At 64.2% G+C, this 228,261-nt stretch carries 214 protein-coding genes and 1 CRISPR repeat array (1 of these 215 cut by a window edge); of the genes, 115 read left to right on the top strand and 99 right to left on the bottom strand.

Annotated elements, in window-relative coordinates; genetic code table 11:
• Positions 1-102 precede the first annotated feature (102 nt).
• The gene (locus tag DOM54_RS07825) at positions 103-405 is read left to right on the top strand and encodes a hypothetical protein (protein WP_110715777.1); all 303 of its coding nucleotides are present in this window, start codon (positions 103-105) and stop codon (positions 403-405) included.
• A 159-nt stretch (positions 406-564) separates the two neighbouring features.
• Here the strand turns inward: DOM54_RS07825 and DOM54_RS07820 are convergent, their stop codons facing one another.
• Complete coding sequence (locus DOM54_RS07820; RefSeq protein WP_110709878.1) at positions 565-939, bottom strand: hypothetical protein; 375 nt, start codon at positions 937-939, stop codon at positions 565-567.
• A gap of 224 nt (positions 940-1,163) precedes the next feature.
• On the opposite strand from DOM54_RS07820, the gene DOM54_RS07815 reads away from it, so the two are divergent.
• Positions 1,164-1,871 (top strand): SIMPL domain-containing protein, encoded by a 708-nt coding sequence (locus DOM54_RS07815; RefSeq protein WP_110715776.1) that lies wholly within the window; start codon positions 1,164-1,166, stop codon positions 1,869-1,871.
• Between the two features lie 36 nt (positions 1,872-1,907).
• A CRISPR array of direct repeats spans positions 1,908-5,657; the repeat unit is 28 nt; unit sequence TTTCTGAGCTGCCTGGGCGGCAGCGCAC.
• A 129-nt stretch (positions 5,658-5,786) separates the two neighbouring features.
• Here the strand turns inward: DOM54_RS07815 and cas6f are convergent.
• The 6 genes from cas6f to cas1f all read right to left on the bottom strand — a co-directional run bounded on the left by cas6f (position 5,787) and on the right by cas1f (position 14,525).
• Entirely contained in the window at positions 5,787-6,356 is a 570-nt protein-coding gene (gene cas6f, locus DOM54_RS07810; RefSeq protein WP_110715775.1) for a type I-F CRISPR-associated endoribonuclease Cas6/Csy4, read from the bottom strand.
• A gap of 3 nt (positions 6,357-6,359) precedes the next feature.
• Positions 6,360-7,397, bottom strand: coding sequence for a type I-F CRISPR-associated protein Csy3 (gene csy3 / locus DOM54_RS07805; RefSeq protein WP_110715774.1), 1,038 nt, complete (start codon positions 7,395-7,397; stop codon positions 6,360-6,362).
• A gap of 19 nt (positions 7,398-7,416) precedes the next feature.
• Positions 7,417-8,409 (bottom strand): type I-F CRISPR-associated protein Csy2, encoded by a 993-nt coding sequence (gene csy2, locus DOM54_RS07800; protein ID WP_110715773.1) that lies wholly within the window; start codon positions 8,407-8,409, stop codon positions 7,417-7,419.
• Positions 8,406-9,791, bottom strand: a complete 1,386-nt coding sequence (csy1, locus tag DOM54_RS07795) for a type I-F CRISPR-associated protein Csy1 (RefSeq protein WP_167406506.1) — start codon at positions 9,789-9,791, stop codon at positions 8,406-8,408. Before csy1 ends, csy2 begins: the two co-directional genes overlap by 4 nt.
• Before the next feature lie 439 nt (positions 9,792-10,230).
• Positions 10,231-13,548: a type I-F CRISPR-associated helicase Cas3f gene (cas3f, locus tag DOM54_RS07790; protein WP_110715772.1), complete on the bottom strand. Its 3,318-nt coding sequence runs from the start codon at positions 13,546-13,548 to the stop codon at positions 10,231-10,233.
• Positions 13,545-14,525: a type I-F CRISPR-associated endonuclease Cas1f gene (gene cas1f / locus DOM54_RS07785; RefSeq protein WP_110715771.1), complete on the bottom strand. Its 981-nt coding sequence runs from the start codon at positions 14,523-14,525 to the stop codon at positions 13,545-13,547. Before cas1f ends, cas3f begins: the two co-directional genes overlap by 4 nt.
• A 173-nt stretch (positions 14,526-14,698) precedes the next feature.
• Between cas1f and DOM54_RS20190 the strand changes: the two genes are divergently transcribed.
• The 9 genes from DOM54_RS20190 (at position 14,699) to DOM54_RS07745 (ending at position 23,307) form a co-directional block, all read left to right on the top strand.
• Complete coding sequence (locus tag DOM54_RS20190) at positions 14,699-14,845, top strand: hypothetical protein (RefSeq protein ID WP_167404608.1); 147 nt, start codon at positions 14,699-14,701, stop codon at positions 14,843-14,845.
• A complete protein-coding gene (locus DOM54_RS07780; protein ID WP_240613810.1) occupies positions 14,845-15,567 on the top strand; it encodes a metal ABC transporter ATP-binding protein in 723 nt (240 codons plus the stop codon). The genes DOM54_RS20190 and DOM54_RS07780 overlap by 1 nt, the downstream gene beginning before the upstream one ends.
• The gene (locus DOM54_RS07775; RefSeq protein WP_110597533.1) at positions 15,564-16,448 is read left to right on the top strand and encodes a metal ABC transporter permease; all 885 of its coding nucleotides are present in this window, start codon (positions 15,564-15,566) and stop codon (positions 16,446-16,448) included. The genes DOM54_RS07780 and DOM54_RS07775 overlap by 4 nt, the downstream gene beginning before the upstream one ends.
• Before the next feature lie 40 nt (positions 16,449-16,488).
• Positions 16,489-17,556, top strand: coding sequence for a metal ABC transporter solute-binding protein, Zn/Mn family (locus DOM54_RS07770; RefSeq protein WP_110715769.1), 1,068 nt, complete (start codon positions 16,489-16,491; stop codon positions 17,554-17,556).
• Between the two features lie 103 nt (positions 17,557-17,659).
• Positions 17,660-18,916, top strand: a complete 1,257-nt coding sequence (locus tag DOM54_RS07765; protein ID WP_110715768.1) for a winged helix-turn-helix domain-containing protein — start codon at positions 17,660-17,662, stop codon at positions 18,914-18,916.
• A 206-nt stretch (positions 18,917-19,122) separates the two neighbouring features.
• On the top strand, positions 19,123-19,758 hold the full coding sequence (locus DOM54_RS07760; RefSeq protein ID WP_110715767.1) for an OmpW/AlkL family protein: 636 nt from the start codon (positions 19,123-19,125) through the stop codon (positions 19,756-19,758).
• 298 nt (positions 19,759-20,056) lie between these two features.
• The gene (locus tag DOM54_RS07755) at positions 20,057-22,144 is read left to right on the top strand and encodes an FUSC family protein (RefSeq protein WP_162619790.1); all 2,088 of its coding nucleotides are present in this window, start codon (positions 20,057-20,059) and stop codon (positions 22,142-22,144) included.
• A complete protein-coding gene (locus DOM54_RS07750) occupies positions 22,134-22,349 on the top strand; it encodes a DUF1656 domain-containing protein (RefSeq protein WP_110715765.1) in 216 nt (71 codons plus the stop codon). Before DOM54_RS07755 ends, DOM54_RS07750 begins: the two co-directional genes overlap by 11 nt.
• Positions 22,350-22,362: 13 nt before the next feature.
• Positions 22,363-23,307 carry an efflux RND transporter periplasmic adaptor subunit gene (locus tag DOM54_RS07745; RefSeq protein WP_110715764.1) on the top strand — a complete coding sequence of 315 codons (945 nt, stop codon included), beginning with the start codon at positions 22,363-22,365 and terminating at the stop codon, positions 23,305-23,307.
• A 326-nt stretch (positions 23,308-23,633) separates the two neighbouring features.
• Here DOM54_RS07745 and DOM54_RS07740 read toward each other — a convergent pair whose 3' ends face one another.
• Complete coding sequence (locus tag DOM54_RS07740) at positions 23,634-24,836, bottom strand: pyridoxal phosphate-dependent aminotransferase (RefSeq protein WP_110715763.1); 1,203 nt, start codon at positions 24,834-24,836, stop codon at positions 23,634-23,636.
• Positions 24,833-25,639: a LamB/YcsF family protein gene (locus tag DOM54_RS07735; protein ID WP_110597541.1), complete on the bottom strand. Its 807-nt coding sequence runs from the start codon at positions 25,637-25,639 to the stop codon at positions 24,833-24,835. Before DOM54_RS07735 ends, DOM54_RS07740 begins: the two co-directional genes overlap by 4 nt.
• A 203-nt stretch (positions 25,640-25,842) precedes the next feature.
• On the opposite strand from DOM54_RS07735, the gene DOM54_RS07730 reads away from it, so the two are divergent.
• The gene (locus tag DOM54_RS07730) at positions 25,843-26,826 is read left to right on the top strand and encodes a hydroxyacid dehydrogenase (RefSeq protein WP_110715762.1); all 984 of its coding nucleotides are present in this window, start codon (positions 25,843-25,845) and stop codon (positions 26,824-26,826) included.
• On the top strand, positions 26,823-28,076 hold the full coding sequence (locus DOM54_RS07725; protein ID WP_110715761.1) for a Zn-dependent hydrolase: 1,254 nt from the start codon (positions 26,823-26,825) through the stop codon (positions 28,074-28,076). The genes DOM54_RS07730 and DOM54_RS07725 overlap by 4 nt, the downstream gene beginning before the upstream one ends.
• 27 nt (positions 28,077-28,103) lie before the next feature.
• On the opposite strand, the gene DOM54_RS07720 is transcribed toward DOM54_RS07725, so the two are convergent.
• From DOM54_RS07720 to DOM54_RS07680, 9 genes are all read right to left on the bottom strand, one after another.
• Complete coding sequence (locus DOM54_RS07720; protein ID WP_110715760.1) at positions 28,104-28,781, bottom strand: GntR family transcriptional regulator; 678 nt, start codon at positions 28,779-28,781, stop codon at positions 28,104-28,106.
• A 57-nt stretch (positions 28,782-28,838) separates the two neighbouring features.
• The gene (locus tag DOM54_RS07715) at positions 28,839-29,849 is read right to left on the bottom strand and encodes a 5-oxoprolinase subunit C family protein (protein ID WP_206019041.1); all 1,011 of its coding nucleotides are present in this window, start codon (positions 29,847-29,849) and stop codon (positions 28,839-28,841) included.
• Entirely contained in the window at positions 29,846-30,583 is a 738-nt protein-coding gene (gene pxpB / locus DOM54_RS07710; RefSeq protein ID WP_110715759.1) for a 5-oxoprolinase subunit PxpB, read from the bottom strand. The genes DOM54_RS07715 and pxpB overlap by 4 nt, the downstream gene beginning before the upstream one ends.
• Positions 30,584-30,605: 22 nt before the next feature.
• Positions 30,606-31,910: a TRAP transporter large permease gene (locus DOM54_RS07705; RefSeq protein ID WP_110715758.1), complete on the bottom strand. Its 1,305-nt coding sequence runs from the start codon at positions 31,908-31,910 to the stop codon at positions 30,606-30,608.
• Complete coding sequence (locus DOM54_RS07700) at positions 31,907-32,449, bottom strand: TRAP transporter small permease subunit (RefSeq protein ID WP_110715757.1); 543 nt, start codon at positions 32,447-32,449, stop codon at positions 31,907-31,909. The genes DOM54_RS07705 and DOM54_RS07700 overlap by 4 nt, the downstream gene beginning before the upstream one ends.
• A 91-nt stretch (positions 32,450-32,540) precedes the next feature.
• Positions 32,541-33,542: a TRAP transporter substrate-binding protein gene (locus DOM54_RS07695; protein WP_162619789.1), complete on the bottom strand. Its 1,002-nt coding sequence runs from the start codon at positions 33,540-33,542 to the stop codon at positions 32,541-32,543.
• Between the two features lie 260 nt (positions 33,543-33,802).
• Positions 33,803-34,942 (bottom strand): M42 family metallopeptidase, encoded by a 1,140-nt coding sequence (locus tag DOM54_RS07690; RefSeq protein ID WP_206019040.1) that lies wholly within the window; start codon positions 34,940-34,942, stop codon positions 33,803-33,805.
• A gap of 113 nt (positions 34,943-35,055) precedes the next feature.
• Entirely contained in the window at positions 35,056-35,247 is a 192-nt protein-coding gene (locus tag DOM54_RS07685; RefSeq protein WP_110715755.1) for a helix-turn-helix transcriptional regulator, read from the bottom strand.
• Positions 35,244-35,618: a hypothetical protein gene (locus tag DOM54_RS07680; RefSeq protein ID WP_110715754.1), complete on the bottom strand. Its 375-nt coding sequence runs from the start codon at positions 35,616-35,618 to the stop codon at positions 35,244-35,246. The genes DOM54_RS07685 and DOM54_RS07680 overlap by 4 nt, the downstream gene beginning before the upstream one ends.
• Before the next feature lie 137 nt (positions 35,619-35,755).
• Between DOM54_RS07680 and DOM54_RS07675 the strand changes: the two genes are divergently transcribed.
• A complete protein-coding gene (locus tag DOM54_RS07675; protein WP_110715753.1) occupies positions 35,756-36,658 on the top strand; it encodes a polysaccharide deacetylase family protein in 903 nt (300 codons plus the stop codon).
• An 88-nt stretch (positions 36,659-36,746) separates the two neighbouring features.
• Here the strand turns inward: DOM54_RS07675 and DOM54_RS07670 are convergent, their stop codons facing one another.
• On the bottom strand, positions 36,747-38,108 hold the full coding sequence (locus DOM54_RS07670) for a Na+/H+ antiporter family protein (RefSeq protein ID WP_110715752.1): 1,362 nt from the start codon (positions 38,106-38,108) through the stop codon (positions 36,747-36,749).
• 359 nt (positions 38,109-38,467) lie between these two features.
• Here DOM54_RS07670 and DOM54_RS07665 point away from each other — a divergent pair, with 359 nt between their 5' ends.
• The 4 genes from DOM54_RS07665 (at position 38,468) to DOM54_RS07650 (ending at position 42,194) form a co-directional block, all read left to right on the top strand.
• Positions 38,468-39,805, top strand: coding sequence for an arylsulfotransferase family protein (locus tag DOM54_RS07665; RefSeq protein ID WP_110715751.1), 1,338 nt, complete (start codon positions 38,468-38,470; stop codon positions 39,803-39,805).
• A 5-nt stretch (positions 39,806-39,810) separates the two neighbouring features.
• Positions 39,811-40,143: a hypothetical protein gene (locus DOM54_RS07660; protein ID WP_206019039.1), complete on the top strand. Its 333-nt coding sequence runs from the start codon at positions 39,811-39,813 to the stop codon at positions 40,141-40,143.
• A gap of 141 nt (positions 40,144-40,284) precedes the next feature.
• Entirely contained in the window at positions 40,285-41,001 is a 717-nt protein-coding gene (locus tag DOM54_RS07655) for a hypothetical protein (protein WP_110715750.1), read from the top strand.
• Entirely contained in the window at positions 40,998-42,194 is a 1,197-nt protein-coding gene (locus DOM54_RS07650; RefSeq protein ID WP_206019038.1) for a sulfotransferase family protein, read from the top strand. Before DOM54_RS07655 ends, DOM54_RS07650 begins: the two co-directional genes overlap by 4 nt.
• Positions 42,195-42,494: 300 nt before the next feature.
• Here the strand turns inward: DOM54_RS07650 and DOM54_RS07645 are convergent, their stop codons facing one another.
• Positions 42,495-44,147 (bottom strand): OpgD/OpgG family glucan biosynthesis protein, encoded by a 1,653-nt coding sequence (locus DOM54_RS07645; protein WP_110715749.1) that lies wholly within the window; start codon positions 44,145-44,147, stop codon positions 42,495-42,497.
• 252 nt (positions 44,148-44,399) lie between these two features.
• Between DOM54_RS07645 and DOM54_RS07640 the strand changes: the two genes are divergently transcribed.
• Complete coding sequence (locus DOM54_RS07640) at positions 44,400-45,656, top strand: alpha-hydroxy acid oxidase (protein ID WP_206019037.1); 1,257 nt, start codon at positions 44,400-44,402, stop codon at positions 45,654-45,656.
• A gap of 56 nt (positions 45,657-45,712) precedes the next feature.
• Here DOM54_RS07640 and DOM54_RS07635 read toward each other — a convergent pair whose 3' ends face one another.
• From DOM54_RS07635 to DOM54_RS07620, 4 genes are read right to left on the bottom strand one after another with little or no spacing between them, the layout of a single operon-like run.
• A complete protein-coding gene (locus DOM54_RS07635) occupies positions 45,713-47,095 on the bottom strand; it encodes a tripartite tricarboxylate transporter permease (RefSeq protein WP_110715748.1) in 1,383 nt (460 codons plus the stop codon).
• The gene (locus DOM54_RS07630; protein WP_162619788.1) at positions 47,092-47,571 is read right to left on the bottom strand and encodes a hypothetical protein; all 480 of its coding nucleotides are present in this window, start codon (positions 47,569-47,571) and stop codon (positions 47,092-47,094) included. Before DOM54_RS07630 ends, DOM54_RS07635 begins: the two co-directional genes overlap by 4 nt.
• A complete protein-coding gene (locus DOM54_RS07625) occupies positions 47,555-48,511 on the bottom strand; it encodes a hydroxymethylglutaryl-CoA lyase (protein ID WP_110715746.1) in 957 nt (318 codons plus the stop codon). The genes DOM54_RS07630 and DOM54_RS07625 overlap by 17 nt, the downstream gene beginning before the upstream one ends.
• Complete coding sequence (locus DOM54_RS07620; RefSeq protein WP_276309672.1) at positions 48,508-49,830, bottom strand: hydroxymethylglutaryl-CoA reductase, degradative; 1,323 nt, start codon at positions 49,828-49,830, stop codon at positions 48,508-48,510. Before DOM54_RS07620 ends, DOM54_RS07625 begins: the two co-directional genes overlap by 4 nt.
• 142 nt (positions 49,831-49,972) lie before the next feature.
• On the opposite strand from DOM54_RS07620, the gene DOM54_RS07615 reads away from it, so the two are divergent.
• A complete protein-coding gene (locus DOM54_RS07615; RefSeq protein WP_110715744.1) occupies positions 49,973-51,379 on the top strand; it encodes an aminotransferase-like domain-containing protein in 1,407 nt (468 codons plus the stop codon).
• Positions 51,380-51,505: 126 nt separating this feature from the next.
• On the opposite strand, the gene gloA is transcribed toward DOM54_RS07615, so the two are convergent.
• On the bottom strand, positions 51,506-52,042 hold the full coding sequence (gene gloA / locus DOM54_RS07610; protein ID WP_110715743.1) for a lactoylglutathione lyase: 537 nt from the start codon (positions 52,040-52,042) through the stop codon (positions 51,506-51,508).
• A 227-nt stretch (positions 52,043-52,269) separates the two neighbouring features.
• On the opposite strand from gloA, the gene DOM54_RS07605 reads away from it, so the two are divergent.
• A complete protein-coding gene (locus tag DOM54_RS07605) occupies positions 52,270-52,839 on the top strand; it encodes a C40 family peptidase (protein WP_110715742.1) in 570 nt (189 codons plus the stop codon).
• Positions 52,840-52,995: 156 nt separating this feature from the next.
• Positions 52,996-53,688: a peroxiredoxin gene (locus DOM54_RS07600; protein WP_276309671.1), complete on the top strand. Its 693-nt coding sequence runs from the start codon at positions 52,996-52,998 to the stop codon at positions 53,686-53,688.
• Between the two features lie 265 nt (positions 53,689-53,953).
• On the opposite strand, the gene hutI is transcribed toward DOM54_RS07600, so the two are convergent.
• From hutI to hutU, 4 genes are all read right to left on the bottom strand, one after another.
• Positions 53,954-55,159, bottom strand: a complete 1,206-nt coding sequence (gene hutI / locus DOM54_RS07590; RefSeq protein WP_110715739.1) for an imidazolonepropionase — start codon at positions 55,157-55,159, stop codon at positions 53,954-53,956.
• 30 nt (positions 55,160-55,189) lie between these two features.
• Positions 55,190-56,749 carry an HAL/PAL/TAL family ammonia-lyase gene (locus tag DOM54_RS07585; RefSeq protein WP_110715738.1) on the bottom strand — a complete coding sequence of 520 codons (1,560 nt, stop codon included), beginning with the start codon at positions 56,747-56,749 and terminating at the stop codon, positions 55,190-55,192.
• A gap of 4 nt (positions 56,750-56,753) precedes the next feature.
• Entirely contained in the window at positions 56,754-58,355 is a 1,602-nt protein-coding gene (locus DOM54_RS07580) for a BCCT family transporter (protein ID WP_206019036.1), read from the bottom strand.
• A gap of 111 nt (positions 58,356-58,466) precedes the next feature.
• Positions 58,467-60,134, bottom strand: a complete 1,668-nt coding sequence (gene hutU, locus DOM54_RS07575; protein WP_110715736.1) for a urocanate hydratase — start codon at positions 60,132-60,134, stop codon at positions 58,467-58,469.
• A 260-nt stretch (positions 60,135-60,394) separates the two neighbouring features.
• Here hutU and DOM54_RS07570 point away from each other — a divergent pair, with 260 nt between their 5' ends.
• Positions 60,395-61,765, top strand: a complete 1,371-nt coding sequence (locus DOM54_RS07570; RefSeq protein ID WP_240613809.1) for a formimidoylglutamate deiminase — start codon at positions 60,395-60,397, stop codon at positions 61,763-61,765.
• Between the two features lie 47 nt (positions 61,766-61,812).
• Positions 61,813-63,144: a YjiH family protein gene (locus DOM54_RS07565; protein WP_110715734.1), complete on the top strand. Its 1,332-nt coding sequence runs from the start codon at positions 61,813-61,815 to the stop codon at positions 63,142-63,144.
• A 70-nt stretch (positions 63,145-63,214) separates the two neighbouring features.
• Here DOM54_RS07565 and hutC read toward each other — a convergent pair whose 3' ends face one another.
• Complete coding sequence (gene hutC, locus DOM54_RS07560) at positions 63,215-63,931, bottom strand: histidine utilization repressor (RefSeq protein WP_110715733.1); 717 nt, start codon at positions 63,929-63,931, stop codon at positions 63,215-63,217.
• A gap of 198 nt (positions 63,932-64,129) precedes the next feature.
• On the bottom strand, positions 64,130-64,795 hold the full coding sequence (locus DOM54_RS07555; RefSeq protein WP_162619787.1) for a HutD/Ves family protein: 666 nt from the start codon (positions 64,793-64,795) through the stop codon (positions 64,130-64,132).
• Between the two features lie 206 nt (positions 64,796-65,001).
• On the opposite strand from DOM54_RS07555, the gene DOM54_RS07550 reads away from it, so the two are divergent.
• Positions 65,002-65,862, top strand: coding sequence for a glycine betaine ABC transporter substrate-binding protein (locus tag DOM54_RS07550; RefSeq protein ID WP_110715731.1), 861 nt, complete (start codon positions 65,002-65,004; stop codon positions 65,860-65,862).
• A 72-nt stretch (positions 65,863-65,934) separates the two neighbouring features.
• Here the strand turns inward: DOM54_RS07550 and DOM54_RS07545 are convergent, their stop codons facing one another.
• Positions 65,935-66,141 (bottom strand): hypothetical protein, encoded by a 207-nt coding sequence (locus DOM54_RS07545; protein WP_110715730.1) that lies wholly within the window; start codon positions 66,139-66,141, stop codon positions 65,935-65,937.
• Positions 66,142-66,298: 157 nt separating this feature from the next.
• On the opposite strand from DOM54_RS07545, the gene DOM54_RS07540 reads away from it, so the two are divergent.
• Complete coding sequence (locus DOM54_RS07540) at positions 66,299-66,853, top strand: flavin reductase family protein (RefSeq protein ID WP_110715729.1); 555 nt, start codon at positions 66,299-66,301, stop codon at positions 66,851-66,853.
• Positions 66,850-67,392 (top strand): GNAT family N-acetyltransferase, encoded by a 543-nt coding sequence (locus DOM54_RS20595; RefSeq protein WP_162619786.1) that lies wholly within the window; start codon positions 66,850-66,852, stop codon positions 67,390-67,392. The genes DOM54_RS07540 and DOM54_RS20595 overlap by 4 nt, the downstream gene beginning before the upstream one ends.
• Here the strand turns inward: DOM54_RS20595 and DOM54_RS07530 are convergent.
• The 7 genes from DOM54_RS07530 to DOM54_RS07500 form a co-directional block, all read right to left on the bottom strand.
• The gene (locus DOM54_RS07530; protein WP_110715727.1) at positions 67,389-68,408 is read right to left on the bottom strand and encodes a histone deacetylase family protein; all 1,020 of its coding nucleotides are present in this window, start codon (positions 68,406-68,408) and stop codon (positions 67,389-67,391) included. The two genes, DOM54_RS20595 and DOM54_RS07530, sit on opposite strands and share 4 nt — an antisense overlap.
• Positions 68,409-68,650: 242 nt before the next feature.
• Positions 68,651-69,646 (bottom strand): 2-hydroxyacid dehydrogenase, encoded by a 996-nt coding sequence (locus DOM54_RS07525; RefSeq protein WP_240613808.1) that lies wholly within the window; start codon positions 69,644-69,646, stop codon positions 68,651-68,653.
• Between the two features lie 212 nt (positions 69,647-69,858).
• The gene (locus DOM54_RS07520; RefSeq protein ID WP_110715726.1) at positions 69,859-71,607 is read right to left on the bottom strand and encodes an ABC transporter ATP-binding protein; all 1,749 of its coding nucleotides are present in this window, start codon (positions 71,605-71,607) and stop codon (positions 69,859-69,861) included.
• 10 nt (positions 71,608-71,617) lie between these two features.
• Entirely contained in the window at positions 71,618-72,451 is an 834-nt protein-coding gene (locus DOM54_RS07515; RefSeq protein WP_110715725.1) for an ABC transporter permease, read from the bottom strand.
• A 209-nt stretch (positions 72,452-72,660) separates the two neighbouring features.
• Positions 72,661-73,641: an ABC transporter permease gene (locus DOM54_RS07510; protein ID WP_110715724.1), complete on the bottom strand. Its 981-nt coding sequence runs from the start codon at positions 73,639-73,641 to the stop codon at positions 72,661-72,663.
• A gap of 67 nt (positions 73,642-73,708) precedes the next feature.
• A complete protein-coding gene (locus tag DOM54_RS07505) occupies positions 73,709-75,280 on the bottom strand; it encodes an ABC transporter substrate-binding protein (RefSeq protein ID WP_110715723.1) in 1,572 nt (523 codons plus the stop codon).
• Positions 75,281-75,499: 219 nt separating this feature from the next.
• Entirely contained in the window at positions 75,500-76,258 is a 759-nt protein-coding gene (locus DOM54_RS07500; protein WP_206019035.1) for a class II aldolase/adducin family protein, read from the bottom strand.
• 184 nt (positions 76,259-76,442) lie between these two features.
• Between DOM54_RS07500 and DOM54_RS07495 the strand changes: the two genes are divergently transcribed.
• The 9 genes from DOM54_RS07495 (at position 76,443) to DOM54_RS07455 (ending at position 86,645) form a co-directional block, all read left to right on the top strand.
• Positions 76,443-77,126, top strand: coding sequence for a GntR family transcriptional regulator (locus DOM54_RS07495; RefSeq protein WP_110715721.1), 684 nt, complete (start codon positions 76,443-76,445; stop codon positions 77,124-77,126).
• A 138-nt stretch (positions 77,127-77,264) separates the two neighbouring features.
• The gene (locus tag DOM54_RS07490; RefSeq protein WP_110715720.1) at positions 77,265-78,290 is read left to right on the top strand and encodes a histone deacetylase family protein; all 1,026 of its coding nucleotides are present in this window, start codon (positions 77,265-77,267) and stop codon (positions 78,288-78,290) included.
• Positions 78,290-79,384, top strand: coding sequence for a phosphotransferase (locus tag DOM54_RS07485; RefSeq protein ID WP_162619785.1), 1,095 nt, complete (start codon positions 78,290-78,292; stop codon positions 79,382-79,384). Before DOM54_RS07490 ends, DOM54_RS07485 begins: the two co-directional genes overlap by 1 nt.
• A gap of 2 nt (positions 79,385-79,386) precedes the next feature.
• Positions 79,387-80,685: an aspartate aminotransferase family protein gene (locus tag DOM54_RS07480; protein ID WP_110715718.1), complete on the top strand. Its 1,299-nt coding sequence runs from the start codon at positions 79,387-79,389 to the stop codon at positions 80,683-80,685.
• Between the two features lie 149 nt (positions 80,686-80,834).
• On the top strand, positions 80,835-81,527 hold the full coding sequence (locus DOM54_RS07475; RefSeq protein WP_167406505.1) for an SDR family NAD(P)-dependent oxidoreductase: 693 nt from the start codon (positions 80,835-80,837) through the stop codon (positions 81,525-81,527).
• A gap of 193 nt (positions 81,528-81,720) precedes the next feature.
• Positions 81,721-82,224 (top strand): sigma-70 family RNA polymerase sigma factor, encoded by a 504-nt coding sequence (locus DOM54_RS07470; protein ID WP_110715716.1) that lies wholly within the window; start codon positions 81,721-81,723, stop codon positions 82,222-82,224.
• 13 nt (positions 82,225-82,237) lie between these two features.
• Positions 82,238-83,218: a FecR domain-containing protein gene (locus DOM54_RS07465; protein WP_162619784.1), complete on the top strand. Its 981-nt coding sequence runs from the start codon at positions 82,238-82,240 to the stop codon at positions 83,216-83,218.
• A gap of 128 nt (positions 83,219-83,346) precedes the next feature.
• A complete protein-coding gene (locus tag DOM54_RS07460; RefSeq protein ID WP_110715714.1) occupies positions 83,347-85,755 on the top strand; it encodes a TonB-dependent siderophore receptor in 2,409 nt (802 codons plus the stop codon).
• 14 nt (positions 85,756-85,769) lie between these two features.
• Positions 85,770-86,645, top strand: a complete 876-nt coding sequence (locus DOM54_RS07455) for an alpha/beta hydrolase (protein WP_240613807.1) — start codon at positions 85,770-85,772, stop codon at positions 86,643-86,645.
• A 6-nt stretch (positions 86,646-86,651) separates the two neighbouring features.
• On the opposite strand, the gene DOM54_RS07450 is transcribed toward DOM54_RS07455, so the two are convergent.
• Together DOM54_RS07450 and DOM54_RS07445 are read right to left on the bottom strand one after the other, a co-directional pair.
• Positions 86,652-87,071 carry a type II toxin-antitoxin system VapC family toxin gene (locus DOM54_RS07450; protein WP_110715712.1) on the bottom strand — a complete coding sequence of 140 codons (420 nt, stop codon included), beginning with the start codon at positions 87,069-87,071 and terminating at the stop codon, positions 86,652-86,654.
• The gene (locus DOM54_RS07445; protein WP_110715711.1) at positions 87,068-87,307 is read right to left on the bottom strand and encodes a FitA-like ribbon-helix-helix domain-containing protein; all 240 of its coding nucleotides are present in this window, start codon (positions 87,305-87,307) and stop codon (positions 87,068-87,070) included. The genes DOM54_RS07450 and DOM54_RS07445 overlap by 4 nt, the downstream gene beginning before the upstream one ends.
• 174 nt (positions 87,308-87,481) lie before the next feature.
• Between DOM54_RS07445 and DOM54_RS07440 the strand changes: the two genes are divergently transcribed.
• The 7 genes from DOM54_RS07440 (at position 87,482) to DOM54_RS07410 (ending at position 96,299) form a co-directional block, all read left to right on the top strand.
• Positions 87,482-89,116, top strand: coding sequence for a site-specific DNA-methyltransferase (locus DOM54_RS07440; protein ID WP_110715710.1), 1,635 nt, complete (start codon positions 87,482-87,484; stop codon positions 89,114-89,116).
• The gene (locus DOM54_RS07435) at positions 89,116-91,632 is read left to right on the top strand and encodes a DEAD/DEAH box helicase (protein WP_110715709.1); all 2,517 of its coding nucleotides are present in this window, start codon (positions 89,116-89,118) and stop codon (positions 91,630-91,632) included. Before DOM54_RS07440 ends, DOM54_RS07435 begins: the two co-directional genes overlap by 1 nt.
• Positions 91,625-92,236, top strand: coding sequence for an HAD family hydrolase (locus DOM54_RS07430; RefSeq protein ID WP_110715708.1), 612 nt, complete (start codon positions 91,625-91,627; stop codon positions 92,234-92,236). Before DOM54_RS07435 ends, DOM54_RS07430 begins: the two co-directional genes overlap by 8 nt.
• Before the next feature lie 451 nt (positions 92,237-92,687).
• Positions 92,688-93,617 carry a metal ABC transporter substrate-binding protein gene (locus DOM54_RS07425; protein ID WP_110715707.1) on the top strand — a complete coding sequence of 310 codons (930 nt, stop codon included), beginning with the start codon at positions 92,688-92,690 and terminating at the stop codon, positions 93,615-93,617.
• On the top strand, positions 93,614-94,567 hold the full coding sequence (locus DOM54_RS07420; protein WP_110715706.1) for a manganese/iron ABC transporter ATP-binding protein: 954 nt from the start codon (positions 93,614-93,616) through the stop codon (positions 94,565-94,567). Before DOM54_RS07425 ends, DOM54_RS07420 begins: the two co-directional genes overlap by 4 nt.
• Positions 94,564-95,439 (top strand): metal ABC transporter permease, encoded by an 876-nt coding sequence (locus DOM54_RS07415; protein WP_110715705.1) that lies wholly within the window; start codon positions 94,564-94,566, stop codon positions 95,437-95,439. The genes DOM54_RS07420 and DOM54_RS07415 overlap by 4 nt, the downstream gene beginning before the upstream one ends.
• Positions 95,436-96,299, top strand: a complete 864-nt coding sequence (locus DOM54_RS07410) for a metal ABC transporter permease (RefSeq protein ID WP_110715704.1) — start codon at positions 95,436-95,438, stop codon at positions 96,297-96,299. Before DOM54_RS07415 ends, DOM54_RS07410 begins: the two co-directional genes overlap by 4 nt.
• Here DOM54_RS07410 and DOM54_RS07405 read toward each other — a convergent pair.
• The 5 genes from DOM54_RS07405 to DOM54_RS07385 form a co-directional block, all read right to left on the bottom strand.
• Positions 96,279-97,193 (bottom strand): LysR family transcriptional regulator, encoded by a 915-nt coding sequence (locus tag DOM54_RS07405; protein ID WP_110715703.1) that lies wholly within the window; start codon positions 97,191-97,193, stop codon positions 96,279-96,281. The two genes, DOM54_RS07410 and DOM54_RS07405, sit on opposite strands and share 21 nt — an antisense overlap.
• Positions 97,194-97,267: 74 nt before the next feature.
• A complete protein-coding gene (locus DOM54_RS07400) occupies positions 97,268-98,221 on the bottom strand; it encodes a Bug family tripartite tricarboxylate transporter substrate binding protein (protein WP_110715702.1) in 954 nt (317 codons plus the stop codon).
• A gap of 10 nt (positions 98,222-98,231) precedes the next feature.
• The gene (locus tag DOM54_RS07395; protein WP_110715701.1) at positions 98,232-99,740 is read right to left on the bottom strand and encodes a tripartite tricarboxylate transporter permease; all 1,509 of its coding nucleotides are present in this window, start codon (positions 99,738-99,740) and stop codon (positions 98,232-98,234) included.
• Between the two features lie 9 nt (positions 99,741-99,749).
• Complete coding sequence (locus DOM54_RS07390) at positions 99,750-100,199, bottom strand: tripartite tricarboxylate transporter TctB family protein (protein WP_110715700.1); 450 nt, start codon at positions 100,197-100,199, stop codon at positions 99,750-99,752.
• 646 nt (positions 100,200-100,845) lie between these two features.
• The gene (locus DOM54_RS07385; protein ID WP_110715699.1) at positions 100,846-102,213 is read right to left on the bottom strand and encodes an MmgE/PrpD family protein; all 1,368 of its coding nucleotides are present in this window, start codon (positions 102,211-102,213) and stop codon (positions 100,846-100,848) included.
• Between the two features lie 623 nt (positions 102,214-102,836).
• On the opposite strand from DOM54_RS07385, the gene DOM54_RS07380 reads away from it, so the two are divergent.
• The gene (locus tag DOM54_RS07380; protein ID WP_110715698.1) at positions 102,837-103,433 is read left to right on the top strand and encodes a phosphatase PAP2 family protein; all 597 of its coding nucleotides are present in this window, start codon (positions 102,837-102,839) and stop codon (positions 103,431-103,433) included.
• Positions 103,434-103,522: 89 nt separating this feature from the next.
• Here the strand turns inward: DOM54_RS07380 and DOM54_RS07375 are convergent, their stop codons facing one another.
• The 4 genes from DOM54_RS07375 to DOM54_RS07360 all read right to left on the bottom strand — a co-directional run bounded on the left by DOM54_RS07375 (position 103,523) and on the right by DOM54_RS07360 (position 108,312).
• Positions 103,523-104,911 (bottom strand): sodium:solute symporter family protein, encoded by a 1,389-nt coding sequence (locus DOM54_RS07375; protein ID WP_110715697.1) that lies wholly within the window; start codon positions 104,909-104,911, stop codon positions 103,523-103,525.
• Positions 104,912-105,022: 111 nt separating this feature from the next.
• Complete coding sequence (locus DOM54_RS07370; protein ID WP_110715696.1) at positions 105,023-106,291, bottom strand: metal-dependent hydrolase family protein; 1,269 nt, start codon at positions 106,289-106,291, stop codon at positions 105,023-105,025.
• Positions 106,292-106,420: 129 nt separating this feature from the next.
• The gene (locus DOM54_RS07365) at positions 106,421-107,353 is read right to left on the bottom strand and encodes a LysR substrate-binding domain-containing protein (RefSeq protein WP_110715695.1); all 933 of its coding nucleotides are present in this window, start codon (positions 107,351-107,353) and stop codon (positions 106,421-106,423) included.
• A 59-nt stretch (positions 107,354-107,412) separates the two neighbouring features.
• A complete protein-coding gene (locus tag DOM54_RS07360) occupies positions 107,413-108,312 on the bottom strand; it encodes a LysR family transcriptional regulator (protein WP_110715694.1) in 900 nt (299 codons plus the stop codon).
• Positions 108,313-108,431: 119 nt separating this feature from the next.
• Here DOM54_RS07360 and DOM54_RS07355 point away from each other — a divergent pair, with 119 nt between their 5' ends.
• A complete protein-coding gene (locus DOM54_RS07355; protein WP_110715693.1) occupies positions 108,432-109,298 on the top strand; it encodes an aldo/keto reductase family oxidoreductase in 867 nt (288 codons plus the stop codon).
• A 325-nt stretch (positions 109,299-109,623) separates the two neighbouring features.
• A complete protein-coding gene (locus tag DOM54_RS07350; RefSeq protein WP_110715692.1) occupies positions 109,624-111,537 on the top strand; it encodes a propionyl-CoA synthetase in 1,914 nt (637 codons plus the stop codon).
• Positions 111,538-111,637: 100 nt separating this feature from the next.
• Here the strand turns inward: DOM54_RS07350 and DOM54_RS07345 are convergent, their stop codons facing one another.
• The 3 genes from DOM54_RS07345 to DOM54_RS07335 form a co-directional block, all read right to left on the bottom strand.
• A complete protein-coding gene (locus tag DOM54_RS07345; RefSeq protein WP_110715691.1) occupies positions 111,638-112,738 on the bottom strand; it encodes an NADH:flavin oxidoreductase/NADH oxidase in 1,101 nt (366 codons plus the stop codon).
• Positions 112,739-112,931: 193 nt separating this feature from the next.
• Positions 112,932-114,131: a zinc metallochaperone GTPase ZigA gene (zigA, locus tag DOM54_RS07340; RefSeq protein WP_110715690.1), complete on the bottom strand. Its 1,200-nt coding sequence runs from the start codon at positions 114,129-114,131 to the stop codon at positions 112,932-112,934.
• Positions 114,132-114,213: 82 nt separating this feature from the next.
• Positions 114,214-114,645 (bottom strand): TraR/DksA C4-type zinc finger protein, encoded by a 432-nt coding sequence (locus DOM54_RS07335; protein ID WP_110715689.1) that lies wholly within the window; start codon positions 114,643-114,645, stop codon positions 114,214-114,216.
• A gap of 240 nt (positions 114,646-114,885) precedes the next feature.
• Here DOM54_RS07335 and phnD point away from each other — a divergent pair, with 240 nt between their 5' ends.
• The 10 genes from phnD (at position 114,886) to DOM54_RS07285 (ending at position 123,302) form a co-directional block, all read left to right on the top strand.
• A complete protein-coding gene (gene phnD / locus DOM54_RS07330) occupies positions 114,886-115,896 on the top strand; it encodes a phosphate/phosphite/phosphonate ABC transporter substrate-binding protein (RefSeq protein ID WP_110715688.1) in 1,011 nt (336 codons plus the stop codon).
• Positions 115,897-115,962: 66 nt separating this feature from the next.
• Positions 115,963-116,760, top strand: a complete 798-nt coding sequence (gene phnC / locus DOM54_RS07325) for a phosphonate ABC transporter ATP-binding protein (RefSeq protein ID WP_110715687.1) — start codon at positions 115,963-115,965, stop codon at positions 116,758-116,760.
• On the top strand, positions 116,757-117,575 hold the full coding sequence (phnE, locus tag DOM54_RS07320; protein ID WP_110715686.1) for a phosphonate ABC transporter, permease protein PhnE: 819 nt from the start codon (positions 116,757-116,759) through the stop codon (positions 117,573-117,575). The genes phnC and phnE (DOM54_RS07320) overlap by 4 nt, the downstream gene beginning before the upstream one ends.
• Positions 117,572-118,384 (top strand): phosphonate ABC transporter, permease protein PhnE, encoded by an 813-nt coding sequence (gene phnE, locus DOM54_RS07315; RefSeq protein ID WP_110715685.1) that lies wholly within the window; start codon positions 117,572-117,574, stop codon positions 118,382-118,384. Before phnE (DOM54_RS07320) ends, phnE (DOM54_RS07315) begins: the two co-directional genes overlap by 4 nt.
• 102 nt (positions 118,385-118,486) lie before the next feature.
• A complete protein-coding gene (locus tag DOM54_RS07310; protein ID WP_240613806.1) occupies positions 118,487-118,969 on the top strand; it encodes a RidA family protein in 483 nt (160 codons plus the stop codon).
• A gap of 31 nt (positions 118,970-119,000) precedes the next feature.
• On the top strand, positions 119,001-120,161 hold the full coding sequence (locus DOM54_RS07305; protein ID WP_206019034.1) for an ABC transporter ATP-binding protein: 1,161 nt from the start codon (positions 119,001-119,003) through the stop codon (positions 120,159-120,161).
• 49 nt (positions 120,162-120,210) lie between these two features.
• Positions 120,211-121,254: an NAD(P)H-quinone oxidoreductase gene (locus DOM54_RS07300; protein WP_206019033.1), complete on the top strand. Its 1,044-nt coding sequence runs from the start codon at positions 120,211-120,213 to the stop codon at positions 121,252-121,254.
• A gap of 27 nt (positions 121,255-121,281) precedes the next feature.
• The gene (locus tag DOM54_RS07295) at positions 121,282-121,911 is read left to right on the top strand and encodes a glutathione S-transferase family protein (protein WP_110715683.1); all 630 of its coding nucleotides are present in this window, start codon (positions 121,282-121,284) and stop codon (positions 121,909-121,911) included.
• A gap of 15 nt (positions 121,912-121,926) precedes the next feature.
• Positions 121,927-122,373, top strand: coding sequence for a type II 3-dehydroquinate dehydratase (locus DOM54_RS07290; protein WP_110715682.1), 447 nt, complete (start codon positions 121,927-121,929; stop codon positions 122,371-122,373).
• Positions 122,370-123,302, top strand: coding sequence for a 2-hydroxyacid dehydrogenase (locus DOM54_RS07285; RefSeq protein ID WP_110715681.1), 933 nt, complete (start codon positions 122,370-122,372; stop codon positions 123,300-123,302). The genes DOM54_RS07290 and DOM54_RS07285 overlap by 4 nt, the downstream gene beginning before the upstream one ends.
• A 113-nt stretch (positions 123,303-123,415) precedes the next feature.
• Here DOM54_RS07285 and DOM54_RS07280 read toward each other — a convergent pair whose 3' ends face one another.
• Positions 123,416-124,390 (bottom strand): LysR family transcriptional regulator, encoded by a 975-nt coding sequence (locus DOM54_RS07280; RefSeq protein WP_110715680.1) that lies wholly within the window; start codon positions 124,388-124,390, stop codon positions 123,416-123,418.
• A gap of 403 nt (positions 124,391-124,793) precedes the next feature.
• Here DOM54_RS07280 and DOM54_RS07275 point away from each other — a divergent pair, with 403 nt between their 5' ends.
• The 6 genes from DOM54_RS07275 (at position 124,794) to DOM54_RS07250 (ending at position 130,895) form a co-directional block, all read left to right on the top strand.
• Positions 124,794-125,819: an ABC transporter substrate-binding protein gene (locus DOM54_RS07275; RefSeq protein WP_110715679.1), complete on the top strand. Its 1,026-nt coding sequence runs from the start codon at positions 124,794-124,796 to the stop codon at positions 125,817-125,819.
• Between the two features lie 87 nt (positions 125,820-125,906).
• Entirely contained in the window at positions 125,907-126,761 is an 855-nt protein-coding gene (locus DOM54_RS07270) for an ABC transporter permease (protein WP_110715678.1), read from the top strand.
• A gap of 1 nt (position 126,762) precedes the next feature.
• A complete protein-coding gene (locus DOM54_RS07265) occupies positions 126,763-127,581 on the top strand; it encodes an ABC transporter permease (protein WP_110715677.1) in 819 nt (272 codons plus the stop codon).
• A gap of 38 nt (positions 127,582-127,619) precedes the next feature.
• Positions 127,620-128,294: a DUF1028 domain-containing protein gene (locus DOM54_RS07260; protein ID WP_110715676.1), complete on the top strand. Its 675-nt coding sequence runs from the start codon at positions 127,620-127,622 to the stop codon at positions 128,292-128,294.
• A gap of 157 nt (positions 128,295-128,451) precedes the next feature.
• Complete coding sequence (locus DOM54_RS07255) at positions 128,452-129,702, top strand: flavin-containing monooxygenase (RefSeq protein ID WP_110715675.1); 1,251 nt, start codon at positions 128,452-128,454, stop codon at positions 129,700-129,702.
• Entirely contained in the window at positions 129,699-130,895 is a 1,197-nt protein-coding gene (locus DOM54_RS07250) for an alpha-hydroxy acid oxidase (RefSeq protein WP_338067013.1), read from the top strand. The genes DOM54_RS07255 and DOM54_RS07250 overlap by 4 nt, the downstream gene beginning before the upstream one ends.
• Here DOM54_RS07250 and DOM54_RS07245 read toward each other — a convergent pair.
• Both DOM54_RS07245 and DOM54_RS07240 read right to left on the bottom strand, forming a co-directional pair.
• Positions 130,866-131,909: a CNNM domain-containing protein gene (locus DOM54_RS07245; protein ID WP_110715674.1), complete on the bottom strand. Its 1,044-nt coding sequence runs from the start codon at positions 131,907-131,909 to the stop codon at positions 130,866-130,868. The genes DOM54_RS07250 and DOM54_RS07245 overlap by 30 nt on opposite strands.
• Before the next feature lie 132 nt (positions 131,910-132,041).
• On the bottom strand, positions 132,042-132,530 hold the full coding sequence (locus DOM54_RS07240) for a pyridoxamine 5'-phosphate oxidase family protein (RefSeq protein ID WP_110715673.1): 489 nt from the start codon (positions 132,528-132,530) through the stop codon (positions 132,042-132,044).
• Between the two features lie 260 nt (positions 132,531-132,790).
• Between DOM54_RS07240 and stpA the strand changes: the two genes are divergently transcribed.
• A complete protein-coding gene (gene stpA, locus DOM54_RS07235; protein ID WP_110715672.1) occupies positions 132,791-134,062 on the top strand; it encodes a glucosylglycerol 3-phosphatase in 1,272 nt (423 codons plus the stop codon).
• Here the strand turns inward: stpA and DOM54_RS07230 are convergent, their stop codons facing one another.
• The 3 genes from DOM54_RS07230 to DOM54_RS07220 all read right to left on the bottom strand — a co-directional run bounded on the left by DOM54_RS07230 (position 134,063) and on the right by DOM54_RS07220 (position 139,471).
• Positions 134,063-136,201, bottom strand: a complete 2,139-nt coding sequence (locus DOM54_RS07230) for a methyl-accepting chemotaxis protein (protein ID WP_110715671.1) — start codon at positions 136,199-136,201, stop codon at positions 134,063-134,065. It lies immediately after the preceding gene.
• Positions 136,202-136,430: 229 nt separating this feature from the next.
• Positions 136,431-138,095: a phosphoglucomutase (alpha-D-glucose-1,6-bisphosphate-dependent) gene (gene pgm, locus DOM54_RS07225; protein WP_110715670.1), complete on the bottom strand. Its 1,665-nt coding sequence runs from the start codon at positions 138,093-138,095 to the stop codon at positions 136,431-136,433.
• A gap of 143 nt (positions 138,096-138,238) precedes the next feature.
• A complete protein-coding gene (locus DOM54_RS07220) occupies positions 138,239-139,471 on the bottom strand; it encodes an MFS transporter (RefSeq protein ID WP_240613805.1) in 1,233 nt (410 codons plus the stop codon).
• Between the two features lie 192 nt (positions 139,472-139,663).
• On the opposite strand from DOM54_RS07220, the gene DOM54_RS07215 reads away from it, so the two are divergent.
• Positions 139,664-140,632, top strand: a complete 969-nt coding sequence (locus DOM54_RS07215; RefSeq protein WP_240613804.1) for an AraC family transcriptional regulator — start codon at positions 139,664-139,666, stop codon at positions 140,630-140,632.
• A gap of 23 nt (positions 140,633-140,655) precedes the next feature.
• Here the strand turns inward: DOM54_RS07215 and DOM54_RS07210 are convergent, their stop codons facing one another.
• Together DOM54_RS07210 and DOM54_RS07205 are read right to left on the bottom strand one after the other, a co-directional pair.
• Positions 140,656-142,095: an amidase gene (locus tag DOM54_RS07210; protein ID WP_240613803.1), complete on the bottom strand. Its 1,440-nt coding sequence runs from the start codon at positions 142,093-142,095 to the stop codon at positions 140,656-140,658.
• A complete protein-coding gene (locus DOM54_RS07205) occupies positions 142,092-143,366 on the bottom strand; it encodes a Zn-dependent hydrolase (protein ID WP_110715668.1) in 1,275 nt (424 codons plus the stop codon). Before DOM54_RS07205 ends, DOM54_RS07210 begins: the two co-directional genes overlap by 4 nt.
• Positions 143,367-143,577: 211 nt before the next feature.
• Here DOM54_RS07205 and DOM54_RS20250 point away from each other — a divergent pair, with 211 nt between their 5' ends.
• From DOM54_RS20250 to DOM54_RS07190, 3 genes are all read left to right on the top strand, one after another.
• Complete coding sequence (locus DOM54_RS20250) at positions 143,578-144,051, top strand: YkvA family protein (RefSeq protein WP_110715667.1); 474 nt, start codon at positions 143,578-143,580, stop codon at positions 144,049-144,051.
• A gap of 89 nt (positions 144,052-144,140) precedes the next feature.
• On the top strand, positions 144,141-145,538 hold the full coding sequence (locus tag DOM54_RS07195) for a uracil-xanthine permease family protein (RefSeq protein WP_338067012.1): 1,398 nt from the start codon (positions 144,141-144,143) through the stop codon (positions 145,536-145,538).
• 248 nt (positions 145,539-145,786) lie between these two features.
• Positions 145,787-146,059, top strand: coding sequence for a hypothetical protein (locus DOM54_RS07190; RefSeq protein ID WP_110715665.1), 273 nt, complete (start codon positions 145,787-145,789; stop codon positions 146,057-146,059).
• A 4-nt stretch (positions 146,060-146,063) separates the two neighbouring features.
• Here the strand turns inward: DOM54_RS07190 and DOM54_RS07185 are convergent, their stop codons facing one another.
• Positions 146,064-146,714, bottom strand: a complete 651-nt coding sequence (locus tag DOM54_RS07185) for a hypothetical protein (protein ID WP_110715664.1) — start codon at positions 146,712-146,714, stop codon at positions 146,064-146,066.
• Between the two features lie 163 nt (positions 146,715-146,877).
• Here DOM54_RS07185 and DOM54_RS07180 point away from each other — a divergent pair, with 163 nt between their 5' ends.
• Positions 146,878-147,459, top strand: coding sequence for a gamma-glutamylcyclotransferase (locus DOM54_RS07180; RefSeq protein WP_110715663.1), 582 nt, complete (start codon positions 146,878-146,880; stop codon positions 147,457-147,459).
• Between the two features lie 22 nt (positions 147,460-147,481).
• Here the strand turns inward: DOM54_RS07180 and DOM54_RS07175 are convergent, their stop codons facing one another.
• The 5 genes from DOM54_RS07175 to DOM54_RS07160 all read right to left on the bottom strand — a co-directional run bounded on the left by DOM54_RS07175 (position 147,482) and on the right by DOM54_RS07160 (position 150,562).
• Positions 147,482-148,414, bottom strand: a complete 933-nt coding sequence (locus DOM54_RS07175) for a DUF808 domain-containing protein (protein WP_110715662.1) — start codon at positions 148,412-148,414, stop codon at positions 147,482-147,484.
• A 61-nt stretch (positions 148,415-148,475) separates the two neighbouring features.
• Entirely contained in the window at positions 148,476-148,802 is a 327-nt protein-coding gene (locus DOM54_RS07170) for a thioredoxin family protein (protein WP_110715661.1), read from the bottom strand.
• Between the two features lie 172 nt (positions 148,803-148,974).
• Positions 148,975-149,511: a gamma carbonic anhydrase family protein gene (locus DOM54_RS07165; protein WP_110715660.1), complete on the bottom strand. Its 537-nt coding sequence runs from the start codon at positions 149,509-149,511 to the stop codon at positions 148,975-148,977.
• A gap of 229 nt (positions 149,512-149,740) precedes the next feature.
• A complete protein-coding gene (locus DOM54_RS19985) occupies positions 149,741-149,914 on the bottom strand; it encodes a hypothetical protein (RefSeq protein ID WP_162619783.1) in 174 nt (57 codons plus the stop codon).
• Between the two features lie 147 nt (positions 149,915-150,061).
• The gene (locus tag DOM54_RS07160; RefSeq protein ID WP_110715659.1) at positions 150,062-150,562 is read right to left on the bottom strand and encodes a DUF6438 domain-containing protein; all 501 of its coding nucleotides are present in this window, start codon (positions 150,560-150,562) and stop codon (positions 150,062-150,064) included.
• 464 nt (positions 150,563-151,026) lie between these two features.
• On the opposite strand from DOM54_RS07160, the gene mqo (DOM54_RS07155) reads away from it, so the two are divergent.
• Complete coding sequence (gene mqo / locus DOM54_RS07155; protein WP_420852737.1) at positions 151,027-152,649, top strand: malate dehydrogenase (quinone); 1,623 nt, start codon at positions 151,027-151,029, stop codon at positions 152,647-152,649.
• A 247-nt stretch (positions 152,650-152,896) separates the two neighbouring features.
• Positions 152,897-154,501 carry a malate dehydrogenase (quinone) gene (gene mqo / locus DOM54_RS07150; RefSeq protein WP_110715657.1) on the top strand — a complete coding sequence of 535 codons (1,605 nt, stop codon included), beginning with the start codon at positions 152,897-152,899 and terminating at the stop codon, positions 154,499-154,501.
• 269 nt (positions 154,502-154,770) lie between these two features.
• Here the strand turns inward: mqo (DOM54_RS07150) and DOM54_RS07145 are convergent, their stop codons facing one another.
• The 5 genes from DOM54_RS07145 to DOM54_RS07125 all read right to left on the bottom strand — a co-directional run bounded on the left by DOM54_RS07145 (position 154,771) and on the right by DOM54_RS07125 (position 157,913).
• A complete protein-coding gene (locus DOM54_RS07145; RefSeq protein WP_110715856.1) occupies positions 154,771-155,043 on the bottom strand; it encodes an Atu4866 domain-containing protein in 273 nt (90 codons plus the stop codon).
• 116 nt (positions 155,044-155,159) lie between these two features.
• The gene (locus DOM54_RS07140; RefSeq protein ID WP_110715656.1) at positions 155,160-155,642 is read right to left on the bottom strand and encodes a carboxymuconolactone decarboxylase family protein; all 483 of its coding nucleotides are present in this window, start codon (positions 155,640-155,642) and stop codon (positions 155,160-155,162) included.
• A 41-nt stretch (positions 155,643-155,683) separates the two neighbouring features.
• Entirely contained in the window at positions 155,684-156,421 is a 738-nt protein-coding gene (locus DOM54_RS07135) for an SDR family oxidoreductase (RefSeq protein ID WP_110715655.1), read from the bottom strand.
• Between the two features lie 171 nt (positions 156,422-156,592).
• The gene (locus DOM54_RS07130; RefSeq protein ID WP_110715654.1) at positions 156,593-157,105 is read right to left on the bottom strand and encodes a hypothetical protein; all 513 of its coding nucleotides are present in this window, start codon (positions 157,103-157,105) and stop codon (positions 156,593-156,595) included.
• 25 nt (positions 157,106-157,130) lie between these two features.
• On the bottom strand, positions 157,131-157,913 hold the full coding sequence (locus DOM54_RS07125; protein ID WP_162619782.1) for a MipA/OmpV family protein: 783 nt from the start codon (positions 157,911-157,913) through the stop codon (positions 157,131-157,133).
• A 214-nt stretch (positions 157,914-158,127) separates the two neighbouring features.
• On the opposite strand from DOM54_RS07125, the gene DOM54_RS07120 reads away from it, so the two are divergent.
• Positions 158,128-158,835 (top strand): response regulator, encoded by a 708-nt coding sequence (locus DOM54_RS07120; RefSeq protein WP_110715652.1) that lies wholly within the window; start codon positions 158,128-158,130, stop codon positions 158,833-158,835.
• Positions 158,832-160,202: a sensor histidine kinase gene (locus DOM54_RS07115; RefSeq protein WP_110715651.1), complete on the top strand. Its 1,371-nt coding sequence runs from the start codon at positions 158,832-158,834 to the stop codon at positions 160,200-160,202. Before DOM54_RS07120 ends, DOM54_RS07115 begins: the two co-directional genes overlap by 4 nt.
• 16 nt (positions 160,203-160,218) lie before the next feature.
• Here the strand turns inward: DOM54_RS07115 and DOM54_RS07110 are convergent, their stop codons facing one another.
• The 6 genes from DOM54_RS07110 to DOM54_RS07085 form a co-directional block, all read right to left on the bottom strand.
• Positions 160,219-161,112: a LysR family transcriptional regulator gene (locus DOM54_RS07110; protein ID WP_110715650.1), complete on the bottom strand. Its 894-nt coding sequence runs from the start codon at positions 161,110-161,112 to the stop codon at positions 160,219-160,221.
• Complete coding sequence (gene ampC, locus DOM54_RS07105; RefSeq protein ID WP_110715649.1) at positions 161,102-162,271, bottom strand: class C beta-lactamase; 1,170 nt, start codon at positions 162,269-162,271, stop codon at positions 161,102-161,104. Before ampC ends, DOM54_RS07110 begins: the two co-directional genes overlap by 11 nt.
• Positions 162,272-162,379: 108 nt before the next feature.
• Positions 162,380-164,710 carry a xanthine dehydrogenase family protein molybdopterin-binding subunit gene (locus tag DOM54_RS07100; protein WP_110715648.1) on the bottom strand — a complete coding sequence of 777 codons (2,331 nt, stop codon included), beginning with the start codon at positions 164,708-164,710 and terminating at the stop codon, positions 162,380-162,382.
• A complete protein-coding gene (locus DOM54_RS07095; protein WP_110715647.1) occupies positions 164,707-165,708 on the bottom strand; it encodes an FAD binding domain-containing protein in 1,002 nt (333 codons plus the stop codon). The genes DOM54_RS07100 and DOM54_RS07095 overlap by 4 nt, the downstream gene beginning before the upstream one ends.
• Entirely contained in the window at positions 165,705-166,226 is a 522-nt protein-coding gene (locus DOM54_RS07090; RefSeq protein ID WP_110597628.1) for a 2Fe-2S iron-sulfur cluster-binding protein, read from the bottom strand. Before DOM54_RS07090 ends, DOM54_RS07095 begins: the two co-directional genes overlap by 4 nt.
• Positions 166,227-166,358: 132 nt before the next feature.
• Positions 166,359-166,904 (bottom strand): hypothetical protein, encoded by a 546-nt coding sequence (locus tag DOM54_RS07085; RefSeq protein ID WP_110715646.1) that lies wholly within the window; start codon positions 166,902-166,904, stop codon positions 166,359-166,361.
• A 128-nt stretch (positions 166,905-167,032) separates the two neighbouring features.
• On the opposite strand from DOM54_RS07085, the gene DOM54_RS07080 reads away from it, so the two are divergent.
• Positions 167,033-167,824, top strand: a complete 792-nt coding sequence (locus DOM54_RS07080; protein ID WP_110715645.1) for a helix-turn-helix transcriptional regulator — start codon at positions 167,033-167,035, stop codon at positions 167,822-167,824.
• A 175-nt stretch (positions 167,825-167,999) separates the two neighbouring features.
• Positions 168,000-168,587: a hypothetical protein gene (locus DOM54_RS07075; RefSeq protein ID WP_110715644.1), complete on the top strand. Its 588-nt coding sequence runs from the start codon at positions 168,000-168,002 to the stop codon at positions 168,585-168,587.
• Positions 168,588-168,652: 65 nt separating this feature from the next.
• Here DOM54_RS07075 and DOM54_RS20550 read toward each other — a convergent pair whose 3' ends face one another.
• Positions 168,653-168,778 carry a hypothetical protein gene (locus tag DOM54_RS20550; RefSeq protein ID WP_338067011.1) on the bottom strand — a complete coding sequence of 42 codons (126 nt, stop codon included), beginning with the start codon at positions 168,776-168,778 and terminating at the stop codon, positions 168,653-168,655.
• 73 nt (positions 168,779-168,851) lie between these two features.
• Here DOM54_RS20550 and DOM54_RS07065 point away from each other — a divergent pair, with 73 nt between their 5' ends.
• Positions 168,852-169,487 (top strand): aminotransferase-like domain-containing protein, encoded by a 636-nt coding sequence (locus DOM54_RS07065; protein WP_110715642.1) that lies wholly within the window; start codon positions 168,852-168,854, stop codon positions 169,485-169,487.
• A gap of 137 nt (positions 169,488-169,624) precedes the next feature.
• Positions 169,625-170,101 carry a carboxymuconolactone decarboxylase family protein gene (locus DOM54_RS07060; protein WP_110715641.1) on the top strand — a complete coding sequence of 159 codons (477 nt, stop codon included), beginning with the start codon at positions 169,625-169,627 and terminating at the stop codon, positions 170,099-170,101.
• 39 nt (positions 170,102-170,140) lie between these two features.
• On the opposite strand, the gene DOM54_RS07055 is transcribed toward DOM54_RS07060, so the two are convergent.
• A complete protein-coding gene (locus tag DOM54_RS07055) occupies positions 170,141-170,701 on the bottom strand; it encodes a helix-turn-helix domain-containing protein (protein ID WP_240613801.1) in 561 nt (186 codons plus the stop codon).
• Between the two features lie 109 nt (positions 170,702-170,810).
• On the opposite strand from DOM54_RS07055, the gene rhtA reads away from it, so the two are divergent.
• The 3 genes from rhtA (at position 170,811) to DOM54_RS07040 (ending at position 173,409) form a co-directional block, all read left to right on the top strand.
• The gene (rhtA, locus tag DOM54_RS07050) at positions 170,811-171,704 is read left to right on the top strand and encodes a threonine/homoserine exporter RhtA (protein ID WP_240613800.1); all 894 of its coding nucleotides are present in this window, start codon (positions 170,811-170,813) and stop codon (positions 171,702-171,704) included.
• 126 nt (positions 171,705-171,830) lie between these two features.
• The gene (locus tag DOM54_RS07045; protein WP_110715638.1) at positions 171,831-172,664 is read left to right on the top strand and encodes an AraC family transcriptional regulator; all 834 of its coding nucleotides are present in this window, start codon (positions 171,831-171,833) and stop codon (positions 172,662-172,664) included.
• Positions 172,665-172,800: 136 nt separating this feature from the next.
• Positions 172,801-173,409 carry a LysE family translocator gene (locus tag DOM54_RS07040; protein ID WP_110715637.1) on the top strand — a complete coding sequence of 203 codons (609 nt, stop codon included), beginning with the start codon at positions 172,801-172,803 and terminating at the stop codon, positions 173,407-173,409.
• A gap of 21 nt (positions 173,410-173,430) precedes the next feature.
• On the opposite strand, the gene DOM54_RS07035 is transcribed toward DOM54_RS07040, so the two are convergent.
• The 3 genes from DOM54_RS07035 to mntP form a co-directional block, all read right to left on the bottom strand.
• Positions 173,431-174,048 (bottom strand): cyclodeaminase/cyclohydrolase family protein, encoded by a 618-nt coding sequence (locus DOM54_RS07035; protein ID WP_162619781.1) that lies wholly within the window; start codon positions 174,046-174,048, stop codon positions 173,431-173,433.
• Between the two features lie 154 nt (positions 174,049-174,202).
• Positions 174,203-174,355: an alternative ribosome rescue factor ArfA gene (gene arfA, locus DOM54_RS07030; RefSeq protein WP_110707039.1), complete on the bottom strand. Its 153-nt coding sequence runs from the start codon at positions 174,353-174,355 to the stop codon at positions 174,203-174,205.
• 160 nt (positions 174,356-174,515) lie between these two features.
• Complete coding sequence (mntP, locus tag DOM54_RS07025) at positions 174,516-175,097, bottom strand: manganese efflux pump MntP (protein WP_110715635.1); 582 nt, start codon at positions 175,095-175,097, stop codon at positions 174,516-174,518.
• Between the two features lie 908 nt (positions 175,098-176,005).
• On the opposite strand from mntP, the gene DOM54_RS20180 reads away from it, so the two are divergent.
• The 7 genes from DOM54_RS20180 to DOM54_RS06995 all read left to right on the top strand — a co-directional run bounded on the left by DOM54_RS20180 (position 176,006) and on the right by DOM54_RS06995 (position 182,213).
• Positions 176,006-176,176 carry a hypothetical protein gene (locus tag DOM54_RS20180; protein WP_167404610.1) on the top strand — a complete coding sequence of 57 codons (171 nt, stop codon included), beginning with the start codon at positions 176,006-176,008 and terminating at the stop codon, positions 176,174-176,176.
• 204 nt (positions 176,177-176,380) lie between these two features.
• Entirely contained in the window at positions 176,381-177,331 is a 951-nt protein-coding gene (locus DOM54_RS07020; protein ID WP_110715634.1) for a SctD/MshK family protein, read from the top strand.
• A gap of 32 nt (positions 177,332-177,363) precedes the next feature.
• A complete protein-coding gene (locus tag DOM54_RS07015) occupies positions 177,364-177,792 on the top strand; it encodes a hypothetical protein (protein WP_110715633.1) in 429 nt (142 codons plus the stop codon).
• A complete protein-coding gene (gene sctY / locus DOM54_RS07010; RefSeq protein ID WP_110715632.1) occupies positions 177,789-178,145 on the top strand; it encodes a type III secretion apparatus assembly chaperone SctY in 357 nt (118 codons plus the stop codon). Before DOM54_RS07015 ends, sctY begins: the two co-directional genes overlap by 4 nt.
• A gap of 1 nt (position 178,146) precedes the next feature.
• Complete coding sequence (gene sctV, locus DOM54_RS07005) at positions 178,147-180,309, top strand: type III secretion system export apparatus subunit SctV (RefSeq protein ID WP_110715631.1); 2,163 nt, start codon at positions 178,147-178,149, stop codon at positions 180,307-180,309.
• A 123-nt stretch (positions 180,310-180,432) separates the two neighbouring features.
• A complete protein-coding gene (locus tag DOM54_RS07000; protein ID WP_110715855.1) occupies positions 180,433-181,743 on the top strand; it encodes a type II and III secretion system protein family protein in 1,311 nt (436 codons plus the stop codon).
• 17 nt (positions 181,744-181,760) lie between these two features.
• Positions 181,761-182,213, top strand: a complete 453-nt coding sequence (locus tag DOM54_RS06995) for a hypothetical protein (RefSeq protein WP_162619780.1) — start codon at positions 181,761-181,763, stop codon at positions 182,211-182,213.
• 25 nt (positions 182,214-182,238) lie between these two features.
• Here the strand turns inward: DOM54_RS06995 and DOM54_RS06990 are convergent, their stop codons facing one another.
• Positions 182,239-183,084, bottom strand: a complete 846-nt coding sequence (locus DOM54_RS06990; protein WP_162619779.1) for a tetratricopeptide repeat protein — start codon at positions 183,082-183,084, stop codon at positions 182,239-182,241.
• A 236-nt stretch (positions 183,085-183,320) separates the two neighbouring features.
• On the opposite strand from DOM54_RS06990, the gene DOM54_RS06985 reads away from it, so the two are divergent.
• The 14 genes from DOM54_RS06985 (at position 183,321) to DOM54_RS06920 (ending at position 196,617) form a co-directional block, all read left to right on the top strand.
• Positions 183,321-183,875: a type III secretion protein gene (locus DOM54_RS06985; RefSeq protein ID WP_110715628.1), complete on the top strand. Its 555-nt coding sequence runs from the start codon at positions 183,321-183,323 to the stop codon at positions 183,873-183,875.
• A 161-nt stretch (positions 183,876-184,036) separates the two neighbouring features.
• Positions 184,037-184,234, top strand: a complete 198-nt coding sequence (locus tag DOM54_RS06980; RefSeq protein WP_110597662.1) for a hypothetical protein — start codon at positions 184,037-184,039, stop codon at positions 184,232-184,234.
• Between the two features lie 130 nt (positions 184,235-184,364).
• The gene (locus DOM54_RS06975; RefSeq protein ID WP_206019031.1) at positions 184,365-184,817 is read left to right on the top strand and encodes a hypothetical protein; all 453 of its coding nucleotides are present in this window, start codon (positions 184,365-184,367) and stop codon (positions 184,815-184,817) included.
• 3 nt (positions 184,818-184,820) lie between these two features.
• Positions 184,821-185,645, top strand: coding sequence for a type III secretion system inner membrane ring lipoprotein SctJ (gene sctJ, locus DOM54_RS06970; RefSeq protein WP_240613799.1), 825 nt, complete (start codon positions 184,821-184,823; stop codon positions 185,643-185,645).
• Complete coding sequence (locus DOM54_RS06965) at positions 185,642-186,307, top strand: hypothetical protein (protein WP_110715627.1); 666 nt, start codon at positions 185,642-185,644, stop codon at positions 186,305-186,307. Before sctJ ends, DOM54_RS06965 begins: the two co-directional genes overlap by 4 nt.
• Positions 186,304-186,903: a FliH/SctL family protein gene (locus DOM54_RS06960; RefSeq protein WP_110715626.1), complete on the top strand. Its 600-nt coding sequence runs from the start codon at positions 186,304-186,306 to the stop codon at positions 186,901-186,903. The genes DOM54_RS06965 and DOM54_RS06960 overlap by 4 nt, the downstream gene beginning before the upstream one ends.
• Positions 186,900-188,276, top strand: a complete 1,377-nt coding sequence (locus DOM54_RS06955; protein ID WP_110715625.1) for a FliI/YscN family ATPase — start codon at positions 186,900-186,902, stop codon at positions 188,274-188,276. The genes DOM54_RS06960 and DOM54_RS06955 overlap by 4 nt, the downstream gene beginning before the upstream one ends.
• Complete coding sequence (gene sctO / locus DOM54_RS06950) at positions 188,273-188,755, top strand: type III secretion system stalk subunit SctO (RefSeq protein ID WP_110715624.1); 483 nt, start codon at positions 188,273-188,275, stop codon at positions 188,753-188,755. The genes DOM54_RS06955 and sctO overlap by 4 nt, the downstream gene beginning before the upstream one ends.
• Complete coding sequence (sctQ, locus tag DOM54_RS06945) at positions 188,752-190,008, top strand: type III secretion system cytoplasmic ring protein SctQ (protein WP_162619778.1); 1,257 nt, start codon at positions 188,752-188,754, stop codon at positions 190,006-190,008. The genes sctO and sctQ overlap by 4 nt, the downstream gene beginning before the upstream one ends.
• On the top strand, positions 190,001-190,660 hold the full coding sequence (gene sctR, locus DOM54_RS06940) for a type III secretion system export apparatus subunit SctR (RefSeq protein WP_110597668.1): 660 nt from the start codon (positions 190,001-190,003) through the stop codon (positions 190,658-190,660). The genes sctQ and sctR overlap by 8 nt, the downstream gene beginning before the upstream one ends.
• 1 nt (position 190,661) lies before the next feature.
• Entirely contained in the window at positions 190,662-190,931 is a 270-nt protein-coding gene (sctS, locus tag DOM54_RS06935) for a type III secretion system export apparatus subunit SctS (RefSeq protein WP_110597669.1), read from the top strand.
• Positions 190,932-190,983: 52 nt separating this feature from the next.
• A complete protein-coding gene (gene sctT, locus DOM54_RS06930) occupies positions 190,984-191,802 on the top strand; it encodes a type III secretion system export apparatus subunit SctT (RefSeq protein WP_110715622.1) in 819 nt (272 codons plus the stop codon).
• A gap of 174 nt (positions 191,803-191,976) precedes the next feature.
• The gene (locus DOM54_RS06925; protein ID WP_110715621.1) at positions 191,977-195,540 is read left to right on the top strand and encodes a hypothetical protein; all 3,564 of its coding nucleotides are present in this window, start codon (positions 191,977-191,979) and stop codon (positions 195,538-195,540) included.
• 27 nt (positions 195,541-195,567) lie between these two features.
• Entirely contained in the window at positions 195,568-196,617 is a 1,050-nt protein-coding gene (locus DOM54_RS06920; RefSeq protein WP_110715620.1) for an EscU/YscU/HrcU family type III secretion system export apparatus switch protein, read from the top strand.
• Between the two features lie 3 nt (positions 196,618-196,620).
• Here the strand turns inward: DOM54_RS06920 and DOM54_RS06915 are convergent, their stop codons facing one another.
• Entirely contained in the window at positions 196,621-197,190 is a 570-nt protein-coding gene (locus DOM54_RS06915) for a TetR/AcrR family transcriptional regulator (protein WP_110715619.1), read from the bottom strand.
• 103 nt (positions 197,191-197,293) lie between these two features.
• Between DOM54_RS06915 and DOM54_RS06910 the strand changes: the two genes are divergently transcribed.
• Positions 197,294-198,535, top strand: a complete 1,242-nt coding sequence (locus DOM54_RS06910; protein ID WP_110715618.1) for an MFS transporter — start codon at positions 197,294-197,296, stop codon at positions 198,533-198,535.
• Here DOM54_RS06910 and DOM54_RS06905 read toward each other — a convergent pair.
• The gene (locus tag DOM54_RS06905; protein WP_110715617.1) at positions 198,532-199,185 is read right to left on the bottom strand and encodes a tellurite resistance TerB family protein; all 654 of its coding nucleotides are present in this window, start codon (positions 199,183-199,185) and stop codon (positions 198,532-198,534) included. The two genes, DOM54_RS06910 and DOM54_RS06905, sit on opposite strands and share 4 nt — an antisense overlap.
• Positions 199,186-199,364: 179 nt before the next feature.
• Here DOM54_RS06905 and DOM54_RS06900 point away from each other — a divergent pair, with 179 nt between their 5' ends.
• Positions 199,365-200,600 (top strand): methyl-accepting chemotaxis protein, encoded by a 1,236-nt coding sequence (locus DOM54_RS06900; RefSeq protein WP_110715616.1) that lies wholly within the window; start codon positions 199,365-199,367, stop codon positions 200,598-200,600.
• Between the two features lie 287 nt (positions 200,601-200,887).
• Here the strand turns inward: DOM54_RS06900 and DOM54_RS06895 are convergent, their stop codons facing one another.
• The 9 genes from DOM54_RS06895 to DOM54_RS06855 form a co-directional block, all read right to left on the bottom strand.
• Positions 200,888-201,508 carry an NUDIX hydrolase gene (locus tag DOM54_RS06895; RefSeq protein ID WP_110715615.1) on the bottom strand — a complete coding sequence of 207 codons (621 nt, stop codon included), beginning with the start codon at positions 201,506-201,508 and terminating at the stop codon, positions 200,888-200,890.
• Positions 201,509-201,653: 145 nt separating this feature from the next.
• Complete coding sequence (locus DOM54_RS06890) at positions 201,654-202,388, bottom strand: hypothetical protein (protein WP_162619777.1); 735 nt, start codon at positions 202,386-202,388, stop codon at positions 201,654-201,656.
• Between the two features lie 196 nt (positions 202,389-202,584).
• The gene (gene nrdF / locus DOM54_RS06885) at positions 202,585-203,568 is read right to left on the bottom strand and encodes a class 1b ribonucleoside-diphosphate reductase subunit beta (RefSeq protein WP_425517754.1); all 984 of its coding nucleotides are present in this window, start codon (positions 203,566-203,568) and stop codon (positions 202,585-202,587) included.
• A gap of 61 nt (positions 203,569-203,629) precedes the next feature.
• Positions 203,630-205,774, bottom strand: coding sequence for a class 1b ribonucleoside-diphosphate reductase subunit alpha (gene nrdE, locus DOM54_RS06880; protein ID WP_240613798.1), 2,145 nt, complete (start codon positions 205,772-205,774; stop codon positions 203,630-203,632).
• 14 nt (positions 205,775-205,788) lie between these two features.
• Positions 205,789-206,193, bottom strand: coding sequence for a class Ib ribonucleoside-diphosphate reductase assembly flavoprotein NrdI (gene nrdI, locus DOM54_RS06875; protein WP_110715612.1), 405 nt, complete (start codon positions 206,191-206,193; stop codon positions 205,789-205,791).
• A gap of 94 nt (positions 206,194-206,287) precedes the next feature.
• Positions 206,288-206,512, bottom strand: coding sequence for a glutaredoxin-like protein NrdH (gene nrdH, locus DOM54_RS06870; RefSeq protein ID WP_071230919.1), 225 nt, complete (start codon positions 206,510-206,512; stop codon positions 206,288-206,290).
• A gap of 390 nt (positions 206,513-206,902) precedes the next feature.
• Positions 206,903-207,805: a phosphogluconate dehydrogenase (NAD(+)-dependent, decarboxylating) gene (gene gnd, locus DOM54_RS06865; protein ID WP_110715611.1), complete on the bottom strand. Its 903-nt coding sequence runs from the start codon at positions 207,803-207,805 to the stop codon at positions 206,903-206,905.
• 51 nt (positions 207,806-207,856) lie between these two features.
• Positions 207,857-209,065, bottom strand: a complete 1,209-nt coding sequence (gene ubiM / locus DOM54_RS06860; protein WP_110715610.1) for a 5-demethoxyubiquinol-8 5-hydroxylase UbiM — start codon at positions 209,063-209,065, stop codon at positions 207,857-207,859.
• A gap of 169 nt (positions 209,066-209,234) precedes the next feature.
• Positions 209,235-209,423, bottom strand: coding sequence for a hypothetical protein (locus DOM54_RS06855; RefSeq protein WP_110715609.1), 189 nt, complete (start codon positions 209,421-209,423; stop codon positions 209,235-209,237).
• 247 nt (positions 209,424-209,670) lie between these two features.
• On the opposite strand from DOM54_RS06855, the gene DOM54_RS06850 reads away from it, so the two are divergent.
• Complete coding sequence (locus DOM54_RS06850) at positions 209,671-210,141, top strand: DUF2501 domain-containing protein (RefSeq protein WP_110715608.1); 471 nt, start codon at positions 209,671-209,673, stop codon at positions 210,139-210,141.
• Between the two features lie 100 nt (positions 210,142-210,241).
• Here the strand turns inward: DOM54_RS06850 and DOM54_RS06845 are convergent, their stop codons facing one another.
• Complete coding sequence (locus DOM54_RS06845) at positions 210,242-211,138, bottom strand: LysR family transcriptional regulator (RefSeq protein ID WP_110715607.1); 897 nt, start codon at positions 211,136-211,138, stop codon at positions 210,242-210,244.
• 108 nt (positions 211,139-211,246) lie between these two features.
• Here DOM54_RS06845 and DOM54_RS06840 point away from each other — a divergent pair, with 108 nt between their 5' ends.
• The 7 genes from DOM54_RS06840 to DOM54_RS06810 all read left to right on the top strand — a co-directional run bounded on the left by DOM54_RS06840 (position 211,247) and on the right by DOM54_RS06810 (position 218,737).
• Positions 211,247-212,224: a TDT family transporter gene (locus DOM54_RS06840; RefSeq protein WP_110715606.1), complete on the top strand. Its 978-nt coding sequence runs from the start codon at positions 211,247-211,249 to the stop codon at positions 212,222-212,224.
• Between the two features lie 68 nt (positions 212,225-212,292).
• Entirely contained in the window at positions 212,293-213,354 is a 1,062-nt protein-coding gene (locus DOM54_RS06835; protein WP_110715605.1) for a serine hydrolase domain-containing protein, read from the top strand.
• A 118-nt stretch (positions 213,355-213,472) separates the two neighbouring features.
• Positions 213,473-214,477 carry a TRAP transporter substrate-binding protein gene (locus DOM54_RS06830; protein WP_206019030.1) on the top strand — a complete coding sequence of 335 codons (1,005 nt, stop codon included), beginning with the start codon at positions 213,473-213,475 and terminating at the stop codon, positions 214,475-214,477.
• Positions 214,478-214,481: 4 nt separating this feature from the next.
• A complete protein-coding gene (locus DOM54_RS06825) occupies positions 214,482-215,039 on the top strand; it encodes a TRAP transporter small permease subunit (RefSeq protein ID WP_110715603.1) in 558 nt (185 codons plus the stop codon).
• Positions 215,036-216,319: a TRAP transporter large permease gene (locus DOM54_RS06820; protein WP_110715602.1), complete on the top strand. Its 1,284-nt coding sequence runs from the start codon at positions 215,036-215,038 to the stop codon at positions 216,317-216,319. The genes DOM54_RS06825 and DOM54_RS06820 overlap by 4 nt, the downstream gene beginning before the upstream one ends.
• Before the next feature lie 104 nt (positions 216,320-216,423).
• Positions 216,424-217,104, top strand: a complete 681-nt coding sequence (locus tag DOM54_RS06815; protein WP_206019029.1) for an RraA family protein — start codon at positions 216,424-216,426, stop codon at positions 217,102-217,104.
• 7 nt (positions 217,105-217,111) lie between these two features.
• Complete coding sequence (locus DOM54_RS06810) at positions 217,112-218,737, top strand: gamma-glutamyltransferase family protein (protein ID WP_110715600.1); 1,626 nt, start codon at positions 217,112-217,114, stop codon at positions 218,735-218,737.
• A gap of 16 nt (positions 218,738-218,753) precedes the next feature.
• Here the strand turns inward: DOM54_RS06810 and DOM54_RS06805 are convergent, their stop codons facing one another.
• The gene (locus DOM54_RS06805) at positions 218,754-219,674 is read right to left on the bottom strand and encodes a LysR family transcriptional regulator (RefSeq protein WP_110715599.1); all 921 of its coding nucleotides are present in this window, start codon (positions 219,672-219,674) and stop codon (positions 218,754-218,756) included.
• Between the two features lie 42 nt (positions 219,675-219,716).
• Here DOM54_RS06805 and DOM54_RS06800 point away from each other — a divergent pair, with 42 nt between their 5' ends.
• The 5 genes from DOM54_RS06800 to DOM54_RS06780 all read left to right on the top strand — a co-directional run bounded on the left by DOM54_RS06800 (position 219,717) and on the right by DOM54_RS06780 (position 225,800).
• Positions 219,717-220,649, top strand: coding sequence for a 2-hydroxyacid dehydrogenase (locus DOM54_RS06800; protein ID WP_110715598.1), 933 nt, complete (start codon positions 219,717-219,719; stop codon positions 220,647-220,649).
• A gap of 177 nt (positions 220,650-220,826) precedes the next feature.
• Positions 220,827-222,653, top strand: a complete 1,827-nt coding sequence (locus DOM54_RS06795) for a CocE/NonD family hydrolase (protein WP_110715597.1) — start codon at positions 220,827-220,829, stop codon at positions 222,651-222,653.
• Between the two features lie 91 nt (positions 222,654-222,744).
• Positions 222,745-224,061 (top strand): short-chain fatty acid transporter, encoded by a 1,317-nt coding sequence (locus DOM54_RS06790; protein WP_110597695.1) that lies wholly within the window; start codon positions 222,745-222,747, stop codon positions 224,059-224,061.
• Positions 224,062-224,201: 140 nt separating this feature from the next.
• Positions 224,202-224,891, top strand: a complete 690-nt coding sequence (locus DOM54_RS06785; protein ID WP_110715596.1) for a GntR family transcriptional regulator — start codon at positions 224,202-224,204, stop codon at positions 224,889-224,891.
• 111 nt (positions 224,892-225,002) lie between these two features.
• A complete protein-coding gene (locus DOM54_RS06780) occupies positions 225,003-225,800 on the top strand; it encodes an HAD-IIA family hydrolase (RefSeq protein WP_110597697.1) in 798 nt (265 codons plus the stop codon).
• A gap of 43 nt (positions 225,801-225,843) precedes the next feature.
• Here the strand turns inward: DOM54_RS06780 and hemG are convergent, their stop codons facing one another.
• Entirely contained in the window at positions 225,844-227,238 is a 1,395-nt protein-coding gene (hemG, locus tag DOM54_RS06775; protein ID WP_110715852.1) for a protoporphyrinogen oxidase, read from the bottom strand.
• 138 nt (positions 227,239-227,376) lie between these two features.
• Positions 227,377-228,261, bottom strand: the 3' portion of a protein-coding gene (locus tag DOM54_RS06770) for an aryl-sulfate sulfotransferase (RefSeq protein ID WP_110715595.1). The gene runs 486 nt beyond the window's last position; only the last 885 of its 1,371 coding nucleotides appear in the window; its start codon lies off the right edge, out of view; its stop codon occupies positions 227,377-227,379.

Here is a 228,261-nt window from a genome sequence, read left to right as displayed (position 1 = left end):
CGCGATCTCTCCGAGCGTGAAGCAACCTGCGATGCCGGCGGCAAATCAATCGATTAGCGGCTACGCTGAAACCGCGACAACTCTAACGGCAAGGAGAACGCCATGCACAAGCATATCGAGTGGGATGCGCCGGGCGGCGCCAGTGTCGACGCCCACTACGCCAAGGACGAACAGCATCGTGTCACCCCGCAACCGGGGATGATGCTGACCGCGCGCTACCACGGCGCGACGGTGCGCGTTCAGGTCGAGGCCTACAAGGATGGCGTCAGCATCGGCAAGGTCGCGGCACTGATCGGCGATGACGGTGAGCGTCACGACAGCCACGGGGACCTCGCCAAGGGCGACATGGTCCGCCTGCCCGACGACAAGCGCGCTTTCCAGGCATCCGAGGACGACGAGGACTGATCGCAGGGCAGTAGATACACAGGCATAAAAAGCCCCGGTCCAGGGGGTGGACCGGGGAAGTTGGAGGTACTGGAAGGTCGCAGGACCCGAAGCAGTGCCTACCGATTCGTTGCGCCCGTCAGCACGAGCGCAACGCAGGGATATCGTGTGTCGTCGGTGTCAATCGAGGCTGGCGAAGGACATTTCCACGCTGCCCCGCTCGCTGTTACCGCCCCCATTCACATTCTTCAGCGCCTGGGCAGCGGCCGTGCTCTGGCCTTGGCCTACCAGGCTATCGTTGCCGCCCGCGATGTCGGTTGCCCGCTGGGTCGTAGCAGCGACATAGGCCAGAGAGTTGTCGGCTGCGGTGCTGTGGCCACCGCTGACGGTGTTGATTCGATACTCGCTTGGCAGCAACTGGTACTGGGAGGTCGCCTGGGTATTGAGGGCTTCATGCTGTTGAGCGAAAGCGCGTTGTTCCATGACGCTATTGGCCTGAGCGGCAGCGGGAAGTGCGATAGCCAGAGCGACAGCGGCGAGAATGCGAGTTTTCATGGTAAACCTCCAATCATCTTCGTTTGCGTGGTCGGCCTCTTGGCCTGACCGTTGAAGAGATTATGGGGGTCAGTTTATTAGGTGGCTAATCAGTTGGTGTGAAGTCGTCTATCACCGAGATTGATAGAAAAATATCCGCATCCGCCACGCGCGGGCTGCCCTGTGGCACTCACAACCGGCTACGATAACGGTGCCAGCCGGCGTACGGAAAACAGGGGAAACCAATGGGACAGGCACGGAGCGCGATCATTCTGGGCGGATTGCTGGCCATCGGCATGATCTGGGGCGGAAGCTACATCGAGGACGCCGCCGAAACCTGGCGTGACGCCGGTCGCAGCGTCACGGTCAAGGGCCTTTCGGAGCGCGAGGTACCGGCGGACATGGCACTCTGGCCGCTGCACTACACCGTCACCGCCAACGAGCTGGAAACGCTGCAGCAGGAGTTGACGACACAGGAGAGCCGCATTCGCGAGTTTCTCACCCAACGAGGCTTCCAGACCGACAACATCACCGTGACCTCGCCCCAGGTGACCGACCGCTTCGCCAATCTCTACGGCGCCGACCGGCCCGACGAGCGCTACCAGGCCGAAGCCACGGTGCTGCTGCGCACGCCGGCGGTGGATAACGTCAAGAAAGCGATGCCCCAGACCGGAGAGCTGGTCCGCGCCGGAGTCGTGCTATCACCCAACTACGACTACCGCACCGAATTCCTGTTCACCGGCCTCAATGACATCAAGCCGGAGATGGTCGCCGAAGCCACCAAGGATGCACGCGGCGTCGCCCAGCAGTTCGCCAGAGACTCAGGCAGTCGCGTCGGCGAAATCCGCAGCGCCAACCAAGGCTACTTCTCGATCGAGGATGTCGACAGCTACACCCCCGACATCAAGCGGGTTAGGGTGGTGACAACGATCGATTACGCGCTGGAGGAGTGAGGTCTCGTCCAGCGGCTCCCTCCCTCGGTCGATATCATTATGGGCTGCCTGGGCGGGGGCGCACGAACTACTAGGGCTGCTTCACTCGGGCGACCTTTTCTGAGCTGCCTGGGCGGCAGCGCACGTGGTGGCGTCGGAACCATAGACGAAAGACTGTTTCTGAGCTGCCTGGGCGGCAGCGCACCGTGTCAGAAATCAAGGCTTCGTGGTGTTGATTTTCTGAGCTGCCTGGGCGGCAGCGCACCTGATCGAACGCCACAAGCGTGCATTCGTCAATTTCTGAGCTGCCTGGGCGGCAGCGCACATAAAATTTTTGATTCACAAGTTCGTTGTCATTTTCTGAGCTGCCTGGGCGGCAGCGCACTTCTCGTCATCAGGTAGCTGCCCAGCGCTGCTTTTCTGAGCTGCCTGGGCGGCAGCGCACGTCGAAGAAACCGCCGACCAGGCGCTCGCATTTTTCTGAGCTGCCTGGGCGGCAGCGCACGGTGTTCTGGTTGTCTATCACGATGCCGATTTTTTCTGAGCTGCCTGGGCGGCAGCGCACTTGAGCCAGTCGGCGCTGATCTTGCGGCCGTCTTTCTGAGCTGCCTGGGCGGCAGCGCACGCTGAGGTCAGCTCTCGCAGCCTTGGGGATATTTTCTGAGCTGCCTGGGCGGCAGCGCACATGTATGATGTTTCTCTTGATCTTGGTGATATTTTCTGAGCTGCCTGGGCGGCAGCGCACAGTCATCGTTATTTACCCGTCTCTTTGGCGATTTTCTGAGCTGCCTGGGCGGCAGCGCACCGTGCCGGGTACTGTCTCGCGCTGCGTAGGGCTTTCTGAGCTGCCTGGGCGGCAGCGCACGCCATCGTGGATCGCTACATGGCCATCCCCTCTTTCTGAGCTGCCTGGGCGGCAGCGCACCCGAGGCTATTACCAAATCAACACCCGCACCTTTTCTGAGCTGCCTGGGCGGCAGCGCACCTGTAATTACCCGGTTCAGGGGCAATCTGGTATTTCTGAGCTGCCTGGGCGGCAGCGCACACCGTTCCAAGGTGTCTCATGTACAGCAGATATTTCTGAGCTGCCTGGGCGGCAGCGCACCTCGGCTGGCGCCCGGTGATCGCGATGTCGTTTTTCTGAGCTGCCTGGGCGGCAGCGCACGGGCTGACCGGGGGCACCTTGCGGGCCTTGGTTTTCTGAGCTGCCTGGGCGGCAGCGCACTATGGATTGGGTGCAGGGCGAGAATGATCGAGTTTCTGAGCTGCCTGGGCGGCAGCGCACTGAATCGTTGTTCGCTGGTCTGTCCCAATGATTTTCTGAGCTGCCTGGGCGGCAGCGCACGGCAAATGACGGACGAGAGCGACGGATACTGATTTCTGAGCTGCCTGGGCGGCAGCGCACCCGCGCCAGTATTGGCCGGCGTAGGTCTCGGTTTTCTGAGCTGCCTGGGCGGCAGCGCACATTGGCCGCTCATGTCCAGAGCAGCAGGGCAGTTTCTGAGCTGCCTGGGCGGCAGCGCACCCGGGAAAGGTTTGGCGACGATCATCGCCAATTTTCTGAGCTGCCTGGGCGGCAGCGCACTACGCCGAACTTGGCACGGAACAGCTCGAACATTTCTGAGCTGCCTGGGCGGCAGCGCACAATGGTGAATGCAGCGATCGCCGCAGCACCGATTTCTGAGCTGCCTGGGCGGCAGCGCACGTAATGCGTCCAGTTGCTGATCTGGTCGAGAATTTCTGAGCTGCCTGGGCGGCAGCGCACATCGCTCCACTCGAGCGCGATGTACTCGCTGGTTTCTGAGCTGCCTGGGCGGCAGCGCACGTGTTCTCTTCCGAGCGCTTGCCCTTGGCGGTTTTCTGAGCTGCCTGGGCGGCAGCGCACATCCGGGAGCTAGCAGAAGACGTTTTGATGAGTTTCTGAGCTGCCTGGGCGGCAGCGCACCTCCTGTTTGGTATCGTGCTGCATGACGTAGCTTTCTGAGCTGCCTGGGCGGCAGCGCACCCGAAGGGCGTAAGGTTTACACTAACATTCGTTTTCTGAGCTGCCTGGGCGGCAGCGCACCATGGCCATCAACAGCGCCTTTGGGCGCATGGTTTCTGAGCTGCCTGGGCGGCAGCGCACGCCAGGACGTCGCTTGAGTTCCACTCCTTGTCTTTCTGAGCTGCCTGGGCGGCAGCGCACGAGCCCGCCTTGCTGGCGATGGGCTTTCTTTCTTTCTGAGCTGCCTGGGCGGCAGCGCACCAGTAGCGATCGGCGTAGATGTGGTCGATGAGTTTCTGAGCTGCCTGGGCGGCAGCGCACGTCTCGTCCTTGCACCACGCGGACCTCATTACTTTCTGAGCTGCCTGGGCGGCAGCGCACGATTGCGCCCTGTTCGTCCGAATACGCCCAGATTTCTGAGCTGCCTGGGCGGCAGCGCACCTTCCAGTGGCAGGAAGCTGACTCGACAGACTTTTCTGAGCTGCCTGGGCGGCAGCGCACAAGCCGACCGCCTTCCGAGGATCAGGGCGATTTTTCTGAGCTGCCTGGGCGGCAGCGCACCTTGAAGCGCTCAGCCCAGCCAGGCTCTGTTCGTTTCTGAGCTGCCTGGGCGGCAGCGCACGCCGGCGTCGCGCAGGTCCGATTTCTTCAGCATTTCTGAGCTGCCTGGGCGGCAGCGCACGATATCCGTGGCTGATGCTGATGGTTCGTTCTTTTCTGAGCTGCCTGGGCGGCAGCGCACCTTGGTCTCTGAGTGTTTTCTGGCAATCCGATTTTCTGAGCTGCCTGGGCGGCAGCGCACTCGATAGTTCGCGGCGTCCATCCGGTCAGTTCTTTCTGAGCTGCCTGGGCGGCAGCGCACACTCAGAGTGGCGCGCGTTCTCGCCGCGCTCTTTTCTGAGCTGCCTGGGCGGCAGCGCACTGCTCGGCCAGTTCGTCGAGCGCCTGGAACAGTTTCTGAGCTGCCTGGGCGGCAGCGCACGTTGGGCTGCAGCGCAAAGCCGCCGCCCTGACTTTCTGAGCTGCCTGGGCGGCAGCGCACAGCATGTGGCCACACGACTTTGCCGTGTGGGCTTTCTGAGCTGCCTGGGCGGCAGCGCACGATGGGGTGAATGCGCTAGCGCGCTGCATGGCTTTCTGAGCTGCCTGGGCGGCAGCGCACCGATTCCAGCTGTTGTCGATGGTTCTCATTCCTTTCTGAGCTGCCTGGGCGGCAGCGCACGTTATCCGGCGCAACGGCGGTAGCCGTTCATCTTTCTGAGCTGCCTGGGCGGCAGCGCACTCAGGCAGGTTTGCGGTATCCGTTGGCGTGTATTTCTGAGCTGCCTGGGCGGCAGCGCACGCCTTTAGCGGCTTGCCGTCACGCTTGCCGACTTTCTGAGCTGCCTGGGCGGCAGCGCACGCCGTCGCTGACCATGAAGAGGCATTTTTCGGCTTTCTGAGCTGCCTGGGCGGCAGCGCACGCAGTACACGCACAGCCATCCGGCAGCAAGGCTTTCTGAGCTGCCTGGGCGGCAGCGCACTCCGGCCGCGCTGTCTTCGGTGTAGGCGGGCATTTCTGAGCTGCCTGGGCGGCAGCGCACACCACTGGTGGTCTTGCGAGTGCGGTGGTCGATTTCTGAGCTGCCTGGGCGGCAGCGCACACTTTCACGCCCGCGTAGTCGATGAGCTTGAATTTCTGAGCTGCCTGGGCGGCAGCGCACCATCGCCTCAACCGCCACTTCCTCGGCGGTGCTTTCTGAGCTGCCTGGGCGGCAGCGCACAGCCGTAGCCGGGCGTGTTCTGCTGTGGTCATTTTCTGAGCTGCCTGGGCGGCAGCGCACTAGAGCTTTTCCAAGCTAATACCCTGATTGTTAAAGAGCAATAGCCATAAAGTGCGACGCCTCCCTTTTTGCGGATGCGCCGCTAACCCCTTGTTTTTCCGAGTGCCATAAAAGCGCGCGAAAAAAGGGTCAGAACCAGGGGATAGTTGCCCCCTGGCTCAGGCCGTATTGATTGAAGGAGCCATCAGCCGGTGTCGGCTGCGGTTCGCCGTGCTCGATGAACAGGGCGAAGCGTTGCTGACTGGACCGGCTGTTGAGTGAAACGAAAGGCAGGGTAATGCGTGGTTCGCTGCTGCTTGCGAACCTCGCTCGCGCCTCTTCGAGGTCGATAGCGTGACGCCGTGCGTAGCGCTTCACCTGGCTGTCGTTGCCGGTCTTGAACTGCCGGCGCCTGACCACGCGATGCAGGACTCCGTCGGGTACTGGCAGAATGTCGCCGGTCTCGACGAGTTCGCGCATGCCATTGAGCCAGGGTTGCACCATGAGTTGCGTCAGGCTCTGGTGTTTTCCGTGCAGGCGTAGTCGGTCACCCGGCGTGCGTGCTCGCACGCCGGTCTTGTGATCCGGAAAGCTCACGCCGATGTCGTTCGCGTCCTGGTCGAACAGCGCACGATGCAGCCGGCCATAGAGCGCGCCCATCAGCATGGATGGCGGAAAATCCGGGTCGGGACGCAGGCGAAGGTCGATGTAGTGGTCCATGGTTCACCCCGCGTCGCCGAAGACACCACCACGGATCAGGGTCGCCATCACGAAGTGCTGCTGCTCGGTTGCCGGCGCCTGGTCCTTGAGCAGCCAGTTGTCGAGCAGGTTGTAGAAGTCCACTTTCTGCTTCGGTTGGCGGTAGGCCGTTCCCTGGGTGGTCACCGAGCCGTAGGGCTCGACGGCGATCGGCCCCAGATCGCTGCCGTCCGCCGGCGCCGGGTACCAGGTGTCGATGGTACGCAGGGCGTTGCCGATCTTCTGCGAGTGAATGGCGGCGCTCTTGTCGTCGCCGATGCTGTAGAGCGTCTTGCTCTTGTCGCCGCGGGCGCGGTCGAGGATCAACTCCTGCGACGGGAAGACTTCCTGGCCGGCGCCGATGCGCGCAAAAGCGACCACATCCAGCAGCAGGTATTGCTCGCCGGCCAGTGCCTTGGCGATCACTTCGCCCAGCGTGCGAGTCTGCTCGTCGCCAGTAAAGTCACGGGTCGAGCGCTCCAGGGCATCGCCGAAGGTCCACGCTTGTTCGGTCGCCCCGGCCCGGGTCTGGCGCACCGTCACTTCGAGCGCTTCTGCCTTGAGACGGTTGCGCCACAGGAAGCGCCCATTGGCGAGGTTGCAGGCGTAGCGATGGGCCAGTTCCTTAAAGCCGTGCTCGCTGGCGTAGCTCTCGACCGCCTGCTTTAGCTTGGCTTGATAGTCGGCACTGTTGCAGGCCGAGGGAGTACCGGCGCCGGCCAGCACGCGCAGCGTGAAGTGTACCGCCAGGGTGTCGGCATCGTGGGGCAGCGCGGCGACGTCTACGGTCTGAAGATTGGGATTTTCGATGGCGGCATCGAGTTTGGCCGGGTCCTGATCCTTGGTCTTCAGGCGGTTGGAAATGGTGCCGCGCACGGACTTTTCCGTGACCGGGATGTGGGGCCAGGCGGTGAATTGGTCGCGCTTATCCCAGTTGCCGGCGCTGAACAGCGCATCGGAGGGGTCGAGCTTGCGCTCGAAGGCGAGGACGGAAGCGGTTTTCAGAGCGTCGTTCTTGGCCATGATGGATTCTCCTTGATGATCAGTCTGCGTTGGAATGGGTCAGGCTGTAGTCGTTGGTGAGGCGGTAAACACCACGTTCGAGATCGTTGTCGACGAACCACAACAGCGCGTCCGGGGTGCGCAGTCGATGCGGGCTGACCCACTCGCCGATCGAATAAAGGCTCTCGACGAATTGGAACGGCACCCGCGAATCACGCGCATTGGCGACCTCGCCGGGATCGAATAGCTCGGAAATCGCGCCATAGCCGACCGGGATGGGCACCAGCCAGCCAGGGTAGGGGCGGCGAATCTCCCACTTCGCCACTTCCTTGGTCTGGCCATCCTTATCTTGATGCGTCTCGATTCGGCACTCGTGGTTGAGCCGGCAGAGATCGAGCCAGGCGTCCAGGGCGGTCGCGTTGTCGTCTTCGGCCTCGAGTGTTTTCGTGTGCTCGGTCAGATAGTCATCTCGCAGCACCAACGCAAAGCCAGGCAGCAGACGTCGCTTGAGGCGTCGCCACTGTTTGCTGCGTTCCTCTTCGTTGTCATCGAAGGTGATCAGCTCGGGGCGCTGCCGCCTTGACTCGTTCAGAGACGGCATGACGCTGCCACCGGCGATTCGCATGCTCTGCACCTGATCGAACAGTTGGCGAGCAATGGCCCGACGGCGCTCGGCATTGCTCAGATCGTCGCCATCGGACTCGATGCCGATCAGCAGGGTCACGTCCAGATGCGCGCGTCCTTCCTCGACGATGGCTGCCGTGGCGCCGGACTTGTCCACGGGATTGCGCGTGAGGTGAAACGCCCGGGTAAATCCGCCCTCGGTGACCTGCGGCTCGATGTGATGACACACCACGCCGACACCGTCGAAGACAATCTGGATATCGTCGGGCAGACTGCGCTCCAGTGCCTGAACAGCGCCCATGAAGGCGCTCATGGCAGGGAAGCCCCAGGTCATCGAACTGGAAATGGCGTTGGCGTTCTGGATGCGTAGATGGGGTAGAACCAGGAGATGTGAGATGGAATCGATCATGTCAGGTCTCCTGCGTCTTCCTCGTCGTCATGCAGCGCATCTTGCAGGTCGTCGAGCTGGCGGCGGAGGCTTTCCATTACGACCTCAACCTGCTTGGCCCAGAAGTCATGTTCCGGATCGCCAAGGCCTGTCGTCACTCGACGATCGATAGCGTGGCGTAGCCATCTGGCAAAACGCAGAGCTACCTCTTCATGCCATTGCGACTGTCGGCAGTTGCTATCGAAATCGACGTCTTGTGCTGCCCGGCCCGGATCCAGCCAGTATTGTTCTGCTAAAACCAGACGGCATTCAGCATCTGTCGACCAGCCTGCCGGTAAGCGATGTAGCTCGAAGGTGAATAGCAAGAGTTCGTCGGTTAGCGATGCAACAAGATCTTTATGGTAGTTTCGATCCTGTACCGCTTTTCGCAGTCTTTTACCTTCTTTCTGTCGTTTTTCATCCTCCTTGGAGTTCTGTCTCATCCAGCTCACAAGGTCATTGACCACCTGCCTCACTGGTGCCCGCCTTCCGAAACGGGGAAAAACCGACTCAGTGCGTAGAGGGGGCGTGACCTCACGTGACTGCCATTGGGGTGGTAACGAGGCGAGCAGATAGTTCTGCCCGCCACGCTCGCTATTGAGCTGAGAGATGTTCTGGGGCTTGGTGCCCCCGAGCTTTTGAACCGAGAGGTTCAGATAGTCGGCATAGCCACCCTGAAAAACGGCATCTTCGCGTCGTGCCTTGCGGCCCGCCTTGGCGTGGTCCCCGAAACGTGCCTCGCTCAGCCGTGCATGAACCGGATGGGTGAGCGCTGTCGCATAGAGAGGTGCCAACAAGCGATAGTCTTCGTCACTGGCAGGGTTATCGCCCACCAGCCAATAGATCTGCTTGCCACGCGCATGAGAGCTTGGCGTGCCTTTTGGCTCGACGATATCCGCGAAGGCACGCACCCAGCTTTCTGCTTCCACTCGGTCTTGGCTCAAAGCCTCGATCAGCGCTTCGTCGCCATCGAGCGCTCGTTCCAGCAGCGAGCGTTCTTCCCATGTCAGCTTGAGGAACTTGTAGACATCCAGTGCGGCTGCGTTACCTACGACATCGCCTTCGAAGTCAGCCGGCAGGCAGTGGCTCCCCACCAGTTCTCGGCGCTTTAGCTGACCGGGTTCTACGTAGAGATTGGTGCCTTTGGCGTCGGGATGGATCGCCTTGAGCGAGTGGGTGACGACCTGAAGCTGACTGACGCGACGTGCAGCATCGGCAAGCCAGGTCTGCGGATCGAACTGCTGCTGCAGTTTGAGATAAACGGGGTCGTCCGGCGCGAGCTTTTCCGTCTTGGTCAGAAAACGATCAAGAATGAATTGCTCAATCAGCGCGCGAATGGACGTCGGTGATGGAAATTCCGACATGGACTAGTTGCCATTGGTTGGGAGGTTTGTGGAGGCATGGCATAATGAGCCCCGAAGCATTGCTGCCTCGGGGCGTGGTTTGGATAGGCAAAGCCTATCTGAAGGGTATTATCTTGCGGTGGTGGCCAGCCACGTTGCGCATCCTCCTGCTCACGCCTACCCAGTGAGCTTGGGTGAGGGCTCTCAACCTCAGCGTTGCTTCCATGTCCACGTGGGCAGGACCAGTGCCCACGTGGACAAACTACCGCTCCACCCTAAAAAAAGAAACCACTACAGCCCAAACAATAAGTGGTTCGGAGATTCATGGATTCGGATGGCTCCGATTATATACAATGCTGCTCCTGCCGCAATGGCAGCTGAGAAAACTACTGCCCAAAGCATCAGTGGCCAGTTTATCTGCCGCACAGGCAGCCGCAGCCGGCCCCCAGGGCTGGCTGCCTTATTTCCGTCTCACAAACCCCAGTGCCGGATGAAAGTGCCACCCCTGCGGGGCTCGATCCGGTTTGAGGCGAATGCGGCCGAAACGCATCGCGCATTGCTCGATTGTCATGTCCATGGCCTCGGCTTGTTCACTCAAGGCCGCCAGGTAGTCCGGTTCGTTCCAGGGTGATACGCGCGGGTTGTGCAGCGCCTCGTCCGGTAGGCGGTTCAGCTCGAACTCGACCGGGGTCCGCTTTATCTCCTTGCCTTCCTGATCCACTCGCCAGAAGCCGTAATCTTCTTCGGTCTCGTCGGGTAGCAGCACGAACTCGGCATCCGGTACGTTGTCTTCCCGGAAAGGCTGCTGCTGGATCGCCACGGCGCTCAGTAACATCGCCGTTGGCCGGTAGAACAGATAGGCGCCCAGGTGGATCGGCTTGCGCCGACGCGAGCGTCGCTGGCCGGGCGGTTCGGCGCCCTCCACCATCAGCATCGTGAGCCGCGCGTGTTCGAGATCGACCAGCTTGCTGGTGGGCTCGAGGGGCTCGGCCGGCAGTAGACGCGGGCGCGAGTCGATGGCGGCGATTTCCTCATCGCGCAGCAGCGTAGGCAGTCGATGCTTGGTCAGCGGCCAATCATTGTTTTCGAAGCCTGGCCGGCGAAAAGCGGGTCGTTCGCCCTTCAGATGCTTCACGTTGGTTTCCAGCAGGGCAATATTGGGTGTCTCGACCGGCTCGGGCCGGTGCCGCCGCACGCGCCCGGCGAGCTGGATGATCGAGCGCATGGAGGAGGGCTCGACCACGGCCCAGTCGTAATCGTGATCTCGGCCGACTTCAGTCACCGGTGAGCCAAGCACGACAAACAGGTGATCGTCGGCGTCGACGGCGAGCCGTCGGCGAATGTCGACCAGTTCGAATATCGCCGCTGGATCGCGGCGGTCCAGCGCCCGGTCGAGCCGGGCTTCCAGGCGTGAGCGCAGCAGCAGCGGAAGCTGCGAGTGATAGATGCACAGGTGAATTTGTGTGCCCTCGGGAACTGCAGCGCGATAGATGGCCTGTGCTACCGCGACCAGCGGCTCGATATTGGCCATGCGCACCAGGCCGAAGCTGACGCGCTTGCCGCTGTGCGTATCACTCGTGTGGTGTCGATCATGCAGGGCAAAGGCTTCTGCAAGGATGGTTTGCGCCACCGCCTCATGAATGGCGTCTGGATGCTTGGAAGGCGCCGACATAGATACGCGCGTGCCGCGTCGCAGGGGATCGAGTTTGGCGAGCCGGGCGGCGCGCTTGCGGGCGAAAGCCGCGTGGGCACTATCGAAGTCGCCCCCATCGGCGCAGCCCTGGTGCGTGCAGCCATGCTCATCGAACCAGGCGCAGATGGGGGCGACCGGCGCGTTAGGCATGCCGCGATGCCGCTGATAGTCAGCGCGACCTTCCCGGTAAGCGTCGAACAGACCACGCACCAGCGCCGGTGGCAGGGTCGCGGAAGAGAGCAGTACGCGGGAGCCCAGCAGACCGGCCCAGTAGACCAGGCGTGTCAGCGCGGGCAGATCATCGATGTCGAAATCGTCCGGTTCGTCGAGTACCAGATCGCCGCCCATCAGCCGCAGCATCGGTGCAATCTGGCCGCCGCCGCGCAGGCTTTCGGTGGCCGGCATCAGGTGGTCGATGGTACAGACCAGCACCGGGGCCTGGATCAACGCACGCGCCTGCGGGTCGGCGACGGCCTTGCCCAGCACGCGGTGGGCGTCCAGATCGCCTTCGAACAGCACGTGCCCCTGATCATCGAGCAGCTCGGCACTAGATTCGGAACCGCCGGCGCGCTGCTGATGCGTGAACAGCGCGCGGCTGGCGCTGCCGCCCACGCGAATGGCCAGTTCGTCGTCACCGAGCCCGAGCCGTTCGCGGTAGGCCTGCCCGGTTTGCAGGGTCAGGGTGCGCAGACCCAGCGCGATCGAGAAGCGTGCGCCTTTCTCGGGGTCGGCCAGCGCATACAGGATGCGCCCGTTGGCGATGGTCTTGCCGCAGCCGGTGGACGCCATATTGATACCGAAAAAGCCCTGTTCCTGGCTCATGTCGCGCAGACCGGAGGCAAGGTCGAAGGCCTTGTCCTGCCAGCGAAAGCGGGCCTCACGGCTGCGTGCCCTGAAGCCTTTGTGGCGGGCGATTCGCGGTAGCGCCGTGGTGATATCCGGCAGTGAGTGAACGATCTCACCGGTGGCGCGCGTCACGCCCAGCAGATGCTCGGTCAGCGGTTGGCAGCGCTGGCGCTTGCCTTGGTGGAAGGTGGTATTGGCATAGAGCGCCTCGTTCCAAGGTCCGCTGAGCCTCCCGACATCGACGAGGCTCGAGTAGTGATGGTCCGCGAGCATCAAGGCGAGTCGGGCCAGATGCATGACGTAGGGCGATTCCAGCGGTGGCGTCTGCCAATGCAGCTCGTCCAGTTGCCGGGCCAATCGCTGCGCCCGCTCTCGCCATGGTTTGTCTGTGACCGGCAGGCCATGCGAAAAACGCCACCATGGCGTCAGCTCGTTGGCAGCTGCCGGTTCGACGCGTTCGTTCCAGCCGGCCGAAATGGCCTCCGGCAGAGCTGGAAGAGTACTGGCATTGAGTATCGACTTGGCCCCCACCCACTTCTGGGAGCCGTCGTCGTTTTCAGCGGGTAGTGCCGGCAGGCGGTGGTGGCTGACGATCAGCCAGCCGATGGCGGCGGCGATCGGCGGTAATTGGGCAAAGGGCGATTCTCCTGCTGCAGGGGTGTCCAGCCCATCTCTCCTGATGCGCGTCAGCCAGCAAGCGTCGTCTTCGGCTGTTGGCTGATGCAGTCGCGCCAGCCAGCCGGCATCGCTATCGCCACCGACGAAGGCTTCGAGAAGGCGTAGCGAAACCCACTCGTGGCGGTAGCGGTTACGTCCTTCCAGCTTGCCCGAAAGGCGCTGCTGAAAGGCATCGGTGGCTTTACCCAGGTCGTGGAACAGTGCGGCCATCGAGGCCAGCAGATGAATCTGACGCAGCGAGTGCCAGTCGTTCTCGTCCTCACCGCGCAGGATGTTGCGCCGGGTGGTATTGGTCGGGGTCGCGCCGCGGGCGTTGAATTGCGAGGCGTCGCCCACGATCCACATAAGCTCGCTGTGGCCGTGGCCACGAATCCAGTGGCAGGCGACGGCAGTATTCTTGCGCGCCTTCTGGCGCAGCAGTTTTCTCAGCGTATCGAGCCCGGCCTTGGTGATCGCTGTCTGCCAGGTACGTTCGCCGCGGCGCTCGGCGAACTGGTCGAGAATCCGGCGAGTCTGCCTGAGTGCGTTCTTGCGGCACTGGGAGACGATCAGCACATTCATCGCCGGGCTTCCCCGTCCAACCGCTCGGCGACGCCTTGCACCACCTCGATCATGGTATCCAGCGCCTCGACGCGGGTGAGCCGTTCGATGCAGGCCTGGCGGAATGCCTGCTCCTCGTCGCCGCGGCTAGCGGAGATGAACGCCTGCGGCAAAATGACGGCATCCTTGATCAGGTCGGCGATGTCGAACACCAGGCCGCCGCGTCGGGTCTTGCCGTGGAGCACCGCCAGGCCGTGGGGTAGCCCCAGCACCCAACTGGCAGTGGCGCCCAGTCCGTAGGCGAGATAGTTGCCGTGATCGAGAAAGCGGTTGGCGGGGTCGACGCCGCTACCTTTCTTGGCGCGCACGAATTCGCCATAGCTAACCGCCTGGGTGGCGATCCGGAACAGCTGCTTGGTCAGTCGGGCTTCTTCCGTCAGCAGTGCGGTGGTGTCCGCTGCCTGGTCGATGGCCCCGCGGCTGGGCTCGAGCAGCGCCTTCAACTCGGCGGCGCTAGGCTTGAAATCGGTATCGCGTTGAAAGCGTGCGTCCAGCCAGTGCCGTTCGACCTGGCTCAGGCGCGCACGCTGAAAGCGGCGTGCCGCTTCCAGCCTCAGCGCATCATCGAACCAGAAGCGCACCCACTGTTGCAGGTACTCGGTGGGGCGGTATTCGCTCTGCGGGTTGAACCAGGCGACCTCGACATCGACTTCATTGGCGGAAAACAGCGGCGTGCCGCCGCCACCGCAAAAACCGACCAGAACACCGGCCTTGGCCAGCTCGCGCATCGCCGCCTGGGTGATCGAGGTGCCGGTACCCAGCAGCAGCGAGGTGGTATTGGCGATGGGGATGTTCCAGTAGGCCGAGCGCTTGCCTTCGTCGGTGACGTACTCCACGCGTCCACCGTTGACCAGTACGCGGCAGTGCTGCAGGTAGTAGAGGTTGGCCCGCTTGGAGTGCAGGATTGTTTTGAGATCGCTTGAAGGTAGATCTTCCATCGTTTCGTTACCTGCCGGTTTACCCCGTAACCGTTGGTAACGCAGATCCCTTAGCACCGCAACCCCACCAAAAGGCTCGTCGGCGATCTCCTACAAGACCGCGTCGTTCACAATCTCCCCTTTCCACATCATTTGTTATGTTATAACCTTTGCCTCCGTTTCAGGAGATCGTCATGTCACATCGTCACCGGCACCGCCCCGATGGGCCGTGCCATTTTTCATTGATGTCGCTGGGCGCCGGCCGACGCGTGTTGCTGGCGCTGTTGCCGCTGGCGGTGCTGTGGCTCGTCGCGGGCTGGGCTGCCGGGGTGTTCGGTTGATGGCGCAATCGAGTACGCAGGCGATGGATGAGCCCAACACCCTGCTGACACTGGAGTCTCTGTCGCTGGCGCAGGGTAACCGGATGGTGCTGGAGGGTATCGAGGGCCACTTCGAGGCCGGCACCATCACCGCGCTGGTAGGCGCCAACGGGGCCGGCAAGAGCACGCTGGTCCAGGGGATCATGGGCGAGCTGCGCCCCATCAGCGGTCGGGTTGACTGCCGTGTACCCAATGCCCGGCGCGCCTGGCTGCCGCAGCAGCTGGCGCTGGACCTGACCTTCCCGATGAGCGTCGAGGAGCTGGTGATGAGCGGCTGCTGGCCGACCCACGGCAGTTTCAAGCGCTACGGCCAGGCGGAGTATCGCCGCGGTCAGGCGGTGATGCAGCGCCTCGGCCTGCAGGCATTCGAGCACCGCCCGCTGGGCGAGCTTTCCGGCGGCCAGCGCCAGCGCGCCCTGCTCGGCCGTACCTTGATGCAGGAGGCCCAACTGCTGCTGCTGGACGAGCCGTTCGCCAATGTCGATGCCGCCACCGTCGAGGTGCTGATCGAGGTACTGCAGGACATGGCGGCCAAGGGCGCGGCGATCATCATCGTGCTGCACGACCACGATCAGATGACCCGGCTGGCCGACCGGATCCTGCATCTGGAACGCGGGCATGGCACCTGGTCGACGCCCGCCCGCAGCGGCGACTCCCCTCCCCCGGCGGAGACGCTGGCATGATCGACTGGCTGTTCTCTCCGTTAATCGATTTCGGTTTCATGCGCCGCGCGCTGGTGGCCGGCCTGGCGTTGTCCCTGGTCGCTCCGCCACTGGGGGTGTTCCTCACCCTGCGCGGCATGAGCCTGGTCGGCGACGCCATGGCCCACGCCGTGTTGCCGGGCGTGGCGGTGGGTTTCCTGCTGGCCGGGTTCTCGCTGCCGGCGATGAGCTTCGGCGGCCTGATCGCGGGGCTGCTGGTGGCAGGGCTGGCGGGCAGCGTGTCGCGCCTGACCGGCCATCGCGAAGACTCCGCCATCGCCAGCTTCTATCTGATCTCGCTCGCCGCCGGGGTGATGTTGATCTCGATGCGCGGCAGCAGCGTCGATCTGACCCACGTGCTGTTCGGCTCGATCCTGGCGGTGGACAGCACCGCGCTGTGGCTGATCGTCAGCGTGTCGAGCCTGACCCTGATCGTGCTGGCCGCGATCTTCCGCATCTTGGTGGTGGAGTGCCTCGACCCGCTGTTCCTGCGCGGCCAGGGCATTCGCGGCGGCGCCGTGCATGGCCTGTTCCTGGGCTTGATGGTGCTCAACCTGACGGCCGGCTTCCAGACGCTGGGCACGCTGATGGCGGTCGGCCTGATGATGCTGCCGGCCACGGCGGCACGCTTCTGGTCCAAACGCCTCGAGGGCCTGATGGGGCTGGCCATCGCCATCGGCATGATCTCGAGCGTGGGCGGCCTGCTGCTCTCCTATCACGCCGGCTTGCCCTCCGGCCCCTGCATCATTCTGCTCGCTGGCGTCATCTATCTGTTCTCCGCGCTGTTCGGGCGGTACCACAGCGTCTTTGCCCGCTGGCGTCGGCGCGTCCAGCCCATGCTGCCGCCGGACGCCCACGGCTGACTCGGCACTCCACCGTTCAACTTCACTCGAGGAATTCAAGATGTCACGCCAATCCATCGCTTCCGCGCTGTTCAAGGGCCTCATCGCCGGCGGCCTGAGCGTCGCCGCCCTGTCACCGATCTACGCCCAGGCGGAGCCGCTCAAGGTCGTCACCAGCTTCAGCATCCTCGACGACATGGTCGAGACCATCGGCGCCGATCACGTCTCGGTCACCTCGCTGGTCGGCCCGGATGGCGACGTGCACGCGTTCTCGCCCAAGCCTTCCGATGCGCAGTCGCTGGCCGATGCCGACCTGATCGTGGTCAACGGCCTGCAGCTCGAAGGCTGGATCGATCGCCTGATCGACGCCAGCGAATACCAGGGCGATATCGTGGTCGCTAGCGACGGCATCAAGACGCGGCCGTTCGAGGGGCATCACGACGAGGATGAGGGCGACGATCATGGTCACGATCATGATGGCCACGACCACGACCACGACCACGACCACGACCACGACCACGACCACGACCACGACCACGACCACGACGATCATGATCAGGCGGCGAATGGCGGTGAGGAAGGTCACCACCATCATGGCGATATCGATCCGCACGCCTGGCAGGATCTCGAGAACGGCGAGCAGTACGCCCGCAACATCCGCGATGCGCTGGTGAAGGCCGACCCGGACCATGCCGACGACTACCGCGCCAACGCCGAGCAGTACATCGAGAAGATGGAAGCGCTGGACGCCGAGACCAAGCAGCGCATGGCGCAGATTCCGGAGCAAAATCGCCTGATCATCACCAGCCACGACGCCTTCGGCTACTTTGCCGACGCTTACGGCCTCGAGCTGCTCTCGCCGGTGGGCATCAACACCCTGGCCGAACCCAGCGCCAGCGACATGGCTCAGTTGACGCAGCAGATCGAGAGCAGCCATGCCAAGGCACTGTTCCTGGAGAACATGAGCAACCCGGCGCTGATCAACCAGTTGCACGAAGAGACCGGCATCGCCATCGGCGGCACGCTGTATGCCGACGCGCTGACACCCGATGGCGAAGGCAGCACCTATCTCGGCATGTTCCAGCACAACGTCGACACGCTGATCGAGGCGTTGACGACCAACGACTGACGCGGCGAGGCCGGCGGCACCGCTGGCCGTTTCTCGCACTGGTCAATCAAGGCCAGCTGAACGACACTGCTTCTCGAACTATCGCCGAGACAGTGTCGTTTTCATGCCGCCAGTGACTGCTCCCCCCCACCGTCATCTCACTCTCGCCCAGGCCCGGCGGCTGGCCCTGAAGGCCCAGGGGTTCAGCGCCGCCTCCCCCGAGACCGTCAACCGTGGCCATCTCAACCGTCTGCTGAATCGCCTTGGCGTGTTGCAGATCGACTCCGTCAACGCCCTCGCACGCTCCCACTACCTGCCCGTTTTGTCGCGGCTCGGCCCGTATCCGACGGCACTGCTCGACGAGGCGGCCTGGAGCCGCAATCGCCATCGGTCGTTGTTCGAGTACTGGGGCCACGAAGCCTCGCTGCTGCCGCTCTCGCTCTATCCGGCGATGCGCTGGCGCATGCGCCGCGCCCAGGACGGCATCGGCATCTACAAGCACCTGGCGAGATTCGGGCGGGAGCGGCGCGACGTGATCGAGCGCGTGCTGGCCAGCGTGTGCGAGCAGGGGCCACTGGGGGCGGGGGCGCTGAACACGCGGGAAGGGCCGTCCGGCCCGTGGTGGGACTGGAGCGAGGAGAAACAGGCGCTGGAGTGGCTGTTCGCCGCCGGCGAGGTCACCGTTGCCCGCCGCCGGGGCTTCGAACGGCTCTACGATCTCCCCGAGCGGGTGCTGCCGGCGGCGGTGCTGAACCAGCCCGAGCCCGACCTGCTCGAAGCCCATCGCCAACTACTGGCCCAGTCCGCCGCTGCCCTGGGGGTGGCCACCGAAAAAGACCTGCGCGACTACTATCGGCTGGCACCGAGCGATACCCGCGCCGCGCTCGAGACCCTGGTCGAGGACGGCACCTTGACGCCGGTCGCGGTGCAGGGCTGGCGCCAGCCCGGCTACCTGCTCGGCGAACCCAGCGTGCCGAGGCGAATCGATACCGCTGCCCTGCTGTCACCGTTCGACTCGCTCGTCTGGTACCGCGAGCGAACCGAGCGGCTGTTCGGGTTCCACTATCGCCTCGAGTTCTACGTGCCACCTCGCAAGCGCCTCTACGGCTACTATGTCATGCCCTTTCTCCACGGCGACCGGCTCGTCGGCCGCATCGATCTCCGCGCCCGTCGTGCCGAGGGCGAACTGACGGTTCTCGCGCTCCACCCGGAGCCGGAGGTCCACTTCGGGGAGGCGCAACTCGCCGACCTGGCGCAGCAGTTCGAGCAACTGGCAACGTGGCTGGGGCTGCCGCGCATCCATCTCGCCTGCGAGCGCCCACTGGCTCAGCGCCTCATGGCCCACTGGCCGGTGGACTCACAGCGGCGGCGCCATCTCTGAAGCCGGCACGGCGCCGGCTCTTTCCTTTTCCTGCCTCCCGTTTCCCGTTTCCCGTTTCCCGTTTCCCGTTTCCCGTTTCCCTAAGAATACTTCTGCGACCAATAACCACATTCTTTTTGTGGTTATTCGGTCGTAGCCTGATCCCGATGCCACGACCCGAACCGGTCGCGGCGAGTACACCAAGGGCCATCAAGGGAACGCCATTCATGAACACGATCCTACGCCGCTTGAGCATCGCCGGACTGGCGGTCGCCACATCGCTCGGCGCCAGCAGCGCCTTCGCTTACGGTGCCGACGACTGGTTCACCCACTTCGGTATCGCCAAGGTCTCGCCCAAGAGCGACAACGGTAACTTCGATGCCATCGGCGTCGACAAGATCGACGTCGACGACGAAAGCGGCTTCGCTTTCACGCTCGGTTATCGCTTCCTCGACAACTGGGGCATCGAACTGCTGGCCGCCCAACGCTTCAAGCACGACATCAATCTGGATGGCACCCAGATGGGCTCCACCAAGCATCTGCCGCCGACCCTGACGCTGCAGTACTACCCGCTCGGCGGTACCGATGCCCGGGTTCAGCCCTATGTCGGCGCTGGCCTGAACTACACCCACTTCTCCGACGAGAAGGTCGACGGCGGCAGTCTGAAGATGGATGACTCCTGGGGCGCCGCGGCGCAACTGGGCGTCGACCTGCTGATCGATGACCACTGGTCATTGAATGCGGCGGCCTGGTACCTGGATATCGACTCCGACACCACCGCCACGATCGGCGGCGAGTCCCACGACACCACGGTCCACATCGATCCCATCGTTGTCATGGGCGGCATCGGCTACCGCTTCTGAAGCGAGCCACCGCCAGGCGATCCGACCTTCCCTGGCCATCGTCCGGTGGCCAGGCATAGGGCTCAGCTCCCCCAAAATGCGCATTTCCCCAGCGCAAACTGGAGCGTCAGCCCGCTCCTTCTTGCATCCGACGTTGCCTGGCCTCGCCTTCGCTCGCCGAGTGTATAAGCACGTCCTCAGAGATTTTTGCCCAAAACTATAGACTTACGGCGAAGAGAATGTGATTATTCGCAGCCTAACTTTTACTCCGCTTCAATACTGACCCATGGGTGACCGCACCCATGGGCGCTGGTCATTCATGATTCGAATTCCCGCCGATCACTGGCTACTGGCGTTGAGAACGGTACTGGCCGTCTGGCTGGCCCTGTTCCTGGCCATGCGCCTCGATCTCTACCAACCCGCCTGGGCGATCCTGGCGGTGATGATCGTGACCCTGCAGCCGGTCATGTTCACCGGTGGCACGCCGCCGATCGGCATCATCATCGGGCGCAGCGTCGCACGTCTGTTCGGCACCCTGTTCGGGGCGGTCGTCGGGCTGGGGCTGATCGCCCTGTTCGGCCAGCAGCCCATGCTCTATCTACTGTTTTCCGGCGGCTGGCTCGCCTTCTGCATGTACTGGGTGATGCTCGAGCAGGACGAATACCTCGGCTACGTGATGATGCTCAGCGGCTATACCGCGACCCTGGTCTCGCTGACGGCCATCGGCACCGGCGTCGACCAGATCTGGACGATCGCGCTGGCACGCTTCACGGAGACGGCGCTGGGGATCGGCTGCGGCCTGTTGATGCACGTGGTCATCGCGCCGCGTTTCGGCAGCCGCGCGCTGCCCGGGGCGCTGTCATCCTTCCTCTCGCTGAGCGCCAGGGAAACACTGGCCTCGCTGGACACGCCGCGCTCACGGGCGCAACGGGACGACGGGCTCAAGGCGCTGCTGGCGACCTACCAGCAGTTCGAGAAGTTGCGGGGATTGACGCGTCTCGAGACCCGCCGGCTCAGCCATTTCATCCCGGCGCTGGATCGCTTTGCCGCCGATGGCCTGGCACTGCTCACCACCGTGCGGGAACTGCAGACGGCGCTCGATTATCTGCGTGCCTGCGACGACGGCGAACGCTGGCTGAACCAACTCGCCACGGCGGCGGTCCCGCTGCTCGAGACGATCGAGTCGGCGCCGGATGGCGAACCCAGCGAACGCCTGGTGCTGGCCGATTTCGACTGGGACGACACCACGGTCGAGCCACGCAGCCGCGCCCGCGCCGAGCTGGTGCGCCAGCGTCTCGGCGAGGTGCTGGGGCTGCTCCAGCACGGCAGGCGATTGCGCCATGCGCTCGAGGATCCGGCCTCGTCGCGGATCGAGACGCTACCCCGCGATCGCCGCTCGCGAACCACCCACAACGAGCATTTCGTGGCTCGCTTCAACGCCTTCCGCGTGTTCGTCGCCTTCGAGCTGCTGGGCTTGTTCTGGATCCACAGCGGCTGGCACTCCGGCTATCTCGCCATGATGCTGCTGGGCGTCTTCACCATGCTGTTCGCCAAGGCGCCCGATCCCGCGGCAGTGGTCTATCAGTTCCTGTGGGGCTCGATCGCCGCGGTGATCTTCGGCGGCGTGCTGCTGTTCCTGGTGCTGCCGGTGATCAACGGGTTCCCGCTGCTGGCGCTGGCGGTGGCGGTACCGGTGACCATCGGCACGCTGCTGACCCCGCATCCGCGCTGGTCGGCGATCGGGCTGGCCGGCGCCATCACCATGATGACGCTGCTCAACCTCAACTCCACCTACACTTTCGCCCCGGCGCGCTACATCAACGGCGGGCTGGCCTCGATCATCGGCACCCTCTGCGCCATGTTCACCTACTCCCTGCTGCGCCAGCGCTCGCCGGGCGAGCGCATCCGCATCCTGATGGCCGCCTACTGGCGCGGCCTGAGTCGGCTGATGCGGGAGAAATCGCTGCCCAACCGCGCCCGCCTGGAGAGTCGCCTCTACGACCGGCTGGGCCGGCTGGTCGCCCTCGGCGGCAGCGATCGAGCCCTGCGCGAAGCCATCGATCTCCATGCCATGGCGCTGTGCGTATGGCGTATCCGCCGTCTGCGCGGCGCGCTCGGCCCCCACCGTGCCGAGATCGAAGCCTGGCTTGCCGGCATCGGCGTACGACTGATCGCCCGCGAACGCCACGACCCCGCCGTCTGGCAGAGCCTGGCCGACGAGTCCATCGCCTGGGTCGAGCGGCTCTATCACGAGACCCACCTGCCGATCGCCAGCATCGGGGAGATTGCCATGCTGGGCCACCTGATGCGCGAAGCGCCGGGCGTGACGCTCGAAGCCCACGCCAACGCCGAGACGGCAGACGTCTCGACGGCGGCCACTACCGGAGAGTCGCGACATGCTGGCTGAATGGTCCTTCCTGGGATTTCTGATGCCGCCGCTGGCCGTGCCGGTCCTGGTGGCGCTGGGACTCTACCTGATTCTCCGGCGTGTCTTCGTGCGCCTGGGGCTCTATCACTGGTTCTGGCAACCGGTACTCGCGGATATCGCGATCTACGCTTTGCTGTTGTGGTCGGTGCTGGCCCTGACGGGCTCGCTACCGATCGCTGGATGAGGAAAAGACCTTGATGAACTGGCCTAACGGACTCCGCAGGAGTGTGCGGCTGCTGCTGACCCTCGCCCTGGTCGTCGCGGCGATCGTCGCCGTCGCCCAGCTCTGGAATCACTACATGCACGACCCGTGGACCCGCGACGGTCGAGTCCGCGCCGACGTCGTCAATCTCGGCACCGATGTCGCCGGGCTCGTCGACAGTCTCGAGGTACACGACAACCAGCGGGTGGCGAAAGGCGACGTGCTGTTCACCATCGATCAACAGCGCTACCGGCTGGCCCTGGACGAGGCTCAGGCCAACCTGCACCAGCTGGTGCAGAAGCGTGACGAGGCCCAGGCCGCCAATAGTCGGCGCCAGCGACTGAAGAACTACGTCTCCCAGGAGGACAAGGACAACGCCCGATTCTCGCTGGCCACGGCCCAGGCCGCGGTCGAGCAGGCCAAGGTCGAGGTCGATCAGGCCGAGCTGGACCTGGAGCGCGCCACCGTGCGCGCGCCGGTCGACGGCTACGTCACCAACCTGCTGCTGCGCCCCGGCCAGTACGTGACCGTGGGAACGGATGCCATGACCCTGGTCGACGCCCACAGTTTCTACGTGCTGGGCTATTTCGAGGAGACCAAGCTGGACCGCATCGACATCGGCGCACCCGCCAGGATCCAGCTACTCTCCAGCGACCGGCCCGTATGGGGGCATGTGGACAGCTTCGCCCGCGGCATCAGCGACAGCAGCTTGAGCAGCCAGCAGAACGGGCTTGCCACGGTCAACGCCTCCTTCGATTGGGTTCGCCTCTCCCAGCGCATCCCGGTGCGTATCGCACTCGACGACATTCCCGAAGGGACCAAGCTCTCCGCCGGTCTCACCGCCACCGTCTATCTCGACGGCGACCGGCGCGAGCGCGAAGACGCCCCCGGCTGGTGGAAGCCGATTCGCCAGTGGTGGGAAGGGTTGATCGGGATCTAGTGTAGTGTCTCACCGATACCTGCCAATAATATCGGCACCTGGCCCCGCCAGGCCGGGGCGCGCAGCCAAGGCAAGCATTGGCGACAAATCGTCAGGGTCGACGATGTGGACAGCGCCGCGGCACGAAGTGCGCGCGACAAGGGTGGAGGGAGTCAAGAGCGGACCGCGCTGGCGCTCCAGTCGCTGGTCAACACCGTATGGTGAGCGCAGGCATTGTTCAGGCAGTACGCAGATGCTTGGAGACCGACTCGAGGCTTGCAGACGACGCCAAGGGGCGGCAGGTCATCCTGCCGCCCTTCCGGTTATCGACGCCTGACGATGGCGAGTCAGTGCAGCGCCTGGCAGGCCTCGTCGATCCGGCGGCAGGCTTCGAGCAGTGGCTCGGTACCGGTGGCGAAGGAGATCCGGAAATGACCGGGCAGACCAAAGGCGCTGCCCGGCACGACAGCAACCCGGGCGGACTCGAGCAGATAGAGCGCCAGCGCCCGGTCATCCTCGATCTTCACGCCTTCTGGCGTTTCGCGTCCCAGCAGCCCTTCGCAGTTCGGGAACAGGTAGAACGCGCCCTCCGGCAGTCGGCAGACCAGCCCATCGACCGCATTGATCGCCTCGGCACAGCGCGTGCGCCGCTCGGCAAATATCGTATTGCGCCGCTGAATGTCGTCCGGTGGCTGGGCGAGTGCCGCGATCGCCGCCGCCTGGGAAACCGACGCCGGGTTGGAGGTCGTCTGCGACTGCATGACCGCCATCGCCCGAATCAGCTCTGCCGGACCGGCGCCGAAGCCGATCCGCCAACCGGTCATGGCGTGGCCCTTGGAGACACCGTTGATGGTCAGCGTGCGCGATTTCAGCCGCGGCTCGACCTCGGCCAGGGTGCAGAACTCGAAGTCGTCATAGACGAGATACTCGTAGATATCGTCGGTCAGGACGACGATATCGGGGTGATCCAGCAGCACCGCCGCCAGCGCGACCAGCTCGCTGCGGGTGTAACCGGCCCCGGTCGGGTTGCCGGGTGAATTGAGGATCAGCACGCGGGTTTTCGGGGTGATGGCGGCCTGAAGCTGCGTCGGCGTCAATTTGAAGCCGGTCTCCGCCGGACAAGGCACCGCCACCGGCGTGCCACCGGCCAGGCGCACCATGTCCGGGTAGGAGACCCAGTGCGGCGCGGCGAAGATCACCTCGTCGCCCGGGTCGACCAGCGCCATCAGCGCGTTGAAGATCACCTGCTTGCCACCGGCGCCGACGCTGATTTCATCGGTGCGGTACGCCAGGCCGTTGTCGCGGCGGAATTTCTCGACGATAGCCCGCTTGAGCGCGGGCGTGCCATCGACGGCGGTATAGCGAGTCTCCCCCGCATCCAGCGCGGCCTTGGCGGCCTCGCGGATGGCAACTGGCGTCTCGAAATCGGGCTCGCCCTGGGAGAGCGAGATGACATCGATCCCCTCGGCCCGCATCGTCGCGGCGCGACCGCTGATTTCGATGGAAGCGGAGGGGCGAACGACGGACAGACGTCCGGCCAATCGAATCATCGACGGAGACCTCCCGACGGTTGGCGGGCGGCGACGATGTCTGCCATCGGCCGGATCTCGACGCCGGCGTTCTCGAGTCGCCGGCGCAGCACGGCTGCCATCTCGACGGCCCCAGGCGTATCGCCATGAACGCAGATACTGTCGATCTCGAGCGGGATGCGCTTGCCGGAAACCGTGGTGACGGCCTGCTCCTCGAGCATGCGCAGGACCCGGTCGGCAGCGACGTCGGGGTCGTGAATCACCGCGCCGGGCAGCTTGCGCGACAGCAGATTGCCGTTGTCGGCGTAGGCTCGGTCGGCGAAGACCTCGTTGCCCACCTGCAGCCCCAGTTCCTGCGCGGTCAGCGACGTCTGCATGCCCGGCATGGCCAGATGGATCAGGGCGGGGTCGACGGCGACGATCGCCCGGGAGACGGCCAGCGCCAGTTGCCGATCCTCGGCCGCCATGTTGCCGAGCGAACCATGCGTCTTGACGTGGCGGATGGGGTGGCCCACCACCTCGGCCATGGTGCGCATGGCGCCAATCTGATAAATCAACTGCTTTTCCAGATCCGCCGGGGTCTCGCCCTCGATCCGGCGCCGTCCGAATCCGACCAGATCCATGAAGCTCGGATGCGCGCCGACCTGGACGCCACGCTCGCGCGCCTGGGTCAGCGTCTCGTGCATCACCATCGGGTCGCCGGCGTGAAACCCGCAGGCAATGTTCGCGGTGGTGACGATATCGAGCATGGCGAGGTCGTCACCCATGCGCCAGGCGGCAAAGCTCTCGCCCATATCGCAATTGAGGTCCACGCGGGTACTCATCTCGTGTCTCCTGAAGTCGTTGCGTCGTTTGTTGTTGAAAGATCGCTCGAGCGACCAAGGCGGTGTCGTATGGCCTTGCGCCATGGTATACCAATAGTATGCAATTCGCGTATTCCCCTTGCCATCGCCAACGACAAGATCCGACGGCGAGTGGCGAGACACTTTATCCATGACGCGATCAATAACAATACGAGGAGCTTTGCGTGACCGATTTCACCTGCGTGATCGCCCAACCCATCCACCAGGACGGCGTTGACGTACTGCGTCGGGCGGGCATCCGCGTCATCGACGCCCCGGCCGCCGATCCCGGCTCGGTCGGGGCGCTACTCGGCGATGCCGACGCCCTGATCGTGCGCAGCGCCGCAGTCAATCGCGCCATGCTGGCAGGTGCGCCCCGGCTCAAGGTGATCGGCGTCCACGGTGTCGGCGTCGACGCAATCGATATTCCCGCCGCGACGGATCATGGCACCGTCGTCGCCAATACGCCGGGCAGCAACGCCCAGGCGGTGGCGGAACAGGCCATCTCGCTGATGTTCGCCGCGGCCAAGCGAGTGCCGCTGGCCGACCGTACCGTGCGGGAAGGCGACTTCTTCGCCTTCAAATACAGTGTGCCGATGCTCGAACTCGACGGACTCACCTTCGGCGTGGTCGGCTTCGGCAACATCGGCCAGCGCGCCGCCCGCATGGCGACGGGGCTGGGCATGCGCGTGATCGCCTATTCGCCCAACGCCCCGGATAGCGCCCTGGCCGAGGTGGGCGCCGAGCGCGTGGATTCGCTGGATGCGCTACTGACACGCGCCGACGTGGTGTCGGTGCATGTCGGCCTCAACGCGCGGACCCGGAATCTCATCGGCGACCGGGAACTGGGATTGATGAAATCCTCGGCGCTATTGATCAATACCGGCCGTGGCGGCACGGTGGACGAGATCGCTCTGGCCGAGGCGCTGGCGACAAATCGCCTGGCGGGCGCCGGGCTGGATGTCTTCGCCGTCGAGCCGATGCCCTACGATCATCCGCTGCTGGCACTGGACAATGTCGTCGTCTCGCCCCACAACGGCGGCTCCACCGCCGCCAGCATGTCGCGCACGGCGCGGGCGGTCGCCCAACACGTCATCGACGTCAGTCGCGGAGAGGCGCCGACCCAGATGCTCAACCCCACTGCCTGGAACGACAGGTTGACCTCATGAACGATATCCTGCCCGACATCGCCCTGGCAGAGCGGCTGTTCACCGAATTGGCCGCGCCCTATGCGCAGCAGGTCGGCATCACCCGGGATGCCTACGGCCCCGGCGAGCAAACCGCTCACGAACGGTTCGTCGACACCGCCGAGGCTCTGGGGCTGGAAATCCATGCCGACGTCGCCGGCAACCACTTTGCGGTGTGCCGTGGTCGTGACCGCAGCCTGCCCGCGTGGCTGATCGGCTCGCACCTCGACTCCGTCCCCCAGGGCGGCAACTATGATGGTGCCGCCGGTGTCGTTGCCGGCTTCACGGCGATCGCCGGGCTGCTGAGCGCGGGCGTCACGCCCCGACGCGACATCATCGTGGCGGCGTTTCGCGCCGAGGAGAGCACCTGGTTCCCCGCCTCCTACCTCGGCAGTCGATCGGCGCTGGGCCAACTGCGTGCCGAGGATCTGGACGTGACGAGAGCCGACACCGGACGCTCACTCGGGGATCACATGCGGGACTGCGGTGGCGACCCCGAGGCGGTGTCGGCCGGCCATAGCTGGCTCGGGCAGCGCCCCCTGCACGCCATGCTGGAGCTTCACATCGAGCAGGGCCCCACGCTGGAGACGGAGGAGCTGGCCCTGGGGATCGTCACCGGGATCGCGGGCAGCTTCCGCTATCGCCAGGCCCGCTGTCTCGGCGAGTGGGGGCACTCCGGCGCCGTGGCCAGGGCGCACCGCCACGATGCCTTGATGGCTTTCTGCGAACTGGCACTGGCCCTGGAGCAGGAGTGGGCCGCGCTCGAGACACGAGGCCTAAGCGCCACCTTGACCGTCGGCCAGATCGCGACCCCGCCGGCGCAGCACGCCTTCAGCAAGATTCCCGGAGAGGTCGGTTTCTGTCTCGACGTACGCAGCGAGAGCCCCGAGACGTTGGGCCATCTGGAGCGCTTCCTGTTCGCGACCGCCGAGCGGATCGCACGCGAGCGCGGCGTCCGCTTCGACCTGGGCCCGCGCACCGCCAGTCAACCGGCGCCGATGAGCCCCGCCCTGACCGAGCGTTGCCGGACGCTAGCCTCGGAGCTCGGCATCGCCCATCGCCTGCTGCCAAGCGGCGCGGGTCACGACGCGGCGACCTTCGCCAACGCGGGAATACCGGCACAGATGCTGTTCGTGCGCAACCAGCACGGCAGCCACAACCCCGACGAGGCGATGCGCCTGGCGGACTTTGCCGAGGGGGTTCGAGTGATAGCGGCGCTGATTCAGGCGTGAACGACGACCACGGCGTGGCAATTGGGGTCAGATATACGCCAGACGGTTGATGATGCTCCGGCGGACGTTGTCGATATGGGCCTCCATCGCCTCCCGCGCCCCTTGGCTGTCCCGCGCCCGCAGCCGTTCCAGAATGGCCAGGTGTTCGTGGCAGCCGGGCTCGAAGCGCTCGGGTACCTGGGCCATATCGAATACCCGAGTCTTGAGGCGGAGGTCGGCGACCATCCGGGCCAGCAGCCGGTTGTCGCTGGCCAGCGCGATGCCGTTGTGCAGGGCATCGTCGACCCGGTGCAGCTGCTCCGACGTGCGGGCCTCCTCGGATGTCTCCAGCAGCGTGGTCACCTGCTGCACCAGGACATCGATAGCCTCGATGGCGAGGCGTTGGGCGGCGTGCCCCGCCGACTCGCCCTCCAGCAGGGCCCGCACCCGCAGGATCTCCATGTATTCATGCACCGAGGGTGCCTTGACCGCCAGTTGCCCCCTGGCCACGCGGACCGCAAAGCCCTCATGCTCGAGCCGGCTCAGCGCCTCGCGCACCGGCGTGCGCGAAATATCGAGCGCTTCGGCCAGGTTGCGCTCCTGCAGCAGCGTACCGGCCGGCAGGCGCCCCAACTGAATCATCTCGAACAGTTGCTGATAGGCCTGGCCCGACAGACTCCGGATGCGCGTCCCTTGCAGTATGCGGTCGATATCCAGCGTTTGCATTGCCGCGTTCCCTGCCAGTGAATGGTTAAACGTCGTCGATGTTCGAGTATACGTAACTCAGGTCGCAAGTCCCGCCAGATAGCGACGAAAGGCCCGCTGGCGCCCGCGCCACAAGGTTTCGGCATGGGCGGGGTCGATCGCCTCGAAGCGCAGCCGATCGCCGGGCTTCATCTGTCCGAGCCGAGCCAGATCCGCCCGGATCACCGTGGCGATCTTGGGGTAGCCGCCGGTGGTGCCACGGTCGTGCATGGCGATGATCGGCCGGCCGTCGCCAGGAATCTGCACGCTACCGGTCAGCAATGCATCGGACACGATGTTGTGCCCTGCGGGGCTTTTCAACTCGGGGCCTTGGAGACGATAGCCCATGCGATCGGCGAGCGTCGAGATCGTCCACTCGGCGGTCAGGAACCGGGTGATACCGGCATGGGAGAAGGCGCCCGACTGCGGTCCCAGCACCACCCGGACGGGGCGTTTCTCGCGCTGCGGCAGATGCCGTTCCCCAGCGCGCCCGGCGTGGTCGATACCGGCCGCCGGGTCGCTCAGGGGAAGCCGGTCGCCGGCCTCCAGAGCGCGCCCGTCGAAGCCCCCGACGCCGGCGCGCACCAGCGTCGACACGCTGCCGAGAAACGGCGTCGAGGCAAAGCCCCCGCCCACCGCCAGATAGGCCCTGGCACCGGAGATGACGCGCCGGACGTGCAATTCGTCGCCCGCCTCCAGCGCCAGGGCTCGAAAGGTCTCGACGCGCTGGCCATTGACCAGCACCTCCGCGTCGCCGGTGACCGCGACCACGCAGCGGCCGCCCGAGAGCCGCAGGCGCGGGCCCAGCAGGGTGATCTCCAGCGCGCCGAACTCCTGGGGTTGGCCCGTCTGGGTGTCCGGCTTCGGCGCATTCCCGACCAGGGCGTTGGCCTGCCCCAGGCTCATGCCATCGAGCGCTCCCGAGGGCGGCAACCCGAGATGGCCTTGCCCGAGGCGTCCGGCATCCTGCAGCGTCGTCATCATGCCCGGCGCCTCGACCATGAATGCCACGCCGGCGCCCGATTCCGGAACCCCCATCGCGGTGCTCATGGGATCGCCTCCCCACTCTCGATCCACTCCCAGTCGGGAAGCCAGTCACGATCCTGCTGGAGCGTCTCGAAGCGTGCGCCGTCGATCGCGTCGAAACGGACGCAGTCGCCGGCCTCGACCAGGATCGGCGGGGTTCGCCCGGCCACGAAGTTGCGTACGGGCGTGCGACCGAGCAGATGCCAGCCGCTGGGCGCTTCCACCGATGCGAAGGCGGTCTGCTGGCCGCCGACGCTGATGCTGCCGGCCGGCGTCCTGGTCCTCGGCGAGTCGCGACGCGGCGTGTGCAGGCGCTGATCGAGGCCGCCCAGATAGGCGAAACCGGGCATGAACCCGATCATGAACACGCGGTAATCCGGCGCCGTATGGCGGGCAATGAGCTCATCGCGCGAGAGCTCGTGGCGGCGGCGGAAGTCGTCGAAATCGATCCCGAACTCCCCGCCGTAGACGACCGGAATTCGCCAGCGTCGGCTGCGGCGCTGACCGACACTCAGTGTCGCCGCCAGCGCATCGAGGCGCGCGATCAACTCGTGCTGGGTGATCGTCGCACTGTCGTACTCGATCGCCAGCGAACGGTAGGTCGGCACGATGCCGATCACGCCAGCGATTCCCGCCGCCCGCACGGCCAGGGCGGCGGCTTCTATCCAGCGGTTGACCTCGATGTCGATGGTCTCGCCGCAATCGATCAGTACGCCCTGATCGGCCAGCGGCGCGATGTGATAAGTCGGCGTCATCATCGGAACACTCGAAGATTGATCGTCACTGGCGCGACGACAGGTGATCCGGAAGCCAGGTCACGATCTCCGGCACCATGGCCAGCAGCAGCGTGAAAGCGACCATGATCAAAAAGAACGGGAATACCGCTCGCGCGATCTGGCTGATCTTCATGCCGGTGATGCCGTTGATCACGAACAGGTTGAAACCGACCGGCGGCGTGATCTGGGCCATCTCCACCACCAGCACCAGAAAGACACCGAACCAGATCGGATCGAATCCCGCCTGCGTGATCAGTGGCAACGTGATCGGCAACGTCATGACGATGATCGACATGCCCTCGAGCAGCATGCCCAGCACCACGTAGAAGATCAGCAGCACCACCACCAGCGCCAGTGGCGACAGTCCCAGCGAGCCGATGGTGTCGGCGATGGTGCGCGGCACGTTGAGAAATCCCATCGCTACCGACAGGAACATGGCGCCGACGATGATCAGCCCGATCATCGACGTGATCTGCGCCGCCCCCATCAACGCGCTCCACAGGCTCCTGAAGCCCAGGCAGCGCTGCAGCAGACAGACGCACAGCGCCCCCAGCACGCCCACCGCACCTGCCTCGGTGGGCGTCGCCATGCCGGTGAGCATGCTGCCGATGACGAACGCGATCAGCAACGCCACCGGCCCCAACTGGACCAGGGCGCGCAGGTAGTCCCGCGCGCCCAGCCCCCGCTGACGCGGCGGCAACTGGCTGGCGTGGGTCAGCGCGTAGACGCCCAGGTAGGTCATGAAGGCCAGCGCCAGCAGCAGTCCGGGGACGATCCCGGCAACGAACATCTTGAGGATCGATACCTGCGCCAGTACGCCATAGATGATCATGATCGTACTGGGCGGGATCAAGAATCCAAGGGTGCCCGCCCCGGCCAGGGAGCCGGCGGCGATGCGGGCATCGTAGCCCCGCCGCATGAGTTCGCTGGAGGTGATGCGCCCGACCGTCGCCGTCGTCGCCGCCGAGGAACCGGAGATCGCCGCGAACAGCGTGCAACCCAGCACGTTGGTGTGCAGCAGCCGCCCCGGCACGCGATCGACCCACGGCGCCAGCCCGTCGAACAGCAGTTGGGTCAAACGGCTGCGGAACAGCAGCTCCCCCATCAGGATGAACAGCGGCAGCGCCACCAGCTCGGCACTGGTGGTGGCGTTCCACACCGTCTGGGCGAGCAGCTTTTCCACCGGCATGAAGCCGCGGAACGTCTCCAGCGAGACGATACCGACACCGGCCAGCCCCAGCCCGACCCAGACGCCGCTGGCCAGCACCGCCACCAGCAGCGCGAACGCCGTCACCATGATCGCGGTCATGACCCGCCCTCCGTCGGCAGCGCCGAGTCCGGCCGCTTCTGATCGGCCATCAGTTTCGGCGCGGCGACCAGCACCAGGGCGCGCACGATCAGCGTCGCCGTGAACACGACCAGCCCCAGCGCCATCAACGCACGCGGGTAGATCAGCGGAATCTGCTGAGGAGTGCTCGACACCGTACCGCTGTGCCAGGTCTGCAGGCAGAACCCGACGAACGCCGCCGCGAAGAAGCCGGCGATGATCACACCGATCAGTGTCGCCAGCAGATCGAGCCAGCGCACGCCGCCGGCAGGCAGATGCTCGCGCAGCAGCGTGATGCGGATGTGCTTGTCATGGCGCAGCGCCCAACAGCTCGCCATGAAGATGATCAGCCCGAGCAGGTAACCGCTGACCTCCCAACTGAAACCGAGGCTGGTCCCGAGCAGGTTGCGCGAGACGATTTCCGACAGCATCAGCACGAACAGCAGCGCCATGGCGAGCGCAGCCAGTGCCGCGCCAGCCCAAGCCAGGCGATCACTCCACTGCAGCAAGCGAGAGATCATGGGAAGACTCCCCAGAAAGAGCGGGCAAGAAAGCCGGTGGGTCAGCCGCGAACCGGCAAGCCGATTCGCGAATTGGCGGGTGGCGATGCCCTCAGGGCGCGTCGCGGGCCTCGAGGTAGCGCGTCATCAGCTCATCGGCCTTGGGGCCGGCCGTGTCGCGAAACTGCTGCCACTGGGGCTGCGCGGCCTCGGTCAGTTGCGCCGATAGCGCGGCATCGGGAGCGGACATGTGGATGCCGTGATCGGCGAGAATCTTCGCGTTGCGCGTATCCTCGTCCTGGGAGATCTGCTGGAACCGGGGCTCCATCTTCCGGGCCAGCGATTCGATCGTCTGCTGCTGCTCGTCGGTCAGCGAATTCCACGCATCGAGATTGATCGAGACGACGTCCGGTGCGAGCTGCCAGTCGAGCTTGTTGAAGTAGTCGGTGAACTCCCAGAAGCTGCCGTCGACGCCGGAGGGCGTCGAGGTGGTCACGCCATCGATCGCGCCGGAGGCCAGCGCCGGCACCACCTCGCCCCACGGCATCTGCACCGGGGAAGCGCCCAGCGCCTTGAAGAATTCGGTGCCGTTCTTGTCGACGGTGCGCAGCTTCACGCCCGCGAGATCATCGACGGTCTTCACCGGTTGCTGGGTGAAGACGCCCTGACCGGGCCACGGCACGGTGTACAGAAATTTCTGGTTGAACTCGGCTGCCACGGCTTCGTAGTAAGGCCAGGCGGTGTTGCGCAGCAGCGCCGCATCGTCCTGGTTGCGGGTGAGATACGGCACGGATTCGATACCCAGCAGCGGCGCCTCACCGACCTGCTGGGTCAGCAGCATGTCGGCGCCCTGGACGATACCGTCGCGCACCGCAGAGAGCAGCTCGGGGCCTTTCAATCCCAGATCGCCGCCGGCGTGGATGTCCAGCTCGACTTCACCGTCGGTGGCTTCCTTGACCGCGTCCGCGAACTGATTGAGCGTCTTGACCTGGAAGTTGCCCTCCGGCCACGGCGTGACGATCATCAACTGCGTCGCCGCCTGGACGCCGAATGTCGCCAGGGAGAGGACCGCTGCCGTGCCGCATGCAGCCAGACGGGAGAGGGTCGCTTGCATGTTCGACTCCTGAGAGTTGTTGTTGTCGTGTGCCACCGGGAGGCAGCCTTTCGGATCGGAGCGACTGTTTTGTATTGTGGCGTCGCCTTGGCATATCTTTGGCATACCAGAACAGACAAGTCAATTCATATAGTGCAATTGGGCTTTGGTCTATGAATCTCCCCGACCTTATATTGGGTAACAGCGCGCCAGGGAATCGATGGCGTAACGTTCGACGACGCCGGCCCAAGAGTCCCCGACTCGGGCCGGCATCATGACAGTTACTCGAAGTAGCTGAAGGTCTCGCCCGACTTGATGTCGAGCAGTGCGTGATAGATCAGCTCGATCACGTTCTCGACATCCTGCTTGTGGACCATCTCGACGGTGGTGTGCATGTAGCGCAGCGGCAGCGAGATCAACGCCGAGGCCACGCCGGAGTTGGAGTAGGCGAAGGCGTCGGTATCGGTACCGGTGGCGCGTGAACGCGGCAACCGCTGGAACGGAATCTTCTGCTCGGTGGCGACCTTGATCAACCGCTCACGCAGCTTGTTCTGGATCGCCGGGGCGTAGCAGATCACCGGGCCGTCGCCGATCTTGTTGGCACCCTCGCGACGCGGTTCGATCATCGGCGTCGAGGTGTCGTGGCTGACGTCGGTGACGATCGCCACGTTCGGGTCGAGCCGTTCGGCGATCATCTCGGCACCGCGCAGCCCCACCTCTTCCTGCACCGCATTGACGATGTAGAGACCGAAATCGAGCTTCTGCTTGCGCGCCTTCAGCAGCCGCGCCACTTCCGCGATCATGAAGCCGCCGATGCGGTTGTCGATCGCCCGACAGACCAGCTTGTCGCCGTTGAGCACGAAGAACTCGTCCGGGTAAGTGATCACGCAGCCGACATGCACGCCCAGCGCCTCGACCTCCTCCTTGGTGCTGCAACCGACGTCGATGAAGATGTTGTCGAGCTCCGGCGGCTTCTCCTTCGGGCCCTGGCGCCGGGTATGGATCGCCGGCCAGCCAAACACGCCCTGGACGATGCCACTGTCGGTATGGATGTTGACCCGTTTGGAGGGCGCGATCTGGTGGTCGCTGCCGCCGTTGCGGATGACGTAGATCAGGCCGTTGTCGGTGATGTAGTTGACGTACCAGGAGATCTCGTCGGCGTGTCCTTCGATCACCACCTTGTACTCGGCGTCCGGGTTGATCACGCCGACGGCGGTGCCGTAGGTGTCGGTGATGAACTCGTCGACGTAGGGCCGCAGGTAGTCCATCCACAGCTTCTGGCCCTCCCACTCGTAACCGGTGGGCGAGGCGTTGTTGAGATAGCGTTCGAGGAACGCCATGGCATCCGCGTCGAGCGGCTTGGCGCTGCCTCGGCCGCCCTTGGCGGTTCTCTTGGGGCTCTTGCCGGTGCTCTTGCTCATTCTGACTCCTGAGTGACGGTGACTGTCCTCGATAGCTTAACAGGCTCATCGAAAACCGCGTGATCCTCCATGACAACACTGCCTGTCTATCACCATGACGGGACCTGGCACGATCATTCGTCGCTGAAAATCGACTCGATCGGCAACGAGAACAAGCGCGCAATAGCGAAGGCCAACGGCAGGCTCGGGTCGTAACGCTCGTTTTCGATCGCGTTGATTGTCTGGCGCGACACCGACAGCGCGCTCGCCAGCATCTCCTGGGACCATGCCCTCTGCTTGCGCAGCGCTTTCAGGCGGTTCTTCATCGATATCGCCGTCTGGCGATCATCAGTCCCAGGATCCACATCGCCCCCATGAGCGGCCAGATCATCAGCCAGGAGATCTGGGGCAACCCCACGTTCTGCAAAAATCCATAGCTGAAGGTGCTCAACGCAGTGGCCGCAAAGGCGAACCCCAATGCCTCGAACTGGATGCGTAGCTGCAGCTCGTCGATGCGTCGCATCTCGCGCACCACGACCCAGCACATCAAACCACACGGAATGATGGGCATCAGCGCCAGTGGTACGCGAACCCACGGGCTTGCCTCTGCAAAGTGCACCAACAAGATCAACGAGGCGACCAGCAGCCCCAGATAGAGCGCCATTGCACCAGTGAATTCCTTGAGATAGCGGCTCACATCAATCTCCGTGGGGAATGGAAAGCAAGTTTTACATCCTGTCGCTGACAGAAAAGGAAAGCAAGCTTTACATCCCGCAACAGCGTACGAATGCGAAATGACTACACTCAAGGACCACCCGTCACAGGATCAACAGAATGTCTTTGCCATCGCTGCGCCACCACCAGCGCTTCGCCTACCGCCCGATCACCGATCGGGACGATTGGCATTGGCCCGGCAACACCGACCTGGCGGTCTACGTCGGCCTCAATCTGGAGCATTACGCCTTCGGCGAGGGCCGCGGCGTGGGGATCGCGCCGCCCGCGCCGGCAGGCGAACCGGACGTGCTCAATTACGCGTGGCGCGAGTACGGCAACCGGGTAGGGGCATGGCGCTGTCTCGAACTCTTCGAGGCGTTGAATCTGCCGGCGGGCGTCATCGCCAACACCTCGGTTCTCGATCACTGCCCCGAGCTGCTGGATGCCTTCGTTGCGCGTGGCGACGAGATCATCGCCCATGGCCACACCAACGCCGAGCGCCAGGGCCAGATGGATGAAACCCGGGAGCAAGAGCTGATTCGCAGCTGCCGCGATCGTCTCGCCGAGCGCTACGGCCAGGCGCCTGCCGGCTGGCTGTCACCGTGGATCTCGGAAAGCGAAGCGACGCCGGACCTGCTGGCGGGGGCGGGCTTCGACTACGAGCTCAACTGGGCGCATGATGACCGACCGATCGCCATGAGCACTCGCGCCGGCACGCTCTGGTCGATCCCCTACCCGCAGGAACTCAACGACATTCCGACCATATCGACCCATCGCGTCTCGATGGACGAGTTCACGACGATGATCCGCGATCAGTTTCGGGAACTGCTGGAGCAGTCACGCCGACAGCCTCTCGTCATGGGCATCGCGCTGCACCCCTGGCTGATCGGCCAGCCGTTCCGGTTGCGTCAACTGCGGGAGGTGCTCACCGAGCTGGCCGATTACCGCGAGGCCCAGGGCGTGTGGTGGACGACACCGGGCGCCATCGCCGACCACATCAGCGAGCAGGCGCCCTCGTACTGAGCGCTCGTGGCTCGTGGCTCGTGGCTCGTGGCTCGTGGCTCGTGGCTCGTGGCTCGTGGCTCGTGGCTCGTGGCTCGTGGCTCGTGGCTCAAAGTGTCATCGCCGCGATCCAGCCGAAGACCAGCAGCGGCACGTTGTAGTGCAGGAAGGTCGGCACCACGCTGTCCCAGATGTGGTCGTGCTGGCCGTCGGCATTGAGTCCGGCGGTCGGGCCGAGCGTGGAATCCGAGGCCGGCGAGCCGGCGTCGCCCAGCGCCGCCGCCGTTCCCACCAGCGCGGTGGTCGCCAACGGCGAGAAGCCGAACCCCAGCGCCAGCGGCACGTAGAGCGAGGCGATGATCGGGATGGTGGAAAACGACGAGCCGATGCCCATGGTGATGAACAGCCCCACCAGCAGCATGATCAACGCGGCCAGCCCCTTGTGGTCGCCGATCATCGCTGCCGAACTCGTCACCAGGCTGTCCACCGCACCGGTCGCCTGCATCACTCCGGCGAAACCGGCGGCCGCGATCATGATGAAGCCGACCTGCGCCATCATCCGCATGCCCTCGGTAAAGACGTCGTCCTGCGCACGCCACCGGAACACGCCGCTGACCGACAGCAGCGCAAAGCCGAACAGTCCGCCGAGCACCATCGAGTCGGTCAGCAACTGCACCACCACCGTGCCGATCAGTGACGCCGCCAGTACGATCTTCTGCCAGCCGCGAAGACCGGCTTCTCCATTGGGTGCGGTCGCGGGCTGCTCGTCATCCCGCTGCCCCACCAGCGCGCGGTCGTCGTAATGCCGCCGGCGACGATAGCTGAAGAACACCGCCACCAGTAGTCCCAGCGCCATCCCGCCGATCGGCATCGCCATGGCCAGCGGCACCTGGGCCGCCTCGACCTGAAGGCCGAGCTGGGCACCGCTGCTGTTGAGGTTGTTGAGCAGGATATCGTTGAGAAAGATGGCCCCGAATCCCACCGGCAGCAGCATGTAGGGGGCGGTGATGCCGAAGGTGATCACGCAGGCCACCGCGCGGCGATCGAGTTCGAGCCGGTTCATCAGCGTCAGCAGCGGTGGCACCAGGATCGGAATGAAGGCGATATGCACCGGGATCAGGTTCTGCGAACTGATCGCCGCCAGCAGCAGACAACCCAGCAGCGCCAGCACCACGCGACGCGGGCGAGCGCCGGTACCCTCGAGATGGAATCGCTGGACGGCGCGTCGAGCCAGGCCCTGGGTGATGCCCGAGCGCGAAAGCGCTACCGCGAATGCCCCCAGCACCGCATAGGAGATCGCCACCGTCGCCCCGTTGCCCAGGCCACCGTTGAAAGCTTCCAGAATGGCATCGAGCGGCAAGCCCGCATAAAGCCCGCCCGCGATGGCGGCAACGATCAGCGCGAATACGACCGATACCCGCGCCAGACTCAACGTGACCATGATCAGGATGGCCAGCACCACAGCATTCATGCATCGCCTCTTTTCGAACCGTGAACGGTATCCGTCGAACGCTGCCGACGGACGAAGCGGACGATGATATCGACCCCGTCACCGAACGCCAGGAAAAATCCGGGACGCGCGCCCACCGTCGCCGAGGCCGGTCGGGGACGAAGCCGTGGGTTACAGGACTCACCACCGGTAACCAAACGCCCCCATATCGGCAAACCCGCTGACAAAAAACCTCATTCATTTTCGACCCGGTCGCCTTAAGCTCGATTGACGATAACGACCGGCGCAGGAAGCGTCGGCAGAGGATTCTCGCCAGGAGGCAGACTGGCCGACTCCGGGGTGATTGAAGGGGCTGACTCAGCAACTTCAGGAACGGCGACATGCACAATGCGGATCGTGCCGGCTTCGCCATCTTTTGCGTGGCGATTGCCTTCATGGCTTTCATCGGGGGCGCCTTCGTCATTCTGACGAAGTCGTTTCCCTATACCTATCTCGACGATGCCCACAAGGCGGCGGTTGCCGTTATCGCGCAGCAGTCCGACAACGACCTCTATACCGATACCGACCTGTGGCGCGACGCCCGTCGGGATGACCGGGGCACCACCATCGACGACCCACAGAAAGCCTACGAGGGCCTGACCCTCTACACCTCGGGCGATGGCCCCTACGCCAACCTGGTCGACATGCAAGGGAAGGTCGTGCACCGCTGGGAACTGCCCTACAGCCACGTCTGGGAAACCAGCCCGACCGGCCGCGCGCCCCGCCCCGACGATCGCATGTACTGGCGCAAGGCCAAGGTCCTGCCCAACGGCGACCTGGTGGCCATGTACATCGCCGACAACGACACCCCGTGGGGATATGGCATCGTCAAACTCGATGCCGACTCCCGGATCATCTGGAAGTATCACGCCAGCACCCACCATGACCTGGATATCACCCCGGACGGCGACGTGATAACCCTGACCCACGCGTTCACTCAGCGGAAGGTGCCCGACTTCCAGGCCCTCTCCTACCCGTGGCTCGACGACTACCTGGTCAGGCTGGACGGGGAGACGGGCGAGGAGATCAGCAAGGTTTCGCTCGGCGACGCCTTCATCGACTCTCCCTTCGCCGGGCTGTTCTACTCGGTGCCGAGCTTCGCCACGGAAGACCCGCTTCACACCAACAGCGTTCAGTACCTGGACGACGAACTGACCCGGAATTTCGCGCCGGCCAACGGCCACGGCGGCCAGATCATGCTGTCGTTTCGCCACCCCGGAGCCGTGGCGCTGGTCGATCCGGACTCCGGGGAGATGACCTGGGCGATGAAAGGGCCATGGCTGGGCCAGCATTCCGCCCGCGTCCAGCCCGACGGCAACTTCACGCTGTTCGACAACCTGGGCAATTTCGAGCGGGGCAATCGCACCCGCATCCTGGAAGTGAACCCGAACGACGATGCGATTGTCTCAAGCTACAGCGGCAATGATGAACACCCCTTCGACAGCGGCCTGCGCGGTGCCGCGCAGACGCTGCCGAATGGCAACCGGCTGATCACCGAATCCGATGGCGGCCGGCTGTTCGAGACGACTCCACAGGGGGAGATCGCCTGGGAGTTCATCAATCCCGCTCGCGGGGGTGACAAGGAGCAGTACGTCCCCGTGGTCTCATCGGGCCAGCGCATCGCCACTGCAAACCTCGACGCGGATTTCCGCGCCGACCTCGACACCACTGGGAGGTGATCGTCATGACGCGTTTGACCAAGCGATACGAAAAGTTCCTGCTGACGGGCATGCTGACCGTCGGTGCCATCCTGCCGCTCACCGCCGAAGCCTACGTTGGCCCGGGTGCCGGGCTGAGCCTTCTCACGGCGCTATGGGGCATCATCGCCGCCGTCGGCATGGCGCTGTTCTTCGTCATCATGTGGCCGATCCGTCGCATGCGCCGCCGTCGCAAGGCCGAAGCCGCCGCGGCCTCGGCGGGCGATTCATCCACGGTGCAGGCCCGCACCGCCCAGAACCCCGAGTCGCCGCCGACCACCACTCGCGTCGAACAGGCGCAGCGCGACCAGCGCTCGTGAAGTCAGAGTGATGGGCCGGGACGTCCTGGCGCGTCCCGGCCATCGCATCGATCCCGAGGCACTTCCCCCTCGCCATGAAACGTTACCCCTGTCTTCGGCGCCGAACGACGCGCCGAGGAGCAGCTCGTGTCAGGAGGACACATGGGTTTACTGAATCTGCCCGACCCGATCTTCGGCGCCATCGATGGCGGGATGCAGCCGTTCCTGCCGGCCACCGTGCGCCTGATCGTATGGGCGACGATCGCCGGTGTCGGCACGCTGTTCCTGTATCGACTGGTATCGCCGCAAGGCAGAATCGGCCACGCCAAGCGCGAGGCCCGCGCCGCACGCCAGCGACTCAACGAGTTCGACGGTGAGTTCAGTGACGCCGGCCCCTTGATCCGCAACCAGTTTCTCGCTGCCTTCAAACATCTCGGGCTGGTGTTCCTGCCCACGCTGGTCTCGATCCTGCCCCTGCTGGCGCTATTGACCTGGCTGGAGAGCTACTACGCTCACGCCTTGCCGGCGGCAGGCGACACCCCGACCGTGCAGGTCACGCCGGACACCTACGAGGCGCAGTGGGTGCAGCAGGGCGATGGCCCCCACGTGATCGTCAGCGACAGCGACAGCGAATTGGCCAACGTCGCCATCACGGCGCCGATCCCGGTGGTCGAGCAACGCCATTGGTGGAACTGGCTGGCCGCCAACCCCTTGGGTTACCTGTCCGCGGAGAGCGGCATAGCACGGATCGCCTTCGACCTGCCGGAGCCCGACTATCTTCCGTTCGGGCCGGGCTGGATGCGCCACTGGCTGGCGGTCTTCTTCCCGATCATGACGATCGTCTCTCTCATCACGTTCCGGTGGGCGAAAATCGAATGAACACATCAGATAGCGATACGCCGACCTCACGTTCGGCAGCGAAGGGACCGTCGGCATCCAGCGCTCAGGTCTCCGATCCCGGCTTCGTCGTACCGGGCTGGATGCACTGGCTGGGCGGCTGGATTCATCGCAAACCCAGAACCTGGATCAAGCTAGGCAATCTGGAAACCCGCGCGGTGCGAGACGCTATTGCCGGCAAGCGCGTTGATCGTCCCGTCTACGTCGCCGGGCTCGCGCGCTCGGGCACGACGATCCTGCTGGAGCATCTCGCCGCGCACCCCAAGGTGGCGTCCCATCGCTACGTCGATTTTCCGCCGCTGCTGACGCCTTACTGGTGGAATCGCTGGCTGGAGAAGGTCCCGAACTCGAAAGAGCAGGCTCAGGAGCGCGCGCACAAGGACGGCATCGAGGTGACTTCGCAAAGCCCGGAGGCGTTCGAGGAGATGCTGTGGATGGCGTTCTTCCCCGACATTCACGATCCGGCGCACAGCTCGGTGCTGGGGCGTGAAGCGGAAAACCCGGAGTTCGCCCGCTTCTACGACGAGCACGTGCGCAAACTGCTGGCGGTGCGCGAGCGCGAACGCTACGTCGCCAAGGGCAATTACAACCTAGTGCGGCTCGGCTACCTGCACAAGCTCTACCCGCAGGCTAAATTCATCCTGGTGATCCGCGATCCGGTGTGGCACATCGCCTCGCTGATGAAGCAGCAGAAGCTTTTCGTCGCCGGCGAGACCAGCGAACCGCGGGCACTGGAGCACATGCGTCGTGTCGGCCATTATGAATTCGGCCTCGATCGCCGCGCGATCAATGTCGGCGACGATGAACAGACCCGCCGCATCACCGAACTGTGGGAAGGCGATGGCCGGGACAGCGCTGCAGAGGCATCGAACGAGGTCGAGGGCTGGGCACGTTACTGGGCCGCCATCTACGCTCATGTCGCCGATACGCTGGATGCCGATCCCGAGCTGAAAGCGGCCTGCCTGGTCGTGCGCTACGAAGACCTTTGCAGCCAACCTCACGACAAACTGCAGGCGGTATTCGACCATGCCGAACTCGAACTCGATCCGCACGTACTGAACGAGGCCGCCGGCGGTCTGCACGCCCCCACCTACTATCAGCCCCGGTTCAGCGAGGCGGAGCTCGCGATGATCGCCGAGATCACCGGGCCGGTTGCCGCCCGGTTCGGATACTGAACTACGAGCTTTGGTTTGCGCCGGTTTAGGGGCGCTTAAAAAGCGGCCATGAGCAGCGTGACAGAAAAACAGACTGACACGAGAGAAAAAAGAAAACGGGGCGGCCATCTGGCCGCCCCGTTCGTTTTTCCACTTATCCGTTGGCGCTACGCTCTCGGGAAGCGCTGAATAAATCGACTAGCGGGATGAAGCGTAAGGCGCATGTAACACAGAACACGAGACATAACATGGAGTTAGACGAGTGTTCGAGTACCACGCAACGCGGCGATTCGCCCGCGCGGGCATTTATGCAATGTTTCCCTAGACCGCCGCCGGATGCTTAGGATATTCCCGCTCTTCCGGGGGCGTCGGGAAGTACTGGAACAGCCAGGTTTCACTGACCGTCTTGCTGTCGGCGGTCAGGTTCAAGCGCATGTTGATCGGGTCGGTGGAGTCGCTGGTGGGGTACCAGTCGAATTGAATGCGGAAGCCCTCGATCTCTTCCACCCACAGGATATCGAGCTGCTTGACATCGCCCTCTGGCACGTCGAGCTGGGTCTTGATGTCGATATCGTTGTCGTAGAAGTGCTTGAGCTCGCCACCGATGAAATCCACCGCGATCCGTTTGGCCCACACTTCGGGATAGTGCTCGCCCGGCGCCCACCCCTCGGGGAAACCGCCGATGCCGGTGAACGTCTTTCGCACGCGTGCCAGCTCGGGTGTCACCGGCGGCTGCGCGCTCCAGTAGAGCTTGTAGCCGTAGTTGAGTTCCTGGCCCGGTTCGATCGGCTGTTCAGGCTTCCAGAAAGCCACGACGTTGTCCATGGTCTCGCCGGTGGTCGGGATCTCGAGCATCTGAATCTCGCCCTTGCCCCACTGCCCCTTGGGCTCGACCCACAGACTCGGGCGCTTGTGGTAGTTGCCGACGATGTCTTCGTAATGGCTGAAATCGTGATCCGTCTGCAGCAGACCGAACCCCTTGGGATTGTCGTCACCGAAGGTGTTGAACTGGACGCGCGGCGGGTTGTTGAGCGGACGGCAGACCCACTCGCCGTTGCCCAGCCACATCGACAGCCGGTCGGAGTCGTGGATCTGCGGGTGGAAGGTGAGACACATGTCGCGCTGCTGAGTGCCGCAGCTGAACATGCTGGTCATCGGCGTGATACCGAGCTGGGCGATCGACTCTCGCGGATAGAGGTGCTTGTCGATCTCCATCACCACGCGCTCGTCCTCGCAGTGGATGATGAAGCGATAGGCCCCGGCCAGGCTCGGCGAGTCCAGCAGGGCGTAGGCGGTGAACGTGGTCGCCCCCTTTTCCGGCGTCTCGAACCAGAAACGCGTGAAGGCCGGGAACTCCTCGGTCTTGCCGTCGCTGTAGGTGTTGACCGTCACGCCACGGGCAGAGAGCCCATACTGATAGGTATCGTCGACCGCGCGGAAGTAGCTGGCGCCGAGGAAGGAGACGATGTCGCGCTCGGTCAGCGAAGGTTCCTTGAACACGCGGAAACCGGCGAAGCCCAGATCGCCCTGCCCCTCCAGCTGCGAGACGTCGACATCGGCCTTGGAATAGTCGAACAGATCCGGACGGAAATGGATCTCCTTGGCCTGCTGGCTACCCGGGGCGATGGAGTACATGCGCACCGGCTGGTTGAACGCCATGCCCACATGGAAGAACTGGATGTCGAGCGGGCCGTTCATCTCTTTCCACAGCGAGTGCTCGGGATCGTAGCCGATGTCGTTGTATTGCTGCGGCGTCAAGTTGGCCAGCGTCGGCGGTAATTGCTCGACGTTGCTCTGATAGGCCTTGGCCGCCAGATCCTTGGCGAACTGCTGCAGCCAGTCGAAGCTGAACGCCTCTGACTCGCCGTCGGCGATGTCGCTGGCCGCCCGCGCCGCCGCGAACAGTGGTGCCGAGGGAAGGCCATACCAGGCGGCCAGCGCGATAGAACTCTTCAGCAGGGTTCTACGATCCATGAACACGCATCCTTTAGTGAGTTGCCGTCGATTTCGCAGCATACCCGATCACGGGTTTGTCGGCTGTAACGGAAAGAAGAAGTTGCTGACAAACGTCATGAGCGCAGTAGTTTGTCATCAATCTCGGATCCTCTCTCTGACGCCAACGTGCCGCCAGGGTTCCCTCGCCGTAAGTGGCATCGCCGCCCGATGATGCGCATGCTAACGTCGATCCATGGTTCGACCGTGACCCATTCAGACTAGAGAGGCCCCGTGAAACGACGCTACTCCTCGCATCACGCCTGGCGCCGCGCCCAGAGCATCGACGAACTCGCCTGGATGGCGCGCCGGCGCCTGCCCGCCTTCGCCTGGGAGTATGTCCACGGCGGCTCGGAAGACGAGATCACCCTGCACGACAACCGCCGCGCCTTCACCGCATGGGGGTGGCAACCGCGAACGCTGGTCGATGTCGAGCAGCGCGACAGCCGCACGCGGCTGCTGGATGCCCCCGCCGAGCTGCCGTTGGCGATCGCTCCCACCGGCTACAACGGCATGCTGTGGCGGGATGGCGATATCGCGTTGGCCCGGGCGGCCGCCAGTCGCGGCATTCCGTTTACCCTGAGCACGGTCTCCTGTGCCAGCCTGGAAACCCTCGCCGACGCGGTGCCGGAGGCGCGGCTCTGGTTCCAGCTCTACGTGCTGGATGACGAGGCCGTTCGCAACGACATGCTCGAGCGGGCGAAGCGCGTCGGCGTCGACACGCTGATGGTTACCACGGACACCGTGGTGCTGGGGCGTCGCGAGTGGGATTCGAGAAGCTACCTCACCCCCCGGCGCCTGGCGCTGCCCTATCTCGTGGACGCTGCCCTGCATCCGCAGTGGGCTTATCGAGCGCTCTGGCCCCAGGGCCTGCCAACGCTGGGCAACCTGGTGAAGTATCTGCCCAAGGAACAGCAGAGCGCGGGCAGCGCCGCCGGCTACATCAATCAGCGCATGACCCGCCGGCTGACCTGGGAGGTGCTGGCCGACATTCGCCAGCGCTGGCCCGGCAAGCTGCTGATCAAGGGGATCCTCAACGCCGAGGACGCACTCGAGGCCAGGCGCATCGGCGCCGACGGCGTGGTCGTCACCAACCACGGCGGCCGCCAGCTCGACGGCGCGCCGGCGACACTGGATGCGCTGCCCGAGGTAGTGACGGCGGTGGGAGATTCGATGCACGTGCTGCTCGACAGCGGCATTCGCCGTGGCAGCGATATCGCCAAGGCCGTGGCGCTGGGCGCCGAGGGCGTGCTCTGTGGCCGCGCCACGCTCTACGGCCTCGCACTGGGTGGAGAGGCCGGGGCGGCCCATGCCATCGACCTGCTCAAGGAGCAGTTGCACAACCTGATGGCGCAGCTCGGACGGCCGACGCTCGAGCAGATCGACCGCACCTGCCTGCGGCGCGCCTGCTATGCCTCGACCCGAGGCGACCTGCCCCAACGCCCGAGCGACGCCCTGCCGGGCGGAGAGACGCCGGGGGATATGCCTTGAGCGCCATTCATGTATTCAGTAGGAAACACCCGACAGGGCGATGTCGGGTATCCCGCTCATAGCAGAGCCGTTAACGCTGGGACGGTCAACACGGCGATGTAGAACCCCATGAACTGGACGCCGATATTGAAGCCCAACAGACGTGACAGGAATCCACCTACCAGCCCCACCGTGACAACGACCAGCAAGCCCAGCAAACCCCCTTCCCAGAGGCCAATCACCAAGATGAGCCCGACGAAGGTACCGATGATCGCTTCGTGGCTGATGTTGCGGGACACGAAGGACGCAGCACGGCGGGCGTAGTTCATCGAGAAGGGATAGGCGATCAGCAACGCCAGCACTACCGCCAGTAGCCCGTAGACCAGAAACTCCCAAGTCCCCAGCAGATTGTGCAGGTTGTTCACCTGGCCGCTGGCGCTATCCACGGTGAAACGAGGTGGCGCATTGAACAGCGGCGCCGCCGGACCCGCAGCGACCGGGCTCAAGGGTAGGCCGAATGCCATCAAGGGAATGAGGGCTTCGGCGATATAGGTCGACTCGGTCACGCCATTGCGAACCGCCAGTGTCGTGGTCAAGCGGTGATAGACATGTCGAATACGGCTTGAGACCACCTCACCCATGATGACCGTCATCGCTACCGGGCTAAACACGAAGGTGAGACTGGAGACGACGGCAGTGCCTATCGTCCACCCCGTCTGGCGGGAATCCAGAACTTTGAGGGGATTGGGGAAGTAACCGCGCCAGCGCTTGACGTCGGGCGCCAGCGAAAACCGGGCAGGTCGATCCCGTTTCCGCCGTGCTCGCTCGGCAGGCGACAAGACCAGGAACAGGTCGGAAATCAGCGGTCCGATGGCAATGCCCAGGAAATAGCTGACGCCCAACTTGACGCCATGGGCAGCCGTGAGAGTCTGCAGCGCAACAATGACCAGCACGAAGGGCCCCAACGCCAGTACCGCTGCCCAGCGACCAGGCGAGAAGTAGGCGATCGCCAGTGCCGCGATCAAAAAGAGATAGGGCGCGGAGTGCTGCACGAAGCCACCGAAAGGTGCCAGCACGAGCGCAAAGACGACTGTCACCGGCACCGCGATCAAGGCAGCGATGACGCCACCGGAGATCATCTTGCGCAAGGCAATATGCGGCACGCCCAGCTGACGCAGATAGTTCGCCTCGCGCATCATTGGCGTAGCCATGGTGTCGCCGGGAATCCCCAGCAGTGCAGTGGGTACGGCGTGGGTCATGTGTTTGGACACCGCACCTGCCAGGAAGAAAGTGTAAACACCGGCGGGCGGGACGCCGATCAACACGACCAGCAACGTCAACGGCGCAATGGTCGTGGTCTCGTCACTGCCGGAGATGAGACCTATCGCTGAAAATACCACGGCCCCGATGATGCCCATGCCCAACGCGACGGGAAGCTGTGCCAACAAGGCATCCATCATGACTTCACTCCTTCTCGGCCCGCGCGCCCGAGGTCATGTTCGGTCAGCGCAACGGCGTCGCCTTGGGCATGATCACGCTCATAGACCAGAAAGGCCTCTTCCAATTCGAGTTCCCTCAACTCCGATCGGACGGCTTCCGGTAAATCTTCCACGCCTCCCCTGCTGCCGTAATCGGCGTAGAGTGCAGCCAGCACCCCTTGCAGGTTTTCAGTATCGACGGTGTCTTCGACGACTTCCCGCTTGGGCCGAAAGAGGTATGCGCAAATCGCGCCGCCTACCACGCAACCGATGATGCCGAACAGCATGGCGTAGGTCCGCGCCATTCGAGGGTCACTGATGAACATGCCAAGCAGCCACTCGGCCGCCTGAAAAGTGCCCAAGCTGACCGCCCCACCGATGAGCAACGAGCCGATCAGGTGATGACCATCTACCGTGTCATTCCAGACCTCGAGCAATCGATCATTTCTCATTGCCATCCCCCCCCTCTTGCTGGTTGCCAAGATGATCGCCTCGACCACGATTGGCGCGGATGGCCCTGGCCACGGGCGAAGGCATGCGCCGTGACAGCGTGCGGTCGACCCATTCGGCAACATCGACCAACCGCTCCAGATCGATGCCGGTATCGAACCCCTGACTCTCGAGCAGGCGTACCAGGGATTCGGTCGCCACGTTACCCGTGGCACCCGGTGCGTAGGGACAGCCCCCCAAGGCCGAGACCGAACCGTCGAAGACACGTATGCCGGCCTCCAGTGCGGCCTGCACGTTGGCAACGGCCATTCCCCAGGTATCGTGAAAATGCCCCGCCAAGGCGCCAACAGGCAGTTGCCGTGCACATGCCTCGATCAATTCACGCGTGTGGCGTGGCGTGCCAATACCCGTCGTGTCCCCGAGGCTGACCTCGTAGCAGCCCATATCGAGCAGATGGCGGGCAAGCGTCGACACTTTTTGCGGATCGACATCGCCAGTGTAGGGACAACCCAGCACACAGGAGATGTAACCCCGGACGCGGATGCCGGCCTGCGCGGCCAGAGGCATGATGGGCTCGAACCTTGCCAAGCTCTCGGCAATGGAACAGTTGATATTGTGATGGGCAAAGGCTTCGGAGGCCGCCGTGAATACCGCGATCTCGTCGACCCCCGCGGCCCGTGCAAACTCAAACCCTTTCGAGTTGGGTACCAGTACGGAGTAGCTGATATTCGGTCGCCGATTCAACTGGCTGAGCACGTCCTGGGTCTGCTGCATTTGGGGTACCCAGCGCGGGGAGACGAAGGCACCGGCTTCCAAGTGGCGCAGGCCTGTATCGGCCAAGCGTTCGAGCAGTTCGACCCGCATGGCAACAGGCAGCACCTCCGGCTCGTTCTGCAGGCCATCTCGGGCGGCAACCTCAACGAGCCGCACCGACTCCCTGGCCGTCATGAGGTCGTACCACGCTGCTGCCGCAGCAGTTCCGAAGCGCGATCTGCGCTGACGCGACCTTCCTCGACCATTCGCCGCACGATGCGGTCGAGCTCGCCCCCGGTTGCGCCAGCTGTCAGCGCGATATTGCGTGCATGCAGCGCCATATGTCCTTTTTGAATGCCCTCCGTCGACAACGCTCGGAGGGCACCCAGGTTCTGAGCCAAGCCCACCGCCGCCGCGATTTCTCCCAACTCGCTGGCAGTTTCGACCCCCATCAGCTTCAGTGACAGTTGCGCGAGCGGGTGCGTACGGGTCGCACCACCGACCAACCCCACCGGCATGGGTATTTCGAGCGTCCCCACCAGATCCCCTTGGGCATTCTTCTCCCAGGTCGATAGCGATCCATAATGTCCATGGCGGCTGGCAAAAGCATGCGCCCCGGCTTCGACGGCGCGCCAATCGTTACCGGTAGCGACGATCAGGGGGTCGATGCCGTTCATGATGCCCTTGTTGTGGGTCGCCGCCCGGTAGGGATCGACCGCCGCGAGCCGATATGCCTCGACGATTCCCTCGATCACGGCTTCGCCGTCGAAGCTCGAAGTGGTCAGTTGGTCAGCGGAGAGCCTGACCTGAGCTCTCGCCAACCGGAGATCGGCCAGGTTCGAGAGAATGCGCAGGCAGACACGTCCACCGCTCAGGCTTTCGACAAGAGGGGCGACGGCTTCCGCCATGGTATTGACCGCGTTGGCGCCCATGGCGTCTCGAACATCCACGATCAGATGCGCCACCACCATTGGCCCGCTGGCCGTATGAGGAAAAACATGGACCTCGACATCCCTGCACCCCCCGCCCAGCCGATTGAGCAGACCGTCGCAGGCGTTGGCTTTGTCGATAATCCACTGTTTGTTGGCGAGAAGACTCAGTCGAGCGTTATGAGGGTCGGGAATGTCCAGCACCTGGATTTGGGCGCGCATCAACGGCTGGCTACTGGACGTGGTGAAACCGCCACTATCTCGGGCCAGCCTGGCCATGTAGGACGCCGCAGCGACGACCGAAGGCTCTTCCACCGCGAGGGGAATCAATACTTCCCGGCCATTGACGATGAAATTGGTGGCAACGCCCACCGGCAACTCGAAAGTCCCGATGACGTTCTCGATCATGCCATTGGCTGTCTCGAGCCCCAGGGCGCCGGGATTCATCAACTTTGCCGCCTCGTCGTCTGACAAAGCCTCTATTTCCACGAGCTTTTGGAGGCGATCACGAGGTGAAAGATTGCGAAAGTCGGCGATACGCGAGCAGGTCATGGTGGAAACTCTGTGGTTAACGAATGGCGCCAGACTAACGGAACATCACCGCCCCACATACTGTACCTATGTCTTGGTAACAGTATGATGGGTACACTCCTTCCGAAGGAATCAACACGGCTGGAGCAGGGGCGGCGTTGAGGAGATCCCTGCTACTTTCGACGAGGACAACGCATTGTCAGTTCGCCAAAAACAGACTCTTACCGAACGCGCTATTGAGATCGTCCGGCGCCAGATCGCCAGAGGGTCGTTACACAAATGCGACCGTCTACCCTCGATCCGAGAGTTCATGGCGCTACATCAAATGGCGAAAAATACGGTGCTCAACGCTTATGGCCGATTGGTAAAGGAGGGACTGATAGAAAGTCGTCACGGCGCTGGCTTCTTCGTTACTGGTCTTGCACCCCAACGTATCGATAACAGTGACACCCCCCGGGAGCTTGACCGGGCCATGGATAATATCTGGCTGATGCGGGAGCAACTGGTAAGAAATCCCGGTCCTTCACGACTGGGTGAAGGATTTCCGCCCGCGCACTGGCTCAAGGAAATTGCGCTGGAGCGACATTATCGGAAAGCCATCAGTGGAGGGTCGCTTTCCGCCATTCGCTATGGCTATCACGGCGGTTATCCACCGCTGCGAGAACAGTTGGCACAGAAGCTGGCAGATCACGAAATCGATGCCTCGCCAGACAATATTTTGACGACGTCCGGTGTCAATTCAGCACTGGACCTGATCATTCGTTTTTCGTTGGCCCCTGGTGATAGCGTCATGATCGACGACCCGGGCTATTACCTGCTTTTCGGAAAGCTGCGACTGGGTAATATCAGAATGCTTCCCGTTCCACGCCTGGCCGACGGTCCAGACATGGATGCGGTTTCTCGGTGGGCGACGCAGGAAAGGCCGAAGTTGTTCTTCACCCAATCGGTCTCTCACAATCCAACGGGGTCCACGACATCTCCATCGAAATCCGAAGCCTTGCTATCACTGGCAAGAAAACACAATTTCACCATCGTAGAAAACGACGCCCTGGCAGAGTTCGGCCCGCCCGAGAGCCGGAGGATAGCGTCGTTGGGCGGGTTCAGCCACTGCATCTACGTAGGCAGCTTTTCGAAATCGGTATCCGCAGGATTACGTTCAGGATTCATTGCCTGCGATCGCGCGTTGGCCGAAGGCTTGGCAGACCTGAACATGCTCATCAATGCCAGCACTTCGGAAATCTCCGAGCGAACTCTGGCATTGATCCTGGAAGAGGGAAGTTTTCGAAGACACGCCCTGCACCTAGTCGAACATGCCACCCGAGCCGTCAAGCTTAGTCTCGCCATGTTCGATGAAATGGGTGCCGAGGTGTTCTGCAGACCGGAAACCAGCCTCTACCTCTGGGCCCGTTTCCCTGGCATCGACGATGCTGATGCCCTTGCCCGATATATGCTGGAGCAAAATTTCGTTCTGGCTCCCGGTTCGATTTTCTCTGTCGCTCTCCGGGAGCCAGTCGCCTGGTCACGCTTCAATGTCGCTTATGTGGACAACCCTGATTTCCGACGAATGATCGAAGGTTATCGTGACCAGAGCGGCGCAGCATGACGGGGTTGGCCTGAACTTGGTTCGGTAAATCCCTGGATCGGAAGCAGGTTCAGGGTCGAGTTCGTCGTTCCCACGTCCAGGAAGCCCAGACCTCCAAGGCGCAAGCGCTTCCCGACACCGTCAACCTTATGCTCGTCCCAGCCCTTTCGACAGCGAGGGCTGCACGACTTCGATCCAGTAGCCGTCGGGGTCCTTGACGAAGATCACGTTCTTCATCTTGCCTTGGTCCGAGCGCTTCTTGAATTCGACACCGTTGGCATCGAACCACTGCTCGGCAGCCGCCAGATCCGGAACCGCGAAGCAGATATGGCCAAAGCCCTGCGGTTCGGCATTGCCGTCGTGATAGCGCAGCTCGGGATCGTCCTCGCTGCCCCAGTTGTGGGTCAGTTCCAGCACACCTTTCTGCGAGAATGTATAGGCGGTCCGCTCACCGTCGTCTTCGGGTATGGCGCTGTCGTCGTCGACCCGGGCCAGAAAATAGAGCGTGAACTGCATCTCCGGAAAGTCGAGCTTGCGCAGCAGGCGCATGCCGAACACACGGGTGTAGAAAGCCAGTGACACCGCTGGGTCCTTGGCCCGCAGCATGGTGTGATTGAACACGAAGCCTTGCGTCTCCGCCGGTGCGGCTTGTTCGCCGGGAACCTGGTCTTCGGCAATGGACATGGGATCCTCCTGGGGATTCGGATGACGATATCGACAGACAGCCGAAACGCCGATGGGCGACATCAGACAGTGGGGGCAACCTCCGCCGCTCTCAAGCGTCGCGGTTCCCGCCCTCGGCTCGAAGAGAACCACGACGACCGCGTACCGAAACGCCTGGACCGGACGACTTTGCAGCATCGGGCCCCTGCTCTACACTCGGTTGAAACCGGCAGACAGGGCCCGCGGGCATGGCGACAGGCACGACCCCCCACCATTTCTCCCGATTCACCGCGGCGCGGCAGACTTCCTCGACCCGATCCAATCGCCAGGTAACGCTTTCCCATCCGGGCCTGCTGTTCATTGGCCTGCTTCTGCTGCTGCTCGCCGGTTGCAGTACCCAAAAGGCGATCGTTACCCGCGACGATGGCCCGGCCATCGATGGCAACAATCTCTCCATCGATCGCATTCTGGTGATGTCCGCCGCCAAGGATGCGCTCGGCACGCCATACCAATGGGGCGGCAGCACACCTCGGGGCTACGACTGCTCGGGACTGGTACAGATGGCCTACGGCAAGATCGGCATCTCGCTGCCACGGACCTCCAACGAGCAGTTCCATGCCCTGAAGGAGATCGACGTGGCCCGTCCCGGCGATCTGCTGTTCTTCGGTTCGGGCAGCCGTGCCACCCATGTCGGCATCTACATGGGCGACCGCCAGATGATCCATGCTCCCGGCAGCGGCCGCACCGTCAGCGTGTCGTCGCTCGACATCCGCTACTGGCGCCAGCACTACCTGGGGGCAGCGGCACCGGCGAATTGAACCGTGCCCGTGAACTCGGCCACCAAAACCGCCTGTCGCCCTTGAGATATCGAGCGCTGGCTACCACGTTGTAGGAACGTCACGGACACATCGCGAGCGTGCGGGCATGTCGTTATCGCTATCGATTGTTTCACAGCACTGCCCAGGCTCGTCATGATGGAGATCCGACCCCAGGCTTCGGAAGGAAGCCGTCAACGGCAACAGGAGAAAGTCATGGCTTTGCAACTCGGCGATACCGCCCCGGATTTCACCCAGGAGAGCACCGAAGGGCAGATCTCGTTCCACCAGTGGGCCGGTGACAACTGGGTCATCCTGTTCTCCCACCCGGCCGACTTCACGCCGGTGTGCACCACCGAACTCGGCGAGGTCTCGCGCCTCAAGCCGGAGTTCGAGCGTCGCAACACCAAGGCGATCGGGCTCTCGGTCGACCCGCTGGACGACCACCGGCGCTGGGTCGGCGACATCGAGGAGACCCAGGGCTGCGGGCTCAACTTCCCGCTGCTGGCCGACGCCGACCGCTCGGTGAGCGAGGCCTACGGCATGATCCACCCCAACGCCAGCGGCACTAACACCGTACGTTCGGTGTTCATCATCGATCCGGCCAAGAAAGTACGCCTGACCATCACCTATCCGCCCAGCACCGGGCGTAACTTCGCCGAGATCCTGCGCGTGCTCGACAGCCTGCAGCTGACCGACGGCTACAAGGTCGCCACCCCGGTCAATTGGCAGGATGGCGACGACGTGATCATCGTGCCGTCGATCGACAACGAGAAGGCCAAGGAGCTGTTCCCCAACGGCTGGGACGAGAAGAAGCCCTACCTGCGCGTGACCAAGCAGCCCAACAAGTAAGCCGGCTGCCAGGCAGTAAAGGAAAAAGCCCGTGCTCGATGAGCGCGGGCTTTTTTGGCTCACGAGAAAGCCAGCGTCGAACAGCAACCGAGGGGCGATTCCGTTGAGGGGATGTCCGGGCCTAAATCGGGCGACGGTCGCGGGCTCGAAGCGGCGTCGCCCGCAGCGGCTGAGAGCCCGGCCTGGACTCGCGGCGCCAGGCGAGTCCCTGCGCGGGGCATCGATACCAGCAAAGGCACCATCCGCCAGATCAAATGGCAGCGGCTCATGCGCTGACCTTCTCTCCATGGTGGAAGCGAATGCCGGGTAGCTGGCCGCCCAGCCAGTAGGCGAGTTCCGCCGGCCCGGTCACGTCCCAGGCAACCGCGTCAGCCACCTTGCCCACCTCGAGCGAGCCGTGGCTGGCGTCGATGCCGAGCGCCCTGGCCGCATTCAGCGTCACACCGGCCAGGGCTTCCTCCGGTGTCAGGCGGAACAGCGTGCAAGCGAGATTCATCATCAACCGCAGCGACAGCACCGGCGAGGTGCCGGGATTGAGGTCGCTGGCCAGCGCCATGGCGACGCCATGCTCGCGAAACGCCTCGATCGGCGGCAGTTGGGTCTCTCGCAGGGTCAGAAACGCGCCGGGCAGCAGCACGGCGGTCGTACCGCTGGCCGCCATGGCCCGTGCGTCGTCGTCGTTGGCGTACTCGACGTGATCGGCCGACAGCGCGCCGAACTCGGCCGCCAGCTTGCAGCCTCCCAGGTGCGACAGTTGCTCGGCGTGCAGCTTGACCGGTAGACCGAGACGGCGAGCCGTCTCGAAGACCCGCCGCATCTGGGCCGGAGAAAACGCAATGCCCTCGCAGAAGCCGTCGACGGCGTCGACCCATCCCTCCGCGGCCAGCGTCGGCAGCATCGTCTCGCACACCCGTTCGATGTAGTCATCGCTGCGACCGGCGTACTCCGGCGGCAGGGCGTGGGCGGCCAGGCATGTCGTCTTTACCGTCACCGGCAAGCGTCTGCCCAGTTCGCGGGCGACCTGCAGCATGCGCCGTTCACTGTCGAGGTCCAGCCCATAGCCGGACTTGATCTCGAGTGTGGTGACGCCTTCGGCCAGCAGCACCCGCGCCCGCGCTTCGGCACGCGCGTAGAGTGCCTCGAAGTCGGTTTCCCGGGTCGCTCTGACACTGCTGACGATACCGCCGCCCTGGCGGGCGATCGTCTCGTAATCGACGCCCTCCAGACGCTGCTCGAACTCACCGCTGCGGTCGCCCCCGAACACGAGATGGGTGTGGCAGTCGATCAGCCCCGGCGTCAGCCAGCGACCGCCGAGGTCGTGGATCGCCTCGAAATCCTGCTCGGCCAGATCATCGGCCTTGCCGATCCAGTCGATCCGCCCATCGACAATGACGAGAGCCGCGTCGGTGATGAGGGAGTAGCGACCTTCGGCCATGGTGATGGCGTGACAGTGGTGCCAGAGCTGGGTCATGGGCGATTGCCTCCGTGCGGTCGGGAAAGATCAGGTCAAGGTGAGGGCGCGCGCTTCCGGCGGTGTACTCAGGGTCGCCGTCACCGCCTCTGGGATCGTGGCGGAGCGCATCGCCGAGAAGGCTCGCTCGATATCCCGGGAGAGCGGATGTTCCTCCTCGTAGATGTCGACCAGGGTGCGCAACCAGCGCCATGCCGCGCTGGTGCCGGTGGCGAAGCGCTCGCTCGGCAGCAGGTCGAAGGCCTGCGCCGCGCACAGCCACTCGATGGCGATGATGCGAAAGGCGTTGTCCAACGCGGCATCCAGCTTCAGCGCGGCGCTGTCGCCGAGGCTGAGATGATCCTCCTGCAGTGCCGAAGTCAGGTAGTTGTCGATCACCGCCGGCTGCGCCAGGCGCTTGTTGTCGGCGGCCAGCGAAGCGGCCGTGTACTGCGCGATCATGAGCCCGGATTTCATCCCGCTCTCGGCGGAGAGAAACGGCGGCAGGCCACTGTGCAGACTGCTCACTTCCGGCGTCACCAGGCGGTAGATGCGCCGCTCGGAGATCGCGCTCCATTCCGCGACCGCCATCGCCAACTGGTCGCAGGCCAAGGCGATCGACTCGCCATGCGGGTTGGCTTGCGAGACGACCCGGTAGCCTTCGCTGTTCTTCAGCAGCAAGGGATTGTCGGTGGCACTGTTGAGCTCACGCTCGATCTGTTGGGCCGCGTGCGCCAGTTGATCGCGGCAGGCGCCGTGGACCTGCGGGATCGCCCGCAGACTCAGGGCATCCTGCAGGTGCCCGCCACGGCGTGCGGCGAGCCATGGGCTATCGTGCAGCAGCTCCCGCAGGGTGGCGCCGCAGATCTGCATCCCGAGCTGTGGCTTGAGTGCGAGGACATCGGCATCGAACGCCGCCAACTGGCCACCCAGCGCATCGAAGCTCATCGCCGCGCCGACGTCCGCCCAAGCGCTCAAGCGATTGGCGCCATCCAATGCCAGGCAGGCCAACCCCGTCATGGCCGGGGTGCCATTGACCAGACTCAAGCCGTCCTTGGCGCCCAGGGTCACCGGCGGCTTGCCGATCCGCGCGAGTGCCGACTCGGCGCTCGTGACCCTGCCCTCGTGGCGAACCTCGCCGATGCCGATCATCGCCAGGCCGATATGCGCCATGTGGGTGAGATAGCCCACCGACCCCTGCCCCGGTACCACCGGCGTCACCCCATGGTTGAGAAAGTCGAGGAGCCGCTCGACGATCTCCGGACTGATCCCCGAATGACCGTGGCTGTAATTGACCACGGCGGTCGCCATGATGGCGCGGACCTGATCGTCGCGCAGGGGGGCGCCGACACAACAGGCGTGGCTCATCAGGGTGTGATAGGAGAGCCGCACCAGTTGATCCGGTGCCAGGCGTACCTGGCAGAGCGCACCGAGACCGGTATTGATGCCGTAATAACGGGTGTCTTCCCGGGCGAACGCCTCCACCGCCTGGCGAGCCTCGCGAACCTTGGCCCAGCGCCCGTCACCGAGCGCCAGTTGCGCGCCATGGCAGGCCACCTCGACGATGATACGCCAGGAAATTGCCTCGTTGCCGAGCGTGACGGTTTTCATCGCCTCAACCCTCGCTCGCCGCGGTGGAGCCGCTGGACGCGTCCTTGGGCCGCGCCGTGGCGATGGCGCTCTCGCGTCCGTAGATCAGCGCCCTGACGCTTGCGGCAAGCACCAGAACGAACAGGAAGACCACAAAGAAGCCGCCCGCCGCCGCGAGATACTTGATGCCATCGACGCCCTGCTCACCACCCCCGAAGGCAACCATGACGTAGGCGATGACGCTGATCGACACGCCCCACAGGATCTTCTGGAAGGTGGGCGATTCATCGTCGGCGGTCATGCCACGAGTACAGATCGTGGCGATGGTCGCCGACATCGAATCCGCTGCCGTGGCGAACGACAGGATCAGCGCCAGGATCGTGGCCGGCACCAGCAGCCAGGCGAGCGGCAACTGGTGGAGGAAACCCCACAGGCCAGCCACGGCACCGTCCTCTCTGATGATCGCGGCCAGGTCCAGCGTGCCGTCCAACTGCCACTGGATCGCACTGCCGCCCCAGACCGTGAACCAGACGATGCCAAAGATCGCCGGCAACACCCAGTTGATCATCAGGAACTCGCGCAGCGTCCGCCCATAGGAGATGCGCGCCAGGAACAGGCCCATCAGCGGCGCGTAGGCGATCCAGATCGACCAGTCGTACATCGTCCACCAGGTCACCAGCGCCTCACCGCCCAGCTCCTTGGTGTCGAAAGACCAGATAAAGAAGTTGTTCAGCCAATAGCCGATGCTGGTGGTGGAGAGATTCAGCATGTAGACCATCGGGCCGATGATCAGCAGCAGTGCCAGCATGGCGTAGTAGAGATAGGCGTTCAGCGAGGAGAGATAGCAAATGCCACGCTTGAGCCCGGACACCGATGAGGCGATGAAGATCACCGTGATGATTGCCACCAGTACCAGCCAGGTGGAGGGCCCGACACTCACGCCATACTCCCGCGACACCCCCGAGCCGATCAGGGCGACGCCGGCGCCCAGCGACGATGCGAGGCCGAGCGCGATCGCCAGCACCGACACGATATCGATGATGGCGGTGATCGCCGGACGACGGTGATGATCGCCGATGATCGGCGAGATGGCCGCCGAGATGGAGAAGCGTTGGTGTCGGTTGTAGTGCATGTAAGCGATCATCATGCCGACGACGGCATACATCGCGTAGGGAATGAAGCTCCAGTTGTGGAAACTGCGTGCCAGCGCGAAAACCGCCGACTCGCCGCTGCCCGGCGCGAAGGCTTGCTGGTCGATCTCGCCGTAGACATTGCCCATGTAGATGATGGGTTCATTGACGGCGTAGGTGACCACACCCGTAGCGATACCGCCCGTCAGTGCCATGGCGAAAGTCGACATCAACGAGAACCTGGGCTTGGCATCCGCTCCACCGAGGCGAATGTTGCCCACCTTGGAACAGAAGACATACCCGACGACGGCTAGAGCCGCCACGGCGACCAGTTGATAGAGCCAGGCGAAGTCGGAGAGCGTCAGGTAAAAGATATCCCGCGCGACGTCGATCAGCAGTTCGTTGTCGACCAGGCCGATAATCGCGGCGACGGCGACGATCAAGAACGTCGGGATGAATACGCTGAGCTTGAGGCTTCTGGGAGCGGGTTTTGACATTTTTATACCCTGACACGAGAGGCTGTCGATCCGCTTGAAACCGTCACCACGCGACCAATATCTTCAATGCAACCGGGAAAAGTCTCACCGGTCACTGTCGACGTTCCTGAGCTACTTGATCATCGGCAGGTCGAGTCCCTGAGACTTGGCGCACTCGATCGCGATGTCGTAGCCGGCGTCGGCATGGCGCATCACGCCAGTCGCCGGATCGTTGTGCAGGACACGGGCGATGCGGCGCGCGGCATCGTCGCTGCCGTCACAGACGATCACCATGCCGGCGTGCTGCGAGAAGCCCATGCCGACGCCGCCCCCGTGATGGAGCGAGACCCAGGTCGCACCGCTGGCCGTATTGAGCAGCGCGTTCAACAGCGGCCAGTCGGACACGGCGTCGGAACCATCCTGCATGCTCTCGGTCTCGCGGTTGGGACTGGCGACCGAACCGGAATCGAGATGATCGCGGCCAATGACCACCGGCGCGGAGAGCTCGCCGCTGCGCACCATCTCATTGAACGCCAGCCCCAGCTTCGCGCGCAGGCCCAGCCCGACCCAGCAGATACGTGCCGGCAAACCCTGGAAACTGATCCGCTCGCGAGCCATGTCCAGCCAGCGGTGCAGGTGCGCGTCATCGGGGATCAGCTCCTTGACCTTGGCATCGGTCTTGTAGATGTCCTGCGGATCGCCGGACAGTGCCGCCCAGCGGAACGGGCCAATGCCCCGGCAGAACAGCGGCCGGATATAGGCAGGTACGAAACCGGGAAAGTCAAAGGCGTTGGCAACGCCCTCTTCCTGGGCCATCTGGCGGATGTTGTTGCCGTAATCGAAGGTAGGGATACCCTGCTCGGCGAACGCCAGCATGGCGCGCACGTGCTCCGCCATCGACGCCTTGGCCGCCTTGACCACCGCCTGTGGCTCGCGCTTGCTGCGCGCTCGATAGTCTTCCCAGCGCCAGCCTGCCGGGAGATAACCATTGAGCGGATCGTGGGCGCTGGTCTGGTCGGTGACCATGTCCGGGCGTACGCCACGACGAACCAGTTCAGGCAGAATTTCCGCCGCATTGCCGTGCAGGGCGATGGAAACCGCCTTGCCTTCGGCGGTGTAGCGCGCGATCCGGGCCAGCGCATCGTCCAGATCGTCCGCCTGCTCGTCGACATAGCGCGTCCGCAGCCGGAAATCGATGCGTGACTGCTGGCACTCGATGTTGAGCGAGCAAGCGCCCGCCAGCGTTGCCGCCAGCGGCTGCGCACCGCCCATCCCCCCGAGCCCCGCCGTCAGCACCCAGCGCCCTGCCAGCTTGCCATCGTAGTGCTGGCGTCCGGCCTCGACGAAGGTCTCAAAGGTCCCTTGCACGATGCCCTGGGAGCCGATGTAGATCCACGAGCCCGCGGTCATCTGGCCGTACATCATCAGACCCTTGGCATCGAGCTCGTTGAAATGCTCCCAGTCGGCCCAGTGCGGTACCAGGTTGGCGTTGGCAATCAGCACCCGCGGCGCATCGGCATGGGTCTTGAACACCCCGACCGGCTTGCCCGACTGCACCAGCAGCGTTTCGTCCGTTTCCAGGGTCTCGAGCGACGCGACGATCGCATCAAAACACGCCCAATCCCGGGCCGCCCGCCCGATACCGCCGTAGACGACCAGTTCCTTGGGGTTCTCGGCCACATCCGGGTCGAGATTGTTCATCAGCATGCGCAGCGGCGCTTCGGTCAGCCAGCTCTTGGCTGTCAGGGTGTTGCCACGAGGGGCGCGGATGTCGACATCACGAAAACGGGAATCTGTCATGAGAGCTCCAGGCAAGCGATAGGCCACGAGATAAGGGTGCCCGCGGTCGCGGATGGCGTCATTGAATATGTATATACATTTTGCTGTCAAACGAAAATTCACTGATCGCTATAACCTCAGCCGCTAGCACCAAAGAATCCCAAATTCGGTGCACCTATGGGCATTTCGCACTGAAACGAGGCATGAAAGATGCTGTCTTGAACTGCCACGGCAAGCACGCTATATGTATATACAAAATCCGATACCAAGGATCGCCAATCGTGTCCAGAACCTACTTCGCCACCGCCGCGCTTCTGCCTGGCGGATGGCATCGCAACGTCCGCCTGCACGTTGACGACCAGGGGATCATCGAGGGTGTCACCAGCGATGCCACCGACGAGGGTGCCGAACGGCTGAGAGGACCGGTGCTGCCGGGCATGCCGAACCTTCACTCACACGCCTTTCAACGCGCCATGGCCGGTCTGGCGGAGGTGGGTTCGGCGATGCCCGACAGCTTCTGGAGTTGGCGCGACCACATGTATGCGCTGGTCGACCGGTTGACACCCGACGAGGTGGCGGTCATCGCTCGCGCGCTCTACGTCGAGATGCTCAAGGGCGGCTATACCCAGGTCAGCGAATTCCACTACCTGCACCACTCACCGTCCGGGGAACCCTACGCAGACCCGCTGGCAATGTCGGAAGCGCTGCGGGAAGCGGCGGCCAGCAGCGGTATCGCCATGACACTGCTGCCGGTGCTCTACGCCCACAGCGATTTCGGCGGCGCGCCACCGACCCAGGGCCAGCGGCGCTTCGTTCATGGCGTCGACGCCTATCTGCGCCAGTTGGATGAGCTGCAAAGTCGCTGCCAGGCCGATCCGTGCCATACGATCGGCATGGCCCTGCACTCCTTGCGGGCGGTCACTCCCGAGGAGATCGCCGAGGTACTCGCCGCCAATCCGGCCGGCCCACGGCATATTCATGTCGCCGAACAGCAGAAGGAGGTCCAGGCCAGCCTGGCCTGGTCCGGCCAGCGACCGGTGCGGTGGCTGCTGGACAACGTCGAGATCGACGCGCGCTGGTGCCTGGTTCATGCCACCCACCTCGATGACGGCGAAATCGACGATCTGGCGGTCAGCGGCGCCATTGCCGGGCTCTGCCCGACCACCGAGGCCAATCTCGGCGACGGCCTCTTCCCCGGCGAAAAGTATGCCGCCCGCCAGGGTCGCTGGGGCATTGGATCCGATAGCCATGTCTCCCTGAACGTCGTCGAGGAGTTGCGGCTGCTGGAATACGGGCAACGACTGACAACGCAGCGGCGCAACGTGCTGCAGAGTCCACAGCAGCGCAGCGTCGCGGAGTGGCTCTACACCCAGGCGGCCGCCGGCGGCGCCCAGGCCTCGGGCCAGCCGATTGGTGCACTGGCACCCGGCAAGCGCGCCGACTGGATCGTGCTGGATGGCGACGATCCCTATCTGGCGAGCGCCAGCGACACGTCGCGGATGGGTCGCTGGATCTTCGCCGGGAGCCAGGCCCAGATTCGAGACGTCATGGTGGCCGGCGTGTGGCAGATCGAAGACGGTCATCACGCGCGGGACGAAGACAATCGAAGGGAGCTGCGCGATGTCTTGAAGACACTGCAACGTCGTGACTGAACGCCATGGCCGAAGACAACAACCAACAACATTTTCAGGAGCCTCCCATGCCGCCATCGCCCCCGGTCGAGTCCGAACAGGCGTCCAGGCCGTCGCCGACCCAGCTGTTCAAACTCATCATCCCCAGCGCACTGGGCATTCTGGTATTTTTCGTCCCCCTCTCGATCGATGACCGGCGCACCATTCTGCTCGACCACCTTGTCACCGGTCTGCGTGCACTGATGGGCAGTGGCGTGACCCTCTATGCCCTGGTGCTCGTCCTGGCCGGCGCCCTCTACCCCTTGTGGACCGGACGATGGCGGGCCAGTCGCACCGAAACCGTGCTGACCCTATTCAAGGTCATCGGTGCATTCGTGGCGATCATGGCCTTCAGCGGCTGGGGACCGGCGGCACTTTTCGAACCGGACATGCTGCCGTTTCTGTTCGACAAGCTCGTCATCTCGGTCGGGCTGATCGTGCCGGTGGGCGCGATCTTCCTGGCGCTGCTGATCAACTACGGGCTGATGGAGGGCGTGGGCGTACTGTGCCAACCGTTGATGCGCCCGATCTGGCGCACGCCCGGGCGCTCGGCGATCGACGCCGTGGCCTCCTTCGTCGGCAGCTACTCGATCGGGCTGCTCATTACCAACCGCGTCTATCTGGCGGGTCGCTACTCCGCCCGCGAGGCGGCAATCATCGCCACCGGTTTCTCGACGGTGTCGGCCACGTTCATGATCATCGTGGCCAAGACGCTGGACCTGATGGCGATGTGGAATCTCTACTTCTGGCTGACACTGCTGATCACCTTTATCGTCAGCGCCATCAGCGTCCGCCTGCCGCCGTTGGCCAGGATGGACGACCGCAAGGCGGATGGCGAAGCCGAGGTCCCACGCGGCCAGCGCCTGCGCCGGGCCTGGCACGAAAGCCTGATGGCCGCCGAACGCGCGCCAAGACTCGGCAGCAGTGTCGTCACCAACCTGAAGGAAGGCCTGCTGATGACCATCAGCATCCTGCCTTCGATCCTGTCGGTGGGGCTGCTGGGTCTACTGCTTGCCAAGTACACGCCGGTGTTCGAGTGGGTGGGGATGATCTTCTACCCCGTGATCTCCCTGTTCGGTATCGATGAGGCACGCCAGCTCTCCCAGGCGGTGGCTTCCGGGCTGGCCGAGATGTTTCTGCCGGCCTTGCTGACAGCCGACGCCTCGCTGCCGGCCCGATTCACCGCCGGCGTGGTATCGGTATCCTCGATTCTGTTCTTCTCGGCATCGATACCCTGCATTCTGTCGACCCGCATACCGCTGTCGGTCGGGCAAATCGTGGTGATCTGGCTGATTCGTACATTACTAAGCCTTGTTCTGGCGCTACCCGCGGCACTCATGGTGGCGGCGATCGCCGCCTAGACGACGCGATGCCAACACCCTCGTCAGCAACACTCGCGGTGTCGAGCGTCGCCTGGACGGGGAGCCAGGCTCAGCGGCCGCTCGTATGCGCCATCGAACGCAGCTTGTAGCGGTCGCCGGGGTGCAGCAGATGTGCATAGCTGATCAGGCGGTCCTTCGACCAGGTGCGACGACGCACGCTCAGGCAAGGCGTGCCGATCTCCAGTTCGAGAAACCGGGAGGCGAGAGCATCCGCTGGCAAGGCCTCGACGATATGCTCCATGTCGCTGATCGGACAGGCTGCCACCAGAATCTCGTTGGGTGTCTGGCGCTCGAAATCGGCGTCCAGGTATCCCGGCACCCAGCGGGGATTGACGTAACGGATCTCCAGTTGGATCGGCATGCCGTCTTCCAGGTGCACCAAGCGGGAATGGAACAGCTGGCTGCCAACCTTGACGCCCATGCGCATGGCGATCTCGTCGTCCGCGACCACCGCCTCACGCACGATCACCCGGTTGGCGTAGGTGTGCCCGCGCCCTCTGACCTCGTCGGCGATGTTGTTGATTTCCACCAGCGGTGACTCGGAGCGACGATCGGCGACGAAGGTGCCGATGCCCGACTGGCGCCAAAGATATCCCTCCTGGACCAGATCGCGAATCGCCTTGTTGGCCGTCATCCGACTGACCCCGAAGGTGGTCGCCAGCGTCTCCTCCGGCGGTATCTGGTGATCCACCGGGAAATCGCCGCACTGAATGTGCTCGAGTAGATACTGCTTGATGACCTGATAGCGTGGGGGCTGCCGATTCACGCCTGCTCCTTGTTGTAGGCAAGAGTCTGTGCCGGGAATCCTAAGGAACCACTGCATAGATGCCTACACGAGCGAATGGCTGCGTTGCGCGGTACCCGAGAACTCGCCTAACCCCATGTCATGTCCCGGTCTCTGCGTGCCGTGCGCCTTGCCCTTCATCTCGTTCGGCGATTTATTCAACGTTTCCCTAACCGACCACTAGGACCGCTGCTGGACACTTGCGCCATCCGGCGCCAGCAAGCGTCTTTTCAGTTGGATATCAAAACCGATGACGCCGTGCTCGCCATCGTCGGCCGGGCAAAGGCGTGGCCCCCCTGCCCTTGCGCCATGCTCGGCAGGGTAGCGCAGCGCATCGCCAGGCCCAATGGCTTCCTGGTCCCGCAATGATACGCCGAAATCCAACCGCCCTTGCGCCAGCACGAACCAGCGCTCCGCGAGCGTCTCATCGGCTAGATGCGGTGGCCAAGCCCCCGACCGGCAAGGGGCAAGAGACCCCTGCCATCGGATGGGATCGAACATCAGGTTCAAGGCCCGGCTCGGGCCGTCGGGGAGTTCGCACTCAACCGGCTCGTCACCGTCGAACACCACCACGTCGCCGGTGGCGAGCGTGATCCGTCGATCACGGAAGGACAGCACGACGGGATTCGCCCCGAGCACGCCGAAATGGCGTCGGTAGCCGCCGAAATGGGAAAACGCGCCGCAACGCTCCAGATCGGCGACCGAGATCCGCCAGCCCGGCGGAAGGCCGCCTAGATCACGCGCGACTTCGCGCGTGATTCCCCCACCGTTTTTCCAGGCAACGGCGGCCATGTCCTGGCGCCGATGGATACCCCACCCGTATTGCTCGTCATCCATGCTGGACATCGCGCCGCTCCTCGATCGCCCCTGGCCGCCCGGCAACCATGGCCCTTGCGACCTGCCAGTGGCACGCCATCGGAATCCGTACTGGCCCCATTCCGGGTAGAATCTCATGCGTCGATAATGTATATACATTAAGAGCGCGGCATCCAAGCGACAACAACAACTTTGGATATGCGTGTGGAACGTCAACACTCTCAGAAGGATAACCCATGTCTTCCCTGAAAATGCTGCTGGCTACCGCGGGCCTCGCTGTGGTCGGCATCGCCCCCGCGAGCGCGGCGGACAAGTCAGTCACCATCGGCACCAACAATTGGGCCGAAAACATTGCCGTCTCGCATATGTGGCAGCAGCTGCTTGGCGAGAAGGGCTACGACGTCACCCTCAACGAAGTCTCGAAGCCGATCCTCTTCGGCGGCCTGGCCGAGGGCGACATCGATATCTCGCTCGAAGTGTGGCTCCCCAGCGACCACGCCTACGTCGACCCCTACAGTGACCGCATCGATCTTAACGCCACCTGGTATGACGACGCGCTGGATGCGCTTGTCGTGCCCGCCTACATGGATGACATCGACTCCGTGGCCGATCTCGCAAATCATGCCACGGCGTTCGACTACCAGGGCGAGCCGACGATCTTCGGTATCGAGCCCGGTGCCACCATCGCCGATGAAGCCGACACGGCGATCGATGCGTACGATCTGCCGTTTCGCCAGCTCAGCAGCAGCGAGTCGGCAATGATGGCGCAACTCAAGCAGGCCTATCGAGAGAAGAAGCCGATCGTCGCGACCCTGTGGCAGCCGCATTGGGCGTTTGCCGAGTATGACCTCAAGATTCTCGACGATCCGAAGAAGACCTTCAGCGCCGGCGAGCAGATCAAGTGGGTATCGCACCACGGTTTCGGCGATGACAACCCCGGGCTCAAGGCGATGCTGGATGCCTGGCACATGACACCGGGACAGCTGCCACAGTTGATGCTGGAAATCGAGAACACGGGCGACCCGGACAAGGGCGCGGCGCAGTGGATCGCCGCCAACCGCGATCTCGTCGATGGCTGGCTCGCCGCCAGGCCATAACCGCGTTCATCACCAGCGCAAAAAAATCCTGGCCATCAGCCAGGATTTTTCATGCCGACAACTCGACGATCGTCAGCAGCGCGTGCAGTGCTTCAAGGATTCGGCATCGTCTTGCTCGAGACGCGGCGTTCGTGCTGGTAACGCCGATGAGCGCCGCGATGCCGGCAGCAGCGGACTCGAACGCAGCAGCATCATCCCCATGGCGCGCACCACGTGCGCAAGCACGTAGATGACGACGGCCATAACGATCAACGCCTTGATGCGCCCGGAAATCTTCACGCTGCTTCTCCTTGAATGGGGGGTATCGGGGGGAATGACACGGAGGATATAACCACACGACTGTGACGAAAAATTGAAGGCGTCGATAACCGGTATGCGAGTCATCGATGGCGGTGGTCTATGCTAGGGCCATAGTATCGGCCGAGAGGTACCTGGCTTGAGACCGTCGAAGACCGGTTTTCCGCTGGACCAATGCCGCTGCCATCTGGAAACGGGGCCCATCGTGCTGGTTGGCTCCCACTGGCGGGGCGAACGCAACCTGATGGTGATGGGCTGGCACATGATGCTCGGCTTCGCCCCGGCACATTTCGGCTGCCTGATTACCGCCGGCAACCACAGCCATCGTCTGGTGCGCGAAAGCCGCGAATGCACGATCAACGTGCCGACGCTCGAGCTCGTCGACGCGGTGGTCGGTGTCGGCAACAGTGACGGCGACGCGATCGACAAGTTCGATGCCTTCGGTCTGACTCCGGAGGAAGGGGAGATCGTCTCGGCACCGCTGGTCGCCGAGTGTTACGCCAGCTTCGAATGCCGTCTGGTCGACGACAGCCAGATCGATCGCCACGAGCTGTTCATCTGGGAGATCGTCAAGGCCCATGTCGACAGCTCGATCGAGCTTCCCCGCACGCTCCACTACCGCGGTCATGGCCGTTTCATGGTCGCCGGCGACGAAGTCGATCGATCAAGGGACTTCCGGGTGCAGAATCTGTGACTCTCGATTCATATCAGCAGCGTGTCGTTGCAGAAACCTCGAGGCTTCGACTTCGCGAGCTCGCGTATAGCGACCACGCCGAGTTGGCGAAAGTATTGGCTGACAGAGAAGTCATGCACTTCTCGATGAGAGGTCCCCTTACCAACGATCAAACTAGCGCATTCATCGAGGCCAACCACTCTTTGTACCGGGAGCGCCAGTTCGGAATGTGGGCCGTGGAACAAAGCGCTGACGGTGCGCTCATCGGGTTCTGTGGACTGAGTCCAATCGACCTCGCAGGTAAGGAAGAAATTGAACTCGGTTATCGACTAACGCCCTCCGCATGGGGCAAAGGGCTCGCTACGGAGGCCGCCTGTGCGACAGTGAAGCAGGGTATAAACAACTGCTGCCTAGACTCGATCATCGCTATCGTCGCGAGCAGTCACCCAGCCTCGGCAAGCGTTGCGCGTAAAGCTGGGATGAGTCTCGAAACGACTACCCGCTTTCACGCATGGGAAGTCGATATATTTCGCTATCGAAGACACGATGATAAAGATTAGCGCTCCAGCAGCCCCTCGAAGAAGCGCACCGCGTTCTCTTCGAGCCCTTCCAGGTAGTAGCCGCCCTCCTGCACCACCAGCGTGGGCAGATCGAGATCGGCGATGTCGCGGCCGAGTCTGCCGAATCCCGGCGTGGAGACCGCCACCTTGGCCTGGGGGTCCTTCTCGTGGATATCGAAGCCCAGCGCCAGTACGAGCGCGTCGGGTTCGAACAGGCGAATCGCCTGGCAGGCCTCCGCCAACCGAGCGAAGAAGACCGATTCCGGAGAGCCGTGGGGCATCGGCAGATTGAGGTTGTAACCAAGCCCCGCGCCGCGCCCGCGCTCATCCTCGAAGCCACAGACCGCCGGATAGAAATTGGTGGTATCGCCGTGGATCGAGATATACATCACGTCGTCGCGCTCGTAGAAGATCTCCTGCACGCCCTGGCCGTGGTGCATGTCGGTATCGAGCACGACGACGCGGGGATAGCGCGAGGTCAGATGCTGCGCCGCGATCGCCGCGTTGTTGAGAAAGCAGAAGCCACCGGCGGAATCGATCCCCGAGTGGTGGCCCGGCGGGCGCGACAGCGTATAGGCGAAGCGCTCGCCGGCGAGCAAGGCGTCGGCACCCGCCACCGCGCTCTGGGCCGCCCAGTAGGCCGCCTGCCAGGTGTGCCGGCCCACCGGCGCGCTACCATCGGCCAGGTAACGCGCCGCTTCGGCAAGAATGCCGCGCAAGGCGTTGGGCGAGCGCACGAACACATTGGAGATCACCTCTTCGCCCCAGTCCTCGCCCAGCTCGTGCCAGCGGCGGTGAGCGCTCTCGAGAAAGCGCAGGTAGGGCAGCGAGTGCACGGCGCGCAGTGGGCCGACACCCTGGTCGGTCGGCGCCAGGACCTCGAAACCGAGCCGCTTGGCTGCGGCCAGCAGATGCTCGGCGCGGTCGCGAACCTCCTGGGGCTTGCGCATCTTGCCGCGGGAAAAATAGGTCTGCGGTTGATGCAGCAGTTGATCGTCGTGGAAGAAGGTCTTCATGAGTTGTCCTTGTTTGGGAAACGCTGAACAAATGCCTGCACGGACTCGGCGTCCCCAGCGCATGGCTGCGTCACGCGGTGCTGGAACGCCAGCCCGATCGAAATCTCGCCTAACCCCAGGTTATATCTCGCGTGACGCGTTGCTTCGAGTCTGCGTTCCGGGCGCCTTGCCCTTCATCTCGTTCGGCGATTTATTCAGCGTTTCCTTTGCCGCCGTCCATCTCGGGTTGAATCACCTCGAGCTCAATACCCTGCCTCTCGATCCACCACGCTCGCTGGCAGCAGACCGTCGTCCAGGCGCTGCATGGCCTCCGCCACCTCGTGAGCTACCTGGTTCGGCGTCGAATCGCAGGCATCGTGGGGCGTGATCACGATCTGTTCGTGTCGCCAGAACGGGTGATCCCGCGGCAGCGGCTCGATCGCGAAGACATCCAGCGAAGCAGCCGCAAGCTGGCCGCTCGCCAGCGCCGCTAGCAGATCGGCCTCGATGAGATGCTCACCGCGCCCGACGTGGATCAGTGCAGCGCCCTGGGGCATCCTGGCAAACAGCGCGGCGTCGAGGATGCCCCGGGTCTGCGGGGTCAGTGGCAGCAGGTTGATCAGGATGTCGCTGCGCGCGGCGAGCCGCTCGAGCCCGGCCTCACCGCTGAATCCCTCGACGCCGGCCGGCAGATTGCGCCCGCTGCGCGAGTAGATCGCCACGTCGTAGTCCAGCGCCACCAGTGAGCGCGCCACCGCCCCGCCCATCCTGCCCGCCCCCAGTAGCCCCACCCGCACGTCAGCGGCGTCGCGCTTCGGCAGACGCTGCCAGTGGCGTTGACGCTGATGGTTCAGATAGTCGCCGAAGCGGCGGTGATGCCACAGCACGTGCCAGGTCACGAACCCCGCCATCATCTGGGCCTGGGACTCACCGGCAATACGCATCAGCGGCACGTCACTCGGCAGGCTGGGGCTTTGGAGAATCCCGTTGACGCCGGCGGCGATCGACGACACCAGGCACAGATGGGGGTAGGGCCGGAAATCCTCGGGTCCCGGGTCCCAGGCCAGCGCAAAGGTCACGCTTTCGGGATCGGTGATGGCGTCCGGCAGCGCCAGACGAAACTGCGGCGCCACCTGCTCGAAGGCGGCGATGTAGGTCGTCATGATCTCGGGTGAGCCCAACAGCACGCCCTGTACGGTGGGTGCACCGGCGCCTGGTCCGGATGTCTGCCCGTGGCGTTCGGTTTCCATGGTCGTCATGCGTTCCATTTGTCGTTGATCGGTTTAGAGGGTGTTTACAAAATGCCTGCGCTCGGCAATACGGCGTTGAAATCGACATCGTACGCGAGCCCGGTCAAATGACTCATTTATCCCACGTAAGCTGGAACACCAGCCCGGACTTTTTTCGGCCGATTTCGCCTTAACTACGCGTCCCGGCCTGGCCTTCGCTCGCCGAACTTGTAAACATCCTCTTAGAGCACTCCGGCCGCCGCCGTCGCCGGCTCCGGCGCATCGCGGCGTCCCGGTATCGCTTCCAGCAACTCGCGAGTATAGGGGTGCTGCGGTGAGAGAAAGATCTCCCTGGCGATGCCGTGCTCGACGATACGCCCCTTCTGCATCACGATCAGGCGATCGCAGATCTGGGCCGCCACCCGCAGGTCATGGGTGATGAACAGCAGCGAGAGATCGAGCTTTTGTTTCAGGTCATCGAGCAGCGTCAGCACCTGCGCCTGGATCGAGACGTCCAGCGCCGAGACGGCCTCGTCGGCCACGATCAGCTCGGGGTTCAGCGCTAGCGCTCGGGCGATGCCGATACGCTGACGCTGGCCGCCGGAGAACTCGTGGGGATAGCGCTCGGCGGCGCCACCATCGAGCCCCACCGTTGCCAGCAGCGCCTGCGCCTGTGCCAGCGCCTCGGCCTTGGGCACGCCGTTGGCGATCGGCCCCTGGGCGATGGCCATGCCGACACGGATGCGCGGGTTGAGTGACGCATAGGGGTCCTGGAAGACCATCTGGATGCGACGGCGATGCGCTCGCAGCTCGCGACCCTCCAACGCGCTCAGATCCACCCCGTCGAGACGAATCTCGCCGTTGTCCGGCCGGTTCAGACCCACGATGCAGCGCCCCAGTGTCGACTTCCCGGAACCCGACTCGCCGACGATCCCCAGCGTCTCGCCCTTGCCGAGCGAGAAGCCGATGCCGTCGAGCGCGACGACTTCACGCTTGGGCTGGAACCAGCCGCCGCTGGATCGATAGACCTTGTCGAGCCCGCTGATCGACAGCAGCGGTGACGAATCCTTGTCGTCCCGCTGTGGCGGGATGGCATCCCCCGGTCTTTCTACCGCCGCCAGGACATCGGCGGGTCTTTCTACCGCCGCCAGGACATCGGCGGGTCTTCCTACCGCCGCCACGACATCGGCGGGGATGGCGTCGATCAGCGCACGGGTGTAGTCATGCCGGGGATGGTCGAGCACCTCGCGGGCCTCCCCCATCTCGACGATCTTTCCTTCACGCATGACGCAGACGCGATCGGCGATCTCGGCGACCACGCCGAAGTCGTGGGTGATGAACATCACCGCCATGCCACGCCGCGCCTGCAGATCCTTCACCAGATGCAGAATCTGCGCCTGGGTGGTCACATCCAGCGCCGTGGTCGGCTCGTCGGCAATCAGCAGTTCCGGCTCGAGGGCCAGCGCCATGGCGATCATCACCCGCTGCCGCTGGCCACCGGAAAGCTCGAAGGGATAGGCGCGCAGCGCCGACGCCGGATCGGGCAGGCGGACCTCCTCGAGCAGCGCCAGCGCCTTCTCCTTGCGCGCCCGCGGGGTCAACAGACCGTGTGCCTCGAACACCTCGGCGATCTGCTCGCCGACCCGCATCAGCGGATTGAGCGCCGTCATCGGCTCCTGGAAGATCATGCCGATACGCCGCCCGCGCAGGGCACGGTGGCTGATTTCATCCATCGCCAGCACGTCCTGGCCGTCGAACAGCGCCCGCCCCTTGGCGACATGGACGCCGGTCGGCAACAACCCCATGAGCGCATTGGCCGTCATCGACTTGCCGGAACCGGATTCGCCGACCACGCACAGGATCTCGCCCGCCGTCAGGTCGTAGCTGACGTTATCGACGGCATAGAGCCGGTCGGCGCCCTCCGGCAGAGCCAACGCCAGGCGCTCGATACGTAGCAGGGGCGCGCCGGACTCTTGTATGGGTTCACTCATGGTCGGTCTCCTAGCGTGCTCTGGCGAGCTGCGGGTTGAGTGCATCATCCAGCCCTTCGCCGACCAGATTGAGCGCCAGCACCGTGAGCAGGATCGCCACCCCCGGAATGACCGACAGCCACCAGGCCTGGCGCATGACCGTCCGCGCGGCACCGATCATGTAGCCCCAGGACATGGTGTCCGGGTCGCCGAGGCCGAGAAAGGAGAGCGAGGATTCCAGCAGAATCGCCGTGGCCACCATCAGCGAGGCCAGCACGATCACCGGCGATAGCGTATTGGGCAGGATCTGCTTGATGATGATGTCTCGGTGGGTCTGGCCGACCAGGCGCGCCGCCTCGACGTACTCACGATGCTTGATCGAGAGAAATTCACCGCGCACCAGGCGCGCCACCGGCGGCCAGCTGACGATGGCGATGGCCAGCACGATCGAGAACGTGCTCGGCTCCATGATCGCCACCAGCACGATCGCCAGCGCGAAGTTGGGAATGGTCTGGAAGAACTCGGTGAAGCGCATCAGGGCGTCGTCGATCTTGCCGCCGAAATAACCCGCCAGCGCCCCGAGGGGCACCCCGATGGCGAGCGCCACCACGGTGGAGATCAGCCCGATCAGCAGCGATACCCAGGCGCCGTGAGCCAGCCCCGCGGCGACGTCGCGCCCCATGACATCGGTCCCCAGCCAGAAACCGGAGACTTCACCCGGTGCCAGAAACGGCCGCTGCACCATGCGCCAGGGAGAATCGGGATAGAGCAATGGCGCCAGCAAGGCCAGCACCACCACCAGACCGAGAATCACCAGCCCCACCAGGGCGCCGCGATTCTGGGCAAAGCGTTTGAAGAAATTCATGCGGCCCCCAAAGAAAGAGTTGCCTGGATCGCCGAGCGGAATGAAGCGCGAGGCGCTCGGCGCGCAGAGAGCAAGACATAACTGGCTGTTAGGATTGCGCTAGAGCACCGCGCACCATTTCGCCGGGAGCGAAATGGAACAGCCGCAGGCTGGCCTTCGGTGGCCGCCAGGACGGCGGCCATAGCAAAGCAATTCGTCCGCGCAGGCATTCAGGTAGCGCCTTGCTTGATACGCGGATCGGCGAGCCGATAGATCACGTCGGTAAGCATGTTGAACAGGATCACCAGCAGCGCGCAGAAGAAGAAGATGCCCAGCAGCAGGTTGTAGTCCCGCTGCATCAACGCCTCGTACATCAGCCGGCCGATGCCGGGCCAGGCGAACACGGTCTCGGTCAGCACCGCCCCGCCCACCATCTGCCCGGCCTGCAGCCCGGCCAGGGTGATGATCGGCAGCAGCGCGTTGCGCAGAATATGACGACGCTGGATCACCCCCGGCGCCAGCCCCTTGGCACGCGCCGTCTTGACGAAATCCTGCTGTGACACGCTCAGCATCGAGGTGCGCGTCATGCGGGTATAGACCGCCATGAAGAACAGCCCCAGGGTCAGCGCCGGCAGAATCAGATGAACCGCGACGTCGCCGGCGTGAGCCAGGCCAGTGTAGCCGGCGCCGACCGTCGAGTAGCCGTAGGCGGGCAGCCAGTCGAGCGTCACCGAAAAGACCAGCACCGCCATCATCGCCACCCAGTAAAGCGGCGTGGCATAGAACAGCAGCGCCAGCCCCATGATGATCGACCCGGATGGCCGTTTGGCACGCATGGCGGCCAGCGTCCCCGCGATGATCCCGAACAGCAGCGAGATACAGAACGCCGCGCCGGTCAGCAGTAGCGTCGCCGGCAGTCGGTCCAGGATCAGATCGAGCACCGGCATCTGCTGGCGATAGGAGTAGCCGAAGTCGAGCTGCAGCACCCCACTCATGTAGCGCCAGAGCTGCACCGGCAGTGGCTGGTCGAGCCCGAAGCGTTCGCGCAGATCGTCGAGGAACTGCTGGTCGGTGGCCCCGGCCTCGCCCGCCATGACGGCCGCGGGATCGCCGGGGGCGGCGTGAATCAGGAAGAAATTGAATACCAGGATCGCCAATAGCACGATGACGGCCTTGCCGACGCGACCCAGGATCAGAGAGACATAAGCCATGGTTCTGTCCTCGTCGAGCGTCGGCCACCCGCAGGCCACCGACGCTTGCTACCGAAACCGGGGTCGTCTACTGCTCGATCCAGGCGTTCTTGAACCCATCGTTGAGACCGATACCGGTGGTGATCAGGTCATGCACGCTGCAGCGGTAGATCGTCGGCTGCGCCAGTTCCATGATCCACGCCAGCGGCACGTCGTCGTGCAGCGTCTGTTGAATCTGGTCGTACATCGCCTGGCGTTTGTCGGCGTCGTTCTCCACCGCGGCATCGGCGAACAGCTTGTCGATCTCGGGGTTCTCGTAGCCCTCGACGTTGTTCCACGGCGAGCCCTTGGCGATATTGCTGGAGACGTAGGTCCGCGCGATCCCTAGCGACGGGTCGCCATACTGGAACAGGTAGGTGAAGGCGATATCGTAGTCCCAGTCGCTGATCTTCTGGTTCCAGCCCGCCACGTCCGAGGATTCGGTTTCGATGTTGATACCCACGTCCTCGAGGTTCTGGCGCACGGCTTCCGCCCAGCGGGTCCAGGTCTCGCCGTAGGGCAGCGGCAACAGGCGTACCGGTTCGCCGTCGTAACCCATCTCGTCGAGCAGTTCCTCTGCCTTGTCCGGATCGTAGGGGTACGGTTGGAGATCGTCGTCATGGGCAGCCAGGGTCGAACTGAACGGGCCGTTGGGCACCTTGCCCAGCCCATTCCAGAGCACGTTCCTGGCGAAATCGCGATCGAGGGCGTACATCACCGCCTGGCGGAAGCGCTTGTCGGCGGTCGGTCCTTCACGGTTGTTGAGCCACAGCATGGCGAACGGGTTGAAGTACTCGTTGCCCGCTTCCGTCATGCAGCTTCCGTCCATCTCGGCAAGACGCGGGATATCGAAGTTCTCCACCGATCCGGCGGGCATGATGTTCAGGGTTCCGTTCTCGTAGGCCGCTGCCCGGGAAGCCGCATCCGGGATCACGTGCCAGTAGATCTTGTCGAGATAGGGCTTGCCCGCTTCGTAGTAGTCCGGGTTCTTGTCCAGCTCGATCACCGAGCCGCGATCCCATTTGGCAAACTCGAACGGGCCGGTGCCGATCGGGTGGTTGTTGGCCGGATTGTGGTAGAAGTCGGTGCCTTCATAGAGATGCTTCGGCACGATCGGCAGGGTGCCGACCTCGAAGGCCTGGATGAAGGCCGGGAATGGCTGCTTGAGCGTGAAGACCACCGTCTCGTCGTCCGGCGCCTCGATGCTGGCCACGTGGTCGAGAATCGCCCGGGTTCGCGGGTTGGTCTCGCGCAGGAAGACATCGGCGGAGAACACCACGTCGGCGGCGGAGAACGCCTCGCCGTCATGCCAGATCACGTCGGGATGCAGATGGAAGGTGTAGGCCAGGCCGTCGTCACTGATCTCCCAGGAAGTCGCCAGTTGGGGCATCGGCTTGAGGTCGGCGTCGTAACGCAGCAACCCTTCGAAGATATTCCCGGCCACCCGCTGGGTCGGGGCATTCTGCACCAGCGGCAGCATCAGCCCCGGAGGCTCCGGCTGAATGGCAACGTTGGCGACACCGCCGGATTGTGGCGTTTCCTGAGCCACGGCGGGCAGTGCGACAGCAAGCGATAGTGCGGCCGCCGTCAGACGGCCGGTCACGGACGATAGCAGAGTCATGGCAGATCTCATCGTTATTGGATTTGTCGAATCTTCGAACCACCGGCAAAGCGCCTTTCAGACGCATTCAACGCGATATGTTCAGGGTTACCGCGCGCCTTCTCGAGTCTAGCTTCGTGATGTCCAACCTTGTTCTATCCAGCTTCGTGACATGGGATCTCGTGGTATCCAACCTCAGGGATCGACGGCAGGCGCACGAGCCTCCGGCACGGCCCCGTGTCAGCCCTCGAAATCGGGCTGAATGCGCTGCAACAGGCGCAAGTAGGCGTCCCACTCCGGATCGTGGTCGGTAACACCGTGATCCGCATCCCACTTTTCGTACTGCTGGGCGGTGTGCTCGGCCAGGGCATCGTCCACCCGACGGACTTTCATGCCGCTGCCCATCAGCGCGAGCTGCGCCTGACAGCTACGCTCGAGGTTGTGCATTCGTTTGAACGCCTCGCCGACGCTCCGTCCGCACACCAGCATGCCGTGATTGCGCAGTACCATGATCGGCTTGTCGCCCAGATCCGCGACCAGTCGCTCGCGCTCGGCCAGGTCCAGGGCGATCCCTTCGTAATCGTGATAGGCAGTGCGGCCGTGGAACTCCATCGACCACTGGTTCAAGGGCAACAGCCCCTCTTCCAGGCACGAGACGGCGACACCGGCCACCGAGTGGGTATGCAGCACACAGTGAACGTCCGGGCGCGCTTCGTGGATCGCGCTGTGGATGGTGAATCCGGCCTTGTTGATCCCGGCACGCTCGGGATCGTCGATCACGTTCCCCTCGAGATCGATGGTCACCAGGTTGGCCGCGGTCACTTCCTCGAAGCGATAACCGTAGGGGTTGATCAGGAAGTTCTCCTTGCCCGCCTCGGCACGCGCGGAAATATGCGTGTAGATGCTGTCATCCAGGCCGAAATGCGCGATCAGCCGATAGGCTGCGGCCAGATCGCGGCGGGCGGCCTGTTTCGAGGCGTGGTGGGCGTCAGTCGCCATCTCCATCATCGATCTCCTGTCGGGGGCTTGCGGCGTTGCCGTTATCATCGGTGACCGCGTTATCGAGCGGGTTTAGCGATTAACCTATCAGGCAATCTCCAAACTGTCGACACTCGACAGTCGACCCGCTACGATCGCTGAGAGAGCGTGTGAACGATGCCAACCGCCAGCCAAACGAGATGACATGACGACGACCACACGGGGATTCGCCACCATCCAGCAGCGCGATCTGGTCAACCAGATTGCCGACATGCTGACGGAAGCGCTGCTCAAGGGGGACTTCGCACCCGGCGTGCATCTGGCCGAAGCGCAACTGGCACGCGACTTTGGCGTCAGCCGCGCCCCGGTGCGGGAAGCGGCACGCCTGCTCGAAAGTCGTGGCATGCTGGTCTCCCAACCCCGGCGCGGCTTCTTCGTTCGCACCTTCAACGCCGACGAGCTGGATGACGTCTACGATCTTCGCCTGTGCCTCGAACGCCACGCCATTCGTCTGCTGGCGGGCAAGTTGACCGCCGGGATGGAAGCGGCGCTCAGCGACCAGCTCGAGACGATGCGCCGGGTGGCCCGCAACGGCACCGCCGTTCAGCAGATCGAGGAGGATGTCGCGTTTCACCGCATGCTGTGCGAGTTCAGCGGCAACCATCGCCTGGTGCGCGTGTTCGACGAGCTGTGTCACGAGATGCGCTTCTGCATTCTGCTGATCGGCCAGCTCTACGACGACGCCCTGCGCGTCGCCGATACCCACGAGCCGATTCTGGAGGCGCTGCGCACTCGCTCACCGGAAGCCGGCGAGGCGGCGCTGGATTATCACATCGGCGTCGCCCAGCAGCGGGTGGTGGAGATGTTTCGGGAACGCGCCAAGGGCTGACTGCGGCCCGTCGCCCGAGGGCACGGCAGCGGTCTCTGGCCGCGCAGCACAGGCTCCCACGCCGATATCGAAGGCTGTCCAACCCGTGTCGAAGCGCTGCCGCCGATGTCGAAGACTTTCTGAGAAGTGGAGAACACTATGCATGTCTTCGTCTGTGATGCTCACCGCGGTCACGACCCGCAGTTCTTCGTCGTGCGCGGTCAGGTCCGCCGTAGCAACGAGCAGCCGGAACGGGCCGATCGCCTGCAGCGCGCTGCGGTCAGCGCCGGCCATACTCTCGTCACCGCGGATACCGAGGTCGACCACGACACGCTGGCAACCGTGCATACGCCGCGCTACCTCGATTTCCTCGAACATGTCCACAGCCGCTGGCTGGCCCTGGAAGACCGCAACCCGGAAGAGGTGGTCGCCAACGTCCACCCCTTCCCCGGCGAGCCCTGCACCTACCCGGATCATCTGGTCGGGCGGGTCGGCTTCCACCTGGGCGATATGGCCGCCTCCATCGGGCCCGGCACCTGGCTTGCGGCGAGAGGTGCCGCGCAGTGCGCGCTGGGCGCGGCTCGCCATGTCCAGTCAGGCCATCGCCTCGCCTATGCGCTGTGCCGCCCGCCGGGGCACCACGCCTACGCAGAGCGTGCCAACGGCTTCTGCTATCTCAACAATGCCGCCATCGCCGCCAGCGAGCTGCGCCGCCACCATGCGCGGGTGGCAATACTCGACATCGACCTTCACCACGGCAACGGCACCCAGGGCATCTTCTACGACCGCGACGATGTGCTGACGGTCTCGCTGCATGCCGACCCCCATTTCATGACGCCCTTCTTCACCGGTCACGCCCATGAAACCGGACGCGATAACGGCGAGGGCTACAACCTCAACCTGCCGCTGCCCCAGGGGCTCGAGACCACCGGCTATCTGCGCGAGCTGGCCCGCGCCTGCGGGCGCATCGCCGACTTCGCCCCTGGCGCGCTCGTCGTCTCGCTCGGCCTCGATATCTACGAACACGACCCCTACCAGGGCATCGCGATGACCACGAAGGGCTTTGCACAGATCACCCGGCAGATCGCCCAGCTCGGCCTGCCCACCGTCATCGTGCAGGAGGGTGGCTACCTCTCCGACGCCCTCGGCGACAATCTGGTCAGCGCGCTGTCGGGGTTCGAATGATGACGAGTCACATAGACGAGACCACGGACGTCCTCGCGGCCACGGCCCTGACGGTGTCGCCAGAGACCGCCCAACGGGTGCTGGCCGAGCGCTTCGGCCTCGCTGCCACCCTCGAGCCGCTCAGCGGTGAGCGCGACTGCAATTTCCGCGCGGAGACGGCCGACGGCCAGCGCTACCTGCTCAAGTTCACCCATCCGGCGGAGCGCCAGGCGGTGAGCGATTTTCAGGTCCGTGCGCTGATGCACCTGGCCACACACGACCCAGCCCTGCCGATTCCGCGGGTGCTGCGCGACCGCGATGGCGATCCGGCGCCACCGCTGCGCCTCGATGACGGCCGCGTCAGCCACGTGCGGCTGTCGACCTTCCTGCCCGGCACGCCGCTGGCCGACCGCGTGGCCTCCCCGCGTTTCCAGTTCAGGCTCGGCGGCTGGCTGGCACGGGTCGATATCGCCCTGGCCGACTTCGACCACCCGGTTCGCGAGCTGTCGATGCCGTGGGATCTGCAGCGAGCCGACGACCTGCTGCCGCAGACCGACAGCCTCGATGACCCCTCGCGCCAGCGTATCCGCGACCTGCTTCACCGCTTCGCCGAGCAGTTGCGTCCGCGCCTGGTGGCGCTGCCGCGTCAGCCGATCCATAACGACCTCAACGGCCACAACGTGCTGTTCGCCTCGACCGCAGACGACGACACCCTGCCCGAGCATCCCGCCGCGATCATCGATTTCGGCGACATGCTGTTCGCCCCGCGGGTGATCGATCTCGCCGTGGCCGCGGCCTACCAGATGAAGGGTGCCACCGATCCGCTGGCGGGGGCCCTGGCGCTGATCGCCGGCTATCATGCCCATTCAGCGCTCGACGAGACGGAGTGCGCGCTGCTGCGCGGCTTGATCGAAACCCGGCTGGCGATGGCGATTACCCTCGCCACCCATCGCGCCGGACGCTATCCGCAAAACGCCGACTACCTGCTGCGCAATACGGCCGCCTCCCGCCGGGCGCTGGAGCACTGCCTGAATCTGCCCGCGGCGACCTTCCAGCGCCGCCTGAACGAGGCCCTCGATTCACCCTTCCATTCACCGGGTACGACGGGAGCGTGAGCATGGCTGAGCCCACCAAGAAAGATGACGATGCCGTCGAGACGGCCCTGCTGGCGCGGCGCCAGCGCCTGCTCGGCGCCTCCTACCGCCTGTTCTACCAGCGGCCGTTCCATCCCGTGCGCGGTGAGGGCGTGTGGCTCTTCGACCGCCACGGCACGGCGCACCTGGACGCCTACAACAACGTCGCCTGTGTCGGCCACTGCCACCCGAAGGTCGTGGCAGCCATCGCCACCCAGGCGGCCACGCTCAATACCCACACCCGCTACCTGCACGAGACGATCCTCGACTGCGCCGAGCGGCTGATCGACTCGCTGCCGACGCCGCTGGAACAGCTGGTCTTCACCTGTTCGGGAAGCGAAGCCAACGATCTCGCCCTGCGCATGGCCCGTGCCTTCACCGGTGGCGAGGGGCTGATCGTCACCGAGCTGGCCTATCACGGCGTGACCCAGTCGATCGCCGAGGCGTCGCCCTCGCTCGGCAGCAAGGTCAAGCTGGGCAGAACGGTACGCGCCGTACCGGCGCCCGTGGATCGCGGCGACGGCGCAGCGGCGATGGGCGCACGCTTCGCCGCCGGCGTGCAGGCCGCGATCGACGATCTCGCCGCCCACGGCATCCGCCCCGCCGCGCTGCTGCTCGACAGTGTCTTCTCCAGCGACGGCATCGTGACCGATCCGGTCGGGTTTCTCGCCCCGGCGGTCGAAACGATCCGGCGCGCTGGCGGGCTCTATATCGCCGACGAAGTGCAGGCCGGGCTCGGCCGCACCGGCGTCCTGTGGGGTTTCCCCCGCCACGGCGTCAAGGCCGACCTGGTCACGCTCGGCAAACCGCTGGGCAACGGTCACCCGGTGGCAGGGGTTGCCGGCCGACGCGACGTGATGGATCACTTCGGGGAGACGGCGCGCTACTTCAATACCTTCGGCGGCAACCCCGTGGCTTGCGCCGCCGCGCTGGCGGTCCAGGGCGTCATTGCCGAGGAGAATCTGGTGGCACAGGCCGCCGCGGTCGGTGCCGACCTGCACGCCGGACTGGGTCAGATCGCGGCCACCACCGACCGGCTCGGCGCGGTGCGCGGCGCAGGGCTGCTGGCCGGTGTCGAGGTGCTCGATGCCCAAGGCACACCGGACGCCGCCCTCGCGCAGGCGCTGGTCGACGGCCTGCGCCAGCGCCAGGTGCTGATCAGCGCCACCGGGCCACAGGCCAATGTGCTGAAGATCCGCCCGCCGCTGGTCTTCACGCGCCCGCACGTCGAACGCCTGTGCGAGGTGCTCGAGGAAACACTGAACGACGTGCTCGGGGCATAGCGCGCAAGACGAAGCGGCAAGAGAAGTGAAGCGCTCAAACAAGAGCCGCTAAAGATGAGCCGCCAGAAACGGCACGCCGAGCATGGCGAAAACGCCCGGCGGCCTGGCGGAAACGTCATCCGTCACCTCACCCGATCAGGAGAGAAATCATGTCCGACGCCCCGGTTGCCATGATCAGTGGCGCCAATCGCGGTATTGGCGCCAGCATCGCCGACACCCTGCTGGCCGCCGGTTGGCGCGTGAGTCTCGGCTGCCGTACCCCACCCAGCGAGCGCCCGGAGAGCGCCGACTGGCTGAGCTACCACTACGACGCCTTCGATGCCGCCAGTGGCCAGGCCTGGGTCGATCAAACACTGCGCACCTTCGGCCGCCTGGATGCCTTGATCAACAACGCGGGCATCCTCAGCCAATCGACGGTGCTGGAGGCGAGTGGCGATGAGTTCGACCACGTGATGGCGGTCAATGCCCGCGCGCCCATGCTGCTCACCCAGCAAGCCTGGCCGCACCTGGTCGCCGCCGAACAGGGCAAGGTGATCTCGATCGTCTCGCTTTCCGGGCTAAGGGTCAGATCCGCCGCTTCAGGCCTCTACGCGATGAGCAAGTTTGCCGCCCAGGCGTTCGTCCACGGCTTGCGCCACTGCACGGCGGAGACCCGTGTCCGCGCCACCGCGATCTGCCCCGGCTTCGTCGCGACCGATATGGCCGCGGCCGCCCAGGTCGATGGCGCCAGCGTCACCCAACCCGAGGAGGTCGCCCGCGTGGTGCAGATGCTCCTCACGCTGCCGCCCTCTGCCGGCGTCGCCACGGTACCGATCAACTGGCAGATCGAAGACGCTATCTAGCATCGAGTGTTGCGCCAGTGCCGGTAAGCGCGGGTGTCGTCGAAGTGCTGACACCCCGATCCATAATGGGTATGACACCTCTCCTATCATTGGGCGCTGATGCAGTGGCCTCGACGCGCCACCTTGTAATGAGACTGATTCGCGTTTAAGGTGATCACTTTCCTCGCCTCATTCTGTCTCGAGTCACATCTCCATGTCCGTCGACGCCACTGCCTTCGAGACTCTCTACCGTGCGCACCATGGCTGGCTGAAGGGATGGCTGCGTCAGCGCCTGGCGTGCTCGGAGCAAGCGGCCGATCTCGCACAGGACACCTTCCTGCGCGTGTTGACGCGTCATGGCGATGCGATGACCGCAACCTCGCGCGCCCTGCTGGTCACGATCGCCAAGGGGCTGGTGGTCGATCACTGGCGTCGAAGCGCGCTGGAGAAAGCCTATCTCGAGGCCCTCGCTGCCTTGCCGGAAAGCCAGGTGCCCTCACCCGAAGTGCAACATGAGGCGTTGGAGTTGCTGGCGCGACTGAGCACCCTGCTCGACGGGCTCAAGCCACTGACGCGCGAAGCGTTCCTGCTGCGCCAACTGGGTGGGCTAAGCCATGCGACCATTGCACGGCGGCTGGGCGTTTCGACACGCACGATCGAACGCCATGTGGCCGACGCCCTATACCGCTGCTATCAACTGCGCTTCGCGGATGCGTGATGTGGGGTGCAAAATGAGCGAAATCACGAGCGATCCCGACGAGTCGGTGGTGCGCCGCGCCATCGATTGGCATCTTCGCCTCGGCGGCGCCCGCGGCGCCGAGCACGCTCGCCTTGTCGAGGCCATCGATAGCTGGTGCGCCGAGTGCCCCTCTCACGCGAGAGCCTGGGCGAGAGTCACACGCTTGACCGGCGAGTTCGACGATATGAGGCGTCGCCTGCCGGAGCCGGCCGCGAGCCTCCAGATCCTGAACCGTACTGGCCGTGAGCTGGATCGACGCCGCACACTGAAACTGCTGCTGGCAGGCTGCGCCGTTGGCGGCTCGGGGCTGTGGCTTGCGCAAACGCACCACCCCTGGCGCGCCGACTATGCCACCCGTGTTGGCGAGCGTCGGCAACTGACGCTCGCTGACGGCACTCGCGTGACCCTGAACACCGATTCGGCGCTGGACGTGGCCTTCACGCCGGCAGAACGCCGGCTGGTCCTGCAAGGCGGCGAGGTCATGATCGAGAGCGGCACGGATGCGGCGTCCCCCCGGCACCGCCCCTTGCGGCTCGCCTGCCGACATGGGCTGTGCGAGGCGCTGGGTACGCGATTCAGCGTGCGCGACGCCGCCGACATCAGCCAGCTCAGCGTCAGCGAGGGCCGCGTGGCGCTGACGCAAACGAGCAGCGCCTCCCGGATCATCGAGTCTGGCGAGACGGTCCGTTTCGACGGAACCCGAACATTGCCGGTTCGGCAGACGGCGGTCGACCCCGAGGCCTGGAGCGAGGGCATGCTGGTGGTGAACGATATTCGCCTGGCAGCCTTTCTCGACGAACTGGCGCGCTATCGCCGGGGCTTCGTCAACTGCGATGCGCGCGTGGCGGGACTTCGCCTGTCAGGCGTCTTCCAGCTCGACTCGCAGCCAGCGCTGCTGCGCCATCTCGAGCGCACGCTGCCGGTCAGGATCGTCTCGCGAACCCGCTGGTGGATCAGTGTCGAACCGGTCTGAGATATCAGCGCCATCCCTGTGAATCCGAGAACGAAAAAACTCGAATTTTCCGTGTCGGATATTGCCGGTTCGTTCGGTATTCCCCCTAAGCGCCTCGAATGAATCGCCGATTCACTCGATGAGACGCCATGAAAAAGACTCAGGGGAACCACTGCATGACCACGCCATACCAACACGACGCCATGTCTTCTTGCCACCGGTTGCATCGACGACTGCCCGCCACCGTGCTCGCCGCCCTGCTTGGCGTCGCCTCGCCGCTGCTGCTGGCCGCCACGCCGACGCCGCAAGCCTCGACCGTCACCATCGCCGCCGGGCCGCTCAATCAGGCGCTCAATCGCTTCGCCGAAACGACCGGGCTGACGCTCTCCTACACCCCGGATCTGGTCGGTGGACGACGCAGCCACGGCGTGGCCGGCGCGGCGACCGTCGATCAGGCGCTGGCGGTACTGCTCGAGGGAACGGGGCTGATGGCACGGCGCACCGACTCCGGTTACGTCATCGTCAAGGCGCCGATGACGTCATCGACCGATCTCGACCCGATCACCGTCTCCGCCGCAGGCATCGTCAGCGGTGTCGCGCCGGTCGATGGCTATGTCGCTACCGCCAGCCGCTCGGCGACCAAGACCGACACCCCGCTGCTGGAGACGCCGCGCAGCGTCAGCGTCGTTACCGGCGATCAGATCGAGGCGCGCGGCGCGCGCAATATCGAGGACGCCGTTGCTTACACTTCCGGCGTCAGCGTCGGCAATTACGGCTTCGACCCGCGCTTCGATCAGATTCAGGTTCGCGGCTTTGCCACCACCACCAGCGGCAATTTTCTCGACGGCCTGCGCCAGCCCTACGATAGCTGGCTCGCCTCGCCCAATACGCTGCCCTACGCGCTGGAACGCATCGATGTAATCAAGGGGCCGGACTCGGTGATCTTCGGCCAGGTCAGCCCCGGCGGCGTGGTCAACCGCGTCAGCAAGCGACCGAGCACGGACGCCGACAACGAGATCACCCTCACCGCCGGCAACAAGAACACCCGCCAGGCCGAGTTCGATGTCGGCGGCGCCATCGACGCAAGCGGCGACGTGCGCTACCGCGTGGTCGGCATGGCGCGGGATGCCGAAAGCGACGTCGAACAGATTCCTGATGACGCCAGTTTTATCGCGCCCTCGGTTGCCATCCGTCTCGACGACGACACGACGCTCACCCTGCTCGCCCAGTATCAAGATCGGGAAACCGGCGGCAGTCCCGGCTATTACCAGGAAGGGGACGATCTGACCGACTTCTGGACCGGTGACGAGGATTTCGACAAGGCCTCACAGCATCAGTGGCAGCTCGGCTGGGAGTTCGAGCACCGCTTCAACGACGCGCTCTCCTTCAGCCAGCACACCCGCTATCAGGACATCAGCGCGGTCAATCAGTACACCGACGGCTACGACAATGTCGGTAGCGTGGTCGAGCGCACCGCATCGGGAATCTACGAAGACACGAGCTCGGTGGTCACCGATAACCGACTGACAGGCGAGTTCAATACCGGCGCGCTCGAACACACGCTGAGCGGCGGCGTCGACTACAGCTATCTCGACTACGACGTGCTTTACGCCTACGGCGACGCGCCCTCGATCGACCGCGACGACCCGGACTACCACCAGCATATTCCCGCACCCGACAACCTCTACGCCGATATCGACGGCCGCGCCGAGCGCACCGGGGTCTACCTGATCGACCAGATCGCACTCGGCCGCTGGCGTTTCTCCGCCGGCCTGCGCCACGACTGGGCCGAGGACGTCACCCGGGATGCCGTTTCCGGCAATGACCGGCAGAAAGACGATGCCGGCTCCGGCCAGCTCGGCGTGCTCTATGCCTTCGACAACGGCGTGTCACCCTATCTGAGCTACGCCACGTCGTTCGAGCCGCAGAGCGGCACCGATGCCAACGGCAATCACCACGCCCCCTCCGAAGGCCGCCAATGGGAGGCCGGGGTCAAGTACCAGCCGCCGGGCCGGGATCTGCTGCTGACCGCCGCCGTCTACCAGATCGAGCAGACCAACGTACTGACCACGGACCCCGACAATCGGCTCTACTCGGTGGCCACCGGGGAGCAGCGTATCCGCGGCCTGGAGTTGGAACTGACCACCGACCTCACCCGTGAACTCAGCATGACCGCCGCCTACACCGTCAACGACCCGGAAATCACCAAGGACAACGACGGCAACACCGGCAACACGCCGGTCAACGTCTCGGAGCATCTCGCCTCGCTGTGGCTCGATTACGACATCGATCACGGCCCGCTGCGCGGCGTCGGCCTCGCGGCTGGCGCGCGCTATATCGGTAGCTCCTGGGACGATGCCGAGAACACCCACGAAAACGACAGCTACACCCTGGTCGATGCCGGCGCTCACTATGACTTCTCCGGCCAGCTCGAGGGCGTGCGCGTCGGCGTCGATGCCCACAACCTGGCCGACAATCGTTACATCGTCTGCGAAGGCGGCTACTGCTATCGGGGCAGCGGGCGCAGCGTGCTGGGCAGCTTGAGCTATCACTGGTAAGCGAGGAGAACGTCGTGCCATTGCATTCCCTCATGCGCGGACTGGCAGTGCTCGGTGTGCTGGGCCTTCTCGGTGCACCGATCTCGACCAGCGCAGCCTCGGCACTTGCCGACGAGACGGCATCGGTCGCGCTCGACCACACTCGTCAGTGGCAGATGCATAACGCCGCAGGCGAAGCGTACCGCATCATGATCAGCCTGCCCGACGGCGAACCGACCAAGAGCGGCTTCCCGGTGCTCTACGTGCTCGACGGTAACGGCTACTTTCCCGCCTTTCACGCTGCACGAGACACGGTCGAGCGCTACCGCGACACGATCATCGTCGGCATCGGCTATCCCGGGGCCGATGCGCTCAACTGGCTGCGCCGCTCCTACGACTTCTCGCCGCCGGCGCCACCCGAACATGACGAACCGCCCCAGGGCGGTCAGGACGAGTTTCTCGACTTCATCGAGAAACGCCTGATGCCCAGGGTCGAGGCCGAGCTACCGGTCAATCCGCGCCAGCAGAGTCTGTTCGGCCACTCCTTCGGCGGCATGTTCGCGATCTACGCGCTGTTCAAGCGCCCGGCACTTTTCGCCCACGTGGTCGCGGCAAGCCCGACCCTATGGTGGGACAGTCACTATCTGCTACCGCTGGAGCCGGGCTTTGCCGAAGCGCTCAAGGCAAAGCCACTCAAGAATCCGCCGAGCCTGGCACTGATCGTGGCCGAAGGCGATACGCCGCAGGAGAGTCAGGAGGCGCAAGCGATGGCCGAGCGTCTCGCGCCGCTCTCCTCCCTTGGCATGCGTTCGAGCTACGCCCTGGTGCCCGGCGTCGATCACGAGACCGTGCCCTTCAAGATCGTGCCGCGCGTGATGCGCGAGGTGTTCGAGGCGGGCTATACACCGTGACGTGGGTCAGTTATCCCAAGGGTTGATGAGAGTGACCCCCATGGACTGGAAATCCTTGAGATTACGCGTCGCCAGCGTTGCCGTGTGGGCGATACAGATGGCGGCAGTCTGCGCATCGGCCATCTGTGCCTTGCGACCTGCAGCCTCGGCTGTTGCCACTCGCTCGGCGTAATGCACGGCAGCCTCAGCATCGAAGGGCAAAATGCGCCCGGCAAACTCCTCGTCGAACATGGCGGCTGCCAGGGTGGCAAAATCCCGCTTTCGACGGCCGCCCGGCAGACGTTCGATGCCGTAAAGAATCTCCGCCACCGTGATCGACGTGACCGCGACCTGTGTCGCGGTCTGCCGATCCAGCCAATCGATGACCCGAGCGTTGGGTGCCGGGCGCATCAGCTCCGATAGCACGTTGGTATCCAGTACGATCATGTCTCGAGCCCTGGATCTCGCGGCGAGTCCTCACGCACGGGCAGTTCCAGATCGACGCCGCCGGATTCGGCGAAGCGTGCCTTGATCCGGCTGCCGAGTCCGGTCTGCGGCGGTGATAAGGCACCTCGCAGGATCACCCGCACCTCCTCTTCCATTGAGTGGCCGTGGCTCGCGGCCTGCAGACGCAGCCGGGTTTTCAATGGTTCATCCAAATTGCGGATGGTGATCGATGCCATTGACTTTGCTCCTGTATCAGCATTGATTTCAATGATAGCACCAGGGTCGAAGACGTGCGGGGCGATTGCCCGGTATGATGCAGGGTTTTCGACGCTGGAATCGGGCGGGCTGCAGCTCGTCGACACACAGCCATCGCTGCATCGTAGCGAACTGACGAAACGCACAGGGAACGCATGAGCCAATATGAAGGTCTGGACCGGGAAACGCTCGTCCGGCTACTCGAAAAGCGCGACCGCGAACGCCAGCTCGGCCTGGTGTGGGAGCGCGACGAGATCGACGCCGACAACGCCATCAACGACGATTTCGTCGGCCTGACGCTCGACCCCGCGCTTTCCCACGGCGAGGGCCCATGGGACAACCTGATCATCGAGGGTGACAACTACGACGCCCTGCGCGCCCTGCGCATGACGCATGCCGGGCGCATCCGCTGCATCTATATCGACCCGCCCTACAACACCGGCAACAAAGACTTCGTCTACAACGACCGCTTTATCGACAAGACGCACCGCTTCCGGCACTCGCTATGGCTCGAGTTCATGTACCGTCGCCTGCTGTTGGCGCGCGAATTGCTGGCGGACGATGGCGTGATCTTCGTCAGTATCGACGATAACGAGATCTTTCGGCTCGGCATGCTGATGGACCGGATTTTTGGTCAGGAAAAACATGTCGCCACCTGCGTCTGGCAAAAGCGCTACTCGCGGGAAAATCGTGGCGCTATCGGCGATGCTCATGAGTACCTGTTGGTCTACGCAACGGACCCGGCGCGCTTCAAGGAGAGTCGAGGGCGTATTCCTCTGGAAGCCAAACAAGCCAGTTCTTACAGAAACCCAAACAACGATCCGAACGGACCATGGCAATCAATTTCCATGACTGCTCAAGGCTATCGTCCCAATCAGATGTACGAGATCGTCGCACCCAACGGCACCCGCCACCTGCCGCCCGAAGGGCGCTGCTGGTCGACCGTCGAGGCGGAGTACCTGAAATTACGAGAGGCTGATCGCATCTACTTCGGTAAGGATGGAGATGGCGTTCCACGTATCGTCCGCTATCTGTCCGAAGTCGAAGGCCTGACGCCCTGGACCTGGTGGCCTCACGATGAAGTGGGCCACACCGACGAAGCCCGTAAGGAGATCCAGTCGATCTTCGGCACCCAGACGATCTTCGATACCCCCAAGCCGGTTCGCCTGATCGAGCGGATTTTGCGCATTGCCACGCGCCCCGGCGATACCGTACTCGATTTCTTCGCCGGCTCCGGCACGTTGGCCCAGGCGGTTGCCAAACTAAACGCCGAGGATAACGGCAATCGTCGCTTCATTCTGGTCAGTAACACCGAAGCGACCGAGGACGCGCCAGACAAGAATCTCTGCCGCGATGTCTGCGCCGAACGCGTGCGCCGTGTGATGGGTGGCTATACCAACGCCAAGGGCACTGCCATCGCCGGGCTGGGTGGCAATTTCGCCTACCTGCGCGCCCGCCAGATTCCCCTGCACCGTCTGCCCACGAAGATCGCCCACGACGAAGTGTGGCATGCGTTGCAGATGCTGCATGATCACCCGCTCGAGCGCTGGCAGGGTCAGGGATTTCAAGCCGTCGAGACCGCCGGGGGTTGGCTGGGTTATCTGGCCGATCAGAGCGAGGGGAGCGTCCAGCGTCTTTCCGACTGGCTGGCACGCCATCAGCCACTCAGCGGTCGGCTTTACAGCTGGTCACCGGAGCGCTTCGCCGCGCTGGCGCCACAGCTCGATTTCGTCCGTATTCCCGATGCGCTGCAAGCGCGATTCAGCGTCCGACCCGGAAGGAAGCGGTAATGCTCGTTCTCAAGACCTTTCAGCAGACGATCACCGACGGCCTGCTCGCTCGCTTCACGCAGCTCGCCGAGCACTACCGCCACTTGAGCAACGCCACCGAGGCCGACTGGAAGCTGGTGCGCGAGCAGGATGCCGCCGTGGTGCTTCAGGCACCCACCGGCGCTGGCAAGACCGCCATGGCGATCGAAACCGTGGCGCGCTTTTCCGATGAAGAGCCGGTACTGTGGTTCTGGTTCGCCCCCTTTTCCGGTCTGGTCGAGCAAGCCCGCAGGACGCTCCAGTCTCAGGCGCCCAATCTGCGCGTGCTTGACCTTGTCTCGGACCGACGCACGGATCTGGCCGCGCACTCCGGTGTCTTCGTGACCACTTGGAGCGCGGTGGCAACCAGCAACGCCACCGGCCGCCGTGCACGTACCAACAGCGATCTCGGCCTCTCGATCGATGCGCTGATCGAACAGGCGCGGGCACAGGGTATTCGCATCGGCTGTGTCGTCGATGAAGCGCATCATGGTTTTCAGCGGGCACGCCAGGCGCAGAGCTTCTTTCGCGATGTGCTCAAGCCGGACTATGCGCTACTGATGACGGCAACGCCGCGAGACACCGATATCGCCCCCTTCGAGCGCGCCACCGGCTATCGACTCGGGCAGGAAGCGGACTGGGCCTCGGTCTCTCGTGTGGATGCCGTCAACGCGGGGCTATTGAAGCGTGGCGTGCGTATCGTGCGCTTTCTCGCCAAAAGCGACGACACTCAACAACTGATCGACTTCGAGCACTTGGCATTGCGCGAAAGCAGCGCGACGCACCGGCAGATTCAGACCCTGCTGAAGGAGAACGACAGCCACTTGACGCCGCTGATGCTGGTACAGGTACCCAACGGCAAGAAAGCGCAAGAAGAGGCACGCGATTACTTGATCACCCAACTCGGCTTTACCGAAGAGGCGGTACGCGTCCACACCAGTGACGAACCGGATGACGATCTGATCGCACTGGCACATGACCCGACCGTCGAGGTACTGATCTTCAAGATGGCGGTAGCGCTTGGCTTCGATGCCCCGCGCGCTTTCACATTGGCGGCCCTGCGCGGCGCGCGCGACCCGTCATTCGGCGTCCAGGTGGTCGGTCGGCTAATGCGGGTACCGGCTTCACTCCAGCATCGTAGCGACCTGCCGGCCGCGCTTCAGCACGGCTACGTCTTTCTTGCCAACGCCGAGTCTCAGGAAGGACTCCTGAGCGCGGGCGAACAGATCAATAGTCTGCAGACGCGAGCTCCGGAGATCGGTACCACCACAGCGATCACCTATAGCGGTACGCAGCAGAGCGTCCAGCTCGCCCAAAGTGGTGAGTCCTTCACGTTGGTGATGAACGCTGGCGGCGACGTGATCCGTGAAGAGATGGATGGCCAGTCTCAGCCCGTTCCTGCCAATGTGATGACCTCGCATCAGGCAGCGCTCCCGTTCGGCAATGCGGCCTTGACCGCGGCTGAAACCGCCCATGATTCAACCCCCCTCGCAGCACAAGAGGATGGCAATCCCTCGCAAACCAGCGTATCCAGCCTGGCATTGACGCTCGGCGCGACAGGTCATCACTACTCCCGGCGAGAAGCTGTGCCGCAGACACTTCACGGCGAATCGCTGCCGCCGGCACCTAGCGATCTCGAGGCACGGCTGGTCGATCACGTCGATTTCAGCCCCGAAGTACTCGCCAGCCGCTCGCGAGCGCGCGCCTCGGTGCGACGTAACGAAATCGGCATGTTCAAGAACGGCGATCATATTGCCGAGGATGGTAGCGATGTCTGGGCGGAACTCTCGGTGGCCGCCATCGCCGCAAAGGCGCGCCAGGTCGTGCTTCGTCTCGACGCCATCAATGAACGAGAGATTCGCGAACGTCTCCTCGAGCGCTTCCAGCAAGCTATCGAAGATTCCGGCGCGATCCCGCCCGAGGATGACGAAGAACGGGAGCAGGCACTCGATCGCGTCTTGATCAGCCATCCGCGCTTGCTGCGCGAGGCTTATCGCCGCGCCCGGCTCGAGCAAGTGCGCGATACCGCTTTCAACCTGCCCGGCGAAATTGTCAGCGATGCGCCACTCGAACCCGCCGAACGCAACGCTTACGGTGTCTTCCCGGCCGGCATGAACGAGGATGAGCGACGTGTTGCGCGAATGCTGGATCAAAATGAAAAAGTTCGGTGGTGGCATCGCAACCCGTCAGGCCCCAACAGGCCGGACGCCTTGGGACTTTATCGCTGGGACGAAGGCGAGGGCTTCTTTCCCGATTTCGTCGTTGCCATCGAGGGCCGAGAAACCCCAGACCATGTCGCGCTACTGGAAGTGAAAGGCGCACATCTCTGGGGAGCCGGCAAGGAGCCAGAGAAGGCCAAAGCCGTACACGTCGACTATGGAAGAGTTGTCATGGTCGGCCGCCAACGAGGTGCCAGCGATTATCAGTTCCTGCGCGAGAGCCATGGCAGATTGGAAGAAGTAGCCACCTTCGATGTGAGCCCCATGCGCTATGAGTAATCTCCATACGCTAGCCACCCTCACCCACTGGGTCTTCGACATGGACGGCACGCTCACCGTCGGCGTGCATGACTTCCCGGCGATACGTCGCGAACTGGAGATTCCCCCATCGGCGGATATTCTCCACCACCTGGCAACGCTGCCGAAGGCCGAGCGCGAGGCCAAGCACGCCTGGCTGCTGGAACACGAGCGCGAACTGGCGCTACGCTCGACGGCGGCGACCGGGGCCGTCGAGCTGGTGCTCGCATTGCATCGGCGTGGCTGCCGGCTGGGCATCCTGACTCGCAACGCCAAGGAACTCGCTCACCTCACGCTGGCCGCGATCGGGCTCGACACCTGCTTCAAAGATGATGACGTGCTCGGCCGCAACGAAGCCCCACCCAAGCCGCACCCCGGCGGGCTCGATCACTTCATCGGCAAATGGCAGGTCGCACCAATGCATGTCGTCATGGTCGGCGACAGCCACCTGGACATGGCGTGCGGGCGCGCCGCGGGCACACGCACGGTGCTGGTCAACGTGCCGCCACTGCCGGACATGACCGATGTCGACTGTCGCTTCAGTGATTGCCAAGCGCTGGCGCGGCGGATTGCCGGGGGCGACTGAGGTTGTCGGGTAGTGTCAGATACCCGGTATTCCGATCGGCCCTGGCGCGTCGGGAATTGGCGAGCAGCCGCCGAGCACCAAAATCCCAGCAATGACAATCACCACCCAAATCACCTGCTTTGCCAAGGGCATAGCCAAAGCCTCCATCGACATTCGTGTGCCCAGAGTCTAGACGACTCACATCACCACTCCACCGTCAGCCGCCTCTACCTCCTCACTTCTCCATAAGGCTTCTCTTCGCCCCTCGATTCATGACTCAGGAGCTGATTCTGGATAGCGCCCGGGAGGTCTTCACTCTTCGATTAACCCATGCTACAAATAAAAACCTTGGAAATATAGTTAAACCTTGGTTAATTTTGGCCATGCACCGTTAACTTGTCGTCGACGTGGGCACCGGCGCGGAAGCGTCAGCCGTTTCATACGAGACATTGGCTAGAGGGGGAATCGAAGCATGAAACGAGGTTTTGGACGTTCGATATTACTGGGCACGGCCAGCATCGCGATTGGCGCCATGCTCTCTCTGCCCGCCACGGCGCAGGATAAATTCAAGGCGGTGACGACGTTCACGGTGATCGCGGATATGGCCCAGAACGTGGCCGGGGATGCCGCCACGGTGGAATCCATCACCAAACCGGGCGCCGAGATCCACGACTACTCGCCGACGCCGGGCGATATCATGCGTGCGCAGGGCGCCGACTTGATCCTCTGGAACGGGCTCGATCTGGAGCGCTGGTTCGAGCGGTTCTTCCAGCATCTGGACGACGTGCCGAGCGTGGTAGCTTCCGACGGCATCGACCCGATCAGCATCGCGTCGGGACCCTACGACGGCAAGCCCAATCCCCACGCCTGGATGTCGCCCTCCAGCGCTCTGATCTACGTCGATAACATCCGCGACGCTTTCGTCCAGTACGATCCGGACAACGCGGATACCTATCGCGCCAATGCGGCCGCCTACAAGAAAAAGATCGAGGCGGCCATCGCACCGATCCGCGCTGCGCTCGCCCAGATTCCCGCAGACAAGCGCTGGCTGGTTTCCAGCGAGGGCGCGTTTTCCTATCTGGCGCATGATTTCGATCTGAAAGAGCTCTATCTGTGGCCGATCAACGCCGACCAGCAGGGCACGCCACAGCAGGTTCGCCAGGTGATCGACGCGGTACGTGAACATGACATCCCGGCGGTCTTCAGCGAGAGCACCGTTTCCGCCAAGCCGGCACGACAGGTCGCCCGCGAGACCGGCGCCCGTTATGGTGGTGTGCTCTATGTCGACTCGTTGAGCGCCGCTGATGGGCCGGTACCGACCTATATCGATCTGCTCGAGGTCACCTCACGGACCATTGCCGACGGCCTGACAGCGGGACTCACCCAAGGACAGACCCAATGACCCAAGCCGACACTCGAACTTCCTCGAGCGTCACCGCCGCCCGATCTGCGGAGGCCACCGTCCCCCCCCCCTCGGGCGGTGGTATTGCCGTCAAAGGCGCAACGGTCACCTACCGCAACGGCCACACCGCGCTGCGCGACGCCAGCTTCCAGACACCGACCGGCACCATCACCGCGCTGGTCGGGGTCAACGGCTCCGGCAAATCGACGCTGTTCAAGGCGATCATGGGCTTCGTTAAGCTCGCTCGGGGCGAAATTCGCGTGCTCGACATGCCTGTGGACGCCGCCCTGAAGCGTAACCTGATCGCCTATGTCCCCCAGTCCGAGGAGGTCGACTGGCAGTTCCCGGTGCTGGTCGAGGACGTGGTGATGATGGGCCGCTACGGCCACATGGGCATGCTACGGATTCCCAAGCGCGCCGATCGCGATGCCATCGAGGCCGCACTCGCCCGGGTCAACATGGGCGAGTTCCGCAAGCGCCAGATCGGCGAGCTCTCCGGCGGCCAGCGCAAGCGCGTGTTCCTGGCTCGCGCCCTGGCCCAGGACAGTCGCGTGATCCTGCTCGACGAACCGTTCACCGGCGTCGACGTCAAGACCGAAGACCAGATCATCCAGCTTTTGCGCGAACTGCGTGACGAGGGACGCGTGATGCTGGTCTCCACCCACAACCTCGGCTCGGTGCCGGAGTTCTGCGACCGCACGGTGCTGATCAAGGGCACCGTCCTTGCCTATGGGCCCACGGAGGAGACGTTCACCCAGCGCAATCTGGAGCGCGCCTTCGGCGGCGTGCTGCGCCATTTCATGCTCGAGCACGGCGACGACGATGCGCCGCGCCACCCGGTCGGCGTATTCACCGACGACGAGCGCGCGCTGGTGCTGCACAACGGCATCGCAGCACGCCAGCGCCAGTCGCCGGAGGGCCGCAAGACACCGGAGGACAGCGAAACATGAGCGAGCTGCTCCACTATCTTTGCGAGCCGTTCGGCTATGGCTACATGCGCAACGCCATGTGGGTCTCGGCGCTGGTCGGCGCCGTCTGCGCCTTTCTCTCCTGCTATCTGATGCTGAAGGGCTGGTCGCTGATCGGCGATGCCCTGTCGCATTCGATCGTGCCCGGCGTCGCCGGCGCTTACATGATCGGCCTTCCCTTTTCGATCGGCGCCTTCTTCGCCGGCGGACTCGCCTCGGCGGCGATGCTGTTTCTCAATCAGCGTAGCAAGCTGAAAGAGGATGTGATCATCGGCCTGATTTTCACCGCTTTCTTCGGATTGGGGCTTTTCATGGTCTCGCTATCGCCGGCCGCGGTGAACATCCAGTCGATCGTGCTGGGCAACGTGCTGGCGATCACGCCGAGCGATACCCTCCAGCTCGCCATCATTGGCCTCGTCTCGCTCGCCGTGCTGCTGGTCAAATGGAAGGATCTGCTGGTGACCTTCTTCGACGAGAACCACGCCCGTTCGATCGGCCTCAACCCCACGGCACTCAAGATCACCTTTTTCACCCTGCTTTCCGCGTCCACCGTCGCCGCGCTGCAGACGGTCGGCGCGTTTCTGGTGATCTGCATGGTGGTGACGCCCGGCGCCACGGCCTACCTGCTGACGGACCGTTTTCCGAGACTGCTGATCATCGCGGTGACGATCGGTACGTTGACCAGTTTTCTCGGCGCTTACGCCAGCTATTTTCTCGATGGCGCCACTGGCGGCATCATCGTGGTTCTGCAGACGCTGATCTTCCTGGTCGCATTCTTCCTGGCGCCCAAGCACGGCATGCTGGCAGCGCGGCGCCGGGCGGCCAGGGCACTCGAGTCGGCGGGCACGCCATGAGCCTTGCCGACTGGCTGATCGCGCCCTTTCAGTTCGATTTCATGGTCAATGCCATGATCATCGCCGTGCTGGTGGCCATTCCCATGGCCCTGCTGTCGTGTTTTCTGGTGCTCAAGGGCTGGGCGCTGATGGGCGACGCGATCTCGCATGCGGTGTTTCCCGGCGTGGTGATCGCCTACATCATCGGTATTCCCTACGCCATCGGCGCCTTCGCTGCCGGGATGTTCTGCGCCGTCGCCACGGGCTTTCTCAAGGAGAACAGCCGCATCAAGCAGGACACGGTGATGGGCATCGTCTATTCGGGAATGTTCGGGTTGGGGTTGGTGCTCTATGTCGAGATCCAATCGACAGTGCACCTCGATCACATCCTGTTCGGCAATATTCTCGGCGTGGGTATGCAGGATATCGTCGAATCGGCGTCGATCGCGCTGGTCACGGCGGCGGTGATCGGCATCAAGTGGAAAGACTTTCTGCTCCACGCCTTCGACCCGACCCAGGCGCGTGCCGTCGGTCTCCCCGTACAGCTATTGCACTATGGCCTGCTCTGCCTGATCTCGCTGACCATCGTCGGCGCGCTCAAGGCGGCCGGCATCATTCTCGCCATCGCGCTGTTGATCGCCCCCGGCGCGGTCGCGTTTCTACTCACTCGGCGCTTCAGCGTCATGCTGCTCCTGGCCGTGGCCACGTCGGCGATCGTCGCCTTTCTTGGCGTATACCTCTCGTTCTTCATCGACAGTGCGCCGGCACCGACCATCGTGCTGCTCTACACCCTGGTGTTCGTGATCGCCTTCATCTACTCCGTGCGTCAGACCGCCAAGCGCGAAGCCAGCGCCGAATCGCTATCCATCGAGCGGAACTGAAACGTCCCGGGTGGGCGCAAATCGCTCGACGACCATACCGATGTACTGCCGGGCGAAGAACGACAGAGAAACGTTCCTGTTATAGATGAGCGATGCCTGCACGCGAATGTCGAGCGTCGTGGGAAGGGAGATCAGGTCGGCATAGTGCCCTTCGGTGATCAGCGAGGCATCGAGAATGCCCACACCGACGCCCTGACTGATCAGATCGTATGCCTGCATGGTACCGGCTTCGATCTGAGGCTCCAGATGCGAGCCCTGCCGTTGCAGCGCGCGCTCGACGGCATGTCGCAGGTAGGTACCGCTGCGATTGAGGATCAGAATCTCATCCGCGAGATCGGCGACATCCACCACCGCCTTGCTGGCCAGCCGACTGTCCCGGCGAACGATACACCGGTACTGGATCTGTTCCAGCGGAATGACCTCGAGCGTCTCGTTGACCCTGGTGCCATAGATGAAACCGACGTCGAACGAGCCGACCTCGATATTGCCGATCACCTGAGAGGATTGTCCGGCATGAAACGAGACCTTCGCTCCGGGGTAAGCAGCCATGAACCGAGGAATCGTCGGCGCCACGAAGTGCTTCGACATCGAGGAGATCGACTGCACCGCCAGAAAGGCATCGCCGCCCCGCGCGATGTTGTCGATCTTGGTCTGCATATGGTCGAAGTGGCCGAAAATACGCTCCACCTCGGGCAGCAATTGTACCGCCTCCGGCGTCGGCGAGAGCCCAAAGCTGGTGCGATAGAACAGCGGCATGCCGACCTTCTCCTCCAGCCTCTTGACGATGCCGCTGGCGGTGGGCTGCGAGACGTTCAGTTCGATGGCGGTCTTGCTGATCGAACCCGTGTGCATCACCGAACGAAACACCTCGAGGCTGCGGATACTGGCTTTCATGCCGACTCCTGACGATGAAGACACTTTCGGTAGCGCGGCCCCTCCGGCCGGCTAACCCTGGCCTGAGCGCGCCCTCACTTCCAGGGATCGCGGTTCCAGAGCTCGACGACGGCCTGGTGCTGCTGCTCGACCAGCCCTTTCCAGGCATCGGCATCGAGATAGGCCGCGGGTACCGCCTCTCGGCTCATGTCCTTGAGAAACTCGGGATCCTCGAACATTTTGGCGAAGGCTTCATTGTACTGGTCGACGATCGCTGTCGGCGTTCCCTTGGGCAGCACGTAGCCCCGAGTCGAGGCCATGTCGATATCGTAACCCTGCTCCTCGAAGGTCGGCACGTCCTGCAGGTACTCCGAGCGGGATTCATCCATCACACCCAGGAAGTTCACGGAATCCTGATAATTGTAGGCGGCACTGACGTTGACGACCGCGAGGTCGACATGTCCGCCCATCAGTGCCGTCCGCGCCGAGCCGTCGCCGCCCAGCGGCACGTAAGTGAAGTGACAGCCCAGGGCACTCTCGACCTGTTTGGCGGCGAAGTGGTCTTCACCGCCGTATCCCGCCAGGCCAAGCGTCAACTGGCCACCATCGGCGCATGTCTGCTTGAGGTCTTCCAGCGAAGCAATATCGTCATCGCGCTGAGTGATCAGCGTGTTGGGATCCGACGTGACACTGGAGAGAAATGCGAAGCTATCGAGGTCGTAGCTCACTTTGCGGTCGACCATCCGTCCGATCGATGCGGGCACGTTGAAGGTCCCCACCGTATAGCCATCGGGGTCGGCCCGGGATACCTGGGTCAGGGCGATGACGCCACCGGCCCCTTTGACGTTCTTGACCACTACGCTGGCATCGCCATCCAAATACTTCTCGAGATAGCGCCCGACCACACGCGCGGTAATATCGGTCCCCCCACCGGGTCCGTAGCCGACCACGATGGTAATGTCCTCGTCCGGAAAGTCGGCCTGAGCCACCAGCGGCATCAACGCCACCAGGCCCGTCATCATTGTCATCTTGTTCCGGTGATTCAACATGGTGCCTCTCCTAGTTGGTGAGTCTTTTACCGATCAGCGACGACAGACGTTGCTTAAAGCACGTCAAGACGATCAGCATCACGATCATCGCAATGAGCACGATCGATGGAGCCGAGCTCCACAGCACGGCGGGATCGTTGCCGCTCATCAGCATCGAAATACGGAAGTTGTATTCCATGAACCCGCCCAGGATGACGCCAAGCACGATGGGCGCCATCGGGAATTTGAGCTTCTCGAGTACGTAACCGAACACCCCGAAACCGAACATCAAGAAGACGTCGAACAGGGTTTCGTGAATCGAGTAGGCGCCGACCACCATCAGCGAAAGGATGATGCTGCCCAGCAGCGGTCTCGGCAGATGGAGCACCTTGGAGAAGAGTCGGGTCGCCACGGACCCGCCAAGAAATAGCAGCATCACCGACGCAATCAGGAACTGCCACATGAAGCCGAACACCTCGTCCGGGTGCTCTCGGAACAGGTTGGGGCCAGGCTGCAGTCCATGGATGAGAAATCCCCCCAGCATGACAGCAGCCACCGAGGTGCCGGGGATGCCCAGGGTCAGCGCCGGGATCATCGAAGCCGCGGTATCGGCGTTGTTGCAGGTCTCGGCGGCGGCGACACCCTCTGGCTCCCCCTTGCCCCACGCTTCCGAGTTGCGTGCACTTCGCTTGGCTTCGTTGTAACTGATGAATGTCCCGAAGGAGCCGCCAGCCCCCGGCAGGATGCCTACCGCGATACCGATCAGAGATGCCCGTAACCAGGTTTTCCAGTAGCCGAGCATCGATGCCAAAGACTTGAAGAAACCTTCGTCGTCCACCTCTTTGGCGTGGCTCTCTTCACCACTCTGTGGATTGACCAGGGTGTCGATGACCGGTGGCATCGCGTACAGCCCAATCAGCAGCACGATCACGCTGATACCGTCATCGAGATAAAGCGAACCGAAGGTAAAGCGCTCATTGGCACTTACCGGGTCGATCCCCACCGTGGCGACGAAGATACCGATGCCTGCGCTGATCAACCCTTTCAGGGCGTTGCCCTTGATCAATAACGCGATGCTCAGGATGCCGAACACGGAGACCCAGAAAATCTCGGTCGGCCCGAACATCAGCGTCACACTGCCCAGCGGCGGCGCCAGCAACATCAGCGCCAGCCCACTGGCCAGACCGCCGATGGCAGAGGAGACAAGCGCCACGCGCAGCGCCTTGTTGGCGCGGCCCTGCTGCGCCATCGGGTAGCCATCGAAGGTGGTTGCCACGGCCGCTGGCGTGCCAGGGATACGCAACAGGATGGCGGGAATGGCGCCACCGTACATCGAGCCGTTATAGATCCCCGCCATCATCCCGAGCGCAACCTGCGGGCTCATGCCGAAGGTGAAAGGGAGCAATACCGAGATGCCGAGCGTGGCACTCAACCCCGGCAATGCACCGAGGAAAATGCCGGCGACGACGCCGACCGCGACGGCCAGCAGGCTGCCGAGGCTCAGAATATCGGGCAGGGAGTGCCAGAGTGCTTCAAACATGGACGTGCCTCACATCAGCCAGCCATGGGGCAAGCTTCTGCCCATGGCCATGTCGAACAGCAGATAGAGCATCACCGTGAACAGCGCCGAGCCGAACAGGCTGCGCTCCCATCGGCGATAACCGAATGCCGCGCTCATCAGCGGAATCATCAGGAAGGTGGAGGCGTAGAAGCCGAGCCTGGCAACGGCCACCAGATAGACCAGCACGCAGAGCAGGCCGAGCACGACCTTGCCCAGGCTTTCGGGATGACCCTCGCCGCCCTCCCGCTGGCGGCCCTGCAGGCAGGACTGCACGAGCAGCACGACGCTCAAGACACCCACGACGCCGAGAACGGCCAATGGAAACATCGCCGATGCCAATGGAAGACCTGCGCCCATGACGATGAAGGCGATAGATGCCACGATCAGCGCGATGCAGACAACGACCGTTGGCATCAATCCCTTGGATATGGCTTTCATGTACCGCTCCCCTCTGTGGTCTGGGGAGCCACGCTAGGGAAAAAGCCGGAGCGCCACGAATGCGTTTTTTTGCCAGACTCATAGCATTGCGCTATACCCCGCTTTCACCGCCTGTAGAATCTTTTTATTCATATTAAAAATCAAATAATTATGAAAAAAATGAACTTAAGTATAAGAGAGGATGTCGAGCCAGTCTTAGACTAAAGTTACAGTGTTCTACCCGCCATATTACCTCTGCCGATAGCCTCGTCGTGGGTCGAAATCCCGGAGTCATGCCGTGGCCATCGGCTCTGACTTGGGGATGAGGACTGCACGCCGAATCGGTGCCAGCAGCGTGCTCCGTCGTCACGACATCGCATCGCCGAGCCGACAGCGGCACGGATGACAACGCCGGGGGGGGGAATCAGCCGCGCAAGGGTCCACAAGTGACTGTGCGCGGCCGAGAACATGGGAGGGAGAAACAATGGGGCGTTAGCCGACACGGGCTGGGCGCGAGGGCTCGAACGACCGTTGTACGCACTGAGCAACCACGCCGACAAGCGCCACCCTCGCCATGGTCGCCACGACCTACCGGGGCCTGTCGGTGCCGTGCATGACACACCCAGCCGAGTGAGTACGTTGGTCCCTCAGGTGATGGTCACGCCCGTCATTCGGGAGAACGGGCCTGCGCCGTCAACTCGCTCACGCGCGTCAGCGTTTCCAATCCCATGACGGTATCGTGCAGTCGTGAGCCGGCTTCGGCGGATAGGACATACGCCGTGCAGCGATCGAACTTGGCGCGAATCATGGCTGGCGGCGCGGGCTCTTCGGCGTGACGCCCCAACGGGCGGTCCAGCCGCTTGAACCGCTGCGACCCATCTCGCAGCACGATGCAGAGCTCGGTGAGATAGTTGCCTTCGGGGGTCGGCGCGCTATGGGCATGAGGGCGCGTTTCGACCTTGGCCATCAGCGACTTCGCCGCCTCGTTCTCATAGGCATGCTCGGTAAAACTATCGAAATCAATTCGACCATCCAGCAATGTCCGCGCTATACAGTACTGGACGCTGAACCTGGCATCGGTCGCACTGCGCAGTACGGGGCGGTCGACGTGGGTCAGGCGCAGCGGATGAATCGTCACCACGACGCGTTCGACATCCGTGACATCGAACGCCTGCTCGCCCTGGAGCAAGCGTACGGCATCGATGCTGGCGTGGGTGCTGTCACAGCATGGGTAGAGCTTGATGCCGATTCCCGGCGTGACAATATCGAGCGGCGCGGCCCAATTCTCGAGGGCGCGATCGGCATGGTAATTGCCCTCGCCGTTGAAGACGTTGAAGAAGCCCTGACGATGTTCGAAGGCGTCCAGGCTGGCAGAGAAACCCTGGCGTGCCATCAGTGCCGCCATCACGCCATGACGCGCGGCATGTCCGACGTGGAAAGGCTTGGTCATGGTGCCGAAGTTGGCTTTGACGCCACTGGCGAGGCTCACGCAGATGCTGAGCGCTGTCGCAGTACGGTTCGCGCTCAAGTTCAGAAGCTTGGCGCAGGCGGCAGCGGTGCCGAATACGCCTAGCGTGGCGGTCGGATGCCAGCCAAGATCGTAATGATGGAAATTGACCGCCCGCGCCAGTCGCGTTTCGGTCTCGAATCCCGCGATGAAGGAGAGCAGTAGTGTTCTCCCGCTGCTATCGAGTTCCTCCGCCAACGGCAACAACCCCGCCAGCAGCGGCGCGGACGGATGCCCGCCCATGGCAGTATTGACGTCGTCGAAGTCGAGCGCGTGCGCGGCACACCCGTTGATCAGCGCGGCACTCAATAGGTCGAGGCGTTCGCTCCGGCCCATTAGCGAACACTCGCCAGAAGTCGCCATGCCCGGCGTCGCCATCAAGGTGTCAACCGCATGTTCCCTGGCCCCGGCAAGCGCGCAGCCTAACGTGTCGAGAATCGCCGTCTTGGCATTGTCGATGGCGGTCGCCGGAAGATCCTCATAGGTCAACGCCACGATCCGTGCCGCCAGTTGCTGGGATAAAGTCATGGGTAGGCTGTCTCGAATGTCGTAAGTCGGGGCCAATAGCGTCGTATCGTCCGGTACGAACACTCGGAACGACGCGACGAGGGTCGGCGGCGCTATCGGCTACAGGCGTAATGCGGGACGCGCGATATCGACGACGCGGACGTCACGACAGCTGCCGGCCTCGTCAGGGCGACGTTGCGGCACTGGACAGAAGAAGGGGGGATCGTCCAGCTTCTTCGCTGCCATGAGTCACGCCCTGCAACGCATGTGTCATGGCTTGGGAAGGTGTCACGGCCGATTGTGACGTCACAAATCGCTTTTTCTCGATGGGCTCCAAAGAAAATGGATGACCATCGACAAAACGATCTTAAGCCTATGGATAGAAAAGATTTTTGCGGCGGGATCCGGAAGGGGTCACGGCACGCAGCCGGACCAGACTTTAGTCGCAACCGGGATGTCGACTGGCGAACATCACGGCGTGATCCATGGGTGGCGACAACGACACTGACGAAGCGTTGCCGTCGGCAGACGCCGGCGCGTGGTGGCGAATAAAAAATGACAGTATCGTTACCAATTCCTGCGAATCGCCTTCCCGGGCGGCTGTAGCATGAGCGACTTCACTCAGGACGCTATCGTATCGGATCATGGAATCTTTCAACTTACGTCTCTTCGCCTGGCTCAATGCCCCGTCGCACGCTTCGCATCTGACCCTGTCACTGGCCTATGCCCTGGCCATCTACGCCATCTATTTCGTGCCGCTACTGATGATCCTCGGCTGGTTACACCGAGATCCTGCCCGTCAGCGCCTGGCGTTGAAGGCCCTGCTGGGGTGCGTCGTCGCCCTGTCGGTTAACGAAGTCATCACCTTACTATGGGATCACCCTCGTCCCTTCGCCATCCCCGTCGGCCATACCTACCTGGATCACGCCGCGAACAGCTCGTTTCCCAGCGATCACATGACCGTGATTTCGACACTGGCGATCACGCTACTGTTGTCCCGTGAGTGGCGTCCGCTCGGCTATCTTTCCGCCGGACTGGGGTTGGGTATCGCCTGGTCCCGGGTCTACCTCGGCGTCCACTTTCCCCTGGACATGCTCGGCGCCATCGCCGTGTCGGCCCTCGTTGCCACCCTGTTGGCCATCACCGAGCGCTGCTACATGCCGACGCTCCATGGCCTGTCACGCGGCCTTTATCGGCGCCTGTTCGCCCCCCTGATCGATCGCGGTTGGCTGGCCCACTGAGCTCCCGCGGCGACTCAGTGACCACAACGGAACGGCCGGGCCATCGATGATGGCCCGGCCGCTTGATTTCCGCGTTACCGCCGTACGCGTCAGGCGCCGGCGGACACCACGGGCTGCCTCCGTCCGGCGAGACTCGCGCCGACCAGCGTCACCACCGCCAGCGGCATCGCCACCAGCACGCTGTTCCAACCCATCGGCTTGCCGAGCGCGATTTCCCACACCAGCGTCATCACGCCGCCGACGATCATCGCCGCCAGCGCCCCGGCCGGTGTGGCGCGGGGCCATAGCAGCGCGGCCAGGAATACCGGCGTGATCGCCGCGCCGTACATGCCGTAGGAGTACATCTGCATCGCCAGCACGCTGGGGAAGAAGGCGCCCAGGACCCAGGCCAGAATGCCCAGCCCGACCACGGTCAGCCGGTTGACGAGCAGCGCCTTGCCCGCCGGGATATTCAGTTTCAGCAATCCACCGAGAATGTCCTGGGTCAGGCTGGCCGAAGCCGACAGCAGGTACGAGTTGCCGGTGGTCAGCAGCAGCGCCACCAGAGACGCCAGCAGCAGCCCGCCGACCACCGTGGGCAACCCCTGCTGGGCCAGGGTCATCATCGCGGTCGATGGCGTGATATCGGGGTACATCACCCGCGTGGCGCAGACCAGCAGGGTAATCAGCGAGGTACACACGATCGAGGCGATGACCAGCCCCATCGCGGCCTTCTTGGCCGTGGCCGGATCCCGCGCGGCGGCAAAGCGCTGGAACAGGTTCTGGTCGCCCAGAATCAGCAGGAACAGCGGCAGGAAATAGCCCAGTGCCTGCCATGGCGTGAGACCCCCGAGCAGTGTCTGGTGCGTGGCCGGCAGCGCATCCATCATGTCACCGAGCCCCCCCAGTCGAGTCAGCACCAACGGCAAGGCAATCAGCATGCTGCCAAAGATGATGATGGCGCTCAGGTAGTCGGTGTAGGCCACCGAGACCAGCCCACCCATGGTCGCCAGCCCGATCATCACCAGCGCGGCGATCACCACCCCTTGCCACACCGGCAGGCCGAACGCCAGGTTGAGCGCCTGGCCCGCCCCGGTGAACTGGTAGGAGACGATGCCGACGTAGGCCAGCAGGATGATCAGTGAGGCGATCGAGCGCGCCGTGGGCCCGAACCGCTCCTCGATCAGCCCGGGAATGGTGGTCGCCCGCGAGCGGCGCATCTTCCGTGCCAGCAGGAAGTAGACCACCAGCGCCGCGATCGGCGTCCCGGCGAAGAAGAAGATTGCCGCGCCCGGTCCGTGCTGGAACACGAAGCTGGCGCCGCCGACGATCGAGCCCGAGCCGACGAAGGTGGCCAGCAGCGTCGCCGTCAGTACCAGGGTGGAGAGCGAGCGCCCGGCCACGATGAAGTCGGTGTCGTCGTGGACCTTGCGTCGCGAGAAATAAAGCCCAATGACGACCATCAGTACGATATACGCGATGACGAAGAATGCCTGCATGATCGCAGTCTCCCTTTTTGATTGTTATACGTCGTGATTGTTATACGTCGCGATTGTCTTGCGTGTCGTTTTGCCGTCCCGGCGCGACCGCTCGCACCGGGCAGCAGGGCGTCAGCGACTCAAGCGATCCTTGACCGCGCGGCCACCCTGCATGATCAGCGACAGATGCTTGCCCTGACCGGTCAGCAGGCTCATGTCCTCCAGCGGATTGCCATCGACCACGATCAGATCCGCCCACGCCCCCGGCGCAATGCAGCCGATCTCGCCTTCCATCCGCAGCAGCTTGGCCGCCGTCGACGTGGCACTGCGAATCACCTCGTGCGGGGGCAACACCTGCGAGCGGATCACGAACTCTTCAGACTGATGTGGATGCATCTCGCCGAGCAGATCGGTGCCGTAGGCCATGGGCAGACCGGCTTCGTGCATGGTGACCAGGCTCTCGAGCCCCGCCAGCCGCACGTCGTCGATCTTGGCGACCGACTCCGGCTTGAGCCCGTAATCGGCGCCTTCGATCTTGAGGCGTTCGTAGGTGACCAGCGTGGGGCACGCCATGGCACCGCGTTCGGCTGCCAGCTTGGCCGTGTCCGCCTCGATCAGGTTGCAGTGCTCAAGCGAGCGGACGCCGGCTTCGACAGCGCGGCGAATCGCTTCGTCGGTGTAGAGATGGGCGCTGACGTAGGTCTGGGCGTTGCTGGCTTCCTCGACGATGGTTCTGAGCTCGTCCACCGAAAAGCTCAGGAATTCGATCGGATCGCTGGGCGAGGAGACGCCGCCGTTGGCCATCACCTTGATGAACTGGGCGCCGGCCTTGATCTCCTGACGCACCGCACGGCGTACCGATTCGACGCCGTCGCAGATACGGCCCATCGACCCCAGCCGCCGGGTCTGATACTGGTCGTCACGCTCGTCATAGAAGCCGCGGTAATCATTGTGACCGCCAGTCTGGGACAGCGCCTTGCCGCAGATCACCAGCCGAGGCCCGACGAAGAGCCCTTCCGCCACCGCCTGCTGGATCCCCCGGTCGGCACCGCCGACGTCGCGTACCGTGGTGAAGCCTCGCATCAGCATGCCTTCCATGATCGGCGTCGCGCGCGCGGCAACCAGGGCGTCCGGCAGCAGCGCGTTGGCGCCGAGATCGGCTGTGGTCGCGATCACGTGGACGTGGCAGTCGATCAGGCCCGGCATCAGCGTGCGCCCTTCGAGATCGATCACGCGGGCGTCGCGGGGCGCCTCGATCGGCGAGTCGGAAACCTGGGCGATGCGGCCGCCTTCGACGAGGACGTGCACGCCCACTCGGGGCTGCACGGATGAGCCATCGACTAGATTGGCGTTACGGAACAGCACGGCCTGCGAGGAGCGTGAAGAGGAAACTTCGGTCATGGATCGGGATCTCGGGAGGCGTTGTTGTGATAGTCAACTCGAATACGACTTGAGCCTACCCAGCGTCTCGAACCTCTGAAAAGCGCTAAAAACGCATGCCAGCATGCGGCTAGCGCATCGATCCCGTCATCAGCCCCTGGGCGGTGCCATCTCCATCAGCCAGCGCTTGAAGCAGCGCGTGGCGACATTCTCCCGGCGCTCCTCGGGAGTGATCATGTAATAGCCGCCACCGTGACTCGCCCAGTGATCGGAGGCGGCCACCAGCCGACCGCGTTCGATCTGGCTGTCGATCACATGGCGCCAACCCAGCACGATGCCCTGCTCGAATACCGCCATCTCGACCAGCGTCGGATAGTGATTGAAGACCACGGCATGGGTCGCCGACGACATTGGCACCTGGTGATACCGAAACCAGTCGTTCCACGAGATCCACAGGCTCTGGGCATCCTCCAGCGTCAGCAGCGTCTCCTGCAGAATATGCTCGGGTTCGAGTTTCTGGTGCTCGCCGAGGCCGAAGCGATCGCGACACGCCGCGAGGTAACCGGGCGCGCAGACCGGGAAGACTTGCTCGGGGATCAGGTAGGTGGTCTCGAATCCGGGTAATGACGCCTGCTTCAGGTAGTAAAGCCCGATATCGAACTCGAACGAGGAGAGCGACGTCACGCCATCGCGCACGATCAAACGTAGCTTGATGTGGGGATACTGATGCCGGAACTGACCCAGCCGCGGCGCCATCCAGAATTGCGCCACGCCGGCGGTGCAGGCCACCGTCAGCTCGTTGTCGCCGGTGGATTTCATCACCTCGGCAGTGGCGTGCACGCAGTCGTCCAAAATCGAGCGCACCTGCAGCGCATAGGTCTCCCCGGCCCGGGTCAGCGCCAGCTGGCGCTGCTCGCGGAGGAACAGCTTGCGTCCCAGAAACTGTTCGAGATGGACGATTTGCCGACTCACCGCACTCTGGGACAGGCTCAACTCGACGGCGGCTCGGGTAAAGCTCATGTGCCGCACGGCCGCTTCGAAGGCGATCAGCGCGTTGAGCGGCGGTAGCGGTGACATGCGCATGAATAGCTCCAGAAAAGCGGTGAGTAGGATCAGGATACGTGATCGCGCCGACGGGAACGCTAGCCGCGATCGCGAATGAAATCGATGAAAGCGCGCAGCGGCGCGGGCACGAGTCGGCGATCCGAATAGTAGAGATAGGGGCCGGTGAAGCGTAGCCACCAGGGCTCGAGAACCGCTACCAGCTCACCGCTGTCGAGGTACGGCTGGACCCACTGTTCGAAGATCATGATCAGGCCGACGCCTTGCAAAGCTGCCTCGACGCCAAGATCCACCCCGCCGCCGATGCTGACCGTCAAAGGGCCGGTGGGGTCGATGCGAATCGACTCCTCCCCGCGCTCGAACTCCCACGCCGCCTGGTTGCCGTTGGTGAAGCGGCCACGGATACAGGCATGCCGCAGCAGGTCGTGGGGATGCGCAGGGGTGCCGTGACGCGCCAGGTAATCGGGCGAAGCGACCAGCGCAAACCGCTGCTCGCGCGGGCCGATGGGGACGGCGATCATGTCCTGCTCGAGCAGTTCATCGTAGCGGATGCCGGCATCGAAGCCCGCCGCCAGCGTATCCGTCGCGGCGCTGTCGGCAGTGACTTCCACGCGGATCTCCGGGTAGGCCTTGAGAAAATCGGGCAGGATCGATGGCAGGATCAGCCGCGCCGCACTGACCGGCACATTGAGGCGTAGCGTGCCGGCGGGGCGATCCCGGAAGCCGTTGATCGCATCCAGGGCGTTTTCGACCTCCTCGACCGCCGGCGCCAGCCGTGCGACCAGGGCGGCGCCGGCCTCGGTCAGCGTCACCGCCCGCGTGGTGCGATGAAACAGCCGAATGCCAAGCGCCGTTTCGGCACGCCGCACCGCATCGCTCAAGCGCGACGCACTGGTACCGCTGAGCCGCGCCGCTTCCCGAAACCCCTTGGCTCTGGCCACGGCCAGCACGAGTTGAAGATCACCGAGATCGGCGCTCATTGTGCATTTCTCCGCACACACTGTATGGAGTAAGTGCAATAGTCGCACAGCACTGACACGCCTACCATGAGGACACATCAGGGCGTTTGACGCCCCGTCATCGACACAGGAGTGAACGCATGTCCCTCATCGACAAGGCTGGCACCTACACCCTCGGCAACCGCCAGGTCAAACGACTGGGCTACGGGGCGATGCAGCTCGCCGGTCCGGGGGTGTTCGGTCCGCCCAAGGATCCGGCGCGGGCGTTGCAGGTACTCAAGGAGGCCATCGCCGCCGGTATCGACCATATCGACACGTCGGATTTCTACGGCCCGCACATCACCAATCAGCTCATCAAGCAGGCGTTGCACCCCTATCCGAGCGATCTCTGCCTCGTCACCAAGGTCAGTGCTCGACGCGATGAAACCGGCGCCTGGCTGCCCGCGCTCTCGCCCGCCGAGCTGACCCAGGCGGTGGAAGACAACCTGCGCAACCTGGGGCTGGAGCAACTGGAAGTCGTCAACCTGCGCAGCATGCTGGACGTGCACGGGCCGGCGGAGGGCTCGCTGGAAGCGCCGCTGACGACACTGGCAGAACTTCGCGAACGCGGCCTGATCAAGCATATCGGGCTGAGTAACGTGACGCCGACCCAGGTGGCAGACGGCCAGAAGATCGTGCCCATCGTCTGCGTGCAGAACCAGTTCAACCTGGCCAATCGTGCCGACGATGCGCTGATCGACCGGCTTGCCGCGGACGGGATTCCCTATGTGCCCTTCTTTCCGCTGGGCGGCTTCACGCCGCTGCAGTCGGAAACGCTCTCCGCCGTGGCGCAGACACTCGATGCCACCCCGATGCAGATAGCGCTGGCGTGGCTGCTCAAGCGCTCACCCAACATCCTGCTGATCCCCGGCACCTCCTCTCCCGAGCATCTCAAGCAGAATATCCAGGCGGCAGCGCTGGAGATTCCCGCGGCGCAGATGGCATTGCTGGACCGGATCGGTAGCTGATACACCGATTCACCGTCGCGCCCCACAACCAGCGCAGTGCGATGCGCAGTCCGGTGTCGCCAGCTACCGCCTCGACATCATCCACGCCGAGTGTCTGAGAGCCTGCACGCCCACGACACGATGGCCCGGGCCGAGCGCGACTTCGCCCTCCGAGGAGATGGCAGGGGTGACGCCAGCGCACCGAACGCGCCCCCCCATCGTGCCCGGCTCGGGGTCCATTCGTCGAAGCTAGCCGATGGTCTGACGGTCGTCGAACGTTACCCCTCATACAGTGTCACCAAGCCCCGGCGAGATGGGCCGGGCAGGCACTTCAGCGGGGTATGCCATGAGCCGTTATCAGGACGAGTACCGAGCCTCGCTCGACGACCCGGAAGCCTTCTGGATGCGCCAGGCCCGGCGCCTGCCCTGGTTCACCCCGCCGACCCGGGCGCTCGCCTACGACGCAAACGGACACGCCCGGTGGTTCGGCGATGGCGAGCTCAACCTGTGTCATGCCGCCCTCGACTACCATGTCGAGCAGGGGCACGGCGAACGCATCGCACTCTACTGGGATTCACCGCTCAGCGGCCAGCAGCGGCGCTACACCTATCGTGAGCTGCGTGACGCTACTGCCCGCTGCGCCGGCGCCCTGCGCGAGCTGGGCGTGAGCCATGGCGAGCGCGTGGTGATCTACATGCCGATGGTGCCGGAGGCGTTGATCGCGATGCTCGCCTGCGCGCGTCTCGGCGCCATCCACTCGGTGGTGTTCGGCGGTTTCGCCGCCCGCGAGCTGGCAGCGCGGGTCGAGGACGCCAAGCCCAGGGTGGTGGTGGCAGCCTCCTGCGGGCTCGAACCCGGCCGCGTGGTGCCCTACCAGCCGATCGTGCGCGAGGCGCTGTCGCGTAGCGCGCATCCGGTCGCTCACTGCGTCTATCTGCAGCGCGACGCCTGCCGTGCCGAGCTCGGTCCGGGCGAGGCCGAGTGGAAGACACTGATGGCCACGGCCGAGCCCGTCGACTGTGTCCCGGTCAAGGCCACCGACCCGCTCTACATCCTCTACACCTCCGGCACCACCGGCCGACCCAAAGGCGTGGTACGCGATACCGGCGGCTACGCCGTGGCGCTGCACTACTCGATGGAGACGATCTACGACATCGCCCCGGGTGAGGTGTTCTTCTCCGCCTCCGACGTGGGCTGGGTGGTGGGCCACTCCTATATCGTCTACGGCCCGCTGCTGCGCGGGGCCAGCAGCGTGGTCTACGAGGGCAAGCCGGTTCGCACCCCGGATGCCGGCACCTTCTGGCGAGTGATCGATGAGTATCGGGTGAAGAGCTTCTTCACCGCCCCGACGGCCTTCCGCGCGATCAAGAAGGAGGACCCCGAGGCGCGGTTGAAGGAGGGCTACGATCTCTCCAGCCTGCGCTCGCTGTTTCTGGCCGGGGAGCGCCTCGACCCGCCCACCTACCACTGGCTCAAGGCGCATCTCGACGTGCCCATCGTCGACCACTGGTGGCAAACCGAGACCGGCTGGGCGATCGCCGCCGATCCGCTAGGACTCAACCCGGTGCCCACCCGCGCCGGCTCCGCCACCTTTCCGGTGCCGGGCTACGATGTGCGAATCCTCGATCGCCACGGCGAGGAGGTGGGCGCACTGACCGAGGGTAGCGTGGTGATCAAGCAGCCGCTGCCGCCGGGCTGCCTCGCCGGTATCTGGGGCGACCCCGAGCGCCTGCACTCGGCTTATCTGGCGACCTATCCGGGTTACTACCTCACCGGCGATGGCGGCTATTTCGACGAGGACGGCTACCTGTTCGTGATGGGGCGCACCGACGACGTGATCAATGTCGCCGGCCACCGGCTCTCCACCGGCGAGATGGAAGAGGTGCTCGGCTCGCATCCAGCGGTGGCCGAATGCGCGGTGATCGGGGCGCAGGATGCGCTGAAGGGGCAACTGCCGCTGGGCCTGGTGATCCCCAAGGATGGCTTCGACGGCGACGACGCCAAGCTGGAACGGGAGCTCGTCGCCCTGGTCCGGGAACGGATCGGCCCGGTGGCGAGCTTCAAGCAGGTCCGGGTCGTGGATCGCCTGCCCAAGACCCGCTCCGGCAAGATCCTGCGCCGCGCGCTGCGCCAGATCGCCGACGGGGAGACCTTCGACGTGCCCGCCACCATCGACGACCCGACCAGCCTGGAGGATGCCCGCGAGGCGATCACCAACCTGCGCGAAGGCGCGCCCCAGGGGGCGGACGACAACCGCTGAGGAGGCGTCACCAGGCCTCTCGGGCTTGGGGCGGTCACCGCGCGAGTTGCACAGTCCTGCTTGAGCCTCCCCGCTCTCGAACGGTCCTAGTCGAGCAACATTAGCCGAACAGCCCTTTCAACGTGTGCGGCTGGCTGCGCAGATACTGCTTGGGCGCGTGCACGCTGGCCCCCAGCTTGGCCGCGGCGTGCCACGGCCAGCGCGGATCGAAGAGCATCCCGCGGGCCAGCGCCACGGCGTCGGCGTCACCGCTGAAGACGATCCCTTCGGCCTGCTCCGGTTCGGTGATCAGACCGACCGCGATCACCGGCATGGCGACTTCCTGCTTCATGCGCCGGGCGAACGGCACCTGGTAGCCGGGGCCGACATCGAGCGTCTGGCGCGGGTCTAGCCCGCCGCCGGAGCAGTCGATGAAGCTGCAGCCGCGGGCGTCCAGCGCCTGGGCCAGGGCCACGCTCTGCGCCAGGTCCCAGCCGCCTTCGACCCAATCGCTGCCGGAAATCCGAATGCCCACGGGCTTGTCTGCCGGGAACACCTCGCGCACCGCCTCGAAGATCTCGAGTACCAGCCGCATGCGGTTTTCCAGGCTGCCGCCGTAGGCATCCTCGCGCTGGTTGGAGAGCGGCGACAGGAACTGGTGCAGCAGATAGCCATGGGCCGCGTGGAGCTCGATCAGATCGAAACCCAGGCGTGCCGCGCGCTTCGCCGCGGCGACGAAATCCGCCTTGAGCGCGTCGATATCGTCGAGCGTCATGGCCTGCGGCGGGCGCTGATCATCCTGATAGGGCATGGCAGAAGGCGCCAGGGTCTCCCAGCCACCATCTTCGAGCCCCAGCTGCTTACCGCCCTCCCAGGGGGCCTGGCAGGAGGCCTTGCGCCCGGCGTGGCCGAGCTGAATGCCGATGGGCATCGGCGAGTGAGCACGTACCGAGGCGAGCGTACGCGCCATCGCCTGCTCGTTGGCGTCGGAGTAGAGCCCCACGTCCCCCGGGGTGATACGCCCTGCCGCGGACACCGCCGAGGCTTCGATGATCAGCAGGCCGGCGCCGGAGAGCGCCAGCTGGCCCAGGTGAATGGTATGCCAATCGGTCATGCTCCCCTCGCCGTCGGCCGAGTACTGGCACATCGGCGAGATCACGATACGGTTGGGCAGGGTCAGCCCGCCGAGTGCCAGCGGGGAGAAGAGTTGCGGAGATGCCATCGGGTCGCGGCTCCTGTCGCGAAAGGGAATGGCACAAAATGTAGCTGGCTAATAATTGCAGTGCAATGTCGCTGACTCTCCGTCGGCCCTTTCGGCGACTTGGATAGATGTCATCAACACAAAAAACCCCGGCCGTCGGGCCGGGGAAGACTCTGGTGGAGACCAGACCACAGAGAGGGGCTGGGCGCATCGCTCAGGCGGCGACACCCCAGTCGGGAAAAGGGTCGGGCAGGCTTTTCCAGTACGCCTTGCCTCGGGCCAGTTCGTCATCGTCTAGCAGGCAGGCTTCCAGGCGGTGACGGATGCTCGCCACGTCGAGCCCCTGGCCGATGAAAACCAGCTCCTGGCGCATGTCACCGAAGGGTTCCTCCCACTTTTCCCGGATCGAGTCGAGATACTCGGGGTCCTGGGGCCAGCGCGACTCGGGCACCGCACGCCAGAACAGACCGGCGAAGCCGTGGTGGGCAATGCCGCCGGCCTGGCTCCACTGGCCAGCGTACTGAGGCCGGCTGGCGAGCCAGAAGAAGCCCTTGGAGCGCAGCAGACGGCCGTCGCCCCAGTCGCCGTGCAACAGCTCGAAGAAACGCTGCGGGTGGAACGGGCGGCGCGCTTCGAAGCTGAAGCTGCTGATGCCGTACTCCTCGGACTCGGGAACATGCTCACCGCGCAGCTCCTTGAGCCAGCCCGGGGCGAGCTGGGCCTTCTCGAAACTGAAGCGGCCAGTGTCGAGTACTCGATCCAGCGCGATCTGGCCGTGACTCATGGCGTGGATCTCGGCGTCCGGATTGAGGGTTCCAAGCACCGCCTCGACCTCGGCGAGCTGGCCGGCGTCGATCAGATCGCTCTTGGAGATCAGCAGCACGTCGCAGAATTCGATCTGGTCGACCAGCAGGTCGGCGACGTTGCGCTCGTCCTCCTCGCCCAGGCTCTCGCCCGCCTCGGCCAGGGACTTGGCCTCGTAGTACTGGGTCAGGAAGTTGGCGCCGTCGACCACGGTGACCAGGGTATCCAGGCGTGCCACCTGGGACAGGCTGCGGCCATTGTCATCCTCGAAGGTGAAAGTCTCGGCCACCGGCAGCGGTTCGGAAATGCCGGTGGATTCGATCACCAGGTAGTCGAAGCGACCCTCGTCGGCGAGGCGGTTCACCTCGATCAGCAGGTCTTCACGCAGGGTGCAGCAGATGCAGCCGTTGCTCATCTCGACCAGCTTCTCTTCGGCGCGATTGAGATCGACTTCACGCTCGACCAGGGCGGCATCGATATTGATCTCGCTCATGTCGTTGACGATCACCGCGATACGGCGGCCATCACGGTTGTTGAGCAGATGGTTGAGCAGCGTGGTCTTGCCGGCGCCGAGAAAGCCGGAAAGCACGGTAACGGGTAAGGGATTCATGGATTCCTCCAGCAAGGTCGGTCCGGGTCGGCCTCGGTATCGGTCGGGCCGTCGATGTTGTGGGTCGCCGACAGACGACGTGTCAGGCGCTGTGCCGCTTGGCGTAATGGTGCTCGCGCTGCTCCTGACGCTGCTTGGCCTCGAGACAGAGCGTGGCGGTGGGTCTCAGCAACAATCGTCGCAGGCCGATCGGCGCACCGGTCTCTTCGCAGAACCCATAGTCGTCCTCGTCCAATCGCTTCAGGGTACCGGCAACCTTGCGCAGCAGCCGGGTTTCGCGGTCGGCCTGGCGCAGCAGCAAACGCAACGTCTCCTCGTTGGCGGCCAGGTCGGCCTCGTCGCCGATGCCGCGGCTGTCGACGATGGTGCGGCGGGTCTCTTCAAGCGCGACTTCGAGCCTCGCCTGCTCCGCCAGCAGGCGCCGTCTGAAGAAGTCGAGCTGAGCCTCGTTCATGTAGGCGTTCTCAGGCATTGCCAGCAGTTGGCCCTCTTCCTCGATAAGCGTTGACGGCATGGCGGTCTCCTTCGGGGCATCTTGCAATTAATGTTATAACATAACACTTAAAACACCAATACCCTTCTCTCCTGCTCGGAGACGAACATGAAACGCAGTCATTAGCGAAAGTCGTATGCGCTTTGCGCCGGATTTTGCGCACACTGTGACAAAACCATGACACCGAAAGCGTCTCCAAAGAGATCCATAAATCGCGAGGCCGGTGTCGCCTATAACAACCTCCGTCCCAGGAGATCCGCCATGCTACGACGCCTCGAATCCTCCAGATCCCCCTCGCTGCGCCTGCCGCTTTCCCTGCTGACCACGCTGCTACTCGGCTGCGGCCTCGCTCTCTCGGCGCAGGCCGCCGACGAGTGCCCGCAACGCGGGGACCTGGCGCCCATGTACTGCGACGCCGACGGCGATCTGGTCGCCGATGCACCGACCGACGAATCCCAGTATCTCGATCCCAATCCTCTGGTCTTCGCCTACACCCCGGTCGAGGACCCGGCGATCTACGCCGATATCTGGGAACCGTTCATCAAGCACCTCCGGGATGTCACCGGCAAGGACGTTCGTTTCTATGCGGTGCAATCGAACGCTGCCGAGATCGAAGCGATGCGTAGCGGGCGCATTCAGGTCGCGGGCTTCTCCACCGGGCCGACACCGTTCGCGGTCAATCTCGCCGGCGCGGTGCCGTTCGCGATCATGGGCAGCGACGATGGCGAGTTCGGCTATACCCTGCAGGTCTACACCCGCAAGGACAGCGGCATCGACGAGCTGAGCGATCTCAAGGGCAAGCGCGTCGCGCACACCTCTCCCACCTCCAACTCCGGCAACCTGGCGCCGCGCGCCCTGTTCCCGAAGCAGGGCATCACCCCCGGCGAAGACTACGAAGTGGTCTACTCGGGCTCCCACGACCAGTCGATGCTGGGCGTGGTGGCGGGGGACTACGACGCTGCGCCGGTCGCCTCCGAGGTGGTCGATCGGATGGCCGAGCGGGGCCTCTACGACCCGGAAGAGGTCAAGATCGTGTTCGAGTCCAGGCGCTTCCCCACTACCTCCTATACCTATGCCTACAACCTCAAGCCCGAGCTGATCGACAAGATCAAGGAGGCCTTCTTCAGCTTCGACATGAAAGGCACCGAGCTGGGCGAGGAGTTCGACGGCGTGACCAGGTTCGTCCCGGTCACTTATCAGAAGGACTGGGAAGTCATCCGCGACATCCAGGATGCCAACGGCGTCGTCTACTCCCAGGAAAACGTCGAGTAATCCGCCGAACCACAGGCGGCGCCATCGGCCACAAAGGCCGATGGCGCCGTCAGCAGAGGATCTCCCATGCTGCGCATTCAGAATCTGATCAAACGGTACGGCCATGGCGAGCCGGTGCTGCGCGGGCTCGATCTCGACGTTCCCGGTGAATCGGTGGTGTCGATCATCGGCGCTTCGGGGGCCGGCAAGAGCACCCTGCTGCGCTGCATCAACCGGCTGGTGGAGCCCACGCAAGGCAGCATCGAGCTCAACGGCCTGGAGTTGACGCATCTCAAGCGTGAAGAGCTGCGCAAGGCGCGCCGGCGCATCGGGATGATCTTCCAGGGCTTCAACCTGGTGGATCGCCTGACGGTGATGGAGAACGTCCAGTGCGGAAGGCTGGGTTATATCCCCTACTGGCGGGCGGCACTGCGCAAGTACCCGGCGGAAGACATCGAGCGCGCCTACCACCTGATGGAGCGCGTCGGCATCGCGCATTACGCCAACAAACGCGCCGATGCACTCTCCGGTGGCGAACGTCAGCGTGTCGGCGTGGTTCGGGCGTTGATGCAGCAACCGGAAATTCTGCTCGCCGACGAGCCCACGGCCTCGCTGGATCCGGTGAGTTCGCGCCAGATCATGGAGCTGCTGCAGACGCTCTCCCAGGAGCTGTCGCTGCCGGTACTGATCAACATCCACAACGTGGCCGAAGCGCGTGAATACACCCAGCGCATCGTCGGCATGCGATTCGGCAAGCTGATCTTCGACGGCGTTCCCGCCGACCTGGATCAGGAGGCGATGGATGCCGTCTACAGCGGCACGCCCGGCGAGTCACGCCAGCAGGCCGAGCGCGCATCGGCCCAGTCCCCGGCGGTGGCATCATGAGCTCGAGTACCGATCAGACGGTCCCGTCGTCACGGCGACACTGGCGCAAGCCACCGTTCATCGCCAACCCGATGCTGCGCTGGGGGCTGGTCGTGGGCGTCGTGATCTACGCCATCTGGGCGATCTCGATCCTGCCGTTCGATCTCGACCGCATCAGCCAGGGCATGACCCGCGCCGCGCGGATTTTCTCCGGCGCCTTCCCGCCTAACTTCGACCGCTATGAGCTGCTCATCGACGGCTTCCTCGAAAGCCTGCAGATCGCCATTCTGGCGACACTGCTGGGTCTCGCGCTGAGCATTCCCATCGCGTTCATGGCGGCCCGCAACATCGCCGCCCGGCCGATCTACGTGATCGGCCGGGCCATCATCATCCTGGCGCGCAGCTTCCATCCGGTGATCGTGGCGATCCTGTTCGTCAAGGCGGTGGGATTCGGTCCGGTGGCCGGCATCCTGACGCTGACGCTCTACTCGATCGGTTTCGTCGCCAAGATGCTGGCCGAGCGTATCGAGGAGATCGACTGGGGTCAGGTGGAGGCGCTACGCGCCAGCGGCACCCGCTATATCAGCGTGCTGCAGTTCGCGGTGCTGCCGCAGATCATGCCGCGCCAGATCGGCCTCGGCATCTATCAGTTGGACAGCAATCTGCGGGCATCGGCGGTGGTCGGCATCGTCGGCGCCGGCGGCATCGGCTCGACGCTGATGAACGCTTTCGGCCGCTACGACTACGACTTCGCCCTGGCGATCACGCTGGTGATCATCGGCGTGATTCTGGTCAGCGAAGCGATCAGCGGTCGGATCAGGAGGAACATCGGATGACGCTGCCAACGACACCAAGCGTTGCCGAGCGCAGTTGGGCGCGCTATACCCCGCGTGAGCGCTGGAAGCGCTTCCTGACGCTGCTGGTCGTGGCGGCGGCGGTGGTGTGGGCAGTGGAGAGCATCGACATCATCTGGCCCTGGGTGTGGGACGCCCCGGCCCAGGTCGGCGACCTGTTCGGGCGCATGGTGCCGCCGGACGTCAGCAACCTGCAGGCGATCCTGTGGGCACTGGTCGAGACGCTCAACATCGCCACCATCGCCACGTTCGTGGCCGTCTTCCTGTCGCTGCCGATCGCCTACATCGCGGCCCAGAACACGACCCCCAACCGCTTCACGCTATGGCTGGGGCGTTTCATCCTGGTCTCGAGCCGGTCGGTCAATACGCTGATCTGGGCCCTGCTGTTCGTGGCGATCTTCGGCCCCGGCGTGCTGGCGGGGATCATCGCGATCATGTTCCGGTCGATCGGCTTTCTCGGCAAGCTGCTGGGCGAGGCAATCGAGGAGATCGACCGCCGTCAGGTGGAGGCGCTGGAAGCGACCGGCGCCTCGCGGGCCAGGGTGGTGCTCTACGCGATCGTGCCGCAGGTCATGCCGACATTCTTCGCGGTCGGCATCCTGCGCTGGGACATCAACCTGCGCGAATCGACCGTACTCGGCCTGGTCGGCGCCGGCGGCATCGGCGTGATCCTGCAGGGCGCCATCGACACGCTGGCGTGGCAGACCGTCGCCACCATCCTGTTGGCGATCATCGCCCTGGTCATCCTGGGCGAAGCGTTGGCCGCCTGGCTGCGCAAGAAGGTCATCTGATCCGGGACCTGCTTTTCCCGGCGTTCACGCGCCGGGGAAGGTCGCTTCGGCTTTTCCTAAGCATGACCCTATGTAAATGCTGGTTTCGCCGTGGCGGCCGGGATGCAAAGCTTGATCCATCCCGATCCTCGAGAGTCGCCCGGCATGCCCACCCATACCCGCATTCGCATGTTCAACACCAAAGAGACTTATCCCAATCAGTCGCTGGACAACGACCTGTGCCAGGCCGTACGGGCGGGCAATACGATCTACGTTCGCGGTCAGGTCGGCACCGACTTCGACGGCATCCTCGTCGGCCTGGGCGACCCTAGGGCCCAGGCAGAGCAGGCGATGAAGAACGTCAAGCAGTTACTGGAGGAGGCCGGCTCGGACCTTTCGCACATCGTCAAGACGACCACCTACCTTATCGATCCACGCTACCGCGAACCGGTCTACCAGGAGGTCGGCAAATGGCTGAAGGGTGTCTATCCGATCTCCACCGGGCTCGTGGTCTCGGCACTGGGACAGCCGCAGTGGCTGATGGAGATCGACGTCATCGCCGTCATCCCCGATGACACCGTTTCCTCTGACACTCCAGCACCCTGACCCTCCAACTTTCCAACAATCGGAGCTGCCCGTGGCGACCGTATCCCTGAGTCCACCTTCCGCCGCCCCGGCGTCCGCCGTCGGCTCGCCAGCCACCATGCCCGAGCGTGTCGCGGTGCAACTCGACGGCATTCTCAAACGCTTCGGTGATGCGATCGCGCTGCAGAAGATCTCGCTGAAGATCCGCGAGGGTGAATTCGTCACGCTTCTCGGCCCATCGGGCTGCGGCAAGACGACGCTCTTGAACCTCATGGCCGGCTTTCTCGAAGCCGACAACGGCGAGATCTTCATTGATGGCCAATTGGTTACCGAGACCCCGCCCTACCAGCGGGAAATCGGCATCGTGTTCCAGAACTACGCGCTCTTCCCTCACATGAGTGTGGTCAAGAATGTCGGCTATGGGCTGCGCATGCGCGGCACGCCGAAGGCAGAGATCGATGAACGGGTCGCCCAGGCGCTGGCGCTGGTAAAGCTTGAGGGCTTCGGCGAGCGTATGCCGCGCGAGCTCTCCGGCGGTCAACAGCAGCGAGTCGCCCTCGCCCGTGCCCTGGTGATTCGGCCCAAGGTGCTGCTGCTCGACGAACCCTTCTCGGCGCTGGATAAGAACCTGCGCCTGTCGATGCAACTCGAGTTGAAGGAGATTCAGCGCAAGCTGGGCGTAACCACGGTCTTCGTCACCCACGACCAGGGCGAAGCGTTGAGCATGAGCGACCGCGTGGTGGTGATGTCCGCCGGGCACGTGCGCCAGATCGGCACGCCGGATGCCATCTATCGCTCCCCGGAAGACCCGTTCGTGGCTGGTTTCGTCGGTGATGCCAACGTGCTCCCGGGGCGCTATCTGAGCCGTGACGACGCCGCCAACATCGAGCTGGGCGACGCCACGCTGCGCCTGCCCGTCGATCGCATTCATGCCTCGGTGGGCGCCCGTCTGGCGGTCTACGCGCGTCCCGAAAACATTCATCTGGTGCCACTGGACGGCGACACGCTACTGACCGGCACGGTGGTCAATCACGTGTTCCAGGGCGATCACGTCGACGTTCATCTGGACGTGCCGTCGCTGGATCAGGCGCGGCTGTTCGTGCGCCGCTCGGGGGTCGAATCCCTGACTCGCTGGCCCGTGGGCGCGGTCGCCGGTCTGGCCTTCGAAGACGACGGCATCTGTGCCTTCGCCGCCGACGCAACGTCTGCTTGATCGACACGCCATTCTCAATACGATAAGCGCTGAACAGGAGCGCCCCGCCATGCCCTTGCCCTTGCCCTTGCCCTTGCCCTTGCCCTTGCCCTTGCCCTTGCCCGATACCATGCTGGCCGTGATCGCCCGTCAACCCGGCGCCCCCGACGTTCTCACCTGTGTAAAGCGCGCGCTACCCGCCGTGGGCCGAGGCGAAGTCCTCGTTCGTGTCGCGGCGGCCGGCGTGAACCGCCCGGACCTGATGCAGCGCAGCGGTGCGCCGCTACCGCCAGGCACCACCGACGTGCTGGGTCTGGAAGCCGCCGGCACCGTCGTTGCCGTGGGTGACGGCGTGACCGACATCAGTGTCGGCGAACGCGTAATGGCACTGCTCGGCGGCGGCGGATACGCCGAATACTGCATGGCCGTCGCCGCTCACTGCCTGCCCGTGCCCGCCGGCCTCTCGCTGGAGGACGCCGCGGGCGTTCCCGAAGCGGCCTTCACCGTGTGGCACAACCTGTTCGAGCGCGGGCGGCTGACGGCGGGCGAGACCGTTCTGATTCACGGCGCCGCCAGCGGCGTGGGAACCTTCGCCGTGCAGTGCGCTCATGCCGCCGGCGCCCGCGTGATCGCGACCGCAGGTGGCGCAGTCAAGATCGCCGCGTTGCAAAAGCTCGGCGTCTGGCGCGCCGTGGATCGCCACGAGGAAGATTTCGTCGATGTCATCGCTGACATGACCGAAGGCCGCGGCGTCGACGTGGTGCTGGACAACGTCGGCGGACCCTACGTGGCCAGGAATCTGGCGGCCATGGCCCCAGGCGGGCGCCACGTCAGCCTGTCGTTCATGCAGGGCCAGCACATTGAGCTGGATCTGTCGGTGCTGATGCGCAAGGGCCTGAACCTGACCTCCTCGACGTTGCGCCCCAAGAGCCACGAGGAGAAGGCACGCCTGGCCGCGGCCATCCGCCAGCATCTGCTGCCGTGGCTAGCCTCGGGCGACGTGCGTCCATGGATTCACGCCGCGCTACCGCTCTCGCGAGCCGCCGAGGCTCATCGCTGCCTCGAAGCCAACGAGAATATCGGCAAGGTGCTGCTGGTCCCCGGTGCTGATTGAGGCGCCCGACAAGAACAAGGAGCCCCCATGGGCGATTCGACTCGTTTCCTGTTGTACTACGCCTCGACTTCCGCCTTCGTGCGCAAGGTCATGATCAGTGCCCAGGTTCTGGGTCTGGCCGATCGCATCGAGCGACTCGATTCCGCCGCCCATCCGGTGAAGCGCGACGAGCGCATCGCCACGTTCAATCCGCTGGCCAAGGTGCCGGCGCTGCGCACACCCGGGGGCATATCGCTCTACGACAGCCGCGTCATCTGCGAATACCTGAACACCGTCGCCGGCGGCTCGCTGTTCCCCACTGAGGGCGATGCACGCTGGATCAGCCTGACGCGCCAGGCGTTGGGAGATGGCCTGATCGATGCCGCGTTGCTGGCGCGCTACGAATTCACGGCCCGCCCGGCAACGGCTCAGTGGCCGCCCTGGGCCGAGGCACAGTTGACCAAGGTTCGTGCCGCACTGGCCGAGATCGATGCGCAGTCACCCACCCTCAGCGACCAGCCAGATGACATCGGCGTGATCGCCATCGGGTGCGCCCTGGGCTATCTCGACTTCCGCTTCGCCGATCTCGACTGGCGACGCGACCATCCCCGCGCCGCGGCCTGGTTCGAGCGCTTGAGCCAGCACCCGGCCCTGCGCGCCACGCAGCCCTCGCCCTGAGATTCCGGAGCCCTCATGTCCCATCGCGTCTACTTTCTCAACGGTCCCAATGCCAATCTCTATGGCCTCGACAAGCATGGCACCTACGGCAGCGAGAGCTTCGCCAGCATAGAGCAGGGTTGCCAGCGCCACGCCGGCGCGCTCGAACTGACGCTCGAGTTCCGCCAGAGCAACCACGAGGGCGTGCTGGTGGACTGGATTCAGGAAGCGCGTCAGAGCGCCGATGCCCTTATCATCAACGCCGCGGGACTCACCTACAGTTCGGTACCGATTCTCGACGCGCTGCTCGCCTTCGACGGCCCGATCATCGAAGTCCACATGAGCAATATCTGGCAGCGCGAAAGCTTCCGCCACCACTCCTACGTGTCGAAGGCAGCGACCGGTGTCGTCGCGGGCCTGGGCGCCACCGGCTATCGCCTGGCGCTGTCGGCCGTGGCGGAGCTGCTGGAGGACCGGGCATGACGCCGACGCTGGTGTTCTACAGTCAGTTCGACAGCTTCGAGGCGTGGCGCGATCTGCTCTCGCCGCTGCTGCCACAGGTACGAATCCGTCAGGCGGCGGATGTCGACGATGCGGACAGCGTGCTCTATGCGCTGGCCTGGAAACCGCCTGAGGGTTTCTTCGCCCGCTACCGTAATCTGAAGCTGCTGGTGAACCTGGGCGCCGGCGTCGACTCGCTGGTCGGTCGCGACGACCTGCCGGCCATTCCGATCACCCGCGTCTCCGACCCCGACATGGGGCGGATGATGGCAAGCTACGTGCTCTTCGCCGTCCTCCGCTACGCCCGCGACATCCCCGCCTTCGAACGCGCCCAGCGCGAGCAACGCTGGCACTATCTCCACCCCCGGCTACCGGGGAGTATCCGCGTCGGCGTGCTGGGACTCGGCGAGCTGGGCGCCTGCGCCGCGCGGGAGCTGGTCCGTCAGGGCTTCGATGTCCGCGGCTGGTCGCGCTCGCCCAAACGGCTGGAAGGTGTGACCTGCGTCGACGGCATGCCACGGCTCGACGACTTTATCGCCGCGAGCGATATCCTGGTCACGATGCTGCCGCTGACGCCCGAGACTCGTGGGCTTCTGAATGCCGAGCGCCTGGCGCTACTGCCACCGGGGGCCTGCTTCATCAACGTCTCCCGAGGCGCGATCGTCGACCAGCGGGCGCTGACCGAGGCCCTGGCCAGCCGGCGTATTGCCGAGGCCACGCTGGACGTGTTCGACCGTGAGCCGCTGCCGCCGGAAGATCCCTTGTGGCAATTGGACAACGTACTGATCACGCCGCACCTCGCCTCGGTGGCCATTCCCGAGTCCGCGGCGCGCCAAATCGCCGACAATATCGGCCGTCTCGAGCGCGGCGAAACGGTGCGGCATCAGGTGAGTCCGGCTCGCGGCTACTAGATCCACGGTTACTGGATTTACGACGACTGTCCCACGATCCAGGGAAACCGTCCCGAGCCCGCGCCACTCTCGATCCCCGATGTCAGTCCCAGTGTTCGCTGTCGCCGGCGCCCTCAGCCCACATCCTCGATCGCACGGACCGAATGCGGGTCGAAGAAGCTCGGCGCCGCCATACCGGGAATGTACTGATCGGACACGAACATCCGGCAGCGCTCGGCGAAGGCGCTGACCACGCGCGACAGCTGCCCGTTCCTGGCGACGGCATAGCCCAACTGCATGGGCCGGTGCTCGCCTGCCAGCCTCACGCGAATCAGACGCTTGCCGTCCAGTGACAGGTTGGCCTTGGGGCGCACGTTGGCGATGCTGTAGCCGACGCCGTTGGCGACCATCGCCCGAACCACCTCGAGATTGCTCGACCGCATCACGACGTTCGGCGTGACCCCGGCAGGCAGGAACAGACTGAGGAAGTATTCCCGGCTCCACGGCATGTCCAGCAGGACCATGGGGTGGGTTTCCAGATCGTCCATCGTCACCGCCGACAGATTCGCGAACGGGTGATGTTCTCCCACCATCACGTAGGGCGGCAGCCGGGCCAGCGGCTGGAAATCGATATCGTCGTTCGATACCAGATCGTAGGTCAGGGCGATGTCGATCTCGGCGCTTCGCAGCTTGGCCAATAGCTGCTCGTAGTCGCCCTCGAACTGACTGATGCGAACCCCTGGAAACGCCCGCCCGAAACCGAACACCAGCTCGGGCGTGATCATCGGTGCCAGCGATCCGAAGCAGCCGACACGCAGGGGCCCCCGAATGGTGTTCAGCGACTCCGAGGCGATGGTGTAGAGGTTGCTCACTTGGTCGAGGATCAGCTTCGCCTCTTTCATCACCTCGCGGCCAATCGCCGTGAGCGAGACCCCCTGGGCGTGATGCCGCACGAAGAGCTGAACACCCAGCTCGGACTCGATATGGCTGATCGCGGCCGAGATCGAGGGCGAGGAGACATGCAGGCGCTCGGACGCGCCATGCAGACTGCCTGCCTCGCCGGAGGCGACAAAGTATTCGAGTTGGCGTTGTGTGATTCGACTGAGCATGGCGGGTTCTCGATACGAAGATAGCGCTTTTCGAAGCGACGATGGCGAGTTCGCAAGACGGCGCATGCAGCGGTGGCCGCGGCGTGTAACCACGAGCGCCCCGCCTCTCGGCCTCGATCATACGACAGCGTGTCTCGACGCGTCAGTGCCTGCACAGGCGCCGGCGATGCCCACAAGCCTGGCGCCGCCCCGCGCCATGCTGCATCGGAAATTCCTACGCAAGGCAACGGCAAAGGCTGTTTTACCGATCCCGCCGCGCGAGGCCATGATGGCCTCGAACGGTGAACGGCTGATCGCCATGCCTCAAGTGACCGCGTCGCATGCCGTCGACGTTCACGCGATACGACGGCATCACGAGCTGCCCGAAACCACGCCTTTCGACCATCGAACGAGAGCTAAAACAATGCATAAAGCCATCGCTCTGACCCTGCTGAGTGCCACCCTGATGGGCATCTCAAGTGCGAACGCTGCCGACAAGTTGATCGTCAGCACCTGGGGCGGCAGTTTCCGCGATCTCATCGACGAGGCCATCGGCCAGGAGTTCACCCGACAGACCGGCGTCGAGGTCGAATACGTGACCGGCGGCACCATCGACCGTCTCAACAAGGCCAAGCTGGCTGGCAGTGCCGAAACCGATATCACCTTTACCACGTCCCACGTGGGTTGGCTCTACGCCAACGACGGCCTGCTCGAGGACCTGGACATGAGCAAGATCCCCAATGCCAAGAATCTCGTGCACCAGGCCAAGCTGAGCCCGAATCACATCGGCGTGTGGGGCTACGTCTACACCATCGGCTATCGCCCGGACCTGGTGCCGGACGACATCACCTTCGACAGCTGGGAAGACCTGTGGAATCCCGAGCTCGAGGGCACCATCGCACTACCCGACTGGGACCCGAGCCATATCATCGCTGTGGCCGCCAAGCTCGAAGGTGCCGACGCCGAACACTGGGAGGCCGGCCAGGACAAGCTCAAGGCGCTCATTCCCAATATCAAGGCGTTCTATACCAACGACGCCAACAGCCAGCAGTTGATCGCCACCGGGGAGACGCCGGTACAGCTGCTGCTGTCGATGAACGCCTACCACATGATGGACGAAGGCGTGGACATCGAACTGGCGATGCCAAAGGAAGGCGCCGTGCTTGGCATCGATGCCATGGGCATCAACAAGGGCAGCGAACACGCCGATCTGGCCTACCAGTTCATGAACATCGCACTGTCGCCGGACGTCCAGGCGAAAATCGCCGAGATCAACAACGGCAGTCCGGTCGTGACCAATGCGACGGTCGACCCGGAAATCGCCAAACTGCCGGGCATGCTGACGACGGCCGAGCAGTGGGACGCCACGCTGGACACCGATCCCAAGCTGCGGGCCGAGATGACCGCCGAGTGGCGCAAGTGGTTCTCGGAAAACATCATGACGCATTGATCATGGCGACTCCGAAGGCTCAAGACCCGACCGCCGAGGCTCTCCCCCGGTGGTCGTTTCTCCAGACCGCGCTCGATGGAAAGCCCCATGACTCGTAAACCTGCCTTCGTCGGTTGGTTCCTGCTGCCGGCGATACTCACCGCACTCGGCCTGACGATCGCCATGCTGACCGTGCTTCAGTACAGCGTGCGCGCGTACATTCCAGGCTCGCTGGACGTGGGCGGCTTCACGCTCGACAACTTTCAGGACCTGTTGAAGGGCCTCTACGCACGCGCCTTTCTCAATACCGTGTGGTTGAGCTTCAAGACCGCGCTGTTCGGGCTGCTGCTGAGCTATCCACTGGCCTATACGCTGGTACGCACACGCACCGCATGGTTGAAGTCGTGCATCCTGATCATCGCCATCACGCCGCTGTTCCTCGGCGAGGTGGTGCGGACGTACTCGTGGATCATCGTGCTTGGCAACAGCGGCTTCCTCAACAGCCTGCTGCTGGCCATCGGGCTGATCGACAAACCGCTGCAACTGATGTTCACCGACACCGGCGTGGTGCTGGCGCTGGTCCACGTCACCATGCCGATCATGGTACTCATGCTGGCGACCGGCCTGTCGCACATCGACATCGCCTACGAAAAGGCCGCCACCAGTCTGGGCGCGAGCCCCTTCAGGGCCTTCCTGACCATCACGCTGCCGCTGTCGCTGCCGGGTATCGTCGCCAGCGTGACGACCGCCTTCGCCTGGACGTTCAGCGCCTTCGCCACACCGCAGCTGATCGGTGGCGGACGCGTGAGCACCGTCGCCACGCTGGTCTACCAGTTGGGCTTTTCGTCGCTGAACTTCCCCTTCGCTGCCGCCCTGAGCATAGCCGGCCTAGCGATGACGGTAGTGCTGCTGGCCGCGCTCAAGCGTATGACCCGACCGCTGCAGAACGTAGGGATCCACTGAAATGACTCGCTCGACCCGTGATCGATGGCTGGGCTACGCCGGACGCCTCCTGGTGGCCCTGATCCTGCTCTTCGTGCTGCTGCCAACGGTGGTGGTAGTCATCTCCTCGTTCAGCAGCACCTCGGTGCTCTTCTTCCCGCCCAAGGGCTGGTCGCTGCGCTGGTTCGAACGCGCCGTGAGCTACGACGACTTCAGAAGCGGTTTCTACTCGGGGCTGATCGTCACCGCCTGGGCCTCCACGCTCGCCGTGGTCATCGGCACGACCCTGGCAATCGTCATCCACCGCTACACATTCCGCTTCAAGGCCGTGCTCGAGGGCATCCTGCTGTCGCCGCTATTCATCCCGCATTTCACTATCGGTCTCGGCCTGCTGATGCTGGTGGCACAGCTGAATCTGGGACGCGGCTACGCGCTGGTGATCTTCTGCCATGTCGTGCTCGTGCTGCCGTTCGTGCTGCGCAGTCTGTACGTTTCGCTTCAGAACCTGGGCCAGCGGGTCGAGATGGCGGCGGCCAGCCTCGGTGCCTCGCCACTGCGGGTGGTGTGGACCATCACGGTTCCGCTGATGCTGCCAGGCCTGTTCGGCGGATGGCTGTTCGCCGCGATTCTCTCGTTCAACGAATTCACCGCATCACTGTTCATCACGACCCAACGCACCCAGACGCTGCCGGTGGCGATGTACAACTATGTTCGCGAGTTCGCTGACCCGACGCTGGCCGCGCTGTCGGTGATCTACATCGTGATCACGGCCACCCTGCTCACCCTGGCCAACCGTTTTCTCGGGCTGGGCCGGATTCTCAACGTCGACGCACCGCGCTGAATGCGCGCTCGCGTGACCTCACCCAGGAGAGACGACGCATGACCTTTTCCATCACGGGGCGTTGCGCCGAGACCGGACAGATGGGGATCGCCATCAGTTCCTCGAGTATCGCCGTGGGGGCCCGGTGTCCCTGGCTGCGTCCCGGTATCGGGGCGGTATCCACCCAGAACGTGACACTACCCGCACTCGGCGAGCGAGTGCTGGCGCGTCTGGCCAAGGGCGCATCCCCGGCGCAGGCACGGGACGCGGCGCTGGCTACCGATGCCCATTGCCAATATCGGCAATTGGCGGTGCTCGACGCACAAGGTCGCACCGCCCACTTCAGCGGCGACGAGACGCTGGGCTGCCACCACGCCGTCGCAGGCGAGCAGTGCGTCGGTGCCGGCAATCTGTTGGCCAGCCGTGACGTGGTCGAGGTACTGGTGCGAGCGTTCGAGACCCACCGGGGCCCGCTGGCCGACCGCTTGATCGCGGCGATGCAGGCGGCAATGACTGCCGGGGGTGAAGCCGGGCCGGTACATTCGGCGGCGCTGCTGGTGGTCGGGGAGCCGAGTTGGCCGATCGTCGATTTGCGCGTGGACTGGGCGGACGAGGCGCCAATCGAGCAGTTGGCCACGCTCTGGGCCGCCTATCGGCCTCAGATGCAGGACTACCTCACCCGCGCATTCGACCCGACCCAGGCGCCCAGCTACGGCGTCCCGGGCAACGAATGAGACAGCGGTTGGCGCCGATCGACATGGCCCATGCGAGCGTTGGCCGTCGCCATACCCGATCCACACGGCACGCCGGGGTCACGTGCTGCACCCCATCCACATGCCGCATACGTTCCACGCGTCACAACGGGGGCTTCAAGCCCTTCAGGAAACTTGCATGACAGTCGAGAGAATCAACACGCTGGTGGTCGGTGCCGGCCAGGCAGGCATCGCCATGAGCGAGCACCTATCGCTCATGAACATTCCCCATATCGTGCTAGAGCGCGCCCGCATCGCCGAGCGCTGGCGTTCCGAGCGCTGGGACTCCCTGGTGGCCAACGGGCCCGCCTGGCACGACCGTTTTCCGACGCTCGCGTTCGAGGGCGTTTCACCCGACGCCTTCCCGCCGAAGGAGCGCATGGCCGACTATTTCGAAACCTACGCGGAGATGCTGAAGGCCCCGGTTCGCACCGGGATCGAGGTGCAACGGGTGGAGCGCCTGACAGGGCGACGCGGGTTCCGGGTCGAGACCTCCGAGGGCGAGTACGAGGCGGACAACGTGGTCGCGGCGACCGGCCCCTTCCAGAAGCCGACCTTCCCTCGCATCATTCCAGCAACGGCCGACGTGCAGCAGTTGCACTCCTCGGCGTACAAGAACCCCGAGCAGCTACCCGATGGCGGCGTGCTGGTCGTCGGCGCGGGCGCGTCCGGTTCACAGATCGCCGAGGAGTTGCGCCAGGCGGGTCGGCGGGTCTATCTGTCGGTGGGCGAGCATTATCGGCCACCGCGCGCGTATCGCGGGCGCGACTACTGTTGGTGGCTGGGTGCCCTGGGTCTGTGGGACGAAGTACGTATCCGCCCGAAAAAAGCGCATGTCGCCTTCGCGGTCAGCGGCTACGAAGGCGGCCGGACCGTGGACTTCCGCCGGCTCGCCCACGCCGGCATCACGCTGGTAGGCCTGACCCGTGCCTGGGAGGCGGGACGCTTGCGCTTCGACGAGGGACTGGCGGAGAACATCGCCCAGGGCGACCAGGCCTACTTCGACGTGCTGCGCGAAGCCGATGCGTATATCGCGCAGAATGGTCTGGATTTCCCGCCGGAGCCGGAAGCCTGGGAGCTCCTGCCCGACCCCGACTGCCTCACCTCCCCGATCCTCGAAATCGACCTGAAAGCCGAAGGCATTACCACCGTGCTGTGGGCGACCGGCTTTCAATTCGACTTCAGCTGGCTGCAAGTCAACGCCTTCGACGACGCGGGATTGCCGTTCCACAAGCGTGGCATCTCCGCCGAGAGCGGTATCTATTTTCTGGGCCTGCCCAATCTGGTCAATCGGGCCTCGTCGTTCATCTACGGGGTCTGGCACGACGCCAAGTACGTGGCCGACCACATCGCGCTGCAGAATGCCTACATGGCTTACGAACGCGCTTGAGCGATCCACGTGAGCGCCACGTCGTCATGAGCCACGTCACCTGCATCGAAGATCTGCGCCGTCTGGCACGCAAACGCGTGCCGCGGATGTTCTACGACTACGTCGATGGCGGCTCGTGGACCGAGTCAACCTATCGCGCCAACGAGTGCGATCTGCAGCGACTCGAGTTCCGTCAGCGCGTGGCCTGCGACATCACCCACCGCAGTTTGGACTCCACGATGGCGGGGCAATCCGTCTCCATGCCGGTGGCCATCGCCCCCACCGGACTGACGGGAATGCAGTATGCCGATGGTGAGATCCTGGCGGCGCAGGCGGCAAAACGCGCTGGCATCCCGTTCACGCTGTCAACGATGAGTATCTGCTCGATCGAGGCGGTGGCCAACGCTACCGGACACCATCCGTTCTGGTTTCAGCTCTACGTCACGCGCGACCGTCGATTCAGCGAGGACCTGATCGAGCGCGCCCGCGCTGCTCGCTGTTCGGCGTTAATGGTCACCATGGATCTTCAGGTCTTCGGTCAACGACACAAGGACCGCAAGAACGGGCTTTCGGTGCCGCCAAGACTCACGCCGAAACACCTTCTCGACCTCGCTTGCAAACCGCGCTGGTGCTTGGGCATGCTCGGCACGCGACACCGTCAATTCGGCAATATCGTCGGCCACGCCCGCGGCGTCGACGACATTCGATCATTGGTGGCTTGGACGCAGGAGCAGTTCGACCCCACCCTGTCTTGGGCGGACGTGGAGTGGATCAAGCAGCGCTGGGGCGGTCCCCTGATCGTCAAGGGCATCCAGCACCCCGACGATGCCCATTTGGCGGTGGAAAGCGGCGCCGACGCCGTAGTCGTCTCCAACCATGGCGGCCGACAGCTGGACGGCGCGGCATCGTCCATCACCACGCTGCCGGAGATCGTCGAGGCGGTGGGCGCGACAACGGAGATTCATTTTGACAGCGGGATACGCTCTGGCCAGGACGCGCTCAGGGCGTTGGCGCTCGGCGCGCGAGGCGTCTACATCGGCCGCGCCATGCTCTACGGGCTCGGCGCCCTCGGCGAGGCTGGCGTGACCCGCGCGCTGGATATCATCAGAGACGAGCTCGACCTGTCGATGGCTTTCTGCGGGCGCACGGACGTTCAGGCGGTGGACCGGGATATCCTGCGACCGTTACTCCGGCCCGTCGCCGGAACGTGGTGATAGTCCCGGACGCACGCGCTTCAGCCAGCGCTGCTTGGCGTACTTGCGCAGGTTATGCACGTTATCGGTCTCGTCGATGATGTCCTGGCCCAGGATCGTCTCGATCACGTCTTCCATGGTGATCAGCCCGACCCAGTTGCCATGGTCGTCGTAGACCACGCGCAGGTGGTTGTGATCCTTGAGCATGGCGGTGAAGACATGCTCGACGCTGTCGTTCTCATCGATGATCGCGACCGAGTGCATCAACGATTTCAGCCTCTCGTCATCCTCGGCGTGATAGGTATCCGCCTTGTGCACGTAGCCCAGGGCATCCTCTCCGCCATCCATCACCGGGAAACGCGTGAACTGCGTCTTGCCATAGCGCTGGTCGAACTCGGCCACGCTCATGTCGGGCGTCACCGTTTCACACACGGTCCGTGGCGTCATCACGCTCTTCACCGGAATCTCGTGGAGATTGAGGATATTGGTGATGGTGCGGGTCTCGTCGGCATCCAGCGCCTTCTCTTCCAGTCCGATGCGCGCCAGCGCCTTGATCTCGCCGCGCATGTCGACGTCGCCCTCGTTCTTGGCGATACGATTGGTGATCATCTCCGAGAGCCAGATGAATGGCAGCAACACTAGCACCATGAAGCGCAGCGTCGGCGGCAGCAGAGGCGCCAAGCTGCGCCAGTAGGTCGCACCGATGGTCTTGGGGATGATCTCCGAAAACACCAGGATGCCGAAGGTCATCAAGGCCGAGGCAATGGCCACGTGGGCATCGCCGAACACGACGGCCACCTGCGCGCCGACACCCGTGGCACCGACGGTGTGCGCGATCGTGTTGAGGGTCAGGATCGCCGCCAGCGGTCGATCAATATTCGACTTGAGCTTGTTGAGCTTGTCGTGAAGCCTGGGACGGTCGTCCTTGAGCTGCGCGATATAACTCGGTGTGAGCGAGAGCAGCGCGGCTTCCAGCACCGAACAGACGAAGGAAAAACCGATGGAGAGAACGACGAATGCCGTCAGCAGAAACATGGGGGGTCGCTATGTGACTTGTGAGGACTCTTTATCCTGACTTGTCACGTGGCTGTCAATGGCCTCCCGGAGAAACACCGCCGACATCCCATCGGGGTCGGCGGCATCAAGAGCCAGATCGGGTCTGGCGGCTCAGTGGCCGAACTTCTCGTTCTCGCCGAGATCCGGCTGATGCTCCTTCTTCACATTGGCCTTGGCGATCTCGTAGAGCTGGAACGTCTTGCTCTCCCGCGACTGCCAGTGCTCGCCGAAGTCGATGTCGATCTCCATCATGGTGATGTCCGGATCCTCCTTGCCACCCGTGAACCACGCGGCCACGAACGGATTCCAGTACTTCTCGACCAGCGCGGGATCGTCGTTGAGGCGTGCCCGGCCAGACATCGACACGTAGATGCCGTCATCCTGGTCCGAGAACGTGATGCAGACATCCTGATCCTGCTTCGCCTCGAACGACTTTTCGGCACTGCGGCGCGTGTAGAACCAGAGCTTGCCGTCGTAGGCATCCTGCACCAGGTGCATGGGGCGCGCTCGTGGCACGCCATCGTCGAGCGTGACCAACATGCCAACCTTGATCTTCTCGATCAGCTTCCAGATCTTCTGCTTGTGCTCGGGACTGGACATTATTGCCTCCTGCTAATGTTGCCCTTCCGGGGGGATGTCCCCGCTTCGGGCGATCAACACGCCATCCGGGCGTGAGCGTCTTGCACTGACGTTCTGGGATCATTTGGGCGTCGCGCAGACTGGGCGACGCCCACCAAGAAGCCTAGTCGGGGCGCCCCGGTCGGGCAAACCGTCGCTATTCGGACCACGAGCTGACGCTATACTGGTGAACATTCGCCCGATACCGCCATCCATCACTCGCCCCGACCAAGGCGCCCATCATGCCCCTGACTCGCCCTTTCTCGCTCGATCATGCCGCCCTGCTGGACGAACTGGCGGCCACCGACAACCTGCTCGTCATCCAGGACCTCGACGGTGTCTGCATGGGACTGGTCGGCAATCCGCTGACGCGCCAGTTGGAGCGGCGCTACCTCGACGCCACCCGCCGGCTCGATGGCCATTTCTTCGTGCTGACCAACGGTGAACACATCGGCTCCCGCGGCGTGAATGGCATCGTCGAGGCGCTGTTCGAGACGCCGGATCGCGCTGGCGAGCAAGGGCGCTACCTGCCCGGACTGGCCGCCGGTGGCGTGCAGTGGCAGGACCGTTTCGGGTCGGTGTCGCACCCCGGCGTGAGCGACGCCGAGCTGGCATTTTTGAAGACGTTTCCCGGTCGGGCCGAGGCGTTCCTCGAGTCGCTGCTGTCGCGGCCACCCTACGACTTGCCGTCCGAGGCGAGACGCGACCTGATCGCCGCGGCGGTACTCGACAACCTCGCCTCGCCGACGCTCAACCTCAATGTCTTCCAGCGCCACTGGCAGGCGACGCCGGAGCACTATCGGACACTGCAGGCCGACGTTGCCGAGTTCATGCAGGAGCGGCTGGAGGCTGCCCGCCAGTCGGGGCTGGGCGACGCCTTCTTCATCCATTACGCGCCCAATGCCGGCCAGGATGGCGATGGCAACGAGCGCCTGCGCCAGGGTGCCGAGAGTGGAGAAGGTGCCGGCACCACCGATTTCCAGTTGATGCTGCGCGGCGGCGTCAAGGAGGTGGGGGTGCTGGTCATCCTCAACCGCTACTACCATCGCCACGCCGGGCATTACCCGTTGGGCGAGGGCTTCAACGCCCGCGAGGCACCCCGCGATCAGGCGGCGTTGCTGAAGCTGGCCCGCGATCATTTCGATCCCGCGCTGATGCCACGCATCGTCGGGGTGGGAGATACCGTGACATCGTTCGTTCCGTCTGGCGATGCGCGCAGCGAGCGCCAGCGCGGCGGCAGCGACCGTGGTTTCCTGACGCTAATCCAGCAGTTGGGAGACGCTTTCGACAGCGGCAACCGGGTACTCTATGTCGACAGCAGCGGTGGCGAGGTTCGTCGCGCCGGCGTCGACGCCGGGCGGCTGGCACGCCACGCCGGGAATCCCGACATCGAAGTCTGGCCGGCACTGGAAGGAATCAGCGATGCCGAGGACCCGTTGACACTGGATGTGATCTTTCCCGAGGGCCACACCCAGTATATCGACTTCTTCTGCGAGCTGGCCGCGAGGCGCTGATCAAACAGCCGGCACCGCACGCCGAGACGGCTGCAATCGCGGCGGCGTCGATGCCGTCTCCCCGCTCAAGGCGGGTGCCGGTACGTCGGCGAGCCGGAACGCCCCCACCGTCACGGCCAGACGCTGCGACTGGTGACGCAGCTCGGCCGCCGCCGTCGCGGTCTGCTGAACCATCGCCGCATTCTGCTGGGTGACCTGGTCGATCTCCGCCACGGCCTGATTGACCTGGCCGATACCCTGACTCTGCTCACTGGTCGCCGCGCTGATCTCGCCCAGCACGTCGGTCACCCGGGCGATGCTGGCAACGATCTCCTCCATCGCCTCGCCAGCATGGCGGACGCGCTCCGCGCCCAGTTGCGTCTTGCCACTGGCGACATCCACCAGCGACTTGATCTGGCGCGCGGCGTCGGCGCTGCGGCTGGCAAGATTGCGCACTTCCTGAGCGACGACCGCGAATCCCTTGCCCTGCTCACCGGCGCGAGCGGCCTCCACCGAGGCGTTGAGCGCCAGCAGGTTGGTCTGGAATGCGATGCCATCCATGGTGGTGACGATCTCGGCGATCTGGCGCGATGAGGCTTCGATCTCACCCATGGTATTGACGACGTCACCGACGACCTCGCCACCGCGGCGCGCGGCGTCGGTGGCGGATACCGCCATTTGATCGACCTGGCGCGCCGACTGCGCGGTGTGGTCGACCGTACTGGTGAGTTCCTCCATCGAGGCCGATGTCTGCTGCAGGCTGGCCGCCATGGCATCGGTGCGGCGCGACAGATCCTCGCTGCCGCTGGCAATCTCCCGGGATGCGGCGCGTACCGACTCGCTGCTCTCGCGGACCTCGAGCATGACCTCGTGCATCTTGTCGGCGAAGGCGTTGAACTGGATCGCCAGTTCGGCGCTTTCGTTGCGGCCGCGCACCGGCAGGCGCTGGGTGAGGTCACCGTCGCCGGAGGCGATTTCGCGCATGCGCAATGCCAGTCGTCTGAGCGGCCGCGACAGGCTACCGCCGAGCAGCCAACCGGAGAACAGGCCCAGCAGCGCCACGCCGACACCCACCGCGAGCATCGCGAGCGTGTCGTGGTGACGCTGGCTGGCGAGCTGCTGGCGTAGGTCGGTCAGCCCGGCCATGACCACGCTCTGGGGCAGCCGGATCATCAGTATCCATGGCTTGCTGCCGGCCGGACCGACGGTGAACGGCCAGAGCATCTCGATCTGGCCATCGTGGCTGTCGAGCACCGGCTGCCCCTGACGCGCCTCGGCAAGCCGGGCATTGATGGCGGCATCGAACAACGTCTCCGCGTTTTTGCCCACGCCGGAGGGTTCGCCGGTGCGGGCGGTAATTCCACCTTGCGGGGCGACCAGGGTCCAGTCGCCGGCGCCGTCGTAGAGCGAGCGGCTGGCATCGGCCAGCAGTCCCTGGATGAAGTCGACGGAGAGGTCGACGCCAGCACTGCCGCGGAACTGGCCATCGACCATGATCGGCACGTTGAAGGAGGTCACCATCAGGCTACGGCCGTTGTAGTCGTAGGGTGCCGGATCGATGATGCAGGGCTTGCCGGTCTCCTTGGGGCAGAGGTAGTACTCCCCTTCTCGCGCACCGCTGTCCATTGTCTTGCTGCTATCCATCGTCTCGCCCAGCGGCAGCACCGCGACCTTGCCATCCTCGGTCCGATACCACCACGGCATGAAGCGGCCATCCTCGCCGTAGCCGGCATCCTCTCGCCCGGTGTAGTAGCGATCACTGCCGAAGGCATTGGGCTCCCAGCCGATAAAGGCGTCGAGCAGATCGGGATTGTCGACGACCGTCTGTCGCACCAGGTTGGAAAGCTCGTCGCGACCGAGGAGAAGCCGACGCCGGCCCTGATCGTCGACCTCGCCCATCAGCGCATTGGTACTGGCCAGGTTTCGCGCCAGGGTCAGCGCGTGTTCGAGCCGGGCCTGGATGCTTTCGGCCTGGCGACCGGCCACGGCGGAGAGGCGCCGGTCGATGCTCGACTCGAGCAGCGCATGGGTGCGAGCGTCCACCAGGGCCTGCGAGCGCGCGTCGGCGTAAAAGGAGTAGCCCACCAGGGCAGCGGCGACCAGCACGACACAAGCGCCCACCAGGAGCGTGACCAGTGTGCGTATAGATTTGAAATGCATGGGATATCCCTGCCAGAGGAAGGCGCCGCCCGGGGCACGGCATCGAAATTGACAGAGGAGATATCGCCCATGTCGAAGGCAACTTTAGGTTTTCGGCGAAAACGGCTCGCGCTCGGCAACACGACGTTGCATCGCGACTTGCCGAGGGACGTCTGGCCGGTCCGGATGACGGTCGAGCGACCGGCGGGCGGAACCGGGAGAGCGAGGTCTCCCGGTCCCGAAACCGGCGTCAGCCCGCCAGTACCTCGTCGACCAGCGCCTTGGCCTCCTGCTGAATCCGCTTGAGATGCGCTTCGCCTTCGAAGCTCTCGGCGTAGATCTTGTAGACGTCCTCGGTGCCGGAGGGACGTGCGGCGAACCAGCCGGCGTCGGTGACCACCTTGAGCCCGCCGATGGCAGCGCCGTTGCCGGGCGCTTCGGTCAACTTGCGGGTGATCGGGTGGCCGGCCAGCGTATCGGCACTGACCTGCTCGGGCGACAGCTTGCCGAGCCTGGCCTTCTGCTCGCGGTCGGCCGGGGCATCGACGCGTTCGTAGACCGGCGCACCGAAGCGTTCGGTCAGCGCCTGGTAGCGTTCGCCCGGATCCTTGCCGGTGACGGCGGTGATCTCGGCGGCAAGCAGGCCAAGGATGATGCCATCCTTGTCGGTGGACCAGGGCTTGCCGTCCAGGGTCAGGAACGAGGCGCCGGCGGACTCTTCGCCACCGAAGCCGAGGCTACCCTCGATCAGGCCATCGACGAACCACTTGAAGCCCACCGGCACCTCGACCACGTCTCGACCCAGCCCTTGTGCGACGTAATCGATCATCGACGACGACACCAGGGTCTTGCCGATGGCGGCCTTGTCGCCCCAGTTCGGGCGATGGGTGAACAGGTACTCGATGGCAACGGCAAGATAGTGGTTGGGATTCAGCAATCCGGTCGAGCGGGCGACGATACCGTGGCGATCGTGATCGGTATCGCAGGCGAACGAGACGTCGAAGCGATCCTTGTTCTCGATCAGCCCGGCCATGGCGTGGGGTGACGAGCAGTCCATGCGGATCTTGCCGTCCCAGTCGACGCGCATGAAGCGGAAGGTCGGATCGACGGTGGTCGAGATCACTTCCAGCGGCAGCTCGTACTTCGCGGCGATCCGCGGCCAGTAATGCACCCCGGCACCGCCCAGCGGATCGACACCGAACCTGAGCCCGGAGTCGCGGATCGCGGCCATGTCGATGACCTTGTCGAGGCCGCCGACGTAACTCTCGATATAGTCGAAACGCTGGGTGGTCGGCGCCTTCAGGGCTTCGGCATAGCCGATACGGCGAACGCCCTCGAGGCCGCCGGCGAGCAGTTCGTTGGCCCGTTCCTGGATCCACTTGGTGACGTTGGTATCGGCCGGCCCACCGTTGGTCGGGTTGTACTTGAACCCGCCATCGCCCGGCGGATTGTGCGAAGGCGTGATGACGATCCCGTCGGCCAGCCCGCCGCTGCGTCCCTGGTTGTAGACCAGGATGGCGTTGGAGATCGCCGGCGTCGGCGTGTAACCCACCTCGCCACCGGTCTCGTCGCAACCGGCATCGATGCGCGTCTCGACGCCGTTGGCCGCCAGCACTTCCAGCGCCGAACAGAACGCCGGCTCGGAGAGTGCGTGGGTATCCATGCCGATGAACAGCGGGCCGTCGACACCCTGCGCCTCCCGGTATTCGCAGATCGCCTGGGTCGTGGCCAGGATGTGCCATTCGTTGAAACTGGTCTTCAACGAGGAACCGCGGTGGCCCGAGGTGCCGAAAGCCACCTGCTGACCCGGGTCGCTGGGGTCGGGTCGCTCGCTGTAGTAGCGAGACACCAGGCGCGGAATGTTGGCGAGGCTGTGCTCGTCCGGCAAGCGTCCTGCTTGTGAGTCGATGCTCATCGTTAGTTCCTTTCGATGGTCTGGGGAGGAATGCCTTTCTTATAGCAGACCATCTTCACTGCCCGACAGGCAAGATGAGCCCGGCCATGCTTGCCGCGTCTCACCTCGCCCGGTCGGTCGCACCGACAACACCAGCCTGTCGCCTACTGGCAGCTCGCCACCACCGTGTCGCCTTCGCCAGCGGGTATCGGCCTCGTTCTCACGCCAGCGAGAACCAGTGCGGCCGCGGCCAGCAGCAGCGTGCCGGCAGTGGCGCAGACGGCCAGCACGCCGCCGATGCCGAAGACAACGCCGCCTACGGCCGCCCCCAGCGCAATGGCCAACTGGATCGATGCGACGATCAAGCCACCGCCGCTCTCGGCTTCGTCCGGCACGACACGAGTGATCCAGGTCGACCAGGCCACCGGCACGGCACCGAAGGCGAAGCCCCACAGCGCGACCATGAGGGCATCGGTCCCCAACGAGAAGCCGCCCAGCGTCGCCAGCAACCAGCCCAGCGAGCCCATGATCAACGGCATCAGCACCAATGTCAGACGCAGGCTGCGCTCAAGCAGATACCCCGCGGCCAAGGTCCCGACGAAATTCGCCACCCCGAACGCCAGCAGGGTCGATGACAGCGCATTGATTCCCATGTGCGACACGCCCTCGAGAAACGGACGGACGTAGGTGAAGAAAGCGAAATGGCCACAGAACACCAGCAGGATAGCCACGATGCCGACCATCATGCCCGGTCGTTTCATTACGCTCACCAGCGTGCCGAGCGGGGTGGGACGCTCCGGCGTCATGGACGGCAAGGTAATGTACTGGAAGACCAGCGTCAGTACCGATATCACCGTCGCGAGCAGAAACACGTTGCGCCAGCCGACCAGGTCGCCGAGATAGCTGCCCAGCGCCGCGGCACTGATGGTGGCGATGGGGACACCGGTGAACAGCAGCGATAGCGCGCGCGGCACGTCGTGCTCCGGCACCAGTCGCATGACGGTAGCGGCGGAGAGCGCCCAGAATCCGCCCAGCGCCACGCCCAGCAGCACCCGCCCGGCCAGCAGCCAGATCAGGTCCGGAGAGTAGGCGACCAGCAGATTGGCGGCGATCATCAGCCCGGAAAATCCCAGCAGCACGTGGCGACGGTCGAGTCGCTGGGTGGCGGAGGTCACCAGCAACCCCGACAGCAGTGCCACCACCGCCGTCACCGTGACGGCCTGCCCCGCCTGGCCCTCGCTGATCGCGAGCGAGTCCGCCATCGGGGTCAGCAGACTGGCCGGCAGAAATTCGGCCATCACCAGGCTGAAGACACCCAGTGTCAACGAGAAAACGGCGCTCCAGGCCGCTCGGGACGCCCCCATCGGGCGCGTATCGTGCGAGTCTTTAGTGGTCATGCGAGACATCCATTGAACATTGAGATGCTGCGTAGACTAAAGTAGCATCGCAAGATCCGCTATCATCAAAGCTCCGGGATCTTTGATCAAAAGTCCGAAATCATGATGAAACCCTCCATCTCTCAGTCGTCCTCCCCGCGCTCCGGGTCCCCCGACCGCCGATCGGCCGACGCGCCATCGGCCGAGAGTCGAGTGCCCGACACCCCGACGGTGGGACAGCCGCCGCCGCGGAAGTCCAGCGAGTGGATCAACGCGCTCTTGCTCGGGATGCGTCTTTCCGGGCTGAGCTATCGGCGCGTGCAGATGAGAGCGCCGTTCGCCATTGCCTTCGACACCGATGCCACCTGCGCGCAATTTCACTTCATCGCGCAAGGTTCGGCGATCCTGCGAATCGGCGACGACGTGCAGCGCTTGGAGAGCGGCGATGCGGTGCTGCTGCCGCGCGGCGGACATCACTGCTTGCTCTCCTCCCCCGAAGTGGAGAGTCGTGATATCGAGCAGATCGACGCCATCCCGCTCTGCGACTCGTTCAGCTGTATCGACGACGGCTCGGCGCGCCTCGAGCACGGCCAGGGCGTGCGACTGTTCAGCGGCTGCATGCAGTTCGATCTTGGCGGCATGCAACCCCTGATCTCGATGATGCCTGCCGTGATGCACGTGGGAACGCTGCTGTCGCGCTACCCGGAAGTGTTACCGATGCTCGAGGCGATGGAGCGCGAGGCGAGCCTGAGCCGGGCCGGCGCCGCCGGCATCCTGTCGCGACTCGCGGACGTGGTGGCCGCCAGTATCGTACGCGGCTGGGTCGAATGCGGCTGTGCGGAGATCGGCGGCTGGGTCGAGGCGCTGCGCGACCCGCGCCTGGGCAAGGTGATCGCTGCGGTCCATCGCCAACCAGGACGCCACTGGAGCGTGGCCGACATGGCGGCGGAAATGGGCAGCTCGCGCTCGGCCTTCGCCGAGCGCTTCCGCACGGCCCTGGGCGTGTCACCGCTGGGCTACGTGACGCAGCTACGGATGCGACTCGCCACGCAGTGGATCCGCGAGAAGCGCCTCTCCATCGATCAAGTCGCCTGGCAGTTGGGCTACGGCTCCCAGGCCGCCTTCAGCCGCGCGTTCAAACGCGCGACCGGGCAGACCCCGGGCGAGGCACGGGGCGGCTGACGACCACGCTGGCGCCCGACGTGTCACGCCATCGCCAGCGGCGGCACCAACCTGGGCAGTTGCGTTTCCAGCAACCGGGCCACGGCCATCACGCGGTCATCACGATAGCGCGGCCCCACCAGATGTAACCCGACCGGCAAGCCGTCGTCGTCCAGACCGCAGGGCAACGAGGCAGCGGGTTGCTGGGTGAGGTTGAAGGGATAGCTGAACGGGGTCCAGTCCACCCAGTCGACATAATCGCTGCCGGGTGGCACTTCATGACCGGCGGCGAAGGCCGACAACGGCAGCGTCGGGGTCACCAGCAGGTCGTAGCGCTGGTGGAACTCGGCCATCTGCGCCACCAGGGCCGAGCGCTGCTCGCGAGCGAGCAGGTAATCGGTCAGCGACAGCGTCTTGCCATGCTCGGCGATGGCACGCAGGCCGGGGTCCAACGCTTCGATCTGGGGGTCGCTCAAGCCGTCCAGCAGCCGCGAGGCGCCCGCGTGCCAAAGTGTATCGAAGCTCATCTTGGGCGAGCTGAACCCCGGATCGACGTCGATCACTTCCGCGCCCAAGGCCCGCAACCATTCGACCGCCGCCTCCACGGCACGCAGGATATCCGGCGCCACCGAGACGTAACCCAGATCACGGCTGTAGGCGATGCGCATGCCGTCCAGACGGCGCGGCGCGGCGGCCAGCCAGTCGAGTGGACAGGCGGGACCGGCGTAGCCATCCCGCGCATCGGGCTGCGCGACCACCGAGAGCATCAGCGCGCTGTCGGCTGCCGTGCGCGTCATCGGCCCCAGGTGCGACAGGGTCGTCATGGCGCTGGCCGGCCATTGGGGTATCCAGCCGAAGGTCGGCTTGATGCCGAACGTGCCGGTGAACGCGCATGGAATCCGGATCGAGCCGCCGGCGTCGCTGCCCTGATGCAGCATGCCCAGGTTGAGCGCCGCGGCGGCAGCGGCGCCACCGGAAGACCCGCCGGCGGTCAGCTCGAGATTCCACGGATTGCGGGTGATGCCGTAAAGCGGGTTGTCGGTAACCCCCTTCCAGCCAAACTCCGGCGTGGTGGTCTTGCCCAGGAGCACGGCACCCGCCTCCCGCATCCGCGCCGTAAAGGGCGCGTCAACGTCCCAGGGTCCGTCGGGTGGTGTGGTCGTCGAGCCCTTGCGGGTCGGCATGCCGGCGGTCAACGTCAGATCCTTGATCGTGCTGGGCACGCCATCCAGCGGCCCCATCGGATTCTTGCGCTGCCAGCGGGCTTCCGATGCCCGTGCCGCCGCCAGCGCGCCCTCACCATCGACATGGCAGAAAGCGTTGACGATCGGGTTGTGGCGCTCGATTCGCGCCAGGCAGTCCCGGGTCAACTCCACCGGCGAGAGCTCGCTCCGCTCGAACAGCGCCAGGGCCTCGAGGGCGGTCAGATCGGCCAGCTCGGTCGTCGCTGGATCGCGCATGCTGTTGTTCTCGTCGCCGCTCATGCCACCGCCCCGGCCACAGGCCCAGCCAGATTCAGCGTCGCGTGCAGCAACACATTGGCACCGGCGGTGACATCTTCTGGCGTGGCGTACTCGCTCTCGTTATGACTGATCCCCTTCTCGCAGGGAATGAAGATCATCGCCGCCGGCGCGATATCGCCGATGAAGACGGCATCGTGCCCGGCGCCGCTGACGATATCCCGATGTGCGTAGCCGTTGGCCAGGGCGCCCTGGCGCACGGCCGCGATACAATCGGCGGCGAAATGCTGCGGCGGATAATCGGCGGTGGGCGCGATCTCGATGGAAAGGCCAGTCTCGCGGGCGATGGCGTTCAGCGTCTGGCGGAACTCGTTGACGATCGCTTCCAGCACCTCGCCCTCGCTGTGCCGGAAGTCGACGCTCAGCGTCACCTGGCCGGGGATCACGTTGCGCGAGTTGGGCAGCAGCTGAAACGCCCCCACCGTCCCGCGGCCGTCGGGCTGATGCGCCAGCGCGATCCGGTTGACCGCTTCGACCACCCGGGTCGCGCCCAGCAGCGCATCCTGGCGTAGATGCATCGGCGTCGAGCCGGAGTGGGCCGCCATGCCGGTCACCGTGACATCGAACCACTTCAGTCCCAGCGCCCCGGTGACCACACCAATGGTCTTGCCCTCGTCCTCGAGGATCGGCCCCTGTTCGATATGCGCTTCGAGATAGGCCGCGAACTGGCCGGGGCGATTGGCATCGTCCCCGACGTAGCCAATCGCCGCGAGCGCTTCGCCCGCGGTGATGCCGTCGACATCCGTTCGCGACAGGGCATCTTCCAGAGTGAGCTGACCGGCAAACACGCCGGAGCCCATCATGCAGGGCGCGAAACGGCAGCCCTCTTCGTTGGTCCAGGAAACCAGCTCGATCGGCCGTTCGGTCTCGATGCCGTTGGCGTTGAGCGTTCGGATGACCTCAAGTGCCGCCAGCACACCGAAGCAACCGTCGTACTTGCCGCCGGTGGGCTGGGTGTCGATATGGCTGCCGATGACGACCGGGTCGGCGTCGGCGTTGCTGCCATCGCGGCGAGCGAAGAGGTTGCCGATGGCGTCGAAGCGCACGATCAGGCCTTCGGCCTCGCACCAGCGGATCAGCAGTTCGCGGCCTTCGCGGTCGAGCTCGGTCAGCGCCTGTCGATTGCAGCCCCCCTCGGGGGTCGCTCCGATCAGGGCCAGCTCCATCAATGCCTGCCACAGGCGTTCGCCATTGATGGCGGGCACGCTGACCTCAGTCGAAAGTGTCTCGTTCATGTCATTGTCCTTATCATCGAGATGAAGCACGGCGAGTCTCAGCGCCAGGGGTATTGTGCTTGAACGTCAGTCGGCGATTGTCAGTTTTTACTATTGATACGTATCAATCGATCATGACGTTGCCGCCAGCGTCGGATCAAGCTCGCCGCAAGCCGAGACGCGCCGACGTGCGTTAGACTACGGCGACTGCTCGTGATGATGGAGCCCGACCATGCCCCGCCCTCCCCGCGTATTCCCCACCAGCACTCCCACGCTGCCTCACGACGACACGGGGCCTCTGCTGGATCGGCCCCGGGCAGCTGATACGCTTCCCGACGAGAACGAGGCTCGCGCTGGCGTGCTCGAAAGCCGTGCCGAGAGTTACAGCGACGAGCGCTTCTGGCGGAAGATGACCCGCTTCGGCAGACGCGCCGGCCGCGAGGTGGCGCTGAAGGCGCTGCAGCTCTATTTCGTGCTGAAGCGCCCCGATGTACCGTTGTGGGCCAAGTCGACCATCATCGGCGCGCTCGGCTATTTCATCTCGCCGCTGGATGCCATTCCCGACTTCATTGCCGGTGTCGGCTACACCGATGATGCCAGCGTGCTGGCTGCCGCTCTGGTGGCGGTATCGATCTATATCGACGAGGAGATCAAATGCCAGGCGGAGTCCGCCTTGGCGCGCTGGTGGCCCGAGGAACAGCGCTGAAGCGGCCGTCGCAGCGATACCCCAGCAGCAGTTTTTTTGTACACAAAAACAATCTACAGTAGTTTTTCAGGAGCAGATAAAAACAATCAATGTGGGAGTCAATCATGAGCCTGGATAGCCCAGAGCGGTCGGATTCATCGCATCAATTCGAAGAAAATCAAATAACTAATAAAAATCCGTTACGCGACGTCGACTATTTCCCGCCACTGCGAAAAGCCATCCCTCTTGGTATACAGCACGTACTGGCCATGTTCGTCAGCAATGCCGCCGTGCCGCTGATCATCGCCGGCACGGCGGGCCTATCCGGCGCGGATACGGTGTTTCTGGTCCAGATGGCGATGTTCGTCGCGGGCATTGCGACCCTGGTCCAGACGCTCGGTATCGGCCCTCTCGGCGCCCGTCTGCCCATCGTCATGGGTACCAGTTTCGGCTTCGTGCCGGTGATGATTCCGATCGCCGCCAACCAGGGGTTGCCGGCGGTGTTCGGCGGCGCCCTGATCGGCGGGCTGGCGATGGCGGTGGTGGGACTCTGCTACAGGCGCTTGAGCGTCTTCTTCCCACCAGTGGTGTCGGGCACCTTCGTATTGTTGATTGGCATCCTGCTGCTGCCGGTGGGGTTTGCCTACGTGGGCGGCGGCGTCGGTGCCGAGGATTTCGGCTCACCGCACCATCTGCTGCTGGCAGCGCTGGTGTTCGTGGTGACCGTGGCGTTCCACCAGTTCTGCCGGGGCTTTCTCTCCGAGGCCGCCGTACTGATCGGCATTCTGGTCGGCTGCGTGGCGGCGGCACCGATGGGTCTGCTCGATTTTTCCCGCGTCGCCGAAGCCGGCTGGTTCCAGCTTCCGATCCCCTTCGAGATCGGCCTTGCCTTCGATCCGGCGGCGATCCTGGCGATCACGCTGATGGCCGTGGTCACCTGTGCCGAGTCGATCGGCGACATCTCCGGCACGGCGATCGGCGGCGCCGAGCGCGAACCGACAGCGCGGGAGCTTTCCGGCGGCGTCATGGCCGACGGGCTCTCGAGCAGCTTTGCCGCGCTGTTCGGCGCCTTCCCGCAGATCAGCTTCAGCCAGAACGTCGGCCTGGTGGCGCTCACTGGGGTCGCCAGCCGCTTTGTCGTCGCGCTCGGCGGCGGCTTTCTGGTCCTGGCGGGGCTGGTGCCGAAGCTGGGAGCACTGGTATCGGCCATTCCGGCGGCGGCGCTGGGCGGCGCGGTGATCATCATGTTCGGCATGATTGCCAGCGCCGGGGTGAAAATGCTCTCCCACGCCAGGTTCAACAAGCGCAACATGCTGATCGTCGGCGTATCGCTGGCGCTGGCGATCGGCCTGCCGGCCCAGAGCGGGCTCTACCAGGGTGCACCGCAGCAGATCGGCGTGCTGCTGGAGTCAGGTCTGATCCCGGGCGCGCTGGCTTCGATCATGCTCAACCTGGTCCTGCCCCGGGCGGACGATGACCCCGCCACGACGGGCCCTGCCGAGCCCTGAGCCGGGTGGGCAGGCAGGCGTCAGCGGGGCTTCCCGACTTCATCCGCGATAAGGACAATCGATCCGCGAACGAGCTACCCTGAACTGGATCTGGCTAAGCTCTGTCTGAGAATCGACGAGCGATAGCCAGACAAGGCAAAAATCGGCGAAAGAAGGACCGGGCTGGCGCCCCAGCCGATTTTCAACGCCGTATGGTTGAGCGCAGGCATTTTTCAGACAAAGCGTAATTCGGCAGCAAGGAGCACGCCATGGGTATCTACTGCCTGACCTTCGACAGGCCGCTGGGGAGAATGGATCGTCATCGCCTGGAGTCGATGCTCCGGCGGTTCGACTCCATTGTGCTGTTCCGCACCACCTGGCTGATCGAGTCGACCGATCCGATCGAATTCCTGCGCTCCCGCTTGAGTCGGGCATTCGGCAAGCAGACTCGCTTTTTCATTACCCGGCTGAGCGAACCCTGGTGCACCGACGGTATCGGCCCGGTGAGCCAATGGCTGAGCGCCCCTGACAGGCAGTGGTAGGCAGTCAGGCGTCCGCCGCCTCCAGCACGCCCTGGATATCCTTGGTCAGCTTGCAACGAACCAGTGCGGCCATCAGCTTGGGGTAATCCTCGCGTGGCACCTTGTTGGCGAGCTTCCCCGCATCGGCCTTGAGTCCCAGCTTGTCGGCCGCCAAGAGCGCTGCCTTGTCGGCGTAGGGATAGCATTCATCCCATACCGCCTGGACCTCGCGCAGGAAGATATCGGCACCGGTGCCGCCGATCCCCTTGAACGTCTTGAGCCGCTTGCGCAGAGCTTTCGGGCTGCCCGCCGCCGCTTCCCGAAGCTTGCGCAGATCGCCAGCGTAGGTGTCCAGCAACGCGGCGTTCATGTCGGCCAGCTGGGTGGCCGTCTTCTCGTCGACGCGGGCGTAGCCGGCTTCGTTGAGCACCCGCGCCCGACTCGCCCAGTCGCTTGCCTGCAGCTTCCGTGGCGTTGTCCAGCCAGCCTCGGCCATCGCCCGGGCGCCTCGCATCGCCAGGGCGGCACTGATCGGCGCGCTGGTCAGCAGCGAATAACAGAGCAGGCGGAACAGCGGCGACGGCGTGTTCTTGCGCAGGTCGACGCCGAGTTCACTGGCGAAGGTTCGGCCGTGACGCTGCATCAGAACTTCGACGATTCGTCTCTGGCGAGCCATGTTGTCTCCTCGAAGCCGTACGAACTTTCAACATGGCAGCAGCGCGCACCCTGTCAAATCGACCGCTGGCTGATTCGCGTGCGCCGAGGGCGAGAAGCGGCCTTGAGATGTCTCCCCTGCCGCCGCATATTGCGCATTTGCCAGCGTTCTGCAATGGAGTCCCATGTCTTTCGATACCACCGCCCATAACCGCCGGATGACCTATTTCGACAAGCACGAGTCGGTATGGCTCTTTGGCTACGGCTCACTGATCTGGAAAGCGGATTTCGACTATCTGGAGCGCCGGCCGGCATCGATTCGCGGCTGGACGCGTCGCTTCTGGCAAGGCTCCCACGATCATCGCGGTACGCCGGAAGCACCGGGAAGAGTGGTAACACTGGTTCCGGAAGACGACGCCGTCTGCCACGGCATGGCCTACCGCATCTCGCCCCGGGTGTTCGAGCCGCTGGATGTTCGAGAGAAGAATGGCTACCTGCGCGTGGTGACCGAGATGACGTTCGAAGACGCGCCCTCGGACAAGATCGAACGGACCGAAGGCGTCGTCTATCTGGCGGGAGAGGATAACGCGGCCTATTTAGGCCCCGCCGAGGAAGCGGCCATCGCGCGGCAGATTGCCGAATCCCACGGCCCCAGCGGTCCCAATCGCGATTACCTGCTCAATCTGGCCGCCGCCTTGCGTGAGCTGGGGTTCGAGGACGACCACGTGTTCGCCCTGGAGCGCGCGCTACTCGGCAACTATCGCTGATGTGAACCAGCGACCGCCCGCGTCAGTGGCCGCCACCGGACCGGAACTTCTTGATCAACTCCACGACGCCAAGCACCAGCGCACCGGCCAGGAGACCGAAACCGAAATTCAGCAGCATGGGCGTCAACGGCTGAATGATCGTGCCGATACCCGGGATCTCGCCGGGCGCCTCGGCGAGATCCTCGATGCCGTGATGAATGAAGGGGATGCCGTGGGTCAGGATACCGCCGCCGACGAGGAACATCGCGATGGTGCCGACGATCGACAGCAGCTTCATCAGATAGGGTGCCGCCCACAGGATGGCACGGCCGATCGATTGGGCGACACGCGTGCCACGCTCGGTGAGATAGAGGCCGAGATCGTCGAGCTTGACGATACCTGCCACCAGCCCGTAGACCACGGCGGTAATGGCGACGGCGATGATCGCCAGCACCACGACCTGCTGCAGGAAGCTGGCGCTGGCCACCGAGCCGAGCGTGATGGCGATGATTTCCGCCGAGAGGATGAAGTCGGTACGAACCGCGCCCTGGATCTTGTCCTTTTCGAAAGCCAGCCGTTCCTCTCTCGACTTGAGCTGCGCCGCGGCCCGCACCGCCTCCTTGCTGGTTTCTCCCCCGTCGTGCAGAAACTTGTGGGCCAGTTTTTCCGCCCCTTCGTAACAGAGAAACGCGCCCCCCAACATCAGCAGCGGCGTGATCAACCAGGGAGCGACCACGCTGATCAGCAATGCCGCAGGGACCAGAATCAGCTTGTTGCGCAGAGACCCCTTCGCTACCGCCCAGACGATCGGCAGTTCCCGATTGGCGCGAACGCCGGTGACCTGCTGGGCATTGAGCGCCAGATCGTCACCCAGCACTCCCGCCGTCTTCTTGGCAGCGACCTTGGTCATCAGAGATACGTCGTCGAGCAGCGTGGCGATGTCGTCGAGTAATGTCAGTAAACTGCCTGCGGCCACGAGTCTTCCCCTGTCGATTGATCAAAGTACGGCTGTATGATGCCAAGCGTAGCGGAAACCCTCACCCCGACGTGACGATTTTCGCCAGCGCCTGCTTCACGGATTCCGCTGATTCGGGACGTACGCAGCGTGCGATCTCTTCTCCATCCAGCAGGAAGATCAGCGTCGGCCAGAGCTTGACCCGGAAGGCTCGGCCCAGCGGGCGCCCCTTGCCGTCCTCGATCTTGAAGTGCGTCAGGCCCTCGCTGCCCTCGAACGCCTCGTCGATCCGTGGCCGGGCAGCCTGACACCAGGGGCACCAGGGCGCGCCGAATTCGACCACGACAGGCCCCGGGGTGGCACGCAGGGCTTCGCGATCCGGTTCGTCCGTCGTGTAGTCGCTCATCATGGCACCCTCCCGGCCCGGTCTTCTGCAGTCTGCCAGCACACTGTAGTCATGAACGGGGAAAGTTACCGCAAACGCCGGCAATATCGCCGGCGCGAGGAGTCCGGCCCCTTCCCGGAATTCTCCCAGCCAACGGGAGAGAACGGGCTCGCCTCTCGCTCGGTCCCGAGGCGCTTCAATCGAGGTCGAGCGGTTTCAACCCGCGGGAGAACGCCTGCCAACGCTCGACATAGTGCGCAGCCGACGCTTTCAATCCCTCGATCGCCTTGTCGTCCAACGTGCGCACGGCTTTTGCCGGCGCGCCCACGATCAGCGAGTTGTCGGGAAAGGATTTGCCCTCGGTCACCAACGCATTGGCGCCGACCAGGCAGTTGTTGCCGATCTCCGCACCATTGAGCACGGTGGCCCCCATGCCGATCAGCGTGTTGTCGCCCAGCGTGCAGCCGTGCAGGATCGCGTGATGACCGATGGTACAGCCACGACCGATACGCAAGACGAAACCGGGGTCGGTATGCAGCATGGATCCCTCCTGGATATTGCTGCCCGCGCCGATCACGATGCGGTCATTGTCGCCACGGATCACGACGTTGAACCAGATTCCCACATCCTCCCCGAGTTCGACTTGGCCAATGACGTGAGCGCTTGGCGCGACCCAGTAGCGGTTCCGGTCCGGCAGATTCGGCACCGCGTCGAAATAGACGTAGACAGGCATGGGCTCGGCTCCGACAGAAAGAGGCTTATCCTCGCCCGCGCGGGAGCCCTCTACCAGCCGACTTTAGCCCCACAGCGCCCGCGTCCCCGGGCACCCGGTGACGGTTTCGCGCGCCTCGGCAAGCGCAGGCCCCCTACGCAAGGAGGCCCCGGCATCGTATCGACACCGGGGCCTCTTGATCCCGCTTGCTGCTCGCCCGTTACCTCGCCACGACGCTCGCCCGTCACCTCTAGGCGGATTCGTCGTCCTGCTTGCTCTCGCTGGTAACGGAAGTGGTGACACTGCTACCGCTATAGGAATTCTGGTGCTGGCTGGCTTCGCTCTCCGCTGCCATGGAAAACGGCAACACGGCGGAGACGACGATGGCGGCCAACATCGAAAACAGCTTGTTGAACGCTTTCATGACCACTCCTTCGGTAATGGGACGCCCTGCGACGTTTTGTCGCGACGCCTTATTAGCATGCTAAACGAAACGATGGCCGTCAAGCACGGAATGGTCGAAGGGACCGTGTCGGCACGTCTCCCACGACGACCCGCCGACGTTTGGGGTTCAAGGCTGCACCCAGTCCTCGATCTGCAACGTCTCGGGAAGCGACTGCAGGACGGCGGTGAGCTGGCGCGCGTCATCCGAACGGCAGCCGCTGTCATGCTCCAGCACCGCAGTTTCACCGTCGCGGCGTATCCAGGTCACCGTGTAGTGGGAGAGATCCGTCGCCCGAGGGCCGCAACGCGGCGTCTCGGCCGTCTCCAGCGCAGTTCCCATGGCGGGCTGCCAAGCCGAGAGACGCTGTTTCACCAGCGCAAAGCGCTCGGGATCGCTGGTTTTCATCCGCTCGCCCTCGACAGCGGTAAAGCGCTCACCGATGAAGCGAGTCGCGCCATCCTGTTGCAGATCGACGCGATAGACCGGACAAGTTCCATGGCAGGGGCCGACCTGATATCGAATGGCGGTGATGGCCGACTCAAGGCTCGCTGCCACGTCCTGTTGAGCGCATCCGCCGACCGTCAGCACGCCAAGTACCGCGGCGAGATAGTGGATTTTCCATCGCATTCAAGAGCGCCTCTTGTTGTCGAAACTGAAATTTCTTTAGTTCATCTAGTTTAAAAATAACACTGAAAAGCTTTCAGTAATGTTAGAAAAGGCAGCGACCCCATGATGCCACGCACCCTCTCGGCCCGGATATTAAACTTATAAAATCATCGTGTAACTACGCGCTGATTCACGCACCCTGCGACAATTTACAGCGCTCCCTCCGCCCCCTAGAATGCCGCCCGACTCTCGCCCGCGGCAGATCACACTGCTTGCATCGCAGAATGCTTCAGAACGTGATGTCGGCATCATCAACACGACACTTTCGTGACTGCCCTTCGATCATGATCCGGTCATTTTCTCATCGATGATTGAGGGGTCCTTTTGATCGTGGTCGACTTCATTCAGGAATCAGGGATCATTCAATGAAACTTTATCGCAGCATGGCAGCAGGAGTGGGCCTGTTGACGATCTCGTCGGCGCTGATGGCCGCCGACGAGTCACCCGTCGACGTCGTTCTGATTGGTGGCGGCACGATGAGCGCCACGCTTGGCACCTATCTCCAGGAGCTGGAACCGAACTGGAATGTTGCCCTGTTCGAGCGCCTCGGTGAAGTCGCGGAAGAGAGCTCCAACGCGTGGAACAACTCCGGCTCTGGCCACTCGGCCTTCTGCGAGATGAATTACACGCCGCAACTCGAGGACGGCAGCGTCACCATCGACCGCGCCATCAAGGTCACCGAGGACTTCGAGGTCTCGCGCCAGTTCTGGGCACACCAGGTCGACCAGGGCGTACTGCACGACCCGGCATCCTTCATCACCAGCATGCCGCACATGAGCCTGGTGTGGGGCGATGAGCACGTGAACTTCCTGCGTGAACGCTATGCCGCGATGCACCAGCATCCGTTCTATGAGCAGATGGAGTACACCGAAGATCGTGACACCATCCGCCAGTGGCTGCCGCTGGTCATGGACGGTGCCGATGAGGATCAGCCCATTGCCGCGACTCGTATGCCGATCGGCACCGAAGTCAACTACGGCGAGATTACCCGTCAGTTGATCCATTCGCTCGGTGACAACGATCATTTCACGCTCTCGCTCAACAGCGAAGTTCGCGGCCTGGATCGCAATGATGACGGTACCTGGAAAGTCACGGTCGCCGATCTCGCCAATGGCGAAAAGGAACACAGCGTCAACGCCCGCTACGTGTTCATCGGTGCCGGCGGCGCCGCACTACCGCTACTGCAGGCCTCCGGCATTCCCGAAGCCAAGCAGTACGCCGGATTTCCGGTCGGCGGCCAGTTCCTCTACACCACCAACCCGGACGTGGTCGCTCAGCATCGGGTGAAAGCCTATGGACTTGCCGCGGAAGGTTCTCCGCCGATGTCCGTACCGCACATGGACGCCCGCATGCTCGATGGCCAGCCGGCAATTTTCTTCGGACCGTTCGCGACCTTCTCCAGCAAGTTCCTGAAAAACGGCTCCTGGACCGACCTGTTTGGCTCGATGACCTTCAGCAACACCTGGCCGATGATGGAAGTCGGCATGGACAACTTCAATCTGGTCCAGTATCTCGTCGGCCAGGTGATGCAGTCCGACGAAGATCGGATGGAGGCGCTGAAGCAGTTCTACCCGCAGGCGAACCCCGATGACTGGAAGCTGTGGACCGCCGGCCAGCGCGTGCAGATCATCAAGAACGACCCCGAAAAGGGTGGCGTGCTGCAGTTCGGCACCGAAGTGGTTGCATCAGAGGATGGCACCATGTCGGCACTGCTGGGCGCTTCGCCGGGCGCCTCTACCGCCCCGCCGATCATGCTGCGTCTGCTGAGCCGGGTCTTCCCACAGCAGATCGAGAGCGCGGCATGGCAGGAAAAACTGCACGAGATCATTCCCTCTTACGGCCAGCCACTGGCGGACAACCCGGCGCTACTGCGCGACCTGCGCCGCCGCACGGCCAATTCACTGGCGCTGGCCGGCGGTGGCCCGGAGCCGACCACTCTCGAGCAGGCGGTGAAGGAAGAGCGCGAGGAAGGCGATGCCCCTTCCGAGGAAGCGATCGAACCGAGCGGCCCGGTCGCCGGCGAGTCCCGTACAGGTACCGACACCTGATCCGCGACGCCATCACGTAGGCCATGACCCCGCACCGCCTCCGACAGTGCGGGGTTTCCTCTCTCAAATTCTGCAGGAAGTTCAACTTTTTCATTCAAGCTACTGATTTTAAATAGCAAATCCAGCCAAAAGCGGCCTTATAACCGCGCCATCTCTGTCATAGTCATGGCACTAACGCCGCGACCTCATTAAACTGTCGTCCTAGTCGCGTTCGCGCCTGTCCGTATCCATCAGACAGAGAACCTTCATGAAATTGCGTCACGGCATGACATTCGTCTCCAGCCTGCAGACCCAGACTGGCGCCGAATCCGGCGAGACCCAAAACGTCGACGTCGTTCTCATTGGCGGCGGCACGATGAGCGCCACTCTGGGAACGCTGCTCCAGTCACTACAGCCCGACTGGACCATCCATCTCTACGAGCGCCTGGACAAGGCGGCCGAAGAGAGTTCCAACGTCTGGAACAATGCCGGCACCGGCCATTCGGCCTTCGCCGAGATGAACTACACCTCGCCACAGCCTGACGGCAGCGTCGACATTCAGCGCGCCATCGGCATCACCGAGCAGTTCGAGGTGTCACGCCAGTTCTGGGCCAGCCAGGTTCGTGAAGGCGTGCTGGCCAACCCGCGCTCCTTCATCAATACGGTGCCGCACCTGAGCTTCGTCTGGAGTGGCGAGCGCGTGTCGTTTCTGAAGACGCGCTTCGAGGCGATGCGTGAAAGCCCGCTCTACGCTGGCATGGAATATTCCGACGACCCCCAGAAGATCTCGGAATGGATCCCGCTGGTCATGACAGGTCGTGATACCGACGAACCCGTGGCCGCGACCCGAATGCCGATCGGCACCGAGGTCAACTTCGGCGAGATCACTCGCCAGATGATGAACTCTCTGGCTCGCCGCGATAATTTCCACCTTTCCGTCAATACGCAGGTGCGTGACCTCAAGCGCAATGCGGACGGCAGCTGGAAAGTCACCGTGGCCAACACGAGCGACGGCGAGAACGAGCGCAGCGTCAACGCCCGTTTCGTCTTCATCGGCGCGGGCGGCGCCGCCCTGCCGCTGCTGCAGAAGTCCGGCATTCCCGAAGCCCGGATGTACGGGGGCTTCCCCGTCGGCGGCCAGTTCCTCTACACCACCAACCCGGAAGTGGTCGCCAAGCACGACGCCAAGGTCTACGGGCTGGCGCCCGCCGGCTCTCCGCCGATGTCGGTGCCCCATATCGACAAGCGCATCCTCGACGGTACGCCGGCGATCATGTTCGGCCCCTTCGCCACGTTCTCGAGCAAGTTCCTCAAGAATGGCTCCTGGACCGACCTGGTGCGCTCGATCACGCCCAACAACCTGTGGCCGATGACCAAGGTCGGCATCAACAACCTGGATCTGGTGCGATACCTGATCAGCCAGCTTCGCATGTCGGAAAGCGGCCAGTTCAAGGAGCTTCAGAACTACTATCCCGAAGCCAATCGCGATGACTGGAAACTGTGGACCGCCGGCCAGCGGGTGCAGACGATCAAGGATATCGAGGGCAAGGGCGGCACCCTGCAGTTCGGTACCGAACTGGTAACCGGTGCGGAAGGCTCCATCGCCGCATTGCTGGGCGCATCGCCAGGGGCATCGACTGCACCGTCGATCATGCTCGCCCTGCTCGAGAAGGTCTTCCCCGACCAGGTGGCCAGCGAAGCTTGGCAGGCCAAACTGAAGTCGATGATTCCCTCCTATGGCATGGCACTGACCGAAAACCCGCAACTGCTCTACGACGTTCGCGCCATGTCACGCGAGCTGCTGGAACTGAGCGAGCCGGATTTGACCACCACGCCCGTGCCAAGCTCGGAACCGGAAACCAGCGGCAGCTGAGCCGAGTCGGCACGCTCCGCGGAAAACGCCGCCCGCCCTNNAGGGCGGGCGGCGTTTTCATGAGCCAGGGAACCCGGTCGCGTCGGCTGTGGCGTTCACGGCACCAGCGGCCACTTTCCGACCGCTTCGTGTCGTCAATTTTCTGCCACGCGGGTTATCTGGCGGCTAGGCAGCAATGCCACTTCCAATGGTCGATCGCGGCAGCCAGGCCGGACTTGGCGCTTTCACTGACCCGCCGGGAATTCTTCCTGGCAGGGTCACGCGGCGATCTAGGCGCCATCATCCGACTCCTCAGCTGGCCGCGGCTCCTGCCGATACAGCACCATCCCACCGTGGTGCAGGACACCATCGATGAAATCGCCGTCGGCGGTAAAGCCGGTGTCGTCCCAGTACTCGATATGGTCTCCGGTGATTTCATATCGGCCCTGGTAGGCACTCTCCCGCGTCCCCCTGGCCTCGTCGTAACGGCCATTCGGTAGCAGCTCGTGGCGGACGTGACCGTCTGCCGTCGTCCATAAGCCAACATAGGTTCGATCTGCCATGTCGGTGACTCCTCCGTGATCCTCTGCGGATGCCTGGCCCCCCCAAAAGCCCAGCGCGACGGCGAAAATGCCGATGCCCGTTTTTCGGTAGCCACGAAAATGTCGGACGCGGCCGGTCATGACCCCGCCTCGACAAGCTGGCGCCGCTCCTCGAACAGCTCGGCCAGAGCGACGGATGCTGCGATCGCCGGCGGAAATCCGGCATGAACGGTCGTCAGGTAGATGACTTCCTTCAACTCTTCCTCGCTGACACCGGCATTCAGGGCGTAACCGGCGTGAATCTTCATGTAGGCAGGCTGACCGAGGGCGGCGAAGACACCGACCGTGATCAACTGGCGCGTGCGATCATCCAGCACCTCGCGGCCCCATACCTCGCCCAGCGCATAGCCCTGGGTGGCATCGGCGAGAAACGGAAACTCCTCGCGCATGGCCTCCAGCGCGGGTTGGGGCTGCCCCAGATTGAGACGATCGATAACTTCCCTTCCCGCCTCCAGGCGTTCCCGCTCGCCGGCGGCATGCGCCGGCTCGAGGGCGAATAGCGCTGCCGAAAACCACAGCGCCCCACCGGCACATGATGCCCCCAGTGTCGTCAATGTCATCCTGCGTCCTCCCTTTCAGATGTCCGATCCGGCGGCCACGGTCAGTAGGGACTGGCCGTGGGGCGCACGATGATTTCGCTGACATCGACGGCGGCCGGCTGCTCGATAGCGAAAGCGATCGACCGGGCAATGGCCTCGGCCGGTATGGCGCCTTCACGGAAGGCTCGCATCGCCTCCCTGGCCGTCGGATCGGTGATCGAATCGGCAAGATCGGACTCGGTGACACCCGGGCTGATCACTGTCACACGAATGTCGCCGCCCACTTCCTGGCGCAGCCCTTCGGAGATCGCCCCCACGGCAAACTTGGTCGCGCAGTAGACGGCTGCGGTAGGCGAGACCGCATGTCCACCGATGGAGGACAGATTGATGACCTGCCCTGCCTTCTGGTCCTGCATGACCGGTAGCACCGCCGCGATACCGTGGAGGACACCGCGAATGTTGACGTCGATCATCCGGTTCCACTCGTCCAGCTTGAGCACCTCGAGCTTCGAAAGCGGCATGACGCCAGCATTGTTGATGATGACATCCACACGGCCATAAGTTTCCTGCGCTGCGGTGACGAAACCGCGCATGGAATCGATGGAGGTGACATCGAGCTGACGCCAGTTGGCCTTGCCCCCGCTCTCGCGTATCTCGTCGGCCAGACGTTCGAGCCGGTCAACGCGACGCGCCCCCAGCATCAGTCGAAACCCCCGTGCCCCCAGATGGCGTGCGGTGGCCTCGCCGATGCCACTACTCGCACCGGTAATCAGAACGACCTTGTCTGCGGGATCCGTCATGGTAGCTACCTCGTCTCGTGAAGGGTCGTGCGACGGCACGACCAACGAGGAGCAGTTTATTGAGTGAATCGAAAACAATAATCGGGGAAAACATTCATTCGTTGTGAAGCCAGAGAGACATAATCCGACAATGGCCACGGCAAATCCGGGAATCGATCCCCCCTTGGGACCTCACCGTCTCGACAGCCGCCGAAGGAGCTCCATGCGATCGACGAGGTGCGGATCGAGCCACCATGTCAGATCATCATTCCCCAGCATCAGAGGTGCAGCGCCCGTCCCGAACACGGTATCGGCATCGGCGGTTTTCCGCAGGATCGTGGCGGTCGGTCGAGAAGGACCTTGGCGCCAGAAGCCGCCGACCCAGCAGGGTGAAGGGCATGCCGAATCCGCTTGTCTCCCCGCCCCACCAACGGGGCCGAAACCGAGGCCGCCGTCATCGTTGACGGGAAAGGCACACCGCCTCAAGGCCAGGGAGATGCCCAGCGAGGGCGCCTGGCAGGCACGATGCAGATCCATGTAGACGATATCTTCGTCGCCGGCTACCGAATCCGGTCCCCGCTCGCCCAGCTCGACATGGGCGAAACAGAGCCGAGAACTGTGTGCCGGACCGGGGCACAGCAGGGCCAGCAAGCGGTTACCCGGCATGACCTCGATGGGAAGATCGAGGGCTTCCGAAGGCGCCATCGACAGCAGATATCGCCCTTCCTCATCAAAACGAGTAGCTGATTCCGCTATGGAAGGAAACGGCATGGTCGTCCTCGATCAGTGGGCTGTCGGCAATCTCGTCGGGATAGTGCTGGTATTCCAGGCCGGCATAGACCGCCCAGTCCCGATTCAGCGCGTAGGCGAGGTCGAGGCCGGCACCAGGAACGAGCGCGGCATCGGGATAATAGGCGTAACTGCCGTCCAGGCTCTCATCCGTATCGACCCCGAAATAGTAATCGGTGATCCTGCCAGAGAGATAGGTAACCCCCAGGCTGGGGGTGATTCGCAAGTCGCCTGCCTGCCAAGGATAGGCGTAGTACCCATGGTAGCGCTCGCCCTCGGCGTTGCCCGATATGTCCGTCTGCGCCTCTGCGCCCAGCACCCCGAATGGCGTCCTCCAGGTACCAGCGAGGCCAGCGTAATAGCTGCGATCACGGTCATCCAGCCTGTCTCGATCGACACCGGCTGCCGTCAGCTCCCGTCGTCCGAGATCGTCCGGATCCATCTCCTGTCCGCCTAACGACAGCAAAGCGTCCAGGGTGAAGGCACCGCTACGGTACAGGTGGACACCACCTTCCGTTGCATGGAAAAACAGCCACCGGCCATCGAAATAGATCAGCGGGAGTACGCTGGTGCTGGCGTCGGCTCCCGCATAGGCGTCATCGGATATCGATCCCATCACCCCCAAGCGCCATTGATCGGCGCCGCCATCACCGACCGGTTCGTCCTGCGCCGCGGCCCCGGGGGCCCAAAGTGCCGCGAGAGCGCCGATCGCAGACAGTAGCAAAGCAGGAATTCTCGAGCTTGATGGATCGTGCATTGTTTTTCTCTCCAACAAAGATGGCTGGACACGAGGCCGTAAAATCATGTTGGAATGAATAGTGGCACGACGATCTTTCCGGGTTATCTCTGCAGTGTTTCCGAACGGACATATTGGTCACGAAGCGATACATTCGACGCTAGCCCGGCGACGGACCAAAAAAGAACCAGAGGCACAGACGATGACGAGACTCCTGGTCGTCGATGACGACATCGACCTTCTCGAGCTCATGACGACCTTCTTCGGCCGCTATGATATCGAGATAGAAACCGCTTCATCCGGCCAGGAACTGGATCGGAAATTGGAAGAATCCACGTTCGACGTCATTATTCTAGACATCATGCTTCCTGGCGAGGATGGCATCAGTATTTGCCGAAGAATGAGAAAGAAATCTTCGATACCTATTATTATGTTGACGGCAGTATCGGAGACAACAGAACGAGTCATCGGGTTGGAACTGGGGGCCGATGACTACGTTACCAAACCGTTCGAGCCACGAGAACTTCTGGCAAGGATTCGAGCTATTCTCCGACGGGTAACGGAAAGGCCCGATAGTCAGGAATCATCGCCTTCCTCACTGCAGTTCAGACACTGGAAGCTCAATGTCACACGCCGTGAGTTGCGCCGTCCGGATCATACATTGATTCCCCTATCCGGAGGAGAGTTCGCACTACTGATGACATTTCTCAGTCACCCGGGGCAACTGTTATCGCGCGATCAGCTGCTGGATTATACCAAAGGATCGGCTCATGAGGTGTTCGACAGAAGCATCGATGTTCTCGTCAGCCGGTTGCGCCGCAAGCTCGAGACCGATCCCCGAAGGCCCGAAATCATCAAGACGATTCGCAACATGGGTTATCTATTCTCGCCAGCGGTCCATAGATCATGACCACGAGACACCGTTTCATCGGCAGCCTCAATGGCTGGTTCATTGTCAACGTCATCGCTGCCATATTGATTGCCCTGATCATGAACCTTACCTTCCTCAGATTCTCCGGCACCTGGTCCAATCCACCGATTCAGGACATCGACCAGCTTGTAGTAGTAGGAAGTATTGCCAAGACATTCAACTACTTATCACCCTCTCAGCGACAGTCCATTGCAGAAAAGGTATCAGGAGACGGAATCACTATCCGTTGGTTTTCCGATCGTAAAAAACTTCCCATCCCCACAACGAAAAAGAGTGACGACAACGATTCCTGGCCTGATGTCAGAAGAATACTGGGCTATCCCGATAGTGAAATTCTGACCATCGGTCCCAAAAATGAAGGATGGGAGTCCTCGCCATTTCCACCCGACCAGCGATTCTATGCGATCGCTATTCGGCTTGAGGATCACTCCTGGATGATGTTTGATACCCCATCAAAACTTTGGGGTCTCAGTTCGGCGTCACGAACGCTGATCACCGGGTTTTTCGTACTTATCTCTACCGTCGTCATTTCCTGGTTTTTTGGCCTGAGAGTGGCCAGGCCACTGCGCTCGTTCGCGAATTCCGTCGAGCGTTTCGGAGTCGGTGCTCGGACCCAACCACTGGCAATTCGTGGCCCCCTCGAGATCAGAGAAGCGCTCTCCGCGTTCAACGCCATGCAGGTCCAGATCCAGCGATTACTGGACGGCCGTATCGAGATGTTTTCGGCGATATCCCATGATCTCAGGGCGCCTTTGACACGACTCAAGCTACGCAGTGAGCTCGTCGACGACGAACGGCAACGCGACAAGATCATGGCCGACATCGATGAGCTGCAATCCATGGTCCAATCCTGCCTATCATATTTTCAACTGGAATCCCGCCCCGAGGAAATGACCCGCTTCGAGCTCGGTGAGCTGCTCCACACGGTTATCGACAACTTCCGGGACACAGGCAAGGAGGTTCGTTTCCGACCAGGACATCGCGTCGTCTACGACGGTCAACCGCTGGCCTTGACGCGAGCCCTGACCAACCTGATCGACAATGCCGTCAAGTATGGCGGCCATGCCGAGGTCAACCTGAAGGTATCCGCCCGCGATGTCGTCATTACGGTTCAGGACCAGGGACCCGGTGTACCGCCAGAGAGCCTGCCAAGGCTATTCGACCCTTTCTACCGAGTGGAGCCGTCACGCAACCCTCACACCGGCGGATACGGCCTGGGGTTAGCTGCATGCCGCTCCATCGCGCATTTCCATGGCGGCGAGTTGACCCTCGCCAACCGCCAGCCTCATGGTCTGATCGCCACGCTCCGTCTGCCCCTGCAAGGAGCGTCCCGTCCGAGGGCCTGACCCAGTCGCTGGCGCCTCAGGCGTTTCGCTTGAGGAAGTCGATGAAGACCCGCATTGCGGCCAGGTGGTGACGCTGACGCGGGTAACAGAAGTAGAATCCATCGAATGGCGCACACCACGCATCGAGCATGGTCACCAGACGCCCCTCGCGGATCAACGGGGCTGCCCAGGCATCGACGGTGAAGGCGATGCCGACGCCGTTGACGGCCGCCTCGAGCATGGCCCTCAGATCGTTGACGATCAGCGGACCATGGACAGCGACCCGAAACCAGCCACCGTCGCGATGGAACTCCCACTGGTACGGATGCATCTGCCCCGGCCAGCGCCAGTTGATGCAGCGGTGCCGGTGCAGGTCGGAAGGTGTCGCGGGCTTGCCGTGGCGCTTCACGTACGCCGGTGACGCGACCACGCAGTGGCGCAGGGTCGCGCCCAGCGGCATCGCGATCATGTCCTGCTCGAGCAGCTCGCCGAGCCGGATCGCCCCGTCGAAGCCCGCTTCGATCATGTCGACCGGCTGATCGTCCAGCGTCAGATCCAGTTCGATATCGGGATACGCCTCGGCAAAGCGGGCCAGCAGAGGTGCCAGATAGAGCTGGTAGCCGACCCGGAAGGCATGAAGGCGCAATCGGCCCTGGGGCCGCTCACCGAGCTCGGCGGCATCGGCGACGGCCGCCTCGACCTCCTCCACCGCCGGCTTCAGGCGGGCCAGCAGCCTTTCCCCCGCCTGGCTCAATCCGACCCGGCGGGTGGTGCGATGAAACAGCCGGACGTCGAGCCTCGCCTCGAGCCCCTTGATGGTCTGGCTCAGGGCCGATGGCGAGACCTGCAGCGCCTCCGCCGCGCGAACGAAGCTGCCCTGCTCGGCAACGGCGAGAAATGCCTGCAGTTCGGCGAACTCATTACCGCGCATCGCCACCGTCGACCACGTTCAGCTTCGACAGCATCTCGTAGGCCGCCTGCACTCGCGCATCGTTGGGATAGTTCCTGTTGGCCAGCATGACCAGCCCGACCTGCTTGCCGGGCACGAGAACCACATAGCCGCCGAAGCCGTTGGTGGAGCCGGTCTTGTTGATCCAGACGTCGTCCCGCGGTGCCTGTGGTGGCTCGATCGCCTTGGCCGCGTTGGGTTTCAGGATCATGTCATAGCCGTTGCCCGCCAGCAGCGTATCGATCGAGACCGGCAGCGGGTACTGCTCCCAGATCAGATCCTGGGTCATGTCGCCGACCTGGAAATTGCCCCGGCGCGTGACGTCGATCGCCTGCTGCAGGTCGTCGTCGATCTCGAGCAGGCCGAGATTGGCCTGCACCAGCCGGGCCAGGTCGCCCGCAGTGGTCTTGATACCGTAGGCCTCGTCATCGAGCACCCCGGGCGCCACGCGAATGGGTTCGCCCTGCTTGTCCTCGCCCATGGCGTAATGCGCCATCTGCGCCTCGGGAACGTCGTACCAGGTGTGCTGCAAACCCAGCGGTTCCAGCACCCGAGCCCGCATCGCCGGCACGAACCCCTGATCGAGGCTCGCGGCAGTCTCGACGCCCAGCAGGCCGATGCCCAGATTGGAGTAGGTGCGCACCTCGCCGATCGCCTCGGTCGGCTGCCACTGTCGGTACCAGGCCATCAGCGAGTCATGGTCCGTCACCTCGTCCGGCACGAACAGCGGCAGCCCGCCGGTGGTGTGCGTGCCCAGGTTGCGCCCGCTGATCCGGTCGAACGCGCTGCCCTCGAGCGCCGGCAGATAACGGCTGACCGGCGCATCCAGATCGAGCTTGCCCTCGACGGCGGCAAGCGTGGCCAGCGTGGCAGTGAACGTCTTGCTGAGCGAGCCGATCTCGAACAGGGTATCGCCGCCGACCGGGGTGCCGTCGTCACGATCGGCGACGCCGTAGTTCAGAATCTGCACGCCCTGCGGCCGCACCACCGCCACCGCCATGCCGGGGATGCTCTGCTGCTGCATCAGCGACGCGACGATCGGATCAACGGCACCGCGAACATCGACGTCATCGTCCTCCGCCAGCGCCACACTCGACGAGCCCAGCAAAAGCAGCGACACTCCCAATGCGATTCCTTTCATGACGATTTCGGTCCTCGGCAGTGCGCGCCGACGGGAAACGTCGGGCGCGGAAAACGGTGCCGCCAATCATGCGCAAAAACCGCACAAACCGAAACCGTCGTCGATCGTCTACAGCAGCCTGTCCAGCGTGATCGGCAGATCGCGAACACGCTTTCCGCAGGCGTTGTAGACCGCATTGGCCACCGCCGCGCCGACGCCGGTAATGCCGATCTCGCCGACGCCGTGGGACCCCATGGGCGTGTGCGGGTCGGGAATATCGGTCCACATCACCTCGATCTCCGGCACGTCCATCTGCACCGGCACGTGGTAATCGGCCAGGCTGGGGTTCATCACCCGGCCACTGCGCGCATCGAACAGCGTCTCCTCCATCAGCGCCATCCCGAGGCCCATGATCATGCCGCCGCGGAACTGGCTCGCCGCCGTCTTGGCGTTGAGAATCCGGCCGCAGTCGAATGACCCGAGCAGGCGGCGGACGCGCACCTCGCCGGTGACCGCGCTCACCCCCGCCTCGCAGAAGATCGTGCCGAAGGAGTGCATCGACCAGTTGCCGAGTTCTTGCGATTCGGCGGCGTTCGCCTCCGCGGAGAGTTCGCTGCGACCGGCGGACGCCAGGATCTGGCGATAGCTCTCGAAGCGCGAGCCATCGCCGATGGCGCCGATGCCTTCGTCCCGGCATTCGATCTCGTCCGGCGAAAGACCGGACAACGGCGAGTGCTCATCCACCAGCGACAGCAGTTCCGCGACCAGCGCTCGCTGCGCCGCGATCACCGCGCCGCCGATCGCCGCCGTCTGCTGCGAGCCACCCGCCAGCACGCTTCCGGCCAGTCGCGAATCGCCATACCGAAAAGCGATCTTCTCCACCGGCAGACCTAGCCGTGCGGCGGCGACCTGGGTCTGCACCGTCGCCGTGCCCATCCCCATCTCATGGGCGGCGATGCCCACGGTCGCGCCGTCGGGCGTGAGCGTGATGCTGGCCGCAGCCCCGGGCATGCGCATGTAGGGATAGGTGGCCGTGGCGCAGCCCATGCCGATCTGCCACTCGCCGTCGTGCCGGCCAGCGGGCGTCGCGCTGCGCTCGGACCAGCCGAAGCGCTCGGCTCCCGCACGAGCCGCTTCCAGCAATTGACGCGAGGAGAATGCCAGGCCGCTGGTGGGATCACGCTCCGGCTCGTTGCGCGCCCTCAGTTCGAGCGGGTCCATGCCGAGCTGGTCGGCCAGCTCGTCGAGGGCCGACTCCAGCGCGAAAGTGCCCACCGACTCGCCCGGCGCACGCATGAAGGTGTTGGCCAGCATGTGCATGTCCGCGACATCGATCGACAACCGGATATGGTCGGCCGCGTACAGGCACTTGGTCGCCTGGAAGAAGGGTTCGGGCAGGTTGTTGTGGCGAGTCATCGCCGCGACTCCCGAGTGGATCAGTGCCTGCAGCCTGCCCCGGTCGTCCGCCCCCAGGGCGACCCGCTGCTCGGTGCAGGCCCGCCCGCCGACCAATCGGTAGACGCCCTCGCGAGACAGCGCCAGCCGTACCGGGCGACCCGCGAGCTTCGCCGCCGCCGCGGCCAGGATCTGATGCTGCCACAGTGTCTTGCCACCGAAGCCGCCCCCCACGAACGGCGACGTGATGTGAATCCGCGAGATGTCGATGCCGAACACCTCGGCCAGCGATGCCACGGCCAGATCGACGCACTGGGAGGCATCGTGAATTCGCAGCGTTTCGCCCTCGCCCTCTGCCTCGTTCACCCACGCCAGCGTCAGCGCGTGGGGCTCGATGGCATTGTGATTGTGGCGTGGGGTGGTATAGGTGGCGTCGACCCTGTAGGCGGCGGCTGCCAGGGCTGAATCGGCATCACCCACGCGGATCTCGGCCGGCCCGCCGAGCACGTTGTCCGGCTGGCGCGCCTGGGTCTTGGCGATCGCGAAATCGGTCATCGCCGGTTCGGCCGCGTAATCCACGCGGATACTCTCGGCGGCGGCATCGGCCTGTTCCTGGGTTTCGGCTAGGACCAGCGCCACCGGCTGGCCGTTCCAGTGGACGCGATCGGTCTGCATGATCGGATGATCGTCGCCGGCGGCGCCGTTGGGGGCGCGCAGGAACACAGGCGGGGTATTGAGCCGCGGTGCGTTCTGGTGCGTCATCACCAGCGCCACGCCGTCCAAGGACTCGGCGTCGCGGGTATCGATCCCGACGATGCGGCCGTTGGCGATGGTGCTGCAGACCAGTGCGGCGTAGAGCATGCCGTCGAAGCGGAACTCGCCGGCGAAGCGCGCGCCGCCGGTGACCTTGTCCGCCCCGTCGACACGCGACAACGGCGCGCCGATCCCGCTTCGCCCCTTCTCGCCCAAGGGATCCGGCCGCCCCTCCGGACGCCAGTAGTCGCCGGCCAGGGCGACGCCCGCGGGTTGGGTATCGCCCGACCGTCCTGTATCGAGAGCACTCATGCGTCACCTCCATTACGCGCGTCCGAGAGACGCTGCGACAGTTCCGCGATCATCAGTCGCCGCGCCAGCTCGACCTTGAAGGTATTGCCGGGCAGCGGCCGGGCAGCGGCCAGCTCGGCATCGACGGCGGCGGCGAGCGTCGCCGCGGTGGCCGGCTGGCCCCGCAGCGCCGCTTCCGCCTGCCAGGCCCGCCACGGTTTCGTCCCCACGCCGCCCAGCGCCAGGCGCGTATCGGCGATGATGTCTCCGTCGAGCTCGACCATGGACGCCACCGATACCAGCGCAAAGGCATAACTGGCGCGGTCTCGCACCTTGCGGTACTGGGAATGCACCGCCATCGCCAACGGCGGCACCTCCACCGCGACGATCAGCTCCTCGGGTTGCAGTTCGGTCTCGAGATCCGGACGCTCGCCCGGCTCGCGATGGAGTTCGGTGATCGCCAGTTGCCGATCACCAGCGGGTCCACGCAAATGAACCCGCGCATCGAGCGCCACCAGCGCCACCGCCATGTCCGAGGGGTGCGTGGCGATACAGGATGACGAGGTGCCGAAAATGGCGTGGTAGCGGTGAAAGCCCTCGAGCGCATCACAGCCCGCGCCCGGTTCGCGCTTGTTGCAGCGTGTCGCCGTGTCGTAGAAGTAAGCGCAGCGCGTCCGCTGCAGCAGGTTGCCGCCGACGGTCGCCATATTGCGGATCTGGGCGCTGGCGCCACTCAGGATCGCGCGGGCCAGCAGCGGGTAGCGGCGACGGACACGCGCATCGCCGGCCAGCGCCGCGTTGGTGGCGGCGGCACCGATGATCAGGCCGCCCCCATCGGTGTCGGTGATATCGCGGGACAATCGCGTCACGTCGATCAGGGTTCGCGGACGCTCCACGGTTTCGCGCATCAGATCGACCAGATTGGTGCCGCCGCCAAGATACTCCGCCTGCTGGCAACGCACGGCCTGCTCGATCGCCTGGGTGCCGTCGGCGGCCTGGTGATAGTCGAAGGCTCTCATCGCGCTATCTCCTCACCCAGCTCCTCGGCGAGCACCGCCGCAATCGCGTCGGCGATGCCGTTGTAGGCCCCGCAACGACACAGATTGCCACTCATCCGTTCGCGCAGCTCGTCACGCTGCCACTCGATCTGGCCCGCCGCCAGATCGGCCGTGACCGCACTCGGCAGGTCGCGTTCGAGTTCGCCGATCATGCCGACCGCCGAGCAGAGCTGGCCGGGGGTGCAGTAACCGCACTGGAATCCGTCGTGTTCGACGAACGCCGCCTGAACCGGATGCAGCTTGCCATGCTCGGCCAACCCCTCGACCGTGGTGATCTCCCGGCCCTGATATTGAACGGCAAGTGCCAGGCAGGCGTTGATGCGCTCCCCGTCGACCAGCACGGTGCAGGCACCACAGGCGCCCTGGTTGCAGCCCTTCTTGGTGCCGCTGAGCTGGAACTGCTCGCGCAGCAGATCGAGCAGTGACGTTCGGAAATCCACCTCGGCCTCCCGAACCTGGCCGTTGATCGTCCATTGCATATCGAGCCTCGAGTCACGGTTGTGTATCGTTATCGGATTGTCGTCAGGTCGTTGCTACGTGCGGATCGCGGGTGTTTATCGAGCGTAGCTCGCTTCCCGGTCTGGCAAGATCACTCTTTCGTGGCGGCCCGGTCAGACGATGCCGACTGCGCCTTGTCGGCCCCCCGGGTCGGAGATCGGGGAGCTCATGGGCAATGGCAGGGTCTCCAGCCGAATCGCCGTGCCCTGCAGCAGATCGGATAGCGCCTCGCCGCCGATCGCATCGAAGGAGGGAAAGCGGACGACGCGGGCCGCGCGCGCTCGGGCGAGCAGTGGCAGGAAGGCGAGAACCGGCCCCAGGGTGGCAAAGCGATAGGGTGAGGTCCGTCTTGCCCAAGGACAGCGACGGTCGGGCTCGGCGAGACATTCGACCGTGCCAATGGCGAGGACATCCAGCCGCCCGTATCGATCGTCGATCCAGGCTGCCGCCCGCTGCAGCGCACCGGCATCGCCGATCGACAAGGGCAGACCGACCACTTCGCCAACCGCCGCGTTCGGACCGGGCTGGGACGAAGGTCCGGCGGAAGCGGTCGACTCGTCCAGCAACAGCGTGGCATCGGCCCAACCCGATGCCAGCAAGGCCCCGAGTTCGCTATCGTCGAGCCCGAGACCCAGCGTGATACGTGAATCGGGTTCCATCCACTCTCTCCGGTCAGCCACGAAGGCGTCGGTTGACGCCGCTGTCGGCAACCCTAGTATTCTCCGCTATCCTACAAAATCCGCGACTTTATCCTACGTTTGAAAACCTCAGGCTCGGCCATCACCCCATGAGCGCATTCGATTCCCTTTCGCCCTCGCTGGGCGAGTTCCTGCGTGCCAAACGCGCCGACATCACGCCCGAGATGGCCGGTCTGCCGCCGGGTCGCCGTCGGCGTACGCCAGGCCTGCGCCGCGAGGAAGTGGCCAGCCGCGCCAGCATGGGTTCGGCCTGGTATACCGCCCTGGAGCAAGGCCGCGATGTGCAACCCTCCGATCGGGCCCTGGCCTGCCTGGCACGTGCGCTGATGATGAACGAAACCGAGCGCGAACATCTCTACGCGCTGGCCGGACGCCCGGCACCGCCGCGCGCCATCGACGGCGAATCGACGGTCAATCCGATCCTGCAGCGCCTGCTCGATCGTCTCGAACCGGAACCGGCCTACGTCATGGACGCCTACTGGGAAGTGGTCGCGTGGAATGATGCGGCCGCCGCGCTGTTCAGCATCGAGCGCCCCGGCGACAAGCATCCACGCAACAAGCTGTGTTGGATATTCACCCAGAAACGCGTGGAGACGCATCAGGCCGACTGGCTGAAATCCGCGCGCACCCTGGTGTCGATCTTTCGCAGCCAGGCCACCCGCTACGCCGACGACCCGCGCATGCGCCAACTGATCGACGACCTGCTCGAGGCGAGCGACACTTTCCGCGAACTCTGGGCCGAGCAGGGCGTGCTCGAACTCGGCAGCGGCCGCAAGGCGATGCGAATGCCCGACGGCACCGACCGCGAGTTCGACTACCTGCCGCTGCGGATTCCCGACCTGCCCGGCGCCTGCCTGATGATCTATCTGGGGGTGGAGTGAGCGCTCGGTCGACTTACGAGACTGTCTAGCGCCATCCCCTCCACCCGAGCCGGTCGCTAACGACATATCCCGAAGACAAGTCTCAACCGGCCTTTCCATTAACCATCGACTCACGACTCGCGCTAGAGTTCAGGCGTGGTAATCGTGAGTCCCCATCGCTGTTTCAGGAGAAAACATGGAGTTCACCCGGAAGAAGGGCTGTCGAATCGGTATCGTTGCGGCCGGCCTGCTGACACTGACGCTGGCCGGTTGTTCGGATTCGTCTTCGGACGCGGACGACGCCGCCGGCGGCCAGGCGTCATCGACGCCACAAGCAACGACTCAGGAACCGGCACAGGCCACCGCCGAGCGGCCGTCGGACGCGGGTGGCGCAACCCAGGGCGGGGATGGTTCCCAGATCACCCTCGATGCGCTGACAGCGTCGGATATCGACGAGGCCAACTTCTCGGGCGAGCTGGGCTGCCAGTTCTCGACCGCGCAAGCCTCGCCGCTGCTGGTCGCGAAGGGTAATGTCGACTCGTCATCGGCGGCGCAAGGGGTGGTCAAGGTCTCCGGCTACGTGGAGCGGGTCTCGGCACCAGGCGGGTTCGACGGCATGACCGGCAACCCGACTTTCGAGGGCAAGGGCAAGACCCTCCATATCGAGGTGACCGGCGAACCCAGCGGTGGTGGCGAGTCGCCCGCTCGGCCGGCAACGCTGACCTACGACCGCGCCGACGGCGCCCAGCGCACGCTGGAAGGCGAGTGGCAGTGCGGTCCTTGATGCCGAATGCGCCGGGGATCTGCCCGTCGACGTGATGATGGGCTGTTCGAAGGGATCGGCCGCCGTCAGTACCAGGCATCGCCCAGCGCGGCAACCGCCTCTGCGATCATCGCCTCGGGAGTGGCGCGTCGGCCGACCAGCCCTTCCAGATACACGAATTCCGGCGCGCGAATGCCTAGCGTACTCAGCACGGCTTCGAGATGCGGGGTGAGGAAATTGGGCTGTTTCGACTCTCCGGCGCGGTGAAAGCCACCGGAGCTGACGATGACGCTGGCGCGTCGCCAGGCGTTGCTGGCGTGGGCGAAGCGGCAAGAGGCCTGGATCATCGAGGATGACTACGACAGTGAGTACCGCTATCGCGGCCAACCCGTACCGGCATTGAAGAGTCTCGATGGCGACGAACGCGTGCTCTACACCGGCACGTTCAGCAAGGTGCTGTTTCCCGCTATCAAACTGGCCTATCTGGTGGTCCCCCGCGTCCAGGTCGCGACCTTCCGGCACGTCATGCGGGGCCTGGGCCATGGCTGCCCGACGCTGACTCAGGCGGTGGTCGCGGATTTCATCGACGAAGGCCATTTCGCCCGCCACCTCAAGCGGATGCGGGCGCTCTACAAAGAGCGTCGTGAAAATCTTCGCCAGGCGCTCGCGCATCATCTGGGCAACCGGATTCAGCTCGATCTACAAGCCGGCGGGATGCATCTGCTGGCCCGTCTTCCCGACGGCGTCGACGACGTGGCACTCGCGAATCGGGCCGCCAGCGCCGGGCTGGGTGGGCATGCACTGTCCGCCTGGTATCTGAGCTCGGCACGCCAGTCCGGGCTGTTGCTGAGCTTCACCAACGTCATCGATGCCGCCCACGCCGACGCGCTGGCCGCCCGGCTGGCCGCGCTCATGGGGTGATGCGGCGTGGGGCCTCTTGCCATGGCCTAGAAATCATCGCAGATCTTGGCTCTGTGCGACCTCCCACCTATATCCCATCCTGTCCCGGTATCTGGTTCGCATCTTCCCATCATCCACTACCCAGACAGGTGAACGACATGCAAGCCCGCGTGAATTACCACCAGACCTCTCCCAAGGCCGCGCAGCAGTACCTCGATTTCAGCATGGCACTGTCGCAGAGCGACGTGATCAAGGAGATCAAGCACCTGGTGACGCTGCGAGCGTCTCAGCTCAACGGCTGCGCCTTCTGCGTCGACATGCACGTCAAGGAGGCGAAAATCGACGGCGAACGCGAGCTGCGACTTCACCATGTCGCTATCTGGCGAGAATCGACACTATTCACCACGCGCGAACGTGCTGCCCTTGCCTGGACGGAAACGTTGACTCGGCTGCCCGAGCACGGGGTCGATGATGGCGCCTACGACAACGTGCGCAGCCACTTCTCCGAGGCGGAGCTCTCGGATCTGACCTTCCTGATCGTCGCCATCAACGGCTGGAATCGACTCAGCGTCGCGTTTCAGGCGATCCCCGGCTCCGCCGACAAGGCGTTCGGACTGGACAAGGCGGGACTGTGACCGGGCGCTACCGGGCCTGGCTCCGAGTACGCTGCGGGGTCAATGCACCACGTTGCGAATGAAGCGCAGTCGGCCAGTCCCATCGTTGCGATAGCGATAGGGCTGGTTACTCGGATAGACATGGAAGTCGCCGGCTTGGATGACGACGTCACCCGTTGCCAGCTCGAGCGTCAGCGCCCCTTCGATCACGACCAGCATCTCATGCCAGCCGTTGTCGTCGGCCACCGATTCGTAGATATCCCCCGGTTCGAGCGACCAGGACCAAAGCTCGACCTCCTGGCGGGCCGGCTTGCTCGCCAGCAGCCGCGCCCGGCTCTCTGGCGAGCGGCCGACCCAGGCCACCTCGTCGATGCGTGCGGAGTCTTCGCTGTCCGGCGGCTGGACCAGCGCGTAGAACAGCACGCCCAGCGCTTCGGCCAATCGATCCAGCGTGCTCAGACTGACGTTGACGTCGCCCTTTTCGATATTGACCAGCATGCGCCGGCTGACACCTGACCGCTCGGCCAGCGCCTGCTGGCTCAAAGATACCGCCTGCCGCAGGCGCCTGACATTGGCGGCGACATGCACCAGTACGTCGGGGCGCTCGTTAGAGTTGTGCAATATATTGCCCATCCGTACAATCGCGAATCTCGTCCATTGCCGCTCACCGCCAAGGCGGCAAGCGGTCACGTTTTGGCGAGTCATCATGCCGCAGACCTCGGGAGGTGTCATGTCAGTCGCCATGCGCGAATTCTTCGCCAGAGTCTGGCCGGTGGCCATGCTGATCGTGGCAATGTGCTCGATCCAGAGCGGCGCCTCCGTCGCCCAGTCGCTGTTCCCGGTCATCGGCGCCACCGGCACCACCTCGATTCGCCTGATCCTCGCCGCCCTGCTGCTGCTGCTCGTCATGCGACCCTGGCGTCGGCCGCTGAGCCGTCGCGCCTGGAAATCGACGCTCATCTACGGCGTCTCGCTGGGCGTCATGAACCTCCTCTTCTACCAGGCCTTGCGGACCGTGCCGCTAGGTATCGCGGTGGCGCTGGAGTTCACCGGGCCGCTGGCGGTGGCGATGCTCTCGTCGCGGCGCTGGCTGGATCTACTCTGGGTGGCCCTCGCGGTACTCGGTCTGATCTGCCTGCTGCTGCTGGGTGATGGCGGCAGCGGCCCGATCGATCCCTACGGCGCGGCCTGCGCCCTCGGCGCCGGCGTCTGCTGGGCACTCTATATCCTGTTCGGGCAGAAAGCGGGGGCGATCAATGGCGCCCAGAGCGCCACCCTCGGTATCACCATCGCCGCGGTGGTCATCGCCCCGGTGGGGTTGCTCGACGCGGGTACGGCCATCTTCGCGCCGGAGGTGCTGCCGTACGCACTGGCGGTGGCGATACTCTCCACCGCGCTGCCCTACACGCTGGAGATGATCGCCATGCCACGGCTGCCGACCCAGACCTTCGGCACCCTGATGAGTCTCGAGCCCGCAGTGGGCGCGCTCTCCGGCCTGCTGTTCCTGGGCCAGCTGTTGGGTACGCTGCAGTGGTTGGCGATCGGACTGGTGATTGCCGCCTCGATCGGCACCACGCTGACGATCCGGCGCCGCGACACCTTCGAGGCGCCGGTGCCGGATTGAAGGCCCCAGCGTTCCTGCGGCGAGGCCTGGACTGCACGAACGTTCCAGACCCCGGCGTCGCTTTCTGGCATGCTGCCAGGATCGAACCGGCGTAGCGCATCGATGGACAGCCGGACGGGAGGCTGCATGACATCGACGAACTGGATCGATCTGCGACAGGACCGCGATACCGGCATCGAGACGATCCGTGCCCACTTCGAGGGGCACGCCTACGATCCCCATTGGCACGACAGTTATCTGGTCGGCTTCACCGAGCAGGGCGTGCAGCAGTTCCACTGCCGCCGCGTTCGTCACGACAGCACACCCGGCCACCTGTTCTTCGTCGAGCCCGGCGAGATCCACGACGGCCATGCCCCGGCCGAGGGCGGTTTCACCTACGCCATGCTCTACCTCGATCCCGGCTGGCTGCAGCGTGAGCTGCGCCAGTTCGCGACCGCCGGCTCCGTTGCCGGCGAACCGGGCTTCGCCTCGACCCTGGTCGACGACACCCCATTGATCGCGAGCATCGCCCGCGCCTTCACGACCCTGCGTCAGTCGACGTCGCGGCTCGAACGCGACGATGCTCTCGACGCCCTGCTCCAGGGCCTTGTGCCGCACCTGGGCTGGCGCCGACGGCCGTTGACAGACCCGCGCCTGCCGCGTGCCGCCCGGCAAGCGCAGGAACTGCTGCATGCGAACTATGCCGAGGATATCGGCCTGCAGACGCTGGCCGAGCAGTGCGGCGTCGATCGCTTTCGGCTGACCCGCGCCTTCAAGTCGGCCTTCGGTCTGGCACCTCATGCCTATCTGGTGCAGTTGCGTCTGAGCCTCGCCCGCCAGCAGCTCGCAGCCGGCGAATCCCCCGCCTCGGTTGCCAGCCAGCTCGGCTTTGCCGATCAGAGCCACCTGGGGCGCTGGTTCCGGCGCGCCTATGGCCTGACGCCGGCGAGCTATCGCCAGCGCTGCGTCCGGGGCGGTTGAATCGGATTGAGGCTTCGGCGCGGGGCGCTGTCGAAGCGGCCTCGGGGCAAGTCTGGGGCGCGACTGCTCAAACCTTCCAGACCCTGGGTGACAACGGCGCAATAGTTGCGACTCCATGCTATTTCCGGAGTCGATCATGTCCGCCTGGTTACCATTCACCCTGTTCGCCTTCGTCGCCTCGATCACGCCGGGGCCGACCAACCTGCTGATACTCGCGCAGGGTTCGCGCCGGGGCTGGAAAAGTGCCCTCCCCGCCGTTTTCGGCGCCAGCGTGGCGGCGGCGGCGATCGTGCTGGCGGTGGGCCTGGGGCTATCACAGGCGCTGCTCGCCTATCCCCTCGTACGTCGACTGATGGCGGCGATCGGCGTGGCCTGGCTGAGCTGGCTGGCATGGCGGCTCTTTCGCAGCCCGCCACCGGAAGTCGAGGCTGGAAACGAGATATCCGTCGCGCCGGCCTTCGGGGCGCGCCAGGCCGCCGGCTTGCAGTTGGTCAATCCCAAGACCTGGATGATGGCGCTGTCGGTCGTCGGTGTCTTCGCCGACCCGGCCTCCCGCGCACTGGATATCGGTCTATTGGCCCTGACGTTCGGTGTCGTGGCCCTGCCCTGCCTGGCGCTGTGGGGGCTGGTAGGCAGCGGTGTCGCCACGCTGTTCCGGCATCCGCATCAGTGGCAATGGTTCAATCGCGCCCTGGCAGTGCTGCTGCTGACAGTGGCGTGGTGGAGCCTCCTGGTCACGGGCTGACCCGCTGTCGGCGTCGCGACGTCAACCATCGCTGCCGAGTCGCCGGCGGAGCTCCTCCGCCTCTCCGCGAAGCGCCTCGCAACGCGCCTTCATGGCCTGTCGCGTGGCGGGAACGGGAAGCGCTTCGAGATTGGCTTCGGCCCCGATCACCAACGCCTCCAGTGCCGCGCCGAGCATGGTGGCGCCGGCCAGCGTGTCGCTGCGCATCGCCGACGAGGTCAGCGGCAGCGCCTCGAGCGCCAGCACCAACCCCTCCCGGCATCGCTCGGCGGCGGCCAGCGGAATCCGGATCGAGGCCTCGCGAGCCTCATCAAGGGCCGAATCGCACGGATCCGATTCGGCGGCATCATCGTTCGATCGCCGTTGCGCCTGCAGATAGTCGTCGAATGCCGCGGCGTCATCGTCGACGGCCTCGGCCAGTGCCTGCTGCAACGCGTCTCCTTCGGCTATCAGACGACGGCGATGACGATCGGGTTCGGAGGATTCCCCCCGGTGCAATCGCAAGCCCTTGAGGATCAGCGCCAGGCCCAGGCAGCCGTTCAACGCCGCGGCAGTACCGCAACCCGGCGTGGACCGCGTTTCGACAGCGTGCTGGAAATCGGCGAGCGAGGCGTGCCAGAGCGAAGATGAGGTCGACATGGAGACTCCCGGAGAGGATCGCTGTCTCAGCATAGACGCCGCCATGGAAAGCGTGGCGATCCAGGGCGCGATGCGAGCCGAAGGTGGGTGACCGGGAGATGTTGTTAGGGGAAAACGGGAGGAAAGCACCATGGCGAAGCGGCCGGAGATCGTCTCAGGCCGCTTGGCGATGGCGCCCTCCCTCGGGCGACCGCCCTTTGCGGGAGTAGCTGCCCTTGCCTTTCTTCGGTTTCTGTTGCTGCTGTCGGAATCGGGGCGAGCGCAACGTCGCCTTTAGCGCGTTATCCCGAATGGGGTGTGATGCCATTTGACCTCCAGGTTCGTTCGACTTCACGGATGAGGGGCCACAGCTTAGGGCCTTGGCCAAGCGCTTGAAACCACCGGCTCGCGCCTGGCCCCACGGAAAAACCGGCTCGTCGTGGCCGCGCGGAGGATAGGAACGGGCCCTGGCAGTTGTCGGCCCGCTTTCAAGCGACACGAGCCACCAGATGCTCGTAGAGCACGGTAAAACCGATTCCGATCAGGACCAGCCCCCCCACGATTTCGGCCCGCTTGCCGATCAGCGATCCGATCGCGCGGCCCAGCATGATGCCGACGGTGACCATGAGCATCGTCGCCAGGCCGATCGCCGCCGCCGCCACGACGATGTTCACATCGGTAAAGGCCAGCGTCACGCCGACGGCCATGGCGTCGATGCTGGTGGCCAGCGCCGTGAGCGCCAGCAGCCAGCCCGATTTGCGCTCCGGCGCATTGCCGTCGTCCGCTTCGACCGGGACCGGCTTGAACCCTTCCCAGATCATGTGGGCACCGAGCGCCCCCAACAGCACGAAGGCGATCCAGTGGTCCCATTCGGACACGAACCGCGTGGCGGCCAAGCCGATAGCCCAGCCGATGACCGGCGTAATGGCCTCGACCGTTCCGAAAATGGCACCGATGCGCAGTGCCTCGGGGAACCGGGTGCGCCGGAGAGCCGCTCCCTTACCGACCGAAGCGGCGAAGGCGTCGGTCGACATGGCGAAAGCGAGTATGAACAGGGATGCAGGATTCATTGTTCGTTCCAGCCGGTGGTGTTGCCACGACATTCGCCGTACCCGACTCGTACCGCGAATGCCCATGGTCTCGCCAACCGGTCTCGGCGTCCGTGCCACGGCATTGCCGGGTGTGTTGACACGGACATCACGACCGCAAGGTCTTGCGGTCGTGATCGGCTACTCCCCAAGGAGGTCTCAGACTATAGCCACGAAAACGAAGAACGGCAATAAATTGTTGAATTCAAAGGAAAAAATTCACCCCGGTTAATTCATGTCGTCGATGTTAATCAAGTTAACGCCGGTTGGACTTTGATGACGAGGTTACGAGCCGGCACGGCAAGGTTGGCAGCGATCGTGACGAACCGGAGTGTAGTAGCGACGCTGCGACATCAAGTCGAAATGAGTCACTCCCGGTGACGCCATGGAGCGACATACGGATGAAAAATGTCTCGCTCTGCCGGCAGTTCAAGCCGAAAAATTCAGACAAAACTAATTCAGAAATATCTCAAAATAAGGGCGCATGAAAACCCGGCAGAAAAATTGCGCACTTTGATGCGCATCCGTCATCGAGCGGCGTCGAATCACGGGAATGGAGAAAGTGACACAGCGAATTGAAACGCTCATTTCAACGTAACGTGGGGTAATGAATGCATATCAGGAATCGATTGAACAGCCGTTCAATATAGATATTTTTCTTCTAAATTAGTAGGTTAATGAAATCAATTTGGCTTTCCTTCCGTTACTCTACAGCAACGCAAAACATCAAAGTTTTACTTCCAAGCCGTCGCATTGTCATTCGCAGCCAGTAGTCTGAATTGCGTTGGATCGCGTTCCCAAAGTTTGGTCGATATCGAGAACCCGGTCTGGCACCTCTTCAAACCGCTGGAATAGCGGACCTTGAATTTCACGCTACCAGGAGAAACACCATGGCTACGCCCGCAATCGATCCGTCAACTTCGAATGACAGCGCAGACTCTTCCATTGATCAGTTGAAGGCCGTGTTTGATCAGGCGATCGAGAAATCCGCTGAAATCACCAAGGTCACGACCGAGAAGAAGACCATGCTCGATGCGACCAAGCAGCGTCCGCAGAACTGATGCGGAGAAGTCGCGGGCGACTCTACACCCCGCCCGCGACGCTCCCCGCCGCAACCACGGCAATGCGTTCAGGACGCCCTGAACACAGTGAAGATGGAGAACGCTGGATTTCCTGGAGTTTCCTTGGCTGTCCGCCTCGACGAGTCCGATACGGACAGCCAAGGAATTTCTTCCCGCTTCGTACGACACTAGCGAGTCAACCGCATGAACACCGTCACCTCCCCCATGGCGTCGGCAAGCGAAGTCGTTGCGACGCTCACGGTCACCGCTGGACTGCATCACGGCGCGACGATGGATCTCGGCGAGCCAACCTGCCGGATTGGCAGTGACGAGGTCGCCGATATTCTGTTGGGCGACCCCGGCGTGGCGCCCGAACACCTGATACTGCGGTTCCACGGACGCCAGCTGGCGGTCGAAGCGATCGGCGGCGATATCGTCGTCAACGGTCGCGTCGTGCACCAGGGGACCGGCCTGCGCGGCGAGCTTCCGGCCGAGTTGCACTTCGAGGGCGTGTCACTGACGCTGTCGCGTCCCCCCTCGCCCTCGATGATCCCGGCACTCCCCAAGCTCCCGGCCCTGCCACCACGCTGGCGAACCTCGCTCAATCGAGGCGCCACGCTCACCGCGCTGGTGGCGACGCTCGGCGTGTTGGCGGTCTACGAATTCATCGATGTCAACCAGGCCGGCGCCAATATCGGCGGTTATCCGACGGCCTCCCTCGATCCTCAGGCGCTCGACGGGGCGCATCGGCTGACCTCGGAGAGCCGTCCAAGCCCGGCGGAAGCGCTACGCCGCCAGCTGTCGGAAGCGGGCCTCGACTCACTGAGCGTCACCGATCATGGCGGCTACCTGAGCGTGTCCGGCCAGTACGCAGCAGCGCAGGACGAGGCCTGGGACCAGACGCAGCGCTGGTTCGATCAGCACTATGGCGGCCACCAGGTGCTGCTCAACGACGTCAAGGCCCGGCAGGACGTCGCACCACCCGACCTGAAGCTGCAGGCCGTGTGGCTGGGCGACAGTCCCTATGTCATCGACGGCCGCGGGAAGCGGCTCTATCCCGGCGCCGCGCTCGAATCAGGATGGGTGATATCCGCGATTCAGCCGGACCGCATCACGCTGAGCCGTGGCGGCGACCAGTTCGCGCTGACGCTCTGAATGAGAGATCGCGCTGACGAGGCCATCGTGTCATGAAGATCACCGGTCGCCAGGTCGATCCGGACCGCTATCGCTCCCCAGGCACGGGCCCGGCGCCCGTCCGTCCCGCCGAGGCACCCGCCAGGCGGGACGACGATTTCCTACGCGCGGTCGGTCACGCCCGGGCTCGCGACGCCGACCAGCCGACGCTGGCCGCGCGTCTGGACGCGCTCGAGCGCCCCGAGGCCAGCGACGCCCGCAGCTACGCCAACGCCCGCAGCATCGAACTGCTCCAGCACGTGATCGAAGGTGTGCTGCCGACGCTGGAGGCGGAGGACGACATCGTCGGGATGGCGAGGGAGGTCATCGGCGAGGAGCTCGAGTGGCGCCAGGCCTGGGAAGCGCGCATGAATGAAGCGATGGCACCGCAGGCCGGCGCTGCGCCCGGTAGCGACGACGCCGACGACGAGGAACCGTCATGACAGAGACAAACGATCGCGATGCGGCCGACCTGCTGCATTTGATGGGCCACCTCTATCTAAAGAGCGGCCAGACCCAGCGAGGGCTGGTGCTGCTGCTGATCGCCACTCGCATGGCACCGGAACACACCGGCATCCTACGCGCGCTGTGTCGCGGCTTCCTGACCCACGGCAACGGCGGGCGTGCCCTCAAGGTCATCGAGCGCCTCGAGGCCGCGGGTCAGGGCGATGCCACGCTGCTCCTGCTGCGCGGCCGTGCCGAGTGGCTGAACGGCGACCGGGACGCCGCGCGGCGCCACTTTCGGGGCTATCTGGAGCGGCGACAGCAAGCCAATGCACCACAGGAGCGGGCATGACATGAATCAGCTTCTCGGTCGACTCAACATCCTCGCCCGCCGCGCCTCCCAGCGCAGCGACGTGATCATCGCGGTCTTCATGGTGCTGGCCGTGGTGATGATGATCATCCCGTTGCCCACCGCCCTGGTCGACGCGCTGATCGGGGTCAACATCGGTTTCAGCCTGCTGATCCTGATCGTGGCGTTCTACATCTCGCACCCGGTGGAGTTCTCCTCGCTGCCGCCGATCATTCTGCTGGCAACGCTGTTCCGGCTGGCGCTGTCGATCACTACCACCCGCCTGATCCTGCTCGACGCCGACGCCGGCCAGATCGTCGACGCCTTCGGCAACTTCGTCATCGCCGGGGAGGTCGTCATCGGCATGGTGGTGTTCCTGATCATCACCGTGGCCCAGTTCCTAGTGATCACCAAGGGTTCGGAGCGGGTTGCCGAAGTCGCGGCGCGTTTCACGCTCGACGCCATGCCCGGCAAGCAGATGAGCATCGACAACGAGATGCGCAACGGCGATATCGACCACGTCGAGGCTCGCCGCCGGCGTTCGCTGCTGGAGAGCGAGAGCCAGCTCTACGGCGCAATGGATGGCGCCATGAAATTCGTCAAGGGCGACGCCATTGCCGGGCTGGTGATCCTGTTCGTCAACCTGATCGGCGGCTTGCTGATCGGGATGCTCGAGCATGGCATGCCGTTCGGCGAAGCCGTCGAGACTTACTCCCTGCTCACCGTCGGCGATGGCCTGATCGCCCAGATCCCGGCACTGCTGATCTCCATCGGCGCCGGCACCGTGGTCACCCGGGTCAGTTCCGACAACGCCAGCGATCTGGGCAGCGAGATCGTCGGCCAGCTCGGCAGCAACGCCAAGGCGCTGGGTCTGACCGCCGCCGTGCTGTTCTGCGCCGCCTTCATCCCGGGCTTCGCCACCGGCGTGTTCCTGGCGATATCGGCGCTGCTGGGTAGCGCCGCCTTCCTGCTGCGTCGGCGCCACCTGCGTGAGCAAGCCGAAGCGGAAACGGCCGATGCCGAGACCACGCCGAGCGCTGGCACGTCTTCGCCGCGCCAGGACGACGCCCCCGCCGAGGCCAATGCCCCCGGCCTGGCCGCCGACGATCCGGGCCAGCATCGCGTCATGCTGTGCCTGAGCGCCCCCCTCGCGGACACCCTGTCGCTGGAGCTGCTGCGAGAGGGCATCCAGGCGGTCCGGGAGCGCGTCGAGCGCGACCTGGGGATCGCCATTCCTACCGTCGGCCTGCGTCTCGAGCCGGCCCTCGGCGCGCAGCGCTTCGCCATCGAGCTGGACGAAGTCCCCGTGCTCAACGGCGAACTGCCGGCCGCCAGCGTGCTGCTGGACGACGACGCCGGCACGCTGGCGCTCCTCGAACTCTCCGCACAGACACAGCCCGCACTGGTCGGCCGCGGTCACTGGCAATGGCTGCCGGACTCGGCGAGCAGCACGCTCGACGAGGCGGGAATGCGCTATCGCACACCGGATCAGGTGCTGGAGCGCTGCCTGGAACGCACGCTGACTCGCTATGCCGGTGATTTCGTCGGCATCCAGGAAGCCCGTTCACTGCTGTCGCGGATGGAAGCGGATTATGCCGAGCTGGTCACCGAGGCGGTGCGCGTCGTCTCGCTGCAGAAGATGGCGGAAATCCTGCGTCGCCTGGTCAGCGAGGGGGTACCGGTCCGCGCCATGCGCACCATTCTCGAAGCGATGGTGACCTGGGGGCCGCAGGAGTCCAGCAGCGCGCGGCTCGCCGACCGCATTCGCGTCGCCATGGCACGCCAGATCTGTCATCGCCATGCCCGCAGCGACCGGGTCCTGCCGGCCTGGGTCGCCACCCGCCCGCTGGAGGAAGCGCTACGGGCAGCCCAACGCCACGCCGAGGCCCAGTCCTTGCGCATTGGGCTGCCAGCCCCCCTGTCCCGGGCACTCAATGGCTGGTTCCAGCAACAGCTGGACGCGCTGGATACCGATCTGCAACCGGTGATCGTGATCGCCGGGGACGTGCGCGCGTCATTGCAGCAGTGGCTCAAGCAGCAGGAGATCGACATGGCCGTCCTGGCCTGGCCGGAGGTCGCACCGGAATTCAGCCTGCAGGCGATCGCCCAGGTGCGTCTGCCGAAGCCCGCACCGCGACGCGAGACCGAGGCGCAGACCAGGTCGTAACATGATGACAATAAAAGATTTTCAAGGTATGAGTAGAGACCTCGCGGCCAGCGGGGCTTTGCGACAAGGGATCCGATGACAACAGCAATGGACAACGCTCGTGGCACAGTGGCAGACGACGTCATGAGGGGCGCTAGCCACACCTCTCTGCTCGCCCCCTTCTATCTGGCACTCCAGTTGGTGATGGCACTGCTGATGATCGTGCCGTTCGCTCATGCCGATGTCGCCGTCGACACGCCCGGCGAGACGCTGGCACTGGAGACGGGCCAGGGACGCATTCTGCGCTTCGACCGGCAGGTGGCCTCGGTATTCGTGGCCAACCCCGCCATCGCCGATGTACAGGTTGTCTCCCCCGGGGTGATCTACCTGTTCGGCAAGCAGGCTGGTGATACCAACCTGATCGCCCTCGGCGCCGACGACGAAAGCCAGGCCTCGCTGCGGTTGCAGGTCCGCGACGGTGACGCCAGGGCGAGCCAGGCGCTTCGCGGCATCGACGGCGACAGCCAGGTCAGGCTGCACATGGCCGGCAACCAGTTGGTGGCCGAGGGCCGCAATGCGACGGTGGCCAGCGCCATGGCCACGCAGTCGGCCCTCGATGCCGAGGCGCCCGCCGACGGCGGGCTCAACCGCTCGAGCTACGACGGCGCCAACCAGATCAATATCCGGGTGCGCTTTGCCGAGGTCGCCCGCGACGAACTGCTCAGCTACGGCGTCAGTTGGAATGCGCTGATCAACAACGGTTCATTCTCGTTCGGCGTGCTGACCAGCAATATCGCAAGCTCGCCCGGCAGCGAGGGCATCGACGGCCTGCTCCAGGCGCTGCAGCAGAACAACCTGCTGCAGATACTCGCCGAACCCAACATCACCACGGTCTCGGGTCAGACCGCCAGTTTCCTCGCCGGTGGCGAGATCCCGATTCCCGTGCCGGTCAACAGCGATCTGGTGGGGATCGACTACAAGCAGTTCGGCGTCTCCCTGCTGAGCACTCCGACCCTGCTGCCCAACGGCCGCATCTCGATGGAGGTGCGCCCCGAGGTCAGCAGTCTCTCCAGCGACAACGTTCAGATCGCCGGCTACGACGTGCCGTCGCTGCAGGTGCGACGCGCCGACACCGTGGTCGAGGTGGGTAGCGGCCAGACCTTCGCCATTGCCGGGCTGTTCCAGCGCCAGGCCTCCAACGAAATCGAGCGGATCCCGGTGCTGGGCGACATCCCGATCCTGGGCCAGCTGTTCCGGTCGCGTCGTTTCCAGCGCAACGAGACCGAACTGGTGATCCTGATCACGCCCTACCTGGTCCGCCCCTCCTCGTCGCCGACGCCGAGAACGCCACTGGACCAGGCCCAGGTCAGCCGCAGCACCCGGCTTGGCGACGATCCGGCACAGCACGCCAGGTCGGCGGGCGTCGACGATCCTTTCGGGTTCTATCTGCAATGAGCGAGGAGACCGCCGTGATGTCATCCAAACCGCTCGCCACGACGCGCGCGACCCGCCACTTCGCGCCGCTGCTGATGCTGACGCTGCTGGCCGGCTGCCAGTCATCGATGGGGCCGATGAGCTGGACCAGCGGCTACCGCCAGGTGGCGCTGGCCGCTCCGGGGACCGCCGAGACCGCACCGGGTGCGCGGATGGCGACCCTGCCCAACCTGTGCCAGGCGGCACCTGACGCCGAGGGGCTGGTGACGCTTCCCCCGGGTTGCGCCAACGATCTGAATCTACAGCTGATGGTGGCCAATCCCCAGGACCTGGTCCGCGGGCGGGAGATGGGGCCACCGATGGCGGGCCCCATCGCCAACGCCGCCCGCGAGCGGCTCGACGATCGCGGGCGCGCCAACGAGCGGCGTGCGATGCTGGAAGGCGAGGCGCGCAGTGCCATGGGCGACACCGCGACGACCGATGGCCTGTGACGGACCGATGGGCGCCGGCGTGAGTTCACTCGCGCGCGGCGGAAGCCTGGGCCATGCCGAGGGCCTGGGCACGTGCAGCGGCACTGGGCAGCGCAGCAATGCGCTCGGCGCTGGCGATCAACGACTCGCGCCGCGACGCCGGCAGGTCGGGAATCTCGACACGACGGGCTTCTTCGCGCTGCCCGCCCAGTACCAGCACCAGAATGAGGTTACGGTAATGGCGCGCTTCGGCGAGGGGAGAGTCGACAACCAGACGCATGCCGGCGACGGCCTTGGCGTCATTGCCGGCCAGCGACTCGGCCAGCGCCAGATTGGCCTGGACGTCGAGATCCCGCGGTTCGAGCCGCGCGGCCCTGGCAAAGGCCTCGACCGACCGACCGGGATGCCCCGCCAGCGCCTGCGCGGCGCCCAGACGGCTCCAGGCAGCCACGCTGTCGAGCTTGGGGGCGGCCCGCGAGAGGCTGCGCAGCGCCCCCTGGGGCTCGCCCAATCGCAGTTGGGCCGTGCCCAGGCCCAGCAGTGCCGGGGCCAGGTCGAGATCGTCGGCCAGTGCCTGCCGAAAGGCCCGCGCCGCGGCCTCGGGCTCTCCAGCGGCCAGGCGCGCATTGCCCAGGCGAATCAGCAGCTCGGCGGACGGTTCCCCCTGCTCCAGCGCACGTTCGTACATGGCCGCTGCCGTGGCGTGGTCGCCGCGCTGGTCGACATCGTCGGCCAGCTTGAGCAGCCGGCCCTCGCGAGTATCGGACGGCGTCGCCGCGCACGCGGAGAGAGCGAACCCGACGGCGACGACCGCCGCCCATGTCACACCCTTGCGGCGGACCGTCGCCGCGCGGGTCGAGGCCATTCGAGAAACCGTAGAAGATGACTTCATCCGTGAATCAGTCCAGAGGCTCGAGGAGTGGAGGAACAGCGTACCGGAGAACCGGCGGCTTGGGGCAGCGCAGCATGTCAATGAACGGTGACAGTCGTTTACACAGGGCAAGCGAAAGCCACAAAAAGACATATAACCGGCCACCAAACCGTCATCGCGATCTTGCTAGGGTTATTGAAGCGTCTGCGGCAGTGGCCCTCATGGGCATTCGCCGCCATGGAGCCCGGTGGCGATCCTTGGTCGTCATCGCGTTGGTGTTCGGGTTGGCGGGCAACGGTGCCTTCGCCGCCGACGCCCCATGGGCAGACCAAAGCTACCGCTATGTGGTGATCGATCAGAACGTGCGCGACGTGTTGCAGGAGTTCGGACGCAACCTGTCGCTGCCGGTCGAGGTCAGTAGCGCGGTGACGGGCGAGGTCCGCGGCGATATCCACGCCGACACCGCTCAGGCCTTTCTGCAACAGGTCTGCCGGGCGAACGGGCTGGCGTGGTTCTTCGACGGCTATGTGCTCCACGTCGCCGCGCGCGAGGAGTTGGGTCGTCGAAGCTTCGATCTCGACGGAGTCGACGTGTCGCGCTTGAGCGCCGAGATCGAGGCGACGAGGATCGGCTCGCCATTGAGTGCCGATTTCCAGGATGGCCGCCACCGCCTCGAGGCGATGGGCCCGCCCGCCTGGCTGACGGAGGTGGCGCAGCGGGTGGAGGATTCCAGGCGGATGCCAGCGCCCTCGGCACCCGGTGAGGTCAAGGTCTTCCGGGGCAGCGTGGCGCAACCGGCCGTCGCACAGTAATCGTGTGCGGCAGTCAGGACAACGAGGCAGGAACGAGCGGGCCGTCATTCCACGGCGACGCTCATCAATGACCGTTCCCGAACACGCTCTCTAAGAACGGTACGACGACTCACCGACGGCTCGACGCCGATCGGTCAATGCCAAACCGAAGGAGACGACACATGGCTATCGATGCCGTAGGCAATGCCAGCGCGACTGGCGAATCCACCCCCGACTCCCAGGCTTTCGACGACGCCGTCGACAATGCCAAGTTCCAGGAAGCGATGTCCGAGGGCATGGTTCAGGTTGGAGGGCAGTTGATCCTGATGCCGATGATGAAGGAGATGCTCAGCGAGGCCATGTCGGGCGGCGAAGAGTAGACGGACATCCAAGCCCGAGTCACGCGAGGTGGCGAGGGACGACGACCGGTTGGGGCGACGCGCCGTGATGACCGGTCGCCGTCATTGGAATCGACATCGGCCCATCATGGGCCCGAACACGAGGTGAAGGATGACTCCCGTGACACCACCGGGGGCGGGGGTGCCGATGACGACACCCGCGCCGACCCCATCGGAGATGAGCGCCAAGACGCTGGCATCGCAGAACCTGTTCGAGCACATGGCCGGCCAGGCCGGCGCCGCGCCCCCTGGCGCAAGCCCCGGCGAGCTGGGCTCGAACTTGATCAACAATCTCGACGGCTTCGTCGACCGGGTCAACAGCTTCGCGCAACAGGCGAAGGTTCCCGATGCCCAGGCCCCCGATCGCTTCGCCAAGGTGACCACCCAGGAAGTCTCGCCAGCGCCGGATGCCGGCGACAGGCCCACCGCCATCGGCGACGACAAGATGGCGAAAGTCGTCGATTCGCTGAGCCAGGTCTTCGACCACTCCATCGAGACCACCATGGTGGTGCGAGGTGCCACTCAGGTATCGGGCTCGGCCAACACCCTACTAAAAGGTCAATGACCCTTGGCGCCTCTCGATCGACGCTTCAGCCCTTCGTGGCCATTCCGAAACCGTTACCGACACCCGCTGCACTGGCTTGCGTTGCTGGTGATGGCCCTGCTGCTACAGGCCTGCGACACCGATCTCTACACCCAGCTCGACGAGCGCGAGGCCAATGTCATCGTGGCGACCCTGGCACGCAACGGCATCCCCGCCAGTCGCCATGCCGAGGATGAGGGCCGGATGCGCGTCACCGTCGACGAGAGCCGCTTTGCCGAAGCGGTCGACGTGCTCGACCGCGCCGGTCTGCCGGAACGCAAGTTCGCCAATCTCGGCGAAGTCTTCCAGGGCAACGGCCTGGTGTCGTCACCGGTCCAGGAGCGCGCCCAGATGATCTACGCGCTGAGCCAGGAACTCTCCCACACCGTCTCCCAGATCGACGGCGTGCTGTCAGCACGGGTCCACGTGGTGCTGCCTGACAACGACCTGCTGCAGCAGAACAGCACGCCCTCCTCGGCCTCGGTCTTCGTGCGCTACATTCCTTCGCTGGATATCGCCCCGCTGATCCCGCAGATCAAGACCCTGGTGGCCAACGGTATCGCCGGCCTCTCCTACGACAAGGTATCGGTGGTGCCGGTGGTCTCATCCCTGCCCGAGGAGACACGCTCGGCCCCTCAGCCGGCCATGAGCTCGTTTCTTGGCATCGCGATGCCGGCCGCCAGCGTGGCGCGTGCCGGCTGGCTGTTCGGTCTGCTGAGCGTGGCGATTCTCGTACTCGGCATCGCGGTCGGCTGGCTGGTCTGGCGCCAGCGCCGCCAACGCCCCTACGACCTGGCGACCCCGTCATGACGGCGACGCCACTGCCCGAGCTGCCGGTGCGAATCGATCCGGCCCACTGGATCGGCACCCTGGACGGTATCGCCAGCGACGAGACGCTGCACCGCTGGTGCCGCCAGCCGCGGTTCCAGCATCGACTGGCCGAACGGCTCCGGCGCCGCCACGACCTCCCCATCCAGGCCGAACTGCCGCCGAGAGACCCCATCGACCAGACGCTTTGCCTGCTCGATGGGGAAGCGCTGACAGCCTGTACTCGCGCGGCGGGCATCATCTTCCATGCCAGTGCCCTGGTCCGCGAGATCCGGGCGCCCCGGGTCGCGGCAGTCAGACAGCGCTTCGGTGCCGAGCTCTACGCCCTGGCACTGGCCAAGCGGGAGCATGGCCAGACCGAGGAGAGCGACCTGGGCGATCTCGACGCCTTCGAGGCCCGGGTCGAGCGGGATGGCAGAAGCTGTCTGCTGGCCTGGGCCGACGCCCAGCCCGCCGCGCTGCGCGCCTGGTTGCGGTTGGGCTGGTACGGCAGGCTGGAGCGCGACGACGCCGAGGCGAACGATGGCGCCGTGGCGATCGCACGCCTGGCCGCCGCCGAGCGACTTGGCGCCGAAACGGCGGCTGCCGCCGAGGATCAGCCCGCTGGGCCGGCAGCGCCGGATCTAGGGGGTGACCGGCCATGAATTCACTGCCGCCCCGTCCCGGCAAGGTGATTCTGCGTGCCGAGGAAGCCGAAGCCTGGATCGATGGCTACGCCTTTCTGGACCGCGCGCGCCGACAGGCGGCCGACCAGGATCGGGTGCTTCGTGAAGCCCGCGACGAGGCTTATGCCGAGGGCTTCGAGGCCGGGCGTCGCGCAGGCGAGATACAAGCCGCCCGGCTGCTGACGACCACCCGGGATGACGTGGCTCGCTACCTGGAGCATCTCGAACCGGCGCTGGCCGAACTCGCGCTGGACCTGGTCCGACGCCTGCTCGGCGAGTTCGACGAGGCAGAGCTGGTCGCCCACTGCGTTCGCCAGGCGCTGCGCGAGTGGCGGCAGGAGCATCGGATCCGTATTCGCGTGGCCCCATCGCTGGAGGCGCGAGTGGCGACGCTGCTCTCGGCGGATCCAACCGTCACGCAAGACTACGAGGTCGAAGCCGACCCCCAACTGGGGCCGGAACAGTGCCTGCTGATGACCCCGGTCGCGGTGATGGACATCGGTGTGGATTCGCAACTCGACGTTCTCCGCCAGGCGCTGCTCGACGCGCCGGTGGACGGCCAGGAGCCGGCATGAGCCGACCTGACCCGGACCGGGCCACGGTCGCGCTCGACACGCTGCTGCCGAGGCTCGGCCAACGCCTGGCCCGGACGGAGACCCGCCGGGTCAGCGGTCGGGTGCGCCGCATCCGCGGCCTGCTGATTCACGCCAGCATCGAGAGCGTCAGCATCGGCGAACTCTGCTATCTGCGCGACCCGGTCAGCGGACGTCGCGTCGCCGCCGAAGTGGTCGGTTTCGAGGAAGAGGACGCGATCCTCTCGCCCATCGGTGAACTTCACGGACTCTCCACGCGCAGCGAAGTGATCGCTACCGGGCGCGCCCAAGGCGTGGCGGTCGGCGAAGCGCTGCTGGGCCGGGTCATCAGCCCGCTGGGAGAGTGGCTGGACGCTGCGGCGACGCCGCCCGGCGATACCGCACACTCGGCCCCCCCGCTGCGCGAGTATCCCGTGCATGCCGAGCCGCCCGCGCCACTGCGCCGCCAGTTGATCGAGCAACCGCTGGCGCTCGGCGTGCGTGCCATCGATGCGCTCAACACCGTGGCGAGAGGCCAGCGTGTCGGCCTGTTCGGTGAACCCGGCGTGGGTAAATCGTCGCTGCTCTCGGCCATCGTCAAGGGCAGCAGCGCCGAGGTGGTGGTGCTCGGCCTGGTCGGCGAGCGCGGCCGCGAGGTGCGCGAACTGCTCGACGTGCAGCTGGACGCCGACGCGCGTCGCCGTACCGTCTGTGTCGTCTCCACCTCGGACCGCCCCGCCATCGAGCGCGCCCGCGCGGCGCTGGTCGCCACCGGCGTGGCGGAGTATTTCCGCGACCAGGGCCGCGACGTGCTGCTGCTGGTCGACAGCCTCACTCGATTTGCCCGTGCCCAGCGCGAGATCGGCCTGGCCGCGGGCGAACCGCCGACCCGACGCGGTTACCCGCCATCGCTGTTCGCCGCCCTGCCCCGGCTGCTCGAACGCGCCGGCCCGGGCGATTCCGCCAGCGGCACCATCACCGCCATCTACACGGTGCTGACCGAGGGAGACGGCACCCTGGACCCGGTGGCGGAGGAGACCCGCGCCATCCTCGACGGACACATCGTATTGAGCGCCGAGCTCGCACGGCGTGACCATTTTCCGGCGATCGATGTGCTGGCCAGCCGCAGCCGGCTGATGGAGAACGTCGCCGACGACGAGCATCGCCGTCACGCGGCCAAGGTCCGCGACCTGATGGCGCGCTATCGGGACGTCGAGTTGCTGCTTCAGGTGGGCGAGTATCGCGAGGGCAGCGACGCCGCCACCGACGAGGCGATTCGCAAGCACACCGAGATCGAGGCCTTCCTGCGCCAGTCCCGTGACGATCGCAGCGATTTCGCGGAGACGTTGAAGCGGCTGAAGGAGATCGCCCAATGACCTCGTTGCACCCACTCGAGCGCCTGATGCAGCTGCGGCGTCATCGTACCCGCAGAGCCGAGGAGGCACTGACGGCGAGCCAGCGCCGCTGTCGCGACCTGGACGCCCGCCACCAGGCACTGGAGGTTTCTCTCGACCAGCACCAGCGCGCCTCCAGGCGTCGCGAGCAGGCGCTCTTCGACGACAGCGCGCAGCAGCCGATGGGCGCCGAGGCCATGGCGGCGTGGCAGCAGACGCTGGCCGACGATGCCGGACGCCAGGAATCGTTGCTCCAGCAGCGGCGAAAGCTGGTGCGGGAGCGCCGGACCGCCGATGCCGAACGCGACGAGCGGGCCGCCGAATGGGCGAGATGCCGGCGCGCCGAGCAGGCGCTGGACCGCCTGCAGGCCGATCGCTCCCGCGCGCAGGCGGTCGATGCCGAGCGGCTGGCGGAGCTGGAGATGGAAGAGATGCGACCGCCGCAGGGAGCGCAGAGGTGACCCAACTATCCACGACGTCTCGACGGGTTTCGGACCCGCCCTCGACGACCACGGCCGACGTTGCACCCGAGGTCGCCGCGCCGGGCCGGGCGACACCGTTGTCGCTGGCATCGCTGCCCGCGATGGCGGCCGACCGTCTGGCGCTGCACAACGCGCTGCACGTCGCTCGCCGGCCGCTCGAATTCGACTGGCGCGACCGCAAGGCCACGCTGCGCTTGCTGCCCGAGGACACCGCCATCGAGCCGGCCTGGTCGATCACCCTCGACCTGGGCGGGGAACCCCTGACCCTGTCCGGCAGCGCAGCGGCACTGGACCGGCTCGGTCAGCATCCCGATCTCCGGCGAGACCTGCGCGAGGTGGATCGCGAGCTGGCCGCCATGTGGCTGGAGGTCGTCTGGCTGGAGTGGCTGGAGCCGCTGGAGCGCCGGCTGGGCATCGACATCCAGCTGCGGCCTGCGATATCGGCAACCGTGGAGCGCCCCGCGCGCATCTGTGTCGCGTTCGAGCTCGAGGGCGAATCGCACCCGCTCGCCCTCGATCTGCCGGTGGCCACCGCCGAGCGACTGCTGTCGACGCTCGACAGTGCCTTCCCGGCGCACCGCGCCCCGGCCGACGGCATCATGGCGACCCTGCGAATCGAGAGCGGCGCCCAGACCCTGACGCTGGGCCAATGGCGCAGCCTGCGCGCCGGCGACGTGGTCATGCTCGACGGCGCAACCGCCGACGGCGTCCGACTGAATCTCGCCGACCATTTCGGCTGCCGGGCCCGCCTTGGCGAGACCGGTCTGCATGTCGAAGGGCCGCTCGGCGCGAGTTCCCCCGAACGAGTCCCGAATTCCCCCTGCGAAGCCCCGAACCGTCCTTATAAAGAGAGTGCCATGAGCGAACCCCCTGTGGATAAATCAACATCCCCCGAGCGATCCGGAACGGCCCAGGAGAGTTCGGCACCGACGCCGGAAGTACCGGACGTGGATAGTTCGCACACGAGCCCTCTAGATTCGGTCGACCGGAACCTGGACGACCTGCCGGTACAGTTGACCTGCGAACTGGGTCGGCTGGAGCTCTCGCTCGGCGAACTGCGCCAACTCGGCGAGGGCAGCGTGCTACCGCTGGAACGGCGTCCCGAGCGGGCGGTCGACCTGGTCGTCAACGGCCGGCGGATGGGGCGTGGACGCCTGATTGCCATCGGTGACGCGATCGGGGTGCAGGTCGAGAGGCTCGCGCTCGACGACGGGCGCGCCGGGGATGACTGAGTTTCAGCCCAACCTGATCGCGATCATCATCGTGGTCGCCACCATCGGCCTGGTGCCGCTGGCGGTAGTGACGATGACCGGCTTTCTCAAGATCTCGGTGGTGCTGTTCCTGATCCGCAACGCCCTCGGGGTGCAGCAGACGCCCCCTAACCTGGTCCTCTACGGCATCGCACTGATCCTGACGGTCTATATCACCACGCCGTTGATCGGCGAGATGGCCCATGAGTTCGAGCAGCGCTCGGCGGGCCTGGCCAGCGTCGAGGAGATCAAGCAGACCGGCGAGGCCCTGCGCGGGCCGCTGCAGGCGTATCTGTCGCGCTACGCCAGTGAACACGAGCGGGCGTTCTTCATCGATGCCACCCGCACGCTGTGGTCCGACGAAGCCCGCGAGGACCTCAAGAGCGACGACCTGATCGTACTGATTCCCGCCTTCGTCAGTTCCGAACTGACCCGCGCCTTCGAGATCGGCTTTCTGCTCTATATCCCGTTTCTGATCATCGACCTGATCGTCTCCAACGTGCTGATGGCGATGGGCATGATGATGGTTTCGCCCACGCTGATCTCGATTCCGCTGAAGATTTTCCTGTTCGTGGCGGTAGACGGCTGGTCGCGGCTGATGCATGGACTGATCTTGAGTTACGGAGGCGGCTAGGATGACCGACGACATCTTTCTCTCACTGATGAAGAACGCCCTGTGGACGGTGCTGCTGGTGTCGGCACCGGCGCTGCTGGTGGCGATCGCCGTCGGTTTCGGCGTCGGCCTGCTGCAGGCGCTGACCCAGATCCAGGACCAGACGCTGCCGCAGGCGGTCAAGCTGGTCGCGGTACTGCTGGTGCTGATTCTCTCGGGGCCGCTGCTGGCCGGGCAGATCGTCAATCTCACCGATCAGGTGCTGGACAATTTCGCCGCCTGGTCGCGCTGAGGAAACGCGACCTGACCGGCTGCGCTTCCTTCTTGAGAAATCCAAGAGATCGATGAACTACGACGATTTTGCCCAGTTCCTCACCGACTTCGCCTATCCGCTGATCGCGGCGGCGGCCGTTGGCGTGGCCCGGGCCCTGGGCATGGTGCTGGTGACGCCGGCCTTCAATCGCCTGGGGCTGACCGGCATGATCCGCTCCGCCGTGGCGGTGACGATCTCGCTGCCGCTGATCGTGCCGCTGTTCGACGCCATGGTGAACGCGGAGACCCTGTCGACCTTCAGCGTCGCCGGCATGGTGATCAAGGAGCTGCTGATCGGCGTCGCCATCGGCCTGGTCTTCGGCGTGCCGTTCTGGGCGGCCGAGGTGGCCGGCGAGCTGATCGACCTGCAGCGCGGCTCGACCATGGCACAGATCGTCGATCCGATGGGCGCGACCGAAACCGGGGTGACCTCGACGCTGCTGACGATCACGCTGCTGGCACTGTTCTTCATCACCGGCGGCTTCATGCTGCTGCTCGACGGCTTCTATCGCAGCTATGCGCTGTGGCCGGCGGTGGACTTCGTGCCGCTGCTGTCGCAGACCTCGGCGATGTCGCTGCTCGGTCTGCTCGACCAGGTGATGCAGGTCGGCGTGCTGATGATCGCCCCGCTGGTGATCGCGCTGCTGATCGCCGACCTGATGCTGGCCTACGTCGCCAGGATGGCACCGAACCTTCACGCCTTCGATCTGTCGCTACCGATCAAGAACCTGCTGTTCGCGTTCCTGATGCTGATCTACGTGGTCTTCCTGATCCCGCTGATGGTCGACAAGCTCGATATCGTCGCGCTCAACATGGCGCGTCTCGAAGCCATTCTCGGCGCGATGCGATAGCCGCCGTTCCCCCACCAAAGCCATACAGTCCGTTACTTGGCGTTTCACCGTTGCCATCGGGGCGTCATCCGGCGCCGGAATACTGGAGGCGTCTTCCCGCGATGCCGTCCCGTCCTGTTCATGGATCGAACGTCGGCGTCCTCGAGCCAACCTCCTTGTAGAGAGAACAAGCCGATGCGCGTCAACGATGATGTCACCCTCGACAAAGATCCGGTCTCGTCCGCCCCCACTCAGGTCTTCACCTCCTTGCTCGAGCTGGCGCAGAAAATGGCCAAGGAGGGTGGCGCGGAGAAAGAAGATCTCGAACCCGGCAGTCAGGCTTACGAGGACACGCTGAATTCGCTGGCGGTGGACATGGCGGACGGCATCGACATCGACAAGCGTCGGGTTTCCAGTCTGACGGGGGGCGCCGCGGACCAGTTCGAGAAGCTGGTCACCGCCGAGCTCAACGCCCAGCGCGCCGACGGCAAGCGCCCCGACCTAGCCAAGGCGATCGACAACGCCAGGAAAGCACTGTTCGACCGCATCGGGCATGCCCTCGACAACGCCGACCGCAACGCCGACAAGGGCCTGGATGTCTTCGAAGGCTACTGGAAGCGCCACGGCGGCGAAGAGGCCGCGATCGACGCGGGTTATGACGCCTACGGCGACTTCCTGGCCGATACCACGCTGACAGACAACCCCGATTACGAAGACAACCTCAATGCGCTGGCCCTGGGGATGGCCGGCGGCACGCTGACCGACCAACGCAAGATCCTGCATCTCGACGCATCGGACACGCTCTCCCGACTCTACAAGAATCTGATCCAGAACCGGATCGATCAGGGCGACGATACTCAGGAAGCGATGGATCACGTCAACGACGATCTGCGCGAGCGCATCGATAGCGTCGGCGGTGGTGACGTCGCCAATGTCTTCGACGGCTATTTCAAGCGTCACGGTGGCGAAGCCGATACCGAGAAGCTGGCCCAGGAGAGCTATCTGGCCAATCGCGACGAGGGCGACATCGCCTACGACGACACGCTGAATTCGCTCTCCTCCGACATGGCCGAAGGCATCGATATCGATGACCGCACGGTAAGACCGCTGACCGGAGAGGCCGCCAGCCAGTTCCGCCAGCTGGTGGCGTATCAACTCGACCAGCAGCGTGAGCGCGGCGACGCCCCGGATCTCCAAGCGGCCATCGACGACGCCAGGGAAGACCTCTTCGCACGCACCGGCAACGCCTTGACCGACGCCGACAAGGACAGCGACGACGGACTCGACGTGCTCAACGGCTACTGGGAGCGTCATGGCGGCAAGGACGCCGCCATCGACGCCGGCTACGCAGCCTACGACGACTTCCTCGCCGACCACACCGTGACCGACAACCCGGACTACGAGGACAACCTCAACGCGCTCTCATCCGGCCTGGCAGGCAGCACCCTGACCGACTCGCGCCAGATTCTGCATATCGAAAGCTCGGAGACGCTGTCACAGCTCTACCAGAACCTGATCGACAGCAAGCTGAGCGACGGCGCCTCCCGCGAGGAGGCCACCACCCAGGTCAACGACGACCTGCGCGAGCGGATCCGGCACGCGGCCGGAGACGATGGCCAGGCGGTCCAGAATGTCTTCGACGGTTACTGGTCGCGGCACGGCGGCGAGACCAACACCCAGCGCCTGTCCGACAACGCGGAGCTGGACACGGCGCGGCGCGATCACGACCTGCCGGCCTTCAGCGATGTCGACATCCAGTCGATGGAGACCAGCGAGAGCGACCCGGACGACAGTTCACGCAAGCTGACCGTCAGCGAGCTGACCTGGCAGAACCTGATCGAAGCGTGGAAGACGGGGATCGAGGACGGCAGCATCGACAAGAACGACGAGCGCGCCCAGTTCTACCGTGCCCTGCGCGCCCAGGGGGCGCTCGACAACGGCCTGGACCTGGTCGGCCTCGATATCTCGGAGGGGCTGAGCCTCGATCACGTCACCGGCGATGATCTCTCGTCAATCATCGATGGCGAGAAACTCGATACCCGTCTCGGCGACCTTTTCGCCTCCGATGCCGTGCAGCAGGATTACCTGGAAGCCCAGGAAGGCGCCGTCGACAAGGTCGCCGACAAGGACGGCATCGCATCACGACTGGAGGAGACCGCCTTCAGCGAAGCGTACATCGACTACATCAACGACCTGCGCGAGAGCGGCCAGGGTGAGCTCGCCGAGCAGGATATCTCGCGGACCTACAATGCGCTCTCGACACTGTTCCCGGCCACCGAAGAGAGCGACAAGGCGGCCGAATTCGCCCAGAATCTACAGCTCGACTCGATGATCACCGATCTCGATGACCTGCTCGCCAACCCCGACCAGATCAATGATGCCAACACCGCGACGGCCACACAGGATGTGGTCAAGATGGTACTGACCGCGCTCAAGCGTGCCGGTGTGGATATTCCGAGGCGCACGGCGGAGTCGATCGACAAGTTCGTCAACGAGTATCTCAACGATCAGCAGACGGCGAAGAATTTCGGCAAGGCGCTGCAGGAGCTGGGCGACCGCTTCCAGAAAAACGGCGCCATCACCCAGTCGGATATCGACGGCCTGATGAAGAACGGCGTCTACAAGGCGCTCAACGAGAAGACCAACGGCGGCATGCTGTCGCTGATCAGCACGCTCAACAGCAACGGCGCGCTGGGCTCGACCGGCGGATTGATCTCGCTCGCCTCGGGCATCTACCAGCTCGCCGGCGGTGGCAGCAAGCTGGCCGACAGCGACGAGGCGCGGATGGCCGTGGCCAAGGAGTTCATCAGTTTCCTCGGCGCCAGCCAGCACTTCGTCAACCTCGGCAGCCACATCAGAGACAAGGTCAAGGGCACCAACGTCAACGCCATGCTGGGGCTGGACAAGACGCTACCGCAGATCTGGGCCGACGATAAGGTCAAGGGCAAGGCGCCCGCTCCTGATGCCCACACCTGGGAGCGTTTCAGCGAGAATATCCAGCAGATCATCGACGACGCCCCGGTAGGCGATCAGAAGGCACTCGCCAAGAAGCTGGATATTTCCTATGAAGACGCCAAGAAGGTAGTCGAGGGCGCCCAGAACGGATATGCCAAGAACCCGGCCCTGCCCGATGCCACGACGACGACCCGCTCTGTCAGCTCTTTCCTGCGCGTGCTGGATGGGGCCGCCAACTCGGCCACCGGTGCGCTGGACATCGCCCTCGGTGGGCTGATGATCAAGCGCGGCGCGGACGCCGGCGATGGCGCCACCATCGGCCAGGGCGCGGTGACCGTCGCGGCGGGCGCCTTCGGCCTTGCCGGCGGCGCCTCGTCGCTGGCCGCCCTCAAGGGCATTGCCGTCGCCCGCGCCGCCACCGGGCCGCTGTTCTGGATCTCCGCCGGCCTGACGCTGGCGACGCTGCCGTTTTCCATCGTCCAGGACATCAAGCGCACCAACGCACTGGAAGGACACGAAGCCGACCTCAAGGAGCTCTTCACCTCCCTCGACCAGGATGGTCTACTGACCGAGGATGGCGTGACGCGCTACGAGTTCCTCGAAGCGTATGTCCGGAACTACGGCCAGCGCGACGCCCCGGACGACGAGAGCATCCTCGACTACCGGAGTGACGAGTACGAGTTTTACGTGCGGGAGGGCCATCTTCCCGACTCTACCTGGGACGATTTCGATCATGAGGACTACGCCGGCGATGGCAGCAATCTCGACACCAAGATGGACGAGGGCTCGACCGTCGGCTCCTGACGCCTCGGCAGGTGAACACATCGCACCATGAGCCAGCAACCATCCGAGGAAAAGACGCTACCGCCGTCGACGAAGAAGCTTCGCGACGCCCGCAAGAAGGGCCAGATTTCCAAGAGCGCGGACCTGGTCACGGCCATGGTGCTGCTGGCGTGCACGCTCTACATCGCGGTCAGCGCCAGCCATATCATCGCCCGGGTGCAGGGCCTGCTCGACACCACCGCGCGGCTCTACACCGAGCCCTTCGACTCGCTGTGGCCGCGGCTGGTCGCGCAGGCGGGCGAGGTACTGCTGCTGTCGGTGGTACCACTGGTGGCACTCACCTTCGTGATCATCGTGCTGACCAACATCGTGGTGTCGCAGGGATTCGTCTTCGCCACCGAACCGGTGCTGCCCAAGGCGGAGAAAGTCGATCCGGTGCAGGGATTCAAGCGCATCTTCTCGATGCGCGGCCTGGTCGAATTCCTCAAGTCGCTGTTCAAGATGGTGGCGCTGGGGATCGCCCTGATCGTGGTCTATGGCCTGGGCCTGCAGTCGCTGATGGAGTCGTCGAGCTGCGGGTTCGGCTGCATCCAGGGGACTTTTCTCGACCTGCTGCAACCGCTGGTGATCACGGCGCTGATCGCGTTCCTGCTGGTGGGCGGCTTCGACGTGATGCTGCAGCGCTGGCTGTTCCGCCGCGACCAGCGCATGACCAAGACCGAGCAGAAGCGGGAGCGCAAGGACCAGGAAGGCGACCCGACGATGAACCAGGAGCGCCGCAAGCGGCGGCGCGAGATGCATCAGTTGAACGCCAAGGTCGGCGTGCAGCACGCCTCGATGATGATCGGCACCGAAGATGGCTGGCTGGTCGGTATTCGCTACGTGCGCGGCGAAACGCCGGTACCGCTGGTCACCTGCAAGGCGTCGCCGGACCAGGCCGCGGCGCTGCTGGTGAGTGCCAACTCCCGCCACCTCCCCCGGGCAGCGGACGCCACGCTCGCTGCCAGCATCGCCAGACGGGCCAGCAATGGCGATCCGATACCCGACGGGACCTTCCAGGCGGTGGCCGACCTGCTGGTGGCTGCCAAGCTGATCTGAGCGTCAGTCGGCATCTTCCACGGCCAGCGCGCGGACGATCCAGCGCCGGAGATTGGCGGCGGTCGCCGATTCGCGATCGTATAGAAGGCGGTAGGTCATCGGCGCCACCACACCGTCGACGAGGCGCTCCAGGGGTGGCACCGCCGCCTCGCCGCGCGAAAGCGCACGCTCCCGCAGTGTCGCCATGAGCGATTCACTGTAGCGGCAGCAGCGCTCTCGACGCCCGTTGTCCGCGCTGGCCATCACATCGTTGAGGGCGCGCTGACCAGGCACCGATGTCATCTCCTCGAGATACTGCTCGCCCCAGGCCTGCAGGTCGCCCGCCAGGGTACCGGTATCCACGGGATCCTCGTCGGGGCGCATGCGCTCGACGGAGACGTCGGCGACCAGTTCCGCCAGATTGCCCCAGCGCCGGTAGATCGTCGACGGTGTGACGCCGGCCAGTTCGGCGACCTGGGGCACCGTCAACTCATCGCGCGATTTGACCGCCTGCAGCTCGCGAACGGCCTGATGGACGGCTTCCTGTACCCGGGCACTGCGTCCGCCCGGTCTGACGGCTTCTTTGATCGGCATGGTGGTTCACTGATGAAGAGCACAAACGCAAAATATTTGCTTTATGAGCCTGCCAAGTTCAAACTCTCTCTAACGCAAAATTTTAGCATTAATGGATACCCCCATGTCACCTCCATCTTCATCCCTGTCGGCCAATGCCTATCCGGCCCCCCGGCTCGGTTCGCTGGTCTACTACGCGGTATTGATGGTGACGTTTCTTGCGGCCTCGAGCGCCCCGACGCCACTCTACCGGATCTATCAGACCAGCTGGCACTTCTCCACGACCTGGCTGACGCTGGTCTTCGCGAGTTACGTCTTCGCGCTGCTGCTGGCGTTGCTGGTCACCGGTTCGCTATCCGATTACATCGGCCGGCGACCGGTGGTGGCGATCGCCATCGTCGTCGAGATCCTGTCGCTGCTGCTGTTCGTGGTCGCCGACGGGCTCGTCTGGGTGCTAGCGGCAAGGATTCTGCAGGGCTTGGCCACCGGTATCGTGACCAGCGCCCTGGCCGCGGCGATGCTCGACAGCGACCATCATCGCGGGCCGGTGCTGGCGAGCATCGCACCGCTCTCCGGAATGGGAATCGGCGCGCTGTTCGCCGGTCTGCTGGTGACCTACGCGCCAGCGCCGATGCGAATGGTCTATCTGGTGCTGATCGTCCTGCTCGTCGTCATGGGCACCTGTCTCAGGCGAATTCCAGAGAGCGTGACGCCGCGTCCCGGTGTCCTGGCGGCACTTCGCCCCCGAGCGACGATTCCACCATCCGTGCGCGGGCCACTGTTTCGCGTCGTCCCGGCCGTTGTTTCCTCCTGGGCGCTGGGGGGCTTCTCGCTTTCGCTGGGGCCCACCCTCGTGGAGACGATCAGCGGTGTCCACAACCCGCTGGTGGGCTGCCTGATCACCTTCCTGCTCCCGTTCATCGGCGGCATCAGCGTGCTGGTCCTGCGCGCCCGACCGCCACGCCTGGCAGTACTGCTGGGCACCGCCTGCCTGATCGTCGGCATGCTCGGCTTGCTGCTGGGAGTCCATCAACGGGCGGTGGGGATACTACTGGTCGGGACGGCGGTCGCCGGCATCGGCTTCGGCGCCGCGTTCATGGGCGCCATGCGCGTCGTCATGCCCCTGGCACCGCCCACCGAGCGGTCGGCGTTGATGGCAGCGTTCTATGTGATTTGCTATCTATCCGCCAGTACGCTGGCCCTGTGTGGCGGGATCATGACACAGCACCTGGGCCTGATACCCACCACCTACGCCTATGGCAGCCTGGTGGCGCTGCTGTCCCTGGCCGCGTTCTTCGGAACCTTGACCCAGCGCCCGCCCGAGGCCGAATCCGAGCCCCGGGCGCGATGCACAAACCCGGCCTAGGCCGGGCTTTCGCCGGTCTGACGTTCCAGCGTACGGCAGAGATCGCCGTCGAGCTTGAGCGCTGCCGACAGTTGGTCGAGCCAGGCCCGCTCCATCGGGTTCTGCTCATCGACGATCGCCACGCTGGCCAAGTAGACCTCGCGCGCTGCCTGGGGTGAATCGGCATCGCGAGCGATGGCATCGGCGTCCAGTGGCACGGACATCTGCTGCTCCACCCAGGCGTGAAGTTCGTCGTCGGCACCGAGCGCGTCGATCTGCTCGGCCAGCGCGGCCCGCTCCCGGGCATCGATATGGCCGTCGGCACGCGCGGCGGCGATCATCGCCCGCAGAATCACCAGGCTGCGAGTCTCCTGCCGCTCGCCGGAGAGCTGTTCCAGCGGCTGGTCCGTAGCAGTCGTCGCCTCGGCAGGCGCCGATTTCTGCGCCTGGTGCGTCTGCCAGGCTTTCCAGGCCAGGGCGCCCAGGCCAGCCAAGGCGCCGTACTTGATCGCCTTGCCCCCCATGCTGCGCCCGCGCTTGCTGCCGACCAGCATGCCCAACGCACCGCCGCCGAGCAGCGACTTGATGTCGACACCACTGCTGCCGGACTTCTGGCGCTGACCGCTACCCGCCTGCTTCATGAGCTGGGAAAGGATCCGTTGTGCGTTCATCTGCTGTACTCCGCTGCCTGTCGAGAAGAAGTGACGTCGCCAGCGACGCCCTCGGGGCCACGGCGTCGGCCAGGTGTGCCAGTTTGCCGCAGCGGCCGGTACTCAAGGCGCTGGCGCAAGCGCCGATAAACCGTACTCGGCACCCACGCGGATACTAAGGGAAGGCAGGTGAACCAAGCATGAAACGTCTCGCAGACATGACCGTGAAGACCAGCTGGCTGCTGGTACTGGTGGCATTCACACTCCTGGTGCTGGGGGTCGCGGGGCTGGCCGCCTACGCCGTCAACAGCGATGTCTCGCCGGCCCTGATCAACGCCGGCATCGCCGCCGCGGTGGTGGCGACCCTGGTCCTGGTGGCGATCGTGCTGTGGGGCGTGACGGTCAACGTGATTCGTCCGCTGGAGCGCCTGGTGGAGCATTGCGAAAAGCTCGCCGCCGGCGATCTGTCGGTGCCGGTGGAGCGCCGCGGCAACAACGAGATCGGGCGACTGTTCGCGGCCATGGCGCAGACCCAGAGCCATCTCTCACGCACCGTCGGCAACGTGCGCAGCGCCTGCGACAACGTGCTCGACGGCGCCAGCGGCATCGCCCAAGGCAACACCGACCTCTCCTCGCGCACCGAACAGCAGGCAGCATCGCTGGAAGAGACGGCCGCGAGCATGGAGCAGCTGACCTCGACCGTGCGCCAGAACGCCGACAATGCGGTCCAGGCGAGCCAGCTGGCGAGCGAGGCCACCGGTGTGGCGCACCGCGGTGGCGAGGTGGTCGGTGGCGTGGTAAGCACGATGCACGAGATCAGCGAGAACTCGCGCCAGGCGGTGGCGCTGCTCGACGCCATCGACGCGGTAGCGTTCCAGACCAATATCCTCGCCCTCAACGCCTCGGTGGAGGCGGCCCGCGCCGGCGAGCAGGGCCGCGGCTTCGCCGTGGTCGCCAACGAGGTGCAGACACTGGCCAGGCGTTCGGCCGATGCGGCCAAGGCGATCCGCGACCTGATCCAGCGCTCCGCCGAGCGGGTCGAGAGCGGCGCCGCCCTGGCCGACAAGGCCGGTACCACGATGAACGACATCGTCACATCGATCGCCCGGGTCAGCGAGATCATGCACGAGATCGCCGCGGCTTCGGAGGAGCAGAACCACGGCATCACCCAGGTCAATCAGGCGGTGACCCAGATGGATCAGGTCACCCAGCAGAACGCCGCGCTGGTGCAGCAGGCCGCCAACGCCGCGCGGGCGCTGGAGGAGGAAGCCAACGAGCTGCAGTCGGTGGTTGCGGTATTCCGCCTCGATACTCGCACCGCGACCAGCCCGCGGCGCCCGCAGGCCGCCCCGCTGCCGGCGGTGAGCACCAGGCCTGCAGACGCCCAGCCGCCCCGCCGCCGCGAGTCGGAAACCGCCGAGTGGGAAGCGTTCTAGGCGCCGCGACCCTACCCTGGATGTTGTCTGAAAAGTCGACGAGCGAAGCCCGGACCAGGCGCCACTTGGCGACAAATCGTCAGGATTGACGACCTGGACAGCGTCGCTGCACGAAATGCGAGCGACAAGGATGTCGCGAGTCAAAGGCGGCCCGGGCTGGCGCTCCCGTTTACGCGATGGCAATGAGCATGTTGTCCGCTCCACTCGCCCTGCGGACGTTCTGAGCGTTATTCAGTGAACCCGTTTTTAACCCCGCACGGCGGAGCGCAGTACTTGTCTGACATGACCTAGTCGATCAGCGCCGGCCGCTGCGGCTGGGCATGGAAGGCGAACGCATCCTCGATGTCCCGGGCGATGACGCGTGGCTCGGAGAGCGGCGGCAGCGCCGTGGGCGAGAAGTAGGCGGCGTCGTGCACTTCATGCCCAGGGTCCAGCGGGGCACCATCGAGCCGCTCACAGAGGAAGAACAGCTTGTAGAAATCGAGCACGTCGGCGGGATAAGCGTGCTTCGCCTTGTGGCGGATGGCGTAGAGCCGCTTGGCTTCGACCCTGACACCAGCCTCTTCCCACACCTCCTTGATCGTGTTCTCGGCAGCCGAGAGCCCGATCTCGGCGTAGCCGCCGGGCATCGTCCAGCGTCCGTCCATCTTCTCCCTGACCAGCAGAATCCTGCCGTCGTCGATGATCGCCGCGCGCACATCGATCTTGGGGGTGACATGACCCTCGCCTTCGCCCAGCGCCAGATTCACGTGGCCGATGGGAATATCGCCCAGCGCCGACATCATCGATGCCGAAATCTCGGCGACTTCTTCATAGCGCTCGCGATCGAACTTGTCGCGGCAGTAGTGCAGCCCGGTATCGGCCAGCGCCGAGAGCCGCTTGGCCCAGGCGAGCCATTGATCTTCCATGGGTCGGTTTCCGATCGCAGAGGGTGAATGACGATGCAGGTTCGGCTAAAGACTAACAACTGTGGTCGAGGACGTCAGGCAACCATGTGGCGCGAGCATGAAAAAGCCCTTCCGAGGAAGGGCTGGTATCGGCGTGATGGCGGCATCAGCCGGCCGCAGGCGCCTCGCCGTCCGGTCGCGGGCCGTGATGAGGTCCACGCGGCGGCTTGGTCAGTGCTTCGAATGCCGTGACCTGCTCGTCGTCCAGCACCGAGGAGAGCGCGCTGTGGCGCTGCTCCAGCAACTGCTTGAACCGGGCTCCGCGCGCGTCCTGCGATTCGCCGTCGCCCCTCATGTCGGGGCGCTTCAACTGATGCAAGCCATCGAAGAAGGTGCGTTCGGCGTTGAGCACCTTGGCGCTCTGTGCCTGATCGAGATTCCAGGTCGCGAACAGCGGGGCGTAGCGCTGCTCGAGTTGTGCGGTCATCTGCTCGGGATCCAGGCGCGGTCCGCCGTGACGGATCATCGGAGGCCGGGGACGCTCCAGCATCTGGTAGGCGTGCAGCTGTTCATCGCTGAGCACGTCGGTGAGTTGCTCGCGCTGCTGCTGGAGGAGTGACTCCATGGCGGCACGGCGCTGCTCGGGCGCTGCTTGGTCATCGTTGCCAAGCAGTTGCTGGAGACCGGCATGGAAATCGCTGTCGGCCTGGGCCAGCCTGGCCAGCTTGTCCTCGTCGAGGTTCCAACTGGCGACCACCGCCGCCTTGAGCGGGTTGGCGTGGGCCATGGGTGCCTCGTGGGGCGCAGGCGGCCTGGGTTGTTCGGTGGGAGCGGCCATGGCCAATGGTGACAAGGTGGAAGCGGCAACGGCCAGCGCGATGAGTGACGTGTGAAATTTCATGACTTCGACTCCGGTTGCGCACCGAGACGCGGTGCAGGAGCACTATCGCGCGGTTTCGTGCAGACAGTGTGCAGCGAGCGAGGAAGGTCGCGCCACGATATTGGCTGTTCTGCCGCGATCGCGAGGGCCGAGGTTCGGATAGGCACAAAAAAGCCGCCCTGGGCAGGGCGGCTTTTGTCGAGATAGGCAGTTGGGATCAGAACGCCCAGTCTTCGTCTTCCGTACTGACCGTCTTGCCGATCACGTAGGAAGAACCGGAGCCGGAGAAGAAGTCGTGGTTTTCGTCGGAGCCGGGCGAGAGCGCGGCGAGGATCGCCGGGCTGACGTCGGTGACGCTGGCCGGGAACAGTGCCTCGAAGCCCAGGTTCATCAACGCCTTGTTGGCGTTGTAGTGGAGGAACTTCTTGACGTCTTCGGTCAGGCCAACGTCGTCGTAGAGCGCTTCGGTGTACTTGACCTCGTTGTCGTAGAGCTCGTGGAGCAGCTCGTAGGCGTAGATCTTGATCTCTTCCTGACGCTCCGCCGGCAGCTTGGGCAACTGGCGCTGGAACTTGTAGCCGATGTAATAGCCGTGGATCGCCTCGTCGCGAATGATCAGGCGAATCAGGTCGGCGGTATTGGTCAGCTTGGCGCGGCTGGACCAGTACATCGGCAGGTAGAAGCCGGAGTAGAACAGGAACGACTCCAGGAACACACTGGCAATCTTGCGCATCAGCGGGTCTTCACTGCGGTAGCGTTCGAGGATCAGCTCCGCTTTCTTCTGCAGGAACGGGTTCTCCTCGCTCCAGCGGTAGGCGTCGTCGACGTCACGGGTGGCGCACAGCGTCGAGAAGATCGAGCTGTAGGAGCGCGCGTGAACGGACTCCATGAAGCTGATGTTGGTGAACACCGCCTCTTCGTGCGGCGTGAGCGCATCCTCGATCAGCACCGGCGCGCCGACCGTGCCCTGGATGGTGTCGAGCAGCGTCAGGCCGGTAAAGACGCGGATGGTGAGCTGCTGCTCGTGCTCGGTCAGGGTGTTCCACGCGGGAATGTCGTTGGAGAGCGGAATCTTCTCCGGCAGCCAGAAGTTGCCGGTGAGCCGGTTCCAGACCTCCAGGTCCTTGTCGTCCTGGAGGCGGTTCCAGTTGATCGCATCGACCCGATTGAGATGACGAGCGGCGGAAGTAGGCATATCCATGAGATGTTCTCGTTCGGTTGGCGCCGAGCCCGTGGCTCGGCGCGTTCAAACAGATTCAGGCTTACAGCGTGCAGGAAACGCAGCCTTCGACTTCCGTTCCCTCGAGAGCGGCCTGGCGCAGACGGATGTAGTAGATCGTCTTGATACCCTTGCGCCAGGCGTAGATCTGCGCACGGTTGACGTCACGCGTGGTCGCGGTGTCGCGGAAGAACAGCGTCAGCGACAGGCCCTGGTCGACGTGCTGCGTCGCCTCGGCGTAGGTGTCGATGATCTTCTCGGGGCCGAGCTCGTAGGCGTCCTGATAGTACGCCTGATTCTCGTCGGTCAGGTACGGCGCCGGATAATAGACCCGGCCCAGCTTGCCTTCCTTGCGAATCTCGACCTTGGCCGTCACCGGGTGGATGCTCGAGGTCGAATTGTTGATGTACGAGATCGAGCCGGTGGGCGGAATCGCCTGCAGGTTGCGGTTGAACAGCCCATGGGCCATTACCGATGCCTTGAGCTCGCGCCAGTCGTCCTGGGTCGGAATGGCGATACCGCTCTTCTCGAACAAGCCGCGCACCTTCTCGGTCTTCGGCTCCCACGCCTGCTCGGTGTACTTGTCGAAGTACTCGCCACTGGCATAGGTCGACTGCTCGAAGCCGGCGAAGCGCTGGTCGCGCTCGATGGCGATGCGATTGGACGCCCGGAGGGCATGGAACGCGATGGTATAGAAGTAGATGTTGGTGAAATCCAACCCCTCTTCGCTGCCATAGAGAATGTGCTCGCGGGCCAGGTAGCCGTGCAGGTTCATCTGCCCCAGGCCGATGGCGTGAGACTTGGCGTTGCCTTCGGCGATCGACGGCACCGAGGTGATGTTACTCATCTCGGAGACCGCGGTCAGACCGCGAATGGCAGCCTCCACCGTGGTGCCGAAGTCCGGCGAATCCATGGTCTTGGCGATGTTGAGCGAGCCCAGGTTGCAGGAGATGTCCTCGCCGATGTGCCGATAGCCGAGATCGTCGTCGTACTCGGTGGGCGTGTTGACCTGCAGGATCTCCGAGCAGAGGTTCGACATGTTGATCCGGCCGTGGATCGGGTTGGCGCGGTTTACCGTGTCTTCGAACATCAGATACGGATAGCCGGATTCGAACTGCAGCTCGGCGATGGTCTGGAACAGTTCGCGGGCGTTGATCTTCTTCTTGCGGATACGACCGTCGGCGACCATCTCCTCGTACTTCTCGGTGACGCTGATGTCGCCGAACGGCACGCCGTAGATGCGCTCCACGTCATAGGGCGAGAACAGGTACATCTCCTCGTTGCGCTTGGCCAGCTCGAAGGTGATGTCCGGCATCACGATGCCGAGCGACAGCGTCTTGATACGGATCTTCTCGTCGGCGTTCTCGCGCTTGGTGTCGAGGAAACGCAGGATGTCCGGATGGTGGGCGTTGAGATAGACCGCCCCGGCACCCTGGCGCGCGCCCAGCTGGTTGGCGTAGGAGAAGGCGTCCTCGAGCATCTTCATGATCGGGATGATGCCGGAGGACTGGTTCTCGATGCGCTTGATCGGCGCGCCGGATTCCCGCACGTTGGAGAGCGAGAACGCCACCCCGCCGCCGCGCTTGGAGAGCTGCAGCGCGGAATTGATCGAGCGACCGATCGACTCCATGTTGTCCTCGATGCGCAGCAGGAAGCAGGAGACCAGCTCGCCGCGCTGGCGCTTGCCGCAGTTGAGGAAGGTCGGTGTCGCCGGCTGAAAGCGGCCGTGGATGATCTCCTCGACCAGCTGACGCGCCAGGGTTTCGTCGCCGCGCGCCAGCGACAGCGCCACCATGCAGACGCGGTCTTCGAAACGCTCGAGGTAACGCTTGCCGTCGAAAGTCTTGAGCGTGTAGCTGGTGTAGTACTTGAACGCGCCCAGGAAGCTCTGGAAACGGAATTTCGCCGCGTAGGCTTGATCGAACAGTGCCGTCACGAAGCCGAAGTCGTACTGGTCGAGCACCTGCTGCTCGTAGTAGCCCTCCTCCACCAGGTAGTCGAGCTTTTCCTTCAGCGAGTGAAAGAACACCGTGTTCTGGTTCACGTGCTGCAGGAAATACTGACGCGCCGCTTCCCTGTCCTTGTCGAGCTGCAGACGACCGTTGGCGTCATACAGGTTCAACATGGCGTTGAGCGCGTGGTAATCGAGCGCCTTGGCGTTGTGGTCGGCGCTGACGGCAGGCCGCACGGTCGTACCCGTATCTAGGCTGAGCGTTTCCAAAATTCGGTCACCCCTGCAAGGACTCGATGGACATCTTCTGCCGTGCCCATCAGTTCGAAACGATAGAGAAGCGGTACCCGACACTTGCTCGCGACAACCCGTCCCGCCAGGCCAAAAGCCTCGCCGAAATTGGTGTTGCCGCCGGCGATGACGCCGCGAATCAGGGACCGGTTATGTTCGTCATTCAGAAAGCGAATGACTGGCGCGGGCACCGCGGAGCGCGGATCACCGTCACCATAGGTCGGTACTACGAGAATATAGGGTGTCTCGACCTGCAGGGGTGGGTCGCTTCGGTTCAGCGGAATCCGGCTGGCCGGCAGACCCAGTTTCTCGACGAAGCGCCGCGTATTGCCTGATTTGGTCGAAAAATAGACCAGCCCAGCCATGACGGTCTCCTGCGCCCCTGCGCGGTTTCGGCAGCGCGGGCGAAGCCAGCGCTAGCCGGAAAGATTCGAGCCTGAAAGATGCGAAGCGATCGGATCAGGCGACCAGCGTGCTGATCTTGTCCGGACGGAACCCGGCCCAGTGATCTTCACCCGCGACCACGACCGGCACCTGGCGATAGCCGAGGTTCTGAACGCGCTGCATGGCATCGGCGTCTTGGGTCAGATCAACCACGGTATAGTCGATTCCTTGCTTGTCCAGAGCGCGGTATGTGGCGTTGCACTGGACGCAGGCCGGCTTGCTATAGATCGTGATGCTCATGATAACCATCCTTGACAGGGAAAGACGCCATCGACAGCCGATGGTGCAGGCTATGGCGGTTGGGAAATCACGGTTTCGCGCCGCTCCCGCCGCCTCTGGAAAAACACTATATATGGTAGCCGGCGGTTTTTCCAAGCATAGATGTGGTCTTTTTCTGTCAACATCCTGTGGATAGTTTCGCACCGCTCGGGAGCCCGCATGGTAGCCGGCTTCCCGGCCTGTCAAGGTCGAAAATCGAGTGTGTTTCCAGCCGAAAACGCCGGGAGACTTGTGTCTCCCGGCGTCTCTGAACACACTATCTGGTAGTGGAAGAGAATGGGTGGGGTAGCGTGACGAAGGTCGATCCCGACGTGGCGGCACGACGATACGCCAGCCATGGAGGCACTTCGATCAGCCCTTCTTGATCTCGTGTCCGCCAAATTCGTTGCGCATGGCGGAGAGCAGCTTGTCACCATAGGAGTCCTGCTCGCGCGAGCGCAGCCGCTCGAGCAGGGAGAGCGTGATTACCGGCGCGCTGACCTCGAGTTCAATCGCCTCGTTCACGGTCCAGCGCCCCTCGCCGGAGTCCGAGACATAGGGCGCGATACCCTCCAGCGACGGATTCTTTTCCAGTGCATCGGCGGTCAGGTCGAGCAGCCAGGAGCGCACCACGCTGCCGTGGCGCCAGATCTCGGCGATCTGATGCAGATCGAGCTCGAAATCCTTGCGCTCCATGATCGCGAAGCCCTCGGCGTAGGCCTGCATCATGCCGTACTCGATGCCATTGTGGACCATCTTGGTGAAGTGACCCGCACCGCTGGGGCCGACGTGCCCCCACCCCTTGTCCGCGGCAGGAGCGAGCGCTTCGAACAGCGGCCGGAGCGACTCGACCACCCCGGTCTCGCCGCCCACCATCATGCTGTAGCCCTCGGCGAGCCCCCAGACGCCGCCGCTGGTGCCGACATCCACATAGTGCAGACGATTCGAGCGCGACTGCGCCGCGCGGCGCAGCGTGTCCTTGTACATCGAGTTGCCGCCGTCGATGATCACGTCGTCGGCGGCCAGCAGCGGTTCGAGTTCGGCGATCAACTTGTCCACCGGCGGGCCGGCGGGCACCATCAGCCAGACGACTCTGGGTGACGGTAGTGCGTCGACTGCCGCTGCCAGCGACACCGCCGGCTCGATGCCCTTGTCCGCCGCCCGGGCCCTCGCCTCCTCGCTGGGATCGACGCCCACCACGCGATGACCGCTGCGCACCAGGCGCTCCGCCATATTGGCGCCCATGCGCCCCAAGCCCACCATTGCAAGATCCATACGAACTCCTGTCGAGCGTGAACGGAGATAACAAGGCTGACCCGCCAGTCGCTAACTTGCCGAACGGGTCAAATGATCGGCGATCAGGCGCCGAATGGGCCAGGCCGTCTCGCCGGCTCTCAATATCGCCTTGCGTAACAGCCTGGCCGGCGGCCGATCGTCGGTATATAGCCCGACGATCGCCAAGGTCGCTGCGAACAACGGGCCTGTCGCCAGCCGCTGTTCGCGCTGATAACGCTTGAGCAGGGCCGGCGAGGCAATGTCTCGCCCCTGCTGGCGTGCCCCGCCAATCAGCTCCGCCAGCCTGGCGAGGCCCTGCAGGCCGAGATTGAAGCCGTGCGCGGTCACCGGATGCATGCCGACGGCGGCATCACCGATCAGCGCCTGACGATGGCCGACGAAACGCTCGGCATAGACGCTGACCAGTGGATAACGGTGGGGCTCGGCGATCCGACGCATGGCGCCAAGCCGACCCTCGAAACGACGGGTGATATCGGCGTCGAACGCTTCGTCGCTCAACGCCAATTGATGCGCCATGGCTTCAGGGGGGAGAGTGAGCACCAGCGATGAGCAGTGGGTATCGACCGGCAACAACGCCAGCGTCTGACCGTAACCGAACCATTCCCAGGCGGTCTGGTCGTGAGGCTCGTCATGGTGCATCCGGCAGACCAGCATCTGCTCGCCATGCTGGTAGGCACGGGCCGGAATCCCCATGGCCTGCCGCGTAGTGGAAAAGCGGCTGTCGGCCGCCACCAGCAGCGAAGCCTGGACACGCTCGCCACTGCCAAGCTCGATATCGACCTCTGCCTCGTTGGCCTGGAATCGCGCGATCTCGCGTTCGTCGCGCCACAGGATATCCCCCGTCCCCGGCGCTCCCGGCTGCAAGGCAGCATAGGCAGCCCGACGAATCACCCGATTGGGTACCAGGCAACCGAGCGGGTCGTCCCGGGTGGCGCCCGGCGCGATCTCCATCGCGAACAGTGACTGGCCGTCAAAGACCTTGGCGGCTCGCATCCGGGCCCGTTCAGCGGGATCGATACCCGACCAGACGCCGAGCCGATCGAGAATCTGCTGCGATGCTCGGGTCAGCGCGATCTCGCGACCGTCATTGCCGGGGTCCGCCATCGCCGATCTCGGCTGGCGATCGATCAGCATCGAACTCACCCCCCGGCGCGACAGCGCATTGGCGAAACAGAGGCCGATCGGCCCAGCACCGACGATGGCGACATCGACCTGCGTGGTCGGGGTTGAATCATCCATTCCTACCGCTCCCTAGCCTCAATGGCGTAACGGTAACGGAAAAGCCTCCCGCGGCGAAGTCGCGGCCCCTGCCGAACGCCACGCTCAAAGGACAATGGCACGGCGCCCGGCGAGACACCACCGGCACCGAGCTGGCAGCGCCCTGCCGGATCGGTACCGGAGTACGCTCTCAATGCCCTTCGTCATGAATGTCGATATGCCCGGTCTTGTCCCGGAATATCTTCTCCTCGAACTCGACTTCCAGGTGCTTGTCGCCCTTCTGCCTGAGCCGGTGGTATTCCAGGCCACTGAAGCTCAGTTCGAGTTGATCGTCGTATTCGTCGAGCAGGCGCTTGAATTCGCCAACGTTGATAATCATGCCATCTCCTTTCTCGAGGGAACGTCGAACTCCTTCCGACACTCCAAGCCTAGACCATGACCCGGGTTCGGCGTTTCCTCATCGCATCGAGGAGCGCGGACGGTCATCATCGCGCTTGGACAGAAGCGCCTGGTTGCTCTAGCGTAGGGCGGCGCCAGCACGGCGTCTCATCGCCCTATCATCGATACTCGCGGATCGTTTCATCGAAACCCGACGGGGTTTCTTTTCCAGCCAGGAGTATGAGTTCATGAATCTTCGTTTCCTCCCCGCCGCCTTGTTGACCGCATCCATCGCCGCCTCCCCCATGGCGTCGGCCTTCAGTTTCGACAGCGTCAAGAAAAACGCCGGCGAGATGATGTCCGGGCAGTCCTCCCAGGGCCAGGGATCAGGCGCCACCGATGGGGCCTCGCTGCTCAGCTCGCTAGGCTCCGGGTCGATGAATCTCGGCAGCATGCAGAATGTGGCCGGGGTGCTGGGCTACTGCCAGCAGCAGGGCTATACCGAGAGCACGACCGACAAGGTCAAGAACAGCCTGCTCGAGAAGGTCGGCGGCCAAAGTCAGGCCAAGGAGGATGCCGGTTATCAACAAGGTCTGAACGGCCTGCTGCAGGGCGGCAACGGCCAGACCTTCAGCCTGACCAATCTCAAGGACCAGGCCGGTAAAAAGGCCTGCGGCATGATCACCGACAAGGCCATGTCCTCTTTCCTCGGCGGCTGACACCCGCCCTTGGCCCACTCGACCCCGTCCCACGGGCGTCCCGCCTCACGGTATGGGGCGCCCGTTCCTGCGGCGACGGCTGCGCCTCGCCGCCCTGGATTCATGGCGGATCGACGGCTTCGTCACGTTGCCGACAGAACTCGACGAATCGCTCGATCAACGGGCTGCGATACTTGTCGCGGTGCAGCACCAGACTGAACTCCCGGGTCATATCCAGGTCCAGTTCGATCTCGACCAGACGTCCATCGCTCAAGGCGTGCCGCGCCTCCAGCGCGGAAAGGCAGGTCAGCCCAAGCCCGGCCGCGGCGGCGTTGATGATCGCCTCCGCCGAGTTGATCTCCAGGCTCAGTTCCCACTGCGGCAACCGCGGGGCGATGAATCGCATGAACTGCTCCCGGGTGCCGGAGCCCGGTTCCCGCAGCAGCCACGCATACTCCGCCAGCCTCTCGACCGCCACCGGCCCCAGGGCTGCCAGCGGATGATCGCGGGAGGCCGCCACCAGCATCCGGTCGCGGCGCCACGGCAGCACGTGGAAACGCTCTCCGGCGACACGGCCCTCGATCATGCCGACGTCCAACTCGAACGCTTCCAGCGCGGTGCAGATCGAGGCGCTGTTGGCGATGGTGATCCGTTGATCGCGATGCCCGCTCTCGACCCGGAAGTCCCGCAACAGCGTCGGCAACAGCTGGTGACCGATCGTGTAACTGGCACCGATGTGGAGATGCCCGCCCAGGGATTCGTTGTCGAATAGCTGCTCGATCGCTTCGCTGCGGGCCAGCAGTTCATCCGCCATCGGTAGCAGCCGCCGCCCCTGGTCGTTGAGATAGAGCCGGTTACGGTGGCGATCGAAGAGCGTGCGTCCGCACTGTTTCTCCAGTTCCGCCAGCGCGATGCTGACCGCCGGCTTGGTCAGGAACAGCGCCGCCGCCGCCGCGGTCAACGTGCGCTCGCGCGCCACCGCGACGAACACTTGAAGCTGACGAAACGTGATCGCCATTGCTCCTCCTATCGTTATATTTTATAAAACGACTTGTAAATAAAGTTAAAATATAACGATAGCGCAAAATGCCATAAGGTGTCTCCATCGATCATGAGGAGACCCTCCATGCCGACCCTGACCCAACGTCTTCAGACGGCGCCGACGCCGATGGCCGGCCTGGCGCTGGGGATCTCCAGCCTGGGCTGGAGCTGGGAGAGTTTCGCGCCCCTCGAGGGCAGGGCGCAGTTGGCCGGCGCGATAGCCGCAACGGTGCTGCTGCTGATCCTCAGTGCCAAATTCGTGCTTCACCCTCGGCTGCTGCGGTCGGACCTGGCCCACCCAGTCGTCGGCAGCGTCGTGCCAACCTTCGCCATGGCGCTGATGGTGGTCTCGAAAGCCGCCGGGGCGTGGCTGATGCCGTCCATCGGTGTCGCGCTCTGGCTCGTGGCGGTAGCGCTGCACTTGAGCTTTCTCGTCGCCTTCGTGGTACACCGGACACGGGCGTTCGAACTCCACCACATGGTACCGGCGTGGTTCGTGCCACCGGTGGGGATCATCGTCGCCGATGTGGCGTTCCCGGGCGTCTCGGTACTGCACCCGTTGGCTATCGGCCTGCTCTATGTCGGCATGGGGCTCTACGCCATCCTGCTGCCGGTCATGATCTACCGGCTGATCTTCGCCGACGAGATCCCCGATCCCGCCAAACCGACCATCGCCATCATGGCGGCACCGGCCAGCCTGTCGCTGGCCGGCTATCTCACCGTCGTCTCGACACCGTCGCCGCTGCTGGTCGCCCTGCTGGGTGGCATCGCGGTCCTGATGACCCTGATCATCTATCTGGCCTTCTTCAAACTGCTGCGCCTGCCCTATAGCCCGGGATATGCCGCATTCACCTTTCCCATGGTGATCGGCGCCACGGCCCTGGCAAAGACCGCCGACTGGATGCAATCCCACGGCTTCAGCGCCCACGACGTCGCGATCGTCCATACCCTGGCAACGCTGGAGGTGATCGTCGCCAGCGTCATTGTCGGCTACGTGGCGCTGCGCTATCTCGGTTTCTACCTGCGTGGCTGGCGTGCCGGCGCCCTGACCCGCCCGGCCTGAAAAGCGCCCTGGACCGAGCCGACGGCCCCACGTGGCGGATCGTGCCGGCATGCGCCACACTCGGAAGCATGCCGACCTCTCTGAAAAGTCCTCGCGCCACGCCTGCCTGGCGTCTCTGTCTCGTTGGCCTGCTGACGCTGCTGCCGCTCGAGCCGGCGGCCGCGGCCCTGGCCGCCGACAAGCGGGAGAGCGTCGTCGAGCGTGCCAGCGCCCTGCCGCGCAGCCATACCCTGTTGGTCGCCATCGATGGCGAGACCGTCATCGACGAGGGCTTTCGCGGCCACGCGACCGACGAGACGGCCAATATCAAGTCACTCTCCAGGACGCTGATCTCGGCCCTGGTGGGTGCCGCCATCGACCGCGGCGTGATCGAAAGCGTCGACCAGCCCGTCGTCGAGCTGCTGGGGGCCCGGGTCCCCGCGGATGTCGATCCGCGCGTCAGCGACATCACCGTCGGCAACCTACTATCGATGCAGGCCGGGCTGGAGCGCACCTCCGGCGGCAACTATGGTGCCTGGGTGACGAGCGCGAACTGGGTCGGCGATGCCCTGATGCGTCCCTTCGTCGCCGAGATCGGTGGGCGCATGCTCTACTCCACCGGCAACAGCCACCTGCTCTCCGCCGCACTGACCGAGGCCACCGGGCGCAGCACGCTGGCGCTGGCCCGGGACTGGCTGGGCGACCCGCTCGACGTTGCCGTTCCGCCGTGGACGCGGGACCCGCAAGGGATCTACTTCGGCGGCAACGAGATGGGCCTGACCCCACGCGCATTACTGCGATTCGGCGAGCTCTATCGCCAGGGTGGCGTGCACGAGGGACAGGCCATCATCTCCGCCCACTGGATCGAGCAGTCGTGGCAGCCCCGCACCCACTCGTTCTTCAACGGCGATGACTACGGCTATGGCTGGTTCATCACCGAACTCGCCGGCGAACCGGTCTACTACGGCTGGGGCTACGGCGGCCAGCTGCTCTACGTCATCCCCTCCCGCGCCATGACCGTCGTCGTAACTTCCGATCCCACTCCGCCCTCGAACGGCAGCGCCTACAACACCGGTGTCGAGGCACTGGTCAGCGAATTGATCGAGGCGACAGCCACGAACGAAGCGACCGCCAGCGCCGAAGACGGCTAGCACGACAAAAAGTCGCTTATCCCTGGCCAAAGAAAAATCGATTGGACGCTAACGTCCGAAATCGGTTTCCTCTTATCAAGCGACTCACCCCAATTCCAAACACAATCGAGAGCGCACCATGAGACGTTCGATGCTCGCCGCGACGCTCGCGGCACTATCCGCTGTCGCCTTGACCACGGTCGCCCATGCCGAGACATGGCGCATGGCTACCAAGATGCCGGTCGACAGTCCGGAAGGACAGCTCTTCCAGGCGTTCGCCGACAAGGTCGATCAGTACACCGACGGCGAACTCACCATTCAGGTATTTCCCAATGAGCAGCTCGGCAAGGAAGACGCCATCCTCGAGCAGTTGCAGTCAGGTGTCGTCACGATCTACGCCGAAGGCTTCAATTTCCTGAAGCGCTGGGAGCCCGACCTGGCCTGGGTCGTGGCGCCGTTCGCCTTCGACGATTACGATCACTGGTCGCGTTTCATGAACTCCGAGCTGGTCGACGGCTGGTTCGAGCATGCCGCCGAGAAGTCCGGCATCGTGCCGCTCGGCGATCCCTCCGCTATCGTGCGCGGGCCCTATCGTGTGCTGGTCTCCAATAAGCCGGTCGCCGGGCTTCAGGACGTCGACGGCCTGAAAATGCGAATGCCGGCCAATCAGTTGCTGATGAAAGTCTGGGACAACCTGGGCGCCCAGGTCATGACTCTCCCATGGACGGAGGTCTATCAATCGATATCCAAGGATATCGTCCAGGCGGTTACCAGCCCCGTCGCCATGGTCGAGTCGATGCGTTTCAACGAGGTAGCGCCCTATATGGCGCGTACCAACGAGTACTATCAGTCGATCGGCTTCATGACCAACCGGGCAGCGCTCGATGCGCTGGACGACGATACTCGGGCCGGCCTGATGCGGGGCTACCGGGAAACCGGCGAGGAGAGCCATGACGCCCTGGCCAAAGTGACCCAGGCCAGCCTCGAGCGAATGCAGCAACATGGCCTGACCTATACCGAACTGGACACACAGCCGTTCATCGAGCGCACCCAGCAGCTCTATCGGCAGATGGATACCGCAGGCGATCTACCCGAGGGTTTCCTGCAGACGGTCAAAGACACTCGCGGCGCAGCGGAGTCATGACGCCATGAGTGGGCAAGAAAACGTCATTCGACGCCTGGTGGCGGGTGCCGATCGAGCGCTGTGGACGCTCGGCGGGGTCTGCCTGTGGCTCTGCAATCTGTGCCTTCTTGCGATGCTCGCACTGACGGCGGCCACTTTTCTGCTGCGTCCTTTCGATGTCTCGGTGTGGTGGTTCTGGCCGTGGACCATGGTGCTGTTCATCTGGCTGAGCTTCTTCGGCTTCTTCGCCATCTACGCCCGCCTCAAGGACGTGCGTATCGACTTCCTGGCCAAACGTCTCGGCCAAGCCGGCGATATCGTCAGTCGCTTGCTCTCCGATGCGGTCGGCTTGGGCGTCAGCGTGATTCTGGTGCAACAGGCCCCTACGGTGATGGCTTCCGCCGCCGGGTTCGTCGAGGGCGTGATGCTGCCCTGGGGTGGCGAGCTTCCTCGGCAGGCGCTGTTCGTGCCGCTCTTCATCTCCAGCGCGCTGGTGGCCCTGACTGCACTCGTCGATATCGCCAAATGCTGCGTCGGCCTCCCCGAGAACACCGCGCCGCTCCATCCGGAGGTGGCACCATGATCTACGTTCTGTTTGGCGTCTTTCTGATGCTGATCCTGCTGCGGGTACCGATTTCGATCGCCATCGGCGGCGCGGTGACTCTCGCCTTTCTCACCTCGGATTTCTCGACGGCCCTGCAGATCATTCCGCAGCAGATGCTGGAGGGGGTCAACAAGGCGTCGCTGACGGCCGTGCCGTTCTTCATCATGGCCGGCAACCTGATGAACGTCACCGGTGTCACCGACCGCATATTCGCCTTCGCCAATGCGCTGGTGGGTCACTTCCGTGCCGGGTTGGCGCAGGTCAACGTGCTCTCCTCGATGATTTTCGCTGGCATTTCCGGCGCTGCTGTCGCGGATTGCGCCGGCCTGGGAGCGATCGAGATCAAGGCGATGCGCGAGCGAGGTTATCGCGCGGACTTCTCCGCCGCCATCACCGTGGCCTCTTCGGTGATCGGGCCGTTGATCCCGCCCTCCATCGGGCTGGTGATCTACGCCTTCCTGGCCCAGGTCTCCATTGAACGCATGTTCCTGGCAGGACTGGTCCCGGGGCTGCTGGTGGGCTTGTCGCTGATGCTCTATCTGCGGCTGCGCGCGACTCGCGAAACGTTCCCTACGCAACCGCGTGCCTCGCGACGGGAGATCGCGTTGACGGGCAGGCACGGTTTCCTGGCCCTGCTGGCGCCGGCGATCATCCTCGGCTCGATCATGACCGGTTTCGTCACCGCGACCGAAGCGGGCGTGCTGGCGTGTCTCTACTGTATCGGGCTGGGGCTGTGGTATCGCGAGCTGACATGGCGAAAGTTCCGCGAGGCGCTCACCGACACCACTTCGATGACGGCAGTGATCATGATCATCATCGCCTTTTCCATTGCCATGGGCTGGGTGCTGGCGATCGAGCAAGCGCCTCAGCACATCGCCGACCAGATGTTCGCCCTGACCGCCAACCGTCACGTGTTCCTACTGCTGTTGCTGGTCTTCATCGTCGTGGTCGGCTGCGTGGTCGAAGGCGTGCCGGCCAAGCTGATCCTGGTACCGACGCTGCTGCCGGTGATCGACGCCTACGGTATCGACCGCGTGCACTTCGGCATCATCATCCAGCTCGGCCTGCTGCTCGGCATCGCCACGCCGCCGATGGGGATCGGACTCTACATCGTCTCGAAGGTCGGCCGCATCCGCTTCGAAGACGTCACACTGGCCGTCCTTCCCATGCTGGTCCCGCTGTTCCTGGTGCTGCTGCTGATCACCTTCGTTCCCGGCGTGGTGACCTTTCTGCCTGACCTGCTGCTGGGACCTTCGTGAACCGAACCGACGCGATGTCCATCGACACGCGATCGACCGCCATGATCGGACAGTGACAGCGGTCGGCCTCGACTCGTCGCCTCCCCCCCAAACACAAGAGAGCCATGATGACGCAACTGACCTACAAGATTAATCCCATGCCGGAGCCGATCGCCGCCGACAAGCTGGAGCGCCTCGCCAAGCTCGAGACCGCAACCCTGGGCCACTTCTATCACTTCGGCTTCGCCAGCCCGGCGATCTCGCCAGTACTGCCGAGCAAGACCGTCGTCGGCACCGTCTGCACGCTGGCGATCCCCGGTCTCGACAGCACCCTCCTGCATCACTGCCTGTCTCAGATGGGCCCGGGGTATTTTCTCGCCGTGGACCGTCTCGGCGACCGCAAGTACGCCTGCTGGGGCGGCGGCGTAACCCGTATGGCAGCGTCGATGCAGATCGCCGGCGGCTGCGTCGACGGCCCTCATACCGACACCGCCGAGATTCGCGAGCAGGACTTTCCGATGTGGTCCCGCGGTGCCTCGCCGGTCACCACGCGGCTCTACAATACCGGTGGCGGCTTCAATATTCCGGTCGCGATCGGGGGAGCCGCCGTACTGCCAGGCTATGCGGTACTCGCCGACGAGTGCGGGGTACTGTTCATCGCCCCCGAGGATCTGGACGCCGTGCTCGACGCGGGCGAGACCAAGACCGCCAACGGCCTCAAGAACGAAGCCCGTGTCAGCGCGGGAGAGCGCCTGGGTGATCTGTCCGGCGCTTCCCGTATGATCGAAGAAAAACAGGCAACCTGAGGCAGCCATGGCCACCAACACGCTTCATGCCGACATCGACAACTGGACGCTGACCACGCCCGCCGCGCGGTCCCCAAACGGCGTGGTGGCTTCCCAGCACCGCGTCGCGGCCCAGGCAGGCGCCGCCCAGCTCGACGCCGGCGGCAACGCCATCGATGCCATCGTCGCCACCGCCTACGCGCTCAATGCCGTCGAACCGTGGATGAGCGGACTCGGCGGCTCGGGCTTCATGGTGATCTGGCTGGCGCGGGAGCAGCGCGCCGTGGCTCTGGATTTCCAGGGCACCCTGGCCGGTGATACCCGCCTCGAAGACTATCCGGTCGATCCCGGCCTGCCGGCGACCCCCATGGGCTTTCCCGGCGTGGTCGACAACGCCAATATCGAAGGCTATCGCTCGATCACCGTGCCCGGCGCCGTGGCCGGGCTCGAACATGCGTTGCGCCGTTTCGGCACGAAGCCGCGTGCCGAGGTCATGGCACCGGCGATCGAGCTGGCCGACCGCGGCCTGCACGTCGACTGGTTCACCAGCCTGCAGATCGGCGTCTGCGCCCGCACGCTGGCACGCGACCCGACGTCGGCGTCGATCTATCTGCCCGGTGGCCATCCGGCCACGCCCGAGAGCCGGCTACGAATCCCGCAGCTCGCCGGGACGCTGCGCGAGATCGCCGAAGCGGGCGCCGAAAGCTTCTATCGTGGTGCCCTGGCCGAGCGGATCGTCGCCGACCTTCAGGCCGGCGGCTCGCGCATCTCGCGGGAGGATCTCGCTGCCTACGAAGTGTTCGAGTATGCCGCCATGGCCGCCGAGCATCGCGGCTATACGCTCTACACCCCGGGCGAGGTCTCCGGCGGCCTGCGCCAGCGCGAGATGCTGGCGCACGCGCTCGATGCCATGCCTGCGCCGCCGCAAAACCCGACACCTGAGACCTGGCTCGTCTATGCCGAGGCGCTCGAGGCTTGCTGGAAGCAGCACAAGGTTCGCAACGGTGTGCTGAACGCGGCCGACGGCGAGAATGGCGCCTGCACCTCGTCGATGTCGTCGGTGGATGCCGAGGGCAACATGGTGGCGCTCACCTACACGCTCCTCAATCGCTTCGGTTCCGGCGTCACCCTGCCGGCGACCGGGATGCTGATGAACGACAGCGTCAGCTATTTCGATCCGCGCCCCGGTTACCCCACTACCATGGCGGGAGGCAAACGCATCAACTCCTCGAACATGTGCCCCACCGTCGCGGTGAGGGACGGTGAGGCACGCTTCTCGGTGGGCGCCTCGGGTGGCAACCTGATCATGCCGGCGGTGACCCAGGTCGCGGCACTGATGATGGATTTCGACATGCGCCTGGAACAGGCCGTGCACCATCCGCGTCTCGATGCCAGCTACCGTGATTCGGTACGCGTCGACCCGCGCTTCGATCCAGCGACGCTGAAACGGCTGGGCGAACGTTTCGAGCTGGAGATTGCCCAGCAGTTGGTATTTCCCAAGCTCTACGCCTGCGTCTCGGCGGTCTCGCGGGACCCGGAAACCGGCGAATGTATCGGCATCAACGACCCCACTCAGCCGATCGGCGGGGGCGCCGCGCCGGCACCGTTCAGGCTGGGGTCGCTCGGCAGCGATGCGCCCGCGGTGCGGCCCTGAACCGGCGGCACCTTGGTCATGCCGAGTCGACGAAGCGCGCATAGTCAAGGTGGTCATTGCACCAGGTCTTCGCGGCACGGCGCGCCAATTCGAAGAGGTCGTCTATCAGCGGGCGGCGCGATTCATTGAGGTGCACGCAGCGAATCTCCAAAGGTGCCAGCGCGGTCGTGGTGGGGATTTCGACCAGCAGGCCGCTGGCAATATCGGGCTCCACCACCGCCAGCGGAATCGCCGAGGGACCAAAACCCTGACGCAGCATCTCGACGATCATCGGCAGCGAGTTGGCATAATGTCGTGGCCCCCGGCCGAGCTGGTCTTCATGTACGTAGTCGGCAATCGGCGAGAACAGTGGCGACGAACGCGGGTAGAGAATCAGCGGCATCTGACGCAGTTCGTCGGGTGTCCTGGACCTGGCGACATCGGCCACGCAATCGGTACGCGTCACCCATCCGACGCGATACTGCACCGCAAAGCTGCCTTCGACAGGCGAGAGTCCGGCGTCGTTGGAGAGAAAGGCAATGTCGATGCTCCCCGAGGCTATCATCGGTCGCAGTTGATAGTTTGCCGAAGCGTGGAAGTCTACGACGAGATCCGCCGCGTGGTGGGCGATGTCGTTTTTCAGGGCCACGCCCCAGGTCAGCGCTGCCGGCCCGGTCATCGCGATCGAGAGCCGCTGGTGCTGGCGCTGATGGAGACGGCTATTCATCGCCTCGCGCAGATTCAGGAACTGCTCGGCATAACCAGCCACCGCATGGCCCGATTCGGTGAGCGCGAAGTCATGGCCACGCCGCTCGACCAGAGGGGTGCCGAGTGCCTCTTCGAGTGCACTGATACGCGCGGATACGGCAGGCTGCGTAAGGCTGAGCCGCTCGGCGACCCGTTGATAGTTACCCAGTTGGGCCAGCCAGTAGAAGGCTTCCAGCTGCTTGAAATTCATCCTTGGGACATCCCCAACCTTGTTCTTATCAGGTAGATCATCATGACCATCATTGTTTCACACCCCCATCGCGAAAAGACCGACTGGTGGATCAAGCAGCTCCAGGCGCTACTCCCGAACTGGACGATCCGCCCGATCGACGACCCAGGCGACGCCGATGCCGTCACCTACGCCGTGGTCTGGAAACCGGCGACAGGCGCGTTTCTCCCCTTCCCTAACCTCAAGGCGATCGTCTCGCTGGGCGCCGGAATCGACCATGTGCTGGCCGATGTCGAATTGCCACGCCGGGTGCCGATCATTCGCACCGTCGGCACGGATCTAACCCAGCGCATGCGCGAATACGTGGCCCTGCACGTGCTGCGCCACCACCGCGACATGCCGACCATCACCGCCAATCAGCGCGAGCGGCACTGGCAACAGCTGGTGGTACCGCCCGCGACCGGTCGCACCGTCGGCATCATGGGACTGGGCAATCTCGGCGGCAGTGCCGCGCTAACGCTCGCCGCCCTCGGTTTCGAGACGCTCGGCTGGTCACGCACGAAGCGCGAGATCGAGGGGGTCACCACCTACGCCGGCGACGCCGGGTTCGATGGCTTCATCAGCAACTGCGAGATTCTGGTCTGTCTGCTGCCACTGACCGAGGCGACGGCGGGGATCCTCGACGCCGAGCTCTTCGCCAGATTGCCGCGAGGTGCGAGCGTGATCAATGCCGGCCGGGGTCAGCATCTGGTCGAGGCGGATCTCGTCGCGGCCCTGGACGATGGCCAGCTGAGTCACGCCACCCTGGATGTCTTCCACGTCGAGCCGCTGCCGAGCGAGCATCCGTTCTGGTCGCATCCCAGGATCACGGTAACGCCCCACATCGCCTCGCTGATCGACGCCCCCACCGGCAGCCGCATCGTCGCCGCCAATATCGAGCGCTTCGAGCAGACCGGGCACGTCGATGATCTGGCCGATGCCACACGCGGGTATTGACGCAAAATAGCTCACCCACCAATAACGACCTGTTGCCGGAGAAACCATCCCAAACTGCAAGGGCGATCGTCCGATCCCTTTTCAGCATAGGAGTTTCAAAAACAATTAATTGACATGTCAAAAACACGAGTTCAACCTTTCTAAATAATATCCGTACAATAAACAGGAATTTGAGCCGTGTCGGACACCTCTACCTTTCGCCCCGAGACCTGGTTGGAGAGCCGCGAGCCAATCTTCGAAGGCCAGCGACTCTCATCGCACTACCTGACCATGCGGGACGGTATTCGCCTCGCCGTTGACATCCACCTTCCCGGCAGTCAGCCCTCCTCTGACGCCCGACTCCCCGTCGTCGTATTCTTCACGCCTTACTATCGGCGCATGAAACTGAAGCCCGCCGCCCCGGATGACACGGAAGACTGTCCCAACATCGCCGTGTTCCGCTCGCTGCTGCTGGCGCGAGGCTATGCGCTGGTTGCCGTGGACGTGCGTGGTAGTGGCGCTTCCTATGGCACTCGCACCGGCTTGCGTTCTCCCAACGAGCGCGAGGACTACCTGGAGGTGATCGACTGGATCAGTCAACAGTCCTGGTGCAGCGGCGCGATAGGAGTGACCGGCATCTCCTACCTCGGCGCGGCTGCCGATTTCACCGCGTCCTGGGCCCATCCAGCCGTCAAGGCTATCGTGCCGCACTCGGCGGTCTGGGATACCTGGTCGAATCAGCTCTACCCGGGAGGCGTCATGTGCCGTCGACTGGTCAAGGAGTACGGCCGTCTGATGGAGGCGCTCGACGACGATGCCGCCGACGAGAGGGCCAGCTTCCCCTATTTTCGCGGCGATCACTTCGAAGGTCCGGCGCCGGTCGATGAAGACACGGACGGCGCCATGCTTGCCGCAGCACTGAAGGAGCATGTCGCCAACTTCGACATGGCAGATTTCGTCCACCAACTGCCCTATCGGGACCGGGCCCTGCATACGTCGCCGGACTTCACATCGGCTACCATCAGCCCCTACCACTACGCCAATCGCACCGCCGACTCACAAACCGCCGTCTACACGATCTCCGGCTGGATGGACGGCCATTACTCCCGTGGCGCGGCGCTGCGTTTCAACTGGCAGCGAAACCCCGGCAAGCGGCTGATGCTCGGCGCATGGGATCATGGGGCCCGCACCGGCTCCAGCCCGTTTCGACACGATCCGGCACCGCAGGACAAGGCGCTAGCGGAGACGTTGCGTTTCTTCGACCAGCATCTGATGGGTTTGGAAACCGGTATCGGCAATGAACCACCGGTGCACTATTACACCGTGGGGGAAGAACGCTGGAAGTCCGCCAGCGAGTGGCCACCCGCGGAGACGACGCTCAACAGGCTCTACTTTCAGCCCGACCACCGGCTCGCCGACACCGCGCCGACGGCGGAAACGGCAGCGGACCGATATGTCGGCGACTATCGCTGCGGTAGCGGTAACCAGTCCCGCTACAACCGCCTCTACGCCCAGAACGTCGAGCGCTACTACCCAGACTGGCATGGTCGGGACGAGCGCATGCTCTGCTATACCACCGACCGCTTAGAATCGGACATGGAGGTGACCGGCCACCCCGTCGTGCGACTGTTCCTAGAGAGCGATACCGAGGACTGCGCCCTGTTCGTCTATCTCGAGGACATCGATGAACAGGGGCAGGCATCTTATGTCACCGAAGGTGTCTTCCGCGCCCTGCACCGACGACTCTCGTCCGGCCCCGATAATATTCCGTCGCTTGGCCCGGATCACAGTTTCAACGAATGCGACGCCCGCTACCTGATTCCCGGCGAGCGTAGCGAGATCGCCTTCGACTTGCTGCCGATATCGTGGCTATTCAAGGCTGGCCATCGCCTACGGGTGGCGATCGCACTTGCTGACAACGACCACTTCTCCCGTATTCCGGATGGCGTCGTGCCGACCATCACCATAGGCCGACAAGCCGCCCACGCCTCGCATATCGAACTGCCCATGATGGCCCGCCGATAACCCTTTCCCCCGTTTCGGACAGGCCCGCGACGACCGGTCGGCCGTCGCTCAACTCAAAGAACAAGCCCACAACAACCAATGGGGTCTCTCCATGCAATTTTTAACACGGCTGTGCCTCAAGTTCGTCCAGACCTGTCTGCCCAACGCGATGCTGTTGGCCATCGCGTTGAGCGCGGTCGTATTCCTGCTCGGCGTGACCATCGAAGGGCAGAGCGCCTATACCATGCTCAACGGTTGGGGAGAGGGATTCTCGAATCTCTACAAGTTCGCCATGCAGATGTGCCTGATTCTGCTGACAGGCTTCGTCATCGCCAAGACGCCAATCGTCGCGCGCCTCATCGATCGCCTGGTCGACATCCCCGACAACCCGGCCCAAGCCGCCGGTATCATCGCCGTCGTATCAATGGTGACCTTCTATATCAACTGGGGGTTCGGCATGATCGTCGGTGCCTTCCTGGCCCGGGAGATGGGGCGCCGCGTGCCAGGACTCCATTTCCCCCTCGCCGTTGCCGCCGCTTATTCGGGGGAGATCGTCCGTGGCACCACGGCCTCGATCCCGCTGTTGATGGCCTCCGAAGGTAATTTCATGCAGGACGTGGTGGGTATCGTACCGATCACCGACACTCTCTACTCGTGGTGGAACGTCGCCCTGACTCTGGTGCTGCTGGCATTGCTCTATTTCGTTTTTACCCGGGTCAAACCGGAGGGTGACGAGGTCAAGCAGTTCCAGGGCGAGCCCTTGAACAATGACACGGGGATCGTCGATACCCGCCAGATGCCGTGGGCCGAAAAGTTGGAGCACTATCGCCTGCCCAATCTCGTGCTGGCGCTGTTGCCCCTGGGATACCTGGTGATCAACTTCCAACAGCTCGGCTTCACGCTGAGTCTGAACCTGGTCATCCTGATCTTCCTGACCATAGGCCTGTTGCTGCAACCTAGCCCCGCAAGCTTCGGCAAGGCGGTCAAGGAAGGCGTCCTCTCTTGTCGCGGCATCATCATGCAGTTTCCGCTGTACGCCGGGATTGCCGGCATGGTCAAGGTCTCGGGACTGGCCGACACCCTCTCGACCTGGTTCGTTGATATCGCCAACGTTCATACCTTCCCGATCCTGACATTCGTGTCGGCGGGGATCATCAACATATTCATCCCTTCCGGCGGCGGCCAATGGGCCATTCAAGGACCGATCATGCTGGACGCGGCGAAGACGCTGGGGGCCGACATACCGCAGACCATCATGGCATTTACTTGGGGTGATGCCTGGACCAACCAGATGCAGCCGTTCTGGGCACTGCCGCTGCTGGGCGTTGCCGGCCTCTCCGCCAGGGACATCATGGGCTACTGCGTGATGTGGACATTGCTGTGCGGCGCTACCATCATCGCGGCTTTCGTGCTGCTCTCCATGCTGTAAAGTGGCCGCATCACCACACACCAACGTCGAGTGTCGTCCGAGAGGCCGGCGGGTGCAGACAGTTTCCGGCGACACTCGGGCTGCTCCAGCATCCGGCGGACTCATCGGGCGCCACTGCGCCATCCTCACGGAAATCGGCCATGGCAACGTCCCCGAAAAAAGGCAACCTTAACGCTCAAGCCTTCGACACCCTGCGCAGAGACATCATCTCCTGCACGCTGAAGCCTGGCACCACTATCACCGAAGCCTGGCTCACCGAGCACTACGCCCTGGGTAAGGCGGCGATCCGCCATGCCCTGGCGCGACTCACGCAACAAGGGCTGACCCTCAATCAGGGGCGACTGGGCTACACCGTGGCCCCGATCACCATCAAGAGTATTCGCGACAGTTACCAGGCGCGCCGGCTGATCGAGCCGGAGCTTTGCCGACTGGCGGCCGGGCGACTCGACGGCGACAAGCTACGCGCCCTGCGTGACTGCAGCTCGGCAAGCTACGACCGTAACAGCGCCGCCGAGATGATCGCTTTCTCTCAGGCAAACCACCGGTTTCATTGCCTGATCGCTCATGCCGCGGGCAACGACCGTCTAGCGCGACTGATCGAGGAGCTGTCGGACGATCATATGAGGATCGCCTATGTCAGCATGGTATATGGTCAATCGAGCGAGTACTGGAACGATGATCACGCAGGCATCGTTGCCGCGCTGGAAAGCGGTTGCGGGGACGAAGCGGCGAGATTGATGACGGAGCACCTTGCCTCGGGCGAAGAGGCGATCATGAAGGCGATTCTCAACCTTCCTGAGCTGCTGGAGACCTCGCTGAGTTCTTCGTGATCTCGGCCTATCAAACTAGGGTCGCCCGCACGTCCGCGCGACAACTTGCTAAACTGAGGGAGCAAGCGATTCGATACCGATCATCTCTCCACGCGCACGCTAAGGGGTCCCATGGCCAGCAAGAAAGACAACACCGCGAGTCGACGCAACATCAAGTCCTGGTTGACCGACATGGATGGCGTCCTGGTCCATGAGAACAAGGCCATTCCCGGTGCCGCGGACCTGATCAACCAGTGGCGGGAGCGGGAAATTCCGTTTCTGGTACTGACCAACAACTCGATCTTCACCCCCCGCGATCTCAGCGCGCGCCTGCGACACAGCGGCCTGGAGGTTCCCGAGGAGAAGATCTGGACCTCGGCACTGGCGACGGCGGCGTTCCTGCGCGACCAGGCCCCGGGGGGCTCGGCCTTCGTCGTCGGCGAGGCCGGCCTGACCACGGCGATCCACGAGGCCGGTTTCATCATGACCGACGCCAAGCCGGACTACGTGGTGATCGGCGAGACCCGCTCCTACTCCTTCGAGGCGATCACCAAGGCGATTCGGCTGATCAACCAGGGCGCCCGCTTCATCTGCACCAACCCGGACGCCACCGGGCCCAGCCAGGAAGGCGTGCTGCCGGCCACGGGCGCGGTCGCCGCGCTGATCACCGAAGCGACGGGGCGCAAACCCTATATCGTCGGCAAGCCCAACCCGATGATGTTCCGCTCGGCGCTCAACAAGCTCGGCGTCCACTCCGACGGTACCGGCATGATCGGTGACCGCATGGATACCGATATCGTCGCCGGCATCGAAGCGGGCATGCACACGGTACTGGTATTGAGCGGCATCGCCGACAAGGCCGAGATCGAACGCTACCCGTTCCGGCCCAAGGAGATCATGTCCTCGGTGGCGGAGCTGGTCGACAAGTAGCCTCGGAGACGCATCGAGGCGGCGCTCTCCGCGCCGCCTCGCCTCAAGCCTCCGACAGTAGCCGCTCCCCGAGCCGGCGGCCATTCTCGAGGCAGTCCCCTACCGCGATCCCCCCGCGCCAGTTGCCCGCCAGGTGCAGCCCGGGATGACCCTGAAGCGCCACGTCCAGCGCCTCGATGCGCCTCAGGTGGCCGAGCTCGTACTGCGGAATCGCCTGTGGCCAGCGGGTGACGCGCTGCCATACCGGCTCGCCATGAATTCCAAGGAGATCACCAAGATCGTCTTTTACCTGCGAGATCTGGGCCGCATCGTCGCCGTCGGCGGCATCCGGGTCCTGGCGGCCGCCGATGAAGACGTTGAGCAACTTGTGGCCCGTCGGTACCCGGTGGGGAAATAGCGTCGACGAGAACAGCGCACCGAGCGTACGCCGCCCCTCCGAGCGGGGAATCAGCACCCCGAAGCCATCCAGGGGGTGGGCGATATCCTGCTCGCGAAAACCCAGCGCGATGGCGTTGACCGGCGGATAGGCGATCGCCGCCAGCGGCTCCGCCAGGGCCGAGTCCGTGGGCGCTAGCAGCCGTGCCGCCACTGGGGCCGGCACCGCCAGCACCAGCGTCCCGGCGCGCCATTCCCGACCCTGATCGTCCATGACAACCCACTGCTCGCCTTCGCGACGAACGCCCTGCACGGAGCAGCCGGTATGAATGGCAGCCGTCGGCTGGGCGGCAATGCGTTGCACCAGCCGCTCGGCGAGATGCTGCAGCCCCTGGGGAAAGCTCACCAGCTTGCCACGCCACTCGGCGGGAACGCCCGCCGGGTCGCGACGCGACTGTCGCAGGCGTTTCAGGCCGCCGACGATCAGCGAGCGGTGCTCGCGCTCGATCGCCGCCAGCCGCGGCATCGCTGCCTGGACGGAGAGCCGCGACGGATCACCGGCGTAGACCCCAGAAACGAACGGATCGACCATTCGCGCGAGAATCCGTGGGCCGAGGCGGCGTTCAACGAAAGCGGCGAGCGTTTCCTCCACTGCGCTCGAGCGACCGATGAAGGGCTCTCGAGCCAGCCGTGACCAGCCACGCCAGCCAATGAGCGGGCTGGTCAACGCTTCGATCGGCTTCATCGGTAGCGCCACCGGCTGGCCGGCCATCACCACATAACGCTTGTTGGCGATGGCGTTGGCCGGCTGCGCCTCGTCGAGCAGATCGAGCTCCTCGAGCAGCGCGTAGAGCGGAGGCTTCATGATTACGGTGTTGGGGCCGTGCTCGATCTGCCATTCGCCGTCGCGCTCGGTGCGCAGGTTGCCGCCCACCCGGTGGTCGCTCTCGAGCACGGTGACGTTCCGGCCACGCCTGGCAAGCGCCCAGGCAGCAGCAAGGCCGGTGGCCCCGGCACCGACGATCAAGGTGTCGGACGGGACGTCATGTCGATCGGGGGGCATATCGGCCGGAACGTCTGGAGCATGGCTGATCATGGGGACTCGCGCCGGAGAATGTCATGCGCAGTGTACGCAGACATCGCTCGCCCCGCATCCAGCCCGCCTGCGGCGTCTTGCCACCATGCCGGCCGAGGGGATCGCTCACTGTTCGGACAAGTCGTCGGCATCGCCTGGGCCACAGCCGGGCGCCGCCACATAGATGTCGCAGTCCGGCATCACGGCGGTCTCCTCGTGCGGCGTGCCCGCCGGTGCCCAGTCGTAATCCACCAGTTGCGCGCGGTAGACCTGATTGGTGACGTAATCGTCGTTCGGCATCGACTTGCCGAAGAACGGGCTCACGTACTCCCACACGATCTCGCCTGCCGGCGTGACCTGGAACAGTCGGCCGTTCTGGCCCTCGTCGATCAGCGTATTGCCGTTGGGCAGCCGGCGCGCGCTCGAGATGAACGAGCTATAGAAGGTGTAGGGCGAACGTCCCGACATGTTGCCGGTATATTGCCACACGATCTTGCCGCTGCTCGGATTCACCTCGATCACGCGGGAGGACGAGAAGAACCCCTGCTTCGAGGGCGGGAAGCCGGCGTTGCCCTGATTGTCGAAGATCAGCAGATTGCCGGCACCCGGCAGGCCCTTGGGGATGAGGTGGACGTCGTGGGATCCCACGGTCTGATCCACGGGACGGCCAAGCTTGCCATTGAGCTGCAGGGCCGGCAGGTCGGGGCCGATACGCCAGACGATCTCGCCGCTCTGCCGGTCGACGATGAACGTGACGTTGGCGTTGCGCGAATTGACCAGGATATTGTCCGGCGCGAAGCGCTCGTCGCCGGCGTCGTACCAGCGATTGGGCCCCACCGGTACGGCCGTGTTCAGATGCAGGAAGTCAGGATCCTCGGAATCCTTGAGCGAGCGCAGGCCGGCATCGGAAAAACCCATCTCGTCGAGATGATCGCCCGCCTTCCACGTCCACACCACCTGCCCCTCGTCATCGACCTCCTCGATACCGTTCTCGATGATCGGATAATCGAA

The organism is Salinicola acroporae, from assembly GCF_003206615.1.
GTDB classification, from domain to species: Bacteria; Pseudomonadota; Gammaproteobacteria; order Pseudomonadales; family Halomonadaceae; genus Salinicola; species Salinicola acroporae.
The sequence above is the reverse complement of the archived record's forward strand: the minus strand, read 5'-3'. Positions and strand labels throughout refer to the sequence as shown.

Excerpts from the sequence above, each read along its gene's own strand:
- DOM54_RS07825 (WP_110715777.1), top strand. The coding sequence starts at position 103 with ATGCACAAGCATATCGAGTGGGATGCGCCGGGCGGCGCCAGTGTCGAC.
- DOM54_RS07820 (WP_110709878.1), bottom strand. The coding sequence starts at position 939 with ATGAAAACTCGCATTCTCGCCGCTGTCGCTCTGGCTATCGCACTTCCC.
- DOM54_RS07815 (WP_110715776.1), top strand. The coding sequence starts at position 1,164 with ATGGGACAGGCACGGAGCGCGATCATTCTGGGCGGATTGCTGGCCATC.
- cas6f (WP_110715775.1), bottom strand. The coding sequence starts at position 6,356 with ATGGACCACTACATCGACCTTCGCCTGCGTCCCGACCCGGATTTTCCG.
- csy3 (WP_110715774.1), bottom strand. The coding sequence starts at position 7,397 with ATGGCCAAGAACGACGCTCTGAAAACCGCTTCCGTCCTCGCCTTCGAG.
- csy2 (WP_110715773.1), bottom strand. The coding sequence starts at position 8,409 with ATGATCGATTCCATCTCACATCTCCTGGTTCTACCCCATCTACGCATC.
- csy1 (WP_167406506.1), bottom strand. The coding sequence starts at position 9,791 with ATGTCGGAATTTCCATCACCGACGTCCATTCGCGCGCTGATTGAGCAA.
- cas3f (WP_110715772.1), bottom strand. The coding sequence starts at position 13,548 with ATGAATGTGCTGATCGTCTCCCAGTGCCGCAAGAACGCACTCAGGCAG.
- cas1f (WP_110715771.1), bottom strand. The coding sequence starts at position 14,525 with ATGGAAGATCTACCTTCAAGCGATCTCAAAACAATCCTGCACTCCAAG.
- DOM54_RS20190 (WP_167404608.1), top strand. The coding sequence starts at position 14,699 with ATGTCACATCGTCACCGGCACCGCCCCGATGGGCCGTGCCATTTTTCA.
- DOM54_RS07780 (WP_240613810.1), top strand. The coding sequence starts at position 14,845 with ATGGCGCAATCGAGTACGCAGGCGATGGATGAGCCCAACACCCTGCTG.
- DOM54_RS07775 (WP_110597533.1), top strand. The coding sequence starts at position 15,564 with ATGATCGACTGGCTGTTCTCTCCGTTAATCGATTTCGGTTTCATGCGC.
- DOM54_RS07770 (WP_110715769.1), top strand. The coding sequence starts at position 16,489 with ATGTCACGCCAATCCATCGCTTCCGCGCTGTTCAAGGGCCTCATCGCC.
- DOM54_RS07765 (WP_110715768.1), top strand. The coding sequence starts at position 17,660 with ATGCCGCCAGTGACTGCTCCCCCCCACCGTCATCTCACTCTCGCCCAG.
- DOM54_RS07760 (WP_110715767.1), top strand. The coding sequence starts at position 19,123 with ATGAACACGATCCTACGCCGCTTGAGCATCGCCGGACTGGCGGTCGCC.
- DOM54_RS07755 (WP_162619790.1), top strand. The coding sequence starts at position 20,057 with ATGATTCGAATTCCCGCCGATCACTGGCTACTGGCGTTGAGAACGGTA.
- DOM54_RS07750 (WP_110715765.1), top strand. The coding sequence starts at position 22,134 with ATGCTGGCTGAATGGTCCTTCCTGGGATTTCTGATGCCGCCGCTGGCC.
- DOM54_RS07745 (WP_110715764.1), top strand. The coding sequence starts at position 22,363 with ATGAACTGGCCTAACGGACTCCGCAGGAGTGTGCGGCTGCTGCTGACC.
- DOM54_RS07740 (WP_110715763.1), bottom strand. The coding sequence starts at position 24,836 with ATGATTCGATTGGCCGGACGTCTGTCCGTCGTTCGCCCCTCCGCTTCC.
- DOM54_RS07735 (WP_110597541.1), bottom strand. The coding sequence starts at position 25,639 with ATGAGTACCCGCGTGGACCTCAATTGCGATATGGGCGAGAGCTTTGCC.
- DOM54_RS07725 (WP_110715761.1), top strand. The coding sequence starts at position 26,823 with ATGAACGATATCCTGCCCGACATCGCCCTGGCAGAGCGGCTGTTCACC.
- DOM54_RS07720 (WP_110715760.1), bottom strand. The coding sequence starts at position 28,781 with ATGCAAACGCTGGATATCGACCGCATACTGCAAGGGACGCGCATCCGG.
- DOM54_RS07715 (WP_206019041.1), bottom strand. The coding sequence starts at position 29,849 with ATGAGCACCGCGATGGGGGTTCCGGAATCGGGCGCCGGCGTGGCATTC.
- pxpB (WP_110715759.1), bottom strand. The coding sequence starts at position 30,583 with ATGATGACGCCGACTTATCACATCGCGCCGCTGGCCGATCAGGGCGTA.
- DOM54_RS07705 (WP_110715758.1), bottom strand. The coding sequence starts at position 31,910 with ATGACCGCGATCATGGTGACGGCGTTCGCGCTGCTGGTGGCGGTGCTG.
- DOM54_RS07700 (WP_110715757.1), bottom strand. The coding sequence starts at position 32,449 with ATGATCTCTCGCTTGCTGCAGTGGAGTGATCGCCTGGCTTGGGCTGGC.
- DOM54_RS07695 (WP_162619789.1), bottom strand. The coding sequence starts at position 33,542 with ATGCAAGCGACCCTCTCCCGTCTGGCTGCATGCGGCACGGCAGCGGTC.
- DOM54_RS07690 (WP_206019040.1), bottom strand. The coding sequence starts at position 34,942 with ATGAGCAAGAGCACCGGCAAGAGCCCCAAGAGAACCGCCAAGGGCGGC.
- DOM54_RS07685 (WP_110715755.1), bottom strand. The coding sequence starts at position 35,247 with ATGAAGAACCGCCTGAAAGCGCTGCGCAAGCAGAGGGCATGGTCCCAG.
- DOM54_RS07675 (WP_110715753.1), top strand. The coding sequence starts at position 35,756 with ATGTCTTTGCCATCGCTGCGCCACCACCAGCGCTTCGCCTACCGCCCG.
- DOM54_RS07670 (WP_110715752.1), bottom strand. The coding sequence starts at position 38,108 with ATGAATGCTGTGGTGCTGGCCATCCTGATCATGGTCACGTTGAGTCTG.
- DOM54_RS07665 (WP_110715751.1), top strand. The coding sequence starts at position 38,468 with ATGCACAATGCGGATCGTGCCGGCTTCGCCATCTTTTGCGTGGCGATT.
- DOM54_RS07660 (WP_206019039.1), top strand. The coding sequence starts at position 39,811 with ATGACGCGTTTGACCAAGCGATACGAAAAGTTCCTGCTGACGGGCATG.
- DOM54_RS07655 (WP_110715750.1), top strand. The coding sequence starts at position 40,285 with ATGGGTTTACTGAATCTGCCCGACCCGATCTTCGGCGCCATCGATGGC.
- DOM54_RS07650 (WP_206019038.1), top strand. The coding sequence starts at position 40,998 with ATGAACACATCAGATAGCGATACGCCGACCTCACGTTCGGCAGCGAAG.
- DOM54_RS07645 (WP_110715749.1), bottom strand. The coding sequence starts at position 44,147 with ATGGATCGTAGAACCCTGCTGAAGAGTTCTATCGCGCTGGCCGCCTGG.
- DOM54_RS07635 (WP_110715748.1), bottom strand. The coding sequence starts at position 47,095 with ATGATGGATGCCTTGTTGGCACAGCTTCCCGTCGCGTTGGGCATGGGC.
- DOM54_RS07630 (WP_162619788.1), bottom strand. The coding sequence starts at position 47,571 with ATGGCAATGAGAAATGATCGATTGCTCGAGGTCTGGAATGACACGGTA.
- DOM54_RS07625 (WP_110715746.1), bottom strand. The coding sequence starts at position 48,511 with ATGACGGCCAGGGAGTCGGTGCGGCTCGTTGAGGTTGCCGCCCGAGAT.
- gloA (WP_110715743.1), bottom strand. The coding sequence starts at position 52,042 with ATGTCCATTGCCGAAGACCAGGTTCCCGGCGAACAAGCCGCACCGGCG.
- DOM54_RS07605 (WP_110715742.1), top strand. The coding sequence starts at position 52,270 with ATGGCGACAGGCACGACCCCCCACCATTTCTCCCGATTCACCGCGGCG.
- DOM54_RS07600 (WP_276309671.1), top strand. The coding sequence starts at position 52,996 with ATGGAGATCCGACCCCAGGCTTCGGAAGGAAGCCGTCAACGGCAACAG.
- hutI (WP_110715739.1), bottom strand. The coding sequence starts at position 55,159 with ATGACCCAGCTCTGGCACCACTGTCACGCCATCACCATGGCCGAAGGT.
- DOM54_RS07585 (WP_110715738.1), bottom strand. The coding sequence starts at position 56,749 with ATGAAAACCGTCACGCTCGGCAACGAGGCAATTTCCTGGCGTATCATC.
- DOM54_RS07580 (WP_206019036.1), bottom strand. The coding sequence starts at position 58,355 with ATGTCAAAACCCGCTCCCAGAAGCCTCAAGCTCAGCGTATTCATCCCG.
- hutU (WP_110715736.1), bottom strand. The coding sequence starts at position 60,134 with ATGACAGATTCCCGTTTTCGTGATGTCGACATCCGCGCCCCTCGTGGC.
- DOM54_RS07565 (WP_110715734.1), top strand. The coding sequence starts at position 61,813 with ATGCCGCCATCGCCCCCGGTCGAGTCCGAACAGGCGTCCAGGCCGTCG.
- DOM54_RS07555 (WP_162619787.1), bottom strand. The coding sequence starts at position 64,795 with ATGTCCAGCATGGATGACGAGCAATACGGGTGGGGTATCCATCGGCGC.
- DOM54_RS07550 (WP_110715731.1), top strand. The coding sequence starts at position 65,002 with ATGTCTTCCCTGAAAATGCTGCTGGCTACCGCGGGCCTCGCTGTGGTC.
- DOM54_RS07530 (WP_110715727.1), bottom strand. The coding sequence starts at position 68,408 with ATGAAGACCTTCTTCCACGACGATCAACTGCTGCATCAACCGCAGACC.
- DOM54_RS07525 (WP_240613808.1), bottom strand. The coding sequence starts at position 69,646 with ATGACGACCATGGAAACCGAACGCCACGGGCAGACATCCGGACCAGGC.
- DOM54_RS07520 (WP_110715726.1), bottom strand. The coding sequence starts at position 71,607 with ATGAGTGAACCCATACAAGAGTCCGGCGCGCCCCTGCTACGTATCGAG.
- DOM54_RS07515 (WP_110715725.1), bottom strand. The coding sequence starts at position 72,451 with ATGAATTTCTTCAAACGCTTTGCCCAGAATCGCGGCGCCCTGGTGGGG.
- DOM54_RS07510 (WP_110715724.1), bottom strand. The coding sequence starts at position 73,641 with ATGGCTTATGTCTCTCTGATCCTGGGTCGCGTCGGCAAGGCCGTCATC.
- DOM54_RS07505 (WP_110715723.1), bottom strand. The coding sequence starts at position 75,280 with ATGACTCTGCTATCGTCCGTGACCGGCCGTCTGACGGCGGCCGCACTA.
- DOM54_RS07500 (WP_206019035.1), bottom strand. The coding sequence starts at position 76,258 with ATGGCGACTGACGCCCACCACGCCTCGAAACAGGCCGCCCGCCGCGAT.
- DOM54_RS07495 (WP_110715721.1), top strand. The coding sequence starts at position 76,443 with ATGACGACGACCACACGGGGATTCGCCACCATCCAGCAGCGCGATCTG.
- DOM54_RS07490 (WP_110715720.1), top strand. The coding sequence starts at position 77,265 with ATGCATGTCTTCGTCTGTGATGCTCACCGCGGTCACGACCCGCAGTTC.
- DOM54_RS07485 (WP_162619785.1), top strand. The coding sequence starts at position 78,290 with ATGACGAGTCACATAGACGAGACCACGGACGTCCTCGCGGCCACGGCC.
- DOM54_RS07480 (WP_110715718.1), top strand. The coding sequence starts at position 79,387 with ATGGCTGAGCCCACCAAGAAAGATGACGATGCCGTCGAGACGGCCCTG.
- DOM54_RS07475 (WP_167406505.1), top strand. The coding sequence starts at position 80,835 with ATGTCCGACGCCCCGGTTGCCATGATCAGTGGCGCCAATCGCGGTATT.
- DOM54_RS07470 (WP_110715716.1), top strand. The coding sequence starts at position 81,721 with ATGTCCGTCGACGCCACTGCCTTCGAGACTCTCTACCGTGCGCACCAT.
- DOM54_RS07465 (WP_162619784.1), top strand. The coding sequence starts at position 82,238 with ATGAGCGAAATCACGAGCGATCCCGACGAGTCGGTGGTGCGCCGCGCC.
- DOM54_RS07460 (WP_110715714.1), top strand. The coding sequence starts at position 83,347 with ATGAAAAAGACTCAGGGGAACCACTGCATGACCACGCCATACCAACAC.
- DOM54_RS07450 (WP_110715712.1), bottom strand. The coding sequence starts at position 87,071 with ATGATCGTACTGGATACCAACGTGCTATCGGAGCTGATGCGCCCGGCA.
- DOM54_RS07445 (WP_110715711.1), bottom strand. The coding sequence starts at position 87,307 with ATGGCATCGATCACCATCCGCAATTTGGATGAACCATTGAAAACCCGG.
- DOM54_RS07440 (WP_110715710.1), top strand. The coding sequence starts at position 87,482 with ATGAGCCAATATGAAGGTCTGGACCGGGAAACGCTCGTCCGGCTACTC.
- DOM54_RS07435 (WP_110715709.1), top strand. The coding sequence starts at position 89,116 with ATGCTCGTTCTCAAGACCTTTCAGCAGACGATCACCGACGGCCTGCTC.
- DOM54_RS07430 (WP_110715708.1), top strand. The coding sequence starts at position 91,625 with ATGAGTAATCTCCATACGCTAGCCACCCTCACCCACTGGGTCTTCGAC.
- DOM54_RS07425 (WP_110715707.1), top strand. The coding sequence starts at position 92,688 with ATGAAACGAGGTTTTGGACGTTCGATATTACTGGGCACGGCCAGCATC.
- DOM54_RS07420 (WP_110715706.1), top strand. The coding sequence starts at position 93,614 with ATGACCCAAGCCGACACTCGAACTTCCTCGAGCGTCACCGCCGCCCGA.
- DOM54_RS07415 (WP_110715705.1), top strand. The coding sequence starts at position 94,564 with ATGAGCGAGCTGCTCCACTATCTTTGCGAGCCGTTCGGCTATGGCTAC.
- DOM54_RS07410 (WP_110715704.1), top strand. The coding sequence starts at position 95,436 with ATGAGCCTTGCCGACTGGCTGATCGCGCCCTTTCAGTTCGATTTCATG.
- DOM54_RS07405 (WP_110715703.1), bottom strand. The coding sequence starts at position 97,193 with ATGAAAGCCAGTATCCGCAGCCTCGAGGTGTTTCGTTCGGTGATGCAC.
- DOM54_RS07400 (WP_110715702.1), bottom strand. The coding sequence starts at position 98,221 with ATGTTGAATCACCGGAACAAGATGACAATGATGACGGGCCTGGTGGCG.
- DOM54_RS07395 (WP_110715701.1), bottom strand. The coding sequence starts at position 99,740 with ATGTTTGAAGCACTCTGGCACTCCCTGCCCGATATTCTGAGCCTCGGC.
- DOM54_RS07390 (WP_110715700.1), bottom strand. The coding sequence starts at position 100,199 with ATGAAAGCCATATCCAAGGGATTGATGCCAACGGTCGTTGTCTGCATC.
- DOM54_RS07385 (WP_110715699.1), bottom strand. The coding sequence starts at position 102,213 with ATGACTTTATCCCAGCAACTGGCGGCACGGATCGTGGCGTTGACCTAT.
- DOM54_RS07380 (WP_110715698.1), top strand. The coding sequence starts at position 102,837 with ATGGAATCTTTCAACTTACGTCTCTTCGCCTGGCTCAATGCCCCGTCG.
- DOM54_RS07375 (WP_110715697.1), bottom strand. The coding sequence starts at position 104,911 with ATGCAGGCATTCTTCGTCATCGCGTATATCGTACTGATGGTCGTCATT.
- DOM54_RS07370 (WP_110715696.1), bottom strand. The coding sequence starts at position 106,291 with ATGACCGAAGTTTCCTCTTCACGCTCCTCGCAGGCCGTGCTGTTCCGT.
- DOM54_RS07365 (WP_110715695.1), bottom strand. The coding sequence starts at position 107,353 with ATGCGCATGTCACCGCTACCGCCGCTCAACGCGCTGATCGCCTTCGAA.
- DOM54_RS07360 (WP_110715694.1), bottom strand. The coding sequence starts at position 108,312 with ATGAGCGCCGATCTCGGTGATCTTCAACTCGTGCTGGCCGTGGCCAGA.
- DOM54_RS07355 (WP_110715693.1), top strand. The coding sequence starts at position 108,432 with ATGTCCCTCATCGACAAGGCTGGCACCTACACCCTCGGCAACCGCCAG.
- DOM54_RS07350 (WP_110715692.1), top strand. The coding sequence starts at position 109,624 with ATGAGCCGTTATCAGGACGAGTACCGAGCCTCGCTCGACGACCCGGAA.
- DOM54_RS07345 (WP_110715691.1), bottom strand. The coding sequence starts at position 112,738 with ATGGCATCTCCGCAACTCTTCTCCCCGCTGGCACTCGGCGGGCTGACC.
- zigA (WP_110715690.1), bottom strand. The coding sequence starts at position 114,131 with ATGAATCCCTTACCCGTTACCGTGCTTTCCGGCTTTCTCGGCGCCGGC.
- DOM54_RS07335 (WP_110715689.1), bottom strand. The coding sequence starts at position 114,645 with ATGCCGTCAACGCTTATCGAGGAAGAGGGCCAACTGCTGGCAATGCCT.
- phnD (WP_110715688.1), top strand. The coding sequence starts at position 114,886 with ATGCTACGACGCCTCGAATCCTCCAGATCCCCCTCGCTGCGCCTGCCG.
- phnC (WP_110715687.1), top strand. The coding sequence starts at position 115,963 with ATGCTGCGCATTCAGAATCTGATCAAACGGTACGGCCATGGCGAGCCG.
- phnE (WP_110715686.1), top strand. The coding sequence starts at position 116,757 with ATGAGCTCGAGTACCGATCAGACGGTCCCGTCGTCACGGCGACACTGG.
- phnE (WP_110715685.1), top strand. The coding sequence starts at position 117,572 with ATGACGCTGCCAACGACACCAAGCGTTGCCGAGCGCAGTTGGGCGCGC.
- DOM54_RS07310 (WP_240613806.1), top strand. The coding sequence starts at position 118,487 with ATGCAAAGCTTGATCCATCCCGATCCTCGAGAGTCGCCCGGCATGCCC.
- DOM54_RS07300 (WP_206019033.1), top strand. The coding sequence starts at position 120,211 with ATGCCCTTGCCCTTGCCCTTGCCCTTGCCCTTGCCCTTGCCCTTGCCC.
- DOM54_RS07295 (WP_110715683.1), top strand. The coding sequence starts at position 121,282 with ATGGGCGATTCGACTCGTTTCCTGTTGTACTACGCCTCGACTTCCGCC.
- DOM54_RS07290 (WP_110715682.1), top strand. The coding sequence starts at position 121,927 with ATGTCCCATCGCGTCTACTTTCTCAACGGTCCCAATGCCAATCTCTAT.
- DOM54_RS07285 (WP_110715681.1), top strand. The coding sequence starts at position 122,370 with ATGACGCCGACGCTGGTGTTCTACAGTCAGTTCGACAGCTTCGAGGCG.
- DOM54_RS07280 (WP_110715680.1), bottom strand. The coding sequence starts at position 124,390 with ATGCTCAGTCGAATCACACAACGCCAACTCGAATACTTTGTCGCCTCC.
- DOM54_RS07275 (WP_110715679.1), top strand. The coding sequence starts at position 124,794 with ATGCATAAAGCCATCGCTCTGACCCTGCTGAGTGCCACCCTGATGGGC.
- DOM54_RS07270 (WP_110715678.1), top strand. The coding sequence starts at position 125,907 with ATGACTCGTAAACCTGCCTTCGTCGGTTGGTTCCTGCTGCCGGCGATA.
- DOM54_RS07265 (WP_110715677.1), top strand. The coding sequence starts at position 126,763 with ATGACTCGCTCGACCCGTGATCGATGGCTGGGCTACGCCGGACGCCTC.
- DOM54_RS07260 (WP_110715676.1), top strand. The coding sequence starts at position 127,620 with ATGACCTTTTCCATCACGGGGCGTTGCGCCGAGACCGGACAGATGGGG.
- DOM54_RS07255 (WP_110715675.1), top strand. The coding sequence starts at position 128,452 with ATGACAGTCGAGAGAATCAACACGCTGGTGGTCGGTGCCGGCCAGGCA.
- DOM54_RS07245 (WP_110715674.1), bottom strand. The coding sequence starts at position 131,909 with ATGTTTCTGCTGACGGCATTCGTCGTTCTCTCCATCGGTTTTTCCTTC.
- DOM54_RS07240 (WP_110715673.1), bottom strand. The coding sequence starts at position 132,530 with ATGTCCAGTCCCGAGCACAAGCAGAAGATCTGGAAGCTGATCGAGAAG.
- stpA (WP_110715672.1), top strand. The coding sequence starts at position 132,791 with ATGCCCCTGACTCGCCCTTTCTCGCTCGATCATGCCGCCCTGCTGGAC.
- DOM54_RS07230 (WP_110715671.1), bottom strand. The coding sequence starts at position 136,201 with ATGCATTTCAAATCTATACGCACACTGGTCACGCTCCTGGTGGGCGCT.
- pgm (WP_110715670.1), bottom strand. The coding sequence starts at position 138,095 with ATGAGCATCGACTCACAAGCAGGACGCTTGCCGGACGAGCACAGCCTC.
- DOM54_RS07220 (WP_240613805.1), bottom strand. The coding sequence starts at position 139,471 with ATGACCACTAAAGACTCGCACGATACGCGCCCGATGGGGGCGTCCCGA.
- DOM54_RS07210 (WP_240613803.1), bottom strand. The coding sequence starts at position 142,095 with ATGAGCGGCGACGAGAACAACAGCATGCGCGATCCAGCGACGACCGAG.
- DOM54_RS07205 (WP_110715668.1), bottom strand. The coding sequence starts at position 143,366 with ATGAACGAGACACTTTCGACTGAGGTCAGCGTGCCCGCCATCAATGGC.
- DOM54_RS20250 (WP_110715667.1), top strand. The coding sequence starts at position 143,578 with ATGCCCCGCCCTCCCCGCGTATTCCCCACCAGCACTCCCACGCTGCCT.
- DOM54_RS07195 (WP_338067012.1), top strand. The coding sequence starts at position 144,141 with ATGTGGGAGTCAATCATGAGCCTGGATAGCCCAGAGCGGTCGGATTCA.
- DOM54_RS07190 (WP_110715665.1), top strand. The coding sequence starts at position 145,787 with ATGGGTATCTACTGCCTGACCTTCGACAGGCCGCTGGGGAGAATGGAT.
- DOM54_RS07185 (WP_110715664.1), bottom strand. The coding sequence starts at position 146,714 with ATGGCTCGCCAGAGACGAATCGTCGAAGTTCTGATGCAGCGTCACGGC.
- DOM54_RS07180 (WP_110715663.1), top strand. The coding sequence starts at position 146,878 with ATGTCTTTCGATACCACCGCCCATAACCGCCGGATGACCTATTTCGAC.
- DOM54_RS07170 (WP_110715661.1), bottom strand. The coding sequence starts at position 148,802 with ATGATGAGCGACTACACGACGGACGAACCGGATCGCGAAGCCCTGCGT.
- DOM54_RS07165 (WP_110715660.1), bottom strand. The coding sequence starts at position 149,511 with ATGCCTGTCTACGTCTATTTCGACGCGGTGCCGAATCTGCCGGACCGG.
- DOM54_RS19985 (WP_162619783.1), bottom strand. The coding sequence starts at position 149,914 with ATGAAAGCGTTCAACAAGCTGTTTTCGATGTTGGCCGCCATCGTCGTC.
- DOM54_RS07160 (WP_110715659.1), bottom strand. The coding sequence starts at position 150,562 with ATGCGATGGAAAATCCACTATCTCGCCGCGGTACTTGGCGTGCTGACG.
- mqo (WP_420852737.1), top strand. The coding sequence starts at position 151,027 with ATGGCCGCCGACGAGTCACCCGTCGACGTCGTTCTGATTGGTGGCGGC.
- mqo (WP_110715657.1), top strand. The coding sequence starts at position 152,897 with ATGAAATTGCGTCACGGCATGACATTCGTCTCCAGCCTGCAGACCCAG.
- DOM54_RS07145 (WP_110715856.1), bottom strand. The coding sequence starts at position 155,043 with ATGGCAGATCGAACCTATGTTGGCTTATGGACGACGGCAGACGGTCAC.
- DOM54_RS07140 (WP_110715656.1), bottom strand. The coding sequence starts at position 155,642 with ATGACATTGACGACACTGGGGGCATCATGTGCCGGTGGGGCGCTGTGG.
- DOM54_RS07135 (WP_110715655.1), bottom strand. The coding sequence starts at position 156,421 with ATGACGGATCCCGCAGACAAGGTCGTTCTGATTACCGGTGCGAGTAGT.
- DOM54_RS07130 (WP_110715654.1), bottom strand. The coding sequence starts at position 157,105 with ATGGCGCCTTCGGAAGCCCTCGATCTTCCCATCGAGGTCATGCCGGGT.
- DOM54_RS07120 (WP_110715652.1), top strand. The coding sequence starts at position 158,128 with ATGACGAGACTCCTGGTCGTCGATGACGACATCGACCTTCTCGAGCTC.
- DOM54_RS07115 (WP_110715651.1), top strand. The coding sequence starts at position 158,832 with ATGACCACGAGACACCGTTTCATCGGCAGCCTCAATGGCTGGTTCATT.
- DOM54_RS07110 (WP_110715650.1), bottom strand. The coding sequence starts at position 161,112 with ATGCGCGGTAATGAGTTCGCCGAACTGCAGGCATTTCTCGCCGTTGCC.
- ampC (WP_110715649.1), bottom strand. The coding sequence starts at position 162,271 with ATGAAAGGAATCGCATTGGGAGTGTCGCTGCTTTTGCTGGGCTCGTCG.
- DOM54_RS07100 (WP_110715648.1), bottom strand. The coding sequence starts at position 164,710 with ATGAGTGCTCTCGATACAGGACGGTCGGGCGATACCCAACCCGCGGGC.
- DOM54_RS07095 (WP_110715647.1), bottom strand. The coding sequence starts at position 165,708 with ATGAGAGCCTTCGACTATCACCAGGCCGCCGACGGCACCCAGGCGATC.
- DOM54_RS07090 (WP_110597628.1), bottom strand. The coding sequence starts at position 166,226 with ATGCAATGGACGATCAACGGCCAGGTTCGGGAGGCCGAGGTGGATTTC.
- DOM54_RS07085 (WP_110715646.1), bottom strand. The coding sequence starts at position 166,904 with ATGGAACCCGATTCACGTATCACGCTGGGTCTCGGGCTCGACGATAGC.
- DOM54_RS07080 (WP_110715645.1), top strand. The coding sequence starts at position 167,033 with ATGAGCGCATTCGATTCCCTTTCGCCCTCGCTGGGCGAGTTCCTGCGT.
- DOM54_RS07075 (WP_110715644.1), top strand. The coding sequence starts at position 168,000 with ATGGAGTTCACCCGGAAGAAGGGCTGTCGAATCGGTATCGTTGCGGCC.
- DOM54_RS07065 (WP_110715642.1), top strand. The coding sequence starts at position 168,852 with ATGACGCTGGCGCGTCGCCAGGCGTTGCTGGCGTGGGCGAAGCGGCAA.
- DOM54_RS07060 (WP_110715641.1), top strand. The coding sequence starts at position 169,625 with ATGCAAGCCCGCGTGAATTACCACCAGACCTCTCCCAAGGCCGCGCAG.
- rhtA (WP_240613800.1), top strand. The coding sequence starts at position 170,811 with ATGTCAGTCGCCATGCGCGAATTCTTCGCCAGAGTCTGGCCGGTGGCC.
- DOM54_RS07045 (WP_110715638.1), top strand. The coding sequence starts at position 171,831 with ATGACATCGACGAACTGGATCGATCTGCGACAGGACCGCGATACCGGC.
- DOM54_RS07040 (WP_110715637.1), top strand. The coding sequence starts at position 172,801 with ATGTCCGCCTGGTTACCATTCACCCTGTTCGCCTTCGTCGCCTCGATC.
- DOM54_RS07035 (WP_162619781.1), bottom strand. The coding sequence starts at position 174,048 with ATGTCGACCTCATCTTCGCTCTGGCACGCCTCGCTCGCCGATTTCCAG.
- arfA (WP_110707039.1), bottom strand. The coding sequence starts at position 174,355 with ATGGCATCACACCCCATTCGGGATAACGCGCTAAAGGCGACGTTGCGC.
- mntP (WP_110715635.1), bottom strand. The coding sequence starts at position 175,097 with ATGAATCCTGCATCCCTGTTCATACTCGCTTTCGCCATGTCGACCGAC.
- DOM54_RS20180 (WP_167404610.1), top strand. The coding sequence starts at position 176,006 with ATGGCTACGCCCGCAATCGATCCGTCAACTTCGAATGACAGCGCAGAC.
- DOM54_RS07020 (WP_110715634.1), top strand. The coding sequence starts at position 176,381 with ATGAACACCGTCACCTCCCCCATGGCGTCGGCAAGCGAAGTCGTTGCG.
- DOM54_RS07015 (WP_110715633.1), top strand. The coding sequence starts at position 177,364 with ATGAAGATCACCGGTCGCCAGGTCGATCCGGACCGCTATCGCTCCCCA.
- sctY (WP_110715632.1), top strand. The coding sequence starts at position 177,789 with ATGACAGAGACAAACGATCGCGATGCGGCCGACCTGCTGCATTTGATG.
- sctV (WP_110715631.1), top strand. The coding sequence starts at position 178,147 with ATGAATCAGCTTCTCGGTCGACTCAACATCCTCGCCCGCCGCGCCTCC.
- DOM54_RS07000 (WP_110715855.1), top strand. The coding sequence starts at position 180,433 with ATGAGGGGCGCTAGCCACACCTCTCTGCTCGCCCCCTTCTATCTGGCA.
- DOM54_RS06995 (WP_162619780.1), top strand. The coding sequence starts at position 181,761 with ATGTCATCCAAACCGCTCGCCACGACGCGCGCGACCCGCCACTTCGCG.
- DOM54_RS06990 (WP_162619779.1), bottom strand. The coding sequence starts at position 183,084 with ATGAAGTCATCTTCTACGGTTTCTCGAATGGCCTCGACCCGCGCGGCG.
- DOM54_RS06980 (WP_110597662.1), top strand. The coding sequence starts at position 184,037 with ATGGCTATCGATGCCGTAGGCAATGCCAGCGCGACTGGCGAATCCACC.
- DOM54_RS06975 (WP_206019031.1), top strand. The coding sequence starts at position 184,365 with ATGACTCCCGTGACACCACCGGGGGCGGGGGTGCCGATGACGACACCC.
- DOM54_RS06965 (WP_110715627.1), top strand. The coding sequence starts at position 185,642 with ATGACGGCGACGCCACTGCCCGAGCTGCCGGTGCGAATCGATCCGGCC.
- DOM54_RS06960 (WP_110715626.1), top strand. The coding sequence starts at position 186,304 with ATGAATTCACTGCCGCCCCGTCCCGGCAAGGTGATTCTGCGTGCCGAG.
- DOM54_RS06955 (WP_110715625.1), top strand. The coding sequence starts at position 186,900 with ATGAGCCGACCTGACCCGGACCGGGCCACGGTCGCGCTCGACACGCTG.
- sctO (WP_110715624.1), top strand. The coding sequence starts at position 188,273 with ATGACCTCGTTGCACCCACTCGAGCGCCTGATGCAGCTGCGGCGTCAT.
- sctR (WP_110597668.1), top strand. The coding sequence starts at position 190,001 with ATGACTGAGTTTCAGCCCAACCTGATCGCGATCATCATCGTGGTCGCC.
- sctS (WP_110597669.1), top strand. The coding sequence starts at position 190,662 with ATGACCGACGACATCTTTCTCTCACTGATGAAGAACGCCCTGTGGACG.
- sctT (WP_110715622.1), top strand. The coding sequence starts at position 190,984 with ATGAACTACGACGATTTTGCCCAGTTCCTCACCGACTTCGCCTATCCG.
- DOM54_RS06925 (WP_110715621.1), top strand. The coding sequence starts at position 191,977 with ATGCGCGTCAACGATGATGTCACCCTCGACAAAGATCCGGTCTCGTCC.
- DOM54_RS06920 (WP_110715620.1), top strand. The coding sequence starts at position 195,568 with ATGAGCCAGCAACCATCCGAGGAAAAGACGCTACCGCCGTCGACGAAG.
- DOM54_RS06915 (WP_110715619.1), bottom strand. The coding sequence starts at position 197,190 with ATGCCGATCAAAGAAGCCGTCAGACCGGGCGGACGCAGTGCCCGGGTA.
- DOM54_RS06910 (WP_110715618.1), top strand. The coding sequence starts at position 197,294 with ATGTCACCTCCATCTTCATCCCTGTCGGCCAATGCCTATCCGGCCCCC.
- DOM54_RS06905 (WP_110715617.1), bottom strand. The coding sequence starts at position 199,185 with ATGAACGCACAACGGATCCTTTCCCAGCTCATGAAGCAGGCGGGTAGC.
- DOM54_RS06900 (WP_110715616.1), top strand. The coding sequence starts at position 199,365 with ATGAAACGTCTCGCAGACATGACCGTGAAGACCAGCTGGCTGCTGGTA.
- DOM54_RS06895 (WP_110715615.1), bottom strand. The coding sequence starts at position 201,508 with ATGGAAGATCAATGGCTCGCCTGGGCCAAGCGGCTCTCGGCGCTGGCC.
- DOM54_RS06890 (WP_162619777.1), bottom strand. The coding sequence starts at position 202,388 with ATGAAATTTCACACGTCACTCATCGCGCTGGCCGTTGCCGCTTCCACC.
- nrdF (WP_425517754.1), bottom strand. The coding sequence starts at position 203,568 with ATGGATATGCCTACTTCCGCCGCTCGTCATCTCAATCGGGTCGATGCG.
- nrdI (WP_110715612.1), bottom strand. The coding sequence starts at position 206,193 with ATGGCTGGGCTGGTCTATTTTTCGACCAAATCAGGCAATACGCGGCGC.
- nrdH (WP_071230919.1), bottom strand. The coding sequence starts at position 206,512 with ATGAGCATCACGATCTATAGCAAGCCGGCCTGCGTCCAGTGCAACGCC.
- gnd (WP_110715611.1), bottom strand. The coding sequence starts at position 207,805 with ATGGATCTTGCAATGGTGGGCTTGGGGCGCATGGGCGCCAATATGGCG.
- ubiM (WP_110715610.1), bottom strand. The coding sequence starts at position 209,065 with ATGGATGATTCAACCCCGACCACGCAGGTCGATGTCGCCATCGTCGGT.
- DOM54_RS06855 (WP_110715609.1), bottom strand. The coding sequence starts at position 209,423 with ATGATTATCAACGTTGGCGAATTCAAGCGCCTGCTCGACGAATACGAC.
- DOM54_RS06850 (WP_110715608.1), top strand. The coding sequence starts at position 209,671 with ATGAATCTTCGTTTCCTCCCCGCCGCCTTGTTGACCGCATCCATCGCC.
- DOM54_RS06845 (WP_110715607.1), bottom strand. The coding sequence starts at position 211,138 with ATGGCGATCACGTTTCGTCAGCTTCAAGTGTTCGTCGCGGTGGCGCGC.
- DOM54_RS06840 (WP_110715606.1), top strand. The coding sequence starts at position 211,247 with ATGCCGACCCTGACCCAACGTCTTCAGACGGCGCCGACGCCGATGGCC.
- DOM54_RS06835 (WP_110715605.1), top strand. The coding sequence starts at position 212,293 with ATGCCGACCTCTCTGAAAAGTCCTCGCGCCACGCCTGCCTGGCGTCTC.
- DOM54_RS06830 (WP_206019030.1), top strand. The coding sequence starts at position 213,473 with ATGAGACGTTCGATGCTCGCCGCGACGCTCGCGGCACTATCCGCTGTC.
- DOM54_RS06825 (WP_110715603.1), top strand. The coding sequence starts at position 214,482 with ATGAGTGGGCAAGAAAACGTCATTCGACGCCTGGTGGCGGGTGCCGAT.
- DOM54_RS06820 (WP_110715602.1), top strand. The coding sequence starts at position 215,036 with ATGATCTACGTTCTGTTTGGCGTCTTTCTGATGCTGATCCTGCTGCGG.
- DOM54_RS06815 (WP_206019029.1), top strand. The coding sequence starts at position 216,424 with ATGATGACGCAACTGACCTACAAGATTAATCCCATGCCGGAGCCGATC.
- DOM54_RS06810 (WP_110715600.1), top strand. The coding sequence starts at position 217,112 with ATGGCCACCAACACGCTTCATGCCGACATCGACAACTGGACGCTGACC.
- DOM54_RS06805 (WP_110715599.1), bottom strand. The coding sequence starts at position 219,674 with ATGAATTTCAAGCAGCTGGAAGCCTTCTACTGGCTGGCCCAACTGGGT.
- DOM54_RS06800 (WP_110715598.1), top strand. The coding sequence starts at position 219,717 with ATGACCATCATTGTTTCACACCCCCATCGCGAAAAGACCGACTGGTGG.
- DOM54_RS06790 (WP_110597695.1), top strand. The coding sequence starts at position 222,745 with ATGCAATTTTTAACACGGCTGTGCCTCAAGTTCGTCCAGACCTGTCTG.
- DOM54_RS06785 (WP_110715596.1), top strand. The coding sequence starts at position 224,202 with ATGGCAACGTCCCCGAAAAAAGGCAACCTTAACGCTCAAGCCTTCGAC.
- DOM54_RS06780 (WP_110597697.1), top strand. The coding sequence starts at position 225,003 with ATGGCCAGCAAGAAAGACAACACCGCGAGTCGACGCAACATCAAGTCC.
- hemG (WP_110715852.1), bottom strand. The coding sequence starts at position 227,238 with ATGCCCCCCGATCGACATGACGTCCCGTCCGACACCTTGATCGTCGGT.